At 61.4% G+C, this 179,160-nt stretch carries 153 protein-coding genes and 1 other RNA gene (1 of these 154 running past the window's edge); 32 read left to right on the top strand and 122 right to left on the bottom strand.

The window, feature by feature from the left end; translation table 11 throughout:
- Positions 1-1,060, bottom strand: partial view of an acetolactate synthase 3 large subunit gene (locus FVW59_RS15495; RefSeq protein WP_148065272.1) — the 5' portion only. The gene continues 686 nt to the left of window position 1, outside the view; 1,060 of the gene's 1,746 nt are visible here — the first part of the coding sequence; the start codon lies at positions 1,058-1,060; its stop codon lies beyond the left edge, outside the window.
- Between the two features lie 550 nt (positions 1,061-1,610).
- Between FVW59_RS15495 and FVW59_RS15500 the strand changes: the two genes are divergently transcribed.
- Positions 1,611-2,066, top strand: coding sequence for a DUF4124 domain-containing protein (locus tag FVW59_RS15500; RefSeq protein ID WP_187275924.1), 456 nt, complete (start codon positions 1,611-1,613; stop codon positions 2,064-2,066).
- 60 nt (positions 2,067-2,126) lie between these two features.
- Here the strand turns inward: FVW59_RS15500 and FVW59_RS15505 are convergent, their stop codons facing one another.
- From FVW59_RS15505 to rluD, 18 genes are all read right to left on the bottom strand, one after another.
- Positions 2,127-2,678, bottom strand: a complete 552-nt coding sequence (locus FVW59_RS15505) for a GspH/FimT family pseudopilin (protein WP_148065274.1) — start codon at positions 2,676-2,678, stop codon at positions 2,127-2,129.
- Positions 2,675-5,884, bottom strand: coding sequence for a pilus assembly protein (locus FVW59_RS15510; RefSeq protein WP_222711533.1), 3,210 nt, complete (start codon positions 5,882-5,884; stop codon positions 2,675-2,677). The genes FVW59_RS15505 and FVW59_RS15510 overlap by 4 nt, the downstream gene beginning before the upstream one ends.
- Entirely contained in the window at positions 5,869-6,312 is a 444-nt protein-coding gene (locus FVW59_RS15515) for a hypothetical protein (RefSeq protein ID WP_222711534.1), read from the bottom strand. The genes FVW59_RS15510 and FVW59_RS15515 overlap by 16 nt, the downstream gene beginning before the upstream one ends.
- Positions 6,313-6,374: 62 nt before the next feature.
- Positions 6,375-7,577: a PilW family protein gene (locus FVW59_RS15520; protein ID WP_148065275.1), complete on the bottom strand. Its 1,203-nt coding sequence runs from the start codon at positions 7,575-7,577 to the stop codon at positions 6,375-6,377.
- Positions 7,577-8,149, bottom strand: coding sequence for a type IV pilus modification protein PilV (locus FVW59_RS15525; protein ID WP_222711535.1), 573 nt, complete (start codon positions 8,147-8,149; stop codon positions 7,577-7,579). Before FVW59_RS15525 ends, FVW59_RS15520 begins: the two co-directional genes overlap by 1 nt.
- Before the next feature lie 5 nt (positions 8,150-8,154).
- Positions 8,155-8,553 carry a type IV pilin protein gene (locus FVW59_RS15530; RefSeq protein WP_148065277.1) on the bottom strand — a complete coding sequence of 133 codons (399 nt, stop codon included), beginning with the start codon at positions 8,551-8,553 and terminating at the stop codon, positions 8,155-8,157.
- Positions 8,554-8,820: 267 nt separating this feature from the next.
- Positions 8,821-11,406, bottom strand: coding sequence for an ATP-dependent chaperone ClpB (gene clpB, locus FVW59_RS15535; RefSeq protein ID WP_148065278.1), 2,586 nt, complete (start codon positions 11,404-11,406; stop codon positions 8,821-8,823).
- 279 nt (positions 11,407-11,685) lie between these two features.
- On the bottom strand, positions 11,686-12,174 hold the full coding sequence (locus FVW59_RS19845) for an IS3 family transposase (protein ID WP_425468408.1): 489 nt from the start codon (positions 12,172-12,174) through the stop codon (positions 11,686-11,688).
- Positions 12,165-12,503, bottom strand: coding sequence for an IS3 family transposase (locus tag FVW59_RS19850; protein ID WP_425468409.1), 339 nt, complete (start codon positions 12,501-12,503; stop codon positions 12,165-12,167). Before FVW59_RS19850 ends, FVW59_RS19845 begins: the two co-directional genes overlap by 10 nt.
- Before the next feature lie 235 nt (positions 12,504-12,738).
- On the bottom strand, positions 12,739-13,962 hold the full coding sequence (locus tag FVW59_RS15545; RefSeq protein ID WP_148065279.1) for a cyanophycinase: 1,224 nt from the start codon (positions 13,960-13,962) through the stop codon (positions 12,739-12,741).
- Between the two features lie 9 nt (positions 13,963-13,971).
- Positions 13,972-16,755 (bottom strand): TonB-dependent receptor, encoded by a 2,784-nt coding sequence (locus FVW59_RS15550; protein ID WP_148065280.1) that lies wholly within the window; start codon positions 16,753-16,755, stop codon positions 13,972-13,974.
- A gap of 24 nt (positions 16,756-16,779) precedes the next feature.
- Positions 16,780-17,943 carry an amidohydrolase family protein gene (locus tag FVW59_RS15555; RefSeq protein ID WP_148065281.1) on the bottom strand — a complete coding sequence of 388 codons (1,164 nt, stop codon included), beginning with the start codon at positions 17,941-17,943 and terminating at the stop codon, positions 16,780-16,782.
- An 8-nt stretch (positions 17,944-17,951) separates the two neighbouring features.
- Positions 17,952-19,403, bottom strand: coding sequence for a putative basic amino acid antiporter YfcC (gene yfcC, locus FVW59_RS15560; RefSeq protein ID WP_246139757.1), 1,452 nt, complete (start codon positions 19,401-19,403; stop codon positions 17,952-17,954).
- The gene (locus FVW59_RS15565) at positions 19,393-20,265 is read right to left on the bottom strand and encodes a MurR/RpiR family transcriptional regulator (RefSeq protein ID WP_187275925.1); all 873 of its coding nucleotides are present in this window, start codon (positions 20,263-20,265) and stop codon (positions 19,393-19,395) included. The genes yfcC and FVW59_RS15565 overlap by 11 nt, the downstream gene beginning before the upstream one ends.
- Before the next feature lie 402 nt (positions 20,266-20,667).
- Positions 20,668-21,237, bottom strand: a complete 570-nt coding sequence (locus FVW59_RS15570; RefSeq protein WP_148065284.1) for a hypothetical protein — start codon at positions 21,235-21,237, stop codon at positions 20,668-20,670.
- Between the two features lie 83 nt (positions 21,238-21,320).
- Positions 21,321-22,385 (bottom strand): PLP-dependent cysteine synthase family protein, encoded by a 1,065-nt coding sequence (locus tag FVW59_RS15575; RefSeq protein ID WP_148065285.1) that lies wholly within the window; start codon positions 22,383-22,385, stop codon positions 21,321-21,323.
- An 83-nt stretch (positions 22,386-22,468) separates the two neighbouring features.
- Positions 22,469-23,230: a peptidoglycan editing factor PgeF gene (gene pgeF, locus FVW59_RS15580; RefSeq protein WP_148065286.1), complete on the bottom strand. Its 762-nt coding sequence runs from the start codon at positions 23,228-23,230 to the stop codon at positions 22,469-22,471.
- 1 nt (position 23,231) lies between these two features.
- Positions 23,232-24,206, bottom strand: coding sequence for a 23S rRNA pseudouridine(1911/1915/1917) synthase RluD (gene rluD / locus FVW59_RS15585; RefSeq protein WP_148065287.1), 975 nt, complete (start codon positions 24,204-24,206; stop codon positions 23,232-23,234).
- A gap of 138 nt (positions 24,207-24,344) precedes the next feature.
- On the opposite strand from rluD, the gene FVW59_RS15590 reads away from it, so the two are divergent.
- Complete coding sequence (locus FVW59_RS15590; protein WP_222711538.1) at positions 24,345-25,226, top strand: outer membrane protein assembly factor BamD; 882 nt, start codon at positions 24,345-24,347, stop codon at positions 25,224-25,226.
- Here FVW59_RS15590 and FVW59_RS15595 read toward each other — a convergent pair.
- On the bottom strand, positions 25,223-26,854 hold the full coding sequence (locus tag FVW59_RS15595) for an NAD+ synthase (RefSeq protein WP_148065288.1): 1,632 nt from the start codon (positions 26,852-26,854) through the stop codon (positions 25,223-25,225). The genes FVW59_RS15590 and FVW59_RS15595 overlap by 4 nt on opposite strands.
- A gap of 159 nt (positions 26,855-27,013) precedes the next feature.
- Here FVW59_RS15595 and FVW59_RS15600 point away from each other — a divergent pair, with 159 nt between their 5' ends.
- Positions 27,014-28,639 carry a sensor histidine kinase gene (locus FVW59_RS15600; protein ID WP_246139758.1) on the top strand — a complete coding sequence of 542 codons (1,626 nt, stop codon included), beginning with the start codon at positions 27,014-27,016 and terminating at the stop codon, positions 28,637-28,639.
- A gap of 9 nt (positions 28,640-28,648) precedes the next feature.
- Complete coding sequence (locus FVW59_RS15605; RefSeq protein WP_148065289.1) at positions 28,649-30,022, top strand: sigma-54-dependent transcriptional regulator; 1,374 nt, start codon at positions 28,649-28,651, stop codon at positions 30,020-30,022.
- Here the strand turns inward: FVW59_RS15605 and FVW59_RS15610 are convergent, their stop codons facing one another.
- The 14 genes from FVW59_RS15610 to FVW59_RS15675 form a co-directional block, all read right to left on the bottom strand.
- The gene (locus FVW59_RS15610; RefSeq protein WP_148065290.1) at positions 30,023-30,481 is read right to left on the bottom strand and encodes a type IV pilin protein; all 459 of its coding nucleotides are present in this window, start codon (positions 30,479-30,481) and stop codon (positions 30,023-30,025) included. It abuts the gene before it with no gap.
- Positions 30,471-33,227, bottom strand: a complete 2,757-nt coding sequence (locus FVW59_RS15615; RefSeq protein ID WP_148065291.1) for a pilus assembly protein — start codon at positions 33,225-33,227, stop codon at positions 30,471-30,473. The genes FVW59_RS15610 and FVW59_RS15615 overlap by 11 nt, the downstream gene beginning before the upstream one ends.
- On the bottom strand, positions 33,224-33,757 hold the full coding sequence (locus tag FVW59_RS15620; RefSeq protein ID WP_148065292.1) for a hypothetical protein: 534 nt from the start codon (positions 33,755-33,757) through the stop codon (positions 33,224-33,226). The genes FVW59_RS15615 and FVW59_RS15620 overlap by 4 nt, the downstream gene beginning before the upstream one ends.
- Positions 33,754-34,773, bottom strand: a complete 1,020-nt coding sequence (locus FVW59_RS15625) for a PilW family protein (protein WP_148065293.1) — start codon at positions 34,771-34,773, stop codon at positions 33,754-33,756. Before FVW59_RS15625 ends, FVW59_RS15620 begins: the two co-directional genes overlap by 4 nt.
- A complete protein-coding gene (gene pilV / locus FVW59_RS15630) occupies positions 34,757-35,323 on the bottom strand; it encodes a type IV pilus modification protein PilV (protein ID WP_246139772.1) in 567 nt (188 codons plus the stop codon). The genes FVW59_RS15625 and pilV overlap by 17 nt, the downstream gene beginning before the upstream one ends.
- Positions 35,313-35,879, bottom strand: a complete 567-nt coding sequence (locus FVW59_RS15635) for a GspH/FimT family pseudopilin (RefSeq protein WP_246139773.1) — start codon at positions 35,877-35,879, stop codon at positions 35,313-35,315. The genes pilV and FVW59_RS15635 overlap by 11 nt, the downstream gene beginning before the upstream one ends.
- 149 nt (positions 35,880-36,028) lie before the next feature.
- Positions 36,029-36,979, bottom strand: a complete 951-nt coding sequence (gene ispH / locus FVW59_RS15640; protein ID WP_148065296.1) for a 4-hydroxy-3-methylbut-2-enyl diphosphate reductase — start codon at positions 36,977-36,979, stop codon at positions 36,029-36,031.
- A complete protein-coding gene (locus FVW59_RS15645) occupies positions 36,979-37,431 on the bottom strand; it encodes an FKBP-type peptidyl-prolyl cis-trans isomerase (RefSeq protein WP_222711543.1) in 453 nt (150 codons plus the stop codon). Before FVW59_RS15645 ends, ispH begins: the two co-directional genes overlap by 1 nt.
- Entirely contained in the window at positions 37,428-37,934 is a 507-nt protein-coding gene (lspA, locus tag FVW59_RS15650) for a signal peptidase II (RefSeq protein ID WP_246139759.1), read from the bottom strand. Before lspA ends, FVW59_RS15645 begins: the two co-directional genes overlap by 4 nt.
- Position 37,935: 1 nt before the next feature.
- Positions 37,936-40,740 carry an isoleucine--tRNA ligase gene (gene ileS / locus FVW59_RS15655; protein ID WP_148065299.1) on the bottom strand — a complete coding sequence of 935 codons (2,805 nt, stop codon included), beginning with the start codon at positions 40,738-40,740 and terminating at the stop codon, positions 37,936-37,938.
- A gap of 16 nt (positions 40,741-40,756) precedes the next feature.
- Entirely contained in the window at positions 40,757-41,689 is a 933-nt protein-coding gene (gene ribF, locus FVW59_RS15660) for a bifunctional riboflavin kinase/FAD synthetase (RefSeq protein ID WP_148065300.1), read from the bottom strand.
- 99 nt (positions 41,690-41,788) lie between these two features.
- Entirely contained in the window at positions 41,789-43,393 is a 1,605-nt protein-coding gene (gene murJ, locus FVW59_RS15665) for a murein biosynthesis integral membrane protein MurJ (protein WP_148065301.1), read from the bottom strand.
- A 9-nt stretch (positions 43,394-43,402) separates the two neighbouring features.
- A complete protein-coding gene (locus tag FVW59_RS15670; protein ID WP_148065302.1) occupies positions 43,403-44,020 on the bottom strand; it encodes an NUDIX domain-containing protein in 618 nt (205 codons plus the stop codon).
- Complete coding sequence (locus FVW59_RS15675; RefSeq protein ID WP_148065303.1) at positions 44,017-45,033, bottom strand: aspartate carbamoyltransferase; 1,017 nt, start codon at positions 45,031-45,033, stop codon at positions 44,017-44,019. The genes FVW59_RS15670 and FVW59_RS15675 overlap by 4 nt, the downstream gene beginning before the upstream one ends.
- Before the next feature lie 134 nt (positions 45,034-45,167).
- Here FVW59_RS15675 and FVW59_RS15680 point away from each other — a divergent pair, with 134 nt between their 5' ends.
- Together FVW59_RS15680 and FVW59_RS15685 are read left to right on the top strand one after the other, a co-directional pair.
- Positions 45,168-45,569 carry a hypothetical protein gene (locus tag FVW59_RS15680; RefSeq protein WP_148065304.1) on the top strand — a complete coding sequence of 134 codons (402 nt, stop codon included), beginning with the start codon at positions 45,168-45,170 and terminating at the stop codon, positions 45,567-45,569.
- On the top strand, positions 45,562-46,203 hold the full coding sequence (locus FVW59_RS15685; protein ID WP_148065305.1) for a class I SAM-dependent methyltransferase: 642 nt from the start codon (positions 45,562-45,564) through the stop codon (positions 46,201-46,203). The genes FVW59_RS15680 and FVW59_RS15685 overlap by 8 nt, the downstream gene beginning before the upstream one ends.
- Here the strand turns inward: FVW59_RS15685 and sbcB are convergent.
- The 8 genes from sbcB to FVW59_RS15725 form a co-directional block, all read right to left on the bottom strand.
- A complete protein-coding gene (gene sbcB, locus FVW59_RS15690) occupies positions 46,179-47,627 on the bottom strand; it encodes an exodeoxyribonuclease I (protein WP_148065306.1) in 1,449 nt (482 codons plus the stop codon). The two genes, FVW59_RS15685 and sbcB, sit on opposite strands and share 25 nt — an antisense overlap.
- Before the next feature lie 120 nt (positions 47,628-47,747).
- Positions 47,748-49,271 carry a fumarate hydratase gene (locus FVW59_RS15695; protein ID WP_148065307.1) on the bottom strand — a complete coding sequence of 508 codons (1,524 nt, stop codon included), beginning with the start codon at positions 49,269-49,271 and terminating at the stop codon, positions 47,748-47,750.
- Positions 49,272-49,396: 125 nt separating this feature from the next.
- Positions 49,397-50,209, bottom strand: coding sequence for a hypothetical protein (locus FVW59_RS15700; protein WP_246139760.1), 813 nt, complete (start codon positions 50,207-50,209; stop codon positions 49,397-49,399).
- 141 nt (positions 50,210-50,350) lie between these two features.
- Entirely contained in the window at positions 50,351-50,974 is a 624-nt protein-coding gene (locus tag FVW59_RS15705; RefSeq protein ID WP_148065308.1) for a urate hydroxylase PuuD, read from the bottom strand.
- A 151-nt stretch (positions 50,975-51,125) separates the two neighbouring features.
- The gene (groL, locus tag FVW59_RS15710; RefSeq protein WP_148065309.1) at positions 51,126-52,772 is read right to left on the bottom strand and encodes a chaperonin GroEL; all 1,647 of its coding nucleotides are present in this window, start codon (positions 52,770-52,772) and stop codon (positions 51,126-51,128) included.
- A 48-nt stretch (positions 52,773-52,820) separates the two neighbouring features.
- The gene (locus tag FVW59_RS15715; RefSeq protein ID WP_148065310.1) at positions 52,821-53,111 is read right to left on the bottom strand and encodes a co-chaperone GroES; all 291 of its coding nucleotides are present in this window, start codon (positions 53,109-53,111) and stop codon (positions 52,821-52,823) included.
- Positions 53,112-53,324: 213 nt separating this feature from the next.
- Positions 53,325-53,738 (bottom strand): FxsA family protein, encoded by a 414-nt coding sequence (locus FVW59_RS15720; protein ID WP_148065311.1) that lies wholly within the window; start codon positions 53,736-53,738, stop codon positions 53,325-53,327.
- 50 nt (positions 53,739-53,788) lie between these two features.
- On the bottom strand, positions 53,789-54,823 hold the full coding sequence (locus tag FVW59_RS15725; RefSeq protein WP_148065312.1) for a DUF481 domain-containing protein: 1,035 nt from the start codon (positions 54,821-54,823) through the stop codon (positions 53,789-53,791).
- Positions 54,824-54,923: 100 nt separating this feature from the next.
- On the opposite strand from FVW59_RS15725, the gene FVW59_RS15730 reads away from it, so the two are divergent.
- On the top strand, positions 54,924-55,241 hold the full coding sequence (locus FVW59_RS15730) for an MGMT family protein (protein WP_148065313.1): 318 nt from the start codon (positions 54,924-54,926) through the stop codon (positions 55,239-55,241).
- Positions 55,229-56,419, top strand: coding sequence for an acyltransferase family protein (locus FVW59_RS15735; RefSeq protein ID WP_187275926.1), 1,191 nt, complete (start codon positions 55,229-55,231; stop codon positions 56,417-56,419). The genes FVW59_RS15730 and FVW59_RS15735 overlap by 13 nt, the downstream gene beginning before the upstream one ends.
- A 51-nt stretch (positions 56,420-56,470) precedes the next feature.
- Here the strand turns inward: FVW59_RS15735 and FVW59_RS15740 are convergent, their stop codons facing one another.
- The 41 genes from FVW59_RS15740 to FVW59_RS15940 form a co-directional block, all read right to left on the bottom strand.
- Positions 56,471-57,061 carry a methyltransferase domain-containing protein gene (locus FVW59_RS15740; RefSeq protein ID WP_148065315.1) on the bottom strand — a complete coding sequence of 197 codons (591 nt, stop codon included), beginning with the start codon at positions 57,059-57,061 and terminating at the stop codon, positions 56,471-56,473.
- A 41-nt stretch (positions 57,062-57,102) separates the two neighbouring features.
- Entirely contained in the window at positions 57,103-58,161 is a 1,059-nt protein-coding gene (locus FVW59_RS15745) for a phytanoyl-CoA dioxygenase family protein (protein WP_148065316.1), read from the bottom strand.
- Between the two features lie 22 nt (positions 58,162-58,183).
- A complete protein-coding gene (locus tag FVW59_RS15750) occupies positions 58,184-59,089 on the bottom strand; it encodes a glycosyltransferase family A protein (protein WP_148065317.1) in 906 nt (301 codons plus the stop codon).
- A 24-nt stretch (positions 59,090-59,113) separates the two neighbouring features.
- A complete protein-coding gene (locus FVW59_RS15755) occupies positions 59,114-60,991 on the bottom strand; it encodes a sulfatase family protein (protein WP_148065318.1) in 1,878 nt (625 codons plus the stop codon).
- Between the two features lie 24 nt (positions 60,992-61,015).
- Entirely contained in the window at positions 61,016-61,801 is a 786-nt protein-coding gene (locus FVW59_RS15760; RefSeq protein ID WP_148065319.1) for a class I SAM-dependent methyltransferase, read from the bottom strand.
- An 80-nt stretch (positions 61,802-61,881) separates the two neighbouring features.
- On the bottom strand, positions 61,882-62,904 hold the full coding sequence (locus FVW59_RS15765) for a glycosyltransferase (protein WP_148065320.1): 1,023 nt from the start codon (positions 62,902-62,904) through the stop codon (positions 61,882-61,884).
- On the bottom strand, positions 62,898-63,656 hold the full coding sequence (locus tag FVW59_RS15770) for a sulfotransferase family protein (protein ID WP_148065321.1): 759 nt from the start codon (positions 63,654-63,656) through the stop codon (positions 62,898-62,900). Before FVW59_RS15770 ends, FVW59_RS15765 begins: the two co-directional genes overlap by 7 nt.
- 131 nt (positions 63,657-63,787) lie before the next feature.
- Positions 63,788-65,095 carry an AmpG family muropeptide MFS transporter gene (locus tag FVW59_RS15775; protein ID WP_148065322.1) on the bottom strand — a complete coding sequence of 436 codons (1,308 nt, stop codon included), beginning with the start codon at positions 65,093-65,095 and terminating at the stop codon, positions 63,788-63,790.
- Positions 65,096-65,131: 36 nt separating this feature from the next.
- The gene (locus FVW59_RS15780; RefSeq protein WP_148065323.1) at positions 65,132-66,256 is read right to left on the bottom strand and encodes a hypothetical protein; all 1,125 of its coding nucleotides are present in this window, start codon (positions 66,254-66,256) and stop codon (positions 65,132-65,134) included.
- A 44-nt stretch (positions 66,257-66,300) separates the two neighbouring features.
- On the bottom strand, positions 66,301-68,490 hold the full coding sequence (locus tag FVW59_RS15785; RefSeq protein WP_148065324.1) for a glycosyltransferase: 2,190 nt from the start codon (positions 68,488-68,490) through the stop codon (positions 66,301-66,303).
- Positions 68,477-69,679 (bottom strand): sulfotransferase family protein, encoded by a 1,203-nt coding sequence (locus tag FVW59_RS15790; RefSeq protein ID WP_148065325.1) that lies wholly within the window; start codon positions 69,677-69,679, stop codon positions 68,477-68,479. The genes FVW59_RS15785 and FVW59_RS15790 overlap by 14 nt, the downstream gene beginning before the upstream one ends.
- Before the next feature lie 11 nt (positions 69,680-69,690).
- On the bottom strand, positions 69,691-70,587 hold the full coding sequence (locus tag FVW59_RS15795; RefSeq protein ID WP_148065326.1) for a peptidylprolyl isomerase: 897 nt from the start codon (positions 70,585-70,587) through the stop codon (positions 69,691-69,693).
- A gap of 96 nt (positions 70,588-70,683) precedes the next feature.
- Positions 70,684-72,267, bottom strand: coding sequence for a hypothetical protein (locus tag FVW59_RS15800; protein WP_148065327.1), 1,584 nt, complete (start codon positions 72,265-72,267; stop codon positions 70,684-70,686).
- A 96-nt stretch (positions 72,268-72,363) separates the two neighbouring features.
- Positions 72,364-72,813, bottom strand: a complete 450-nt coding sequence (locus FVW59_RS15805) for a hypothetical protein (protein WP_148065328.1) — start codon at positions 72,811-72,813, stop codon at positions 72,364-72,366.
- Positions 72,814-72,883: 70 nt separating this feature from the next.
- Positions 72,884-73,561 carry a hypothetical protein gene (locus FVW59_RS15810; protein ID WP_187275927.1) on the bottom strand — a complete coding sequence of 226 codons (678 nt, stop codon included), beginning with the start codon at positions 73,559-73,561 and terminating at the stop codon, positions 72,884-72,886.
- A gap of 23 nt (positions 73,562-73,584) precedes the next feature.
- Positions 73,585-75,768 carry a type II secretion system secretin GspD gene (gene gspD / locus FVW59_RS15815; RefSeq protein WP_148065330.1) on the bottom strand — a complete coding sequence of 728 codons (2,184 nt, stop codon included), beginning with the start codon at positions 75,766-75,768 and terminating at the stop codon, positions 73,585-73,587.
- Between the two features lie 22 nt (positions 75,769-75,790).
- Positions 75,791-76,459, bottom strand: coding sequence for a hypothetical protein (locus tag FVW59_RS15820; protein ID WP_148065331.1), 669 nt, complete (start codon positions 76,457-76,459; stop codon positions 75,791-75,793).
- Positions 76,456-77,022, bottom strand: coding sequence for a type II secretion system protein GspM (gspM, locus tag FVW59_RS15825; protein WP_148065332.1), 567 nt, complete (start codon positions 77,020-77,022; stop codon positions 76,456-76,458). The genes FVW59_RS15820 and gspM overlap by 4 nt, the downstream gene beginning before the upstream one ends.
- Positions 77,019-78,044: a type IV pilus biogenesis protein PilM gene (locus FVW59_RS15830; RefSeq protein WP_148065333.1), complete on the bottom strand. Its 1,026-nt coding sequence runs from the start codon at positions 78,042-78,044 to the stop codon at positions 77,019-77,021. Before FVW59_RS15830 ends, gspM begins: the two co-directional genes overlap by 4 nt.
- A complete protein-coding gene (locus FVW59_RS15835) occupies positions 78,041-78,874 on the bottom strand; it encodes a hypothetical protein (RefSeq protein WP_148065334.1) in 834 nt (277 codons plus the stop codon). The genes FVW59_RS15830 and FVW59_RS15835 overlap by 4 nt, the downstream gene beginning before the upstream one ends.
- 20 nt (positions 78,875-78,894) lie before the next feature.
- Entirely contained in the window at positions 78,895-79,509 is a 615-nt protein-coding gene (locus FVW59_RS15840) for a prepilin-type N-terminal cleavage/methylation domain-containing protein (RefSeq protein WP_148065335.1), read from the bottom strand.
- Entirely contained in the window at positions 79,506-79,907 is a 402-nt protein-coding gene (locus FVW59_RS15845) for a type II secretion system protein (protein ID WP_148065336.1), read from the bottom strand. The genes FVW59_RS15840 and FVW59_RS15845 overlap by 4 nt, the downstream gene beginning before the upstream one ends.
- Entirely contained in the window at positions 79,894-80,373 is a 480-nt protein-coding gene (locus FVW59_RS15850; RefSeq protein ID WP_148065337.1) for a pilus assembly FimT family protein, read from the bottom strand. The genes FVW59_RS15845 and FVW59_RS15850 overlap by 14 nt, the downstream gene beginning before the upstream one ends.
- Complete coding sequence (gspG, locus tag FVW59_RS15855) at positions 80,354-80,788, bottom strand: type II secretion system major pseudopilin GspG (RefSeq protein WP_342779708.1); 435 nt, start codon at positions 80,786-80,788, stop codon at positions 80,354-80,356. The genes FVW59_RS15850 and gspG overlap by 20 nt, the downstream gene beginning before the upstream one ends.
- A 117-nt stretch (positions 80,789-80,905) precedes the next feature.
- Positions 80,906-82,111 carry a type II secretion system F family protein gene (locus FVW59_RS15860; RefSeq protein ID WP_148065423.1) on the bottom strand — a complete coding sequence of 402 codons (1,206 nt, stop codon included), beginning with the start codon at positions 82,109-82,111 and terminating at the stop codon, positions 80,906-80,908.
- A gap of 4 nt (positions 82,112-82,115) precedes the next feature.
- Positions 82,116-83,861: a GspE/PulE family protein gene (locus FVW59_RS15865; RefSeq protein WP_148065338.1), complete on the bottom strand. Its 1,746-nt coding sequence runs from the start codon at positions 83,859-83,861 to the stop codon at positions 82,116-82,118.
- Positions 83,862-83,981: 120 nt separating this feature from the next.
- Positions 83,982-85,184: an acetyl-CoA C-acyltransferase gene (locus tag FVW59_RS15870; RefSeq protein ID WP_148065339.1), complete on the bottom strand. Its 1,203-nt coding sequence runs from the start codon at positions 85,182-85,184 to the stop codon at positions 83,982-83,984.
- A 241-nt stretch (positions 85,185-85,425) separates the two neighbouring features.
- A complete protein-coding gene (locus FVW59_RS15875; protein ID WP_222711539.1) occupies positions 85,426-86,217 on the bottom strand; it encodes an SDR family oxidoreductase in 792 nt (263 codons plus the stop codon).
- Between the two features lie 14 nt (positions 86,218-86,231).
- Positions 86,232-87,419, bottom strand: a complete 1,188-nt coding sequence (locus tag FVW59_RS15880) for an acyl-CoA dehydrogenase family protein (protein WP_148065340.1) — start codon at positions 87,417-87,419, stop codon at positions 86,232-86,234.
- Positions 87,416-88,585 (bottom strand): acyl-CoA dehydrogenase family protein, encoded by a 1,170-nt coding sequence (locus tag FVW59_RS15885; protein ID WP_148065341.1) that lies wholly within the window; start codon positions 88,583-88,585, stop codon positions 87,416-87,418. The genes FVW59_RS15880 and FVW59_RS15885 overlap by 4 nt, the downstream gene beginning before the upstream one ends.
- Before the next feature lies 1 nt (position 88,586).
- A complete protein-coding gene (locus tag FVW59_RS15890) occupies positions 88,587-89,474 on the bottom strand; it encodes an SDR family oxidoreductase (RefSeq protein WP_148065342.1) in 888 nt (295 codons plus the stop codon).
- 486 nt (positions 89,475-89,960) lie between these two features.
- Positions 89,961-91,109: an acetyl-CoA C-acetyltransferase gene (locus tag FVW59_RS15895; RefSeq protein WP_148065343.1), complete on the bottom strand. Its 1,149-nt coding sequence runs from the start codon at positions 91,107-91,109 to the stop codon at positions 89,961-89,963.
- A gap of 86 nt (positions 91,110-91,195) precedes the next feature.
- A complete protein-coding gene (locus FVW59_RS15900; protein ID WP_148065344.1) occupies positions 91,196-92,239 on the bottom strand; it encodes an acyl-CoA dehydrogenase family protein in 1,044 nt (347 codons plus the stop codon).
- 151 nt (positions 92,240-92,390) lie between these two features.
- Entirely contained in the window at positions 92,391-93,554 is a 1,164-nt protein-coding gene (locus tag FVW59_RS15905) for an acyl-CoA dehydrogenase family protein (RefSeq protein WP_148065345.1), read from the bottom strand.
- A 9-nt stretch (positions 93,555-93,563) separates the two neighbouring features.
- The gene (locus FVW59_RS15910) at positions 93,564-94,316 is read right to left on the bottom strand and encodes an enoyl-CoA hydratase family protein (RefSeq protein WP_148065346.1); all 753 of its coding nucleotides are present in this window, start codon (positions 94,314-94,316) and stop codon (positions 93,564-93,566) included.
- Positions 94,317-94,330: 14 nt separating this feature from the next.
- The gene (locus FVW59_RS15915; protein ID WP_148065347.1) at positions 94,331-95,404 is read right to left on the bottom strand and encodes an NAD(P)H-dependent flavin oxidoreductase; all 1,074 of its coding nucleotides are present in this window, start codon (positions 95,402-95,404) and stop codon (positions 94,331-94,333) included.
- 12 nt (positions 95,405-95,416) lie between these two features.
- Complete coding sequence (locus FVW59_RS15920) at positions 95,417-96,217, bottom strand: CoA-transferase subunit beta (RefSeq protein ID WP_148065348.1); 801 nt, start codon at positions 96,215-96,217, stop codon at positions 95,417-95,419.
- Positions 96,218-96,238: 21 nt separating this feature from the next.
- Positions 96,239-97,111, bottom strand: a complete 873-nt coding sequence (locus FVW59_RS15925) for a CoA transferase subunit A (protein WP_148065349.1) — start codon at positions 97,109-97,111, stop codon at positions 96,239-96,241.
- 42 nt (positions 97,112-97,153) lie between these two features.
- On the bottom strand, positions 97,154-97,621 hold the full coding sequence (locus FVW59_RS15930) for an Lrp/AsnC family transcriptional regulator (protein ID WP_148065350.1): 468 nt from the start codon (positions 97,619-97,621) through the stop codon (positions 97,154-97,156).
- The gene (locus FVW59_RS15935; protein ID WP_246139761.1) at positions 97,618-98,097 is read right to left on the bottom strand and encodes an Lrp/AsnC family transcriptional regulator; all 480 of its coding nucleotides are present in this window, start codon (positions 98,095-98,097) and stop codon (positions 97,618-97,620) included. The genes FVW59_RS15930 and FVW59_RS15935 overlap by 4 nt, the downstream gene beginning before the upstream one ends.
- Entirely contained in the window at positions 98,094-99,677 is a 1,584-nt protein-coding gene (locus tag FVW59_RS15940) for a FadD3 family acyl-CoA ligase (RefSeq protein WP_148065351.1), read from the bottom strand. Before FVW59_RS15940 ends, FVW59_RS15935 begins: the two co-directional genes overlap by 4 nt.
- Before the next feature lie 225 nt (positions 99,678-99,902).
- Here FVW59_RS15940 and FVW59_RS15945 point away from each other — a divergent pair, with 225 nt between their 5' ends.
- A complete protein-coding gene (locus tag FVW59_RS15945; RefSeq protein ID WP_148065352.1) occupies positions 99,903-102,206 on the top strand; it encodes a TonB-dependent receptor in 2,304 nt (767 codons plus the stop codon).
- 38 nt (positions 102,207-102,244) lie between these two features.
- On the opposite strand, the gene FVW59_RS15950 is transcribed toward FVW59_RS15945, so the two are convergent.
- From FVW59_RS15950 to FVW59_RS15980, 7 genes are all read right to left on the bottom strand, one after another.
- Positions 102,245-103,873, bottom strand: coding sequence for a 3-(methylthio)propionyl-CoA ligase (locus FVW59_RS15950; protein WP_148065353.1), 1,629 nt, complete (start codon positions 103,871-103,873; stop codon positions 102,245-102,247).
- Between the two features lie 111 nt (positions 103,874-103,984).
- Complete coding sequence (locus FVW59_RS15955) at positions 103,985-104,824, bottom strand: MBL fold metallo-hydrolase (RefSeq protein ID WP_246139762.1); 840 nt, start codon at positions 104,822-104,824, stop codon at positions 103,985-103,987.
- A gap of 5 nt (positions 104,825-104,829) precedes the next feature.
- Positions 104,830-106,020: an enoyl-ACP reductase FabV gene (gene fabV, locus FVW59_RS15960; RefSeq protein ID WP_148065354.1), complete on the bottom strand. Its 1,191-nt coding sequence runs from the start codon at positions 106,018-106,020 to the stop codon at positions 104,830-104,832.
- A 112-nt stretch (positions 106,021-106,132) separates the two neighbouring features.
- Positions 106,133-107,896, bottom strand: coding sequence for a sugar phosphorylase (locus tag FVW59_RS15965; protein ID WP_148065355.1), 1,764 nt, complete (start codon positions 107,894-107,896; stop codon positions 106,133-106,135).
- A gap of 4 nt (positions 107,897-107,900) precedes the next feature.
- The gene (locus FVW59_RS15970) at positions 107,901-109,124 is read right to left on the bottom strand and encodes a glycosyltransferase family protein (RefSeq protein ID WP_148065356.1); all 1,224 of its coding nucleotides are present in this window, start codon (positions 109,122-109,124) and stop codon (positions 107,901-107,903) included.
- A 3-nt stretch (positions 109,125-109,127) separates the two neighbouring features.
- Positions 109,128-109,970 (bottom strand): HAD-IIB family hydrolase, encoded by an 843-nt coding sequence (locus tag FVW59_RS15975; RefSeq protein ID WP_148065357.1) that lies wholly within the window; start codon positions 109,968-109,970, stop codon positions 109,128-109,130.
- A complete protein-coding gene (locus tag FVW59_RS15980; RefSeq protein ID WP_246139763.1) occupies positions 109,967-110,887 on the bottom strand; it encodes a hypothetical protein in 921 nt (306 codons plus the stop codon). The genes FVW59_RS15975 and FVW59_RS15980 overlap by 4 nt, the downstream gene beginning before the upstream one ends.
- A gap of 148 nt (positions 110,888-111,035) precedes the next feature.
- On the opposite strand from FVW59_RS15980, the gene FVW59_RS15985 reads away from it, so the two are divergent.
- Positions 111,036-112,019, top strand: coding sequence for a diacylglycerol/lipid kinase family protein (locus FVW59_RS15985; RefSeq protein ID WP_148065359.1), 984 nt, complete (start codon positions 111,036-111,038; stop codon positions 112,017-112,019).
- Positions 112,016-112,828 (top strand): metallophosphoesterase family protein, encoded by an 813-nt coding sequence (locus tag FVW59_RS15990; protein WP_148065360.1) that lies wholly within the window; start codon positions 112,016-112,018, stop codon positions 112,826-112,828. Before FVW59_RS15985 ends, FVW59_RS15990 begins: the two co-directional genes overlap by 4 nt.
- Before the next feature lie 40 nt (positions 112,829-112,868).
- Here FVW59_RS15990 and aceF read toward each other — a convergent pair whose 3' ends face one another.
- The 5 genes from aceF to FVW59_RS16015 form a co-directional block, all read right to left on the bottom strand.
- Entirely contained in the window at positions 112,869-114,539 is a 1,671-nt protein-coding gene (gene aceF, locus FVW59_RS15995) for a dihydrolipoyllysine-residue acetyltransferase (RefSeq protein WP_148065361.1), read from the bottom strand.
- 32 nt (positions 114,540-114,571) lie between these two features.
- The gene (gene aceE / locus FVW59_RS16000) at positions 114,572-117,223 is read right to left on the bottom strand and encodes a pyruvate dehydrogenase (acetyl-transferring), homodimeric type (protein WP_148065362.1); all 2,652 of its coding nucleotides are present in this window, start codon (positions 117,221-117,223) and stop codon (positions 114,572-114,574) included.
- Between the two features lie 298 nt (positions 117,224-117,521).
- Positions 117,522-120,386: an insulinase family protein gene (locus FVW59_RS16005; protein ID WP_246139764.1), complete on the bottom strand. Its 2,865-nt coding sequence runs from the start codon at positions 120,384-120,386 to the stop codon at positions 117,522-117,524.
- 3 nt (positions 120,387-120,389) lie between these two features.
- The gene (locus tag FVW59_RS16010) at positions 120,390-121,472 is read right to left on the bottom strand and encodes an AI-2E family transporter (protein ID WP_148065363.1); all 1,083 of its coding nucleotides are present in this window, start codon (positions 121,470-121,472) and stop codon (positions 120,390-120,392) included.
- Between the two features lie 4 nt (positions 121,473-121,476).
- The gene (locus tag FVW59_RS16015; protein WP_148065364.1) at positions 121,477-121,710 is read right to left on the bottom strand and encodes a sulfurtransferase TusA family protein; all 234 of its coding nucleotides are present in this window, start codon (positions 121,708-121,710) and stop codon (positions 121,477-121,479) included.
- 263 nt (positions 121,711-121,973) lie between these two features.
- Between FVW59_RS16015 and FVW59_RS16020 the strand changes: the two genes are divergently transcribed.
- A complete protein-coding gene (locus FVW59_RS16020) occupies positions 121,974-123,374 on the top strand; it encodes a M48 family metalloprotease (RefSeq protein ID WP_246139774.1) in 1,401 nt (466 codons plus the stop codon).
- Between the two features lie 29 nt (positions 123,375-123,403).
- On the opposite strand, the gene nadA is transcribed toward FVW59_RS16020, so the two are convergent.
- Positions 123,404-124,477, bottom strand: a complete 1,074-nt coding sequence (gene nadA, locus FVW59_RS16025; protein ID WP_148065366.1) for a quinolinate synthase NadA — start codon at positions 124,475-124,477, stop codon at positions 123,404-123,406.
- A gap of 141 nt (positions 124,478-124,618) precedes the next feature.
- Between nadA and FVW59_RS16030 the strand changes: the two genes are divergently transcribed.
- The 8 genes from FVW59_RS16030 (at position 124,619) to FVW59_RS16065 (ending at position 140,151) form a co-directional block, all read left to right on the top strand.
- Positions 124,619-125,119, top strand: a complete 501-nt coding sequence (locus FVW59_RS16030) for a nitroreductase family deazaflavin-dependent oxidoreductase (protein ID WP_148065367.1) — start codon at positions 124,619-124,621, stop codon at positions 125,117-125,119.
- A 78-nt stretch (positions 125,120-125,197) separates the two neighbouring features.
- Entirely contained in the window at positions 125,198-125,587 is a 390-nt protein-coding gene (locus tag FVW59_RS16035) for a DUF6746 family protein (RefSeq protein ID WP_148065368.1), read from the top strand.
- A gap of 160 nt (positions 125,588-125,747) precedes the next feature.
- Positions 125,748-127,454 carry a putative bifunctional diguanylate cyclase/phosphodiesterase gene (locus FVW59_RS16040; RefSeq protein ID WP_187275928.1) on the top strand — a complete coding sequence of 569 codons (1,707 nt, stop codon included), beginning with the start codon at positions 125,748-125,750 and terminating at the stop codon, positions 127,452-127,454.
- Between the two features lie 81 nt (positions 127,455-127,535).
- A complete protein-coding gene (locus FVW59_RS16045) occupies positions 127,536-129,341 on the top strand; it encodes a two-component system response regulator (RefSeq protein ID WP_148065370.1) in 1,806 nt (601 codons plus the stop codon).
- 107 nt (positions 129,342-129,448) lie between these two features.
- Entirely contained in the window at positions 129,449-131,326 is a 1,878-nt protein-coding gene (locus FVW59_RS16050; protein WP_187275929.1) for a S8 family peptidase, read from the top strand.
- A 259-nt stretch (positions 131,327-131,585) separates the two neighbouring features.
- Positions 131,586-132,302 carry a hypothetical protein gene (locus tag FVW59_RS16055; RefSeq protein WP_148065372.1) on the top strand — a complete coding sequence of 239 codons (717 nt, stop codon included), beginning with the start codon at positions 131,586-131,588 and terminating at the stop codon, positions 132,300-132,302.
- Between the two features lie 161 nt (positions 132,303-132,463).
- Entirely contained in the window at positions 132,464-136,948 is a 4,485-nt protein-coding gene (locus FVW59_RS16060) for a two-component regulator propeller domain-containing protein (RefSeq protein WP_187275930.1), read from the top strand.
- A 53-nt stretch (positions 136,949-137,001) separates the two neighbouring features.
- A complete protein-coding gene (locus FVW59_RS16065; protein ID WP_187275931.1) occupies positions 137,002-140,151 on the top strand; it encodes a two-component regulator propeller domain-containing protein in 3,150 nt (1,049 codons plus the stop codon).
- 123 nt (positions 140,152-140,274) lie between these two features.
- Here the strand turns inward: FVW59_RS16065 and FVW59_RS16070 are convergent, their stop codons facing one another.
- A complete protein-coding gene (locus FVW59_RS16070; protein WP_246139765.1) occupies positions 140,275-141,060 on the bottom strand; it encodes an enoyl-CoA hydratase/isomerase family protein in 786 nt (261 codons plus the stop codon).
- An 89-nt stretch (positions 141,061-141,149) separates the two neighbouring features.
- Here FVW59_RS16070 and FVW59_RS16075 point away from each other — a divergent pair, with 89 nt between their 5' ends.
- The 3 genes from FVW59_RS16075 to FVW59_RS16085 all read left to right on the top strand — a co-directional run bounded on the left by FVW59_RS16075 (position 141,150) and on the right by FVW59_RS16085 (position 143,992).
- A complete protein-coding gene (locus tag FVW59_RS16075; protein WP_148065375.1) occupies positions 141,150-141,731 on the top strand; it encodes a DNA-3-methyladenine glycosylase I in 582 nt (193 codons plus the stop codon).
- A 95-nt stretch (positions 141,732-141,826) separates the two neighbouring features.
- Positions 141,827-143,101, top strand: coding sequence for a TetR/AcrR family transcriptional regulator (locus FVW59_RS16080; protein ID WP_246139766.1), 1,275 nt, complete (start codon positions 141,827-141,829; stop codon positions 143,099-143,101).
- A gap of 27 nt (positions 143,102-143,128) precedes the next feature.
- A complete protein-coding gene (locus FVW59_RS16085) occupies positions 143,129-143,992 on the top strand; it encodes an acyl-CoA thioesterase (RefSeq protein WP_148065377.1) in 864 nt (287 codons plus the stop codon).
- Here the strand turns inward: FVW59_RS16085 and FVW59_RS16090 are convergent.
- From FVW59_RS16090 to FVW59_RS16120, 7 genes are all read right to left on the bottom strand, one after another.
- On the bottom strand, positions 143,989-144,540 hold the full coding sequence (locus FVW59_RS16090) for a histidine phosphatase family protein (protein ID WP_148065378.1): 552 nt from the start codon (positions 144,538-144,540) through the stop codon (positions 143,989-143,991). The genes FVW59_RS16085 and FVW59_RS16090 overlap by 4 nt on opposite strands.
- Positions 144,537-145,244, bottom strand: coding sequence for a histidine phosphatase family protein (locus tag FVW59_RS16095; RefSeq protein ID WP_148065379.1), 708 nt, complete (start codon positions 145,242-145,244; stop codon positions 144,537-144,539). The genes FVW59_RS16090 and FVW59_RS16095 overlap by 4 nt, the downstream gene beginning before the upstream one ends.
- On the bottom strand, positions 145,244-147,022 hold the full coding sequence (aceK, locus tag FVW59_RS16100) for a bifunctional isocitrate dehydrogenase kinase/phosphatase (protein ID WP_148065380.1): 1,779 nt from the start codon (positions 147,020-147,022) through the stop codon (positions 145,244-145,246). Before aceK ends, FVW59_RS16095 begins: the two co-directional genes overlap by 1 nt.
- Before the next feature lie 12 nt (positions 147,023-147,034).
- The gene (locus FVW59_RS16105) at positions 147,035-147,826 is read right to left on the bottom strand and encodes an SDR family oxidoreductase (RefSeq protein WP_148065381.1); all 792 of its coding nucleotides are present in this window, start codon (positions 147,824-147,826) and stop codon (positions 147,035-147,037) included.
- Entirely contained in the window at positions 147,826-148,866 is a 1,041-nt protein-coding gene (locus tag FVW59_RS16110) for an LLM class F420-dependent oxidoreductase (protein ID WP_148065382.1), read from the bottom strand. Before FVW59_RS16110 ends, FVW59_RS16105 begins: the two co-directional genes overlap by 1 nt.
- A 97-nt stretch (positions 148,867-148,963) precedes the next feature.
- Positions 148,964-150,100 carry an acyl-CoA dehydrogenase family protein gene (locus FVW59_RS16115; protein ID WP_148065383.1) on the bottom strand — a complete coding sequence of 379 codons (1,137 nt, stop codon included), beginning with the start codon at positions 150,098-150,100 and terminating at the stop codon, positions 148,964-148,966.
- A 19-nt stretch (positions 150,101-150,119) separates the two neighbouring features.
- Positions 150,120-151,298 carry an acyl-CoA dehydrogenase family protein gene (locus FVW59_RS16120; protein ID WP_148065384.1) on the bottom strand — a complete coding sequence of 393 codons (1,179 nt, stop codon included), beginning with the start codon at positions 151,296-151,298 and terminating at the stop codon, positions 150,120-150,122.
- Positions 151,299-151,556: 258 nt separating this feature from the next.
- On the opposite strand from FVW59_RS16120, the gene FVW59_RS16125 reads away from it, so the two are divergent.
- Positions 151,557-152,594, top strand: coding sequence for a glycosyltransferase (locus FVW59_RS16125; protein ID WP_187275932.1), 1,038 nt, complete (start codon positions 151,557-151,559; stop codon positions 152,592-152,594).
- 38 nt (positions 152,595-152,632) lie between these two features.
- Positions 152,633-153,325 (top strand): sulfotransferase family 2 domain-containing protein, encoded by a 693-nt coding sequence (locus FVW59_RS16130; protein WP_148065386.1) that lies wholly within the window; start codon positions 152,633-152,635, stop codon positions 153,323-153,325.
- A 27-nt stretch (positions 153,326-153,352) separates the two neighbouring features.
- Here the strand turns inward: FVW59_RS16130 and FVW59_RS16135 are convergent, their stop codons facing one another.
- Together FVW59_RS16135 and FVW59_RS16140 are read right to left on the bottom strand one after the other, a co-directional pair.
- On the bottom strand, positions 153,353-154,357 hold the full coding sequence (locus tag FVW59_RS16135; protein ID WP_148065387.1) for a TIGR03617 family F420-dependent LLM class oxidoreductase: 1,005 nt from the start codon (positions 154,355-154,357) through the stop codon (positions 153,353-153,355).
- Between the two features lie 23 nt (positions 154,358-154,380).
- Complete coding sequence (locus FVW59_RS16140) at positions 154,381-155,382, bottom strand: hypothetical protein (RefSeq protein ID WP_148065388.1); 1,002 nt, start codon at positions 155,380-155,382, stop codon at positions 154,381-154,383.
- A 190-nt stretch (positions 155,383-155,572) separates the two neighbouring features.
- Here FVW59_RS16140 and FVW59_RS16145 point away from each other — a divergent pair, with 190 nt between their 5' ends.
- Positions 155,573-157,978 carry a PEP/pyruvate-binding domain-containing protein gene (locus FVW59_RS16145; RefSeq protein ID WP_148065389.1) on the top strand — a complete coding sequence of 802 codons (2,406 nt, stop codon included), beginning with the start codon at positions 155,573-155,575 and terminating at the stop codon, positions 157,976-157,978.
- A gap of 36 nt (positions 157,979-158,014) precedes the next feature.
- On the opposite strand, the gene FVW59_RS19800 is transcribed toward FVW59_RS16145, so the two are convergent.
- Positions 158,015-158,137: a hypothetical protein gene (locus tag FVW59_RS19800; RefSeq protein ID WP_281290183.1), complete on the bottom strand. Its 123-nt coding sequence runs from the start codon at positions 158,135-158,137 to the stop codon at positions 158,015-158,017.
- Positions 158,138-158,240: 103 nt separating this feature from the next.
- Here FVW59_RS19800 and FVW59_RS16150 point away from each other — a divergent pair, with 103 nt between their 5' ends.
- Together FVW59_RS16150 and FVW59_RS16155 are read left to right on the top strand one after the other, a co-directional pair.
- The gene (locus FVW59_RS16150; RefSeq protein ID WP_148065390.1) at positions 158,241-158,678 is read left to right on the top strand and encodes a MarR family winged helix-turn-helix transcriptional regulator; all 438 of its coding nucleotides are present in this window, start codon (positions 158,241-158,243) and stop codon (positions 158,676-158,678) included.
- A gap of 4 nt (positions 158,679-158,682) precedes the next feature.
- Positions 158,683-159,465 carry a siderophore-interacting protein gene (locus tag FVW59_RS16155; RefSeq protein ID WP_148065391.1) on the top strand — a complete coding sequence of 261 codons (783 nt, stop codon included), beginning with the start codon at positions 158,683-158,685 and terminating at the stop codon, positions 159,463-159,465.
- Positions 159,466-159,489: 24 nt separating this feature from the next.
- On the opposite strand, the gene trxA is transcribed toward FVW59_RS16155, so the two are convergent.
- The 6 genes from trxA to hrcA form a co-directional block, all read right to left on the bottom strand.
- Positions 159,490-160,353, bottom strand: coding sequence for a thioredoxin (gene trxA / locus FVW59_RS16160; RefSeq protein WP_148065392.1), 864 nt, complete (start codon positions 160,351-160,353; stop codon positions 159,490-159,492).
- A 44-nt stretch (positions 160,354-160,397) separates the two neighbouring features.
- Complete coding sequence (gene dapB, locus FVW59_RS16165; protein ID WP_148065393.1) at positions 160,398-161,216, bottom strand: 4-hydroxy-tetrahydrodipicolinate reductase; 819 nt, start codon at positions 161,214-161,216, stop codon at positions 160,398-160,400.
- A complete protein-coding gene (gene dnaJ, locus FVW59_RS16170; protein WP_148065394.1) occupies positions 161,213-162,343 on the bottom strand; it encodes a molecular chaperone DnaJ in 1,131 nt (376 codons plus the stop codon). The genes dapB and dnaJ overlap by 4 nt, the downstream gene beginning before the upstream one ends.
- 132 nt (positions 162,344-162,475) lie before the next feature.
- Entirely contained in the window at positions 162,476-164,401 is a 1,926-nt protein-coding gene (dnaK, locus tag FVW59_RS16175; protein WP_148065395.1) for a molecular chaperone DnaK, read from the bottom strand.
- Positions 164,402-164,574: 173 nt separating this feature from the next.
- Positions 164,575-165,153, bottom strand: coding sequence for a nucleotide exchange factor GrpE (grpE, locus tag FVW59_RS16180; RefSeq protein WP_148065396.1), 579 nt, complete (start codon positions 165,151-165,153; stop codon positions 164,575-164,577).
- Between the two features lie 130 nt (positions 165,154-165,283).
- Positions 165,284-166,321 carry a heat-inducible transcriptional repressor HrcA gene (gene hrcA / locus FVW59_RS16185; protein ID WP_148065397.1) on the bottom strand — a complete coding sequence of 346 codons (1,038 nt, stop codon included), beginning with the start codon at positions 166,319-166,321 and terminating at the stop codon, positions 165,284-165,286.
- Between the two features lie 181 nt (positions 166,322-166,502).
- Between hrcA and recN the strand changes: the two genes are divergently transcribed.
- A complete protein-coding gene (gene recN, locus FVW59_RS16190; protein WP_148065398.1) occupies positions 166,503-168,164 on the top strand; it encodes a DNA repair protein RecN in 1,662 nt (553 codons plus the stop codon).
- 60 nt (positions 168,165-168,224) lie between these two features.
- On the opposite strand, the gene FVW59_RS16195 is transcribed toward recN, so the two are convergent.
- From FVW59_RS16195 to fur, 3 genes are all read right to left on the bottom strand, one after another.
- A complete protein-coding gene (locus FVW59_RS16195; protein ID WP_148065399.1) occupies positions 168,225-169,109 on the bottom strand; it encodes an SDR family NAD(P)-dependent oxidoreductase in 885 nt (294 codons plus the stop codon).
- Between the two features lie 51 nt (positions 169,110-169,160).
- On the bottom strand, positions 169,161-170,411 hold the full coding sequence (locus tag FVW59_RS16200) for a cytochrome P450 (RefSeq protein ID WP_148065400.1): 1,251 nt from the start codon (positions 170,409-170,411) through the stop codon (positions 169,161-169,163).
- A 204-nt stretch (positions 170,412-170,615) separates the two neighbouring features.
- Complete coding sequence (gene fur, locus FVW59_RS16205; protein WP_148065401.1) at positions 170,616-171,035, bottom strand: ferric iron uptake transcriptional regulator; 420 nt, start codon at positions 171,033-171,035, stop codon at positions 170,616-170,618.
- A gap of 74 nt (positions 171,036-171,109) precedes the next feature.
- Here fur and FVW59_RS16210 point away from each other — a divergent pair, with 74 nt between their 5' ends.
- Positions 171,110-171,502, top strand: coding sequence for an outer membrane protein assembly factor BamE (locus tag FVW59_RS16210; RefSeq protein ID WP_148065402.1), 393 nt, complete (start codon positions 171,110-171,112; stop codon positions 171,500-171,502).
- A 5-nt stretch (positions 171,503-171,507) separates the two neighbouring features.
- On the opposite strand, the gene FVW59_RS16215 is transcribed toward FVW59_RS16210, so the two are convergent.
- The 3 genes from FVW59_RS16215 to FVW59_RS16225 are packed head-to-tail and all read right to left on the bottom strand — an operon-like array spanning position 171,508 to position 173,646.
- Positions 171,508-171,822 carry an RnfH family protein gene (locus FVW59_RS16215; RefSeq protein WP_148065403.1) on the bottom strand — a complete coding sequence of 105 codons (315 nt, stop codon included), beginning with the start codon at positions 171,820-171,822 and terminating at the stop codon, positions 171,508-171,510.
- The gene (locus FVW59_RS16220) at positions 171,819-172,265 is read right to left on the bottom strand and encodes a type II toxin-antitoxin system RatA family toxin (RefSeq protein ID WP_148065404.1); all 447 of its coding nucleotides are present in this window, start codon (positions 172,263-172,265) and stop codon (positions 171,819-171,821) included. The genes FVW59_RS16215 and FVW59_RS16220 overlap by 4 nt, the downstream gene beginning before the upstream one ends.
- Before the next feature lie 13 nt (positions 172,266-172,278).
- Positions 172,279-173,646, bottom strand: a complete 1,368-nt coding sequence (locus FVW59_RS16225) for a sodium-dependent transporter (RefSeq protein ID WP_246139767.1) — start codon at positions 173,644-173,646, stop codon at positions 172,279-172,281.
- Positions 173,647-173,752: 106 nt separating this feature from the next.
- Here FVW59_RS16225 and smpB point away from each other — a divergent pair, with 106 nt between their 5' ends.
- A complete protein-coding gene (gene smpB / locus FVW59_RS16230) occupies positions 173,753-174,235 on the top strand; it encodes an SsrA-binding protein SmpB (protein ID WP_148065405.1) in 483 nt (160 codons plus the stop codon).
- A 319-nt stretch (positions 174,236-174,554) separates the two neighbouring features.
- Here smpB and FVW59_RS16235 read toward each other — a convergent pair whose 3' ends face one another.
- The 3 genes from FVW59_RS16235 to FVW59_RS16245 form a co-directional block, all read right to left on the bottom strand.
- Positions 174,555-175,322, bottom strand: a complete 768-nt coding sequence (locus FVW59_RS16235; RefSeq protein WP_246139768.1) for a sulfite exporter TauE/SafE family protein — start codon at positions 175,320-175,322, stop codon at positions 174,555-174,557.
- A 39-nt stretch (positions 175,323-175,361) separates the two neighbouring features.
- Positions 175,362-177,152, bottom strand: a complete 1,791-nt coding sequence (locus FVW59_RS16240) for an N-acyl-D-amino-acid deacylase family protein (protein WP_148065406.1) — start codon at positions 177,150-177,152, stop codon at positions 175,362-175,364.
- 164 nt (positions 177,153-177,316) lie between these two features.
- Positions 177,317-178,390, bottom strand: coding sequence for an Ldh family oxidoreductase (locus FVW59_RS16245; protein WP_148065407.1), 1,074 nt, complete (start codon positions 178,388-178,390; stop codon positions 177,317-177,319).
- Positions 178,391-178,534: 144 nt separating this feature from the next.
- Here FVW59_RS16245 and ssrA point away from each other — a divergent pair.
- Positions 178,535-178,927: a transfer-messenger RNA gene (ssrA, locus tag FVW59_RS16250) on the top strand.
- Positions 178,928-179,160 lie beyond the last annotated feature (233 nt).

The following is a 179,160-nucleotide window of genomic DNA, read 5'->3' on the forward strand; positions in this document are numbered from 1 at the left end:
AGCGATCCAGTGCGTCCTGGTCGGGCAACTCCGCGTCTTTGTTGCGCATTTGCTCGACCTGCTCCGCCAGATCGGCGAGTACCGACTGCACCGGGCCGACAATGGGGATGTCCGCCTGCACAGTCTTGGAAATCGAGGTCGGATCGATATCGATATGAATGATCTTGGCACTCGGGCAGAACTTGCTGACCGTATTGGTGACCCGGTCGTCAAAGCGCGCCCCCACCGCCAGAATGACGTCCGCGTGGTGCATGGCCATATTGGCTTCATACAGGCCGTGCATGCCGAGCATGCCGAGGAACTGGCGGTCGGTGCCGGGGTAGGCGCCGAGGCCCATCAGGGTGTTGGTGACCGGGTAGTTAAGGTCCCTGGCGAACTGGGTCAGCAGGCCGCTGGCCTCGCCCTGTACCACACCGCCTCCGGAGTAGATCACCGGGCGCTTGGCCGACAGCAGCAGGCGCGCCGCCTTCTTGATCTGCCCGGTGTGGCCGCGCTGGGCCGGCGAATAGGAGCGGATTTTAACCGCTTCCGGATAGACGTATTCAAATTTGGCATCCGGGCGGGTGGCATCCTTGGGGATGTCGATGACGACAGGGCCGGGGCGACCGGTCGTGGCGATATGGAAGGCCTTCTTGATCATCCCGGGGATGTCTTCCGGCTTGCGCACCATGAAGCTGTGCTTCACGATCGGCCGGGAAATCCCCACCATGTCGCACTCCTGGAAGGCGTCCTCACCGATCAGGTGGCTGGCCACCTGGCCTGACAGCACCACCATGGGAATGGAATCCATGTAGGCAGTGGCAATGCCGGTCACCGCGTTGGTGGCGCCGGGGCCGGAGGTGACCAGCACCACGCCGGGCTTGCCGGTGGCGCGGGTATAGCCGTCGGCGGCGTGGGTCGCCGCCTGCTCGTGCCGCACCAGCACATGGGGAATCTTGCTCGCCTTGAACAAGGCGTCATAAATATGCAGCACCGCTCCGCCGGGGTAGCCGAAGATAAACTCGACTCCCTCGTCCTCGAGGGCGCGGGCGATCATTTCGCCGCCGGACAACATCTCCACGATCTTTCTCCCTGGGCTGTTCAGGCCCAATCAAAACGCCCCGACGCGTTACCCTCGCCGGTAGCCGTTTCATCGAACTGTATGGAGAAGCCTGGAAAGCACCTGAACCGGTGCCGGCTGGCCACGCCACTCCCTGAACGGGCGAGACACAGCAGCGGTTCGCAACCTGCCCGCCTCCGGCTAGCGCCGCAGGCGGCTATCCTCGAAGGCTCTTTTCACATGCAGCGGGTGAAAAGCGATCACGAACCCGTGTATCGGTCGCCCTGCGGGGTAGCGCAGTGTCTGGCCCCCGGCACAGCCCATGCGGCCATACCGGTTTACGGGACTCACCATCAGCTGCACGCAAATCATCGCATTGCGGCAGTAGGCCAGGGGCTGAGGGTACTCAGCGTGGGCCGTTACCAAGGGTGAGACAGGGGCGTATTCTTGGTTCGCCGGCGCCGCCTGTCAACCAAAACGTGATTATTCCCCGGGGCGGCTTCGTTGCGCCCCCGGGACGCTTGCGATACTTTACGGGCAAAACAGCCAGCGAAAAGGCAACAATATGGGCGTGAAATCCACCGTTTGCGGGGCGCTGGGGGTGGCAACGGTCGTCGTCTCCCTCATCGGGGTACAGGCAACCGCCGGCACCACCTACTACCGCTGGCAGGACGAGCGAGGCAACCTCGTACACAGCGACCGGCCACCGCCACAGGGCGTGGACTATGAAGTCATCTCCACCGGCAGCCAGTTCAAACGGGACGTTACGGCAGAAGAAGGCGCGGTGCCCCGGGATTTAAAGCCCAGCGTCGACAACCGTTTTGAAAAAAAGGCCGTCAGAACGGAAGAACAGATCAAGAAAAACCCTGAAATCTGCGAACGCGCCCGCGAAAACCTCACCACGCTGGAAACCTGGGACGACGTGAACGTGAAGGATGACCAGGGCGATATCCGCCCGCTCACCGACGCAGAAAAGAAGCAGCGCACCGAAGAAGCCAGGCGCCAGATAGCCCTGCACTGCGAGTAGCAGGGCCCTGTTCCCCTAGAGAAACGCCGGACAGCGCATCTCCACTATCCGCCTGGGCCATCACGGGCAAGTGGATGCGGTAACGCTCTCGACCGCTGACCGCCCCGTGGCGGTGACCCGCACAATACGGGCCTCGGCGCTCACTGCGGGAGCTTGCTGGCAAACCTTGATCGCGGCGGCGGTGCTGGCAATTCCGGAGGGCTGGAATACCAGATCTATAACCGCACTATTGGGATCGATTATCCGATAGTCGGCTGGAATCGCCTGCTGCTGGTGGACCACCCGGTCGTTGGGATCGAGCACGATCCACCCCTGCCCCCAATCGCCGCTGGCGGCGCAGCTGCTGCCATTCGCCGTGGCGCACAGGCGAACCTGTGCATTGCGTTTGATCGCTTCGCCCCGCGCCAGAATTGCGCTGGACCGTAGCTCGTTGGCATAGCGCTTGAGCGCGGATACCGACTTCGCTGACTGAAAAGCAGGAGCCGCCAGAACCAGTAATACCGCCAGAATGACAAGGACGATCATCAGCTCTACCAGGGTAAAACCTTTGACCTGCCCGCCGCCGGACACCGGACCGGACCACCCAGCCCCCCCGAAACGGAAGCTGATCACGGCTGAATTTTCCAGTAGACCCGCCCTTTTGGCTGAACCCAGTTGGCGCCAACGTTGATCTGCTTGCTGCCGATGGCCGACTCCTCACCCCCGCAGCCGATACAGAAAGGGACAATCGTGCCATCATCCAGGATAACCCGCCCCGCCACCGGGGACGGCACCAGTCCGCCGCCGACAATATTGATTTTTTCTCCCTCGCCGGTTTGCAGGTCGACGTTGTAAGTCGTCGCGATACCCAGGTCCGCTTCACAGGAACCGGCATCCGGTGGTTTCGGAATATGCGTGCTGAAAGCAACACTGCCGGCCAGGGTCAATGCCGAGGAAACCACCTGTTCTGTGGGGTCCAGTGCCATCCTCCAGCCGAAATTGCTGAGCGTTTCACCACTGGGCAAGCCACTCGCAACCGTAACACTGGTAAGCCGATCCAGGCAGATGAGGTTTGCAGAACAGGTGCCGTTGTCGGTGAGCCACCCCGCCTCAGTGGGGTTGTCAACCAGAGCAAAAGCGTAATTGCTCACCGCAGCGGCGGCACCGTAATTCAGCACCGGCTTCTCACGGTCACCCGAGCCGATCAGGATAAATAACTTGCCGTCGCCGCCTTCCAACTGCACAACATCCGGGCCGAAAAGAAACTTGCGGCGTGCGGGACAGGGGGAGGTACTATCACAGCCCAGGGCAGCAATCTTCGTTATCAGCCAGTCGGCCGGAGCGGCACTGCCAACCTCTGAAGGTGCGCCGTCAACCAGCGGACCCGATATACGGTAAACATTGCCGCCGGTATCTGCCGCATAGGCAAACTTGATCCTGTTGTCGCCCTCCGCAACCGGGACAACTGTTACAGCACCAGGCACAGCGTAATCTGTGGAAAACTCGCGCAGTACCGCGCCACTGGCGCCGTCCATCACATAGATGCTATTGCCCTTGTCAGCGTTCGTGCAGGAAGAGTTCTGTGGATTGGGATTGCCGTTGTTGTCGTAGTCATCACAGGTATCGTAGCCGCCTCCCATAAGAATGACGGGTACGAGGGAAGGATCGGCCTCTCCATCATCGTATCCGGAGATGTAGGTCAGCGACGGCGGCGACCAGGTCTGCCCGATATTCTCCCAGTCCGAATGGGTGCAGGCATTACTGGTTTCCAGGTTCTCTTCACAACCGACCCGCCACAGCAAACTGGGTGAACCGATACTGGTAACATCGAAGGCATACACAGAGCGGCCACCGCGGCGCAGGGTGGCATACAGGAACTTTTTGTTCTCGCCACCGAAGGTGCCGTCAAAGGCCACCACCGAGCCGTCCATGCCGTAGTCCTTGAGGGTTCCCTGGGGGCCCGCCGGGGTACTGGTGGCCGGAAATTTTATGACCGGGTCATTGCTGCGCAGCCGGCCAAACTCACCGTTTCCAAACTCCATCGGCTTGAAGGCCCAGTGTTCCGCCCCCGCCGGAATCGCGCCACTGGCGGTGCTGCGATTGCCGTTGATCGCACGCAGAATGCCGTCATTGGCGCCGTAGAACACAACCACATTGGGGCTGGCATCAGTGCCGTAGTTAAGGGCCACTGGCCGCGAGTGAATCACATCGCCGTGCAGCGATGCGCGCATTGTCGTTGCGCGCTGATCCTCGTTGTCGACATCCTGGCCAACGGACCAGTTTGTCAGGGCATCGCCATTGTCTGCGTCTGCAGTGCCGTGAACGGCGAGCGCGCCTGCCGCATTCGCACAGTTAACACCTTGTGCCGCATCGCAGGAGTAGATCGTCCGCACCGAACTGTCCAGGCGCATCATATAGGCCTGGCCGCCCTTCTCTACCACCGGCCCGTCCGGCGAGTTCGATTGCGGAACCCCGGTTTGGCACTCACCACGCGGTACCAGAGGCGAAGCCCAGTAGCCGTCGGCGGTGAGCGGGGTCCAGTAACTGCGCGCACACTCCGTAATAAACCCGGTCTGGCTGTTGATCGCCTCTTCACCGTCGCCGCGAGCATCAAGCAACTTAAGGGCTTCGTTGGCCCCGCTGCCAACCAGCCCCAGGCGATACTGTTTCAGGTTGCCGTACCAACGGGGCTTGGCACCGGCGTCCGGGCGGAACATGCCGATGAACACCTGGTTGAGAAACGTACTCTGGGTGGTGGTACTGGCCGGCAGTGCAACGGAAGCGAACACCGAGTTGGTCGCCTGGATTTCAGAAAAAATCTCGTTCAGGGCGATGACGATCTCTTCACCGTTATTCGCTGACGAGTCAACACGAAAATACTTGCCGGCACTCTGTCTCGCCATACTTTCCAGCAGGTCGCTATTGCCCATGCCGTTGTTGTGGCCGCCGGGGCGGGGAGTCGGGTCGACATCGACTGTATAGATGGTCACACCCAGGTTGGTGCGCAGAAAGCGGGCCCATTCATCGGCGTAGTTGTCCTGGTGGGCACTGTACTGGAGCTGTATCTGCGTCGTGTCCCCACCTGCCGCAGACAGTTCACTACCGGCAGCGGAATTGCGCGAGTTGTTGTCTTTGGTGACGTTCCCGCTGGAAACGTTGTTGCCAATATAAATGATGAAGGTGTCGGCACAACTACCATCGGCCAGGGGGCTATTGTACCTGGTGGCATTCGATCCGGAGAGGGCGTTGCCTGCCAGTGCATGCACCGCATCGTGGGCAGCGGTGCCGCTGGTATTGCCGGCGTAGTCGCGGTTTGAGTTGTTACTGCTTTTGACCTTCGATCCGTCAACACTCTCCATGCCCTTCAGGTAGCGATAGGCTTCAGAGATATTCCGGGCCAGCGTTCGCGCGTTGGCACGGTCACCAGACTGATCCAGGCTGCCAACCAACGCTGAGTAGAGTGGCCGGTTGGTGGCATTCATGGGCCGAATGGCCGCCCGGATCTGGCCAACCGCCGGATCGCCAAATGTCATCAGCCCGACATTGAACTTGTCGAGTGGCAGACCGTTGAAGGTCGTTACCAGCGCCGCCTTTTCATTGTTGAAGGCTGTGTTCCAGTTCGCCGTATTATCGAGCAGGATCAGCACATTGGGCAGATTGTCCGACTCTTCCGCAGGGTTTCCCAGGAACAGGTCTATATCCTCAGCCCACCCGTATGACGTCCAGGCCACCATCAGCGCCAGGCAGATTGCATACAACGTTTCGTTCATTTTCATCTTGCTTATCCTTGGCGAGCACTGCTCACCATGCGGAATGGACCTACCTACACATCCGGGCACCGTGCGTTTTTCTGCACACTGTCAAGCAATACACGCACACCCTGAACTACCCGCACGCTTGCACCCGATCGCGGTTCCGTCGCTGTAGCCTGTAACTCCCAAATGGTGTTCCAGGCGCTCGACGCCGTCATGCTGGGTAGTGTCACACTGAAAGACAGGCTGGAACTGGCCTGCTCAGCCCTGACACAAACAGGGGTAGCTAGGTCCACCAGATAGTCGCCGCTGACGCCATCGTTGTTGATATCCACCGGTTCACCGGCCAGCGGGGCGGGCGCGGCAGTAAAGTCCGCACCGAGCCTGCGTTCAATGACCAGATTGGCGGCGGCAATGGCTTCTTCGCGGCTCTGCACATTGGCTACCGAACGCAGGTTGATCGTGCTGATCGAAAAGGCGGTAGACACCATCAGGCCGATGAGAATCAGCATCACCAGGCATATCAATATGGTGATTGCACCGCGCTGCCCGCCGGGCGACTGGAAAGGTATACCGGTCACGGAGCTGCCAACGGCGTCTCGCGCCGCCCCGATACATTGTGCAAGCGATAGGTGGAGCTGAATACATGCCGTTTATAGGCATCGTCCAGCGCGGCGGCAGCGATCGTCAACCCGCCCAGGTTATAGTCCTTGCTGTCACTGTAGCCGGGGGACTCTGTGTTCGCCCGTGCCAACAGGTGCACACGCAGACTTACGGTGTTAATCAGCTGGCCAACCGTGCAGCCGGCGCCGCAGTGGACATAGGTATCCGGCACTCCATCACCTCGATTGGTTGGGGTGACACGCTCAACGGGATCTTCCCAATTGACACCACTATTGTAAGTATAGTCCGAACCATACTGGACAACGCCGGTGGAGACTGAACGCTGGATATCCAGGCCGAGTTCAACACGAAAGCGCTCAATTCCCTCTACCAGAACCTGCGGCGACTGCTGGGCAAGTACACCGCCGCCATCCAGGTCAAACTCAGAGCGCACCAATGAAGGGATGCCGTCACCCGGTGTCATCGCGTAATCACGTACATAGTAAACATGCTGAACGAAGCGGTATATCGGAGCAATCGTACCGCCGCCTGCGGCGTTGCAATCCCGTTCACGCAGAGTATAGGGCCCCGTAGAAAAGACATAGGGACTGCCCGCTTCCAGTTCGAGCAGGCAGTTGGAGATTTGCAGGTAGAGCCGGCCCGCCACCTGTGCCGCACAGTTCACCGCGCCCGCAGCGCAGGTTTCAGCGTGGCGCACCACCAGGACATCGGTATTGGCCACTTTATTGGCGACGACCGCACCACAGGACCCCGGTGTTCCGCTGTGCACCTGGATCGGTATGGCCAGCAGTCCGTTTCTGTAGTCGGCTGACCAGGGAGTCGTGTAAGCCAGGCAGGGATCAGGTACAGCGGACGGCACACCAACGGGCGCATTCGACTCGCTGAAGTCATCAAAGTCGGGGATGTACCCTCCCAGGTAGCCCGCATGAATGACATCCTCTCCCACGAACTGCATGGCGAAGCGCGCATTCTCGATCTGGCTGCTGGTTTTAACCAGTTCCCGATTCGTTCGTGACATGCCGGCATACAACTCGGTCAAAGCGAGAATGATAATCATGCTGATCAGGCTGGCAATCATCAGCTCAACAAGGCTCAAGCCCTTCTGCAACTGTGATTGGGAGACCCGCGGATTTGCATTGGCCAGGGAGGCGTTCATCAAATGCTCTCGAGGTCCGCCATCCGGACAATGGTAGTTACATAGCGACGACAGCGGTCGTCTACACAACCGGTGGATGCGTCGTTGTACTGGCCGGCGGCGCAGGCCACCCCGGCGGGGGGCGCGTTAAGCGGTGTCAGCCCCTGCCACGTTACCGTGATCATATACTCGCGCACACCCGGTCCGACCGTTTCCTGGACGCAACCCCGACCGCCGATCATCGCGCCCACATCGGTGCCGGAACGGCTTTCAGCAGCGCCCTGAAGTGCGCGGCACCAGGCGATGTGGTCTTCCTCCTGCACCGTTGTAGCCGGCAGATCCGCACAAATGATCCCCACCCCGAGAGGGGCGGCCGTGACATAGCTGGCGGCATCATTTCGATTGGCCCCCATGCGGCTGGCCAGATCGTTGAGCAGGATCAAAGCCTGGGTACGCTGATAGGACTCCACCTCCGACTCATGCAGACGGGACTGCACCTGCATCAAACCCAATACACCGACGACGACCAGAACCAGCGCCACCAGAAGCTCGATCATCATTGCGCCGCCCTGCCCGGGCCACGATCTGCTCACTGTCGCTACCATTTGTCAGCGGGAGTTTTGACTCCCGCGCTATTCAGCGTAAGGCTTCCATCCACCGCCTGGCCGCCCACTGGCGTAAAGGTGATTGTGAAACTCGGCGCCGCGCCGGCTCCAAGGGTGATGCTGTAGTTGTAATGCTGGTCGACATCCGCCGGGAGTGCGTAACCAGAAGCTTCCAGCGTAGCCTTGTCGGCATAGGCGCGGTCCGACAGCAAAAACTGCTGCTGAAGGTTCGCGATTTCCATCATCTGGCCCTGCGCATCGACGCGGTGACCACGAATGACCTGGTTACGAAAACTCGGGAGCGCGACAGCCAACAGGATCGCCACGATGACCACGACGATCATCACTTCAATCAGTGTAAAACCCCTGTGCCGAACGTCTCGTGTTCTCATGACACCTTTCCAGACTCCCCTGTTTCACCATGGCTCCATTGCGGAGAACGGTATATCAAGTCCACGCTGAACCACCAGCCCGGATCTTATTGTCTTTTTTCGCAATTCTTGCTGATTCGGTGTCGAAATCAAGTGTTATCCGGACAAAACGTCCGATAGTTGAGCTGCCTCGCACTATTCAGCACAAAGCCCCTGGAGAAGTTGTCACGGCCCTGTCTTTCCGGACTATCCGTCAGGATCAGGGCCGATGCAAAGGCCTGTAACTGTTCAGCCGGGATTCCGCGCCTCGAACCGGGCATGACCATCACGATAGTCCGCCTGTATGATCTGGCCGATACCGAACTCCCCCGCCAGAATCTGCTGGGCCAGTGGGTTCTCGAGCTCCTGCTGAATGGCCCGTTTCAGCGGACGCGCGCCATACACCGGATCGAACCCGGCCTCGCAGAGGTGCTCCAGAAAGGCCTCGGTGATGTCCAGCCCCAGCTCCCGTTCTTTCAGGCGCTTGCGCAGGCCCGCCAGCTGGATGTCGGCAATGCCGCGTATCTGGCTGCGCAGCAGCGGATGGAACACCACGGTCTCGTCCACACGGTTGATGAACTCGGGCCGGAAGTGCTGGCCGACCACGCCCATGACGGCGGCTTTCATCCTGTCGTAGTTCTCCTCGCCGGCCATTTCCTGGATCAGGTCGGAGCCGAGGTTGGAGGTCATCACGATCACCGTGTTGCGGAAGTCCACCGTGCGACCCTGGCCATCGGTCAGGCGGCCGTCTTCCAGCACCTGCAGCAGGATGTTGAACACGTCCGGGTGGGCCTTTTCCACCTCGTCCAGCAACAGCAGTGAATAGGGGCGACGGCGCACGGCCTCGGTCAGGTAGCCGCCCTCTTCATAGCCGACATAGCCGGGGGGCGCGCCGATCAGGCGGGCCACGGAGTGCTTTTCCATGAACTCCGACATGTCCACCCGCACCATGGCCTGCTCGGAATCGAACAGGAACTCGGCCAGGGCCTTGCACAACTCGGTTTTACCCACGCCGGTCGGCCCGAGGAACAGAAAGGAACCGTTGGGCCGGTTCGGGTCCGACAGGCCGGCGCGGGAACGGCGCACGGCGTTGGACACCGCCACCACCGCCTCGTCCTGCCCGACCACGCGGGCGTGCAGGGCATCTTCCATGCGCAGCAGCTTCTCGCGGTCGCCCTCCAGCATTTTCGACACGGGGATACCGGTCCAGCGCGATACGACCTCCGCCACTTCCTCGTCGGTGACTTTGTTGCGCAGCAGGGTGTGCTCGCTGGTTTCCGCCGCCTGGGCGGCCGCGAGCTGCTTTTCCAGCGCGGGAATACGGCCGTACTGCAACTCCGACATACGGGTCAGGTCACCGGCACGGCGCGCGGTTTCCATGTCCAGCTTGACCTGTTCCAGCTCGCTCTTGATATGGGCAGCGCCCTGCAGCGAGGCCTTCTCGGCCTTCCAGATCTCCTCCAGGTCGGAGAATTCCCGTTCCACCTTCTCGATCTCCGCGTTGAGCTGGTCCAGCTGTTTGCGGGAGGCCGGGTCCTTGTCCTTCTTCACCGCCTCGCGCTCGATCTTGAGCTGGATCAGGCGGCGCTCCAGACGGTCCATGGACTCGGGCTTGGAGTCGATTTCCATGCGAATGCGGCTGGCCGCCTCGTCCACCAGGTCGATGGCCTTGTCCGGCAGCTGACGGTCGGTAATGTAGCGCTGGGACAGCTTGGCGGCGGCGATGATAGCGCTGTCGGTAATGTCCACACCGTGGTGCACCTCGTAGCGCTCCTTCAGGCCGCGCAGAATGGCGATGGTGTCCTCCTCGTTGGGCTCGTCCACCAAGACCTTCTGGAAGCGGCGCTCCAGGGCGGCGTCTTTCTCCAGGTGCTGGCGGTATTCGTCCAGGGTCGTGGCGCCCACGCAGTGCAATTCGCCACGCGCCAGGGCGGGCTTGAGCATATTGCCGGCATCCATAGAGCCCTCGGCCTTGCCGGCGCCGACCATGGTGTGCAGTTCGTCGATGAACAGAATGATGCGGCCCTCCTGCTTGGAGAGCTCATTGAGGACCGCCTTCAGGCGCTCCTCGAAGTCGCCGCGGAACTTGGCGCCGGCCAGCAGCGCACCGAGATCCAGGGACAGAATACGCTTGTTTTTCAGGCCTTCAGGCACTTCGCCGTTCACCACGCGCTGGGCAAGCCCTTCGATGATGGCGGTTTTACCCACCCCGGGCTCGCCGATCAGTACCGGGTTGTTCTTGGTGCGGCGCTGCAGCACCTGGATGGTGCGGCGGATCTCGTCGTCGCGGCCGATCACCGGGTCCAGCTTGCCCTGTTCCGCGCGCTCGGTGAGGTCGATGGTGTACTTGTCCAGGGCCTGGCGGGACTCCTCTGCCTCGGGGCTGTTCACGGCTTCACCGCCGCGTACCTCATCGATGGCAGCCTTCAGTTTGGCCTCGGTCACACCGGATGCCTTCAGTGCCTCGGCGGCGCTTTTCCCGCTGTCCAGCAGGGCCAGCAGCACCAGCTCGCTGGAGATATAGGCGTCGCCATTCTTCTGAGCCTGCTTGTCGGCCAGGTTGAGCACCCGGCCGAGGTCGTTGGAGATATGCATGTCGCCGCCGCTGCCGCTCACAGTGGGCAGGGCTTCGAGGCCGGCGCTGACTTTATTGGCAAGCCCCGGCAGGTCGGCGCCGGCTTTTTGCAGCAGCGGACGGGCGGACCCGCCCTGTTGCTGCAGCAGGGCCGCCAGCAGGTGGATCGGTTCGATGAAATTGTGGTCTTTGCCCAGCGCCAGGGACTGGGCGTCGGCCAGGGCGCTCTGCAGCTGGTTGGTCAGTTTGTCCATTCTCATAACAGGATTCTCCTTGAACTCCCGCGTTCGGATGCAGGTAGTTGCAATATCACTGTCGGAGTTATGGGGGTAAATAACCCTGATTCAAGCGGGGTTATATTCCTATTTAGTATCTAATCCTGCCATTTTAGGCATCAACTGAATGTAGTTAATACCTAAATCATGCCCACTCTATACGCAGTGCTGCCAGGAACCGCTTCACAGGCCTACTCTGAAGCGCTTGACCAAAGCCTGAACCTCGAACAGAACGGTGTTGGCACCGCATGGAGCTCCCAGGATTTAGTGGAAACCGACGTTAGGTTGCTTGGCTGCAGCTTCAAATTCATCCGGGCTGACGCCTCCAAGATGCTGATGTCTACGAGTCCGATTGTAGAACGCGTCGATGTAATCTGATACATCCTCGATCGCCAGCTGGCGGCTCTTGTAGATTCGCTTTTTGATTCGTTCCTTCTTCAGGCTGCTGAAGAAGGACTCTGCAACAGCGTCCCAGCAGTTGCCGCAGCGGCTCATGCTAGGTTCAAGCTTGTTCGATCGACAGAATCTGCGCCAGTCGTCACTGCCATACTGCGAACCCTGGTCGGAGTTAATGATGGTCCGATTTGGCTTTCGGTGGCGAACCGCCATCATGATCGCATCCAAGACCAGGTCGCGATGAATCGTATTGTGCGCAGCCCAGCCGATGACCCTCCTAGAGAAAAGATCCAAGACAATGGCTACGTAGAGCCAGCCCTCCCAAGTGCGGATATAAGTGATGCCTGTCACCCATATCCTGTCGGGCTACGACACATAAAATTTTCGCTTGGCCAAATTCGGAATGAGTTCCGCGGATTTACCGGCACGTATCGACGCGTGCGAAAACCCGCCTGCGCTCGCATACCATTTTCCCGCATAAGTCTGGCAACACGATGCTTACTGCAGGTTTCTCCGGCTTCCCTGAGGTCCAGGAACACGCGTGGGGCACCGTACACGCCCTGGCTGGCTTTAAACGACGCTCGGACCAATCTCAGCAAGCGAGCATCCTCCTTGGCTCGGTCTGACTTGGGATTTTTGAGCCATGCGTAGTAGCCGCTCGGAGCCACCTCAAGTAGGCAGCACATCTTCCTGACTACGTGCTTACTTTGGCAGGCCTTGATGAATTCGTACTTACGGCGAACTTCGCTGGGTTCCTTCTTTCTGTACACAATGCACCTCGGGCTCGTTGGCCAATCGAGTTATAGTGTCCACAGAATCTTGGCAACTCCATTTCTCGGTTGTTTTGAGACATGAACAACCGCAGTGAATGCCAGTTGACACCCTCGCATTGGCTCCCGGAAGCCACCAACAGCGTTGGTGTCAATGCCGCTGCCTCACTATCGAGAAGTCAACGCCTTCAACTGCATAGGTCTGCAGGCCGCGATGCCAGTAGGCCTGGCTGCCGGCTGCCTGGCGGAAGCGATATACCAGATGCTGACCACTACCATCGGTGCTGTGACGCTGCAGTTCAAGGGTACTGCTGTTGTCCAGCAGGTCGTAGCCCAGGGCCTGTTCCAGGCGGGGATTGGCCAGCGCCATCCCTCCCCCGCCAGGCGGCAGGTAACCATAATAGGGATCCGCCGTGGTCGGGGCACCCAGGTCGCCTGCCAGGGCATGGCTCTCCAGGTTCAGCTCGACGCCCGTGTGGGCCACCCCCAGCACCAACCCGTCGGCCACTTCGTCACCGCTCTCAGTAAACCGCGCGGCACTGGCATCCAGCAGGGTCACCGCACCGCTACCGGCCACGGTGGCCCACTCGCGGTCTAGGTCAACGATCAGGGCCGTATCCTCGTCGATGCCGTAGGCGCGTTTGCTATCGCTGGCCTGCATCGCCCGCACCAGACGGCCGAGACGGGCTTTGCGATCAAAATGCTGGTCAATCAGGCCAAAAGGGAAAAACCCGAGCCCGCGGGCCATACTCAGGCGGCCGCTGTCCTGTTCCTCGATCGCCGTGTAGTGCTCCGCCAGGGGTTGGGTCAGGGCCCGGAAGCTGTCGCCACCGGTGATCATATCCGCGCTCATGATGGCGGCGCCGGCACTGCTGCCGCCAATCACTGCGCCAGCTGCCAGGCGCTGGCGCAGTAGCTTCAGCAGCGGCGACTCCAGGCTCTGCTCATCCCGCAACAGGCTCACAATCCGCATCTGGTCGCCGCCGGTGAACCAGATGCCCGCGGCATCGCGGACGCCGGCAACCAGCGCCTGCTGCCAGGCATTGCGCTGCCACTGGCTTTCGTCCACATCACCGGTACTGCTGTCGTCTAGCATCGCCAGCGGAAATACATGCAACCGCTCTGGCGCCACGCCATGGGTCTGTAGCGTTGCCAGCAGGGCCGCAGAGGCGCGGGCGGGCTGGCCACTGGCAGCGGGGATCACCAGTACCGGCCCGGTCGGTAACAGGCGCTCGACAAAGGCCGCGTACACTGCGCGATTGTCATCGCGCAGGGCGCCACCCACGATCACCAGGCTGCCGCCGGCGGCCTGTACCCCTGTCGCTGGCCAGGCCAGGCCGGCCGCCAGCACCAGCGCCGCTATCAAGCGAGACATAGACACTCCTTACAGGCGATAGGTATAGCGCAGGGTCAGGAAGCGCCCCATGCTGTCGTGGTTGATGTAGTCGACATTGGAGGAAGTCCCCAGCACCCGTGGCGGATCGCGGTCGAAGACATTGCGCGCGGAGAGCTGCAGGGAGCTGTGCTCGGAGATATCCCAGCCGAGATTGAGATCCCACACGGTCCAGGAATCGACATCGACTTTGGCATCGGCCGGCAGGCCAATGGCCTCGAGCGTGCGAATGGCCGGGTCGTCCTCGTAGCCCGAGGTGTAGCGGAAACCGAGGCTCGCGCGCCAGTCACCCCAACTGTAGCGGGCCTTGCCGTTGGCCAGCAGTTCCGGGTACAGGTACTCGCCCGCCTCGTCGATCACCGGCGAGGCATCGGAGGCCTGGCGCTCGTACTCCATCAGGTAGGTGACATCCGCCAGCAGCGCCAGGGTGCCCGGGCCGACATCCAGGTACTGGGTGTAGGCCAGATCGATACCGCTGACGTCCTCGTAACCGAGATTGGTGAGCTGGAAGTGGGCGTCGGTGACGAAGCCGCCGGCCGCCTCGACACCGGGAACGCCGGTGGGCAACTCGCCCTCGCCGACTACCGGAAACTCGCCGGCCAGAGCGCGGCGGATGAAGTCGTCCTCGTCGATACCAATGACGTTTTCGTAGCTGATACTCCAGTAATCGAGGGTGATATCGATATCCTGTGACGGAGAAAACACCAGGCCCAGCCCCCAGGTATCGGCCTCTTCCGGTTTCAGGTCATCGTTGGACACATCCTCGGACAGCAGGGATTCGCCGTCGGTGTCGCTGATACCGTCACAGGCCTCGGGCGTTGCCATGCAGTCCACGGTGTAGGAGCTGAGCAGGGTCCCGGCGCCCACCTGCGCCAGCGAGGGCGCGCGGAAGGAGGTGGAGTAGTTGGTGCGCAGGATCAGGCTGTCCAGCGGCTGGTAACGCAGCGACACCTTGGGATTGAAATCGCCGCCAAAACTGTCGTAATCGTCATAGCGCCCCGCCAGTTGCAGGTCGAGGTTGTCAGCCAGCGGCACATAGAACTCGGCGAACAGGGCCCACTGGTCGCGCTCGGCATTCGCGCTGGTGGAACTGAAGCCAAGAACCGGCTCGGGATTGAAGGTGGAAGCCACGGCAACGCCGGAGGGTGTGTCACGAACCTCTTCATGCCGCCACTCGCCGCCGAAGGCCACCTTGACGGTACGGCCATTGAACTCGAACAGATCGCCGGAAACCACCGCATCGAGGGCGTACAGTTCGGACTCACCCTCGCGGCGGGCGGTAGTCCGTATCGCCTCGTCGATGCCTTCCGCCTGGCTGGTCTGGCCACCGAAGGGGTTGTACCAGAGGGTGGACTTGCCGAGGTCTTCACAGGTTTCGCCCACGAAGTCCGCATCGGGCCGCGCCGGGTTTACGTCCCAGCGCTCCACCCGGGAACCGTCACTGCACAGGTTGCCGAGATTGGCATCGTAGAACGCGCGGGAGATTACCAGGCCGCTGATGCCCTTCTGCTCCGATTCATTGCGACCGTAGGTCAGGGCGGATTCCAGCTGCCAGCCTGAATTGAAGGTGTAGTCGATTCCCGAGACGATGCGCATGGTCTCGGACTGCACATTCACCGCGCGCGGCTCGGGCAGTTTGCCCCAGGCATAGATGGGATAACCGTAGAAGTCCTCGAACGAGTCCAGCCCGGCATCGGCCACGATATCTTCCTGCAGGGCCGCCGGCCAAAGGGGGCTTTCCGGGTCGATCGGCGTGCGCGAGAAGTTGGCCGGCGAGCTGGTGCCGTTGGAGTCCGTTTTCTGGTAAATCACTTCATTGAACCAGCGAAAGCGCTCACTGGGAGTGAACTGGTAACTGGCATAACCGCCGAGGCTGTCGTATTCATCCAGCACCGAGGTGAAGCGATTGGTGTTGACCTCGCAGAATTCACCGAGGTTACCGAAGCCAAAATCTTCCGCCGCACAACCGCCGTCCCCCGGCTCCTCTGTCTGGTCGAAGGACATGGCGAAGTTGTCATAGAAGGATGGATAGATCCCCTGCTGACTCGGTCGCAGCGAATCGCGGCTGACCTTGCGGTCGCGCTGGAAGGTGGCCGAGCGTTCGTAGTAATCCAGCACCCCCATCACGTGGTGAACCTCATTGCCGGCCCCCGCCAGCAGGTTGAGGTTGCTGCGACCGTCGTCGGTATCGGCCCAGGAATCACCATAGGAGCCCGATACCTCGAAGCCCTCGAAATCGCTGCGCAGCACGTAGTTGATCACCCCGGCCACCGCGTCGGCGCCGTAGGTAGCAGAGGCGCCGTTGGGCAGGATCTCGATACGCTCGATGGCGGCGGGCGGGATGGAGTTGATGTCGATGAAGGAAGCCTGGCCGTTGGCGAAGGAGCTCACCGTGGCCCGGCGCCCGTTGATCAGGGTCAAGGTGGACCCGGTGCCCAACCCCCGCAGCGACACCGCAGACGACCCTACGGGCGTATCGCTGGACAGCGCGCCAGCCGTCGAGGTGCTGAAGGTCCCCGCCCCGCCGCCCGTGACGGTCAGATCCTGCATCAGCTCGCCAATGCTCTCGGCCCCGGATTCGAGGATGTCGTCGCGGCTCAGCTGAACCGCCTGCACTGCGCCCTTGAGATCGAGGCCCTTGATGTGGGTTCCGGTCACCAGGACCTCCTCCACGACTTCCCGCTCCTGGGCCGCGGCAGTATTGCAAAGGGAGGCGATGGCCAGGCTGCAGGCCGTGGCGATAGCGGTCCTGTGGAGCGACTGTGGCTTCTTCATGGTGTTCTCCATTCGGTCTTGGTCTTAGAAAGTTGAAATCCGGGGGCAGTGACAGTGACCATCACGCAACAGCCAGCGCCCGCGGCAGCTCACGGCCTCGAGCTGCCCGGCGGCGGGGTCATACAGCAGCAAATCGGCATCGGCTCCGGGAGCGATACGGCCCTTGCCGGCGAGGCCCAGGGCAGCAGAAGGGTTGGCGGTCAGTGCGCCCAGCACCGCCTCAAAGTGTTCGCCCCGCGCTGCAGCTTCCGCCAGTAATTGCAACAGCACCCCGGGGCCCGCCTGTTGCAGGCCTCGCAGTTCACCGTCGACATAGAGCGGCAGAGAGCCGCCGGCGTCGGAAGAAACGGTGAGACGGTCCGGGGGGACGCCGCAGGCCACTGCCTCAAGCAGGGCGTCGAGTGCGGGCACTTCCCCCTCGGCAATAAACTCCGGCGTGGTGGACACCGTGAAATCGATCCAGGCGCCATCCAGGGCAAGGGCCTGGGCCTCTTCGAATAGCGCCCGCGAACGATTGGCATGGGTGGGAAGAAAGCTGTCGCGGGGCAGATCGGCGCTGGCCAGGGCCTCCCGCAGCAGGGCCAGGCGCTGCTCGCCACCGCCCACATGCACCAGCACCGTACCGCGCTTGCCCGCCAGGGTCGCACCGAGCTGCACATCGGCGGCCAGGCGTACCAGCTCCGCCGCGCTGGGATGGCTGCCGCGGTGATCGGCAATCGCCACCTCGCCCACTCCCAACACCGGTTCGACCAGCACCAGGTCGCGCGCCACATCGCCGGTCAGGGTGACCGGGGGCACACGGTAGGCGCCGCTGTACATGTAGGCCCCAAGCCCCCTGGCGCGCAGCGCCATGATAGCCCCGTAAAGCACCTCCGGGCTGCGGCAAAGCGAATCAGTACCCAGGGCACCCACGGCGGTGGTCACCCCCGCGCGCAGCAAGTCTTCGGCGGAGAGTTCCGCCGTGCGATTACCAAACCCCCCTTCACCGCCACCGCCACAGGGGTGGGTCAGCAGGTCGACAAAACCGGGGAGCAGCCACAGGCCGCGGGCATCGATTTCCTCGACGCCAGTGCCGGACAGGGACAGGTCCTGACCCACCGCGGCGATGCGCCCGTCCGCCACCAGTACATCCTGCACACCCAGAGCCCGGGGCGAGTGCACCTCGGCGTTGCGTATCAGCGTTAACATGATTTCTCCTACTGGTATCCGATCAGCACTGCGACCACGACAAACACACTGGCCAGCAGCCACAACCCCAGGAACAAGCCGGCACTGGCGCGCAACCAGAGCGCCCAGTCGAGCCGCGCGGCGCCGAGGCTTGCCATCAGGCCGGCGGAGGTGGGCACCACCAGATTGCTGAGGCCGTCTCCCAACTGAAAAGCGAGCACGCTGACCTGGCGGCTGACGCCGACCAGGTCGCCCAGCGGCGCCATCAGGGGCATGGTCAGCGCCGCCTGGCCGGAGCCGGAGCTGACAAAGAAATTGAACACACTCTGGCCAAGCAGCATCAGCCAGGCAGCGGCCGTCGCCGGCAGGCCGTCCAGCGCCTGGGTGGCGTGGAACAGCAGGGTGTTCAGCAGGCTTGGCTGCTGCGGGTCATCGCCGCCCATCAGGTAAACAATGCCGCGGGCAAAGCCCACCACGAGCGCGGCGGGCAGAAGGTCGCTGGCGCCCCGCCTGAAGGCGGCCATGGCGCTGTTACCACTCATGCCATTCAGACCAAAGACAACACCGAGCACGGCCGCAACCGCGCCCAGCACCACAAACTGGGTGGCGATTTCAGGCAGGTAGTAACCGGCCCGGGCCACACCCCAGATCAACCAGGCCAGGGTGGCCGCCAGCGCCAGCAATACCAGCCTGTCACCCCAGCCCAGCCCGGGTAGCGGCGCGCTGACGCCCGCCTCCGGCACGACCGCACGCCGCTCCCGGCGTGCCAGGCGCAACACCCAGACCAGGCTCAGCAGGGTAAACACAGCCCACATCACCAGCCGCAGTGACAGCCCCGACAGCAGGGGCAGGCCGGCAATGCCCTGGGCGATGGCGAGACTGAAGGGGTTCATCCAGGAAGTGGCAAAGCCGACCTGGGTGGCGAGATAGGTCACCATCACCACCGTGCTGGCGCTGTAACCCAGACGCTGCAGTACCGGCATCAGGACCAGTACAAAGGGGGCCACCTCCTCGCCCATACCGAATACCGCTCCGGACAGGGAAAACATCAGAAACAGGACCGCCAGCAGGATTCGACCGTCCCCGCGCGCCAGCCCCGTCATCGCACCAATGCCGCGATCCACCGCACCGGTGGCAGTGACAATACCGAAGGCGCCGCCCGTAAGCAGGATGAAGGCCATGATGCCGACGGCGCCGCCACTGCGGCTACCGGACACCAGGCCCTCGTAAAGCGCGTTGAACAGGCCCCGCTGTCCGTCAGCGGCGAACAGGGCCAGGGGCTGGCCGGCCACGGTTCGGAAACTGTCCGGGTCGACCCGGGGCGCCGCGTCAGCTGCTCCCTCAACCAGTAGAAACACACCCGGCTCCACCACAAAGCCGAGCCCGAACACCAGCAACGCAATGCCGGCCAGGATCAGGTAGGTGTCGGGCAGCCAGCGCTGTGCACCGCCGGCCGCCACAGCGGGGACCTCAGTCGACAAGGCTGCTATCCCCTTCAAGTATCTGGTTGATGCGGGAGATGGCCTCCAGCGCCTCCTCCCGGTGGTGGGCGCCAATGGCCATGACCAGGGCATTCAGCACAACATCGATTGCCGCCGTGGTACTGGTAAACGTCATGCCCTGGCAGGACACCGTCAACGCATGATCCACCAGCGAAACAGCCGGAGCGGTGGCGCGATCGGTCACCACCACCGTTGTGGCACCGCGCTCCCGTGCTTCGCGCAGCACTTCGAGGGTTTCCCGGGAATACGGCGGCAGCGAGAAGGCGAGCACCGCGTCACCCGGCCGCAGGGCTACCAGCTGCTCCCGCGGCGAGGTGTAGCGCGTGGTCAGGCTGTTGACACGCAACCCGTGCTCGGTGAACAGGTAGGCGGCCAGGTCGGCGAGGTGGGCCGAGATACCCAACCCGAAGGTGAACAGGTGGTCGGCGCCGGCGAGCTGCTGCGCCACCGCCTCAAACTCACTCCCGTCGACACTGGCCAGCGTCGCCTCGATATTGTGCTGGGCCAGTCGCGCTACCGCCGCCAGCGGCGCCTGGGTTGCGGCGGAGGCTGTCGTGCGGCGACCGCTGCCACGCTCTTCCCGCAGCGCCTCAACCAGAGCCATCTTCAGGCCCGCATAGCCCTTGTAGCCGATGCGCTGGGCAAAGCGAACCACCGTTGCCTCGGATGCCCCGGTGCGCTCGGACACTTCCAGAATCGACAGAAAGGGCGCCTCCTCGAGATGCGCCAGCAGATAGTCCGCAATCACCCGCTGCTGGGGTGACAGGGAGGCGCCGTGCTCGACGATGCGCCCTCGCAGGCCGGAAACGGCCGCCTCGACTGTAGTTGCCTGTTTTTTCATCATTGCTCCAACTTAATTGCAAGTTTAGTTTCAGTCAATATATTTAATGAAAGTTTTCATTCATTGGCGCGAAACTGAATTCATCGCTTACAGACAGGGTATTCCTGCACCCACCATTCACCGCCTGAGTAGGGTGACACCAGGCTGGATATCGGTCTGAAGAAACCGACGACACAGGGAGGGCAGGCAGAGTACGAAGCGACCAACTCCACGCGGGGGCGCGAAGGCAGTCAACTTGTCGGGAACCGTCACACGGGAATTTCAGATTCAGAGCGTTTGAACAGCGCGATTGACGCGGTCAATGGGCTGTGTCGAGATGAGGGGGAATGCAGTTGTCGGTGTCCTCAACCTGGCCGGAAACCGCGCCTTGATAGAAGGCCCCGCGCACCTCCGGCGCCGGCCTCACTGCGATTTACTGATATCGATCAAGTGCTTCCAGGGAAACTTTATCAACACATCCCTGCGCTCCTGCGGCGACCGGTCGCCGTCGATCAGGCGGTAGGACGCTATCAGGGTGGAGGCCTCTCCCGCACCGTCCGGCGGACCGTCGATACCGGTGATAACCAGGATGGATGTCGTGTCGCGGTCGTGGAAGATGTAGGTCAGCTCCCCGGGGTACTGCAGCTTTTCGCTGTAGCTCAAGCCGCCCTCGGCAAAGCCGGCGTTGAAATCCAGTTGCTCCGGAGGCAGCTGCGCCGGGTCGAACATCTCTTTCACCATGAATTTGAACAGAAAGCGCAGGGCCCGCCGGCCCCCGCCCAATGCGGTGTACTCGCACTGGCTGTAGAACACGGGAATATGCTCATTGGATGCTACCGGCTTCACCTCGCGCAGCAGGGTGTTGCTGGCCACGTCCTCGGTGAGGTAGCCGCAGGCATCGGGCACTGTCTCCAGGCGGGAGGGCAAACCCGCGAAGGCCGGGGCGGGTAGTTGCAGGCATACAAACAGTATTATCAGTCGCAGGTAAGCCACTCAGAATCTCCCTTCACCGTGTCACTTAACCATAGGTGCCCGCCAGCGAGAGGTCCAGCTGCAGTCACCGCAGCTACTGCTCCTCAGAGCGGCGCCAGCAACCCCGTTGTGTAGAAATCGTCCAGTTGCCGCTGGTAGGGCGCAATTTCAAACCCGTTGTCTGCGAGCCACTGCGGGTTGTAGTAAGTATTCAGGTAGCGCTCTCCGGAATCGCAGATCATGGATACCACGCTGGCCTTGCGACCCTCGGCATTCAGGCGGGAGATGAGCTGGAAGGCCGCGTAGAGATTGGTGCCGGTCGATCCGCCGCAGCGACGGTTGAGCAGCTTCTCCAGAAAGTGGATGGTGGCGTAGGAGGCGGCGTCCGGCACCTTGATCATCTCGTCGATAACCGAGGCGACGAAGGAGGGCTCCACCCGGGGCCGGCCGATCCCCTCGATGCGGGACCCCTGCTGCGACACCAGCGAACGGTCGCCGCTGTGGAAGTAGTCAAAGAACACCGAGTGCTCCGGGTCGGCCACGCACAGCCGGGTGGGGTGGCATTTGTAGCGGATAAAGCGACCGATCGTCGCCGAGGTGCCGCCGGTCCCCGCGCCGACCACGATCCACGCAGGGACCGGCAGGGGTTCCAGCGCCATCTGCGCATAGATGGACTCCGCAATATTGTTGTTCCCCCGCCAGTCAGTGGCCCGTTCAGCGTAGGTGAACTGGTCCATGTAATGGCCACCCAGTTCATCGGCCAGCCGTGCGGATTCCGCATAGATGTCCTTCGCCTCGACCAGGTGGCACTGGCCATTGTAGAAGGTGATCTTGTCGATCTTTTCCTGGGAGGTGCCGCGGGGAATCACGGCAATGAATGGCAGGCCGAGCAACTGGGCGAAGTAGGCTTCGGAGATGGCCGTACTGCCGGAGGAGGCCTCGATGATCGGCGTGTCCTCCTGAATCAGGCCGTTGCAGAGCCCGTACAGGAACAGGGAGCGGGCCAGCCGGTGCTTGAGACTGCCGGTGGGGTGGGTCGATTCGTCCTTCAGATAGAGCGATACGTGCTCGACGGCGGGCAGTTCCACCTTGAGCAAATGCGTATCGGAGGAGCGCTGGATATCCGCCTCGATAATGGCGATGGCGCGATTGATCCATGGTTTGCTCATGGGTGTGTCCCCGGTCTTCGCCCTTGTCGATGCGGGCATTGTCGCAGACACCGCGCCCTCAGGCAGGATTTTTCAACAGCCGCTCAGGTAGCGAAGCAAATTACCGACGCCATGCGCCCGGTCTGCCCGTCCCGGCGATAGGAAAAGAAACGCTCTTCGTCACTGAAGGTACACAGGCCGCCACCGTAGACCGCGCTCACCCCCGCGGAGGCAAGGCGCAGCCGTGCCAGCTGGAAGATATCCGCCAGGAAGCGGCCGGGCCGGGATGACGGGGTAAAGCAGCTGGCCACGTCCTCACCGCGAACTGATACCGCACTATGACGCGAAGCCGCGCTTTGACAAAACGCTTCGCGCACCTCCGGGCCGACTTCAAAGGCGGCGGGGCCGATAGCGGGACCGAGCCAGGCCAGCAGCTCGTCGGGGTCACAGGGCATGGCGGCCACGGTGGCTTCGAGCACGCCGGCCTGCAGGCCGCGCCAGCCGGCGTGGGCGGCGGCAACACAGGTGGCATCGCGATCACAGAACAGAACCGGCAGGCAGTCGGCGGTGAGTACGGTGCAGGCGATGCCGGGCTCGGTACTGACCGCGGCGTCTGCCTCGGGAATACCGTCCCCACGCGCGGCTACAACGGCGGTGCCGTGCACCTGGTTGAGCCACTGCAAATCGCAACCCTCTGGCAGGTGCTGCCGTAACTGCTGCCGGTTGGCGGCGACATGCATGGGATCGTCGCCGACGTGATGCCCCAGGTTCAGGCCCTGGCAGGGGGGCCGGGAATGGCCACCGGCCCGGGTGGTACTGAAAGCAATCACGCCGCCCGGGGCGGGCCAGTCGGCGGGGATGATCATCTCAGTAGTCCCGCTTCGCGATGGGCGGATCGTCTTCGGCCAGCACGGTGAGCAGGTCCTCGATGTCACGCGGCAGCGGGCACTCAAAGTGCATGGGCTCGCCTGTTGCGGGGTGCTCGAGCCCCAGGGCCTCGGCGTGCAGGGCCTGGCGGGGGAAGCCGCGCAGTGTTTCGATCAGCCGCTGGGAGGCCCCCTTGGGGATGCGCGGGCGGCCGCCGTAAGTGGGGTCGCCGATCAGCGGGTATTTGCGGTGGGCCATGTGCACACGAATCTGGTGGGTGCGGCCGGTCTCCAGGGTAACGGCGATACGGGTGTGGTGACCGAAGCGCTTGGCGATACGGTAGTGGGTGACCGCGGGTTTACCGCCCACCGACAACACCGCCATTTTCTTGCGCGAGCGCGGATGGCGGCCCATGGGCGCATCGATAGTGCCGCCGCCGGTCATGGCGCCGATGCACACTGCGCAGTACTGGCGTTTGACGGTGCGGGCCTGCAGCTGGTCCACCAGGTCGTGGTGGGCCTGCAGGGTTTTGGCGGCCACCATCAGGCCGGAGGTTTCCATGTCCAGGCGGTGCACGATTCCGCCGCGCGGCAACTGCGCCATGCCCGGGGCGTGATTCAACAGGGCGTTGACCAGGGTGCCATCAGCGTGGCCGGCAGCCGGGTGCACCACCAATCCGGCGGGCTTGTTCAGCACCAGCATACTGTCGTCTTCGTAGACGATATCGAGGTCGATGGCCTGGGGCTGCCAGCTCACTTCGTCCTCAAGCTCCGCGTCCAGCGTGAGTTGACCGCCTTCGCGCACCTTGTCCCGGGGGCGGCAACTGACGCCGTCCAACAGCAATTCGCCGCGTTTGATCCAGCTCTGCAGACGGGAGCGGGAGAAATCGGGGAAGAGTTGTGCGGCGGCGGCATCGAGTCGCTCGCCGTCAAGTTCGGCCGGAATGGTGGCCTGTTCGCGGATGGTGTCCGCCATCTGTATACCTGCTGTGCTGTTGGCCGCCCGGCGGCCGGATTGAATGCGATTGGCGCCCTGTTTAAGCCCTTGCGCCACTGTGGTTAAATACGCCACCACAGTCCCGTCAAGTCTAACACGCGAGCGGTTGCCAACTTGTTGAAATCACTGAAAATCATTGCCCCGATCCTGCTGGCGGGGGCTCTCGCTGCCTGCTCCGGCAACGACGGACCCGACATTGCCGCCGACGCCGGCGAGCAGCAGATGTACGAGGAGGCCCAGCGCTACCTCAACAATAGCAACTACGACCTGGCGGTGCGCAGCCTCCAGCTACTGGAGTCCCGCTACCCCTTCGGCAAATACGCCGAGCAGTCCCAGCTGGAAATCATTTACGCCCACTACGGCGCCTACGAGCACGAGGCGGCCGTGGAAGCGGCGGATCGTTTTATCCGCCTGCACCCCCAACACCCCAATGTCGACTACGCCTACTACATGAAGGGCCTGGCGGCCTACTCCGGCGGGCAGGATATCTTCGCGCGCTTCCTGCCCACCGATGACACCAAACGCGATACCAGCCAGGCCAAAGAGGCCTTTGCCGAGTTCGCCCAGCTGGTGTCCCGCTTCCCGGCAAGTCCCTACGCGGCCGACGCCCGGGCCCGTATGGTCCACCTGCGCAATCTGCTGGCGCGCAATGAAATCAATGTGGCCAACTACTATTTCCGTCGCGGCGCGTATCTGGCCGCGGCCAACCGCGGCCGCTATGTGGTGGAGCACTTCCAGCACACCCCCGCCGTGGCCGACGGCCTGGCGGTGATGGCCCAGGGCTATATTCTGCTGGGGATGAACGACCTGGCCCAGGACGCCATCGATGTGCTGGTGCTGAACTACCCGGATCACCCCTCACTCAACCGGGACGGCGAATTCGAGAGCAGCTACACCCTCGAGGGCGCGCAGCGCTCCCTGATCAACAAGGCCACCTTCGGCCTGTTCGATCCGCCCGAGCCGCCGCAGTTTGACAGCCGCGAGCAGTACGAGGGTTAATCCCCCAGCGTCCAGCCCGAGGTGATCGGGTAGCGGCGGTCGCGGCCGAAGCCGCGCTGGGTGATACGCACCCCGATCGGCGCCTGGCGTCGCTTGTACTCGTTCAGGTCCACCAGGCGCAGCACCCGGTGCACATCTTCCGGCACCATGCCCGCGGCGATGATAGCTGAGGCGCTGCAGTCCTGCTCCACATACATCTCCAGGATACGGTCCAGCACGTCGTACTCCGGCAGGCTGTCCTGGTCTTTCTGGTCCGGGCGCAGTTCCGCTGAGGGCGGGCGCTCGATCACCCGCTCGGGGATACACGGTCCCAAGGCATTGCGGTAACGGCAAAGTTCGTAGACCAGGGTCTTGGGCACATCCTTCAATACGTCAAAGCCGCCGGCCATGTCCCCGTACAGGGTGGAATAGCCCACCGCCAGCTCGCTCTTGTTGCCGGTGGTCAGCACCAGCAGGCCCTTCTTGTTGGAGATGGACATCAACACCACCCCGCGGCAGCGCGCCTGCAGGTTTTCCTCGGTGGTGTCGGGCGCCAGGCCGGCGAACTCCTCGGCCAGTGACGCCATAAAGGACTCGTACATCGGCTCGATGGAAATCACCTTGTGCTTCACGCCCAGGGTGCGGGATTGCTCGGCGGCGTCCTCCACACTCATCTGCGAGGTGTAGCGGAAAGGCATCATCACCGCTTCCACCCGCTCCGGGCCCAGGGCCTCCACCGCCACCGCCAGGGTGAGGGCGGAATCCACCCCGCCGGACAGGCCCAGCACCACACCGCGAAAACGGTTCTTGTTCACATAATCCCGCACCCCCAGCACCAGGGCGTGCCAGGTGGCAGCCAGCTCGTCCAGGGGCGGCGCCACGTCGAGACCGCTGAAGGTTACGCCGCCGGCCTCGCAGCCGGCCCTCAGCCAGTACTCGCCCTCATCGAAATTGGGCGCCGCGGCGCAGACCTCACCCTGGGCGGACACGGCGAAAGAGCCGCCGTCGAACACCAGTTCATCCTGCCCGCCCACCTGGTTCACGTAGACGATGGGCAAGCTGGCGCTGCGGGCGCGCTCACCGACCAAACGCCAGCGCTCGTCGCGCTTGCCGCGATGATAGGGAGATGAGTTGATATTGATCATCAGTTCAGCGCCGGCCTCGGCGGCCTGGCGGGTGGGGGCGGGCTCCCAGATATCCTCGCACACGGTAAGCGCCACCTTTACACCCTGGATGTCGACGACACAGGGTGCGTCACCGGGCTGGAAGTAGCGTTTTTCGTCAAACACCTGGTAGTTGGGCAGGCACTGCTTGCGGTACTCCGCGACCACCTGGCCCCGGTGCAGCACGCCGGCCACGTTGTACAGGGCGCCGGCGATGCGGCGGGGGTAGCCCAGTATGATCCAGCCGTCGCCGGTCATGGCGTTGCAGATTTGCTCCAGCGCCTTGGCCACCCGGATTTCAATACTCGGGCGCAGCAGCAGATCCTCCGGCGGGTAGCCGCTGAGGGTGAGCTCGGGAAATACCACCAGCGGGGCACTGCAGGTGGACTCGGCCCGTTTCAGGGTCTCGATCACCTTGTCGGTATTGACCTCAAAGCCACCCACCAGGGTATTCATCTGGGCCATCAGAATGTTCAGGGTTGTCATGCTGCCTCTGCCGGTACCGCGTCAGGGGCGTATTCTCCGGGAAAGCGCCAGCCATCGCCAGCCCCGGTGGTGGCCAGATCCTCGACACAGGTGCATTGGGTGCTGGTACACTGAGGCCGGCTGTCCCGAGCCACTCCACCACAACAACCACGGTGCCCTGTGAACCGGCCAGCGATTCTCACCAACCCTCTCAACCACAACAGCAGCCGCCAGAACACGACCCTGTTCCGCATCTACGTTGCCTACCGCTCACTGCTGTCGGTGGTCCTGCTGGTCATGCTGATCAGCCCCAATACACGGCAGCTGGTGGGCGGGGTGAATCCCTCGCTCTATCTTTTCGTATCCATCGCCTACGTGGCCACCAGCGTGGTCCTGATGGGTTCACTGTCAGCCAGCTGGCATCTCAACCGCCGCTTCCTGTTCCTGGTATTCCTGGTCGATATCGGCGCCATCATCCTGTTGTCCGACGCCAGTGGCGGCATGATCAGCGGGCTGCCTGTGCTGCTGGTCATTACCGTAGCCGCCAGCGCGGTGATGATCAGCCATCGCACCCTGGCCACCCTGGTGGCGGCGCTGGCAGTGCTGGCGGTGCTGCTGGACACGGTGCGACTGATCAGTATCGGCAAACTGGACATCAACGCCCTGTTCCCGTCGGGCCTGCTGGGCCTGCTGCTGTTTGGCGTGTCGGTGCTGGTGCAGGGCATTGCCGTCCGGCTGGGGCGGGCCGAGGAACTGGCGCGCACCCGCGCCAGCGACCTCTACAACCTGCAGCGTCTCAACGAACAGATCGTCCAGCACATGCAGACCGGCATCCTGCTGGTCGCGGGGGATGGCCGGGTGCGGGTGATGAACAAGGCCGCCAGCACCCTGCTGGCGCCGGAGCGCCCGATGGCCGTGGAGCAGGGCCGACAGCTGGCGGAGTACAGCGAGGACCTGGCCTATCAGTACGCCCACTGGCGCGACAATGGATTGCACCGCGCCCAGCCCTTCCAGGTACAGGAAGGCGCGCCGCCGGTGATCGCCAACTTCCGCGAATTGCAGCCCGGTAATGACGGCGAGGCGCTGGTGTTTGTCGAGGACTATACGCCGGTCACCCAGTACGCCCAGGCGCTGAAGCTGACCTCGCTCGGCCGCCTCACCGCCAGTATTGCCCACGAGATCCGCAACCCGCTGGGCGCCATCAGCCACGCCGCACAACTGCTGCGGGAATCGCCCTCGCTGGACCCCGGCGACAGGCGCCTGACAGACATCATTCAGGAGAACAGCCTGCGGGTAAACCAGATCGTGGAGAGCGTGATGCAAATCTCCCGCCGCGAACCGCCAAAGCCGGAATACCTGTTGCTGGCCGACTGGCTGGCGAAATTTACCGGCGACTACCTCGATACCCTCAACCGCCCGGCCAGCGTCACTGTCAACTGTCCCTATCGCGATCTGCTGGTGGAGTTCGACCCGGAAAACCTGCGCCGGGTGCTCGGCAACCTGCTGGACAACGCCCTGCGCCACAGCAAAATCGCTACCGGCTCTGAATGTGCCCACATCGAAGTGGCGCTGGATTTCCAGACCACCCAGTGTTTTATCGACGTGATTGACGAAGGCCGCGGCGTGCCGCCGGGCGATCGCGGCAAGCTGTTTGAACCCTTCTTTACCACGGTGGAGTCCGGCAGCGGCATGGGGCTCTACCTGTGCAAGGAGCTGTGCGAAATCAACAACGCCTCGCTCAGTTACCAGCCCACCGACAGCGGCGCAAGCCGTTTTCGCCTGGCACTGAACAAGCGCGCCTTATAGACTGAATCGATGAAGCAAACCGTACTGATCGTCGACGACGAACCCGCCATTCGCGAACTGCTGGACATCACCCTGAGCCGGATGGGCCTGGCGACCGTCAGCGCCGCCTCCCTCGGCGAAGCGGAAAGCCACCTGCGGAACAACCCGCCCAGCCTCTGCCTGACCGACATGCGCCTGCCCGATGGCAACGGCATCAGCCTGGTGCAAACCATCGCCGCCGACTTCCCCCAGGTGCCGGTGGCGATGATCACCGCCCACGGCAGTGTGGAAACCGCCATCACTGCACTAAAAGCCGGTGCATTCGACTTTATCAGCAAGCCCATCGAACTGGAGCGCCTGCGCAGCCTGGTCAGCACCGCCCTGCGCATGGCAGATGCCGGAGACGCCGTCGACCAGCAAGCCATCCCGGGCCGGGGCCAGGAACTGATCGGCACCAGCGCCGTCATTGCCACCCTGCGACAGCAGGCCCTGAAACTGGCGCGCAGCCAGGCGCCGGTGCACATCCAGGGTGAATCCGGCAGCGGCAAGGAAGTCGTCGCGCGAATGATCCACAACCACGGCCCCCGGGCGACAGCGCCCTTTGTCGCCGTCAACTGCGGCGCCATTCCCCACGAATTGATGGAGAGCGAACTGTTCGGCCACGTAAAGGGCAGCTTCACCGGCGCCACACGGGACAAGCCCGGCCTGTTCCAGGCCGCCGAAGGCGGCACCCTGTTCCTCGACGAAGTGGCCGACCTGCCGCTGGCCATGCAGGTCAAGCTGCTGCGCGCCATCCAGGAGAAGGCCGTGCGTCCGGTGGGCAGCGGCGAGGAAGTCGCCACCGATGTGCGGGTGCTCAGCGCCACCCATCGCAACCTGGCGCAGGAGGTGGAAGCCGGCCGTTTTCGCAATGACCTCTACTACCGCATCAACGTGATTGATGTCCATGTGCCGCCCCTGCGCGAACGCCTGGACGACTTGCCGGCCCTGGTGGAACGTATCATCCAGCGTATTGCCGGCGAGGGCGACGGGCGGCCGCGGCTGCAGGAAGATGCCATGGCCGCGTTGCACACCTACACCTTCCCGGGCAATGTGCGCGAGCTGGAAAATATTCTGGAGCGGGCCTGGGCGCTGAGCGATGGCGAACATATCAGCGCTGACGACCTGCAACTGAACGTCCGCACACCAGCGGTTCGCACGAAAGCGGCGCGGGACGACAGTGCCGGCATTGACTATGAAGCGGCCCTTGGCGACCTCGAAGGCTACCTGGAAGATGTCGAGCGCCAGATCATCAGCGCCGCCCTGGAGCAGTGCCGCTGGAACAAGACCGCCACCGCCAAACTGCTCGGCATCAGCTTCCGCAGCCTGCGCTACCGCCTGCAGAAACTGAAGCTGGACGAGTAGCTACCAGCAGTCCCCCGTCGCACCGGGTGACGCACTGCGCCTGCCCTGCTGGTCAATCACCAGCTCCACACACTGCCGGTCGCGACGCTGTCGCAATTGGGCGGTGGCCCGGAAAACGTAGGCCATTGACGTAACCTCCTCCAGTACGACGCAGTAACAGCGCTGTTGGGCATCTGCCGCGATCTGCTGGCCCTGGGCATCGATACAGTGAGCTCCCTCCCCGAGCCCAAGTTCGGCAAAGGTTTCGGCATAGCGGCGGTGGTGAACAAAGAACTGCTCCTGCCGCGCCCGCAGGTGTTCCAGTGCCGCGATGGCGGTGCTGCGCTTCACCCGCTGCAGTTGCCGCTCATAGCCGGGCAGCGCCACCCCCAGTAACAGGCCGACGACGCACAGGGCAATCAGCATCTCCAGCAGGGAAAATGCCCTTTCCTTCACTGTGCCTGCCAACCTAGAGGTCATCACGGCCCGGCTCCCGCCAGTAGAGACGGTAGAGAACGGCCCCCCGCTGCGGAATCAACTTGTGAGGCAGGGAGGAATCGGGGTCCAATCCCGGTGCGCCCACGCCCGGCAGCAACAATCCATCGCCGGTGGCAATAACGCCGTGCGACAGGCCCTCCCCTACCCTCACTGCTGCACCGGCGTCTGTGGCCGCCCCAGCGTCGGACAGTCGCAGGCGATACAGCACACTGTGGCCGGTGCTACCTGTACAGCGCTGCTCCTCCGTCGCCGGCACGAAACTGGTGAGGTAGGCGGTCCCGGCTTCGGTGAGCGGCGCCGACAGGCCCTTCTCGCCGACACCGGGAAACATCAGACGCCACCCCCTGGCCACCGCGACGTCATCGGCCCCCGGCTCGCAGCCCGTGCCACTCACGGCACAGTCGCTGCGATCTGGCAGGTTCGCCGCTGTCAGCACCTGCGGTACTTGCAGTGGCGCCCCCGGTGCCACCGCATAATCCCTGAGGTAAAACAGTCCGTCCCGGGTTTCTGTTGCATTGGGCGCGGCGCGATTGCCGCTGGCGATCAGCACGCCGTCGAAGGGACGCCCTTCGCCATCCCGGGCGCGCACGATATCCGGCGGGTGAAAGAAACGCCGATCGCCACTGTCATCCGCCTCACTGAATGCCGCCAGTTGCGTCACTGACCAGTGCTGCCGCCGATGCCCCTCCCCCTCTCCCGGCGGTACATCCACCCGCCACAGGTTGCCGCCACTGTCACCGACATAGAGCCGGTAGATCAGGCCGCGACTGTCGCGCAGGGCGGCGGGCCGCGAGGGGATACTGTGTTGCAGCCCAGGGTGCTCGAAGCGGGTGTCGCCGCGCGCGGTGCCCTCCCCCTGCACGGCCTTCCACAACAGCTCGCCGCTGAAGGCATCCACCATGTAGAGCGCGTTGCCACGCGGGTCCGCGGCGCGTCCCGCGTCCTTGCCGAGGGGATTGCCAGCGGCGTCCCGGCCACCGTGATAGCCGGCGCTGACAATCACCACATCGCGGGGGCTTTCCTCAAACTGTACCCGCCCCACCAGGGGCTCGGCAAAACTCAGCGCCAGTTCGGGGTAGTCGCCACCAGGCAGGATTTTCCAGCGCAGGGAGGGAGCCTCGGCCGGGTCGCTGACCTCCAGCGCGTAGTAAGCGGCGCCGCCGCGGCGCAGGCCGACATACAGCAGGGCGCGATCGCCCTCGGCCACCTGTATCTGGCCGTCTCCGTTGTGATCCCTGAGCAGCGCCACCGGTGATCCATCGACTCCATAGAGCAAGCCCTGATTTGCTGTTGTCAATCCGGCGCGGCGCAGTGCCTGGTCCGCCAGCATTTCCAGGGGCAGATAGGCGAAGGCCTCGCGCCCGGCGTCTTCTGTAATGCCATCGGTATTGTCTATGGCGTGGAGCATGCCACTGCCGGACCCTACGAAGACACGCACCCGCGGGCCGGAAACGCCATCGCCCATCTGCGGGCCATAGCGCAGCACCAGGGGGCGGGAATGGAACAGGCCGCCGAGCAGCCAGGGCCGCACCTCCCGGGTATCCCCATCACCATCCGTATCATCGCGATCCTGGCCCCGAAGCCAGTGAATCCAGTCCAGCGTCGCCGCAGGGTCAACGGCGCCGAGGCTCCCGCCCAGATAGGGCAGGGCGTCCAGTGTGGCCTGGTCGGGGCTCAGGGCGATCAACGGGTTGGCTTCGCCGGGGTTAATCGTCGGCGGCTCCAGGTACAGGTGCCGGCCGGCCGTTCCCGCTGCCTGCTGGCGCAGGCGATCACCAAAGCCCCCCAGCCTGACGTAGTCGCCGTCGGCGCCCTCCGCCCAGGACGGCAAGGCTGCCGGGTCGGTCCAGTCACTCAGCGCCTGCGGGCTGATACGCCCCGCACCTGCGCCCTCACTCTGCAGAACCGGCTCCCCGGCTGCGTCCACATAGCGCCCTTGCGGTGCCGCTGCCTCACCCTGGTCCGACCCCAGGTAATACTTTTTCAGGTTGCCGGGCCAGGTGTATCCCGGCGCCACCCCCAGCAGGGGCAGGAAGACCTGCACGGTCTCGCCGGCTGCGGCCGACAACAGCCCCGGCTCGGCGAGGCTGTGGGCGCGCGGCCGCAGCAGATCCAGCAGGTCTGCAAATGGTGCGCCGCTGGCGGCTGCGGCGGTGCCGCCTGTCTCAGAGGCGCTCCGCAAAACCAGCCGGATGCGATTGCGCTGGGGACACTGGCCGAAGCGGCGACCCAGCTCTCCCTCTCCCAGAGTGTCGCGCCAGGCCGCCAGCACCGCGTCTTCAGAGATTTCAGAAGCGGATTCAGGCGGCGTCAGGTCGCGAAGGGCCCGCAGGTCCTCCAGCAGTTCAGCGCGATGCTCAAACAGTGGGCTGTAGATACCTGGCAAACGCTCCTCCCCGGCCACAAACAGCATGAGCGCCAGCTCCAGTGACGCCAGTTGCGGTTGCGACAGATGACTGAGCAACTGCGCCAGCGCGATGTCGAGGTGCGTCACACCTCCCTCGTGGCCATCCCCCAACAGGCTGTGCAGGGCCGGCAGTGCAGCGTTATCCGGCAAACATGTATCGAGACTGTCGCAGGCCACTTCATAGGCCGAGGGACGCAGATCCAGCGCCAGCAGCAGGTAGCCGCCCGCCGACGCATCACGGTAGATGTCGACATCGTCAGCAGCCGCCCAGGGCGCAAGTATGGCCAGCAATACAAGCTGCCAGCACAGCGCCTTCCTCATTGCCAACCTCCTCCCGTCCCCAGCCGGCGCCCGATACCCACGGCCAAAACCGCCCGACCACCGCGCTGATTGCTGTTGTCCAGCTCCGTGAATACCTCGAAGCACTCAAAGGCAAAAGCCGTAGCGCTGAATGCCGCGGGCTCCGGTGTGCGCAGTGCCAGTGCTCCGCCAGCGGGAGCCTCGATACGCTCGATATGAACCCGGGATGCCGCCACCGCCGTCTCCTGCAGGAGGTCAGGTAGCGGCAATGCGGATACGGCGCAGTCGCCCACCGTGACACAGCGTTGCTGCCCCGCCGCCAGCCCCGGCGTGAACAGGTCGGGCTGCTCCGCCACCACCTGGGCCACGGCAATGGCCTGCTGGCGCAACACTTCCTGTTGCTCGCCATTCGCCGCAAGGCGCAGCTCCAGCGAACTGTTCTGGCTGGCGGTGGCGGCAATCAGTGTCAGCAGCAGTAAAAAGCACAGTGCCACAGGCAGCACCAGCCCGGTCTCGGGGCGATACAGCGCCGGAGAAAAAGACCCGGTCACAGCGTCTGCACCGGCTGTGGCAGGTTCAGGTTGTGCAGATTGACCGTGCCGCTGAACCAGCGGCGGAGATAGCCGTCCTGGTCCAGCCCACCGCCATCCCCCTCTTCCAGACTGCGCCGATGGCCCGGCACCGGCGCCAGGCTGCGCAGCAGCAGGGCGACCCGCGCAGTCCGCGCCCGCTGCAGTTCCACAGCGTCGGGGTTGTCGGTGAAGCGCTCTGCACTGCCATCGCCGTTGCTATCGATACCGATGCTGAGCTGGAGGTCCTCCACCCCGTCCACCAGGCACTCCACCGGCCCCACGCTGTTGGCGGAAAGGCGTTCGACACAGAGCGTAGGCACGCCGTCACCCGGCTGCGACCAGGGGCGGATGAAAAAGATACTGGCGTAGACTTCCCAGTAGCTCACCCCCGAAGCCGGAGCGCGATCCACAGCCGGGAAGTTCTCACCTTCGCCTACGTAGCGCCAGGCAGCACCGCCATGGCCAATGCGCAGATACCACTGGGAGGCTTCAGCGGCGGAAATTCCTGCGGCAAAGGCACCGTTCTCCAGCGTCGCCTGCGCCGCGCTGCGTTTGATGACAAGGACATCGGTAGCCTGGGCGATGGCGCCTGATCCGGTGGGCAGGCAGCCCAGGTCATGCCCGTGCACACTGCGCCGCGCTTCGCCTTGGATATCGGCGATCAGATCGAGTGCCGGCTCGGGCGCCAGCGCCCATCCCGCGAGCCCACCGCAGCCCGGCGCACCGGCATCGGCCGCAAGCAAACCGGGTTCCGGCCAGCCACCGAAGAATCCCGCCATCGTCAGCTCGTGTTGCAGGAGCGACAGGGCATAGCGCCCGCTCTGTTGCAGGCGCGCGCCCTCCGCCTCCAGCAGCGCCTGGCGCCGGCTCTCCAGGTAGACCAGGATCAGGCCCGACAGCAACAGCAAACCGAGGGTCATGGCGATCATCAACTCGATCAGCGACAGCCCCCGGAGGCGTGGTGGCAGAAAAATGGCATTACGGCGTGCGGACATAGCTCACCATCCTCAGCGCCCGGCGCAGGTCGTCATCCATACCGGCGCTGCCGGCGCCACACCGCGGCTCAGTGCCATCATCGACAACGGCCCTGGTGCTTCCCCGCCAGGCAACTTCCACCGCTACCCCGGCACCCTGCTGGCGGATACACAGCAGCCCCTGCACCAGGCCACCGTCGGCGCGGGGGCCGGCCTGCACCGGAGCCAGCCCGGCCAGCACCCGGCGCCAGTGGGCGGCATCCGCGGCAGCCCGCTCGTTCGGCAAACATGGGGACAGTGCGCAGGCCGCAGGCGGCCCGGCCTGCGCCTCCGCGGCGGCGACCGGTGTCAAGCTTGCGTAATAGGCCAGCGCCCCCGGGTTGTCTTGCATCCTGGCCAGCACATCCCGGGCCAGGCGGGTCGCCAGGCTGCGTTGGGCCGCGTCGTACAACTGCTGTTGGGCGAGCCCCTGCAGGCGAATCAGCCCCAGTAAACCGACACCGAGAACCAGCAGGGCAATCGCCACCTCCAGCAGGCTGGCCCCGGCCTGCCCCTTGCGCTCAGGTCGCATCACAACGCCCCCAGCCCTGCGCCACGCGGGCCCGCCCCACCCGGTTGATGACCAGGCTCCAGCCGGGCGACTGTGGTTGCGCAATGGAGCAGACTGACAGGGTGAGGTTGCGGCGGGTGGCGCCGTCCGGGTAATAGGAGAAGGCTACATCGGCCCCCCGGCCATCGCTGGTGGCGATTCGATACCCCGCTGCAACGGCGGGATAGCTGCGCAGCAGGCTGGCAGCTGCGACGGTACCGTCCGCCGGAGGCGGGCCATCAAACACCAGCCAGCCCCCGGCGTAGGTGCCGCCGCAGGAAGGTACTGCCCCTTCGGCGTCAACGGCCGGGCAGAGACTTACCGGGCGGTGGCGAGCCGCCGCCTCACTGCGGGCCAGCTGGACTGCATCGAGCAATCTCGCTGCCTCGCTGCGCATCCGCGCGCCCTGTAACAGGGATTGCATGGAAGGCGCGACCAATCCCAGCACAATGGCCAGGATCGCCAGCACCACCAGCAACTCCATCAGCGTTAAACCCCCACACCGGTGCAGTATGCACACCGGGTGGGGCCGGAACATCCTGTTCACAGCACACCTCCCTGTCAGGGAGTGAGTCTAGGTCGCAGTGGCAAGGTCGCCAGCAAAGGGATCGATATGACGAAAAGCGCCCGGCTCGGATGGCCGGACGCTGGATGCGAGGCCGCACCGCGGGCCCCAGGCGCGGAAATCTAGAGGTTTTTGGCGGCGATGCGCAGTTCTTTCGGCAGGGAGAAGGTGACGTTCTCGGGGCGACCCTGCACTTCCACCGGCGCGCTGGCGCCCAGCTGTCGCAGACGCTCAACCACTTCCTGCACCAGCACCTCGGGGGCGGAGGCACCGGCAGTGATGCCGATACTCCCGACCTGGTCCAGCCAGGCGGGGTCGATGTCCTCCGGACCGTCGATCAGGTGGGCTTCGGCGCCCATGCGCTTGGCCAGCTCCCGCAGGCGGTTGGAATTGGAGGAGTTGGGAGAGCCCACCACCAGCACCAGGTCGCAGCGCGCCGCCAGCTCCTTTACCGCGTCCTGGCGGTTCTGGGTGGCGTAACAGATATCGTTCTTGCGCGGCCCGGAAATAGCCGGAAAGCGCTCGCGCAGGGCGTCGATAACCCGCGCGGTATCGTCCATGGAGAGCGTGGTCTGGGTGACGTAGGACAGATGCTGGGGATTGCGCACCTCGAGCTTGCCCGCCTGTGCCTCGTCCTCCACCAGGTAGATATCACCGCCGGCGCTGTGGTCGTACTGGCCCATGGTGCCCTCCACCTCGGGGTGGCCGGCGTGGCCGATAAGGACGCACTCGCGACCCTCGGCGCTGTAGCGGGAAACTTCCATGTGCACTTTGGTCACCAGCGGACAGGTGGCGTCGAACACCTTCAGACCGCGTTCCGCCGCTTCACTGCGCACCGCCTGGGATACGCCGTGGGCGCTGAATATCACGATGCAGTCGTCCGGCACCTCGTGCAGTTCATCCACAAAGACAGCGCCGCGCTCGCGCAGGTTGCCCACCACAAACTTGTTGTGCACCACTTCATGGCGCACATAGATGGGGGCGCCGAACAGGTCGAGCGCCCGGTTGACGATATCGATGGCGCGGTCGACGCCGGCGCAGAAACCGCGGGGATTGGCGAGTTGAATGTCCATCAATGGAGCTCGGTAGGTTCCACCCGGTGAATTTGCACATCGAAAAGGATTGTACGCCCCGCCAGCGGGTGGTTGAAGTCCACCGTCACCTCCTCGTCATCGAAGGCCACGATCAGGCCGGGCAGCTCGCCGCCACCGGCATCGGCAAAGGAAAACACCAGGCCGATTTCCAGTTCCAGGTCGTCGTCGAAGTGGCTGCGGGGCAGCACCTGCACATTGTTGTTGTTGGGCTGGCCAAAGGCGTCCTCGGGCAGCACGGTGAAGACCTGGCGCTGGCCGGGGTGCATACCGAAGATACAGCGCTCGAAGCCCGGCAGCAGGCTGCCGTCGCCCACCGCGAAGTTGACCGGCTCTCCGCCGAAGTTGGAATCCACTTCCGAGCCGTCTTCCAGGCTGACGGAAAAATTGAGGTACACCGTGGTGCCCTCGCTGACGGGTACATCCACCCCTATTCCTCCTCTGAGCCGGCGGCAGGCCGACCCAGGAAACTGTCCAGTATCAAGCCAATGGCGCCCCCGGTGATGGCCGAGTCCGCCAGATTGAACGCCGGGAAGTAGTAGCCGGCATAGTGTACGGAAATAAAGTCGACCACGTAGCCCAGCACCAGCCGGTCCCACAGATTGCCGATGGCGCCGCCCAGCACCAGCGCCAGGCTCAGGGCCAGCAGCCACTGCCCGCGCTGCAGGCGGTACAGCCAGGCCACCAGCAGGGCGCTGACCGCCAGCGCAATAGCGGTGAAAAAGTAGCGCTGCCAGCCGCCCGCATCGCTGAGAAAGCTGAAGGCGGCGCCGGAGTTGTGGTGCAGGGTCAGGTTAAACCAGGAAAACACAGCCACCGGCCGGGCGTACTCGAGATTGGCGCTGGCCAGCCCCTTGGTGTACTGGTCCAGGGCTATCACCACCAGCGCGAGCAGGTACCAGGGCCAGGCGCCCGTGCCGTAACGCATCGCAGTCATCTCAGGCGTAGCGGCGCTGTTCGCCGGAGCCGTCGATGTTCTCCACACAGCGACCGCAGAGCGTGGGGTGCGCCTCGAGACTGCCCACCTCAGGGCGGCGGTGCCAGCAGCGTTCGCACTTCTCATCGCCGGAAGCCACCACCTGCAGGCACAGGCCGTCGATCTCCGTGACTGCCACATCCGCTGGCGCATCCGCCAGCGGCGCAAGAGCCGCGCCGGAGCTGATCAGCACAAAGCGCAACTCTTCGCCCAGTTCGCCCAGGGCGGACAGCAGGTCGTCACTGCAGTAGAGGGTCACGGCGGTGTCCAGTGAACCGCGCACCCTGCCGGCGCCGCGCTGTACTTCGATTTCCTTGTTCACCGCATCGCGCACAGCCATGACCTGCTGCCAGTATTCGCGGCCGAGACGGGCGCCGGGCTCCAGGCTGGCGAGTTGGTCGTACCACTCCACCAGGAACACCGACCCGGCGCGCTCGCCGGGCAGGTTTTCCCAGATTTCCTCGGCAGTAAAGCTGAGGATGGGCGCCATCCAGCGCACCATCGCCTCGGCGATGTGGAACATGGCGGTCTGGGCGGAGCGGCGGGCCACGGAATCCGCCTGGGTGGTGTACTGGCGGTCCTTGATCACGTCCAGGTAGAAGCCACCGAGATCGCCGGTGCAGAAGTTGTGCAGCTTGTGGTAGATCTGGTGGAAGTGATAGGCCTCGTAGTCTTTCAGTAACTCAGCCTGCAGGGCCGCGGCGCGGTCCACCGCCCAGCGATCCAGCGACAGCATGTCCTCGCAGGGCAGCGCATCAGTGGCCGGATCGAAACCGCTGAGGTTGGAAAGCAGGAAGCGGGCCGTGTTGCGGATACGGCGGTAGGCATCGCCGGTGCGCTTGAAAATTTCGTCGGACACCGCGATCTCGCCGCGGAAATCCGCCCCGGCCACCCACAGGCGCAGGATGTCGGCGCCCTGGTCATTCATGGCTTTTTTCGCCGGGATGATATTGCCGATGGACTTGGACATCTTGCGCCCTTCCCCATCGACGGTGAAGCCGTGGGTGAGCACTGCCTTGTAGGGCGCCGCGCCGTAGGCGCCAATGCCGGTCAGCAGGGAGGACTGGAACCAGCCGCGATGCTGGTCGGAGCCTTCCAGGTAGAGGTCCGCCGGCGATTGCAGGCCCTCGCGCTGGCGCAGCACGCAGGCGTGGGTAACACCGGAGTCGAACCACACATCCAGGGTATCGCTGACCTTGTCGTAGTCCGCCGCCTCGGCGCCGAGGATGTCGGCGGGCTGCAGATCGAACCAGGCGTCGATGCCCTGCTCCTCGATCTTCAGCGCCACTTCCTCCATCAATTCACGGGTGCGCGGGTGCAGTTCGCCGCTTTCCCTGTGCACGAACAGCGCGATGGGCACACCCCAGGTGCGCTGGCGGGAGATACACCAGTCCGGGCGGTTGGCCAGCATACTGTCGATGCGCGCCTTGCCCCACTCGGGCAGCCATTGCACCTGCTCCACCGCGTCTTTGGCCGCATTGAGCAGGCCGTTCTGTTCCATGCTCACGAACCACTGGGGTGTGGCGCGGAAGATGATCGGGGTCTTGTGACGCCAGCAGTGGGGGTAGCTGTGCTCGTACTGTTCAAAGTGCAGCAGGACACCGCGCTGGCGCAGCATCTCGACGATGTCCGGGTTGGCTTTCATCACATGCAGGCCGGCGAAGAACTCGGTCTCCGGCAGGTACACGCCATTGCCGCCCACCGGGTTGTAGACCTCGATGTCGTATTTTGAGCCGACCACAAAGTCATCCTGGCCGTGGGCCGGCGCGGTGTGCACAGCGCCGGTACCGGCCTCGGTGGTAACGTGCTCGCCCAGCACCACGATCACCTGGCGCTCCAGGAAGGGGTGTTGCAGCAGTTGCCGGTCCAGCGCCGCACCCTTGCAGCGGCCGAGGATCTTCAGCTCGGGCAGGCCGAAGCGGGTCGCGCAGCTTTCCGCCAGCTCTTGTGCCACCAGCAACGCGCGACCTTCGCCTTCGATCAGCACGTAATCCAGTTCCGGGTGCAGGCTCACCGCCATGCTGGCGGGCAGGGTCCAGGGCGTGGTGGTCCAGATGGGGATGGCGATCTCGCCGCTGTAGCTGGTACCACAGGCGGCGTTGATGGCCGCAGGATCAACCGCCGCGTAGGCCACGTCGATGGCCGGCGAATGCTTGTCCTTGTATTCGACCTCCGCCTCCGCCAGCGCGGAACCGCAATCGGTACACCAGTGCACCGGCTTGAAGCCCTTGTGCAGATGGCCGTTGTCGATGATCCGGCCAAGGGAGCGCACGATATCCGCCTCAAAGCGAAAATCCATGGTCAGGTAGGGCTTGTCCCAATCGCCCTGCACGCCCATGCGCACAAAGTCCTCGCGCTGGCCGTCGATCTGGCGCGCCGCGAACTCGCGGCATTTCTGACGGAATTCCGCCGGCGAGACCTTCACGCCCGGCTTGCCGACTTTTTTCTCGACGTTCAGCTCGATGGGCAGGCCGTGGCAGTCCCAGCCCGGCACGTAGGGCGCATCAAAGCCGGACAGGGTCTTCGACTTGACGATAATGTCCTTGAGAATCTTGTTCACCGCGTGGCCCACGTGCAGGTCGCCATTGGCGTAGGGCGGGCCGTCGTGCAGGATAAATTTCGGCTTGCCCGCGCTGGCGGCACGGATCTTGCCGTACAGGTCCATTTCCTGCCACTGCTTGAGCCGCTGCGGCTCGCGCTGGGCCAGGCTGGCCTTCATCGGGAACGCCGTCTGCGGCAGGTTCAGGGTGTTCTTGTACTCACTCATGTAAAACGTCTACCCGTCAATTGACCGCCAGCCACTGCCGGGCGCGGTCGATGTCGCGGCCGATCTGCTCTCGCAGCTGCTCGACCGAGTCAAATTTGGTCTCTTCCCGCAGCTTGTGGCGGAAGGTCACCTCGATGTGTTTGCCGTAGAGGTGGCACTCGCGATCCAGCAGGTGCACCTCGAGATTGGCCTTGATGCTGTCGTTCACCGTTGGCCGGGTGCCGACGTTGGCCACCGCCGGCGCATTGATCATCCCGGCCCCGCTCACCGACACCACGTACACACCGGACAGCGGCGCCCGCAGCCGGTGCAACTCCATGTTGGCCGTGGGAAAGCCCAGGGTCCGCCCCAGCTGGCGCCCGTAGACCACCTTGCCGGAGATGCTGTAGGGCCGGCTCAACAACTGCCCGGCCAGGTCAAAATCCGCCTGGGCCAGGGCCTTGCGGATGCGGGTGCTGCTGACCCGCTCACGCTGCCAGGTGAATGTCGGGGTGGGCTCGGCCTCGTAACCGTAGCGCTCACCCTCGGCCTTGATGAAGTCCACATCACCCTGGCGGTCAGCGCCGAAGCGGAAGTCGTCACCCAGCACCACGTAGCGCACCCCGAGGCCCGCCACCAGCACATCGTCCACAAAGGACTGGGCGCTTTTGTGGCGCAACTGCTCGGTAAAGCGGATGCGCAGCAGGCGATCCACCCCCAGCGCCTCCAGCGCGCGGAACTTCTCGCGGAAGCTCATCAACCGGGCCGGGGCCTTGAGCGGCGCCAGATACTCCCGGGGCAGTGGCTCAAACACCATGACCACCGACGGCAGGCCATAGGCCCGCGCCTTTTCCAGCAGGTGGCGAATCACCGCCTGATGCCCCAGATGCACCCCGTCGAAGGCCCCGATGGTGGCCACGCAGCCACGGTGTCTGGGCCGCAGGTTGTGCAGGCCTCGTATCAGCTCCATGCAGGGCACCGCCCCAGTCAAACCAAACCGGCGATTATACGGAAAGGGCGGCCGGTATCCTATGGCAGCGACTGGCAATTTGCCCGGCGCGGCGCCGCTTCAAGCACCGCTGCGCGGCGTTCTGAGCTGGTTCAAGCGGGCACCCAGGGCCACCTGGCACAGCAGGTAGGCCGCCCCGCCGCCACCGCAGACCAGCGCGATCGACAGCGCACGCCGCAGCGCCCCCATCGCCGCCAGTTCACTGACCGCGGGCACCAGCCACCAGGCCACCGCGGCCATCAGGGCGGTGGCCACCAGCAGCCGGAGGACAAAACGCCCCCAACCGGGCTGGAAGCGGAACACGCCGTCTTTGCGCAGGCGGTGCCATAACAGGCCGGCATTGAGCCAGGCCGCGACGCTGGTGGCCAGCGCCAGCCCCACATGGCCGAGGTTGTACCAGAACAGCAGGGGCAGCACGAAGATGACGTTGAAGATCATATTGGCCAGCATGGCGATAATGCCGATCCGCACCGGCGTGGTGGTGTCCTGGCGGGCGTAGAAACCCGGCGCCAGCACCTTGATCAGCATGAAGGCGATAAGGCCCAGACTGTAGGCCTGCAGGCTGTAACTGGCCATGCTCACATCGCGGCTGCCGAGTTCCCCGTACTGGAACAGGGTCACCAGAATCGGCTCCGCCAGCACCATCAGCGCCACCGCGGCCGGCACCGCCACCAGCAGGATCATGCGCACCGCCCAGTCCAGGGTGAGCGTGAAATCTTCCCCCCGGGCCGCCGCCCGATGCGAGGACAGGCTGGGCAGGATCACGGTGGCTATGGCCACCCCGAAGACCCCCAGGGGCAGCTCGGTGAGACGGTCGGAATAGTACAGCCAGGACACGCTGCCGGTGGGCAGGAAGGAGGCCAGCACCGTATCCAGCAACAGGTTGATCTGGCTCACCGAGACCCCGAACAGGGCCGGCACCATCAGCTTGACGATGCGCCGTACGCCCTCGTGGCGGGTATCCCAGACCGGCCGCGGCACCAGGTCGAGACGGTACAGGGAGGGCAACTGGAACAACAGCTGAATCACCCCCGCCAGCGCCACCCCCCAGGCCAGCGCGTAAACCGGCTCGGCAAACCAGGGCGCCGCCACCAGCGCCGCGCCAATCAATGACAGGTTGAGGAACACCGGCGTTAATGCCGGCACCGCAAAACGGCCGTAACTGTTGAGAATGCCGCCGCAGAAGCCGGTCATGGAGATCAGCAGCAGGTAGGGAAAGGTAATGCGGACCATGTGGCTGACCGCATCGAACTTGCGCGGATCGTCGAGGAAACCCGGGGCAAACAGGGCCGCCACCAGTGGCGCGCCGAGCATCGCCAGGCCGGTGACCAGCAGCAGGCTCCCTCCCAGCACGCCGGCCACCCGGTTGATCAGGGCCTGCACCGCGGCGTGACTACCCTGTTCCCGGTAATCCGCCAGCACCGGCACAAAGGCCTGGGCAAAGGCGCCCTCGGCGAACAGGCGGCGCAGGAAGTTGGGAATCTTGAAGGCGACAAAAAAGGCGTCCGCCAGGGCGTTGGCACCCACCGTGGCGGCAATCACAATATCGCGCACCAGGCCCAGCACCCGCGACAGCATGGTCATGCTGCCGACCAGGGCGCTGGAGCGCAGCAGGCCGGGCCGGGCGGCGGGCGTGTTGGCGCCGGTTTCCGGGGCGTCGTTCATAGCGGGAGGCTAGCGCCAGCGCTCGCGCAGGGACTCGCCCTGCAGGGCCAGCCACTGCAGGGCGATCAGCGTATGCCCGTTCGGTATGCGGTCCTCCCGCAGCAACTGCAGGGCTTCCAGGCGGGGTACCGAGTGCACCAGGATGTCTTCATCTTCGCTGTCGAGGCCGTGCACCCCGCCGACATCGGCACGGCTGACGCGGCCACAGAACAGGCGCACCTGTTCGGAGCAGGCACCAGCGCTGGGAAAGTAACGGGCGATCGGCAGCAGGTCGGTGAGTTCGCAGTCCGCCTCTTCCCGGGCTTCCCGGTAGACCACCTCGGTGTCGCTCTCACCGGGTTCAACCACGCCGGCCACCAGTTCCAGCATCCAGGGGCTGTCCTTGCCGCGCACCGCACCGGGGCGAAACTGCTCCACCAGGATCAGGCTGTCATCTACCGGGTCGTAGGGCAGCACGCCAACCGCGTCGCCGCGGTCGAACACCTCCCGGGTCACCGGCGCGCTCCAGCCGCCGTTGAAGCAACGGTGCTGCACGGTCAGGCGACGCACCGAGAAATAGCCATCGAAGACCTGGTCTTCGGCCAGCACCCGCACTGCATCCGCGCCAAAGCGCAGGGAAAAACTCATCCGAAACGCCCCGCGGTGTACCAGTTAACGTCGCGGGCGTGGGCATCCACCTCATCCGCCACATCCAGCACCAGGGCAAACAGGGCCATGCGCACCAGTACACCGTTGTCGGTCTGGCGGAAAATGGCGAGGTTGGGGTTGTCGTTCAGGTCGTCGTCAAGTTCCCGGGCAGTTTCGCGGGAATCCCGCGGCAGCGGGTGCATGATCACCGTGTTGGGCTCGCAGTGCTCGGTGTAGATAGTCTGGTTGAGACGGAAGCGGCCGCGGTAGAGATCGGCCTCCTGCTGGGAGCTGAAGCGCTCTTCCTGGATGCGGGTGGAGTAGACGATGTCAACGTGGGCAATGCTGGCTTCCAGCGCCTCCGACTCCAGCGCCTCGTGGCCGGCAGCGCGCAGATCTTCGACAATTTCCCCCGGCATACGCAGTTCCTGCGGCGACACCAGCACCACCTGCACGCGGTCGAACAGGCACAGCAACTTGCACAGGGAGTGCACGGTGCGACCGTAGCGCAGATCGCCGACCATGGCGATGCGCAGACCGTCGATACCGCGACCGCGACCGGCGAGTTCCTTCTTGATGGTGTAGAGGTCCAGCAACGCCTGACTCGGGTGTTCGTTGGCGCCGTCGCCACCGTTGATCACCGGTACCCTGCTGGCAGCGGCGAATTCAGCCACCGAACCGGCGGCCGGGTGACGCATGGCGATGACATCCGAATAGCCACTGAGCACCCGCGCCGTGTCGTAGAGGGACTCGCCCTTGGCGATGGCCGAGTTCTCGAAACCGGTGGTCTCACGCACTTCGCCACCGAGCAGGTTGAAGGCGCTGCCAAAACTCACCCGGGTGCGGGTACTGGGCTCGAAGAACATGGAGCCGAGAATGGCGCCATCGAGCACCTTGGTGACCCGCCGCCGGTGGGCGTAGGGCTCCATGCGGTCGGCCACGGAGAAAATCGTCTCCACATCGGCGCGTTCGAACTGGGTGACAGAGAGAATATGACTGCCGGCGAATTGCACAGTGGACTCCGGGGGCTGGCGAACTTGGTGGGCATTATAGGGCCTGCCGGGGGCGTATGCCCATGCACGGGGCGTGTCGTATGATGGCCGGGCGACAAAATAACAACTTACTTTCCTGAGCAGGGGAATTTGCCATGGATCAACGACTGTTCTTCGTACTCGGCGACCTCGGCGCCAGTATCGCCGGCGGCGCCCTCATCGGCTGGCTGATCTGGCTGCTGACCCCATTGGGCTGGAATATGCTGCTGGTGATGGTGGCCGCGATGCTGCTGGGCATGGTGTTCGCCATCCCCCTGTCGCTGCTGTTCGGCTCCCTGTTCGGGGCCATGGAAGTGATGGTGCCGCTGATGCTCACAGGCATGGTGGCCGGCATGGTGGTGGGCATGCACGCGACGATGACACCCATCGGCGGCGCACTGGCGCTGCTGGAGGGCGCAGTATGCGGACTGGCCTGTATCGTCGCCGTGTGGGTGATGAACAACCACATCCGCGGGCCGCAGGCTCTGCCCCTGCGCGGGAGTCTCAAACATGACTGATACTGCAACACAGGCCAAATGGGACAAATTGGCCCCCAACTTCGACCTGATGGCCGGCAGGGGCACCGAGGCGCGCTGGCTGCCGGTGAAGCAGCAACTGTACAGCCGCATGGGGGATGGGCGCATCCTGTTCATGGCCCTGGGCACCGGGCTGGATATCGCCGCCTTTCCGCCGGACAGGCAGATCACCGCCATCGACATCAGCCCCGCCATGCTGCAGGTGGCGGAGCCGCGCGTGGCGGACTACCCCGGCAACCTGGAGGCCCGGGTCATGGACGTGCACGAGCTGGAATTCCCCGACAACCACTTCGACCAGGTATTCACCGCCTGCTCCTTCTGCTCGGTGCCGCGCCCGGTGGACGGGCTGCGCTCGCTGTACCGGGTGCTGAAACCCGGCGGCGAGCTGTGCATGTTCGAGCACACCGGCAGTCGCTACTTTCCCTTCAGCGCCATGATGCACCTGATGACCCTGCTCACGGAAAAAGTCGGCCCGGCCATGAACCGCCGCACGGTGGGCAATGTGCAGGCGGCGGGTTTTGAACTGGAGTCGCTCGACCATGTCTTCCTGGACGTGGTGAAAACCATCGTGGCGCGGAAGCCGGCGGCACCTCAGGCCAGCAGCATATCGCCGTAATCCAGTAGCTGGTGCAGCACCTGTTCTTTGGCGGCAGACAGTTCGCCCGAGCCTAGCAGCGCTTCGATCTCCCGCTGGAACTGCTCCAGGGTCAGCCCGCTGTCCGCCTCCGCTTCAGTCAGGCGCTGGTAGCGGAATTCCTCCCACTGCCCGAACTCCTCCTCGCTGAGGGAATCCGGGTAGTTGCGCGCCCGGTAGCGAAACAGCATCTCCGGCAGGCGGGCGTCCTCGAAGGGAAAACTCTGGCTGGCCAGTTGCTCCGGGGATGCCTCGCGCACGCGCGTCATGGTGCGTTTATCGGCATCGGGGAAAAAGCCGCCGCTGTAGAGCATGCGATCCGGGTCGGTGATCGGCGCCCGCTCGCGCTCGGCGTAGATGGCCAGCAGCTTGTCGGCGAAGGCCTGGGGGTTGGCGTTACGCTGTTCTCGCAGCGCCGCCAGGTGGGCGCGACAGCGGGCGCCGTCCAGGCCGATACGGGCCGCCACTTCCGGACTGGCCATCTTCGCCGTCACCAGCAGCGGGCAACGATTAATGTGCACGCTCTTCAGGCCCGGCCGCACACGGCCCTCGGGCATCTCATCACTGCGGGTATAGAGCAGTTGCGCCAGCTCCTCCGCAGTCAAATCAGCGAGCGGCGCCGGGTCGACGCCGAGGTCATAGCAGATGATCTCGTTGCGGTTCTTCGGGTGCTCCGCCAGCGGCACGATCAACGCAGTGTTGTAGCGCTCTGCGCCGAACATGCCCGAGACATGCAGTAGCGGCTTCATATTGGCAATATCCAGCAGCCCCGCCACCTTGCGCTTGTCCCGGTGGGCCAGCACGTAATCGTAGAGCCTGGGCTGCTTTTCTCGTACCAACCGCGCCATGGCGATGGTGGCATGCACATCCGACAGGGCATCGTGGGCCGCCTCGTGGGCGATGCCGTTGGCGGCGGTCAGCTCTTCCAGGCGAAAGCTGGCGTGGCCATCCTCCCGCAGCGGCCACTCGATGCCCTCCGGTCGCAGGGCGTAGGCCGCTCGCAGCATATCGATGATGTCCCAGCGGGAGTTGCCGTTCTGCCACTCGCGGGCGTAGGGATCGTAGAAATTGCGGTAGAGGGTATAGCGGGTCACTTCGTCGTCAAAACGCAGCGAATTGTAGCCCGCGCCGCAGGTGCCGGGCTGGGCCAGTTCGGCGTGTATACGGGCGATGAACTCGCACTCGGGCACGCCCTTTTCCAGTGCTTCCTGGGGGGTGATGCCAGTGACCAGGCAGGCCTGCGGGTGGGGCAGGAAGTCGTTCGAGGGGCGGGCGTAGATGACCAGCGGCTCGCCGACGGGATTCAGGTCGGCGTCGGTGCGCAGGCCGGCGAACTGTACCGGCCGATCGCGGGACGGGTCCGCGCCGAAGGTTTCGTAGTCGTGCCAGTAGAAGGTATCGGGCAATGCAAGGCTCCCCGGTCCGTTGCCATGGTAACAAAGGGCCCCTGCCTGCGCAGGGGCGACAGGGGTAACAGCCCCACCATTGTCATCCCGACGAAGGCCGGGTTCCAGTGTCGTCAGCGATCAGATCAGCGCAATCGCTTCTTCTTCAATCTTCTGTTGCCAGATTTTCGGACCGATCTCGTGCACGGAGGTGCCGTTGGCGTCCACCGCCACGCTGACCGGCATATCCTTCACTTCGAACTCGTAGATGGCCTCCATCCCCAGTTCCGGAAAAGCCACGACCCGGGCCGAGGTGATGGCCTTGGACACCAGGTAGGCGGCGCCCCCCACGGCCATCAGGTAGACCGCCTTGTGCTTCTTGATCGCCTCGATGCCGGCAGGGCCGCGCTCGGCCTTGCCGATCATGCCCAGCAGGCCGGTGTGCTGCAGGACGAAGTCAGTGAACTTGTCCATGCGGGTGGAGGTGGTGGGGCCGGCCGGCCCGACCACTTCGTCACGCACCGGGTCGACGGGGCCGACGTAGTAGATAAAGCGTCCCTTGAGATCGACTTCGGCGGGCAGGCCCTCGCCGGACTCGATCAGCTCCTTCATTTTCTTGTGGGCGGCGTCGCGCCCGGTGAGCATCTTGCCGTTCAGCAACAACGTATCACCCGGCTGCCACTGGGCCGCTTCCTCCGGAGTGACTGTATCCAGGTTCACCCGGCGCACGGAATCGCCCGCCTCCCAGCTGATTTCCGGCCACTGGTCCAGGTCCGGCGGGGTTTGCAGGGCCGGGCCGGAGCCGTCCAGTACGAAGTGGGCGTGACGGGTGGCGGCACAGTTGGGGATCATCGCCACGGGCAGGGAGGCGGCGTGGGTCGGGTAGTCCTTGATCTTCACATCCAGCACCGTGGTGAGACCGCCCAGGCCCTGGGCGCCGATACCCAGCTTGTTCACCGCATCCATGATCTCCAGGCGCAGTTCCTCGGCCCGGTTGGCGGGGCCGCGCTTGCGCAATTCGTGGATGTCGATGGGGTCCATCAGGGATTCCTTGGCCATCACCGCGGCCTTTTCCGCAGTGCCGCCAATACCGATGCCCAGCATGCCCGGCGGGCACCAGCCGGCACCCATGGTGGGCACGGTCTTGACGACCCAGTCGACAATGGAGTCGGAGGGATTGAGCATGACCATCTTGGACTTGTTCTCGGAGCCGCCACCCTTGGCCGCCACCTGCACATCCACCGTATCGCCTTCCACCACTTCCATATGAATCACGGCCGGGGTGTTGTCTTTGGTGTTCTTACGCGCTCCCGCCGGATCGGCCAGGATGGAAGCGCGCAGCACGTTGTCGGGGTGCAGGTAGGCGCGGCGCACGCCCTCGTTCACCATGTCCGCCACTGACATGGTCGCGTCCCACTGCACCTTCATGCCGATCTTGAGGAATACCGTGACAATCCCGGTGTCCTGGCAGATCGGGCGGTGACCGGTGGCGCACATGCGGGAATTGATCAGTATCTGGGCCATGGCGTCCTTGGCCGCCGGGTTCTGTTCCAGTTCGTAGGCCTCGTGAACCGCCTTCACGAAATCCAGGGGGTGGTAGTAGGAGATGAATTGCAGGGCGTCGGCGACGCTGTCGATAAAGTCGTCCTGGCGAATGACCGTCATGGCGAATACCTTCTTCGGTTACAGACCCCTCTGGCGGGTGGTCCTGGGCAGCTGAAAAAATGGGGCGTCAGTATACACCCCGGAGGGACAGGCGAGCCCCTTTGCCCACCCGGTAATTCATCAGATCAGGGCGCGCCGGCGGGACTCTGCATATTGCGCAGCTGGGTTTGCAGGGCGGACAGATCCGAGTTGATCTGGCGGCGGAAGGCATTGATGGAGTTCACCCACTCCTCGTTGCTCTGCACCCGCTTGTCCATCTTCGCCAGCTCGAGGTTGATCTTGTTCAGGCTGTCGGCCACCCGCTCCACCTCGGCGCCATTGGCCTTGGCGCTGGCCATCAGGCGCTCCATGTCACCGGCCACGCCGCGCAGCTTGGCGAGATCCGCAGCCGCCGCCTTGATCTGGGCCTGGGTCTCCCCCAGCGACTTCTCGGCGGCCGCGATCTTGCTGGCGTTGCTCTTGCTGGTGCCCTGCAGAGTCTTGTTGGCGCCCTCCAGTTCATCCAGGCGCGCCTTGTTGCGTCGCCAGGCGGAGGCCCACAGCTTGTCGACCTCGGAGTAGAGTTCCTTGATCTTCACCGCCATGGTCTCGGTATTCTGGCTCAGCCCCTCGTCCGTGTCGGACAAACGGTCTTCCAGGTCGGTAATGCGCTCGGTCGCCCGGGCCAGCAGGTGGTTGGATTGTTCCAGCTGGCTCTGCAGCTGCCAGGCCCAGGTGCAGGCCACCCCGGCCACCACCAGTGCCAGCGCTAAAAAGATATGCCCCCACAGCCCGCCGCCACCACCGCCGCTCCGGGCCGGCGCCGGGGAGGTCTTGCCGCGGCCGCCATTGCCCTTGCCGGACTTCTGGCTGCTGCGGCCACGGGAAGTGGCGAAGTGCTGTTCGTTGTCCCGGGTGGGGACGATGGAGGGAATGTGGTCGAGATCGTCTTGAGACATGGCCGCGCTAATAGCAAAAACGAGCCGCCATTATACATAGGCACCCAGAGAGCAGAAACCGAGGGGGCAGCTGCAAAAATACCCAGCCCACAACGAAAAAGCCGGGGAATTCCCCGGCTTCAGTGACACTCGCAACCGCCCTCAGAGGAAGGCCAGCAACACCCAGAGCAGCGCCGCGAGGGCGATACTGCAGTGAATCACGCCTTTCACGCTGGCCATCGGGCCCATTTTGCCGAACAGGGCATTGGCTTCCAGCAGCAGGATGATGACCGCGCAGGCAACCAGGCCGGTCATACTGAGATCGGCGATGTAAAGGTGCTTGGAGCCCAGCATGCCCAGCAGCATCGGGCCGGACAGCAGGGTGTTGGTACGCGAGGCCAGCCCCGCCTTCGCCGCCGCCACCGGGCCTTCCCCTTCCTTCATCCCCAGCACAATCTGCTGGTTGGGCCAGATAATCAGCCATACGTTGAGGAACATCAGGGTACCGGCGAGGGCACCAAGCCAGATCAGCGAGGCGCCGACCACGTTGCTCATGGCGCCGACAAAGTGCAGCAGGGCGAGACCGGTAATAAAGGTAAACATCGCGCCCCAGCGGAACCACCACAGCGCCCGCGGCGCCAGTTTTTTCATGGCGTCGGCCTTGGCGTCGGCCTCTGCCTCTTTGAAATATTCCGTCTGGACGAAATTGAAGTAGTACAGCATCCCTATCCAGACGATACCGAACAGGACGTGGAACCAGCGCAATACAAATTCAACGACAGCCATGGTGTTCTCCTTATTAGTGTTGTGTTGCCCTGTTGATTGTACACCTTGCACAAGTTGGGGGTACAAGGGGATTTCAGCCCCTTCTCCAGTCACACAAAAAAGCCCCGCCTCTCACGAGGCGGGGCTTCCTTGAAAGGACAGCGGATTGGGCTTACATCATGCCGCCCATGCCACCCATGCCGCCCATATCGGGCATGCCGCCGCCGGCAGCCTTGTCTTCCGGTGCGTCGGCGATCATCACCTCTGTGGTGATCATCAGGCCGGCCACGGAGCCAGCGGCCTGCAGCGCGGTACGGGTGACCTTGGCGGGATCCAGGATACCCATTTCCAGCATGTCGCCGTACTCGCCGGTTGCAGCGTTGTAGCCGTAGTTGCCTTCGCCGTTGATGCGGATGTTGTTCAGCACCACGGACGCCTCGTCACCGGCATTGGTCACGATCTGGCGCAGCGGGCCTTCCATCGCACGCAGGGCAGCAGCGATACCGGCCTGCTGGTCTTCGTTATCGCCTTTCAGGTCGGCGATCGCGTTGACGGCGCGAACCAGGGCAACACCACCGCCGGCAACCACACCTTCTTCCACTGCGGCGCGAGTCGCGTGCAGGGCGTCTTCGACGCGGGCTTTCTTCTCTTTCATTTCGATCTCGGTGGCGGCGCCAACCTTGATCACGGCAACACCGCCGGCCAGCTTGGCCACGCGCTCTTGCAGCTTCTCACGATCGTAGTCAGAGGAAGTGTTTTCGATCTGGACGCGGATTTCTTTCACACGCGCTTCGATGGCAGCAGCTTCGCCGGCACCGTCGATGATGGTGGTGTTGTCCTTGTCCATGGTCACGCGCTTGGCGGTACCCAGGTGCTCCAGGGTGGCGGATTCCAGATCCAGGCCCACTTCCTCGGAGATCACGGTGCCACCGGTCAGAACAGCGATGTCCTGCAGCATGGCCTTGCGACGGTCACCGAAGCCGGGTGCTTTACAGGCGGCAACTTTCACAATGCCGCGCATGTTGTTCACCACCAGGGTGGCCAGCGCTTCACCTTCAACGTCTTCCGCCACGATCACCAGCGGCTTGGACGCCTTGGCAACCTGCTCCAGCAGGGGCAGCAGTTCGCGGATGTTGGAGATCTTCTTGTCCACCAGCAGGACGTAGGGCGACTCGTTGTCGGCCGTCATGTTCTCCTGGTTGTTGATGAAGTAGGGAGACAGGTAGCCGCGGTCGAACTGCATGCCTTCTACCACGTCCAGCTCGTTCTCGAGACCGGTGCCCTCTTCTACGGTGATCACACCTTCTTTACCGACTTTTTCCATGGCGTCGGCAATGATCTGGCCAACCTGGATATCGGAGTTGGCGGAGATGGAGCCAACCTGGGCGATCGCCTTGCCGTCTTCACAGGGGATGGCGGCTTCTTCGATCTTGGCCACGGCGGCGGCAACGGCTTTGTCGATACCGCGTTTGAGGTCCATCGGGTTCATGCCGGCTGCCACAGCCTTCAGGCCTTCATTGACGATGGCCTGGGCCAGTACGGTGGCGGTGGTGGTGCCGTCACCGGCCTGGTCGGAAGCCTGGGAAGCCACTTCCTTGACCATCTGCGCGCCCATGTTCTCGAACTTGTCTTTCAGTTCGATTTCCTTGGCCACGGACACACCGTCCTTGGTTACGGTGGGGGCACCGAAGGACTTGTCCAGAATTACGTTGCGGCCCTTGGGACCGAGGGTTGCCTTTACTGCGTCTGCCAGGATATTCACACCGTTCAGCATACGCTGACGGGCATCGTCACCGAAAAGTACGTCTTTAGCTGCCATTGTCTAAATCCTTAATTTCTATACAGTTTCTGAATTTGTTTGGGGGGCTTACTCTACGACTGCGTAGATTTCGCTCTCACCCATGATGATCAGCTCTTCGCCATCGACTTCGATGGTGTTGCTGCCGGCGTATTGGCCGAATACAACGCGGTCACCGACTTTGACGGCCAGGGCGCGTACGTCGCCGTTGTCCAGGACCTTGCCCTCGCCAACAGCTACGACCTCACCCTGATTGGGTTTCTCTTTGGCGGAACCGGGCAGAAGGATGCCGCCTGCGGTGGTCTCTTCCTCTTCTTTGCGACGAACGACCACACGGTCGTACAGCGGACGGATTTTCATTTCTGAAGTTCTCCTAGTAACGATGTTATACAGGCCCCCGGCGGGGGTGATTGCTGAATTGGGGGCGCCTGAGTGGAATTCAAGGGCCCGGTTAGCACTCTTTGCAAGAGAGTGCTAATTCTAGTAGTGAACAGCGCCGAGTCAAGGTCGAAAAACGACGGGTGTACTTACAATTAGTTATTACAATTCAATGACTTATGAAATTATCAGCACTTAGTCATCGAGGCGGCGGTAGCTGCCTTCGATGGTATTGTGCTCGCCGCCATCGCGCCGCGGGGCGTAGGGCTCCGGCTGGGGGCCGGCAAAGAACCGCGCTATGCGCCGGCGCAGCGGGCCGATCAGCACCACCAGTGCCGCGACATCGGTGATCAGACCCGGCACCATTAGCAGCAGGCCGGCGAACCCCACGGCCATATCGTCCAGCAACAGGCGACCAGTGATCACCCGGCCACTCTGGGCCTCCCGCAGGTGCTGGAACATGCCCACGCCCTGCCGCTGCAGAACCAGCAGGCCCAGCACCAGGGTGGCAAAAACATACAACAGAGCGGTGAGAACACTGGTTTCAGCACCGAGTTGAATCAGCGTGGCCAGCTCCAGCCAGGGCAGGAGCATGAAGAATATGCGCATCGCGACCTCCTAATAACGCAGTTGTGGGGTCGCTGCAGCGAATTGCAAGGCTACCAGCTGTAATTGAGGCCGATTGACCAGGTCTGGTCTTTCTTGTCCACCGCGTTCTGTGCCGGCAGGTTATCGAAATCGTACTCCAGCTGGATGGTGGAGCTGAAATGCCCGTTGATGGGGTACTTCAGGCCGGTAATGGTGTCGACTTCAAAGTCGTCGCCACTTTCAAAGGCCTGCAGAATGGCGTGGCGGTGGAAAAACTCCATGCCCTTGTCGTTGAAGCGCCAGGCGAAATCCAGGTTCCACAGGAAGGCGGGCGTATCGCGGCTGGTGCCGTCACTGAAACGCTCGTCCACGTAGTTGATAGTGCCCTTGCCAAGCAGGTCGATAAAGCGGGTCTCCAAAAACTGGTAGCCCATCCCCATACCCACCAGGCTGCGCTGATCAATCTCCTTGAATTCATCTTCCTCGTAGGAGGCATTGCCCGCCGCAAACCAGCGCTCGGTGAAAAACTGGTCGTACTGGTAGCCGCCACGCCACATATCGCGGGCGGTGGCATCGGCCACCGTCTCCTCCTGGTAGCGCAGGCTGAGGGTATGGCGCGACTCGATAAAGCGCATCTCGGAGCGGGCGTCGACATTGAGCTTGCTGATGTCATTGTTGCCGGAGGAGTCTTCGGCGGCGACGTTGATGTTGCCCTTCTGGGTCAGGATGGGCGGCGGGTCGTTGACCGCCTCGCCCACTGCCACCACCAGTTTCCAGTCGGAGAGCACTTCCACGCCCTCTTCGCAGTGCAGCAGCTGGTGGTCGTCCTGCACGAACATCCAGCAATTGTTGAGCTCGCGCCCGCTGAGCTTGAAATCGTAATGCTCTCCGGATTCGATACGCTCAATGTGATACTGGTCGATCACCAGATCACCGAGCACGCCGGAGGACCACAGCAGATTGCCGTTTTCGATGCCAACCAGCGTACCGGGAATGGATTCACCGTCCGTGGTGTAGAGACGATCGGCCATCGCGGGCAGGGCCACCGCAGACAGGAGGAAAATACAGAGAGGGAGAAACAGCTTGTTACAGTGCGGAACTTTCAAGATACTCGTCGTTTTAGATCAGTGGGTTTAGCCGTGTCGCTGAACAACACAACGCGGAATTACCGTAACGCAACGCTCTCTCGCAACCACCTGCTCTGCCGTGGCCGACACCAGCGTCGATCTTAACCAGCGCATCTGGCAGGTGGTGGCGTCCATCCCCCCGGGCGAGGTGTCCACCTACGGCGACGTCGCCCGCTTCGCCGGCCTGCCCGGCGCAGCGCGCCGTGTCGGCTATGCCCTGCGCCAGCTGCCTCCCGGCAGCAAAGTGCCGTGGCACCGGGTGATCAACTCCCAGGGCAGAATTTCGCTGCCGGCGGGCTCTGCAGGGGAGTATACCCAAAGGGAGCGGCTGGAGGCAGAGGGGGTGCGGGTTTGTGGGGGGAAAGTTGCTTTGGGGAGGTTTCGGTGGCAGCCGTAGGACTTGCTGGAATTTCCAATAGCGTTGACCTGACTGCCGGACTGCGCCGCCCCTCGAGCTACCGTTTTGAGTTGGAATGCCTGCGCGGGCTTGCCATCCTGCTGGTATTCCTGTTCCACGCTTACGGTATCACCTGGGGCGACCGTGCAACGCAACTCACCCCCCTGAATGCGTGGGTAGTTGCCGGCAACACCGGCGTTACACTGTTCTTTGTGTTGAGCGGTTTTCTGCTAAGCCTGCCATGGCTACAGCACCTGCTTGCCGGATCGCCAGCGCCTTCCGTTCGGGCTTACTATCACGCGCGCTGCCTGCGCATCCTGCCGCTGTACCTGGTCTGGGTTGCCGCGGCGGCCCTGCTTACCGGTCACTGGTCAAGCGCGTTGCGCGCAGCACTATTCCAGCCGGTGGGGTTTTCGATGTTTCCCTACAGTGTGGTGTGGTGGACACTGTGCACTGAAGTACAGTTTTACCTCGTACTCCCGCTGGCCTTCTGGTGCGTTCAGCGCGGCGCTATCGCCAGGGCGATCCTGGCAACCCTGTTCATCACCTGGTTAATAGCCTATTTCTACTGGGCATTTCTCTGGGCGCCTGAGCAACCGTCGGTGTCGTGGTGGAGCTCCAAATCGCTGTTTGGGCGCCTGCCGGCTTTTCTGGTTGGGATTGCCCTGGCCTGGTGGTACGCCAGCCACGGCACTCGGATATCGGGAACACCAGGCAGATTTCTCGCCACCGCGACCCTCTTCGCACTGCTGGCAACCATGAGCTACCTGCTCTGGCGTGGAGCCAGTATCGGCGACAGCACCGCGGAGCGCTTGTGGCATATCCGTCATACCCTGGAAGCCATCTGCTGGGCTCTGTTGATTATCCTGTTCCTCACGGCTCGCCCGCTGGGCAGTGCATTACTTCTGAACCGGCCAATGGCGGTGCTGGGAAAGCTGTCTTACTCGATCTACTTGAACCACGTACCGATTCTGTTTTTCCTGATTTACCCACTGAAGACCGGCGGAGGTCATACGCCGTACCCGGACACGTTTGCCGCACTCTATATTCCGGGGCTTGCTCTGCTGATCTCGGTCTTCGCAGCCTGGCTCACCTACACCGGTATTGAACTGCCCTTTCTCAAGTGGAAAGCCGGACCTGCGCGGGCGGAACAGCCGGCCGCGGCGCACACCAGATAGCGCATATGTCCTGAATTTGATTGTCCGGCAGCCGCGGGGACGGGAGGCTGTCTATCCCGTACTACCTTCGGCACTGAGTTTTCTCGCGATACCCGAGTACCATTTTGACCAGTGCTCAGCCGCCTTTAGAAACTCATCCATGTTCGGCGCCTGCTCTTTAAAACCGACTCCCACAACAACCTGTGGCGAGACCTCACTCTTGCCATAACTGAAGACAGCACTGACGGCGAACCCTGAAAGCAGTGAACGAAAACCCTCTGGTGTAAAGCGCCAGAAATCATTGGGGTAATCGTGAATGGGGAAATCGAACACTGAACTGATAACAACCATACCGCCCGGTTCAAGGACCCGGAATAGCTCGCTCATCGCTTTGCGGGGATACTCGACATGTTCCAGTGTATCCAGACAAAGTGCAGTGCCTACAATCCCGGAGTCCAACTCAAGATCATGCAGGTTCAGGATACAGTCCACCCCGGGGCCTTCACGCATATCGGCGCCGATGTACTCAGCTCCCGGAAAAAGCGGCCGCAGGTTTTCGACCTCGGAGCCGCTTACCTGATATGCCCCGAATTCGTAGACCGGCGTTCGAACAGGCAAGTGATCAACACACAGCTGAACAAAGTGCCTTATGGATGCTTGCATCTGAAGATAATCTCCCGCCTGGAGGTGCTGCTATTGAGGGTTCAGAACAGCACTGGCTGCTGTTTGTGCGGTGCCCGTGAGGCGGCAAAGAACCAGGACTCCACGGCATAGCGGTACTCGGTGTGGTGTGAGGCGAAGCCGGTTCGATGCAGGTTGAATTCGTCGAAAAACAACGCATCCCCGGGGCGAAAACGGGGATTTTCAGCCGGCGTGGATTTTTCAATCCCGGCAACCAGGCCGGGCCCGACCGTCCAATCGAAATCCGCCCCCGCTGTGCCCGTTTCGTGGATCACCCGACGCGACGCCGGGATGATATCCATACCCGGTGCGGCGGCGTCGCCGCCACAGTCGCTGAGCGCAATCCACATATTCACAGTGCGAATGTCCTCCCCCAGAAAACGGCCGTCCTGATGCCAGCCAGCCACCTGCCCCGGATTGGGCTTTACCTTGCGCAGCACCCATTTTTTGACGGAGAGCAGAGCGGCTTCACCGAAATAACCTTCCAGCAACGACGGCAACCCCAGCTCTCGATACAGGGCTATCAGGTGCAGCGCCATGCGCGGCGAATCCACTGCCCAGACCGAGCCCGAATCCGCCGGCGTCCGTTTTCCGAGGTTACCAAACTGCACCGGGCCACCGGCCACGGAATTGGAACGCCCATACCAGCTACGATCCACCTCGGTCGCCTCGCCTTTGACAGCGGCATGGCGAGCGGCCAACGCGCAGTCGATGCCTTCGCGTAACATCGCAACCTGACCGGGCTCAACCAGCTCCCTGACAATCAAACCGCCACTGCCGAACACACCGGACTTCAGTGTTTCAATATCCAGTTCACTGGCATCGATGTCTGCCAGTTTACCGGCCTGTCTGGGGGCCTCGAATTCACGGGGCCATTGCAGTGGGTTCTCTGGCCACTGCATACGCTGGAAGGCCTCAATTCGCAGATCGAGAATACGCTGGTCCAAAGCCGGGTTCTCGCCGCGCGAGGCGAACTTTTCCAGCCTCGCTATGGCACCGGGATAGTCATCGGCTGCCAGCGCCGCCGCGACATCACTCGCAGTCTCACTATCCATGATGGACGCCAATACACTCTGGCTCATGGCGATTATTTGCCTCCGTCCTTTACTTGCTGGCCTGGCTGCGATCACGCAGATGGATTTTTGACGCCTGGCTGGGTAAATGCCCCATGAAATTCAAAGGCCGATCAGAAACCAGCTGGTCGTGGCCCCGCAACTGGCGATATTGGGATCGAAACTGATCGAGTCGCCGGCGCCGCGGTTCATCGCTGCTGTTGGTCGTGGTGCCACCGTGCAACTGATGAAAACTACCCTCTCCAACCAGTTGCACCAGGGTACTGCCCTCACTCTCCACGGCCCGCTTGTACAGGTCGATGTTCACGAAACCGCCGCCGGGAAGATCGAAACGTTCGTCCACCCCCCCAAGGCTCTCATAAAGGTGCCTGTGCAGAAACAGGCAGTTGGATTCAAACATGCGATTGAACCAGGTCACCCGGTCAGACCCGAGACCCAGGGGCGTTCCCACTTCAAACAGACGATACCCTTCTCCCGGCCATCCGATACGCTCCAGTAAAGCATCCTCACGTGCTTTGTCGTAGCCCTGCTGGATAGTCTCCGGCTGCTCGCCGGGACCCAGATAGAAGTAGCGGGTGGCTACGACAGGCTGCTCAAAGGCACTAAAGGCGCGCAGAGCCCACTGAAAAGCACCGGGTGTCAGCATGTGGGCACCGTCTATCATGATGCACAGAATGTCCCCCCTTGCCCGGCTAGCAGCGAGATTGAGCGCAGCGCAAGGGGAGGCACTCGCTTTATCGATGCGCAGCAGGTCAAGTGACATTCCCGAATAGTCGCTGCTATCCAGTGAAAGTGGCTGGGGAGAACCGTTGTCCACGACAATGACTTCGTAATCCAGTGACCTGGCATCCAACTGGTAGTTGGGCGCCAGTGACTGCAGGCTTCGGGGCACTTCCCGCTGCATATCGTAGGCAATGAGGACAACGCTGAGTTTCATACTGAAAATCCAGATATGGCGTACTTATTGAGAGCGGGGGCACAGAGTGCCGTCGATGGATTGTACGCCGTTGCGCAAATCCGGGCTCGCCTTGTCCCTGCTGACAAGGCGCTCATTGAGTACAACCGGCATACCCAGTTCGCCACTAAACACCTGTTCCTGTTCCGCACTCTGACCCAGGTAGGTAGGGTTACTGTATGCAACGTCTGGCGCCAGCGCCAGCGGCTCCTTCGTCCGGCTTGAGGCGACAGGCTCTCCATCGTAGAACATATCCAGCAATCCCCGCCGGAAAGACGGGGCAATACTGGCGCGCGTCATAGAATGACTGATGACAATTTCGGTACAGATACCCGGCGCCGGCTCTGGTGCTTGCAGTGACATGCCCAGTAGCGACAAATGCAGCTTTCCCCCGCTGCGGCGTAAGGTCCAGAATTCCTTCTGTTCCGCCAGCACCTCCTCGGGCGCAGAGGCAGCTGCCGGTGTCAGTGCCAGTGCCATACTCCATCCCTCGCTACCAGGGCTGCGCTGGAAGTCATTTCCTCTCAACAGCAGGCCCTTACCTGCTTGCTCCGCCACGACATCCACCTTGCGCAACCCCGTGCGCCAGTTGCGGTAATCACTGCGCATTTGCCGTACCAGGGCCGGCTTTTCGCTGACCTCTACAGCGCGCTCCACTCCAGGTTCAGACAGATCAAACAAAAAGAGGCTGTTGTCAATGGACTTGGTAAGCCGCCAGTTTCCGCCGGCATCCAGCGCACTCCAGCTATTGAGAAAGTAGTTCGACGACTCCCAGAACAGCGGCCTGTCCACTACAGGCATGCCACGAGCCGTGTCCAGCAGGTCATTCCTTCCTTTCGCAGAAGAGTCACCGCCAGCCAACTGCACCAGGGTGCCGATGTAGTCCTTGTAGGAAACAATGCCGTCAACTTCCCTGCCGGCAGGCAAGTGACCGGGCCAGCGCATCATCATCGGCGTCCGCAAACCCCCTTCGAGAAACTGGGCCTTGGTACCGCTAAAGGGCAGGTTGCTGGGGTACTGTCGGGCAGTTCCACCGTTGTCACTGGCGATGATGACAAGGGTATTCTCAGCGAGGTTGCGAGCATCCAGCGCCTCGATCACCTTCCCGACCAATGCATCGGTCTGCTCCACCAGGGCAAGGTAGCGGCCGCGGGGTGTATCTGGATGCCGCAAAGCGAAGTCTCCCATCGGCTCAAGCGGCGTGTGCGGGCCGTAGGTCCAATAACTGAGAAACCAGGGCCGACCATCATTCTTGCGCGCCTTGATAAAATCCAGCACACGCTGGCTCAGTATCTCTGAAAGATGCCCTTTGTACTGTAAAGGGTGGTTGTTGCCCTCCTGCAACCAGGGATCGCGATAAGTGGGCCGCCCCTCACGGAGTTCGCCGTCGGGGTGTGGACCGCGCAGCAGAAACTGATCCAGAAAGCCGAAGAAGGTATCGTAGCCCTGAGCCAGAGGCCAGGCTGGCAACGCGGTGGATCCGGCGTGCCATTTACCGATGTGGTGGGTAGTGTAGCCAAGTTCCCGCAGGCGTTCGGGCAGGGTTTCCACCTCCGTTGGAATACCGGCGCCATTGGGGCGAAAACCGAGAGCAGCGGGATCGAGCCCGGTCAGTATGCCGACCCGTGTCGCAGTACAGGTACTGTCGGTGTAGTGTCGATTGAAGCGCACCCCGGCTGCGGCAATCCGGTCAATATTGGGTGTAAGGCCGGTACTGCCGCCAAAGGCACCGACATCGTTGAGACCGAGATCATCCAGCAGGATGAACAGCACATTGGGCGACTGCGCCACTTCCCCGCCGGTTGTCTCTGACGGGCCACAGGCAACCAGCAGAAGGGCCAACAGAACCACCACGATTTTCCTGACAAAGGCGAGGGTACTCATCTTACCGGGTGATTCCGGGTGCTCCTACTGCCCGCCGGCCTGCTTGCCCTGGCCACCCTTGTTTTTGCCCGAGGTGAGCTCCTTGAAGCGCTTGGCCTGGCGCCGCGCTTCCAGGAAATGCGAGGCGTGGACATAGGTTTGCCGCAGCTTCTGGATATTGTGCTCGTCACCGGAAAACAGCAGGTTGAGCAAAGGCAGATCCGGCCGCTCACCCCCGGGTTTGCGCAACACACCCAGGCCGAAGCCGTGGTTGAACTTGAAGGTCTCGGGGTGGGAGCCTTCCAACTCCTCAAAAAACTTCCAGGCGCCAAAATCCTTGATCCGTGCCATGACATCGTGAAACAGCACGATACCGCCCGGCTTGACCTTCGGGTACCAGGACTCGAAATCTTCCTTCACCGCCTCGTAAGTATGCAGGCCGTCGATATGCAGCAGATCGATACTGTCTTCCTCGAAATGCCGCAGCGCCTCGTGGAAGAACATTTTCATCAGGTAGGTAATACCGCGGTAGTGCTCGCGGGCATGCTGCTGCACATCCTTGAAGATGGAGTCGTCATAGGCGTCGGTGTGCTCGTCGCCTTCCCAGCAGTCGATGGCGTAGGCGACGCCATCGATATCGTTCTCCACCATGGCCTGGCAGAACGTGAAGAAAGACAGGCCATTGTACACCCCCAGTTCCACCACGGTTTTTGGCCGAATGGCTTCTACCAGGTCATAGGCAAATGGCAGATGGTCCACCCAGGTGCTGAATACCATGCGCTTGGGTTCAAAGCGCTGCAAAGAGGGAGGGAAATACAGTAAATCGCTCATATTGGCTTCAATTGCAGGGGTTGAAAATCAGGACGACGAGATCACCGCGGCCAACAAACCGGCCCGGCACTGTCGCCAGCCTATGCGTCAGCCACTCTCACCAGCGGTGGAGCGGGCACTTTTTCCGGAACCAGCGCTCGCAAACAATCCACACGGGCTATGGACTCCTGCAGGAAAGGCATGGCGTTGGCAGAGATTTCACCCAGAAACAGGGGTTGGGTTTGCGGACTGACAAATTCTGCACCCCGTATTTCACGGTACTGGGCCCTGGCTGCCTCGATATAGGCGTTACGCGCCTCCGTCGCCTGCCCGCCAGTGGTTACACCGCCGTGGAACTGGTGGAAGGTGCCCTCGCCAATGCAGATAACATGCTTGATACCCGGCAGCTCACAGGCACGCTTGTAGAAATCGAGATTGATCAGGCCGCCGCCGCTGAGGTCGAACTGTTCGTCAAAACCCTGCAGTTCCTGCCACAAATTACGGGGCAGGCTGATACAGTTGCTTTCGCTGTTGGGCAAAAAAAATCCTGGAGCACAGGAGCCGCTAAAGCAACTGATATCGAACAGGCGGTAGCCGTCCAGCGGCCAGTCGATAGAAGCCAGCAGGCGCGCCTCTTCGGCGCTGCAATAGCCGCTGTTGACTGCGAGTTGCTGAAGTTCAGCGCCCAGGTGGTAGCCGGGCACGGAAACCACCGCCCGCGGCGACAACTGGTGGCCGAGCAGCATGTTGCGAACGACACCCGGGGTCAGCATCCGCGCGCCGTCAATCATGACGCAGATATGCTGCCCACGCGCCTGCCGGGCGCCAAAGTTGATGGCCGCGGCCGGGCTGGCTTCGGCGTCGACGCGGTAGTGATACTGGAAATTGGCAGGCAAACTATTGATGAATGCCTTTGCCATGGGGCGCGGCGACTCATTCTCAACCACAATGACTTCGTAGTCCTCGGCATGTACGCCCTGCTGATAGTCGAGGAACAGCGAGCGCACCGTCTTTTCGGCCTGCTCCGCCATATCGTAGACAATCACGACGATACTGATCACCGGTGGAGCGGGGGCAAGGGCATCACCACCCAGATCAGCCCGTTGCAGCAGCTTCCTCAACATCCGCTCAACCCCCTTCTACTCACCCGCTGCAGTTGCCAATACAGCCACCGCACCCGCCAGGGCAGGCCTGCGGTATGTACCTCGGAAAACTGTTTCAGTGATTCCTCATAAAAGTCCGACGCTTTCGGCTGGTCCGGCAGACGCAGCCACTTCGCGAGTTCAGTCGCCTCCTGCTGGAAAATCTCAGGATCGCGATCAAAACAGAGAACCGGAAAGCGGTGCTGGCGATACTGGAACAACAGTGCGCGATTGTAGTGATACCACAATGCCAACGCTTTCTGCCGCGGCATTTCGCTGCGGTGGTGCAGCGAGCGCGCCACCGCCTCGGGGTGCCGAAAAATGCCGACCATTTCGATGTGGGGGAAAATCGTCTTCCAGCCCTCGAACAGCAACAGCGCCCGCGGATCCTTGAAGCCCAGAATCCCGGCGCCGGCGTGCTCCGCCAGCAATGACCGGGCTGACGCCTGATGTTCGGGCCCCCAGACCGGATGCGCTGGAGGACTGTCCCAGCTACCGCCATTGTCCTGCAGAATCGTGTCATGCAGGTCGACAAAAGCCTGGTTCTCGCGATTGCCCTTGCGATTGTAGGGGTTCCAGGTATGGCACTCGCCGAGGAACAGGCCCGCGCCCTGCAGCGAACCGGTCAGGCAGCTGGTGCCGCTGCGGTGCATGCCGAGTATGGCAACCAGTCGTGCAGGGCCTGCGTCTGCTGCCTGGCCGGCTTCGGGCATCGTCCGCACGGCCTGATTCATAAGGCGGATTGCTGGATTGGGGGAAAGTGGGCTGGCATCGTAATTATTCTGGGGTACCTATCGATTTATAGCGCACAACATTGCCAATAAAATGCTATGCCTCGGCAGTATATACCATGGCTGACTGCGGATTAAACGGCTGATTCAAGCGTGCCCGCCCGGCGCCAGGGCGCCACCCACAACAGCATCAGCATACCCGGCACAGCCAGCACAGCGCAAAGCAGGAAGAAGCTTACCCAGCCGGTCTCCTCGACGATGGCGCCGGTGCTGGCATTGGCGAAGGTGCGCGGTAACGCCGCGAGAGCGGTGAACAGGGCGAACTGGGTCGCGGCAAAGGCCCGGCTCGCCTCCCTTGCGATAAATGCAGTGAAGGCCGCCGTGCCCAGCCCCACGCCCAGGTATTCAAAGGCGATCACCAGCGCCAGCAGCCAGAGATGGGCCTCGCTGGCGGCCAGCACGGCAAAGCCCAGGATACTGACAAGTTGAACCACGCCGAACAGCCACAGGCTGCGATTGATGCCGACGCGGATCATCACCACCCCGCCCAGCAGGCCGCCAAAGATGGCCGGCCACAGGGCGGCGTGCTTGGCGACAAGGCCGATTTCGGTCTTGGTAAAGCCCATGTCCAGGTAAAAGGGGGTGGCCAGCGCTGTGGCCATGTTGTCCCCCAGTTTGTAGAGGAACATAAAGGCCAGCACCGCCAGCAGGGGCTGCCACCCCTTGCGCTGGAGGTACTCCACGAAGGGGGCCACCACCGTTGCGCGCAGCCCGCCGCCCAGCGGCACTTCCGAGTCCGGCTCACGCACCACCAGCGTCATGGCAATGCCCACCAGCATGAAGGCGCCGGTGATCCAGAACACACTGTCCCAGGGCATCAGGTCGGCGAGAATCAGCGACAGCGAACCCGGCACAAGGCTCGATATCCGGTAGGCCTGCACATGGATGGAGTTGCCCAGGCCCAGCTCGGCATCGGGCAGAATCTCGCGGCGGAAAGCGTCCAGCACCACATCCTGGCTGGCGCTGAAAAAGGCGACGGCAAAGGCCACCCAGGCAATCACCAGCGTTGCCGACTGCGGCTGGAACAGACCCAGCCCGCCGATCGAGAACAGCAGCGCAAGCTGGGTGAACAACATCCAGCCCCGACGCCGCCCCAGCCGCCCCAGCAGGGGTGGCCGGTAGCGATCCATAAAGGGCGCCCACAGGAATTTCCAGGTGTAGGGAATGCCGACCAGGGAAAACAGGCCGATTTCCGTCAGCGATACGCCCTCATCCCGCAGCCAGGCCGGCACCAGTTGGTAGAGAACATACAGCGGCATGCCAGAGGCGAGGCCGATGAATACACAGGCGAGCATGCGACGATTGAAGATGGCGGCACGCCAGTCAACGCGGTTGCTAACGCTCGCGTCGGGTATTTCCTTCCTCCCGAGCTCAGCTCTCATTCGGCACTAATGCTGCTGTCATCATGTCACCAATAACTATTGATTATTTCTGGAAAGAGCGGCCAACCGCTCTACAACCCTGCGATCCAGACTATCCCAGATGTTCTGATCGGCGATGAGGTAAAGCACACCGCGCGCAAAAATTGAAGCCAGCTCCTGAAAATCCGTCCGCTCAATCTGCTTCATCAGGGCTTCGATAAAGGCCAGGACACTGAGTTTGTTGACAGAAAAGGCCTGGGTATTCTGCGCCATGGCAAAGGGCTTACTGAATAGCGGTTTACCTTGCAGAAACTGCTTTGATATCTCCCGATTTGCAGCTTCCCAGTTCTGGCAATAGCGGTTGTAAAGGCGGCGGTTTATGTACAGCACATCCCGCGGCGGTTCTTCAGGGCACAGGCGCTGGATGCGCTGTACGACCTGGTCGTTCAGTTTTTTGTCGAATCTGGTTACATTGAGGCAGCGCTTGATATACAACTGGGTAACCCCCAGCGCATCGTTGCGGCTTTCGCCGGCATTGCCACTCAAGGACGGTATGCCCATGAGGTCGCAAAAGTCGGCCAGGATGTCCCCACCAATCAGTTGGCCCGATTCGAATGGTCTCAGGATGATATTGTCCGGCCCAAAGGCACTACCCCACTCCGACACCAGCTGGAAATAGTCCTTCAGGAATATCTGATGGGTTTCATAGAACTCATAGGCGCTGCCACTCCACTGCCTGGTGCCTTTGACATCCTGATTGTAGAAGGAACTGTAAAGCTGATCCTGTGGCCGCAGGTACATCAGCACCTTGACATCGTAGCCATCCAGGGCCGTGCGGATGTCATCCAGTATGCGCGGAAGGTGGTGGGTCTGGCCAAAAAACAGCTCAGAGCTAAGAATGACTTTCTCTACTGCGCCCTGGTGGCTGGCCAGTTCATCCTCCAGCGCCTGCCAGGCCGTTCCCCTGGGAAAGGTTCCATACCAGACATCCGGCATCGGGTGGGGCTGGTATTTTGCAATAAGGTCGCAAACCAGGACGTGGTGGGCATCACCTTCGCGGCACTTGGCCGGGTACAGCACGCCCTGCTTCAGCAGGCTGCCTGCAGAAGCGCTGAGCGCACTTTGCAGGCTCGATGTACCGGTCTTCGGTGCACCAATATGAAGGTAGACAGTGGGTTTCAATTCTCTGCTCTCTGATCAATAGCGTAGGCACCAGGCACTCAAGGCTAGCGAATGATTTCGTGCATGGGCCGCGATGACAGTCGACGCTTGATCGCTCGCTGCACACGGAAGGGCACGACGGAAACCATCTTCGCTACCAGGGGGGTTCGCGCCAGGCTCCAGATGCGGGCCAGCACCCGCTCTTTGCGGGAAAGTTGTGGCAGCCCCAGGTGTAACTTGCGAGCGAAGCGGGCCAGGGTATCGTCTGAAAGTCTGGCCGCGTTACCGGTGAGCCCCGAAAGATACGTTTGCGGATAGAACTGCAGATCGATGGCGCAACCCGGCGGCTCCGACGAAACCTGCGGTAAGCCCGGAAAGGCCCTGTCATCCCGGACAGCCAGCCAGAAAGTGCGCCAATCGGCAGTGGTGGTATCCCAGGGCAGGACGGCACTCAGCGGCCTGCCGGCCACCCTTTCAACAAAGGCGCCGAGTTGCGGAACCACCACCGGCAAGCCCATGTGCAGGGCGACACTCAAGGTATAACTGTAGGTCTCCGGCCACAGCGCCGGGAACCACACCACGTCGGGCTGAATGTCGCCGACCAGTTCGTACACCCGACCATTATCGTAGGGGCCATGGGTGACCACCTGTTCCGACAGGGCGCGGTAGGCGTACCCCAGGAGATGAAATTCGATGCCCTCTTTGGCGAGCGCATTGGCCACCGCCTCGATAACATCCGCGCCTTTTTCACGGCTGATGGCTCCGACGACGAGCACCTTCAGGGGCCGGCCGCCATCAAAGGACCACTGCGGCGCGGGATAGGGCTGTGACAGGAGATAATCCGGGTGCCAGGCCACCACAGGGGTTTCAATATCGTAGAAGTGACAAAACCGGCGGGCGCAATCGGCGGAAGGAAAAATCACCCGCCGGGCAGCGCCGATCAGCAACTGCTGGTTTTCCCGCCACAGTGATGCCGTTACCCCCTCCGGTAGCGGGTAATGCGTCGCGCAGCGCTGATCGAAATCACTGTCGACAGGGTCCACATAGCGGGCGTCGCGGTCCGTCAGCGTGGGGTTGCCATTGACCAGATAGTAGTCGTGAACCGTCAGGTCGTGGCGGCAGTCCAAGGCCTCGGCCAACAGCCATAGGCGCGGTGGCAAGCCCATCGTATGGTGGAAATGGACGTGCCCGACGCCCAGCTCGCGCAGCAGCTGGACCAGTTCGTCGTATTCGCTGTCGATATCAAATTGAAGGCCGTCTTTCAGGCGCTCACCGGCGCTGAAAATGCTCAGCGCGACTGATTTACCAGAGCGCTCGGGCGTTAGCTGCAGAAACAACGCGTCACCGGCGTAGTAGCGCGCCAGTTCATCGACATGCTGCTGGGCGCCGCCACCCAGTTTATGCGAGATAGCCACAATTTTGGGCCTGGCCAGGGACGCGACCAGGTCGAACAACACCTCTGTGCGCGCTATGCGCGCCGGATCCTCACCAATGAAGCGCTGAACGGTACTGTGATAGTGCGGATAGCGGTCATCGAGGATTTCCATGGCAGCGGCAATTCGCGGACTCTGCTCCGCGGCGAAACTCACGCCACCCTTGTGATACACAAAGCAATTACCGAGATGGTAGTTGGTCCAGCCCGCAGCGTGCGCGCGCTGGCACCAGTCGTTCTCCTCGCCGTAACCGCGGCCGAAGGTTTCCAGGTCGAACAGGCCCACGGCCTCGAGGCAGTCACGGCGCAGGTACATGCAGCAACCCACACCGGAGGGAATTGGCCACAGGTTGCCCTCCAGCGGGCGCCGGGCAAAGGCATGGTCCAATTCTGCCAGGGACAGGCCGAACAGGAGTTCGTTGTCCTCACAGAAATTGGGAAAGCTCATGATGGTGGCATTGTTGGCGAAGGGCGTAACGCTAGCGACCTTCGGCTGCGAATAAGCCGCGGTACACAAGCGGGCCAGCCAGTCGTTGGCCACTTCCACATCGCTGTTGAGGAGAAGCACGTCAGCGTCCGGCCCCGCCGCCATGCCGCGATTGGCGGTGGCGACAAAACCGAGGTTCTCCGCGTTTTCCAACAGCAATACACGGTCGTGCGCAGCATCGAGCTCGCGCAGGTACTGTGTAATCTCCGGCTCCGGCGAACAGTCATTGACCAGTACCAGCCGCTCCCCGGCCGTGGTGGCCAGAACAGACTCGATACAGCTTCGCGTTTCCTCAAGCCCCCGGTAGACGGGGATGACAATATCAACCTTTGGCATTGGCTCTTAGCCGGCGAATGATCAACCCGGCAATGGGAAGGTTATAGATACGCTCCAGGCGCTCGTTGAGTTCCTGGATACGCGCGTCACGCGCTTCTACAGTATCCAGTGCGTGACGGTGCATTTCGCCGATTTCGTGCAGGCGGCGATCAAACTCCACGATCTGTTCGTCGCGCTCGGTCACGGTGGCCATGGCTTCCGCGAGTTCCTGCCCGGTGCGGGCGAGACGGCGATCGAACTCGGCAATCTGTCCGTCACGCTCGGCGATGGTATCGATGGCGGCGCGGTATTCTGCGCCCAACTGATCAATCTCTTCGTCGCGCTGTGCAATCGTCGCCAGTGCCTGGCTGTGGGACTCGCCGAGGGCAGTAAGTTCGGCGCCGCGAGCTGCGACCACCGTTGCCAGCTCGCTGTACGTGGTGAGCTGCGGGTAACGGGATTCTATCTCATCATTCAAGGCGGCAATATCCACCCTGCCACCCGGCGCAATCGCCAGCAAACCCTCATCGGAGCCAGCCACATGATGGCGTAGCTCGGAACGCACTGCGCCACTGGCATCCGCAACGGAGACACCGGACTGGCCGAGTTCAGCCAGCAGGGGCTGGAGCGCTTCCTGTGCATTACCGGTCAGGGCGGGATAGGGGACAAAGTGCGCCACCTCTGGCAAATCACTCTGCAGACGATCCAGATAGTGGCTGTACAGGCGCAGGCCAAAGCCCAGCGGGAAGCCGTCACGACGCTGCAGCGAGCGGGCCACCTCCAGCGGTGCCCGGGTCGCTATGCAGACCGTCACCGGTAGCCCCGCCGTGTCGCAGGCCTGCAACCAGAACGGCAGCGTCAGGCAGAAACGCGGGTCCTTGACCACCTCGATGGGCCCCGTGCCAAAGCCGCGGGACAGGATGCCTGCTGCCTCGGCCAGCAGGCCGTCGTTGTGATCCGGACGGGCCGCATCGACGCCGGCAGCGAGGCTGTACCAGGTCGCGCCGCGTTCCGCCAACAGTCTGTCGTTCAATGCGACGACCTCGGCATCTTCCCAGAAGCCCTCGTCATTGACACCGGCCATGGCTGCAATCAGGTGGTCGCCAAAGGTCCCACCGGCAGCGGCCAGGGCGGCGCACAGCGCCGACGTACCAGAGCGGTGCATGCCGGTGACCAGCAGCAAGTGCCGCTGTGGTTGCGAATCCGTCATCTGTGCGCCGCTCAGTCGTCGGTTTTATAGGGCGCGAAGATTTCCTCCATGACGCTGCCGTCGATTCTGGCGTCCTCGGTGATCATCATGCTCTGCTCGAAGTCAGTCATAGCAAGCTTGGTGAATTCTGCGCCGAGAGCGCGCTCAATCCTCTCCTTCACTTCCTCAAAGGGCAGGTAGTGCTCAGGCTTGATGCCATCCAGGCGGATAATGTGCACGCCAAACTGGGTCTCTACCAGGTCAGAGTACTGCCCTTCTTCGGCAATATCGAAAGCGCCACCGGTATAGCGCGGCTCAACGCCTTTTTCCCCGAGGCGGAACCACTTGTCATACAGGCCGCCCTTCTTTTTGGAGCCGGGGTCGCCGGAATACTTCTCCACCATTTCCCCGAAATCTGCGCCGTCACGCAGTTGCTGCAGCACGTCCCGCGCCTGCTCGCGCACAGGCTCCCTGTCGCACTGGCCGGGGGGGCACACAAAGAGAATATGGGAGGTCAGGCGCTGCTCGGGCACCAGGGCATACTTGTCTTTCTCGGTGGTATAGCGCTCTTCCGCCAGTTCTGACATGTCGGGAATTTCCAGGGTATCCACGAAGCGCTTGACCATGAAGTTGCTATTCACGCGCTGCTGCTTGAAACGCAACTCCCAGTAGGCATCGGGATCGTCCTGTTCGGTAATCTTTTCCGCGGACTGGGCCAGGCGCTTGTTCATCACCGCCATGCCGATCAATTCCAGGCGGTCGCCTTCATCGTTGGCCGCCGACCTACGCATCTCTCCACTCCAGCCGGCGACAATCCGCTCGAATTCCGCGCGGGAAATGGTGACATCACCATCTCGGATAAGGGGTTCGGCCTGGAGTTGCGCGGTACAGGCCAGCAACAGGGACATAGCGAGTAAACGTGAAAGCATATAGAAAAACCTCTGCAAAAAAAAACCGGCACCCTGAGGTGCCGGTTTGGATTTTACCTCAGCGTAGCGCCGGGGCGCTACGCTTCGGAGACGGACTTAGCTGGAAGTCACGTAGGAGTGCTCGATGATACGACCGTAGGTGGCGGCCGGGTTGCTCGGGAAGTTACGTTCCCAGGCTACAAAGCCGATCTTCGGAATCTCATTCTTGACAACATCAGTGGTATCACAAACGTAGGCAGCAATCGCAGTTGCAATCGCAGCCGAGCCGTTAGCGATGTTCACGCCTGCACTGCCAGCAGTTGCTTCACAAACTGCCTGAGTTTTGGCTAAGGAACTTGCTACAGACAACTCGGCCCAACCAAAGTTTGCGCCTTCGGGAGTCTCAACCACAATATCGGAGTTCTCGCTGCCCAGTACGGGCGCATCGCCCCACTGAACCACGTTCACTTCGAAGGGCAGTTCAGTCTGAACTACGGCGCCCGGGATCTGCGGAGAAACTACCAGGCCGCCTTCCGGCTGGGAGATAGTCTGCTCTTCACGATCGTAGACATCGAAGGTGGCAATCGCAGGAATATCACGGTTGTCACAGCCAGTCACTGTCAGCGGGGTATCGGTGCCAGGACCACCAGTCGCACCGAAAGTCGCGCCAGGAGCACAAACCACCTTGTTCTCGCCTTCCAGACCAGCGGTCATCAGCTGGGCGAAGTAGGCCGGCAGATTGAGCATGGTGTACTGACCGGGGAAGGTGATAACCCAGTCGGTGTTCACGTTCAGGGCCGTGTTGGCGGACCAGTCGTTGATCACTGACTCGCCACCCAGGTTGGCACGCAGCATCTGGAAGCGGTCGTTTTCATTGCCGCCCGCAGCTTGGGGGATACCGCCGGCCAGGTCAGGGTAGTCGAAGCCCAGCAGGTCGCCGCTGAACAGACCAGACTGCTGGTTGGTGATCGCAGGCTGAGCCAGGAAGCCGGTGATGTGAGTAGCGCTGTTACCGAACTCGGTGCCGCGCTCGGCATTACGCAGGAAGTAGGACACTTTCAGCGCATCGCCAGTGTCGGCGTAGGTGTTCAGACCCAGAGTCGCTTTGGTGGAGTCCAGACGCTGAACAGAGGTCAGACCATCGATAACACCCTTCTTGGTGGTGGCAACGCCGCCACGGAAGAAGTTGTCACGAACCGCATCACAGTCAGCCGGCACGCCATCGGAATCGTGCAGGGCAGAGGTGTAAATCGGCTGGGAATCGTCGGCGGAACCCATGCCGATGATTTCGATGTAACCTTCATCCGCGTCTTCACGGTAGATACCGGGCATAACGAACTTGCCGTTGGTAGTAGCCGGAGCGGTACAGGAGTTATCGGTGGTATTGAACACGACGTCGTCGCCTTCAGCCGCGATAAAGCCGGTCCATACGTCTTTCGGAGACAGAACCAGGTTAAAGTCGAGGGCGTCCATGGAGTCAGTACCACGACGCATACGCACTTTAACAACCTGGGTCAGGTCAGAAGTGTTGGTGATGTGAACACCGGTTACGAAACCGTCGCGCACAGAGTAATAGGGGATCAGCGCCAGGTCACCCAGGTCGTTACCCGCTTTGTCTTGCGCGGAGGTAACGCCAGTGTAACCCAGAGAAGCTGCAGCAACGGCTGCGGCAATACCCAAGGGCTTAAACTTTGCATTCATAAGAGGAGACTCCTAATGTGTTTTACTTCACAACCAAATGTAGAGATTGCTAGCGCTATTATTGCTAACTGCAGCTAGCTGTCAACCTGACAACCCCTAAATGTTGGCACTGTACCACCACTGACCATCCACCAGCAGCCATTGCTCTCTGAAGGTAGAAGGAAGCGCGCCAAATTTAGCTGAAACCAGAGTTTGTTTGGTCGGTTTGGACATGACCCGAACCGCCACACTTGCCACAGCTGCGCCAGCATCATAGTGAACTATTTCAAGGCCTGTCAACTGCCACTCGACCGTATAGGAAAATTGTTTCACAAACAGCTGCTTGGGAAAGGAAGCTCGGTAAGCAGGTGAAGCGTAGTCATAGGTCGCTTCAAAGTCGCGGTCGATGATCGTCTGCCAGCGCCCGCGCACACGCTCTTCCAGCTGCGCCATTTGCTCGGGGGACAGGGTCCTGGGTTGGGGTGACAGTGCGCTACAAGCCCCGAGCAGCATGGCCACAAAGACCATGAGCAGCGCGGGCCGGTACGTGGCGGTATTGGATAACATATTGAATCCCTTAACAATTAGCCCCGGAAAAGGGCAGGCATTATACGGATACCCCACCCCTGCGCATAGGCTAAAACGCAGCACTTGCACATTGGCGCCGCTGCCGTAGCACAAGGGCGTGTTCGTAGAGCTCCACATCCTGGCGGTGGTAGGCACGCACACGGCGGCGAAGCCCCGCGGGGATGTCCTCGGCCCGGTAACGCACTGAGGCTGCATTCAGCACCATCGGTTCCGCCTGCCGACCCAGAAACCTTGTGGAAAATTCACGCAAATCTTCTGTGTAAAACTCACTAATCCCCACGAAATCCAGAAACCGGAGGGGAAACCCGCGCAAAAATTCGCTGTAGACATTGCGCAGCTCGGGCGCCAGGCAAAAGCGTTCCAGCGTCCAGCCCTCCTCAATCACCCTGCGATGCAGGGAACTGGTGCTATCGGCATCGGGCTCGTAGTGGCGCGACCAGTAATGATAGTGAGACACCAGGCGCGCCACCGGTTCCCGCAGCCAGGTGACAAAGCGGCATTCGATATCGTCGCCCAGCAGCAGGTACTTCAGCGGCAGAAAATGGCCGTGCACACAGCGAACCGAGGCAAACGCATCCGCCCGGGCACGCAGCGCGTAATCGATCGACACCGCCAGGCGCTGATCCGGACTGGCGGCCAGGGGGTAGTCGTCGTAATCAGCCAGGAAGCCGCCACCATAGGCATCCTCCAGAACGGCACGAAAGCTCAGCCCGGCAGTCTTGGGCATATGCACCGAGACGAGCACAGGTTTTACTCTTCTGGCTGGGCCGGGCCGCGAATCAATTCCAGCGCACGCACCCGGGAACGCAGTTCGCGGCTGACGTCGCGCAGCTCCGATTCACTGGAGATGACACGCGGGGTAATGATCACGATCAACTCGGTGCGGCGGCTGGAGCTGTTGGTGGTACCAAACAGTGCGCCGACCACCGGCAGTCGATGCAGGAAGGGTACCCCGGAATCGGTTTCCGATGAATTCTCACGAATCAGGCCGCCCAGCACCACGGCCTCGTCCGAGCGCACCGCCACACGGCTTTTGATATTGCGTTCGAGAAAGGTGGTCTGGCCGGTTGCATCATCTGGCGCACCCACGTCAGTGACCGACTGCTCCACGTCCATGGTCACCAGGCGCCCGGCGTTGACGGAGGGCTTCACCGTCAGCTTGACCCCGGTATCGCGGTACTGGAAGTTCTCCGTCACTGTGCCCCCTTCCTGGACAAAGGACCCCTGTCGAACCGGCACCTGGTCGCCCACGTGAATGTAGGCCTCGTGGTTATCCAGCACCATCACCGATGGCGTGGAGATCACATTCACCAGCTGGTCCTTGGCCAGGGCATTCAGAACCGCGCGGATATCCCCCAGGGAATCGCTGATGGCATAAGAGAAGCCGTTGGCGATTGCCGGCCCGACGCCGGCATTACCCGCCAACTGGCCGACGCCGGTGTAACCGTCGCCAACGCCGCCGTTGAAGGTCCACTCCAGGCCGTACTGCAGCTCGTCCGTCAGTTGTACCTCGAGAATGCTGGCCTCGATGATCACCTGGGTCGCCACCACGTCGAGACGCTGCAGTGCGTCAGCGATGATGTCGAACTGCTTGCCCGTGGAGTAGATCATCAGGGCATTGTTCTCGTCGTCAGCCACCACGCGAACGTCATCGATCTCGGGATTGCCCGAGTCGACCACCGCGGCAACTCCGCCAGTACTGCCGCCGCTGCTGCCCGGGCCGGTATTGCTGAAGGCGTCGGGCCCGCTCAGGCCTTCGCCGCCGATCGATTCCGTACTCATCCCGGGCGCGACCCCGCCCTGCCCGAAGGAGGAAGCGGAGCCACCTGAGCCGCCGCTGCCGCCACTGCTACTGGCGCCGGTATAGATGCTCTGCAGCAAATCCGCCAGGCGGGTCGCAGTGGTATTCTGCACCGGATAGACATAGAGGCGCTTGGCAAAGTTATCGTCCGGCGCGGCATCGAGGCGCTTGATCCACTGGTCGACGGTATCGAGATAGTGCGCGCGCGGCGTTACGACCATCAGGCTGTTGAGTCGCTTGATCGGGATAATCTTCACCAGTTGTGCGAAATCACCCTTCTCCCCGCCCGAATTGAGCATGCCGTTCAGCACTTCTGCGGTTTCCTCGACCCCGCTGTGTTCCAGCGGAAACAGGCCCACCGACATGCCTTTGAGCATATCGACATCAAAGGTGTTCACCATATCCAGCCAGCCGCTGAGCTGGGTCTGGGTACCGGCCAGCATCAGCAGGTTGCGCACGTTATCCACGCGCAGGAAGGCGGACTCTTCCGCTACCGGCGCCAGAATCTCGGCCATATTGGCGGCGCTGATATAGCGCAGGGGTACCACAATGGTGCTGAAGCCGGTTCCCCGGTTGCCGGCGCTGGAGAGCTCGGGCGACAGCCGTGTAGCCTGTTGCGAGCCGGTCACGATATAGCGCCCCTGACTGTCGCGCACCATCAGCACGTTGTTGGCTTTAAGCAGGGATTCCAGCACCTGCAGCAACTGGTCGCGGGGTATTGGCGTGCGACTGCGCAGGGTGACCTTGCCCTGCACGGGGTGATCGACGATGTAGTCCAGACCGAGAATATCGCCCATCACCGCGTGCAGTACCTCGCCCAGCGGCGCCTCCTCGAAATTGAGGCTGACGGCGTCGCCAATCAGCTTGGCCTGCTCGGCCTTCTTCGGCGGATTAAACTGGCGGTCGGTGCCCCGGTACATTACCGGGTCAACCCGGTCACGCTCCTGAGCCTGCATTTCAGCCAGTTCGCTGGCGGACCGGGCGACACCCTTGGGCGGGGACTCGCTGCCCGCCGGCACATCCGCATCCGGCAACTGCGGCGCAGAGCCCTTGTACTGGTTCTCGAACAACGCACAACTGCTCAGGCAAAGCGTGAGCAGCAGCGGCGTAACGACCCGCGGAAATATATGCATTCCTTTCGTTCCTTGGTCCCGATTATCTCCGGCCACCCAGCACCAGACCATCTTCCTCGGGGACAGTGGTCTGAACTGCATTGCCGGTATCCGGTTGGTTCCCGGCCGCCTCGGCGGCGGGCTCCGGTTGACTGACGGCGGTGATCCCGGTGTCGGTACGCTTGAGCACCACGGTCCAGGAATCACCGTTATTATTCAGTGTGGCGCGGCCACCCTCGATTTTCCCGAGCACCCAGCCTTCGATGTTATCGTCGAGGTAGAGTCGCTGTAGTTTGTTCTTGTGCAGCGCGATAACGCCCTGCATATCACCCGCGCCAAAGACCCCGACAATTTTCAGGTCGGGCCGCTTGGTACTCGCCTTCTTCTCCGGCTCGGGCTGCTGCGCCACTACGGGCTCCGCTTCCAGTGGCCGGCGACTGGGGAAGAACAGTGGCCGGGCGCGAATCGCGGCGCTCTGCTCGCCATTCACCCTGGCGCGCTCTTCAATGCTGCCAACCACCAGCGAATCGGCCGCAGGCGCCACCGGATCCGGATTCGGCGGCAACAGCAAGTCCGCCGCCGTCAGGGCCAACTGCAGCAGTAACACCGCCGCAACCACCAGTACAGCCAACTCCAGGCGGCGCTCGGTCAACAGCGGATCCGACAGACCCCGGTAGCGGGACTGGATTACACGCAGGTTAAGCCCACTCATCCGTTTTGCCTCAGCGCCAGGATTTGCAGCGTCGCCGTAATCTCCTGGGTGTCCGGTGCGCCGCGCGCCGCGCGCCCGCGGGAGGGGTAGACCTCCATCGACTCCACCATCAGCAGCGGGTGGTAATTGGACAACTCCGCCAGGGCTATATCGAGTGCATCGACCCCGCCAACCACGGTCACCTTCACCGGGATGTGTTCCAGTTCGTCATCTTCCCGCGAAGGCAGCATCTGGCTACTGCTGATCGTCATGCCCGCGTCGGCGAAGATATCGCGAACATTCTTCTGCAGGGAAGCGGCGACCGAGGCCCGGTCGTCGGTCACCGGGTACACCAGGCCGAGCACCCCCGAGTCCACCTGGGCGGCCGCTTCCGTAAGCACCGATTCCTGATTCTTCAAACCCATGAGGCGGGCCACCCGCGGCTCCAGGCGCTCAATCTCTCCCTGGTAGTCGCCGCGCATGCCCAGCAAACTGAAAATGAGCATCAACAGCAACACCAGCGGCAATGCCAGTGTCAGCAGCACAAATATGGCGTCGCGGGGGTTGTCGCGAAACCAGTTCATGCCCCCTGCTCCTCGCGCAATCGAATCGTCACGTAAAATTGCTCGAGCCCGGTGTTGCCGAGCTTGGTAATGCCGCCCTGCTCGGCCGACACTTCGGAAAAGGCCGGCACCGATGTCAGCTTTTCTATCACTGAGGCGGCGTCGGTAGAGCGGCCACGCAGGCGCATCTCTGTCCCGCGCACTGAAAGTTCGACAATGTGTGCGTCGTCACCGAGCAGGCCTGTCAGCCTGGCCAGCTCCACATGGGGATTGGGGTACTGGCGGGAGACTTTGTCCACGCTGGTGATGGTCTGGTTGGCCGCGGCCAGCAGTTCGCGATATTCGGCGGCTTCGCGCGTCTCTGCGGTGACGCGCTCGGACAGCTCGCGGTACTGCTGCATCTCCATGAATTTGCCGCCCACGGAGACCAGCAGAATTGCCAGCAGCAGCAGAACTGCCATCACTACAAATCCGCCCATGCGCAGCAGGCGACGCTTGTAGCGCGCCAGGCGATGCCCCTCGCCAAAGCCGCGCAACACGATCGGGCGCTCTCCCGACTGCGCCCAGACCTCGCGCTCATTTACATCGTGGATGTCGTAGCGGGAACCGAGGTAGGTCATGGCGGCGCTGAGGGAGGTGATGGCAAGCTGCACTTGCAGCGACGTATCGTTGCGCGCAAGCAGACTCCAGCCCGATGCCGTGTCCTGGGCGGGGAAGGGACTGTTGCTGCTGACCTCCAGCGCCATTACAGCGTCGAGTTCGGCTTCCGCGGCTCGCGGCAGGCGCAGGGTTCGAAACAGCACCAGCGATTCGGGCAACAGGATGGCCCGGCACTCGGCCTGCTGCGCCGCTACCGGAACACCGCTGTGGAAGCACTGCGCGCCGGATTCGCCCTGCAACTCCACCACTTCATCCAGGCGCGCGCGCACCGGCGAGTGATCGCCCCACAGGAACTCCGCCCAGGCGCGCTGCCAGTACTGGCCGAGATGCCTGACGTCGTAGCCAAACAGCTGCCATTGTTGACCGGTGGTTTCGACGTTCAATGCTCTGTGCCTTTACTACCTTTTGCCAGCGCCCTTGGCGCTTCAATTCTAACCGGGTGCCAGGGCAGGTCGCTTTCGTTGCCCGGGGTCAATCGTAACCAGCGGCGACGCAACCAGCGCTGGTCGCCGTAATGTACCACGGCGTCGACGCGAAATACGGTCTCTGAACGGGGGCTCCAGGGCACGCGCGCACCGCTGCCAATGCGGCCAAAACCACCGCCCTGCAGGGCCTGCAATACTGTCTCCGGCATGGCAGCCCAGTTCAGAGAATCACTGCCGCCGGACACCGCCCGGATATCATCATAAATGGCATCCAGCAACGCGCGATTGAAGCCCGGCACTTTCAACAAATCCTCGGGCGACGACAGCTCCGCGGCATTCGCCATACCCAGCGCCCGGCGCCTGCCCATCGGCGAGCGCAACTCTACCACATTGTCTGCCAGCTGTTTGGCATCGCCCGCCGCCAGCCCCCCCCGGGCCACAAACAGTGCCGCCAGCAGCTGAGGCGGGGAGTTGAACACATCCACCAGGCCGGAAATGGGCACCAGGTTCACGCTCACCTGCTTGTCTCCCAGTGCAAATCGACCTTGTAGCGGCGGTTCTCCCCGGGCATTTCGCGGATCCCCGACCACCGATGTGAAGCGCGCCATCATCAGTTGTATGGCTCCGTCTCCCGCCGCCACCGCCACGGCTCGAGCTACATGGGCCTGGGCCAGCTTCGCATCCACCTTTGCCTGATACACAATGCCCGCCGCCAGCAAGGACATGGCTGCAAGGAACCAGACAACAATCGCCAGAGCAACGCCGGCTTGACTCCCTTGTTGACGCATGACAGTTGGCCGGTATTCCATCAGCGCGGCACTTCCATGATCAAGTCGGGCCAGTAACGGCCACGCGTGCTGATCCGCATACGCACCAGCGCGGGTGTGGTGCCGGCGTCCAGTTCCGCCTGCCAGTCCTCACTGAATCCGGTGCGGTAGGCGAGCTCGAATGCCTGCACACCCGCAATCAGGCGACGCGATGATGCCCCCTCCCAATCCAGGTCATGGGTGCTCATGGATACCGGCAACCATTGCAGCGTCAGCTCATCGTCCAGCTGCACCACACGCAGCAGGTAATTGCCACCGAAGCTCTCGCCGAACTTTATGTTCGCCTTCCACTCCAGGGATTTGGCACTGCCGCGAAAGAATGACCCTTCATCGACTCCGCCGCCAAGGGTCAGGCCACTGGCATTCAGGCCAATAGATGCCGCCCCCAACTGGTCCCGCAGAAAACTGCTGACCGTGCGCACCTCATCGATGCGCTCGATGGTGCGGTCGAGGGTAGCCTGGGTGGTACCAAAGGTTCTCAGGGCAGTGATCGTAGACAGCAGTATGAGCGACAGGATCGCCAGCGCGACCATGACTTCGACCAGCGTGAATCCCCGCATCGGCCCCATCGTGCGTGGAGGCAGGTCAACACTCATGGCTGCTTGCGGCCCTCGACCACCGAGTCCAGCACGATCTCGCGCCGTCGACTGCCGTCCTGCCACGCCACCCGAACCTCCAGGCGTTGCAGCTGGCCGGCCTGCAGTACACTGCTGGAAAAATCCAGCGGCTGCGCCTGTACCTGCCACAGGAAACCGCCGTCGGTCCTGCCGCTGGTAGTGCGTCCGCCGATGGGAACCTGCGCCGAGTCCGCCACCAGCGAGCGCGCCAGCTCCACGCCAAAGGCGTAGTGCTCATCGGTGCGGACATTGCGTGTGGCGCCGCTGATGGCCTGGTAGAGCGCGCCCAGCGACAGGGCCAGGATGGCAATGGCCACCACCATTTCCAGTAGCGAAAAGCCACTTTGCCGCTGGTATATGGCGTCAGCGTGCGGCATAGGTTTCCTGCGTCACGCCGCCCATCAACCAGTCGATACGGAGGCTGATACCGCGACCGCGCGGCGATTCGATATCAACGCCGCCACCGGACGCCCCACCCTCCGGATAGAAGCGGATGATGCCGGTATCCTGGCGATTCAGTTCGCTGGCAGATTCGACCGCGAGCTTGAAACCCTCCGGCAGGCGCACATCCTGGCCGCCGAGGCGCACCAGCCGCTCGCGCGGCACCACCTCAACGTTTTGCGGCTGGCCGCTGGTAATGGCCCGGTAGCGGGCACTGACCAGCAGGCCAATCACATCGCGCACCGCCTCGCGGTAGCGCATGCTGTCGTAAAGACGCACCGAAGCGGGTACCGCCACGGCCACCACAATGCTGGCGATCGCCAGGGCAGCGACCAGCTCCAGCAGGGTAAATCCACTGCGGCGCGAGGTAGTGGATGCGGTGCTAACGCCAGTTACCCACATCAGCATCTTCCCCTTCACCGCCCGGCACACCGTTCTGGCCGTAGGTAAAGATATCCACTTCTGCTTTCTCGCCGGGATACTTGTAGTGGTATTCCCGGTTCCACGGATCCAGGGGAACTTCGTTCGATTTCAGATAGGGACCGTTCCAGCCAGCGGCATTGGCCGGCTTGCGCACCAGCGCCTCGAGCCCCTCACTGGTGGAGGGAAAGCGCCCCACATCGAGCTTGTACATCTCAAGCGTCTGCTCCAGATCCTTGATCTGGATGCCGGCAGTCTTGGACTTGGCGCCGCCAAGCTGGTTCAGGACGCGGGGACCGACCAGGCTCATCAGCAGGCCGAGAATGGCCAGTACGACCAGTAGTTCCATCAGGGTGAAGCCGCGCTGGCGGCGCTGTCTGTGTTGGTGTTGCATCATGTTCTGCTTTCCTCGCGGATATTACTGAGATTGGATTCCGGTACGTCGGACCGCCTGCGCGGGAACGACCAGGGGACATTTCCCGGGTTACTGCCTGCACGGCTACGCCCCTTCACATCAGGCCGCCAGATCATTGACCGACAGGATACCCATCAATATGGAGATGATAATCACCGCAATGATGGCGCCCATCGTCAGAATCAGCACCGGCTCCAGCAGGGTAAGGCCGCGCTTGACGCCTGACTGGACGTGGTCGTCGAAGACTTTTGCCAGCTCCAGCATCATTTTATCCAGGCTGCCGGATTCCTCTCCGACCCGGGTCATCTGAATCACCATCGGGGTAAACATGCCGGTTTCTTCCAGCGCCACAGACATCCGCTTGCCGGCCTTGACCGCTGGCGGCAGTACCTGCAGCGCGTCTTTCAGCAGCGTATTGTCTACCGTATCAATGGCGATGGAGATGGCTTTCAGCAGCGACACGCCATTGCCGACCAGTGTGCCCACCGTGCGGGCAAACTTGGACATTTCAAATTCGAATACGATCCTGCCTACCAGCGGGGCCTTCAGCATGTGCCGGTGGAGGCTTTTGCGACCGGCGGCGCTGCGCAACCAGTTGCGCAAATAGAAAAAGGCCGCCACGGCCGCCAGGGCCAGTAGCCAACCCCAGGTTTTGATGAAATCGGCACCGGCAATCACCATGCGCGTCAGCGCCGGCAGGGCATCGCCCATATCTTCGAACAGGCTCTCGAACTGGGGTACCACGAAGCCCAGCATGACAATCACCGAGAGCACCGAAACCACCAGGAGAATGCAGGGATAGATCAGGGCTGAAACGGCGCTATCGCGGTTCGCCTTGGCGTTCTCCAGATATTCCACCAGGCGATCCAGCACCGCGGAAAGGTGGCCGCTGGCTTCGCCCGAGCGCACCATGTTGATATAGAAGGAGCCGAAAATTTCCTCGTGGGCGGCCAGAGCCTGGCTCAGCGACTTGCCGCCCTTTACCGCACTTAACAGGTCGCTGAGCATCGCATTCATGGACGGCTCGGCGGCCATGTCAATCAGCACCTTCAGCGCCCGGTCGAGGGGCAGGCCGGCGCGCAGCAGCACCGCAAGCTCGGTGGTCATCGACAGCACTTCCTGCCGCCCTGGCCCCTTGCCTTTCCTGGCCGGGCCATTGGCCGCAGCCAGACCCGGCTCCAGCTTCAGCAGTGTCAGCCCCTGGTTGCGCAGCTGCCGCGATGCCAGTTCCAGCCCTTCCGCCTCAATGCCACCCTCGGTGGCCTTGCCGTCGCGGCCGATCGCCTTGTACACAAAATGCGGCATGGACTCAGGCGGCCGGTGCGTCGACTTCTGCCCGCTGGGCAGCGGAGGCGATGGCTTCATCCTCCGACTCGGTCTGGTCCTGGGTCACGCGCATCACCTCTTCCAGCGAGGTTTTACCCGCGACGACCTTGCGCAGGCCATCCTCGTACAGCGTGATCATGCCCTGCTTGCGCGCTGCGGCGTGCAGCAGCGTCGCATCGGCGCCCGACATGATGACCCGGTGCATGGCCTCATCCAGGATGAACAGCTCGTGAATGGCGGAGCGCCCGGCATAGCCGCTGTCGAGGCACTGCTCGCAGCCGCGCGCCTGGAAGATGGTGGTCTGGCCCTCTCTGAGGAAGGGCTGCAAGCCGTAGCGCCGTATTGTCTCCGGCTCCAGCGCCACCTCCTGCTTGCAGTGCTTGCACAGGGTGCGCACCAGGCGCTGGGCCAGTACCCCGTTCACCGACGACGTAATCAGGAAGCGCTCCACCCCCATGTCCTCCAGCCGGGTGATGGCGCTGGCCGCGGTGTTGGTATGCAGGGTGGACAGCACCAGGTGACCGGTGAGGGCAGACTGCACGCCGATCTGGGCGGTCTCGGTATCGCGCATCTCACCGATCATGATGATGTCGGGGTCCTGGCGCAGGATGGCGCGCAGCGCGCGTGCAAAACTGAGCTCGATCTGGGACTGCACCTGGATCTGGTTCACTCCCTGCAACTGGTATTCCACCGGGTCTTCCACGGTGATGATCTTGAGCTTCTCGGAGTCCAGGGAGGCCAGCGAGGCGTACAGTGTGGTGGTTTTACCGGAACCGGTCGGGCCGGTCATCAACAGGACGCCGTGGGGGCGGTTGATCAGGGTCTGGTAGCGCGCCAGAGTATCGTCGGAGAACCCCATGTCGGTCAGGCTGAGGCGGATACTGCCGCGATCAAGCACCCGCATGACAATGCTCTCGCCGTGCACGGTGGGAATGGTGGAAACCCGGAGGTCCAATTCATGCCCCTTGACCCGCGTCATGATGCGCCCGTCCTGGGGCAGTCGCCGCTCGGCGATATTCATATGCGACAGCAATTTGATGCGCGAGGCGATGGCCGGCGCCAGGCTGGGTGCCGGCGCTTCCGGCGAGTCCTGCAGCACGCCGTCCACCCGGTAGCGCAGGTGCAGGCCGTCTTCAAACGGCTCGATATGAATATCCGAGGCGCCCATATCCACGGCGCGATGAATAATCTGGTTGACCAGGCGGATGACCGGAGCCTCGCTGGCGAGATCGCGCAGGTGCTCGATAAACTCGTCGTCGCTCTGGCCGGAAAACTGGTCTGACAGCCCGTCTTCCTCGCCCTCTTCAGCGGCCTCCAGGTAGCGCTCCAGAGCCTTGTTGATATCCGACTCCAGGCCCAGTTCGACCGCGGCGGGCCTGTCCATGGCCATGGATAGCGCCTTGGCGATAAAGGGGTCCTGCGGCACCGTGGCGGCAAAGGTCACCACATCGTCCGTGGCCGCAACGGGCACCACCGCATTGCTGAACAGAAAGTCCTGGGATACGCCGTCCAGGCGAATGACCTCGGCCGGGTAATCCGCGGCTGAGCGCAGGGGGATATCGAGCTGGGTCGACAGCGCCTGGGCCACGTCCAGATCCGACACCAGGCCCAGCTTGACCAGCACCTGGCCAAAAAGACCGCCCATCTCGTTCTGGGCCAGCAGGGTGCGCTCCACATCGCGCTCGGATATTTTGCCCTGCTGTACCAGCAGTTCGCCGATCTTGCTCATTACACGCCGTCGTTACATTTATAGTGAAAGCCCGGCGGTCAGCCGCCGGGCCTGCAAACGGCGCCATTGTAGCATGCAAGCACGGGCCCCCGCGCCAGCGGGAACCCGGGGCATTCAGGCTCAGGCGACCTCGAACAGCCCCGCCGCGCCCATGCCGCCGCCAATGCACATGGTAATGACCACATAGCGCACGCCGCGCCGCTTGCCCTCGATCAGGGCGTGGCCCACCATCCGCGCGCCACTCATGCCGAAGGGGTGCCCGATGGCGATGGCGCCGCCGTTTACGTTCAGTCTGTCGTTGTCGATGCCGAGTTGGTCGCGGCAGTACAGTACCTGACAGGCAAAGGCCTCGTTCAGTTCCCACAGGCCGATATCATCCACAGTCAAATTGTGGCGCTGCAGCAGTTTGGGCACGGCGAACACCGGGCCGATGCCCATTTCTTCCGGGGCGCAGCCGGCCACCGCCAGGCCGCGGTAGATGCCCAGGGGCTCAAGGCCCTGGCGCTCGGCCAGTTTGCTGTCCATCACCACACAGGCGGAGGCGCCGTCGGAAAGCTGCGAGGCGTTACCGGCGGTGATGAACTGCCCCTGCTTGACGAACTGCCCGTCCTTGAACACCGGCTCCAGGCTCTGCAGGCCTTCCAGGGTGGTGGAGGGGCGGTTGCCCTCGTCCTTCTCCAGGGTCACGGTCTCGTAGCTGGTTTCCTTCGTTTCTTTATTGAACACCGCCTTGGTGGTGGTCATGGGGACGATTTCGTCGTCAAATGCGCCCGCTTCCTGAGCTCTGGCGGTGCGCAACTGGCTCTGCAGGGAGTATTCGTCCTGCGCATCGCGGGAGATGCCGTAGCGCTCGCTCACTACCTCGGCGGTCTCGATCATCTGGATGTAGGCCTTGGGCGAGATATCCAGCACGGTTTTGGAGACGTTACGGTAGCTGTTCTTGTGCTTGGTCTGCACCAGCGAGATGGATTCCAGGCCGCCTGCCACGGCGATGTCGTATTCGTTACAGATGATGCCCTTGGCGGCGGTGGCGATGGTCATCAGGCCGGATGAGCACTGGCGATCCATGGTCATGCCAGAGGTGGTATCGGGCAGGCCGCCGGCGATGCCGCACAGGCGGCCGAGGTTATAGGCCTGGGTGCCCTGCTGGGCGGCTGCGCCCATGATGACGTCGTCGACCATGGCGGGGTCGATGCCGGCACGCGCCACGGCCTCACGCACGACGTGGCCGCCCATGGCGGGGGCTTCGGTGTCGTTGAATGCGCCCCGGAAGGCTTTGCCGATCGGGGTGCGAGCGGTGCTGACGATGACTGCTTCTCTCATTGGAAACCTCTGTTTCTCAGGTGATTACGTTTCAGTTTGTGAAAAATTCCCAACCTCAATAACCAAAGGGAAGGTCGTGCCGGCAGCGAAGCGGGGAGGGCTTGCGCAAACTCGCCGTGAATCCGTCCATGGAGGCTCTTCGCTCGCATCCATGCGAGCGACGGTTTGCTCCAGCCCTCCCCACTCCACTGCCTACCCCCGCGCCCGCTTGAAGCGCTGGTCGATCGGGACAAAAACTCTGCTACGCCCGCTGACTCGAACAGGATACGATCTCGCCGGTCATGTAGCCCGAGTAGTCCGACGCCAGGAACATCATCACATTGGCCACTTCCCACACCTCCGCCGCGCGACCGAAGGCCTCTTTCGACGCCAGTTCCTCCAGCAACTCCATCGGCGTGGTTTTCTTCAGGAACTCGTGAAAGGCGATGGAGGGTGAGACGGCGTTGATACGCACGCCGTGATCGGCGGCTTCCAGTGCCGAGCAGCGGGTGAGGGCCATCACGCCGGCCTTGGCGGCGGCGTAGTGACACTGTTCTTTCTGGGCGCGCCAGCCGAGGACGGAGGCGTTGTTGACGATAACACCGGCGCCGCGGGGCTGCATTTTTTTCAGCATGGCGCGGGTCATGCGCATGGTGCCGGTGAGGGTGATGTCGAGCACGCGGCTCCACTCGTCGTCTTCCATGTCCACCAGCAGTTTGGTGCCACCGAGGCCGGCGTTGTTGATCAGCACGTCGACGCCGCCCATGGACGCTTCGGCTTCGTCGATCAGCGCCTGTACGTCGTCTTCCACAGTGACGTTGGCGACTTTGCCGTAGACGGCGTCCAGGCCGGTCTGTTCTTTCAGGGTGGCGACGGCTTTTTCCAGGCGACCCTCGTGGATATCGCTGATCATCACGGCCCGGGCGCCTTCTTCCGCGGCGCGGGTGGCGGCGGCAAAGCCGATACCGGCACCGGCGGCGGCGGTGATGAGGACGGACTTGCCTGCCAGCAGGTTGTGGCCCTTGACGTAGGGTGGTGGTTCTTTCAGTGCCATAGTGATGTCTCTCTTTATCCTCGCGGTTCTCTCGGCATGCCGAGGGCGCGCTCTGCAATGATATTGCGCTGGATCTGGTTGGTGCCGCCGTAGATGGTGTCGGAGCGGGTGAACAGGTACATGGACTGCAGCCGGTTCAGTTCGTAGGGCGCCTCGTCCAGGATCTCGCTCTCCTGGCCCAGGACGTCCATGGCGAGTTTGCCGAGGTTGCGGTGCCAGGTGGCCCAGTACAGTTTGTAGATCATCGCCTCTTTCTGCAGGCTGCCATCCTCGCCACCGGAGAGCATGCGCATGCTGTTGTAGCGCAGGATCTTCAGGCCGACATGGGCATCGGCGATACGCTGGCGCAGCGCGGGGTTTTTGGCGGCGCCGTTTTCCTTCGCCAGCTTGACGATGGCGTCGAACTCGTTCTGGAACAGCATCTGCTGGCCGAGGGTGGACACGCCGCGCTCGAAGCCGAGCAGGCCCATGGCGACCTTCCAGCCGTCACCGGGAGCGCCGACGATATCGGTGTCGTCGCAAACGGCGTCGTCGAAGAATACCTCATTGAACTCGGAGGTTCCGGTGAGCTGCTCGATCGGCCGCACGGTCACACCGGGCTGGTCCATGGTCACCAGGAAAAAGCCCAGCCCCTTGTGGGCCACTGATTGTGGATCAGTGCGCGCAATCACAAAGCAGTACTCGGATTCGTGGGCCAGCGAGGTCCACACTTTCTGGCCGTTGATGCGCCACTTGCCGCTGGCCTCGTCAAATTCCGCCCGGGTTTTGACGTTGGCCAGGTCGGAGCCGGCGCTGGGCTCGGAATAGCCCTGACACCAGAACACCTCGCCGCGCAGGATGCCGGGCAGGTATTTCTGCTTCTGCTCTTCACTGCCGAAGGCAATGATGGTCGGGCCGGCCAGGGTTTCACCGATGTGACCGATGCGGCCGGGACCGCCGGCGCGGGCGTACTCCTCGTTGAAGATCACCTGCTGCTCGATGCTGGCGCCGCGACCGCCGTACTCCTTGGGCCAGCCAATACAGGTCCAGCCGCCCTCGGCGAGCTTGCGCTCCCAGGCCTTGCGCTCGGCCACCATGTGATGCTCGTCGCCGGGGCCGCCCCGATGGCGCACTTCCTCGAATTCACCGCAGAGGTTGTCCGCCAGCCACTGCGCGACCTCCTCGCGGAACTGCTCGTCTTCCGGGCTGAAGCTCAGTTTCATGCCGCGGCCTCCCCGTCGAGTATCTGTTGTGCCAGCCGCTCCCGGTGGTAGGCGGCGTCACCGAGAAAGGTCTCGGTGGACTTGGCGCGCTTAAAGTACAGCTGGATGTCGTATTCCGCGGTGAAACCTACCCCGCCAAAAAGCTGGATACCGCAGCCGGCATTGAAAAAGTAGGCCTCAGAGCACCACGCCTTGGCCACGCTGGCCGCTTCCGCCAGTTCAGCGCCAAGCGCACCGCCACTGAGCGCTTCGTCAGCAACACAGGCGGCGTAGTACAGGGCCGAACGCCCCGCTTCCACCTTCACCATCATGTCGGCGGCCTTGTGCTTCACCGCCTGGTAGGACGCGATCACACGACCGAACTGCACGCGTTCCTGCAGATAGTCGACGGTGATGTCCAGCGACTGCTGGGCGCCGCCCACCTGGTCAGCGGCGATGGCGACACGTGCGAGGTCCAGCACTTGCTGCAACTGTGGCCAGGCCTTGCCGGCCTCGCCCATGAGGGCCTCGGCACCCACCACAACACCGTTCAGCACGACCTCCGCCTGCTTGCGGGTCTGGTCCATGGTCGGCAGCCACTTCCGGCTGACACCGACGGTATCCGCATCCAGCACAAACAAACTGACTCCGTCGTCACCTGCACTGCCCGACTTGCGCGCCGCCACGATCAGGATGTCCGCCGTATGGCCGTCACTGACATAGCGGTAGGTGCCGTCCAGGCGATACCCCGCCCCCTCTGCGGTGCAGGTGGCGGTAATGGCATCGCTGTCCCAGCCGCCATTGGCCGAGGCATAGGCCAGGGTCGCCGTCTTACCCGCCACAATCTCCGGCAGGTACTGCGCCTGCTGCGCCTCATTGCCGGCGATGCGCAGGGCGTTCACACCCAGGCACACCGTGGAAAAGAAGGGCGAGCAAAACAGGTAGCGGCCCATCTGTTCCAGCATGGCCACCAGTTCCACATAGCCCAGGCCCATGCCGCCGTGCTCCTCGGGAATGTGGATCGCCTGCCAGAACATCTCCTGGCACACGCGATCCCACAGCGCGGCGTCGTAGCCCGCTTCCGTGTTCATCGCCGCACGCACCGCTTCACTGGTGGACACCTCGGCCAGAAAATCCGCCGCTGTGTCGCGGATCATCTGTTGCTCTTCGGTGAAGGCAAATTCCATATCAGGTACCCCAGACCTTTTGTGCAGGTACTTCGGTTTCGATCAGCCTGGCCACTGCATCTTTCAGTTCAGACGGCTGCCACTGGCCCTTCTTGTCCAGGCCTTCGGTGGTGCGCCAGCCGTCGCAGATGCAGATGCGCCCGCCCTCGGATTCAAACACGCGACCGGTGACGGCGGCGGATTCCGCCGAGGCCAGGAAGGCCACCAGTACCGACACATTCTCCGGCGCGAAGTGGTCGAAGCTGCCATCTTCCGGCGGCGCCATGCGCTGGGCCATTTCCGGCACTGCGCTGGTCATGCCGGTACGGGCGGATGGGGCGATAGCGTTGGCGGTAATGCCGTAGCGCGCCAGTTCCGCCGCCTGGTTCAGGGTCAGCGCCGCGATGCCGGCTTTGGCGGCGGCATAGTTGGACTGGCCAATGGAACCCTGCAGGCCGGCACCGGAGGTGGTGTTGATGATGCGCGCGTCCACTGCCTGACCTTCTTTGGACTGCCCGCGCCAGTAGTGCACGGCGTGGGAGCTGATGCAGAAGTGGCCCTTGAGGTGGACGGCCATGATGGTGTCCCACTCCTGCTCGGTCATGCTGGCGAACATGCGGTCGCGGTTGACGCCGGCGTTGTTGACGACGGCGTGCAGGCCGCCGAAGGTGTCGATAGCCTGTTTGACGACGTTCAGGCTGTCGTCGTAGTTAGTGATGTCGGAGGTGTTCACCGCAGCTTCACCGCCGGCGGCTTTGATCTCTTCAACGACTTTGGCGGCCGCCTCCTGGTTGATATCGTTGACGATGACTTTGGCGCCCTCTTTGGCCAGCACTTTGGCGTGCGCCGCTCCGAGACCACCACCGGCACCGGTGATGATCACTACTCGTCCTTCGCAGATTCCGCTCATTGTCTTTTGTTCCTTTGTTTGGTTCGCATTCTTTCTGGTTGTGTCGTTAGATTTCCGCGCCGGCGGCGAGGCAGGGCTTTCCCGGACACGCTGTAAATACGTCCATGTACGCTCCTATTCGGCATCCATGCCTCATAGGGTCCGGGAAAGCCCTGCCCCACCACCTACGCTACCTGCAGAGTAATCTTCAAACTCGTGCGGCAAGAGATCCAACATCAGTCTTAATGTTCACCGTCTTCGCTACCTTCGGCACAAACATCTAGCTCACTCCACCAGAGGTGAAGCGCCGGGGAGGGGCCTGAAGGGACTCTCTGCGACATGGAGAGCCTGCCCCTCTTTTCGGGCATGTCGCAGTGAAGCCCCCATGGAGAGCCCACCCCCGCTTTATCGGGTGCGGGTTCACGGCGTGTCCCAGAAGGCCCCTCCCCGGTGATTCGCCGCGCGACGGAGTACCTACCCGATAAGCCAGACCGTCGAGCCTGAAAACTACAGCCGCTCAAGGATAGTGACATTCGCCTGACCACCACCCTCACACATCGTCTGCAAGCCATAACGCCCACCCGTACGCTCCAGTTCATGCAGCAGCGTCGTCATCAACTTCGTACCCGTCGCACCCAGCGGATGACCCAGCGCAATCGCGCCGCCGTTCACATTCATCTTCTCGTGCGGGAAACCCGTTTCCTTCATCCACGCCATCGGCACCGAGGCAAAGGCCTCGTTCACCTCCGCCAGATCGATATCCGAAAGCTTCATACGCGCCTTCTTCAGAGCGTACGCCGTCGCCGGGATCGGTGCGGTCAGCATCCAGATCGGGTCGGCGCCGCGCACGCTCATGTGGTGGATGCGGGCGCGAGGCGTCAGGTTGTAGCGCTTCAGCGCCGCCTCGGAGACGATCAGCATGGCAGAGGCAGCGTCGCAGGTCTGGCTGGAAACGGCGGCGGTGATAGTGCCGCCCGCGGCCAGGGGCTCGAGTTCGGCCATTTTCGCCATCGACGTCTGGCGCGGGGTCTCGTCCATGTCGAGGCCATTGAGGGGCGCGATTTCACGATTGAAGCGACCCTCCTCGATGGCGCGCAGGGCGCGGGTGTGGGATTCGAGGGCGAACGCCTCCATCTCTTCCCGGCTGCAATTCCACTTATCCGCGATCATCTGCGCGGAGTTGAACTGGGAGACAGGGGTATCGCCGTAGCGCGCGACCCAGCCCTGGCTGCCAGAGAAGGGATCCTTGAAACCCAGGGGCTCGGCGGCCAGCATGGCGGAGGAGATGGGAATACTGGTCATGGTCTGCACGCCACCGGCCACGACCACGTCGTTGATGCCGGCCATCACTGCCTGGGCGGCAAAGTGCACGGCCTGCTGGGAGGAGCCGCACTGGCGGTCGACGGTGGTGCCGGGCACTTCGTCAGACAGGCCCGCCGCCAGCCAGCAGGTGCGGGCGATGTCACCCGCCAGCGGGCCAATGGTGTCGACGCAGCCGAAGATGACGTCGTCATACTCGTTGTCGGGAATGCCGTTGCGTTCCGCCAGCACTTTCAGTACGTGTGCGCCGAGATCGGCGGCGTGCACGTCGGCCAGGCTGCCGCGGCGGCGGCCGGTGGGGGTGCGCACGGCATCGACTATGTAGGCTTCTGGCATGGTCTTGCTCTCCTCTATCGCTCTCACTGTCTCAGTACAGCGGGCGGAAAATGGGCCCCTGCCTGCGCAGGGGCAACTCCAATCATTCAGCCGAAGGTGGTACCGGCACCCAGGGCAACACTATCGGCAAAGATGAACTCCGCCACCCGCTGCTTGTGGAAACCGGTGTCGCCAAAGGTGCCGGCCATGGCCCAGGCCTTCTTCATGAAGATGTGCAGGTCCACTTCCCAGGTATAACCCATGGCACCGTGTACCTGGATGCTGTTCTTCGCAGCCAGGTTTGCCGCCTCGCAGGCCACCAGTTTGGCGTGGGATACAGCGACCTCTGCCGGCTCGGCGTGGGCCAGGGCATAGGCGGCCCGCGTCACCGGCGCTTTGGCGTATTCCAGGCGTACCGCAACGTTGGCCATATGGTGCTTCACCGCCTGGAAGCTGCCGATCACCTTGCCGAACTGCTGGCGTTCGCCGGTGTATTGCACGGAAATATCGATCATGCGCTGGGCCAGGCCCAGCGCCTGGGCGGCGGCACCGAGGGCGCCACGATCGAGAACTGCCCGGTACAGCGCGGCGGCCTGCTCGCCACTCGCTACCGGCGCCACGCCATCGGCGATGTCGACAGCGTAAAGACGGCGCGAGGGATCGACGGATTCGTTGAAACGCGCGCTGAATTGCTCCGGCGTAAGCAGATAAAGCGCCTCCGGCTCGGCCCACAACAGCAGGCCGGACTGGGCGGCGTCCTCCGCCAGGCCATTTTCGCGACAGCCCACCGCCACCCGGGTCTCTCCCGCAGCAATCTGCGGCAGCCACTGCGCTGCGACTTCGCCACCCAGCTGGCTGATAACCGGCACCGCCACCAGGGCGGTGTTGACCAGTGGCTCTGGCAGGGCCACGTAGCCGCATTCCTGAGCGAGCAGAACGAAGTCGAGCTCGTTCATGCCCAGCCCGCCGTGCTCTTCTGCTACGGTGATACCGGTCAGGCCCATCTCGGCCAGTTGCTGCCACAGGCCGTCGTCGCGGCCGCTGTCGCTTTCCCAGATGCCGCGGATACGCTCGGGCGTCACTTCGTTGACCAGGAAATCCCGCACGGAATCGCGGAACAGGAGCTGGTCTTCGCTAAAGGTAAAATCCATCTTCAAATTCTCTATCTACTACCAAATCCGAGTGCTGTGATATTCGCCGCAGATCGAGGAAGCACCCCGCGCAGGGAAAGCGCGTATACGAACATACGCAACCGACCGAGCAGGGAGCTGACGAAGAGCCGCGGTGAATAGCGCATTGGTACTACCTGGGCATACCGAGCATGCGCTCAGCGATGATATTGCGTTGAATTTCGTTGGTACCCGCATAAATCGGCCCCGACTGGGCGAACAGCCAGCCATCCAGCCAGGTGCCCACGTCACCGGCGTCGGGCGCGTGGGGGAGCAGTTCGGCGCGGGCACCGAGGATGCTCATGGCGGTGGCGTGCATGTTCTGGTCGAGTTCGGACCAGAAAATCTTGTTGGTGGATGACTCGGCGCCGATCTTGCCGCCCTGTACCAGTCGGCAGGCGGTTTCGTAGGTGGTCAGGCAGTAGCTCTCGGCGTCCATCCAGGCGCGCATCACCGCATCGCGCACGGCCGGGTCGCGGTCAGCTTTTTCCTGGTTGGCTTTGTACAGTTCCACCAGGCGGCGCGCGGTCTCCTGGAAACGGGCCGGGGAGCGCAGCATCAGGCCGCGCTCGAAACCGGCGGTGGCCATGGCCACGCTCCAGCCGGCGCCCTCGTCGCCGAGTCGATTGCTCACGTCCACTTCCACATTGTCGAAGAAGATTTCGGCGAAGCCGGGCAGGCCGTCGAGCTGCGGGATTGGACGCACGGTGATGCCGGGCGTGTTGAGCGGCACCAGGATAAAGGTCAGCCCGCGGTGACGCTCGGAGTCCGGGTCGGTGCGGAACATGCCGAACAGCCAGTCCGCCCACACCGCGCGGGTGGACCAGGTTTTCTGGCCGTTGATGATGTACTTGTCGCCCTCTTTGCGGGCGGTGGAGCGAATCGCCGCCATGTCGGAGCCAGCGTTAGGCTCGGACCAGCCCTGGGCCCACACTTCCTCGCCGTTGGCCATCTTCGGCAGGATGCGCGCCTTCTGCTCGTCGGTGCCGTATTCCATCAGCGTCGGGCCGAGCAGGAAGATGCCGTTCTGGTTCACCCGCAGGGGCGCGCGGGCGCGGTAGTATTCTTCCTCGAAGATCAACCACTCGATCAGGTCGCAGCCGCGGCCGCCGAGTGCTTCGGGCCAGGTGACCATGCCCCAGCGGCCCTTATTGAGAGTGGCCTCCCACTCGCGGTGCTGCTGGAAGCCCTCCTCGGTATCGAAGGTCTTGAGCGGCTCGGCCGGTACGTGTTCGGCCAGCCAGCTACGCACTTCCTCACGGAAGGCGTTTTGTTTGTCGGTGTAGTTCAGGTTCATCGTCTGGCCTTAAAACTTCGCGTCACGTTTTTCGACAAAGGCGTCCCGGGACTCCTGGGAGTCACCCACGGTGTAGGCCTCCAGGGTGAAGCCCTGCTCCCAGCGGTACTTGTCCTCCAGGTTGCCGTCCTCGATGCCGGTCAGTGCTTCCTTGGCCAGCTTGACCATGGCCGGTGATTTCCCGGCGATTTTCGCCGCGATTTCCCGGGCGGTGTCGCGCAGCTGCTCCTTCGGCACGACCTTTTCCACGGCGCCCAGGCGGTAGGCTTCGGCGGCGTCGATAAATTCACCGGTGAAGTACATGTAGCGCACTTTCTGCACCGGGAACATGCGCTGCAGGTGGGCGCCGCCGCCCATGGCTCCGCGGTCGATCTCCGGTACCCCGAAACGGGCGCAGTCAGAGGCCACCAGGATGTCCGCCGCGCCTGCCATGCCGATACCACCGCCCAGCACAAATCCGTGCAGGGCGATAATCACCGGCTTGGGGTTGCGGTGGATGGCGCGGAAGGTCTCGTAGTTGCCCTTGTTCACCGCCACGATGCGTTCCGGGTGGGCGGCAAGCTCCTTGATATCCACGCCGGCGCAGAAGCCCTTGCCTTCGGCGGCGATCAGGATCACGCGCACGGCATCGTTGGCGCCCAGGGCGTCGATCTCCGCGGCCACCGCCATCCAGCCTGCGCTGTCGAAGGCATTCACCGGCGGCTTGTCGAGAATCATCTCGGCGATGCCGTCTGCGATGCTGGTTTTGAAGACTGCTGTCATAGTGTTTTCCTCTGTCAGGCGGCGCCGGCCCGTTGTGCCAGCGCTGCCAGTCGTTGTTCGGCTTCCGCGGCGATGCCGCTGATCAGTTCCTCGCAGCTCAGCAGTTCATCGATCACACCCGCCACCTGGCCGCTGGGCAACACGCCCTCTTCCGGGCGGCCATCCACCATCGCCTTCTGGATAATCATCGGCGCATTGGCGGACATAATGGCCTGGGCCGCGGTGAGATCGCCGGCGCCGCGCATGGCCACTGCCGATTTCAGCAGGCTTACCAGGCTGGCGCCGGTGTGCTTGCGGAAGGCCAGACCGTTGCGGACGGCGATCAGCAGTTTTTTCAGGCCACCGGCCTTTTCCAGCTCCGCCAGCAACTCATTCATGATCATGCGCTGGGGCAGGCCATCCATCGCCTCGGAACGGATGATCTGGGCCGGGTCCTTGCAGGCCAGGTAGCGCTGCAGGGTGGCATCGGGTACCGGGCTTTCTTTGGTGAGCAGGAAACGGGTGCCCATGGCGATACCATCGGCCCCCCAGGCCAGCGCGGCTACCAGGCCGCGACCGTCCTTGAAGCCACCAGCGGCGACCACCGGCACCTTGTCACCCACCGCATCAATCACCTGGGGGATCAGCAGGGTGGTGGGCACGGCACCGGTGTGGCCGCCGCCTTCCCCGCCCTGCACCGTGACCACATCGGCACCCAGTTCCACTGCCTTGATGGCGTGTTTGGGCAGGCCCACGGTCGGCATGCAAACCACGCCGGCATCCTTCAGCTTGCGGATGAACTCCGGCCCAGGCGAGCGGGAATAGCTGACCGCCTTGACCCCGTGGCGAATCACCATATCGACGATGTCCGCCGCGTTGGGCTGGTACATGTGGAAGTTCACACCGAAGGGTTTGTCGGTGAGTTCCTTCACCCGCAGGATGTCGCGCTCCATTTCCGCCGGCGGAATGGTAGCGCCGGCCAGGAAACCGAAGCCGCCGGCGTTACAGCTGCCGGCCACCAGGCGCGGGTCTGCCACCCATCCCATCGCGGTTTGCACGATGGGGTAGCGGCAGCCGAGCAGTTCGGTCAGGCGTGTGTTGAGGTTCATGCTTCCAGCCCCTTAGCCGCGAACACCCGGGGGGTTGTCCTTGATCTGGTAGGCCCGCTGGTTGTGCGGATCCAGCGCAGCGATGATGGCCAGCTGCTCCTCGGTGGGGGCGGCGGTAGTAGGCACCTCATCCGGCACCACAATGGCAAAGCCGGTGTTTTCCAGCACTTCTTCCACGCCCACCCCGGGGTGCAGGGACAGCAGGCGCAGCTGGTGGTCCGGGCCACCAAAGTCCATGACGCAGAGATTGGTAATGACGCGGTGAATGTCCACATCGCTGAGCGCGCGGCCCTTGGGCAGGCGCGCCGGGTTGTAACCGATGGACGAGACAAAATCGCACTCGCCGTCGATGAAGACGCGGTCATTGTGGGCCGGCACAAAGAAGCTGTTGCGGTGGCAGATGGAGTTGCCCGGGAAGCCGCGGGCGCCCAGCATCATCACCTTCGGTTGCTGGTAGGTGCCGCCAAGGGCGGAGGTGTTGGTCTGGCCGAAGCGGTCGATCTGGGTCGGGCCGAGCATGGCGTGGCGCTTGCCGCTCCAGACATTGTCGAAGATGCGCGAGAAGCCCATCCAGCTCTCATTGGCCTGCGCGAAGTCAGCGCCGCGATCGCCCAGCGGATTCGGCTCGGACAGCATGAAAGCCTCAGAGTCGGTCATCATCAGGTCCGGGTTGAAGGTCTTCATGGCCAGGCTGGCGCCCAGGCGCGGGATCACGCCGATACCGGTGGCGAGTTTCTCGCCGTCGTCGCGGAAGGCCTCGGCGGCCGCCACAATGCACAATTCAGCCAGGCTGTACTCAGTTGCTGCAGTCATTGAACAAATCTCCTCGGCTGATCAGTAAACGGGCAGGGGCAGTGCGCGGATGGCATCCAGGCCGCCAACACGCTCCTGGTACTCGGTTTCGGTCGCGGCCAGGTACTGCTCGGCGTAGGCGCTGAAGCCCCCGTCCTTGGCACTGGCGTTGTAGGCCTTGAAGTGCGGCACATCGAAGCCGTACTTGGGGTTGCAGGAGGTGGGGTGGGCACCGCCGGGGATTTCCACCACAGCATCGGTGATGCTGCGCTCCCAGAACACCTGCCGCGCTCGGGCCGGGTCCTGGAAGTAGCTGGTTTCAACCACTTCCTCGCAGGAGACGATGGTGTTCTTCGCGGCGCGGGCCATCCAGTCATCCAGGTAGTGATCCGGGCCTTCAATCTGGCACACGCCGCGCGCATCGGCGCGGTCGGCGTGAATCAGGGCCACGTCCAGGTTCAGCGCCGGCATGGCCACCCACTCCTTGTCATCGTAGGGGCTGTCGATCACCTTGATATCGGGGTTGTGGGTCAGGATGTCGGTACCCAGGCCTACCTCGGTGGGAATAAAAGGCAGACCCCAGGCGGCGGCACGCAGGCCCAGCAGCATCATGCCCTCGTCCACTTCCATCACCTCAATGTCGCCGTTCTGGCGCGCCTGGCGGAAGTAGGGCTCCAGGGGGATGAAGTCCAGGGAGACAAAGGCGAAGATCACTTTCTTCACCTTGCCCGAGGCGCAGAGCATGCCCACATCGGCGCCACCGTAAGCCACGATGGTGAGGTCCTTGAGGTCTGAGCGCAGGATTTCCCGCACCAGGGCCATCGGCTTGCGCCGGGGCCCCCAGCCACCAATGCCCACGGTCATCCCGTCCGAGATTTGCGCTACCGCCGCGGCGGCCGAAATGCGTTTGTCCATAACAGTTCCTTTCTCTCTACAGTGCCGGCTACCAGTTGCCGGCTATCGCACGATTCGCGCCATGCGGTAATCGTGTTTTACGAAATTCACCCCCAGGGTGCTCTCGGTGCGACGCACACCGGGGATACAACTGATGTGGCCGTGTACAAACTCGGCCAGGTGCTCGTTATTGCGCACCATGGTAATGGCCAGCAGGTCGGAGCGGCCGAGCATTTCCCCGACAAAACCCAGCTCGGGGATTTCTGCCAGCTGGCTTGCAACCTCACTGACTTGGTGGCTGCGCTCCACCTCGATCCAGATATAGGCCAGGCTCGCATCGCGGAAGCGGTCAATATTCGTTACTGCGGTGATGCGAATGAGCTTTTCCTCTTCCATGCGCTTCACCCGGCTGCGCACGGTGCCCTCGGTCACCCCAAGTTCCGCCGCGATCTGCCGGTTGCTGACCCGGGCGTCCCGGGACAGGCGCTCGACGATGGCGCGATCCACCTCGTCCAGTCGCCGGCGGCTCACAGGGGCACCCAGTCGGGCTGGTTTTTCAGTACATTCACCGCCAGCGACGGCGTCAGGCGGCGCACACCCGGCAGGGCGGCGAGCCGGTCGCTTAACAACTGGTGCAGGGCGGCCTGGTTCTCGGCCACGACCAGGGCCTCGATGTCGTGAGTGCCCACCACCACATTCACCGAAAACACTTCCGGGATGGCGGCCAGTTCGCGGGCGACACTTTCCGGTGTGCGGTTCTCCACCTGCACACCCACCGCCAGCAGCAGGTTGTAGCCCGCCGCTTCGATATCGGTTACCGCCACCACGCGCATGGTGTTGGACTCTTCCAGGCGGCGCACCCGGCCGCGCACAGTGGTCTCGGTCAGGCCCAGCTCCTTGGCCAGCGCGCGAAAGGGCATGCGACCATCCTCGCGCAACAGGGCGATGATGCGGTGGTCCACCTCGTCCAGTTGCGGGTGGAGTTCACTGACGGCCGCAGTGTTCACGCGCGCTCCGCAGCGGCCAGGTCCCGCAGTTCGTTCTTCAGCACTTTGCCGCCGGCATTCATGGGGAAGCTATCCAGGAAGCGCACCGAGCGCGGCACCTTGTAGTTGGCCATGTTCTCGCGGCACCAGGCGATCACGGCGGCCTCGCTGAGTTCTGCCCCCGCGTCTTTCACGATATAAGCCCGGGCCACTTCGCCCATACGCTCGTCGGGCACGCCGATGACCGCGGCGCGGGCGATGCCCGGCATGCTGCACAGGGCGTTTTCGATTTCCGCCGGGTAGCAGTTGAAGCCGCCGACAATGAACATGTCCTTGATGCGGTCGGTGATGCGCACATAGCCGTCGGCGTCCATCACCCCGACATCGCCGGTCTTCAGCCAGCCGTCGGCGGTGATGGTGCTGGCGGTTTCTTCGGGATTGTCGAGATAGCCCTGCATCACATTGAAACCGCGAAACCAGATTTCGCCCTCTTCGCCCGAAGGCACGGTATTGCCCTCGGCATCCACACACTTCATCTCTACTCCGTCCATGGCGCAGCCGGAGGTGTGGGAGATGCGCTCTGCGCTGTCGTCGGCGCGACAGATGGACACCACCCCGCAGGATTCGGTGAGACCGTAGGCGGTTACCACCACTTCAAAACCGAGCACCTCGCGCATCTGCTCCACCAGCTTTACCGGCACCGGCGCAGCGCCGGTCACCGCCAGGCGCAAACTGGAGAGGTTGTAATCGTCCCGCTTCGGGTGGGCCAGCAGCGACTGGTAGATGGTGGGCGGCCCCGGGATCATCGACACCTGGTCGCGCTCGATCTGGGCCAACACGGCGTCGAGGTCGAAGTTGCGCACCGGCAGGATTTTCGACCCGCTGATAATCGCCGCCAGCCAGCCCGCCTTGTAGCCGAAGGAGTGAAAAAACGGGTTGATAATCAGGTAGTTATCGTCAGCACTCAGGCCGACAGTGGCGCTCCAGGTCTCGAAGGCACGAATATTCTGGCCGTGGCTGGTCACCACCCCCTTGGGCTTGCCAGTGGTGCCGGAGGTGAACAGGATGTCGAGGGTGTCAGCGGGGGTCAGGGCGGCAGCACGCTCCTGGACTACGACCTCGCTGACCTCGGCACCGCGTTCCAGGAAGGCCTGCCAGTCCAGCTGGCCCTCGCCACTGCCCTCCAGCAGCACCGTACCCTGCAAGTCGGGCAAATCTTCCCCCTGCAGCAGGGCCGGGTACTGGATACCGAGAAACTCCGGCACCGTAAACAGCCATTTGGCACTGCTGGCGCGCAGGATGTAAGCCGCTTCAGAGCCCTTCAGTCGGGTATTCAGCGGCACCAGCACGCCACCGATAGTCTGGGCACCGAGGGCGGCCACAATCCACTGCACCATATTCGGCGCCCAGATGGCGATGCAGTCGCCTTTCTGCAGACCCAGCGCCGCCAGTGCACGCGCGGCCTGCAGGCGGGCCGCATCGAGACCGGCAAAGCTGAGCTCGACGGCACCATCGCGAATGGCAATGCGCTCGCCGTGCTCGGCAGCGGCCTGTGCCACCACCTGGGGTACCGTTCTCTGATTCTCGCTCTGGCTTGGCATGCGCGGGCCTCCCGGGCCGGCTGGTGGGCTGAAGTGGGGCAAATATAGGAGTCGATACCGGGGGCAGCAAGCACAATGCGTAAATTTTTAATCCAATTCCTACGCATAGTGCAACTATTCGACTCCAGGCGCTTAACTCCGCCGATCCACCTCTGGCACTATTCCCGCCGGCTATAAACGCCAGCCGAACCACCGGCTGCATAACCACAAAAAGGAGCACGCTGTATGAAGTTGAACACCGCCCGCACCGCACTCGCCACCGCCGTCGGCCTCGCCGCTGGCCTGCTATCCACCGCCGCCCTGGCCCAGGGCCTGGAAGAAGTGATCGTCACCGCCCAGAAGCGCAGCGAATCACTGCAGGACACCCCCATCTCCATCAATGCCTTCAACAGTGAAGCCATCGAAAGCATGGGCCTGACCAACATGAAGGACGTGGGCCTCGCCGCCCCCAGCCTGCAGACGCCGGCCTACCCCACCACCAGCAACAACCTGGCCTTTTTTATCCGCGGTATCGGCAATGCCGACTCCATCATCCTGACCAAGGACAACACCGTGGGTGTGTACTACGACGGTGTGTACGCCGGGCGCACCACCGGGGTACTGGCGGACCTGGCCGACCTGGAGCGGGTGGAGATCCTGCGCGGCCCCCAGGGCACCCTGTACGGCCGCAACACCACTGCCGGTGCCATCAACTTCGTCACCAGCAAGCCCAGCGGCGAATTCGCCCTCGACCAGACCCTGAGCCTGGGCAACTACAACTACCAGCGCTCGGTCACCAGCATCGACCTGCCGGAGATTGTCGGCGTGAAATCCCACATCTCCGCCGTGTTCACTGACCGCGATGGCTGGGTGGACAATGACGGTGCCGGCAAAATCCCCGGACAGGACTACGAGGACTTCTACCTCGAAGACAAGAAGGGCTTCCGCCTGGCCCTGCGCTACGACCAGATCGACCGCCTGGTGGTGGACTACACCTTCGACTACTCCGACATGGAAACCACCTCGCCCTACTTCCAGTACTCCGGCCCCACCGGCCCGGGCATGAGCGCCGCCGGCGGCGACATTGTGGCGAGCTACACCGAGCGCCTGGAACACACCTTCGACGCCAAAACCGGGGAGCGTCGCGCCTATTCGCTGCCGCGCACGGTAACCAAGGCCCGCGGACAGTCCCTGAGCGTCAGCTACGACATCAACGACTTCCTGACCTTCAAGTCCATCACCGGCTACCGGGCCTTCGATGACGATTTGTCGCAGAACTTCGCCGACTCCTTCGGCGGCGCCTCCGGCCTGCAGGTCAACACCATCACCGAGCACGAGCAATTCACCCAGGAGTTCCAGATCACCGGGGCTACCGAGCGCTGGAAATACGTGGCCGGCCTGTACTATCTGAAGGAGGACGGCAGCGCCGAGGAGATGCAGTACCTGGATCGCGCCCTGGTGGAGAGCACCGGCATCGTCGCCTTCGACAGCAACGGACCCTGCGTGTCCGGCGCCTTCGGTGCCGCGCCGCCGGTGTGCAACGTGCTGGACCCGTTCTTCTATCCCGCCTACCTGGGCGAATTCACCGTCGACAGCGAGGTGGAATCCTACGCTGCCTTCGGCCAGGCCACCTGGACCCCGGACGTGCTGGACGACCGCCTGGACCTGACCGTGGGCGCCCGCTACACCCAGGACGACCGCAGCGCCACCCGTACCAACGACGGCCTGCTGTGGAACGCCTTCGGCCCGGGCAGCAACGACTCCGACATCAGCCACCCGGACTGGAGCGCCACCGCGGACTACCGCTGGACAGAAAACTTCTCCACCTACGTGAAGGCGGCCACCGCTTTCCGCTCCGGCGGCTCCAGCCCCAAGGCGCTGGACTTCTCCGAGACTTTCGACGAGGAAACCCTGATCAGCTACGAGCTGGGCTGGAAGTCAGAGCTGTGGGACAACCGTATCCGCTTCAACGGGGCGGTGTACCAGACCGAGATCGACGACATCATCCTCGACTACCTGCCCGACCCGGTCAACAACCCGAGTATCGTCAGCATCTTCAACTCTGGTGAGGCGAAAATTCGCGGTGTGGAATTCGACCTGCTGATGGCCCTGACCAATAACTTCACACTCGGCATCAACTACGCCTATATCGATTCGGAAATCTCCGACGCCATCTTCCCCGATGGCTCCGATCGCACCGACAGCACGGTACTGGTGTGGGCGCCGGAGAACGCCTACAGCGTGGTGGCGGACTACAACGTGCAGCTTGGCAACCTGGGTGAGTTGAAGGCCCACCTGGACTACGCCTGGCAGGACGAGCAGTACGCCCTGGCCAATACCGACGCCGGGGAAGTGATCGTACCGGACTTCGGCATCCTCAACGGCCGTATCAGCCTGGACTACGTGCAGATGCTGGGCGGGGAGTGGCAATTTGCGGTGTGGGCGAAAAACCTGACCGACGAGGACAGCGTCAACTACCGCATCGGCCAGACATCCACCACCTACCTGCAGCCGCGCACTTACGGGGTGGATTTCCGCCTGCGGTATTGAGGATTTGAAGCCCCGCTTCGGCGGGGCACTTCTCCGGCCTAACCCTCAGGGAACTGGTAATCCTCAAACTGTTTGCGCAGTTCCACCTTCTGGATTTTGCCGGTGGCACCGTGAGGCAGGCTGTCGACGAACTGCACCGCATCGGGGGTCCACCACTTGGCAATCTTGCCGTCGAACCAGGCGAGGATCTCCGCTTCGGTCAGGTCTTCGCCGCCCGGCGCCTTCACCACGATCAGCAGCGGCCGCTCGCTCCACTTGGGATGGTAATGACCGATGACAGCAGCTTCTGCCACTTTCGGGTGGTCGGTGGCGACATTCTCAACCTCGATGGAAGAGATCCACTCGCCGCCCGACTTGATCACGTCCTTGGTGCGGTCGGTGATCGCCATATAGCCGTCCGGGTCGATGGTGGCAACGTCGCCGGTTTCGAACCAGCCATCGCTGTGAGCGCTGCTGCCCTCCAGCTTGTAGTAGCTGGAGCAGATCCACGGCCCGCGCACCATCAGTGAACCGTAGGCCACACCGTCCCAAGGCAACTCTTCGCCCTGCTCGTCGACAATTTTCATCTCCACCCCGAACACCGGGCGGCCGGCCTTCAGGCGCAGTTTGGCGAAGGCCTTTTCACTGTACTGATCGCGGGAATCGGTACTGGCGTTGATGCTGCCCAGAGGGCTCATCTCGGTCATACCCCAGCCGACGCGGGATTCCACGCCGTACTTTTCGAAGTCCTCCATGATGGAGAGGGGGCAGGCCGCCCCGCCTACGACAATCTGCTGCAGGGAAGCGACCGTCTCGCCACTTTTCTTCAGGTAGGCCAGCAGCGCCAGCCACACGGTCGGAACGCCGGCGGACTGGGTCACACCCTCTTCGTTGATCAGCGCAGCCAGGGTGGCACCGTCGCCCACCTTGGCGCCGGGGAAAACCATTTTCGCTCCGGCCATGGGACAGGTATAGGGAATGCCCCAGGCGTTGACATGGAACATCGGCACGATGGGCAACACCACGTCCTTGCGCGACAGGCCGAGAGCATCGGGCATCATCGAGGCGTAAGCGTGCAGCAAGGTGGAACGATGGGAGTAGAGCACGCCCTTGGGATTGCCCGTGGTGCCGGAGGTGTAGCACAGGGCGCAGGCCTCATTCTCGTCCAGCTCCGGCCAGTCATAGGCACTGCCCTGCCCGGCCAGCACATCCTCGTAGCACAGCAGGTTGTCCACTTCGCCGGTGGGCATGTGCTCTGCGTTGGTCAGGGCCACCCAACCCTTCACGCCGGGGCACTGGTCGGCGATGGCCGCCACCAGGGGCATGAAATCCGGGTCGAAGAAAACGTACTGGTCCTCGGCGTGGTTGATGATGTAGACCAGCTGCTCGGGAAACAGACGCGGGTTGATGGTGTGGCAAACGTAGCCGGAGCAGCTGGCCGCGTAGTAGGTTTCGAAGTGGCGGTAGTCGTTCCAGGCCAGGGTGGCGATACGATCGCCGCGCTGCAGGTTCCAGCCGGCCATGGCGTTGGCCAGCTGGCGCACCCGGGCAAAGGCTTCGCGGTAAGTATAACGGTGGCGGGGGTTGTCCTTCGTTACCGAGACGATTTCACCGCCGCCATTGACGCGCTCGGCGTGCTGCATGATGGAAGTGACCGTGAGCGAAGTGTTCATCATCAGGCCGTTCATGGATTGCTCCTGTATTAGTGTAATTGTCTGTTGGCCCCGTTATTGTTGTTCGGGCCGGGAGATGGCTGTCACAGCGGCGGCGCCACGGCTCCGCCTCAAGGTTTTTTCAGGTTACGCAGTACTATCCTGCAGCTCCCAGCTTTCGTCCTGATGCTGGCGGGCGCGCTGTTCCTGTTGCAATTTGATCAGGTGAGCCGCCATCGACAGCTTGGCCCACTCGTGGCGGCTGCTGTCGACATCGTCATACACCACTTTCACCAGTGCGTCGGTATCGGCTCTCCCCAGTTGCTCCAGGCCTGCCACCACCTTGCGCTCACGCTTCAGGCGGTGCTCCACCAGGTGGGCCACTTCGGCCCGCGGGTCGTCAATCACTGCGCCGTGACCGGGGGCGATGCACTGCAGCGGATAGTCCAGCAGCAGTTCAAGGGATTCGATATAGGCCTTCATGTCGCCGCCCGGCGGAACGATCACCACAGTGGAGCCCTTCATGATGTGATCGCCGGCGAACAGCATGCCCTCCTCTTCCAGCAGGAAGCAGAAGTGATTACTGACATGACCCGGGGTGTGCAGGGCACGCAGGCTGAACTCCGGGGTTTGCAGCAGATACTCATGCTGCAACTCCAGGGTGGGGGCAAAGGTATCGTCCTGGAAGCGGTCATCCGCGGGCAGGGCGCCGAGAACCTCGGCGCCGGTGGCCGCGGCCAGCGCCTGCCAGGCGGGCGAGTGATCCGGGTGGGTATGGGTGCAGACAATCCAGCGAATGTTGCCGTCACCCGCTTTGAGAATGGCCTCGATGTGCTCGTCGATGGCCGGGCCCGGGTCCAGCACTGCCACCTGCTCGCGACCCAGCAGGTAGGTGTTGGTGCCGGGGCCGGTCATCATGCCCGGGTTGGGCGCCACCAGGCGGCGCACCCGGGGGCTGAGGTCGAAAGGTATACCGTGTTCCAGCATGATTATCAGGCCAGGTTGTTGATGGGCACTACCGGATCGACGTCGGCTTCGTAGTCGACACCGTCGATCTCGAAGCCGAACAGGCGCAGGAATTCACGCCGATAGCCATCGAAATCGGATTCGGTGGCGAGATTATCGGTGCTGATCCGGTCCCAGATTTCCGCCACCGCCTCCTGCACTGCCGGCGCCAGTTCCTTGCGGTCAGCGCGCAGGCGGCCCTCGTCGTCCAGTTGCGGCGCGGCGCTGTAGAGGGAGTCCCGGAACAGGCCGTCGACCTGTTCGATGCAGCCCTCGTGCACGCCCTGCTCCTTCATCACCCTGAACAGAATGGCCAGGTAGATGGGCATGGCGGGAATGGCGGCCGAGGCCTGGGTGACTACCGCCTTCAAGACAGAAACACGGGCATCGCCGCCTTTTTGCGCGAGGCGCTCGCGGATATCAACCACCCGCTTGTCGAGGTCCTTCTTGGCCGCGCCGATGGTGCCGTGCCAGTAGATGTCCCAGGTGATTTTCTCGCCGATGTAGGTGTAGGCGGTGGTTTTGGCGCCCTCGGCCAGTACCCCGGCCTCGTCCAGGGCCTCGATCCACATCTGCCAGTCCTCGCCGCCCATCACCGCCACGGTGTTGTCGATCTCGTCCTGGGTGGCGGCTTCCAGGTGGAAATCCTGGATCTCACCCTTGTCGGTATTGACGCCCTTCTGCACCGTGTCGCTGCCGATGGGCTTGAGAGTGGAGCTGTGCACCACACCGGTGACCGGGTGCTGGCGACGCGGCGCGGCCAGGGAGTAGACCACCAGGTCCACCTGGCCGAGGTCGGTCTTGATCGTCTCTATGGCTTTCTGCTTGATCTCGTCGGAGAAGGCGTCACCGTTGATGCTTTTGGCATACAAACCCTCGGCCTCGGCGTGCTTGTGAAAGGCGGCGGAGTTGTACCAGCCGGCGGTGCCGGGCTTTTTCTCGGTGCCCTCTTTCTCGAAAAAGATGCCGAGGGTAGCGGCCCCCGCGCCGAAGGCGGCGCTGATGCGCGAGGCCAGTCCGTAGCCGGTGGACGCGCCGATCACCAGCACCTTCTTCGGGCCGTTCTCGATCGGCCCCCGCCCCTTCACATAGTCGATCTGCTGGCGCACATTGGCATCGCAGCCAACGGGGTGGGTCGTGGTACAGAGAAAGCCGCGAACGCGGGGCTTGATGATCATGTGTCGCTTCCTGATTCCATGCCTTGAACAGGCACCGCCGGAGAGCCGGCGGGTGCCGCGGGACCCGGAAGTTTAGCACAGGCCGCAGCCGATTCAGCCGCCCCCGGCCGCCTCAGCGATGGTCCGGCAGGTTGCTGATCCAGAGGGTCTGGTAGGGGGCCAGTTCCAGCTGCTGGTCGTGGTGTTCATACACTTCACCACTGATCAGGTCGCGCCACTGGTGGGCATCGATCAGGTTGATGTCCATCAGGTTCAGGGGCTGGGGGGCGCGGCTGATGTTGGAAATGCAGAACACGCTCTGGCGGCGGTCCATGCTCTGGCGCCAGAAGCCGAGAATGGCGCTGCCCAGGTGCAGGGTGAACTGGGTGGCGTTGGGGTGAAAGGCCCCCTGTCGGCGGCGGATAGCGAGCAGGGTTTTGAGGCGGCGGAATATCTGGCTGTGGCTGCTGTCCTGGTCGTCCAGGGCTTCCTGCAGCGCATCCAGGTTCCACTGGTGGCGATTGATGGAGCGGGCGTGGCCGGTGTTCTCCACCCGCTGCTGATCGTTGTGGGTGCCGAGCAGGCTGTGCAGGTAGATACCGGGAATGCCCTCCAGCCCAAGCATGATGGCATGGGCGCAGACAAATCGCTCCAGCCCCCATTCGTCGGGACCCTCCACCGTGCCCTGCAGGGCATCGACCAGCGCTATGTTGATTTCGTAGGGCCGGCTTTCACCGCTTTCCAGCGCGCGGTAGGAAACGTGGCCGCCAAAGGACTGCATGGTGGTTATGAGACTGTTCAACTCCTCGTCCGACAGCAGCCCCTCCGCCGGGCGCAGACCGATACCGTCGTGGGAGGCGATAAAGTTGAAGTAGGCAGTACCGTTCTGGGCCGGCGGCATGCTCATCACCCACTGTTTGAGATAGCGGCAGTCCCCCGTCACCAGGGTATTGAGCAGCAGGGGCGGCAGGGAGAAGTTGTAGACGCAGTGGGCCTCGTTGGCATTGCCGAAGTAGGACAGATTCTCCCGGTTGGGAATATTGGTCTCGGTAATCAACACCGCGTCCGCCCGCGCGTGCTCTACCAGGGTACGCAGCAGGCGCACCACCTCGTGCGTCTCCTCCAGGTTGAGGCAGTTGCTGCCGGGAATCTTCCACAGGAAGGCCACCGCATCCAGGCGGAAAATGCGCACCCCCATATCAAGATAGTGGCGCACAATACTGACGAACTGTTGCAGTACCTCCGGGTTGCGAAAATCAAGGTCCACCTGGTCGTGGCTGAAGGTGCACCAGACGTACTGGGTGCCTTCACTGGTTTCCACTTCCTTCAGCAGGGGCGAAGTGCGCGGGCGCACCACGGCAGACAGGTCATCCTGCGGAGAAGCGGTAAAAAAGTAGCCCCTCCCCGGCTCCTGCCCCTTGATGAAGTTCTCGAACCACAGACTGCGGCTGGAACAGTGGTTGATCACCAGGTCGGCCATCAGGTCGTAGTCGCCGGCGATGGCGCCGATGTCATCCCAGTCACCCAGAGACTCGTTGACGCTGGAGTAATCCAGTACCGCAAAACCGTCGTCGGAGCTCCAGGGATAGAACGGCAGGATGTGCACTGCGCTTAGCAACCCCTCGCTGTTGTCGTCGAGGAAGCGCTTCAGGGTCACCAGCGGCTTTTCTTCCCGGGCCAGCAGACTGTCGCCATAGGTGATGAGGATGACGTCACACTGGTTCCAGTGATTCACGTGCTGGGCCGGCGGGTTCTGCCCTGCCTCCAGGCGCATTACCGCCAGCAGATTTTCCGCCAGTTCAGCCAGCGGCAGCGATAGCGGCACATCGCGATAGATGGTCTGCAGGTGCTGCTCCACCCTGTCCCGCAGTGTCGGCTGTCCCTCGCCTTGCAGCATCAGTTCACCCCGCGTATTCCATGTTGTCCTGCTCTACAGCATCCAGCAAACGTTCCAGAATATCCGGAATGGCGCTCTCTACCCGGCTCCAGCTGGGAATGAAGGGCCGCTCCATGGGGCGGTCGAGGAAGGCCTCACCGGCTTTCATGATGTTCTCTGCGAACAGCTCCACCGCCTTTTCTTCATTGTGGATATCGAGAGTGAGCCCGTTCATCACCGCGTCATTGTGGTAGGTCTCCACGAAGTCTAGGGCGATGCGGTAATAGGTCGCCTTGAGCGATCGGAAGGTCTCCGTATTGAAGGTCACGCCACGGGTTGCCAGCTTGCGGAACAGCGCCTTGGCGATATCCGTGGACATTTTCGACAGCCCTTTGCTGGCGTCCTCTGCAGACAGCTCCTGATGCTTGTGATCGTAGACATCGGCAATATCCGCCTGGCACAGGCGGTTGTTGGCGTAGTTGCGGTACATCTCCGACAGCACCCCGATCTCCAGCCCCCAGTCGCTGGGGATGCGAATATCGTTGAGCACATCCCGGCGGAAGGAAAACTCCCCGGCCAGCGGGTAGCGGAAGCTGTCCATGTACTCGATGAATTCCATGTCCCCGAGGGTTTTCTTCAGCGCCCGCAGCAGCGGCGTGACCAGCAGGCGACTGACGCGCCCGTTGATCTTGCCGTCCGCCACCCGGGCGTAGAAACCCTTGCAGAACTCGTAGTTGAACTGTGGATGGGCCACCGGGTAAATCAGCCGTGCCAGCAGGGAGCGGTCGTAGGTAAGAATGTCGCAGTCGTGCAGGGCGACCGACTCTGAACGCTGGGAGGCCAGCGTGTAACCCATGCAGTACCAGACGTTGCGCCCCTTGCCCATTTCCCGCGGTGCCAGGTCGAAGTGCTGCAGTTCCTCGTCCAGCGCGCGCAGCCGCGGGCCGTCGTTCCACAACACCCGGTGGTGTTGCGGCAGGCGCGAGAAAAAGGCCAGGGCGCTGCGATACTGGCTCTCGTCGGCACGGTCCAGCCCCACCACAATCTGGGAGAGGTAGGGGACACGTTCCAGGTGATCCACAATCCCCGGCAGCGCGTCCCCTTCCAGTTCCGAGTAGAGGGAGGGCAGAATCAGCCCCATGGGACGACGCCTGGCGAAGCGCACCAGCTCGGCTTCCAGTTCCTCCAGCGGCCGGTCTGCCATATTGTGCAGCGTGGTGATGATGCCGTTCTGGTAAAAGTCGGCCATATGCTATTGCTCCTGGTTTTCGCCGGCCACAGCCGAGTGGTCGAGCCAGCGCGACACTCCCTCGGCCCATCCGGCCGGGCCAAACGCCCGACTCTGTATCACACCATCCACCCGGCGCAGGGCTGGAAAGGCATGCGCGGGTGAGCGCACCAGCAGCGCGGTAGCCGCCGCTTCCAGCATAGCGCAGTCGTTGCCGCTGTCACCGGCGGCCAGGTCTTGTACCGGCCCCGAAAAGCAAGCGCGCAGCCAGCGCAGGGCGCGCCCCTTGTCGGTATTACCGCTCACCGCCAGGAAACGCCCCCCCTGCAACACGGTGGCGCCGGCGGCTTCGAGATCGGCCTGGAAACGCTGCCTGCGCGACTCGCGACCGATCCAGTGAACCGGTTCGCTGTACTCGCGCTGATTGGCCTGCCGCGCGCGGGCCTCGGGCAGGCCGGTCAACTCCATGATGCCGCGGGTACCGAGGCGGAAGAAGCTGGAGAACTCGCCGGAATAGACTTCATCCATGGACTCCAGCAGTTCCAGCCAGCGCGAACGCGGTGGCGCGAACTCACGCACCCAGTAACCGTCGTAGAGGCGGGTTTCCGCCGGTGCCTGCGGGAAATAGCCCTCGGGGATAAACACCGCGGCGCCGTTTTCCACCACAAAGGGATGGCGATTGCGCAATTCGGCGCGCAACTGTTCGATTTCGGCCCGGGTCTTGCTGGTCACCGGAATCACCGGGATACCCATACGCTCCAGCGCGCGCAGACGCGGCATGGCGTCGGCATAGCTGTAGTTGTAGTGATCGAGCAGGGTGCCATCGAGGTCGGTAAAGACCAGCCGGGTCACGCTGGGAGTACTCATCGCGCACCTCCCGCCTGGATCTGCCGCTGCCCGTCGAGCCTGAACACGGTGCTGGCCCGCTCGGGAAGCGTGGCCAGGGACCACTCCGTCAGGCGCTGGTAATGCTGAATGAAGCGGGTGACCTGCGCCGGACTCATACTGCGCCCCAAATCCTCACTGCCGAGGCGTTGGCGCAGCTTGTCTTCCTGCTCCTGGCGCCAGCGTTGCACGCAGGCAAAGGACGGCGCCTGCAGCATCAGCCATTCATCCACCAGGGCATAAACCGGCGGAAAATCCCGCGCCAGCACTGTATTCACTGCCCGTCGCCATACCCCGTCCGGGTCTTCGTCGCGCTCCAGGGCATTGACCGCTTGTACCAGGGCCTCCTCGGGCTGGGCCTCCACCCCCAGGCACCAGCCCTCGAACAGAACGATATCCACCGCCTCGCTGACCTCGGCCCACTGCGCCGCAGGGCAGCGGTCGTCGCTCGCCTTGTCAAAGCGCGGCAAGCGCAATGCATGCTGCACCGTGAACTCGCCACGGGCTTTGAGACGCTGCAGGCAACTGAGCATCAGCGGCATGTCGTGAGTGCCCGGTACACCGCGGGTCGCAAACAGCGGATGGACATCCCTGGCAAGCACCTCACGCTCTGCCCGCGTCAGGTAGAAATCATCCAGTGACAGACTGACACAGTGCAGGCCGCCGTATGCTTCAAGGGCACAGGCGAGGTAGTCGACGAGTGTGGTCTTGCCTGAACCCTGGCACCCATTAATGCCCACGACGAAGGGTTCGCCTGCACTCTTTCGGTGCAGACACAGGCGATCCACCAGGGGGTCGAACCACATGCGGGCAGTGACCAGGTAGTCCGCCCCCAACTGGTGCCGCTGCAGGAAGTCTTCCTGCCAGGCCAGTGGGGGCGGTGTGGGCGTTTCGGCCACCGGTGTCATCTCCTGACTCGCTGTCTTGCAATACACAGTATTCCAAGAGCAGTTTTCATGCCAACCGGCTGCCGGCGCATTTCGCCCGGTACCAGTTCCCACCCCGCTGACAGTGGCGGGAACATGCCGATTGAGTTAGTTTCACCTGATGAGCACACCGTGCCCCACTCCCCGGCAGCTGACTGCCCCGCATCTGGCGCTGGAACAGCGCCGCCTCTACATCATCAGCAACAGTGGCTCCGGCCATCAGGACAGCGACAGGAGCCGGGACATCATGGCGTCGGTTCTGACGGATGCGGGGCGCCAGTTCGAATTTATTACTATTGGCAACCCTGCCCGCCTGCCCGCTGCGGCCCGCGACACCGCCGCACAGGCCCGGCAAGATGGCGGCATCGTCGTGGTAGCTGGCGGCGATGGCACCCTCAACACCGTTTGCCAGGCCCTGGCCGGCACCGGCATTCCTCTCGGGGTGATTCCACAGGGGACCTTCAACTATTTCGCACGCACTCACCGGATTCCGGAAGACACCGAAGCCGCAACACGCTGCTTGCTCGACGCGAAACTCGAAGCGGTCCACGCGGGCTTCCTCAACGACCGGCTGTTCCTGGTCAACGCCAGCCTCGGGCTCTACCCCCGCCTGCTGGAGGATCGCGAAGCCTACAAGAACCAGCTCGGGCGCAGCCGTATCGTCGCGCTGATCTCCGCTCTCGCCACCCTGAGCCGGGCCCATCGTGTACTCAGTGTGGAAGCAGAGGTGGCCGGCCAGTCGCGCGTACTGCGCACGGTGTCACTGGTGGTTGGCAACAACGCCCTGCAGCTGGAACACATCGGGGTGGAACTGGGCGATGCCCTGCGCCGCGGACAACTTGCAGCGATGGTGATTCGCCCGATTGGCACCCTGGCGCTTTACGGCCTGCTGCTGCGCGGCATGGCGCGACGCCTGGGCAGTGCAGAACACCTCGAGAGCTTTCCGTTTACCGGTATGCGCATCACACGCGGGCGCCAGCGCAGTATCAAGGTCGCGCTGGATGGCGAGGTGTCACGCATGCGCCTGCCGCTCAGGTTTCGCGCGGCGCCGCAGGCCCTGCCACTGCTGGTACCGCGCGACAAAGCGTCGGCGGAGACGCGGTGAATACAATCCTGCATATTTCCGACACCCACTTCGGCACCGAATTGCCGCGGGTACAGCGCGCCCTGCTGGAATTCTCGGTGCAACAGTCACCCGAAGTCATACTGCTCAGCGGCGACATCACCCAGCGCGCCAGGCGCAGCCAGTTTGCCGCGGCCCGGCAGTTCATTGAATCCCTGCCCGCCCCGGTGATGGCGGTGCCCGGCAATCACGATATTCCGCTGTTCAACCTCGCTGCTCGTATGCTGAATCCCTATGGCAACTATCGTCGATACCTGGGGCACGACCTGGCACCGGCCTTTGAGAGCGACTCACTGCTGGTGCTGGGAGTTAACTCCAGCCGGGCGGCACGCCACACCGACGGAGAAGTCTCCAGTGAGCAGGTTGAACGGGTGGCGCGGCGACTGCGCCAGGCGGGTGCAGGCCAACTGCGCATTGTGATGCAACACCACCCGGTTCGCGCGGTGGAGTCCTCCGACCTGGAAAATCTGTTGATCGGGCGGGAGCGCGCGGTACCGGAGTGGGTGGATGCGGGCATGGATCTGCTGGTGGCTGGCCACATCCACCTGCCCTATGTACAGCCCCTGCAGGGTTCGGGGCAGCGCCAGGCCTGGACAGCCCAGGCCGGCACGGCGATTTCCGACCGTATTCGCGGCGAGGTACCCAATTCCGTCAACCTGATTCGCTACAGCGCCAGCGAAAATGCCGGCAGCGCGGTCCGCGCCTGCCGCGTGGAACGCTGGGACTACTGCGAGGATTCAGCAGGTTTCACACCGGTAGAGCAGCACTCAATGGCCTTCCCGGAAAACTAGGGTGATGGGGCCGGGGCGCCGCACGACGCCCCGGCAAGTCTCAGAACAACAGCCTGCGGATATCCCCGAGCAGGTCCATCAGCTGCGTGCAAAAGCGGCCGGCATCGCCGCCGTTGATGACCCGGTGATCGTAGGACAGCCCCACCGGCATCATGTTGCGCGGCACAAATTCGCTGCCATTCCACCTGGGCTTGATCTCTGCCCGGGACACGCCGAGGATACCCACTTCCGGCGCATTGACGATGGGGGTAAAGCCGGTGCCGCCAATGCCGCCGAGACTGGAGATGGTGAAGCAGCCGCCCTGCATATCGGCCGGCTTGAGCTTGCGGTCGCGGGCCTTGCCGGCCATCTCCAGCACTTCTTCCGCCAGTTCCCACAGGCTTTTCTTGTCCACATCGCGAATCACCGGCACCAGCAGGCCCGCCGGTGTATCCACGGCCATCCCGATGTGAATGTACTTCTTGTACACCAGGCTTTCGCCGTCTGCGGACAGGGAGGCGTTGAACTTCGGATTGTCACGCAGAGCCACCGCGCAGGCCTTGAGCAGGAAGGGCATCGGGGTCAGCCTGGTGCCGCGCTTCTCCGCCTCGCCCTTGAGCTCCTTGCGGAAGGCCTCGAGGTCAGTGATGTCCGCCTCGTCGAACTGGGTAACGTGAGGCACGTTCAACCAGTTGCGCTGCATATTGGCGGCCGTGACCTTGTCCATCTTGCTGCGGGCCACATGCTCTACTTCACCAAAAGCAGAGAAATCCACCTCCGGCACCGGGGGAATGCCAGCGCCGCTGGTGGCCCCGGTGCTGCCGCTGAGGGCCGATTTCACAAACTCCTGCACGTCTTCCTTGAGAATGCGATCGCGGGGGCCAGTACCACTGACTCGCGCCAGCTCCACCCCCAGTTCCCGCGCCAGTTTGCGTACCGCGGGGCCGGCATAGACCGGGCCGCCCTTGCTGTCGCCACCTTTGTCGGCTGCAGCTGTGGCGGGGGTAGGCGCGGGTTTCGCCGGCGTTTTGTCCGCCGGCGCAGTAGCGGCGGGTTCCGCCCCTTTCTCGGGCGCCGGCTTGTCAGCCGGCTCCGCTTTGGCGGCGTTACCGCTGGCCTTCAGTTTCACCAGGTCATCGCCCTGGCGCACGCTGTCGCCTTCCTTGACCAGGATTTCCAGCACCTCGCCAGCATCGGTGGACGGCACTTCCATTGAGGCCTTGTCCGACTCCAGCACCACCAGTGAATCGCCCTCGGCAACGGTGTCGCCCACGGCCACGCTGATCTCGATCAGATCGACGGCATCGTCGGTGCCGATATCCGGCACACTGACCACAATCTCGCGGGTCTCTGAGGTTGCCGCGGCGGGTTCTTCCCCGGCGGCCTCCGGCTCGGCTTCCTCAGTATCTTCTTCACTGTCGCCTGCGGGTTCTGGCTCGGCGCCGCTGTCGTCACCGGACGACTCCGCGGCCTCGCTGTCACCGTCGTCGTCACCCTCGCTGTCGAGCACCAGAATGGCGGAACCCTCGGCGAGTTCGTCACCCACCGACACCAGCAGTTCAACGACGGTACCGGCGTGACTGGAAGGAATTTCCATGGAGGCCTTGTCGGACTCCAGTACGATCAGGCTCTGCTCCACTTCCACGGTGTCACCCACCGCCACCAGCAGTTCGATAACCTCGGCGCCTTCGGCGCCGCCAATATCCGGTACATTGACTTGTTGTTTTGCCATGACTGTCTCCTTGTATTCGGGTCGCTATCGGATTAAACGGACAGCGGATCCACCTTGTCGGGAGACACGCCCAGGGCGCGCATGGCTTCCACCACCACCCCGGTCTCCAGTTGGCCCTCGTCGACCAGCGCTTTCAGCGCAGCCACCACAATGTATTCCCGGCTCACCTCGAAGAACTTGCGCAGCCTGGAGCGGGTGTCGGAACGGCCGAAGCCATCGGTACCCAGGGTCACATAACGCCCCGGCACAAACTCCCGCAGTTGGTCGGAGAAGGACTTCATGTAGTCGGTGGCGACTACCACCGGCCCTTCATGACCGTCGAGCTGGGCCGTGAGATATGGCACACGCGGTGTGTCTTCGGGGTGCAACATGTTCCAGCGCAGGGCCGCCTTGCCCTCGCGCTGCAGCTCGTTGACGCTGGTCAGGCTCCAGATATCGGACTGTATTTTGTAGTCCTGCTCGAGGATTTCCGCCGCAGCTTCCACCTCGCGCAGGATGGTGCCCGCGCCCATCAACTGCACCCGCAGGCCCTTCTTCTTCGGCCCGCGTTTGAGCAGATACATGCCTTTTACGATGCCCTCTTCCACGCCCTGGGGCATTTCCGGCTGCAGGTAGTTCTCGTTCATCGTGGTGATGTAGTAGAACTTGTTCTCGCCTTCCTGGTACATGCGGCGCAGACCGTCCTGGATGATCACCGCCAGTTCAAAGGCGTAAGCAGGGTCATAGCTCACGCAGTTGGGGATGGTGCTGGCCAGCAAGTGGCTGTGGCCATCCTGGTGCTGCAGGCCCTCACCATTGAGGGTGGTACGGCCGGCAGTGGCACCGATCAGGAAGCCCCGGGCCTGGCTGTCGCCAGCGGCCCAGGCCAGGTCGCCGATACGCTGGAAGCCGAACATGGAGTAGAAAATATAGAAGGGCACCATCGGGTAGTTGCTGGTGCTGTAGGACGTCGCCGCCGCAAGCCAGGCGGAGAAGGCACCCGCCTCGTTGATGCCTTCTTCCAGAATCTGGCCTTTCTTGTCCTCTTTGTAGAACATGATCTGGCCGGCATCCTGGGGTGTGTAGCGCTGCCCGACGGAAGAGTAGATGCCGAGCTGGCGGAACATGCCCTCCATACCGAAGGTGCGGGCCTCGTCGGGCACAATGGGCACCACGCGCTCGCCGATTTCCTTGTCCTTCACCAGGGCGGAAAGCAGCCTCACAAAGGCCATGGTGGTGGAAATTTCGCGTTTGCCGCTGCCCTTGAGCTGGCTGTCGAAGACCGAGAGCGCCGGCGTGTTGAGCAGCTCCGGCTTGGCGCGACGGGCCGGAATCAGCCCGCCCAGTTCTTCCCGGCGCTGCTTCATGTAGCGCATTTCCGGGCTGTCTGGCGCGGGCCGATAGTAGGGCACGTTCTTCAGCTCGGCATCGGAAATGGGAATACCGAAGCGGTCGCGGAAGGCCTTGAGGCTGTCCATGTCCAGCTTTTTCAGGGAGTGGGTCTCGTTGTTTGCTTCGCCCGCCTCACCGGTGCCATAACCCTTCACGGTCATGGCCAGAATGACAGTGGGACGCTCGTGCTGGGCCACCGCCTCGGCATAGGCCGCGTAGACTTTGTAGGGGTCGTGGCCGCCGCGATTGAGGTACATGATGTCGTCGTCGGACAGGTCTTCCACCAGCTTGAGCGTTTCCGGGTACTTGCCGAAAAAATGCTCGCGGGTATAGGCGCCGCCGTTGTACTTGTAGTTCTGCAACTCGCCGTCGCAGACCTCGTCCATGCGCTGTTGCAGCAGGCCGGATTCGTCGCGCTCCAGCAGCGGGTCCCACTTGCGACCCCAGATGACCTTTTTCACATCCCAACCGGCACCGCGGAACACACCCTCAAGCTCCTGGATGATCTTGCCGTTGCCGCGCACCGGGCCATCCAGGCGCTGCAGGTTGCAGTTGACCACGAAAATCAGATTGCCCAGTTTCTCGCGCCCGGCCATGGAAATGGCGCCCAGGGATTCCGGCTCGTCACATTCGCCGTCGCCCATGAAGCACCACACGTTGCGGTCGCTGTGCTCGACCAGCCCACGACTCTGCTGGTATTTCATAACGTGGGCCTGGTAGATGGCCTGGATCGGCCCCAGGCCCATCGACACGGTCGGGAACTGCCAGTAATCCGGCATCAACCAGGGGTGGGGGTAGGAGGACAGGCCGTTGCCGTCTACCTCGCGGCGGAAATTGTCCAACTGCTCCTCGGACAGGCGGCCCTCCAGGTAGGAGCGGGCATACATGCCAGGAGCACTGTGCCCCTGGTAGAACACCAGGTCGCCGGGATGGCCGTTATTGGTACCGCGGAAGAAATAGTTGAAACCGACGTCGTAGAGTGTGGCGCTGGAGGAAAAACTGGAGATGTGACCGCCGAGGCCTTCGTCGTTGTCGTTGGCCCGCATCACCATGGCCAGAGCGTTCCAGCGCACCAGGGAGCGAATGCGACGCTCCATGAACAGATCGCCGGGCATCAGCTTCTCGTCAGCCGGAGCAATGGTATTGCGGAAGGGCGTGGTAATGGCAGGGGGCAGGCGCACGCCGGTTTCGGTGGCGTGCTTGGCCAGTTCCCGCAGCAGCCAGCTGGCCCGGTCGGGTCCGCTGTACTTCAATACGGCATCCAGTGCTTCCAGCCATTCCCGGGTTTCAATGGGATCCCTATCTTCGGTCATAAGCGGTATCGCTCCTGTGTCGATGTGCCGGCCGCTGCGCGAAAAAACTCAATTCTAATTTGATACTTAACTGCCGCAACGCGTCTCGGAAGTATAGGCGACGAGGTGGATTCTGCCCAAAAAACGGCCCTCCTCGCGCACCAGAATGTAAAAATACTACCGCATCACGCACCGGAATGGAACATAGGTTCTATTTTGGAATTATAAATAATCCCTGAGCGCACAGAAAAAAGCCCCGCACCGGGGGACGATGCGGGGCTTTTTGGGCCAAACCCTGTAGTAAATTTACAGGATCAGGCTATTCGATCACGTAGGCATCATGCCCGTCTTTGATTGCCGCGGGACTGCGGAAAATCCGGCCGGCGTCCGCAGGAAACTCTCCCCAGCGACCCGGCGCAACCGCCTGCAGGGAGCGGGGCTGATCCCGAAACTCACGCCGGTAATACGCCTGCCAGCCGGCCAGATCCATATCCTGTACGGCATTGGCCAACTGACTGCGACCGTCAAAGGCATACTGCTTCTTGGCAATCGATTGCCAGAAAAACTCGGCGCGCTCCCACAGATTCTTGTCGGGTTTGGTGATCTCGTGAATCAGCGCCCCCTGATGGCGGGCGAATTGCTCCGGCGTCACTGAATCCGGTACCGCCGCCATGAATTCAGTAATGGCTGCCGCCACCTGGGGGGCAGACGCATTGGGCGACTGGATCAGCAGCACCAGCCCGGGAACATCCAGTTGCGCCCAGGGCAATGCCGCCACCACATAACCCAGTTGCTGCTCGGTGCGCAGTTGCTGGAAGAAGCCGGACTTGATGATCTGGCCAGTGAGGGCGGTCGCCGCACGGTCAGACCAGGTATTACCGGCGCCCTGCAGATACCAGGCGACCACGGAGTCATCGTGGGGCACGTCTGCCGCCAGCTGCAGCGCTTCACCCGGCGCCAGCTTGAGCACCTTCAAAGGCGGCAGGGTTGGTGCAGCTCCATCGGGCAGCAGACTCGCAAGCTGCTCCACCACAGTCTCCGCCTGCTGCGGCAGGTAGTTGCCGTACATCATGGACTCGACGCTGGCGCTACTCCAGAACGCTTCGGCGTAGTCCTGGACATCGGCGAGCTCCATTCCCTGCAGCGCGGTGATCAGGTCCTGCTCACCCCACTCGCCGTAAAGCAAAGCCTCGCGCAGGTCGTCGATTACCTGGCTCGACGGGCGCTTGGCCACGGAATTCTGCAATCCGCGGATCATGTCGGCACGGATATTGGCAAAACGCGCCGGATCAAACTGCGGCTTTTTGACCGTGTCGAGCAAACGTGCCAGTAGCAGGGACTGCTTGTCGGTGTAGCCACTGACACGCAGGCTGATGCCCTGGGCGTGCTTATAGAGGTCAAAATTCAGGCCAGCCAGCAGGGCGGGGTAGGTAAACTCGTTCACCGCGTCACGCAGCAAGGCGGTATACAGCACGGCGCCAGCGGTCTGGCGGGCCGTCTGCCCGACCTCAGGGGAACGGAAATTGACGTAGATGCCCCCCTTGGGCAGACGGAACTGGGCATCCTGCAGGAACCACAGGGTCTGCCGACCCTGTTCCAGCATACGCTGGGGTACTTCCGGTACCGGCTGCTGTAGCGCCACCAGTTCGACATCATCGGCGATGAACTCATTGGGCGCCGGCAGATGCAGTTCAGGCTCAGCCTCCGGACTACGCCAGGCAGCCAGCCCTGCGGCATTGACCTGCCGCTGCGCATAGGGCACCTGGTAATGACGAGAAACCCGGTCTGTCTCCACACTGTCATCGGTGAGGGTGACCACGGCATTGTCCGGGGTTACCGATGCCAGCAGCTCCCCCAACAGCGCAGGCTGGTAGTCGGTCATCAGGTAGGGGCCGCGCAGCACATCCTCGGGTTTGAAGTAGTGCATGCCACTGGACAGGCTGCTGACGTAATTGATCGGCTCCGGGTCCTCCTTGAAGCGAAAGCGCAGGGCCGCCAGTTGCGACTGCTCTTCATACAGCCACTGTTGCGGCCCCTGCTCCCTCAGCATATCGAGATAGGCGAACAGTATTTGCAGAACACGCTGGTGCTGCGCCGCCCCCCGCTCCGTCAGGTTCACATTGACGCTGAACAGGGCGCCGCCACGCCAACCGAGGCCGGAGCCCGCCGACAGGCTTTCGGCCAGCCCCTCGGCCTTGAGCTGGGATAACACACTGCCCTCACCTTCATGACCGACCAGGTTGCCGAGGTAGGACAGCGGCTGAACCTCGTAATCGCTGCGGTAATCTGCCACCGGGAAGGAAACATCCAGTTGGCGCAGGGTCGCCTGGGGCTTGATCTCCACCATCATCGGTAATTGTTCAGCCGCGAACAGCGGCGCCTCAATGGGGGCCGGCTGGTAGTCGCGATTGGGTACCGGCGAAAACATGGGTTTCACCAGGGCCTCGAGTTCATCCAGTGACTCCTTACCCATGACGACCAGGCGCATGGCGTTGGCCGAATAGTGCTGGTGGTAGAACGCCAGCAGTTCTTCACGGATGCTGGAACCCGGGCGATCGGCCAGGCTGTCCAGGCTGCCCACCGCAAACTGGCTGAAGGGGTGTTCGGGATTCATCACTTCCTGCAGCACATCCAGCCCGCGCCGCGGATCGCTTTTCAAGCCCATCTGGTACTCGGCCTCAACGGCATTCTTTTCCCGGTCGACGTACTCGGCGTCAAAGCGCGGCGCGATGAAGAACTGGGCAAAACGGTCCAGCGCCTCGGGCAGGTAAGCGGCGTTGATATCGAAGAAGTAGTTGGTGTGTTCGAAGCTGGTATAGGCATTGCGGGTGCCGCCGTGCTCGGTCACAAACTCCTCGTATTCCGCCGGGTCGGGGTATTTGTCAGTGCCCAGGAACAGCATGTGCTCCAGGAAGTGGGCCAGGCCACCGCGATCGGCGGGGTTGTCGCCACTGCCCACCTGCACATCCAGCGAAGCGGCCGCCTTCGGCGTATTGGGGTCCGACACCAGCAGTACCTGCAGGTCGTTCTCCAGCGTCAACAGCCGGTAAGAGTGCTTGTCGTTGGGGCTTTTGGCCGGCGTGATGTCTGCGCTGGGGGCGGGGCCGGTGGCACAGGCCGTCAGCAACAGGGAATACACAAGCAACAGGGGCATCAGGCCCCGCCAGAAGGGTTTCACCGGCATGTTTTACTCCGTGGTTTGTTGAGTGGGCAGCGGCTCGTCCGCGCGGGTCGGCCAGGCATGGATAATGGCCTTGATCAAGGTCGCCAGGGGTATGGCGAAAAACACTCCCCACAAGCCCCAGATACCGCCAAAAAACAGCACCGCGATGATGATCGCCACCGGGTGCAGATTGACCGCCTCGGAAAACAGCAGCGGCACCAGCACATTGCCATCCAGTGCCTGGATAATGAAATAGGCCAGTACCAGATAGTAAAAATCGTTACCGAAACCCCACTGGAAATAGGCCACCATCACCACCGGCAGCGTGACCAGCGCGGCGCCGATGTAGGGAATAATGACCGACAGCCCGACCAGCAAGCCCAGCAGAGCGGCGTAGCGCAGCCCCATCCAGGCAAAACATATATAGCTGGTGATGCCGACAATCAGGATTTCCAGCACCTTGCCGCGCGCATAGTTGGCCACCTGAGTGTTCATCTCGCTCCAGATACGGCGCAGCAGCGGCCTCTCCTGCGGCAGGAAGCTACCGCACCAGGCGAGGATTTGCTGCCGGTCCTTGAGGAAAAAGAACACCAGGATCGGAATAAGAATCAGATAGACAAGCAAGGTGAGAATGCCCGGGATACTGGCCAGCGAACGGGTGACGAGTGTCTGGCCGAACTCGGCGATCTCCGACTGCGCCACCCCCACCACCTGGTTGAGCTGGGCCTGGTTGAAAAACTCGGGATAGCGCGCCGGCAGCACTCCCAGCAGGTGCCGGCCCTGGTCCAGCATGCGCGGCATCTCCGCCGCCAGTGCCAGCAACTGACGCCAGGCCATCGGCAACAGGCCGAGGATAAAACCAAAGAACGCGCCGACGAACACCAGGAAGGCCACACTCACTCCCACCCACTGGGGCAGGCCGTGCCGTTGTAACTGGGCGGCCAGGCCCTGCATGAGGTAGGCGAGCACAATGGCCGCCAGCAACGGCGCCAGAATGTCGCCGATGGTCATCAGCAGCACCACCGACAGGGTCAGCAGTACCAGCAGGAGCACCGACTCCTCTTCAAACAGGTAGCGGCGATACCACTTGCCAAAAATATCCAGCATCGAATCAGGCCTTCTGCAGCAAGTGGATATAGAGGCCTTCGCGGTCCTCCGATTGCAGCAGGTGGTGGCCCGACTGCCGGGAGAACACCTCGAAATCGCGCAGCGAACCCTGGTCTGTGGACAGCACCCGCAGCTGCTCACCGCTGGTCAAGGCGTTCAGCGCCCGCTTGGCCATCAACAGCGGCATGGGGCACTGCAGGCCAGTGGCGTCCACTTCCTGCACTTTGCTTTGCGACATCCAGGGACTTCCGGTTACGAGGGCGCGAACAGTATAGCCATTCGCCACAGCACACCCAACAGCGCCTGAACTTTTTAGCGCTGCGCGACTCTCAAATGGCAGGTATCGCGGCCCTGCGCGGATATCCCCGCGCCCGGTGCTTGACGTACAATGCCGGACAACCTGAATCCATGGGACTGAATCCTCACGTGCTGTTTCGCGGTAACCCTGCCCGCCTCCTCACCCGAAGCCTCGGCACTGCACTGCTGGCGGGGTCGGTGTGCATGTCAGCTCTGGGCCAGGGCACTGAAAACCTGAAACTCCCCAACCTCGGCGAAGCCAGTACCAGCCTGTTCTCCGCGGAGTACGAACACCAGCTTGGCCGCACCTGGCTGCGCATCTTCCGCAGTCAGGTACCCACGGTGAACGATCCCCTGCTGTTCGACTACCTGGAGAACCTGATCTACGATCTGGTCACCCACAGTGAGCTGAAAGATCGCCGCATTGAACTGGTAGTGGTGGATGACCCCAACATCAATGCCTTCGCCGTACCCGGCGGGGTGATCGGGGTAAACAATGGCCTGTTACTCTACGCCCAGAGCGAGGATGAACTGGCCACTGTACTGGCACACGAGATCGCTCACCTCAGCCAGCGGCACTTCTCGCGCCGCGTGGAATTCGCCAAGAATCAGCAGCCCCTGAACCTGGCCGCCATGCTGGCGGGCTTTGTCCTGCTGGCGGCCGGCGGCGGCGATGCGGGCATGGCGGCCCTGTCGGCAGCACAGGCTGCCGCCCAGGATTCGGCCCTGCGCTACAGCCGCAGCAATGAGGCAGAAGCCGACCGGGTCGGCATGCAAACCCTGTCCGCGGCTGGCTTTGATCCCCACGCCGCGCCGGCCATGTTTGAACGCATGTTGCAGGCCACCCGCTACGCCGGTGGCAACCGGGTGCCGGAGTTCCTGCGCACCCACCCCCTCAGCGAAAACCGCATCGCCGATACCCGCAACCGCGCGCGCCAGTACCCGGAGCAGGAAACTGAGGTCAGCCTGGATTTCCAGCTGATGCGGGCGCGGGTGAGCAACCAGCTGGCAGATACTCCCGAAGAAGCTGTGCAAAAATTCCGCAGCGAGCTGGATGGCACCAGCCTCTCCCATGAAGCGGCCCAGTACGGCCTGGTGCTGGCGCTGACCGATGCCGGACGCAGTGACGAAGCGGCGCTGCAACTGGACGGCATCTGGGCCAGGAACCCATCCCGACTGGAATACATCATCGCCGATGCGGAAATCGACATCGTCCGCAATGAACCGGGCAAGGCTGCGGAAAAGCTGGCCCAGCGGCTGAAGCGCTCACCCGGAAACCACCCCCTGACCATGACCTATGCCAAGGCGCTGATGCGCAACCAGCAGGCCCATGTGGCGGAGGAGGTCCTTATCGACCAGAGCAAGCGCAAGCCCAAAGATCCGGGGCTGTGGTATCTGCTCGCCGAAGTCCAGGGGCTGTCCGGCAATATCGTGGGGCTGCACCAGTCTCGGGCCGAGTACTTCATTCTCAACGGCATCCTGGACGAGGCGGAAAAGCAGCTCAACTACGCCCTCAAGCTGGCGACCAAGGACTATCCCACCACCGCGAAAATCCAGCAGCGTCTGCGGGACGTGGCGGAACTGCGGGAGCAGATGGAAGGCTAGCGCGCCGGCCCTTTAACGCGGAACGACTGTCAGGCGTTGCCCTTGACCTGCAGCCTGAGGTCGGCGGCGAAGTCCAGCATGCGGCGCAAGGGCACCATGGCCTGCTCGCCCACTGATGGGTCGACAAAAACCTCGTTGTCGGTGCGGTCGAAGACGGCCGCCAGGCTCTCCAGTTCGTTCATCGCCATCCACGGACAGTTCGCACAACTGCGACAGGTAGCGCCATTACCGGCAGTGGGAGCGATGATGAACTCCTTGCCGGGCGCCTGTTGCTGCAGTTTGTAGAAGATGCCCTGATCCGTGGCGACAATGAAGCGCTCGTTGTCCATCTCCTGGGCTGCGCGGATGATCTGCGTGGTGGAACCCACCCGGTCGGCCAGTTCCAGCACCGCGGCAGGTGACTCCGGGTGCACCAGCACCGCGGCATCGGGGTAGACCTTTTTCAGGTCGGCAATGCCGCGGGCCTTGAACTCCTCATGCACGATGCAGGCGCCATCCCACATCAGAATGTCGGCGCCACTTTTACGCCGCACGTAGTCGCCGAGATGGCGGTCGGGCGCCCAGATGATTTTTTCACCGTTGGCCGCGAGGTGTTCCGCCACATCGAGGGCGATACTGGAGGTCACCACCCAGTCAGCCCGGGCCTTCACCGCGGCCGAAGTGTTGGCGTAGACCACCACAGTACGATCCGGGTGCTGGTCGCAGAAGGCAGAAAATTCATCGATGGGACAGCCGAGATCGAGGGAGCAGGTGGCCTCCAGCGTCGGCATCAACACCCGCTTTTGTGGCGTCAGGATCTTGGCCGTTTCGCCCATGAACTTGACCCCCGCCACCACCAGGGTATCGGCCGGATGGTCGTGGCCAAAGCGCGCCATCTCCAGCGAGTCGGACACGCAGCCACCGGTCTCTTCTGCCAGGGCCTGGATCGCCGGCGCGGTGTAGTAGTGCGCCACGATAACCGCATTCTCTTCCTTCAGGCGCTGCTTGATGCGCGCCTTGAGCTCCTCCTCCTGCTGCGGCGAGAGCTGACTGCGCTCGGCATTGTCGAGGTGGAACTGCACCTGCTGGCGAATGGTTTCCAGTTTTTCGGAGGCTAGACTCATGGGGGATACTACGGGGGAAATCGGGTTCAGATAGGCCCGAAGTCTACCACAGTTTGGCGCGCTGGAAATTGTGCCGTAGAGTAGGGTCAGCGCCCGCGGTGTGCGGGGTAAATTCCAACAAAAGTAATAAAAGGAAGGCCAGTGAAGCAGTTCGATTATGTCAAGACCCGTCGCGAGGATGTGCGCCCCATACCCGAAAAGCAGGTGCCGCTGGTACGCTTCTTCCTGAAATGGGCCACCCGGGTCCAGGTGGCGGGCTTTCGCGCCAGCAAAGGTCGCATCATGAACACCTTCCCTGGCGGTTATCCGGTCTGCGTGGTCACCACCCTGGGGGCCAAAAGCGGCAAACCGCGGCGCATTGCCCTGATCCACCTTCCCCTCGGCGAGGACAAACTGCTGGTGGCCTCCCAGGGCGGCATGCCCATCAACCCCGCCTGGTACTACAACGTCAAAGCCAACCCCGAGCTGCAGATCATGGTAGACGGCGAAGAGCACACCTACGTGGCGCGCCAGGTAAGCGCCGGGGAAAAAGCCGAACTGTGGCCCCACCTCTGCTCCCTTTACCCCGACTTTGACGAATACCAGGCGCGCACCGACCGGGACATTCCTGTGTTCCGCTGCAGCCGGACCGACGGCCACTGAACGGCGCAATTGCAAAGTGTGCAACCCTGACCTATCGTGCGCCGACCTTTACCTACGCCGAATACCTGTGAGGACAACATGCCCCGTATTCCCAGCCTCGCGGCACTGACTGCTTCCGCAATACTCTGCCTGGCAGCCGCCGGGAGCAATGCCGACGAGCGTTTCGATCACTTTCAGGGCGCCCCCGCCGCCTCCGTCGCCGAAGCGCTGAGCAACCTCGAGGTCTACAACGAATACCTTGAGTCCCTGCTGGACAAAGACACGCAACTCAGCGATGCCGACATGGGCAGGATTCACCAGCTCAGCTACACCCTCGAAAATGCCATCAATAAGCTGCAGGAAGAGCTCAACGGCATCGCCGCAAACCTGGAAGAGGTGCACCTGGGCTCCGAACAGTTGCAGCGGGAGCGAGTACTTGAAAACGGCCGCGACTACCTCAAGCGCAGCCGGACCGTGACCGGACGCTGATTGATGGGCCGGCACCAAATCGCAAATATTTCACAAACAAGCACTAGAATTAATTTCAGAACCTGCGTATAACCCCATGTAATATAACGATTTAGCACGGGTCGACCAACGACCCATGATAGGGGCCGGAACAGGCCCGGACGACCATTCAGGGGCACAGGTGGAGCAGCACACCGTTCTGATCATTTCCGAGAATCCGGCGGACAGCGCGGTGCTATCGGCTTGCCTGCGACGCGCCCTGCCCCGCCGCTTCGCCCTGGCCAGCAACGACAATCTCGAGCGCCCCCTGGAAGCCCTGCTCAATCCCGACCTCGACGCGGTCATCCTGGCCGAGGGGCCGGAGTCCGAGTACCTGTTGCGACTGGCGCAAAAGCACTTTGTTCCCGCCCCCATTATTCTGCTACTGGATGAAGTCAACGAGCACACGGCCACCCGCCTGCGCGAGTTTGGCGCCCAGGACTACCTGCTGCGTGGTCAGCTACAGGACGCCCTGGTGCACCGGGTACTGGACTACAGCATTCAGCTGAAGCAGGCGCGCCTGACGATCGAACAACTCTCCAATCGCGACAGCCTCACCGGCGCGCTCAATCGCGCCGGTTTCAGAGCCCATCTGGAACGCGCAGCCGAACGCTCCAATCGCTATAACTTCACCACCGCCCTCCTCTATATCAACATCGACCGCTTCGCCAACATCAACGACCACTACGGTGAAAGTAACGGCGATGCGCTGATCCAGGCCCTGGCCCGCCGTCTCGGCAATAAATTGCGAAATACTGACAGCCTGGCCAGGCTCGGAGGCGATGAATTTGCGGTGGTGCTGGAAGATGTCGGCTCCGCTGCGGATGTCGAACTGATCGTGGGCAAAATGCTGAACTCGCTGTCAGCCCCGGTTCTGATCAATGACCAGCAGGTCTCTATCGACTGCAGTATCGGCGCCGCCCTGTTCCCCGAAGACGGCGCCGACGTCTCCGACCTGATAGAGGCCGCCCGGAATGCCATGCAGCAGGCCAAATCGGTCCAGGGCAGCAAGTACATCCGCTTCAGCAGCCAGATACAGTTCGACGTAACTGGCAGCAACACCCTGGCGGCCGAACTGCGCACCGCGGTACGCAAGAACCAGTTCGAACTGCACTACCAGCCGCGAGTCGATCTGCACACCGGCCTGCTGGTAGGGCTTGAGGCGCTGCTGCGGTGGAATCATCCGCAGCGCGGCCTGATCTGCCCGGGCGAATTCATCAAGGAGTGCGAGGACATGGGGCTGATGCGAACCATCGGCTACCAGGTAATCCAGCATGCCTGCCACGCCCTGAACTGGCTGCAGGACCAGGGTATGGAGCACGTTGATGTGGCGGTAAACGTGTCCTTTAGCCAGATCCAGGACGAGCGCTTCGTCGGCGTCGTCAAAGACATCCTGCAGCGCACCGATACCGACCCCAACAACCTGGAGTTCGAGCTGACCGAGAGCACCATCCTCAAGAGCCCCGGAGCTATCAAGGCGCGCATGGATGAGTTGCGGCTGCTTGGCATTTCCTTCTCGCTGGATGACTTTGGCACCGGCTTTTCCCAGCTCTCTCACCTCACAGAGCTCCCCATTTCCGCCCTGAAAATCGACAGCGCCTTTGTACGGGAGCTTCCCCACAACCCGCAACAGGTAGCGGTTAGCAGCATGATCATCGAGATGGCGCAGCGCCTGGGCATGAAGGTGATCGCCGAGGGCGCCGAAACCTACGAACAGGTAAGCTTCCTGCGCGAACAGGCCTGCCACCAGGTACAGGGCTTCTACTACAGCCCGGCCATTCCGTTGCAGCAATTGCCGCGCTTCGTTCAGGAACAGCGTTTCAAGCGTCGTGAACGTATTCCGTCCTGAGCAGGGCGTCACTATCGCTGGGTTTAAACCCGCGGTAGTGGTAGCCTAGCGGCGAAGCGAAAAGGCCCGGCCTCAGCACTCATGTCTTCCAGCACTCCCTCCAGGCTCCGCGCAAAAGTCCTTGTCAGCGACGACGACATCAACGTGCGTCTGCTCACCCGACAGTGCCTCGAGGCCGAAGGCATGACTGTGGTCGAGGCGAGTAACGGCCCGGAAACCATTGACGTTTTTGTGCGCGAGCGCCCGGACCTCGTTTTCCTGGATGTTGAAATGCCCGGCATGAGCGGGCTCGAAGTCTGCAAGCGCATTCGCCAGATGCCCCAGGGCGAATCCATACCGATCATGATCGTGACCGGCTCCGACGACCGCCAGTCCATCGACCAGGGCTTCGAGGCCGGCGCCACCCAGTACAAGACCAAGCCGGTGAACTGGTCGCTGCTGGGCCGTGACGTGCAGTACATGCTGAGAGCCAGCAACGCCTTCAACGCCCTGAAGCGACAGGAAGACCGCCTGCGCTACCTCGCGTATTACGATCCCCTTACCAGCCTGCCCAACCGACGCAGTTTCAACGAGCAACTCAACCGTATTCTCAAACGCAGCCAGCGCCGCGGCTCCAATGCAGCGCTTATGTTTATCGACCTCGATCACTTCAAGCGTATCAACGACTCCATCGGTCACGGGCGTGGCGATCGCCTGCTGGTGGAGATTGCCAAACGCCTGAGCAGTGAATTGCGTGAAGACGACGCCATCAACTACCTGGCAGACGACCCAAACGGCGAGCCCGTGGATGCCAGCACCGAAATCGCACGACTGGGTGGTGACGAGTTCACCGTAGTGCTGTCGGATGTGCCGAACTCCATCCACGTGGAAAACGTGGCGAAGCGGATACTGCGCAGCCTGTCGGAACCGATTGCCCTGCAATCACACAACCCGGTGGTGACCCCGAGTATCGGCATAGCCCTCTACCCACAGGATGGCACCAATCCCGATAGCCTGGTGCGCAATGCAGACACCGCCATGTACGCCGCCAAGGCCGAAGGGCGCGCCTGCTACCGCTTTTACAATGAGGACATGAACGCCAAGGCGGTAGAGCAACTCAAGATGGAAGAAGAGTTGCGGCATGCCATGGGCAATCAGGAACTGGAGTTGCGCTACCAGCCGCAGATATCCTCCAACAGCGGCGCCGTGGTCGGACTCGAAGCACTGGTGCGCTGGAAGCACCCCGTGCGAGGCATGGTGCCGCCCAATGAATTCATTCCGGTGGCAGAGCGCACAGGATTGATCATTGAACTTGGAGAGTGGGTACTGGAAGAAGTAGCCCGGCATTGCGCCTACTGGGATACCCTGAGCCTTCCGGACTTCCGGGTCAGCGTAAATATCTCCTCTATCCAGTTTAACCAGCGCGACCTGGCTAGCCGGGTGTCCCATATTCTCGCCGAGTCCGGCCTGCGCGCCTCACGGCTGGAATTGGAGCTGACCGAAAGCGCGATCATGACCGACGCCCCCACCAACATCGCCAGGCTACGTGAACTGAAAGCACTGGGACTGGCACTGGCGGTGGACGACTTCGGCACAGGCTACTCATCACTGAGCTATCTCAAGCGCTTCCCTATCGATACGCTGAAAATTGACCAGAGTTTCATCACCGATCTCGACAGCGCGGACGGTGCAGCTATCGTCGATGCCATTCTCGCGCTTTCCAGCTCGCTCAAGCTGCAGGTCATTGCTGAAGGTATCGAAACAGAAGAGCAACTTGGCTATCTACTGAAACGCGAATGCCATTTGTTGCAGGGCTACTACTTTTCCCGCCCGATATACCCGGAAGATGTTCCTACCTTGCTAAAGCAGGACTTCGGCCCGGTCCTCAAGCGACTCGCCAGCGCCTAGCCACGACCCGGACGATGCCACGCCTGCTTCACAGCCTCGCCTTTTCGGCTCTGGCACTTTGTGCGCTTCCTGCTTGGGCACAAACGGAACCCGAACTGATACGCGTAATGCTGCAGGGAGACTCTGCCAGCCAGCTCGGCACCCTGGTCAAACAACGCGGCGGCATCGTTACCCACAACCTGCACATTATCAATGCCGTCGGTGCTATGGTCAGCCGCGAGCAACTGGATGGCATATTGCAATCCCCACTTGTATCGCGCCACATCGACGATTTGTCGCTTACACCCGACGAAGAACCGCCCGAGCAGTGCAACGTAGGCGGCGCGCTGGAACTGGAGATCAGCCCTGCCGCGCTGCGCTGGCAGCTGTATAACAAGGGCGTCGACAGTATCAGGCTGAGCCGGCTGTCACTGGCCTTGCCAGAGCAGATGGGCGAACTGCAGGATGTGTACTACAACGGCGAAGCGCTGACTTACAGCAGCCGTGCGTCCGCCGATGGCAGCATTGAGTTGACCCTGACAGCTGCGGCGCAGGAACTCCCCCCCGGCGCCAGCGCATTGCTGGCACTACGCTTTGTCAACGACGCCGGCGATGAAGTGGCCATTAAGCAGCGGGACATCGGCATCACCGCGCAGTTTGTCGAGGGTTGCAACACCGAGCTGATCCCAGGCTATGAAAGCTACGGCAGCGATACCTATTACCCCGCCGTTGCCGGCGCTGCAGCCCTGCACCAGCTGGGAATTACAGGGCGCGGCATCACGGTTGCGGTGCTCGACTCGGGACTGTGGGAGCACCCATCGCTGAGTCACGATACGCGCGGACGCTACCGGGTGAAAGGCCGCTACGACGCCATCGCCGATCGCGCCGGCCAGGAAGTATTTGACGAAAGCGGCCACGGCACCCACATGACCAGCGTGCTGGCGCACAGCAGCCCCGTTCTACAGGAAGGCCAGCAAAACGGTAGCTTCATGGGTATAGCACCGGATGCCGATATCGTCGCTGTCAAAGCTTTCAACCGCTCGGGCCAGGGCGACTTTCTGGATATCGTCCGTGGCATCCAGTGGATCGTCGACCATCGGGAAGCGCTCGACATCAGGGTCCTGAACCTCTCCTTTGCGGCACGTCCGCGCTGGCCCTACTGGCTTGACCCCATCAACCAGGCGGTGATGCGGGCCTGGCAAGCCGGCATTACCGTAGTTGCTGCCGCCGGTAACGAGGGGCCGGAGTCGATGACCATCGGCTCCCCGGGCAATCTGCCCTACATTATCACTGTGGGCGCCACCACCGACTCCTGGACACCCGACGACCGCAACGATGACTACATCCCTGACTTTTCATCCCGGGGCCCGACCCCAAGCGCACATATCAAGCCGGATGTACTGGCACCCGGCGGCCACATTGCAGGCATAACCCGCCCCGGCTCAACCCTGACGCAGGAGCACCCCGACTACCTGTTGAGCAACGGGGAATTTGTAATGACCGGCACATCCCAGGCCAGTGCCCTGGTCAGCGGCATCGCGGCCCTGCTATTGCAGCTGGAGCCAGACCTCAGCCCGGACGACATCAAGTGCAAACTGACTTCCAGCGCGGAACCCGCCATCAACCGGGATGGCCGCCTTGCCTACAGCCCCTTTCAGCAGGGCTATGGTTCGGTCAACGCCAGCCGGGCTGTGACCCTGGGCAAGCTGGGGTGTGGCAATAGCGGGCTGGATCTGGCTCTCGATATCGACAACCAACAACATTACGAGGGCCCGGCCATTGTCAGTGAAGGCGGCTCCGCCACGCTCCCGGGGCTGGACGAAATGTATAGCGGTGAAGCCAGCGAAAAGGGTATGAGTGACAACCGCCGCTGGGGTGTGAAAGCCCATATCGAGCGCACCAACGCAGCCCCCATCAAGGTCTCTCCAATCGACTGGCAAACCCTTTACCAGGAGGAAAGAGACGCCATCCAGCGGCTGGCCGAGCCCGCCTCGAACGGCAAATAGCTCACTTCAGCTTCAAAAAGTAACTACTTTGCAAAACACTGCCCGGCAATGCTTTATCCTTTTTTTTCAATAACTTAGCAATAAAACCCGCTCTATCTCCCCCCCGACACCAAATTCAGGCCGGCTGACTACCCCAAAATGGGCATATACCTCCCTTCATCGCCACAGCCCCTATCCGTATAACAAAGTCAAACACCACAGCAAAAGGCTGTGAACCGCATCTCAGGGACGGATGCGAAGTCGGGACACAGGTCACAAATTGGCCTGTCAGGATTGTTTAGAAAGACAACTCAATTTTTGGTGGGGCGGCAAGATGAAAACTTCCTTTCTGGTGAAATCTGGGCAAATGATTGTTGGCGCAGCGCTTTGTGCCACATCTCTTCAGGCGCTGTCTGCAGGCCCTTCCTCAGACAATGAAAGCAACTACGGAGCTGCCACTTCGCAGGTTCATCAAGTTACCCACAGCTTGGCAACCAACGCCACCTACACTTCTAACGCAGGTTACAAGTGGGGAAGAAGCACCGAAGCAAAGACCCCCGCAGCCCACTGGGCGAGACAAGCTGCTTCCCAGGGAGAAAGCTACAAGTGGGGCCAAAACAGCGAGGCGAAGCAGCTTGGGTTCTCCAATACTGAATCAACTGCCTATTCATGGGGCACTGAAAGCTTTGCCGACCAAAGTGGCTACAAATGGAGCATTCGCTCATCTGCCGACCAAGCTGGATACAAATGGAGCATCCGCTCATACGCCGACCAAGCCGGGTATAAGTGGAGTATCCGCTCATCCGCCGACCAAGCTGGCTACAAGTGGAGCATCCGCTCCTTCGCTGACCAAGCTGGATACAAATGGAGCATCCGCTCATATGCTGACCAAGCCGGGTACAAGTGGAGCATCCGCTCCTTCGCTGACCAAGCTGGCTACAAATGGAGCATCCGTACATCTGCCGACCAAGCTGGGTACAAGTGGAGTATTCGCTAACAGCGGCGCCTTATACCTAACTAAAAATCAACTAGAGCCCGTCAATATTGACGGGCTTTTTTGTTTCACATCCCCCTGCAAGCCACATAACATCAAGTAGTCTCGATAACCCCAATCTATTAGACTCCAGATCTCAGGTCTAATGTTTTGGAATGCAGAATATGCGATATCTGCTCAAACTATTGTGCTTATCACCATTGCTTTTGAGCACACCAGTCAGCGCCTCTATTTCCGAAGCAGATATTACCGTCAGCTTTCACCCAGCAGTCTTTGCTAACGACCTTACCCAAAAAACAGTTAGTCAGATCTTTCAAGACTCTACCGGTGCCATATGGTTTGCCTCCCTGGAGGGCCTAAATCGCTATAATGGCCACGAATTGGAGAACTTCAGATATTCCCCAGGCAATCCGGGAAGCCTGAGCTCCGACAATGTGACGGGAATAGAGGAAGACAACGAAGGTACAATCTGGATTTCCACCATCGGCGGCGGACTAAATAGATTCGATTCTACAAAGAACTCGTTCTCTGCACTCTACGCAGACAAAAGCCAGACAGACAGACTGCTATCCAATGACATAAACACGATCTTCAAGGATTCATCAGGCCGAATTTGGGTGGGCCACTCAAATGCATTTTCATCATTTGATCCAAAAACGGAAAGATTCGATCACTATATCTCTGACAAAATATCTACTCCTCCGCTGGGAGAAGTTATTAGTTTTTCACAATCTACCGACGGAACAATATGGATTGCAACTTCTGAAGCTGGAATTCTAAAAGTAGACACCATCTCCAGAAAAATTCTACCTTTAAAAGCTAACTCTTCAAACGACACTTCCCCACCCACCAACAACATCATTGACACGATGATTGACAGCCAGAATCGGCTTTGGGTTGCCAGCTCTACAAGCGGCGTAGGGTTTCTAAACCTAAGAACAAATGAAAGACAGAACTTCAATCATCAAGCGTCGAATCTAGAATCAATACCTTCCAACTCGGTCTTCGAAATATTTGAAGATAAAAATGGATTTATTTGGCTAGGAACACAAGAGGGACTATGTCTATTCAATGAAAAAAACAAGGGATTCATTCGGATAAATACGACTAATGCAAATCTACCAAGCGATCCGATCTATAGTATTTTTCAATCTAGCGAAGGACAATACTGGATTGGAACATATGATGGGCTTGCCACTGGCACAAGGTTAATATTTCCAACGTACAACGAAGGAAACACAAACCTCTCTAGCGATTCTATAAATGCTTTCTCTGAAACAGGAGACGGCAGTTTTTGGGTTGGAACAGATAATGGACTAAACCGTCTTCGGCCGAACCACCAGAATTTTGAATGGATAAATCAGTATACCTTCCCCAGCATCTCCAGCGGCAAAGTAATGAGTTTGCTGGGGGAAGAAAATACTATCTGGGTAGGAACTTTTGATGAGGGCTTAAACAGGATAGACCTAGAAAACAACCAAGTGGAAGTCTTTAGAAAAAATGAGGGGAACCCAAATTCTATCCCTGCCAACGGCATAACCTCGATAATACGGGGTACAGATAAAAATATCTACATTGGAACCTTTGGTGGCGGATTAAGCATCTATGACGAAAGAAATGGTACGTTTACAAACTATCAATACAAACCAGGGGATACAAATAGTTTAAGTAGCAACAAGGTTATCGCAATCTACGAGGATTCGCTAGGAACAATTTGGATAGGAACAGAAAGCGGGCTGAACGGATTTGACCCGGAAAGAAAAACTTTTATCAGAATGTTCTCCGAAAGAGGAAACGCCAAAAGCTTATCTAACGATATGGTGTGGGCATTCTACGAAGATAAAAATGGAGATCTTTGGTTAGGCACCAATGGCGGTGGCCTAAACCGCTGGAGCTTGGAGAAAAGAAGCGCCAGGGAGAATTATTTTGACAAGTATGCGAACAACTCAGATTTCCCCAGTTCTCATATCTATGGCATTCAGCCAAGTCAAGAAGGGGGAATTTGGCTATCACATAACAATGGAGCCAGCCTACTTAACCCAAGTACCGGTCGAGCACGCCACTTTGGAATCAGGGATGGCCTCCAAGATAGAGAATTTAATTTGGGCGCATCATACCAAAAGTCGGATGGAAGCATACTGTTTGGAGGGAATCGGGGCTACAACCTAATTGACGATGACAATTATACAAATGAGAGTGAACCACCAAAGGTAAGTATCTCTGAAATAAGAATCATGAACCAAAGAATGAAGTTCGACGAGCCCTATAACAGTATAGATCAACTGAATCTTGGGTACAGGGACATCATGGTCTCAATTGAGTTCTTTGCTGCCCATTATACTAATCCAGACCTTATTAAATACGCATACAAGCTAGACGGAATCAATACAGACTGGGTCGTGTCAGAATCATCAAGGGTTGCAACGTTCACTACGTTACCCGCGGGCGAGTACACCCTCAGACTTGCTGCAGCGACGCCAAGTGGCGTGTGGAACTGGGATGCAGTACAGCTGCCAATCGTCGTATCACCTCCGCCCTGGCTGAGTAAGCCGGCATATGCTATTTACACCTTCTTTGTTCTACTGCTGTTATCGATACCTTTCTATAGGAGCAAACGTCAGTCACAGCTTGCGAAAAAAAGGCAAGCGGAACTTGAAGCAAAGGTTGTAGAGCGGACGAAGGACCTCGAAGATGCCAGAAAAGTCGCTGAGCGTGCAAATAGGGCAAAATCTGAATTCCTAGCAACCATAAGTCATGAAATCAGAACCCCTCTACACGGAATGATTGGGATGACCGACCTTCTTCTACATACCACCTTGAACTCACAACAAAGAAAGTTTGCTGATGCTGCGCGCAGCAGTGGCGCGGCACTTTTGAGCCTCATCAATGATATTCTTGATTTCTCAAAGATCGAGGCCAAGAAAGCAGTCCTAGAACGAACAACTTTTAACCTTCCAGAGCTAGTTGAAGACGCATGCTTTTTGCAGGCAGTTATGGCTAGAAGAAAAGGCGTACAACTACAACCCATAATAGATACCCCTTATCAAGTAACCTGCGTAGGGGATCCAACAAAAATTCGTCAAATACTTACAAATTTAATAAGTAATGCAGTTAAGTTTACACACGCTGGCCATGTAAATGTTTCTCTATCACTAAGTGAATACAAGACGGATACGACCAAAAGTATTGTAGAATTCACGATAACAGACACAGGTATCGGAATGGACTCTAATACTTTGTCGAGAATTTTTGATCCATTTACCCAAGCAGACGCGAGTACGACAAGGGAGTATGGCGGCACAGGGTTAGGGCTAACAATATGTCAGCAATATATTGAGCTGATGGAAGGAAATATAGACATCCAATCAAGATTGGGTGAAGGAACGAGGATTTCAATCACCATTCCCCTAGAGGTAAGCTGCACAAAGAATTTTAGTGGGGAATTGAGATTCAAAAAATCGATAATATACTCTTCAGATTCTATCCGAAAAAGAGCAATTGAATCGCAACTTTCACGATTGCTAATTGAGCCAACCCCCAAGATATCCGAAAGAAACATTTTCAGTTTAGCTGATAGCGATACGCTTATTGTAGTTGATCTATCGTCGCATAATTTTGGAACTGACCAACTAGGTGATTTTGAACTTTTAGATAATGTAATTTTGATTACATCAGATGAGATAGATGAGCCATGGGGTAATAGTTCACTACCGGTTGTAGAGTCACCGATCAGTTCTGGAAATTTGCTTAAGGCAATAGAAGCCTTAGAAAACAGGAGAGAAAAAGAGTGGGAGTCACCACTTGAAGCCTTACAATCAACACAATGTGCAAAAATACTCGTTGCAGAGGACGTTGAGACAAACCAAAGAATTATAAAGGAAATGCTTGAACTTCTTGGCCACAATGTGATTATTGCTGAGAATGGACGCAGAGCTGTTGAAATATTCCGCACCGAGAAAATTGATCTTATATTTATGGACTGCCAAATGCCGATCCTGGACGGCTTTGGAGCTTCAAAGCTAATAAGAGATTACGAGAGCAGCAGAGGCCTCTCGCAAACCCCAATTATCGCCTTGTCGGCCGGAGCCAGCGTAACTGACATAGAATTGGCTTCAAATGCGGGAATGAATCACTATATTTCAAAGCCATATAATCTCGACGACCTATCAAGTTCTATATCAGATTATTGCGTTGGGTATAACGGGAAGGCAGAAAAAACGAACCCTAGATGTAGTGAAATACAGTCAAAAAAATTAGCCAAACCAAACCTAGAAGCAAATCCAGAGCTTATAATAGTTTCAGCTATTGACAACATTCGATCGCTCGAGGATCAAACTGGCAGAAAAATACTTCCCACGATTTTCGACGGATATAGAAATCAGTTTGAAGAAAAGATTCTTGAACTGAAGAAGGCAAATGAGCTCGGCGACATTTCAGAAATTTACAAAACGTCCCATGCGATAAAGTCCATGAGCGCGAACATTGGAGCTGCAAAAGTTAGAAAGCTGGCCAGTGAAATTGAAGATGGCTCAAGAAGCGGAGAGGCCTGCAACTACAGCAGCGCCATAGACCATCTTGAACTAGCTCATCTAGAGTTTAACCGATACTTCAGAGAAAACTTTCTGATACAAAAAAATAATTATCTATAAATCGACTTAGAAAAAGCTCGATGCAAATATATTTACCTAGAAAAAAGGAATACTTGAGAAAAATTTACTTCTCTATAACTCTTACGGTCTTGTTTTCCCATGGGAGCGTATTTGGAAAAGATTTAAAAAATGAACGATTCTTTATATCAGAGGCAAGGGTATCCGAGAAAATATCCAGAAGCACAGTTCTAGATGTATTTAAATCTCAGAACAACTTGGTATGGATCGCGAGTGTAGATGGCATCACTATCTATGACGGTCACTCAGTTTCGCAGTATAAGGAGTGGGTCGATGAAGATGGCATCAGTCATCAGTTAAACATATCAAAGATAACAGAAACAAAGTCTGGTGTTATCCTTCTAGCAACTTATGGAAGCGGTTTACTTGCCTTTGATTTCCGCAAAAAAATAATTGTTCCTGCGCAAGTGAAAATACCTCTAGACTCCAGTATCGCAGAAAAAGACATTTCCTACATATATGTCGATTCAAAGGGGCTTCTTTGGCTAGGGATGGACTCAGGCTTACTCACATCAATTGATGTAAGAACTGGTTTTTCAGAGAGGCGCGCCAAATTGGATGGCCGGATATCAGATATTATCGAATCGGATCTTGGCACAGTCTACGCCACGAGCGCGAACGGTAATTTATATACGTCAACCACCAAAAATGATTCGTCTACTTTTGATCTGCAATCCATCTGTGGCATCCGACCATCCACATTGGAGGTTGTCCATTCGACATCTTCATCTACGCTGCTACTAGGTACTCGCGGTGACGGATTGTTCTCATTTAATGAGCAGTTGAATCGCTGCCAGAATGATGCGATTAGCAATCTTCATAGCGAAACTCTAGCTCACTCCATCGTGCACGAAATAGCCTATGATAAGTCAAGCGAGGTTCTATGGATTGGAACGGACCGTGGCTTACTCAGACATTCCCTTACCGATTCGGTGTGGTTCAATCATGACAACTCCGGATTGACAAATAATGAGGTTGTTAGCCTTCACCAATCTGGAAGCGGCATTCTTTGGATTGGCACTTATGGCGGATTAAATATTGGAACGCATTCTTTTTTTGAACGGTATACCACAACTCACTATCCGGAACTTAGTTCCGTTGTTTCTATAGACGGTGATAATGCCACTGGAACGTGGATAGCAACTTACAACAACCTATTTAGAGAAGATTTGGCGAGCAATGAATATTCTTCGATAAAACGTCTATTTCCTGATCTAGACACATCTTCGCTAGGAATTATGAGCATACATGTTAAAGATAACTGCATATATGTTGGAACGAGAAGTAAAGGTCTATTAAAACTTGATTTGCTTAGCAGGAAAATTTCAGTCTACAGTACCGACTCTCAACCTAGGCTTCCAAGCAATTCAGTTAGCGCCATTCTTTCCAAAAATTCAGATACGATTTTAGTAGGCACTTACGGGTCCGGGTTAGCTGTAATTCGTCGAAGCGATGACCATACCAAGAGCATTGAAGTGGTCGATAGTAGCAATGGCCTAGTTCACAATAATGTCACTGCCATCTTTGAGAAAAGTGATGGTGGCTTCCTAATAGGAAGTGAGGGCGGACTTCAATTCTTTTATCTTGAATCTAGAAATTTTCAAAATATTGATTTTTCTAGAAGAGGTAAGGGCTTCGTTAAAGTAGCCGTCTTATCAGTTACCGAGGACACTGATGGACGAATTTGGATCGGCACATTACGAAACGGATTATTTGTAATCGACAGAAGTGTCAGCTCAGAATCATTAGTAGCGGTTCCTGTAGTTTCTATTTCACCTATCGGCAATACCGTGTACGCACTTCAACCTGATGAAGAAGGAGCTGTTTGGGCTTCAACTAGCACTGGAATTAGTCGCGTAACGTCCGACCACTCGGTGAGAAATTTCCGATATAAGCATGGCCTTCAAAGCCCTGACTTCGAATTCGGCGCCTCACACAAATCACCCTCCGGCATCATCTACTTCGGCGGAAGCAATGGCTATAACCGCTTCGACCCATCCACCATTGATCTGAATAGCGAACCTCCACCTGTACTGCTCACCGGAGTAAATATCGCAGGGGAAGAGCTGGCGCTGAATTCCGCAGTCCATAAAGCATCCCTGATTGAACTGGACTACACCGACTACTACGTCACTTTCGAGTTCAGTGCACTGGACTTTATTGATCCAGGAAACAATCTGTATAGGTACAAGCTGGACGGTTTCGATCCTGACTGGGTAAGCATTGGCAATCGGAATACCGCCACTTATACCAACTTGCCTCCTGGCGACTATCATTTCCTTGTCCAGGCAGCCAATTCATCCGGCGTCTGGAATTTTGACGGCATCCGTCTTTCACTCGGGGTTAATCCTCCACCATGGTTCAGCTGGTGGGCCTGGTGCCTTTACGGTGTTCTTGTTGCCCTGATGATCAAACACGCAAAAAGCACCTACGACAGACAACTGATACACAAAGCCGCATTGCAATGGGCAGCGGATATGGAGCTGACGGCTGATCGCGCGTTGGACGATGTTCAGGAACAACTGGAAGAGCAGGCGCTGCTGGTTGAAACCATTCACCGCTTCAACGTCGACAGGCTGCAGCTTGTGCGCGAGTGCCTGACAAGACACGCTGCTTTCCTACCAGCTCCGCTAGATGAAGAGTGCCTGTACAGTTCGCAGAAACGCATGGATGCAATGATCTGTCTGGAACACTCGCTGCTGTATTGCCATGAGGAACTGCTGGCGAATATGCATGTGTACGTCAATGAACTCGGCAACAGGCTCTCTACCCGCAATGATGCAAATCAAAATGTGGTACTTGTGAACAATGTTCCCGAGCGACTTATCCCCGCCCGGTTCGCTCTACCCGTTTCGATTATTCTTCACGAGCTGCTGGACAACGCCTTTACTCACGCTTTTGAACCTGCCCCGCAGGGCGGCATAGTCATCGTTAAAGCCGAGTACGGTGATTCGTTGTCCATTGTGCAAACGTCTATCGAAGTATCAGATAATGGCGTTGGGTTGCCTTCTGCCATACGACTGGACGCACCCGAATCAGAAGGGCTGACAACCGTGCTGGAATTATCGGAAAAGTTGGGCGGCACGCTGTCGGTGACCCGGGATGCAGGAACAAAATTTACACTGATCGTCCCCGGGCCGGGCCAGGAGTGCCTGGAGGAGGTTTCTCCTGAACCCGGTGATTAGGCATATCGCGTACGCACTACATATACACCTCTCTGACAGTCAGCGAATGGGCATCTCAGGTTGCAGCTGGCTGGTAGTGCACACTTGTATTGCCTCCAGCCACTGGCGAGAGACAGGGCCGCTTTAACGCCCCACAAAGCAAGGTTGGCGTTTTTCTTTCTGCGCGGCGAAGCCCTCCTGAAGATCGGCGGAATCACGACAAAGGGCGACCAGGGCATCCGCCCTCGCGCTCTCCAGCGAACCAGAAGCGACTGCAGTGATAACCTCTTTCATCGATTTGACTGCCAGTGGTGCCAGTTGCGCCAGTTTTTCGGCAAAGGCGCCAACTTCATCTGCCAGGCTTTCGCGCGCCACCAGATAATCCAGGAAGCCCATTTCCAACATGGCGCGGCTGTCGAGTTGGTCCGCTGCCAGCAACAGGCGCTTGGCAGCGGCCACTCCCAGACGCTCCACGAATCGCTTGATGCCACCAACGGGATAGCACAGCCCGATTGCTGCGGCAGGTACACGCAAACGACTGCCTTCCACGCCAAAACGGAAGTCGCAACTGAGGGCCAACTCGACACCTCCACCGAAAACGTTGCCGTTAATCGCAGCAATTGTCGGGATGGGCAAAGCGGCCAGTTGGTCAGTCGTTTCCTGAAACAATTCACCCGATATCTTGCCACTATTCAGCTCTACCAGCGACGCACCGGCACAGAAGGTTTTTTCGCCCGCACCGGTAATCACCAGCACCCGCACTGTGCTGTCGCCCTGTATTTGGGAGAGAATGTCGCGGATGGCGTGCAGCTCAGCGCCGCCCAGGGCATTGTGCCGCTGTGGCACATTGAGAAGCAGCCGGCCTACATGCCCGGCCTGCTGGTATTGGATGGTGTCCGTCATGGTTCGCCTCATCAAATGACGCTGCATTTTCCCACAGCACCGCCGTGTCTACCATGCGCAGTGGACAGCGTTGTCATGTCCGCACCATACTTGCGGCAGACTGGGAGGTAGTGAAAATGAAGCAGCGTTGTGGCTGGTGTGGTGAAGATCCCCTTTACGTGGAATACCATGACACGGAATGGGGCGTACCCGTATACGACGATCCGACACTATTCGAATTCCTGCTGCTCGAGGGGGCACAAGCCGGACTGTCCTGGATTACCGTGCTGCGCAAACGCGAAGGTTACCGGCGCCTGTTTGCAAAGTTCGACCCGGTCAAGATTGCGAAAATGACCGACGCCCAGCTGGAGAAGCGTCTCGAGGACGCCGCCATCATCCGCAACCGCCTGAAAGTGTTTGGCGCTCGCACTAATGCGCGCGCATTTCTCGAAGTCCAGGCCGAATTTGGTAGCTTTAGTAATTACATCTGGGGCTTTGTCGATGGGCGGCCCATTCAGAACAAATGGAAGAGCCTGCAACAGGTTCCCGCAACAACGCCGCTGTCGGATCAAATCAGCAAGGATTTGAAGCGCCGCGGCTTTACCTTTGTCGGTTCCACCATCATCTACGCCCACATGCAGGCGACAGGCATGGTCAACGATCACACGCTGGACTGCTTCCGCCACAGCGAATGTGCCGGACTCGGTACAAGCCCCTGAGCTATTGGACTGGACAGCGACAAAAATAATACCTAAAGTTTGAATTTTAGACGAGGAAGTATGGGTGAGCCCGGATGCGGACCACCCGAATCGGCATGAGCCAGGATAAAACGAGTCCCTCACCTTTCAATCGCTCCGCCCAACACGATGCCAAGCGAACGGCCATCCTGTCCCAGGCGGCCAAGCTGTTCAATTACAAGGGATCACGGGCTACCACGCTGCAGGACATCGCAGCGACGCTGGGCCTGACCAAGACGAGCCTCTACTACTACGTCAAAACCAAGGAAGAACTGATTTACCAGTGCTACATGGCAGCGCTGCAGCATCACCTCCGCCAAATGGACGCCATTGAGGAACAGTACAGCCAACCTCTGGAGCGCATTCGCGCTTTCTTCCTCTGCCATTTTGAAAACTGGCTCGCCGCACAAGAGGGCCGGGGGCCACATATTGCGGCACTGCTGGAAATCGCTTCGCTGAAAGACCCCCACCGCAAAGAGGTAGAAACCGCCTACATCACCATGTTCAAACGCCTGCGCCAGTATCTGCGCGACGGTGCCAGTGATGGCAGCCTGCGCGCGCTGGAAAGCACCTCGGCCACTCGCGCCATCCTGGGTTCTGTTGACTGGGTTTTCTCCTGGCTGCACACGGTGGAGCGTGACGGTGTGATGACCATCGCTGCACAGGCCTTTGACGTACTTTGCCACGGGCTCTATCCGGGCCCGGGTGAGTACCATGCCAGCGCAAGTAGCGCTGGAGCGGCCCCGACGGCCTACGTGAGGGGGTTCGATCGCGAAGAGCAGAACCGCCTGAAGCAACAGGCTTTTTTCCGTGCCGGAACCTGGTTTTTCAACAAGCAGGGGTTCAATGGCACATCGCTGGACGAAATCGCCGAACACCTGAACGTTTCCAAAGGTGCCTTCTACTACCATATCAAGAACAAAGAGGACCTGCTCTACCACTGCTATCGCTACTCGCAGGATGCGATCGACCGCATATACAGTGATGCGCGGCAGTTACCCGGCAAGGGCCTGGAAAAACTCGCCCAGAGTTGCCAGCAGGTCTTCCGGGTGCAGAATTCCGACGACGGGCCGCTGATTCGCTACAACACGATTACCGCCCTGCCGATGAACCGGCGCAAGGAAATTCTCGAACGCACCGATGCCTCCAGCGCCTGCTTCGGCGACTTTATTCGCCAAGGCGTACAGGACGGCACGGTACGTGAAGTCGATGTCGCCATCGCCCAGCAACTGATCTCAGGCGCCATCAACGCTTCGATGGAAATTGGCCGCTGGCGGCGCGTTGACGACATCGAGAGTGCCGCCAATGACTATTTCGACATTTTTTATAATGGCCTGGTGACACGCGCCTGAGCCTTCAGCCAACCGACGGAGCCACACTTGACCGAGCTGCTGGACAAACTGATCAGCCAACTGGAAATCGAGCGCATCGATCGCTTTCTGTTTCTGGGCAGGAGCCCGAAGTTTCCACCCCGGGTTTTTGGGGGCCAGGTACTGGCACAGGCGCTCTATGCCGCGAGTCAGACCGTGGACAGCGAACGCCTGGTGCACTCCATGCACGGTTACTTCTTGCGCCCCGGCGATCCATCCCGACAGCTGGTTTACGAAGTTGACCCCATCCGCGATGGCGGTAGTTTCACCACCCGCCGGGTCGTCGCCAAACAGAATGGCGTGGCCATCTTCAACACCGCCCTGTCTTTCCAGGCAGAGGAGGACGGCTTGGAACACCAGTCGACAGCGCCAGAGGTCATCGCCCCGGAAGAGCTTGAGACAGACGCCGAGTACTGGACCCGGATGGCCGAGGAGCGACCCGGACTGGTGCACGACGGCATGATGATGCAACCCATCGAGCGCCGGCCGGTGCTGCGCCGGGATTTCGACAATCCGGAACCTACCGAGCCGATACAGCACTACTGGTTCCGTGTGCCTGCCGACATTGGCGACAATCCGGTACGACACCGTATGTTGCTGGCCTATATGTCGGATTTCGCCCTGCTCGGTACCGCCATGTTGCCCCACCCCTACAGCGGTCGAACTCCGGGTATGCAGGTAGCCAGCCTCGATCACGCCATCTGGTTCCACCGCCAGGCTCGGGTCGACGATTTCCTGCTCTATACCATGGACAGTCCGGCTGCCGGCGGTGGTCGGGGATTCAGCCGCGGCAGTTTCTATACGCGGGACGGTGTGTTGATCGCCTCAACGGCACAGGAATCCCTGCAGCGAGTACCACGTAGCAAAGACTAGTTCACCAGGGTCTGCAAACTGCGCCCGAGAGATGTCAGCTTCAGCCTGCCGCCATCCAGGCGTAACTCGGTAACCGAGGCGTTATCAGGCCAGAAACTCAGCACCTCATCACGTCCTTCAGCCTCTGCAACTGCCGCGTTGATTACCAGGAAGTGAGTGAAGACAACCGTCGGGTGCTGCAGACCTTGCAGGCCCGCCACAATAGCCCGACGCCACTGCCACAGGGACTCCGGCTGAGCCGACCACTGTTGCCGCATAAACTCCCTGAGCCAATGCCTGCGCTGATGCATGGCGACCGGTGCGGGGACCTCGCTGTAAGCCTGATCAATACTTAATGGCAGGCCACAGATTTCCAGCAGTGGCGCTGCGGTCTCGACCGCTCTTGCCCTGGGGCTGCTGGCAATTCGCCAGCTGGCGTCTATCCGTGTACCCAGTTCCTCCGCAGTTGTACCCGCCTGCTGTCGGCCAAGTTCACTCAAACCGGGGTCTTCGTGCTGCCCCCACTCGGCTGCCGCCTCGCCGTGGCGCACCAGCAGAATAGCCGTCACCGGTAGGTCACCAGGTTCTCGCCCTCGGCGAGTCCCATCATCTGCAGAAAAGAGCGGTCATTGAAATAGGACAGGGAAACCTTGTCGCCACTGTAGAAGAGCTGGGTTACCGAGCAGTTGAAGATCGGCTCGTAGAAACGGTAGGTATGTTCTCCACCGAGTCCAAGCACCTGTGCGACGGCTGTGGCAATGGTGCCGCCGGAAGTAAACACGGCCACGGTTTTGCCGGCGCCCTGCTCCCTCATCAACTCGGCAATAGCGTCACGCACGCCACTGGAATAGTCTGCCCAGCTCTGGATGCCCGGGTGCTGGCAGTCGGGGGAAACCCAGTGATTGAAGACGGCCTCGATCACCTTCTGGTAATCCTTGCTCTCGCTCAACCCCCTGTCCATCAACGCCTTGAGACGGACGTTGCTTTTCACCAGTTCCGGCACCAGATGCTCAACCTGCTCATCGTTGCGCACTTCGTTGAAACGCGGATCAATGTGATACGGCACCTCGCCCGGCTGGCTGGCCAGTGCCAGTTGGGCTGTTTCCCGCTGGCGCAGCAAGTCGCCACTGTAGGCCGCGTCCAGGTGAATCCCGTGGTCGGCAAGGTAACGCCCCATGGCAGTTGCCTGACGGCAGCCCAGATCCGACAGTTTGTCGTAATCGTCGGCGCCAAAGGATGCCTGGCCGTGGCGAATCAGGTACAGCGTGGCCATTACACAGCCTCGGGCAAGTTCAGCGCTTCCCGCGGGAAACGCAGTTTGCGACGATAGGGGAAGAAATCCTCGATATGCCCCTGGCGGATACGTTCCTGCAATCCCTGCCAGAAGGCGACTTCGTAAATATCACTGTGCATGGCGTCGAACACTTTCCTCGCGCGTTGGTTACCGGAGAAGAACAGGCGAAATTCCTCCGGAAAAATGTCGTTGGGCCCCACGGTGTACCAGGGCTTGCTGGCCAGTTCCTCAGCCTCGCTGCGGGGAGCCGGAATCTTGCGAAAGTTGCAGTCCATCAATGGCTGGATTTCATCGTAGTCATAGAACACAACCCGGCCGTGACGGGTGACGCCAAAATTCTTCAACAGCATGTCGCCGGGAAAGATATTGGCAGCGGCCAGTTGCTTGATGGCATTGCCATACTCATCCATGACAGCCGCGATCTGCTCATCGCTAGCATCCTGCAGATAGAGGTTGAGGGGCGTCATGCGCCGCTCCACATAGACGTGCTTGATAATCAAGGCTTTGCCGTGCTCTTCGATAAGCGACGGAGCAACCTTACGCAACTCGTCCATCAACTCTTCCGAGAAACGCTCACGGGCAAAGGCGAGATTGGTGAACTCCTGGGTATCTGCCATGCGCCCCGCCCTGTCCCAGCGCTTTACCAGCCGGTACTTGGCTTTCACTTGCTCGTGGGTCATTTCCTTGGGCGGGGTGAAGCGGTCCTTGATGATTTTGAAAACAAAATCGTAGGACGGCATAGTAAATACACTCATCACCATGCCCTTGATTCCCGGGGCGATAATGAACTGGTCTGTGGTGCGGGTCATATGCCGGTAGGCACAGCGGTGATAGTAGGTTTTGCCGTGTTTGTTGTAGCCCATCGCGCTGTAGATTTCCGAAATGGGCTTGGCGGGCATCAATTGCTGCAGGAACAGAACATACTGGGACGGAATACTCGCATCCACCATGAAATAGGAGCGGGTAAAACTGAACAGCACGCTGCACTTGTCGGCCCCGAACAGCACCGTGTCGACAAAAACCTCCGCTTCCTCGCTGGCGTTCTGCATCAGCGGGAACACAATCGGCATGGAGTCCGATCCGGCGGCGATACGCCCTACGATGTAGGCACCTTTGTTGCGGAAAAAGTGATGCTCCAGCATCTGGAACTCCAGCCCGTCGCGGCTGAGGTCAAAGCGTGGCGCCAGAAAATTTTCAATGGCGTCGACGATAAAGCCGATGTCCCGCTCCAGATTCTCGTAGGGCAGGCTGAAGGCGTAGTCGGCAAAGAGATTCTGCAAAAGCGCTGGCAGTGAGCCTTCCAGGGGATAGCGCCGCACCACCTTGCGGAAATCGGACGGCGGCATATCGCCCTGGGGCGAGAACACAAAAGCATGCTCATCGCGGATCTTGCGATGTTTAAATACCGCGCAGTAGACCGAGTTAAAAAACGTTTCGGCCATCTCGAAGTTGTTGTGCCCTTCAATCAGCCCGGCGTAAACAGCCTTGGTGTCCGTCCAGAACTGGTAGTCGCGCAACTGGTCGCCGGCGATCAGTTCAACCACATCCAGCACCGCCGTGGTCTTGGCCTTGTACAGATCAATCCGCTCGATCGATGAGGCGTGCATACCGTGCCAATCGGCATTTTCAAAGCGGGTGCGAGCGGCCAGGGTCACATTCTGGAATTCGGCGAAGTAGGACTCAAAGCCGTTGAGAATACTGCGGGCAAAACGCTCCTTCTTCTCCGCCTGGCTGACATCCAGTAGTTCAACCGACATCAAGACATTCACTCACAGTTTGGGGTTGCCGAATTTCCGTCTCAGTTTGCGCATGCCGCCCAGCCAGCGATCGTAATTGGCTGCCTTGTGGGCGCGGTAATCGGCCACTTCCTTGTGTGGCAGGATCAGGAAATTCTCCTCCGCCAGCCCTTCGATGACAGCCTGGGCCACCTGCTCTGGCGTGATCACGCCATCCACGCCCGCCGTACCACCGTCTTTATTCTCACCAATCATCCGTGTAGCCACCGCCTGCGGGCACAGTGCCGATACCTTGATACCCTGATCACCGTGGGTAATAGCCAGGGCCTCGGCAAAACCGATGGCAGCGTGCTTGGTAGTCGAGTACGCAGCGTCACCTACCTGGTTCAGCAGTCCCGCCGCAGAAGCCGTATTCAGGAAATAGCCCTCACCCCGCTCTATCATGCCCGGCAGGCAGGCCCTGGCAGCGTAGACGTGGGACATGACATGAATATCCCACATGGCCTGCCAGGTCTCGTTGGGGGCCGAGGTCGCCCACCAGGGCTCGCCATCACCGGCGATAATCCCGGCGTTGCTGCAGAACAAATCAATGCGGCCGTGCTTTTGCTCGACGGCGTTTACCATGGCAGCGATCTGCGCTTCGTCGCGCACATCCACACCAAAGGCCTCACCGCCGATGGCATTGGCGACGACAGCGGCGTTGTCTTTCTCCATATCCGCCACCACCACGCAGGCGGCACCTTCGCTGGCAAAGCGCTCACACAGCGCCTTGCCAATGCCGTTGGCACCACCGGTCACGACGATGACTTTGCCCTGTACCTGCATCAGAGCAGCTCCTTGGCAAATAGTTCAAGCACAGCAGTGTCATGAACGCCGAGCAGCATGGTACCCACCTCACCGCGTTTACCGGCTTCGCGCCAGGGCGCGAGGCGCTCGATGATGCGCTCCTTCGGACCTACCAGAGCAACTTCATCGAGCAGTTCGTTGGGCACTAACGCCTCGGCTTCTGCCTTCTTGCCTGACAGGTAGAGCTCCTGAATCCGCTGGGCGGCATCGCCGTAGCCCAGGCGCGTGGCGTAATCGTTGTAGAAGTTCTTGTCCTTGGCACCCATACCGCCGATGTACAGGGCCAGCCAGGGGCGCAGGGAGTCGTAGGCGGCGTCGAGATCGTCGTTCATTGCCACCGACACGAAGGGCGCCACGTCGAAGTTTTCCAGGCTCTTGCCATTGTCGGCCTTGTCGAAACCCTTCTGGATATGCTCACCCAGGACATCGAATTTATTCGGATCCATCCACACCGGGAAGACGCCGTCGGCCACCTCGCCAGCGCAGCGCAGCCCCGCTGGCGTGATGGATGCCGTGTAGATAGGGATGTCCGGGCTGCCCGCCAGAATCGACTTGAGCGGCTTGCCAAGGCCTGTGGTTCCGGGCCCTTTTTTGGGCAGCTGGTACATCTCGCCATCAAACTCCACCGGGCCGTCACGCTCCATGATCTTGCGCATGATCTGGATGTATTCACGGGTGCGCGTCACCGGCTTGCCGTAGGGCACGCCATGCCAGCCTTCCACTACCTGCGGGCCGGATGCCCCGAGGCCGACGATAAAGCGGCCACCGGACAGCTGGTCCAGTGACATGGCAGTCATTGCGCACATGGCGGGACTGCGGGCCGGCATCTGCATAATCGCCGTGCCCACGCGAATTTTGCTGGTATTGGCGAGGACCCAGGTGGCGGTGGTCACGGCATCGTTACCGTAGGCCTCGGCTGTCCACACGGAGTCATAGCCCATGGTTTCCGCCTGCTGGATGAGATCCAGGGGCAGGTGAATCTGTTTGCCGGAATAACCGAGCAGGAAGCCTAGTTTCATTGTTGTGCTCCGGTAGGTGGGCCCTGCGGCCCGTTTCCAGTGGGGTATCTACGTTACGCCCGCTCGCGCCCCGGGGCAAACCCGGGGCGCCGCTCAATCAGGCGCAACGCAGCTCGTCAAAGCGACCCTGGTGATAGTCACCGTTGCCGAAGGTGGCGTTGATCATCATCAGGCGCTTGGCGTAGTGACCAATGTCCAACTCGTCGGTCAGGCCCATGCCACCATGCAGCTGGATGGCCTCGCCGTAGATCAGCTTGCCGGCCCGCTCCACCATAACCTTGAGTGCGTGGATAGTGGCAGGGGCAGAATCAGCGCCCTCCTCCAGTTCGCACACCGCCCGGTACAGCAGGGATTTGGTCTGCTCGTAGGCCATGAAGGTGTCTACCATGCGATGCTGCAGGGCCTGAAAACTGCCAATAGCGACGCCAAACTGCTTGCGGGTCTTGGTGTACTCGAGGGTCTTGGCATTGAGTTGGGCCATGATACCGAGAGCCTCGGCGCCAAGGGCGACAATGGCGGACTGCACCACCGGCTCAACCAGCGCCATGCCCGCGCCCGCTTCACCGACCAGCGCACCGGCCGGCACCTCGACGTTGTCCAGCGTGATATTCGCAACGGTCTGGCCATCCATCTGCTTGTAGGTTTTCACCTCCAGGCCTGTGGCATTGGCCGGCACCAGGAACAAACTGATGCCATCAGCGTCGTACTGCTCACCTGACGTACGCGCGCTGACAATCAGCGCATCGGCATTGGCGCCGTTGAAAACGACGACCTTTTCACCGGACAGGCGATAGCTTTCGCCGTCCCGGGTGGCGCTGGTTTTGACATCGTTCAGTGCGAAGCGGCTCTGCCGTTCCAGGTAGGCAAAGGCACCCTGACAGCTGCCCTCAATCACCTTGGGCAGGTATTCAGCCGCGAGTGCGTCGCTGCCGCTGCGCTGCAACAGGCCGCCAAACAGCAGTACCGTGGCCAGGTACGGCTCCAGCACCAGCCCCTTGCCGAACTCTTCCATCAGCAGCATGGTGTCCACAGGACCGCCACCAAAACCACCGTGCTCTTCGGCAAAGGGCACCGACAGCCAGCCCAGCTCGGCAAAGGTCTGCCACTGTGCAGCACTCATGCCGGATTCCGAATCGGCGATGGTCCTGCGGGTTTCAATGTCGTAGCTGTCCTGCACGTAGCGGGCGACGCTGTCGCGCAGCATGCTTTGTTCTTCAGTGAAATCGAAATTCATGACGTAGTTTCCCCCGTGCTCACAGGCCCAGCACGGCCTTGGCGATAATGTTTTTCTGCACTTCGTTGGAGCCCCCGTAGACGGTCGCGGCGCGACCATACATATAGGACTGTCGCGCTGCGCTACCAAATTCATGGCCGAGTTGCTCTGCACTCAGGTCGTTGGGCAGCACACCCTGATAGTAGGCGGCAAGGTCCATTCGCAGCTCCTGGATTGCCTGCTGGATCTCGGTGCCCTTGATCTTGAGCAGGGAGGATTCAGCGCCCGGCGCGCCACCCGAAGCCACCGTGGCCAGCACGCGCAACTCGGTAAACTCCAGCGCCATCAGCTCGATCTCGATATCGGAAAGGCGCTTGCGGAACAGCGGATCATCCAGCAGGCGTACCCCGCCGTTGATTTCCTGTGAAGCCTCCTGGCGTACCGTTTCCAGGCCGCGCTTGCTATCCGCAACACCGGCAATGGTGGTGCGTTCGTGGGCGAGCAGCGCCTTGGCGTAGGTCCAGCCCTTGTCCTGCTCACCGATCCGGTTCGCCACTGGCACCCGCACATCGTTGAACTCTACCTCGTTCAGACTGTGGTGATTGTCGATGGACACGATGGGGTTCACCTTGATGCCCGGGCTCTTCATGTCAATCAGCAGGAAGGTAATGCCCTCCTGCTTCTTCCCTTCACTGTTGGTTCGCACCAGGCAGAATATCCAGTCGGCGTACTGGGCGTAGGTGGTCCAGATCTTGGCGCCGTTAACCACATATTCGTCACCATCCAGCACTGCCCTGGTTTTCAGGGAAGCGAGGTCGGAGCCGGAACCCGGCTCGGAGTAACCCTGGCACCACCAGTCGTCGCTGCGCAGGATGCGGGGCAGGAAGCGCTCTTTCTGCTCGTCATTGCCAAAGGTGTAGATCACCGGCGCTACCATCTGCAGCCCAAAGGGCACCACATCGCGAATGCCGTGGGCAGCGCGCTCCGACTCATAGATGTACTTCTGGGTGGGGCTCCAGCCGGTGCCGCCATACTCCCTGGGCCAGTTCGGCGCAATCCAGCCCTGCTCGAAGAGGCGTTTCTGCCAGTCCACTACTGCGTCCTTAAAGCTGGACTTGTCGGCCAGACGGGCCTGCAGCTCCTCGTCGTAGGCACGCTTGAAAAAGGCCCGAACCTCATCGCGAAAGGCGATATCCTCGGGGGAGAAGCGGGTATCCATATGAACCTCCTGGGACCTGAATTTGACCTTTGGGTATGTTTATTGTTTGGCGGGCATGTAAGATAGCGACATTCTCAAGTGTAGACAAGCTTACATGCTGCTGCGGACCGACATCTCCATTAACCGCGGGCAACCGGTCCGGCAGCAGTTTGCTGATTTTCCAGACGATCCTGTATCGGCGGCTATACTTCAATTCGTCCGCTATCCGGCGGTTGTCTGGCCCTGTACAAAGCCGACTGCATGCCGGGGCAGCTGCCGATGCCGGACGTCGCCTGCCCGACCATAAAGAACGTAAGTTGCGCCAAGATGATGAACCGCACGCTACCCGAGATCAGTGTCTGTACGACGACTTTTAATTCATCTGCCTATATAAGAGAGGCCATTGAAGGCGTACTGGCCCAGGACGTGGGCGTGGAGATCGAGTATGTCATCAGCGATGACTGCTCCAGTGATGAGACCCCGGAGATTCTTGATGAGTACGCCGGCAAGTACCCGGACATAATCCGCATCCTCCATCAGCCCGGGAATATCGGCCTGAATAGTAATTTCATGACGGCGGTTCGAGCCTGCAGGGGAAAGTACATTGCGCTGCTGGACGGCGATGACTACTGGATTGACCCCCATAAACTACAACTGCAGTACGATTTTCTGGAAAACCACCCGGACATCGTGCTGTGCAGTACCGCCTCTCTCAAGCTGTATCAACAATCCGGCGTCTACGAGCGCAGCCATTGCTATCTGCCAGCCAACACAGGAGAGGTCAAAGTCTTCGACACCGCTGAGATGTACAAACTGGAACCGTTCTGGCTGCCCACCCACAGCTTGTTGATCAGGGCGAAAAGCGTGGTGTTTCCGGACTGGTTCAAGGATGTTGTCTATGTAGACCGGGCCCTCAGGCTTATCCTGTCCCTGGATGGGGGCCTCGCATTTATCAACAGGATAACGTGCGTATACAGGCTGCACGACTCAAACACATCGTCGGACAGGCATACCTCACCTGAGGTGTGTCGGGGGTATATGCATACTTACAGGAACTTCTATCATTACTCCGGTGGACGTTTTCAAAGTGACGCGAGCAAGGCAATCAACCACTCACTGTGCGAAGAGCGACGCCGTATTCTGGCATCCTGTTCAGGCACTGACCGGGTAAAGCATCTGGCCGGGAATTTTCTTTCAGCGCTACGCCATTTTCAGATACTGAAACCGCGGGATTTCGCTGAGTTTGTCTATCACTTCCTGTTTATTAAGAGCCTGCTTTTGTATTCGAGAAGCGAAGGGCATCCAGATGCCGGATAACACGCCGAGCCAGGCAGACTGCTTGCAACCTGTAAGCCGTGAATGATTTTCTGAGGGCCAGATTCGGGTACTACGCCAGAAGAAACCTGCGGCGTGATGCTGGCGTAATTTACGGTCTCTTCACAAAACCAAACGTCTATTTCAGAATGCCCAAAGTTGCCAGTGGAACAATAGCCGGTGCCGTATCGAACGATACAACCATCTTGCCCCACGCCTACCACCCAACACGAATTCAGGGCCTTCTGAAGCTGAAAGCGCGATCCTTCAGGTTTACCTTCGTACGCCACCCGTTTACGCGTTTTGCTAGTGCGTACAAGTGGCTGACGGAGCGAAAAGAAGGTGGGGAACTGAACAGCTTTGACCTGCGCCAGTTGGAGGTCATACAGCGGTTTTCCGATATCAATGCCTTTTGTCGTGCACTGCCGGAGTTACTGGTAGAGGACGAGGTGCAGATGATCCATTTTTACCCCCAGTCGCTGTTTGTCTACTCCGGCGAGGAGCCACTGGTGGACTTTGTAGGAAAATATGAATCCCTTGAAGAAGATTGCAGGCGCCTCAATGACCAGCACAGCTATTCGCTGCAGATAGCTTTTGGCCCGAACAACAAGAACAGCCGAAAATCCGGACTGCAGGAACCGGTGGAATCGCTGTCGAGGCTTGGCCTGACAGATTCAGGTGTAGATTCGCTTGAGAGTTTCTACAACAACGATTTCAGGCTATTCAATTACTGAAATGTCGGCGCCAACCTATGCTGGTCACTATTTCAGATCCCGGATAATCGCCTTCCACATCGCATCCGGTGCGGCATAGGGCGCATAGATCGCCAGCCGGTCTGCACAGGCGCCGTATTTTGCTTTCAACATGCCGGCGATTTCCCCGGGCTTGCCGCGGGTGCAAAAGGCATCGAGAAAGTCGTCGTCCACATAGCTACCCAGTTCGTCCCACTTGCCCTCCTTGGACAGGGCATTCATTCTGGGGTGCAGGTCGCCCAGCCCAACGGCTTCCATTGGCGGTACATAGGCCGGCGTTGAAGCATAGAAGCCAAGCAACCCTTTCACGCTCTTTTCCGCCGCCAGGTACTCTTCTTCCGTTTCGCCGGTGATGACAATAGCGTTCACTTGCAGGGTGAACTCATCGCCCCCCCTACCTGCCTTCTCCAGCCCACGCTTCACCGCCGGCAGGGCTTTCTCGTTCAAAAACGGCAGACTGTTGAAGGGATGCACAATCAGGCCATCGGCCACCTCCCCCGCCACCTCTGTCATTCTGGGACCCAGCGCCCCGAGCATTATCGGGGGCACGCCATAAGCGTTGGGGCCGGGATTGAACATCGGTGTCATCAGGGTATGGCGATAGTACTTTCCCTGAAAATCCAGCCGGGTGCCGTTCTGCCAACAGTCAAAAAACGCTTTCACCGCGAGGATGTACTCCCGCATCCTCGCCGCTGCCGGATTGAACTCCAGGCCAAAGCGCTTTTCGATATGGGTCCTGATTTGCGAACCGATGCCGAGGCTGAACTTACCCCTGGAAAAGGTCTGCAAATCCCAGGCCTGGTAGGCGATGTGGGAGGGGTTGCGCGGGAAGGCAACGGCGATGCCGGTGGCGATATCCAGCTCCGGCGCGTGTTCAGAGGCAATGGCCAGCGGCAGGAAGGGATCCCAGCTGCCTTCCAGGCTGTAAACGCCGTCATAACCTATTGCGGCCAGGCGTTTTGCTTCTTCCGCGGCGCCGGTCAGGGGGGCATAGAATGGGCCGTCGATTTTCATGGCTCTGCGTCTCTTGAAATGTGTCAGTGATTCGCCTCTGGCTTGCGGTTACATTCCAGCCAACCAATTTGCGGGGCCTCACCCTCGATGTGGCAACGTACCAGCGAGCGGCGATACTCGGTTCTGCGCGGAGGAGAAAAGGTGTGCGTGATATCTATCTCCATACCGGATATTGTCTCGAGACGGCCGCTGACCGCTCTCCCGCTGTCACAGACCAAGCTGAAGTGACCGCTGACCCCGTTAACGGGATTGTCTGCATCAAAAACCAGCTGGAAATCGACCTTGTCCAGATGTTCCATCGCTTCCCCGGCCGCCTGAAAATAGCCCATCTGTATTTCCGGCCACTCGGGAATATTCACCACCGTCGACTGCAACTTGAACGAGTCGCTGTTGATAACGAAAAATTGCCATTCCATATCCCAGGGCCGCGGGCCCCAGGAATGATCACGCTCGCCGCGCACTTGCAGCACCTGATTTTCATCGTTGATACAGAGCTTCAACTCGGCCTTGATCGGCTGCTCAAAACGGTTGGTGCTATAGCCTTTGGCGCTGTGACTTTCTACGCTGCCGCCGCCGAGTGAATGAGCCGGCCCCTGCGCCTGGGCGACGAGATTCAGCTGCACCGGCACCATCACTCCCTGGCGGGGACCGGACAGCACCCGGGCAAAGCCCGAAACCACAAGCTCCCCGCTGTTCAGCGGCGCGGTCGCGGTGTAGCTGAAAGCAAGACCCCAGCCATCATAGGCAAACACCTGGTCGGCGCTACCGAGCTTCAGGGCCGAAAAAGGCAGCCGATATTCCTCAATCACCAGCCACTCGGCACCGTTAAACAGGTAGAGCCAGAACAGCACCCGCTGCTGCACCGGATGCCAGCCAATGCGGCAATGCCCCGCGTTGTTGCCTTCCTCATCGTACCAGTCGAAGAAATAGGACTCGTTCCAGTCCGGGTGATCCTCACTGAAAGGGTGGGGGAACTCATCCGCCAGCTCTATGCCAAACTGGGTCAGCGTTTTTTCATCGATCATAGCGGCCTCTGTTTGTGTTATGTGTGGTGCCAATCAACCCGGTAAGGGGGCCGCATCAGCTTGTCGCACTAACAACTAGTAGTTTATAGTCTCATAGATAATCACGGTTCACGAGAGGCTGCAAGGCCAGGCAGTTAGATCAGGGGATAGCACATACTCCCGGGGAAATGTCTCGGCAGAGCATCAACTTATGCCAAACCAAGCCACAAGCACCACGGCCGGAACTCAGCCGCAACTTCTCCAACTGCCGGACATCGTCGATGAATCTGTTGGCGGCAAGGCGTTCGGGTTGTCCAGGCTGGCGGCAATGGGGCTCCGGGTGCCGCCCGCCTTCGTCATTCGCGCCGCGCAGCAAGGCCACTACCCGGAGGGCCTGCGCGCTGCCTGGGCCGACCTCGGTGACCACCCCGTGGCGGTGCGCTCCTCGGCACAGGGTGAGGATGGCGCCGAGGAATCCTTTGCCGGCCAGTACGACACTGTATTGAATGTCAGCGGCTTCGAGGCATTGCTGGCGGCAATCGACACCTGCGTGTCATCCCTCGACAGCGACCGGGCCCGGGAGTATGCGGGGCGTGGTAACGGCGACGCTCCCGGCATGAACATCGTCGTGCAGCGCATGGTGAACGCGCGGGCCGCCGGCGTGGTGTTTACTGCAGACCCGGTCAGTGCACGGCGCGATGTCCTGGTGATAGACGCAGTGGCGGGCCTCGGTGAAGCCCTGGTCAGCGGGGAAGCGACACCGGATCACTTTGCCCTCGATCGCCACAACAGGATCATTCAACAATCTCTGACAGGAGACACACCGCTGCTTGCAGACGGTGAGCTGGAACTCATCGCAGACCAGGCGCGCCAGGCGGCCACTCATGAGGGTCACCCACTGGACCTGGAGTGGGCCATTGATGCTTCCGGCGAACTGTTCTGGCTGCAGGCCCGCCCCATCACCACCCTCCCCGCGGACCTCAATGAATTCGATACCCGCCTGCCGCGCCCGGACGATGTCCTCACCATCAGCAATATCAGCGAAATGATGCCCGGCGCTGTGTCGCCACTGACCGGCTCTTTCACTGGCTGGAGCATCGACTACGGGCTCCAGCACATGCAGGTGGCGGTAGGCGTGCGGGAGAAGATTGAAAAAGACTGGCAGATCACCGCCTGGGGTTATGGTCATCTCTTCCTGAACCTGACCGGCAATGTGGTGATGAGCGCCGGTACACTGGGTTCGGAACCGGAACAGTCTGCCCAGACCTTATGCGGCCGGCCGGTGCCGGAGCTCAAGCCGCTGCCACCGGCGCCGCTGTGGCGGCGTGTGGTAAACACGGGGAAATTGATTCGCTATGTCCTTCGCGCACCGAAAGTGGTGGAGCGTTTCGACCGGGAAGTGGCGGACTTCCACATCGCCAGACACCAGGACAGCGCCGCCATGATGGCGGAGTTGACGAAAAATGCCGGCTTTTACGAGCACGCCATGGCGGTGCATATCCAGTCTTCAGTCTTGTCCGGGTTTCTGTCGGCCATTGTGGAGAATATGGTTTCCGCTCGCGCCAACAACGCTACTGCAGAGGAACAGTCCGAAGCCATGCGCCTGCTGGCAGGTGCCAGCGGCGTGGAGAGCGCGGAAATGGTCACGCAACTGGACGCGCTGGTTGATCACATCGCCACCCTGCCGGGGGCAAAAGCGGCGTTTTGCCAGCAGACTCCCGACGCAGCCCTGCAATGGCTGCGCAGCGAAGCCGCGGTCAGCCTCCATTTTGCGGAATTCCTGTCCCGCCACGGCCACCGCGGCTACCGTGAACTGTGCATGCGCGACCCGGCCTGGGGGGAAGATCCTGAGTCGCTGGTGCAAAGCATGCAGGCCGGCGCCCGGGCCAGGCTCGCCGGTGCGGCCACCCACTCGGCCCGTAATACGGGCGTTGACACGGCCGGGCTCAGCCGGGGACTGCGCTGGATTCTGCCCCGTGCGCACAGCGCGGTGCGGCGCCGGGAGCACACCAAGTCCCACCTGGTAACGGTGGCACATCGATTCAAGTTGGCCTTTGCCCACCTCGGCGAATTACTGACCCGCGAAGGTCTGTTGCCGGATGCTGACCTGCTGTACTTCTTTGCCTTTGACGAGTTGCCCGCGCTTGTCGCCTCGCGGGACGGTGCCATGGTGCGCCAGGCGCGCTTGCGGCGCGACGCTTTCGCCTACCAGCAACGCCTGAGCTTCCCGGAGATCAGTGTGGGGCCGGCCATCCCGCTGCAAGCTGAGCCACTGGAAGCGGGTGACGGCAAGATCACTGGACGCCCCGCCTCCCGGGGCGTCGTGGAGGGGCGTGCGCGAGTAGCGCACACCCTGGCAGAAGCGGCCCACTTGCAAGCGGGGGAAGTCCTCGTGACGCCCATCACCGATATCGGCTGGACGCCCTATTTCAGCCTGATAGCCGGCCTGGTCACCGACCTCGGCAGTTCGGTGTCCCACGGCGCGGTCATCGCCCGGGAGTACGGCCTGCCCTGCGTGGTGAACAGCCGGGTCGGCACCCGGCTGATCAGTACCGGCGATCGCCTGCGCCTGGATGGCGATACCGGCGTGGTGGAGATCCTCTCTGCCGCCCCGTAGCGTTTCGCCCTTGCAGCCTGCCGGCGACCCTGGCGATCAGGAACCCACCAGGTCTTTCGCCAGCGCAATGGCCTTGTCAAGGTCGGTTTCGCTGCCGGTGCCGGTGTTGGCGGTGACATGAAAAACCTGGACACCATCGACGACGCTGAGCTGCCGCATTGAACCCTTCGTGGCCGGCACACTTGACGGGACCGACCCGACCATAGTTGACACTATCAATCAAAAGGCACATGATTGACTTTATCAACCATGTGAGCCAGCCATGTCCACCCCAGCCCTCAGCGACACCCTGCACCGACTGACCCATGCCTACAAACAGCGTTTGCGGATCGGTATCCGCAATGCCGGCATCGATCTGCCGATTACCCATGTGCGCGCGCTCAAGGGTATTGCCCGCAATCCTGAAGCGACCGCCGGCTCCATCGCCGCGCGCATGCAGCGCGACAAAGCGCAGATCACCCGTGTGCTGAAGGAACTGGAAGAAGGCGGACTGATCACCCGACAGGCACATCCAGCGGACAGGCGCAGCCAGTTGCTCAGGCCCAGCCGCAAAGGCGACATCCTGATTGCGAAACTGCAGGCGGTAGAGCAGGAGGCCATCGACACCATGACACGACAACTGAAACCCGGAGAGCTGCAGCGCTTTATCGCACTGGCCAACCTGATGGCCGACAGCGTCACGCCTTCCGAAGGAGATTGAACTGATGAATCGACCCCAACCTCGGGAACTGGAAGTGATCCGCTGCGCGTACATCACTCCCCACATGCTGCGCGTCACCCTCGGAGGCGGCGAACTCGAGAGCTTTCCTGCCGGGCAGGAAAGTGCCTACGTCAAACTGCTGTTTCCCCGCAATGACCTGCAAAAACCGCTGATGCGCACCTACACCGTAAGCCGGCAGCGGAAGGATGAAATCGATATCGACTTCGCCCTGCACGACAACCCCGGCCCGGCCTCATGCTGGGCAGCGCAGGCGCGCCCTGGAGACAGCATACTGGTGGGTGGCCCCGGCCCGAAAAAGCTGGTGAACCGGGATGCAGACTGGTTCCTGCTGGCCGGCGATATGACCGCCCTGCCCGCCCTCAGCGTCAATCTGGATCTGCTGCCTGAGAATGCCCGCGGCTACCTGGTGGTGGAGGTGCCGGATGAAGGCGACATCCAGAACTTGCCCCATCCACGCGGTATAGAGGTGCACTGGGTGGTCAACAAGGGAGACGCCGAAGTGCTGGCGCTGGCCAATAAGGTGAAGGCGCTGCCCTGGCTGCCGGGGCAGGCGGCGGTGTGGGCCGCCTGCGAATTCAGCGGCATGCGCAGCCTGCGCCAGTACTTCCGCCAGCAGCGCACAGTGCCCTCCAGTCACCTGTATATCTCAAGTTACTGGAAACAGGGACGCTCGGAGGACGAACACAAAACATTAAAACGCCAGGATGCGGAATCCGACAGGGTAGCAACAGGCGGCGGGGAAGCACTCGCCGCCCAAGCTGGCTAAGGTCGCGCTGGCAGGCTCCCGCGATCAGTACAGCAGGCTGTACAGCTTGCGCTGGTATTCGGCGGCAAGCGGGTCGCCCTTGCCAAGGCTGGCAATGGCATCGAGGAAGGACTTCTTGGTAGCGCCGTCGGCGTGGTTGATGTCCGCCTTGAGGATCAGGAACAGGTTTTCCAGGGCCTCCCTGGCGTAGCCATTGCCCGAGTAGGCCACGGCCAGTTGGGCGCGCAGTTCACGGTTGTCCGGGTCCTGCTCCAGCTGCTGTTCCAGTGCCTCGATCTCGGGCGATTTTGCCGCCTCGCGCTTCAGGGTGACCTGCGCCTTGAGCTGCTCCCAGGTCGGATCCTGATCCGCCAGGCGCACGGTGTCGAGCACCTGCTCGGCCTCATCCAGGCGCGTCGCCTCGATCAGGCAGTGGGCGTAGGCCAGGGTAATCTCGTGCTCCTGGCCGGAGTCCTCCCAGGCCTGGCGCAGGGTGCCCAGGGCAGCGCCGAAGTCGCCGTTGGCCATGGCTTCCTGGGCCATCTGCAACAGACCGTCCCAGGGCTTGGGCAGGTACTTGGCCAGCATCTCCCGCACCTGGGCCTCGGACTGGGCGCCGGCGAAACCATCCACCGGTTGGCCGTCCTGAATCACCATCACCGTGGGCAGACTTCGCACCCCGAACTGCTGGGTGATCATCTGCTGCTGGTCGGCGTTGACCTTGGCCAGCAGGAAGGCGCCGTTGTACTCATTGGCGATCTTCTCCAGCACTGGCATCAGCACCTTGCAGGGTTCGCACCAGTCGGCCCAGAAGTCGACCACCACCGGGCGCTGGTGGGACTCCTCGATCAACAGCCGGGCGGCGTTGGTTTCGTCGATATCGACGATAATGTCGGCGGCGGCATTCATTGCGCAGGCTTCCTCTTGGTATCGCTGGTCGGTGAAATCCGGAATTACTGGCGGTCGGCTTTCAGGCCGAGCACGTCCTGCATGTCGTACAGGCCCGGCTCCCTGGTCGCCAGCCAGCGGGCGGCGCGCACCGCGCCGCGACCGAAGGACATACGGCTGGAGGCCTTGTGGGTAATCTCGATGCGCTCGCCATCGGCGGCGAACAGTACGGTGTGGTCTCCAACCACATCGCCTGCACGCACAGTGGCGAAACCGATCGTCTCGCGCTCGCGGGCCCCGGTCTGGCCCTCGCGGCCGTAGATCGCCACCTCAGCCAGGTCGCGGCCAAGGGCATTGGCTACCACACCGCCCATACTGAGGGCGGTGCCGGAGGGCGCGTCGATTTTGTGGCGGTGATGGGCTTCGATGATCTCGATGTCCACATCGTCGCCCAATACCCGCGCAGCCATGTCCAGCAGTTTGAAGCAAAGGTTGACCCCGGTACTGAAGTTGGAGGCCTTGCACACTGCAATCCTGCCGGCTGCATCGTCAATTTGTTGCTGCTGCCTGGCGGTGAAGCCGGTGGTGCCGATAACCATAGCAACACCGTGTTCGGCACACAGGGCGACATTGGCGAGGGTGGCGTCGGGGATAGTGAAATCAATCAGCACGTCCATGCTGTCGATCACCTCGGACAACGCCCCGCTGACCGCCACGCCGTTCTTGCCCAGGCCCGCCAGCTCACCGGCATCAGCGCCGATCAGGCTGCTGTCCGGACGTTCCAGCGCCGCGGCCAATGTCACGCCATCGGCGGCGGCAACAGCTTCCACCAGGGTCCGGCCCATGCGTCCGGCCACGCCGGTAATCCCAATGCGTACACTCATGGTTTCATGTCTTCAAAAAAGTTCTTCACGCCCTCAAACCAGCTGCTCTGGCGCGGCGATTGCGAGCCGCCCCCCTGGCCGAGGCTGTCCTGAAATTCCTTCAGCAGCTCTTTCTGCTTTTTGCTCAGGTTCACCGGGGTCTCCACCACCGCCCGACACAGCAGGTCGCCCACGCTGCCGCCGCGGACCGGCTTGACGCCCTTGCCGCGCAGACGGAACAGTTTGCCGGTCTGGGTCTCGGCGGGAATTTTCAGCTTCACCCGACCGTCGAGGGTCGGTACTTCCAGCTCGCCACCGAGGGCCGCATCGACAAAGGTGATGGGCACTTCGCAGTAGAGGTTCTTGCCGTCGCGCTCGAATATCGGGTGCTGACGCACCGACATCTGCACGAACAAATCCCCGGCCGGGCCGCCGTCGGGGCCGGCCTCGCCCTCGCCAGACAGGCGAATCCGGTCGCCGGTGTCGACACCGGGGGGGACTTTCACCGACAGGGTCTTGGTCTTTTCCACCCGGCCCTGGCCGTGACAGCTGCGACAGGGATCGGAAATCGTCTTGCCGCGACCACGGCAGGCGGGGCAGGTCTGCTGCACCGCGAACAGGCCCTGCTGCATGCGCACCTGGCCCATGCCGCCACAGGTATTACAAGTCACCGGGGACGAGCCCTTGCGCGCGCCGGAACCGTCACACTCGTCACAGCCCGCCAGGGTGGGCACACGGATTTCCACCGTGGTGCCGCGCACCGCGTCTTCCAGGGAGATGTCCAGGGTATAGCGCAGATCAGAACCGCGCTGGGGACCGCCGCGGCCGCGACCGCCGCCACCGAAAATATCGCCGAACACGTCGCCGAAGATGTCGCTGAAGTTGCCGCCGCCGAAACCGCCGGCACCGCCGCCCATGCTCGGGTCGACCCCCGCATGACCGAACTGGTCGTAGGCGGCCCGCTTCTCCCTGTTCATCAGGACATCGTAGGCCTCGGTGGCCTCCTTGAACTTGGCGTCGGCATCGGGATCATCGGGATTACGATCCGGGTGGTATTTCATCGCCACCCGGCGGTAGGCTTTTTTGATTTCTTTGTCGTCAGTGCCGCGGTCAACTCCGAGCACTTCGTAATAATCGCGTTTTGACATGCTGGCCGTGGCCCTGTTGGTCTCTGCTTACAAATGACTACGCGGGCACTGTGTCCCGCGTAGGTGAATCCTGTCCGGCTGAGCCACCCCCGCGAAGGCGGGGGTCACTCAAACCCGGGGTAACGCCTGGCGTTACTTCTTGTCGTCGTTCACTTCCTCGAACTCGGCGTCGACCACGTCGTCGCCATTGTTCTTGGCGGAATCACCGGCGGCGTCGGCGGCACCTTCACCGGCAGCGGCCTGGGCCTGGTACATCTTCTGGGCCACGGGGCCAGTCGCCTCGGTCAGCTTGGTGGCTGCGGCGTCAATGGCGTCCTTGTCGTCGCCCTTGAGTGCTTCCTCCGCCTCGGAGATAGCCGCCTCAATGGCGGACTTCTCGTCCTCGGTGGCGTGCTCACCGCCCTCTTCCAGGGTTTTCTTCGCCGCGTGCACCAGACCTTCACAGGTGTTGCGCGCGGTGATCAGTTCCTCGAACTTCTTGTCCGCTTCGGCGTTCGCCTCGGCGTCGGCCACCATCTTCTCGATCTCGTCCTCGGACAGACCACCGGATGCGGTGATGCGGATGGACTGTTCTTTGTTGGTGGCCTTGTCCTTGGCAGACACGTTCAGGATACCGTTGGCGTCCAGGTCGAAGGTCACCTCGATCTGCGGCATGCCGCGGGGCGAAGGCGGGATGTCCGCCAGGTCAAAGCGGCCCAGCGACTTGTTCTGGCTCGCCTGCTTGCGCTCACCCTGCACCACGTGAATGGTCACGGCCGTTTGGTTGTCTTCCGCGGTGGAGAAGGTCTGCGATTTCTTGGTCGGAATCGTAGTGTTCTTCTCGATCAGCGGGGTGGCCACGCCGCCCATGGTTTCAATACCCAGGGTCAGCGGAGTCACGTCCAGCAGCAGCACGTCTTTCACGTCACCGGACAGCACGGCGCCCTGGATGGCGGCGCCCATGGCCACGGCTTCGTCGGGGTTGACGTCCTTGCGCGGCTCCTTGCCGAAGAAGTCGGCAACTACCTTCTGCACCATCGGCATGCGGGTCTGGCCGCCCACCAGAATCACCTCGTCGATCTCGCTGGGAGACAGGTCGGCGTCTTTCAGGGCCACTTTCACCGGCTCCATGGAGCGCTTGACCAGCTCTTCCACCAGCGATTCCAGTTTGGAGCGGCTCAGCTTGACCACCAGGTGTTTCGGGCCGCTGGCATCGGCGGTGATGTAGGGCAGGTTCACCTCGGTCTGCTGCGAACTGGACAGCTCGATCTTGGCCTTCTCGGCAGCCTCTTTCAGGCGCTGCAGGGCCAGCGGATCGTTGTGCAGGTCGATACCGGACTCTTTCTTGAACTCGGCCGCCAGATATTCGATCAGGCGCATGTCGAAGTCTTCACCACCGAGGAAGGTATCACCGTTGGTGGACAGCACCTCGAACTGGTGCTCGCCATCGACTTCGGCGATCTCGATGATGGAGATATCGAAGGTACCGCCGCCCAGGTCGTAGACCGCCACGGTGCGGTCGCCTTTAGCCTTGTCCATGCCATAGGCCAGCGCCGCCGCAGTGGGCTCGTTGATAATGCGCTTCACTTCCAGACCGGCGATCTTGCCCGCGTCCTTGGTGGCCTGGCGCTGGGAATCGTTGAAGTAGGCCGGCACGGTGATCACCGCGGCATCGACCTTCTCGCCCAGGTACTCCTCGGCGGTTCTCTTCATTTTGCGCAGGACTTCAGCGGACACCTGGGGCGGTGCCATCTTGTTGTCCTTTACCTGGACCCAGGCGTCGCCGTTGTCGGCTTCCATGATCTTGTAGGGGACCATCTTGATGTCTTTCTGGACGACATCGTCCTTGAACTTGCGGCCGATCAGGCGCTTCACCGCGAACAGGGTGTTCTGCGGATTGGTCACTGCCTGGCGCTTGGCGCTCTGGCCGACCAGGATCTCACCGTCTTCGGTGTAGGCGACGATGGAGGGCGTGGTGCGATCGCCCTCGGAGTTTTCAATGACCTTGGCCGTGGTGCCATCCAGTACGGATACGCACGAGTTGGTGGTGCCGAGGTCGATACCGATAATCTTGCCCATTGTTGTTCCTCCTTCAATGACCGGCTGTGCCGGCCATGTTCAATGCGATGTTCTCTATATTGGCGCTAGTTGATGCTTTTCAAGGGGAGCTTAAAAAGGGGTCAGAGCCCTTTTTGGCGCCCACCCGGCGCGCTCCGCTAGTACATTTCGGCCAAAAAGGGTTCTGACCCCATTTATTTGCTCACCATCACCATGGCCGGGCGCACCAGCCGCTCGTTCAGGGTATAGCCCTTCTGCATCACGGCGATCACCGTGTTGGGCTCTACCTCGGGGTTTTCCACCAGGCTCATGGCCTGATGCAACTGCGGGTCGAAGGGCTCGCCCTGGGGATCGACGGCCACAATGTTGAAGCGCTTGAGCACGTCGTGAAGGCTCTTCAGGGTCAACTCCACGCCCTCTGCGATGGCCTTGACCTGCGCTTCTTCGCCCGCTGCGGACTCCAGTGCGCGCTCCAGGTTGTCCACCACCGGCAGCAGTTCTTTGGCGAAACCTTCCAGGGCAAACTTGCGGGCTTTTTCCACCTCAAGTTCGGCGCGGCGCTTGGCATTCTGGGCCTCGGCCTGGGCGCGCAGCGCTGCATCCTTGAACTGGGCGACTTCCTCCTGCAACTGGGCGAGCGGATCGTCCTCGACGGCCTCAACCACCTCGGACTCTTCAGCGGCGGCAGCTGCCTCTTCGACAGTTTCAGGGGTGCTTTCCGGGGCCTCGGCCGCCGGTTCGATATCTGGCTGTTTCGGGTCTTTATCGGCCACGATTTCACTCCAATACAGGCGTTTTCATTACAAATAGATGCCACAAGCGGCGCCCTGGCCACCCGTGCACGGGATTCACGCAGAGGATGTGGGGGCCGGCCGCGGGGAATTCAAGGGCCGAATTGCGCGCTCAGTGAGACAGGGCCGAGGACAGCAGGCGGGCGGTGACATCGACGATGGGAATCACCCGCTCGTAGGCCATGCGGGTAGGACCGATGACCCCCAGTACACCGAGGGTGCGGGAGCCGTCGCCGTAAGGGGCGGTAATGACGCTGTAGTCGCCAAAAACCTCGTAGCCGGCCTCCTCACCGATGAAAATCTGGACGCCCTCTGCCCGGGAGCAGCGCTCCAGCAGGTGCAGCAGGTCCTTTTTCTGCTCGAAGGCGTCGAACAGTTCACGCAGGCGGGACAGTTCCCCGGCGGTGGCATTGCCCAGCAGGCGGGATTCACCGGCTACCAGGTAGTCGTCTTCATCATCCTCGTCCTGGTCCAGCGCCTGGCTGGCCAGATCCAGGGCCGCCTGCAGGTAGGTATCGATACGGCTGCGCGCCTCTTCCATTTCCCGCAGGATGCGCTCCTGTACCAGCGACAGGGCCTGGCCGGCGAAGCGCTGGTTCACCAGCCGCGCCGCTTCCTTCAGCTCCTTTTCACTGAATGGTCGCTGTGTGTGGATGATACGGTTCTGTACCTCGCGCTCGTTCACCACCAGAATCGCCAGTACCCGGTTGCCAGACAGGGGCAGGAACTCCACCTGGCGCAGCTGGCTGGCCTCGGGGCGGGGCACGGTAATCAGCCCGGCGTGGGCGGTGATGGCGGACACCAGGTTCGAGGCCGACTGCACCAGCTCGCCGGCGGGACGATCCGGGTTCAGCTCCTCGCGCAGGATGCGAATGGCCTCACTCTCCAGCGGCTGCACCTGCAGCAACTGGTCGACAAACAGTCGGTACCCGGCGACAGTGGGCACCCGCCCGGCAGAGGTGTGGGGGGAGTGCAGAAAACCGCGCTCCTCCAGGTCGGACATGACATTGCGCACGGTAGCGGCGCTGACCGGCAGGCCCGCCTCCTCCAGCAGGGTGCGAGAGCCCACCGGTTGGCCGTCCCGGATATGTCGCTGTACCAGAGCCCGCAACAGGGTGAGCGCGCGTTCGGAAAGTTCAGGTGCCGCCATACCATCTCACTGTCGGTTTCTGGCGTTTGTATCATGAAAATGGGGTCAGAGCCCTTTTTTGTTCGCAAAAAAGGGCTCTGACCCCGCCGAAAAATCGACACGTGCCGGCACCCGGATGTTCCAGCGGGGCCGGCAACGCGTTATAAAAGACGGCAACACTGGCAGGAGCTCCGCAGGTTTTATGCTCACCCATATCAGCATCCAGAACTACACCATCGTCGAAGCGCTGGAGATGGAATTCAGCGGCGGCATGACCGTGATTACCGGCGAGACCGGCGCGGGCAAATCCATCATGCTGGACGCCCTCGGCCTGTGCCTGGGTGACCGGGCAGACCCCAAGGCGGTGCGCCACGGCACAGACAGGGCCGACATCAGCGCCTGTTTTGACCTGGCCGACAATCCCGCGGCCCGCGACTGGCTGGGCCGCCGCGACCTGCTGCAGGGCGAGGAATGCCTGTTGCGCCGGGTGGTGACCGCCGAGGGCCGCAGCCGCGCCTACATCAACGGTAGCGCCAGCACCGTGCAGGACTGCGCCGAACTCGGCGGCCTGCTGATCGATATCCACAGCCAGCACGCCCACCAGTCCCTGCTGCGCAAGGGTGTGCAGCGGCAGCTGCTGGACGCCTTCGCCGGCCAGCGCGAACTGGCCCGCGGCGTCGAGAAAACCGCCTCCGACTGGCTGCGCCAGCAGCGCGAGCTCGAACTGCTCACCGGCGCCCGCGACGAGCAGACCGCCCGCGCCCAGCTGCTGGCCTACCAGGTGGAGGAACTGGATGCCCTGGCGCTGCAGGAGGGCGAGCTGCCCGAGCTGGAGGCGGAGCTGAAACAGCTGGCCAACGCCGAAGACATACTGCGCAGCGCCCACCAGGCCCTGGAGTTGTGCGAGGAACTGGCCAGCGACAGCCGCCGCGCCCTGCACCTGATGGAAGACGACGCCCATGCCGGCAGTGCCGCCGGCAACGCCCGGGAACTGCTCGATTCCGCCGCTATCCAGTTGCAGGAGGCGCGCTCGGAGATTCAGCATCATATCGACGCCGTCGAGGTGAACCCGGAGCGTCTGCAGGAGGTGGAGAAGCGACTCGAGGCGATCTACGACATCGCCCGCAAACACCGCGTAAAGCCGGAGAATCTTGCCGAACTGCACACCCAGCTGGCGGAGGAGGCCGGCGCACTGGCCGGCGGTGGCGCGCGCATCGAGGAACTGCAAGCAACACTGGCAGAACTGCTGGCGCGCTACGAAGCGGATGCGGGTAAATTGTCCAAGCTGCGCGTCGGCGCTGCCCGCAAACTGGAAAAGGAAGCCGGCAAGGTGCTCGCCACCCTGGCCATGGAGCACTGTCGCTTCGAGATCGCCCTGCCCCGCCGCGAAGGCGGTGCCCCCCACCCCCAGGGGCGGGAGGAAGTGGAACTGCTGATCAGCACCAACCCCGGCAGCCCGGCCCAGCCGCTGGCAAAAATTGCCTCCGGCGGTGAACTGTCGCGCATCAGCCTGGCCGTGCAAGTGGTCACCGCCAGCTCGAGCGCCCTGCCCTGCATGGTCTTTGACGAAGTCGACGTGGGTATCGGCGGCGCGGTCGCCGAGGTGGTTGGCCGACTGCTGCGCAAGCTGGCCGCGGACACCCAGGTGCTTTGCGTCACCCACCTGCCCCAGGTGGCATCACAGGGTCACCAGCATTTGCAGGTCACCAAGATCAGCAGCAAACAGTCCGCCCACACCGAAATGGTCCGCCTGGACGGCGAGCAGCGCACCGAGGAAGTGGCGCGCATGCTGGGCGGGGTGAAGATGACCGAGCAGACCCTCGCCCATGCGCGGGAGATGCTGGCTCAGGCGGAGGAAAGCTGAGAGACCATGGCGAAAAGATAGCGGCTCCGCGCCCCCCAGCGCGGAGCCGCCCCTTCCCCTTCAACCATGCAGGCCCGCCTCAATCGGGCACTCGCCCCGGGCCAGCTTGCGGGCGCGCTCCACCAGGGTTTCCTCCATGGCTTCGCGGCCGATCATGATTACGAAGTCGCCCTTGTGCAGGCCGTCCAGGGCGAACTCGGCGAGTTCATCCAGGTCCTGCACCGGCAGGTCTACGCCGATGGCCTTCATGCCTTCCATGAACTCATCAAAGGTCATTTCACCGCCGGCGGGCACCGGCTTTTCCCGCGCCAGTTCCGCCGGGCGGTTGCGGCGCGTGGTCCAGATGCCGGTGGGCAGAATACCGCCCGAAGGATAGAAAATGCAGGCGCGCAGCTTGCTTTGCTGGCCCACCAGTTGCGCGTTGAGGCACTCGGTGATGATGGACACCCCGGCCTTGCTCGATGCGTAAACCGACTGATCCGCCAGCGGTGAAATACCGCCGTCGCCGGAGCTGGTGTTCATGATGATGCCCTCCTCCCCGGACTCCAGCATGCGCGGCACAAAGGCCTGGATACCGTGGACCACACCGCGCACGTTCACACCGTGTACCCACAGCCAGTCGTTGGGGGTGGTTTCCCAGACATTGCAGTTGGTCACCGACACGCCGGCGTTATTACACAGCACGTGGCAGGCGCCGAACTCCCCGAACACCGCATCCGCCAGCTCGTTGACCGATTCTGGCTTGGACACATCGGTGACGATGGAACGAATCACCGCGCCCTCTACCTCCCCGGCCAGTTCCGCCGCAGTGGCCTCCAGGGCCGGCGCTTCCACGTCCGACAGCACTACTTTCGCGCCCTGTTTGAGAAAGGCGCGGGCGAGGGATTTGCCGACACCGCTGGCGCCGCCGGTGACCACGGCCACCTTGTTATTGAAGTCCTTCATGAATCACTCCTGGCAGTTGTTGTTTATTGTTAAATGAATTGGCACCGCGTACTACGCGTTGGTTTTTACCCACAATTCCCTGAACACCACGGCGTTGTGGTCACTGCCGTCACGCTCTGGCTCGCCGTCCAGTTCGAGTTTGGGAAAACGCCGGAACAGCTCGCACATCGTCAGGTAGAGCTGACGCTTGGCCAGCGCGGCGCCGATGCAGTAGCGCGGGCCGTAGCCAAACAGCACGTCGGGATTGAACTCCCGCTGTACATCGAAGCGCTCGGGTTCGCTGTAATAGGCAGGGTCGCGGTCTTTCAGGTGGGGCATCAGCAGCACCATCTGCCCTTTGCGAATCTGCTGGCCCAGCAGCTCCATATCCTCCGGCGCATAGCGGGCGAAGCCCATCTTGGACTGGGTGGACCAGCGCATGATTTCACTGAAGGCGTTGGAGAAGGCGTCCGGCGAGGCCAGTGCAGTGGCTACCTGCCCGGGGTGCTTGAGCAGGGAGTAGACCGACCACTGCTGGGCGACCAGCGTGGTGTCGGCACCGGCGCCAATCAGCGCGAGGATCAGGGTGACGATGTCCCATTCACTGAATTTGTCGTTCTCGGCCTCGATTTTCAGCAGCACGCTGAGAAAATCATCGTCCTCGCCCGGGTTGGCGCGGCGCTCGGCGATCACCCGCTGCAGGATTTCGATGGCTCGGTTGCTGTCCTGCCGGGCCGCCTCGCGACGCTCATCGGAGATGGTCGGGTTCCAGGTCTCGGTGAAGGTGAGCACCACCCGTTCGATCTCGGGCCAGTAGCGCTCGGGCACACCGACCATGCGACTGATGGAAATAAAGGGGATACGGCTGGCGATCTTCTCGATGTAATCAAAGCGTTCGACATCGCCCAGCTCGTCGAAGAGCTTTTCCACGTCCGGCTTGATGCGGCGCTGGATCTCATCCACCACGTTGCGGGAGAAGGCCGGTGACACCACCTTGCGAATCAGGCGGTGATGGTCGTGGTCGGCCAGCAGGCTGTGGCCAATCATGGCGCGCTCAAAATTGCTCCACTGGTCTTCGGGGGGGCGCGGCGGGGCGAATTCCCAGTCGTAGAAATCCGAGGACAGGTACTCCCGCCGCCAGCAGTCCATGATGTCCGGCATGCGGGTCATGATCCAGGCCTGCCAGGGGGCGTACCACACCAGCGGCCCGCGACTGGCCAGCGCCAGGCACTGGGGAATGGGGTCGCGGAGGTAGGCCTCTGAGGACGGGTCAAACAGGGTTTCGATCGGGGTGTTGTTATTGGCTTCTGTGGCGGCGTTCATGGCCTCGCTCCTGTGGCGATCACTCGACGAGCACAAATATACATATGTGCATTTTTGCTCACAAGTTTACTTTTATTAATCTGGCGACAGGCGCGGCCCGCAGCGTAAAACAACGCCGCCACAGAAACACAAACCCCGGCCTGGGCCGGGGTTGGGAAGGAAAGTCGAAAATCGTCCGGAGAGAACCCGGGAGACGGTGGCGCTCTACTTGTCGTCGGACTTGCGTACGTAGAGCACCAGGGAATGATCCACCAGTTCGAAGCCGTGCTGCGCGGCAATTTCGCGCTGGCGCCGCTCAATGATCTCGTCGTGGAACTCCACCACGTCGCCACTGCTCACACAGACCATGTGGTCGTGGTGATCGCCCCGGGCCAGTTCGAACACCGAATGCCCGGTTTCAAAATTGTGGCGCGTCACCAGCCCCGCCGTCTCGAACTGGGTGAGCACCCGGTAAACAGTGGCCAGGCCAACATCCTCGCCCGCATCCAGCAGGGCGCGGTAGACATCCTCGGCGCTGAGGTGCTCGGCACTGTCACCAGTGGATTCCAGTATTTGCAGGATCTTTACGCGAGGCAGGGTGACTTTTAGGCCTGCTTTGCGCAGTTCCTGATTCTCTACGGCCATGGGCGAGGGGTTCTCGTTGCGTTGCGGTGGGGGTATGATGCCACCCCTGTTACTGAAGTGGAAGTTTAGACCCTATGCGCAGCCTTTTCCTCCTGCTGATTGCGATTTCCCTGAGCGGCTGCGGCGCCCTGGGCTTTCCCGGCGTATACAAGATCGACGTGGAACAGGGCAACCTGGTGAATCAGGACATGGTGGATCAGTTGCAACCCGGCATGAGTCGCCGCCAGGTGCGCTTCATACTCGGCACACCGCTGGTGGAAGACCCCTTCAACCAGAGCCGCTGGGACTACCCCTACGTGCTGCGCAACGGCAACGATATTATCCGCAAGGCGCAAATGACGGTGCACTTCGATGGCGACAGCCTGGTGGATGTCACCGGCGATTACCAGCCTGACTGGGCCAGCGGGAGCACCTCAGATGACAGCGGCGACAGCGCCGAATCCGATTCCGACGACAGCCGGGCCTGAGCCCGTCATTCCCCGGCGTCGTCCTTGCGCCGCTCCTTGACCCGCGCAGCCCGCGCCTTGCGTACCTCCTTGGGATCGGCAATCAGCGGGCGGTAAACCTCCACCCGGTCGCCCTCGCGCAATTCCTGCTGCGGGCCCACCACCTTGCCAAAAATCCCCAGCTTGGCACTATCCACGTCCAGGCCCTCAAACAGGCGCTCCAGTCCGGCCCGGCGCACGGCGTCAATGGCTGTGGTGCCCCGCGCAACCTGCAGCGGCACAATGGCCTGCTTGTCCGGCAGCGCGTAGGCTACCTCCACGTGGATACTTTCAGCGCTCACCGCACTCCCTCCTGTCCATAAACCTGCCTGGCGCGCTGCCCCAGCGCATCCACCAGATTGTTGCTCACTTTGTCGAAGAGTCTGGCTGCCGCCAGGCCAAGCACCGCATTGGACGCAGTGAATTCAAGCTGCAGGGTCACCTTGCAGGCGCTCTCGCCCAGGGGCTTGAAACCCCAGTAGCCGTGAAAGCGGTCGAAGGGACCGTCCAGCAACTCCAGGCGAATGGCACGGTTTTCCTCGAGAAAATTGCGGGTGCTGAAGCTGTGGCTGATTCCGCCCTTGGACAGATCCAGGCGCGCCTCCACCAGGTTGCCTTCGCAGCGCAGGATTTCGGCGCCCACACAACCGTCCATAAAGGCCGGGTAGGCCTCGATGTCATTGACCAGATCGTATATCTGCTCTGCCCGATAGGGCAGCAGCGCGCTGCGGTTGATGTTCGTCATGCGTCCTGTGAGGTCAACTCGCCGGCCACCACCGCGACCAGGCGGCCGTCAGCAGGACCAGCGCAATAGCCGGCGGGGCAATATAACGTAACAGCCCGTACCAAAGCGAAAAAAATCCGTCCTGCTCGCGGTACAGGCAGGCCCGCAGCAGCTCTCGCCGCATGCGCCAGCCGGCGAACAGGCACAGCAGCAGGGCATTGAGCGGCAGCAGCCATTCACCCAGCAGTCGATCCAGTTGTACGAACAGGCCATCCGGCCGCGCCGGGTTATCCGCCAGCGAAACCGACAGCAGCACCACCAGGGATGCGCACAGGCCACCGGCCGCCAGCACCGCCGCGCCGCGGCGCAGGGGCAGGCAACTGCGCAGGGCCTGCACCACCACTTCCAGCAGGGCAATGGCGGCACCCAGTGCGGCAACCACCACCATCAGGAAGAACAGCGCTCCGAACAACTCGCCACCAGTGGCGTTGCCAAAGGCATAGGGCACCGCCACAAACAGCAGGCCGGGGCCCGCGGTGGGGGCCAGATTGTGGGCGAACAGCACCGGAAAGATAGCGAGTCCGGCGGCGATGCTGATCAAGCTGTCGAACAGGGCAATGGCAATCACGCTGCGCCCTACCGGAATACGCTCGGGCGCACTGGCACCGTAGACGATACCCACCGCCAGGCCGATGCCGAGGGTGTAGAAGGCCTGTCCCAGTGCCGCCCGCAAAGAGTGCAGATTGAAATCGAGCAGCTGGGCGGAAAACAGAAACTCGCGGGCAGCGGACAGGTCTCCCTCCGCCATGGCGTAGCGCACCAAAACCCCCAGCAGCGCGATCAAACCCGGCAGCAGCAACCACGGCGCCAGGCCAAGCCCACGGCGCAGGCCGCAGCCCACCACCAGCATCACCGTCAGCAAAAACACGGCCTGCCAATACAGTTGCGCGGGCAGGTCCAGCAGCAGCTGCTCGAAATACTCCCCGACATTGACCAGACTGGCGGAGGAGAAGGCCCCATCGTGAATACTGCTGGCAAAGGCCAGTGCCCAACCGGCCACAACCACGTAATAGGCCAGTAGCAACAGGGCGGACACGCTGGCCAGCACGCCGACCCAGACCCAGTGGCGAGAGCGCAGGGAGCGGTCGGCACTGTCGCGCAGCGCCTGCAACGGCCCGGCGCGGCTGTAATTGCCCAGCGCCACTTCGGCAATCAGCACCGGCACCGCCAGTACAAACAGGCACAGCAGGTACAGCAGCACGAAGGCGCCGCCACCGTGCTCACCGGTGAGATAGGAAAAGCGCCAGAGATTGCCGAGACCGACGGCAAAAGCCGCCAGGGCCAGCACGAAGGTCATCCGGGAGCGCCACTGGGCCGGGGCCGAAAGGTTACGCAGCAGCAAGTGAAAAATACCCTTTTATCATGGAGTTAGATTGCATCAGGGCCGCCGCGATGAAAAGGGAAAGATTCACCTTCCCCGCGCCGCAGCGCTCCGTATAATGCGCGCCATGGCCAAGAAGAAACCCAAAGTCTCTGACAACGTGATCGTGCGCAACAAGCGCGCGAGTTTCGATTACCAATTGCTGGAAACCTTTGAAGCCGGGGTTTCCCTGACCGGCTGGGAGGTCAAGAGCCTGCGCATGGGCAAGGCCCAGCTGACCGACTCCTATGTGCTGATGAAAAACGGCGAGGCCTGGCTGCTGGGTGCCCAGATTACGCCGCTGGATACGGTGTCGACCCATTTCGTCACCGACCCCACCCGCACCCGTAAACTGCTGCTACACAAGAAAGAGCTGGCAAAGATCCTGGCGGCTACTGCCCAGAAAGGCCAGACCTGCGTCTGCACACAGCTGTACTGGAAGGGGCACCTGGTGAAAGCGCGCATCGCCCTCGCCCAGGGCAAGCAGAGCCACGACAAGCGCGACACCGAGAAGGACCGCGACTGGGGCCGGCAAAAGCAGCGCATTATCCGCGACAACGTCAAGCAATAAGCCGTCCCGCCTGCTTATGCAGGAACAGTCTAAGCCGCGACTTGCGAAAGCGGGCCCGGCCAACCATAGTTAAAACGCAGCCGGCGCCCGCGCCCTCCACCTGGCAATTGGCAAAGGCAACAACACCGGCTGCGGCAATACGGTTATGACACCGCAATACTCTCCCATGGAGGAGAGCGCCAGGCGAGGGGCCCTGGCGCGATGCAATCCCCTCGCCACAGGCTGACAAACCGTCCCGGCCGCATTCGGGTGGCACTCTGCCAGTCGACTGCGGCTTTCTATTGTCCGGACTCCAATCCCTTCCTGCGCCTGTGTGGATTCACATGAGCGCCTGCAGTGTTGTCGTTACCCCCACGGCCATCAATACAGCCACCGCCACCTGCCGGTACAGGCGGCTGCCATAGCGGTGGAACAGGTAATAGCCCAGCCGGTCGCCAAGCAACATGGCCGGGAAGGCCAGCAGGAACAGCAGCGGCGATTGCACCGTAACCAGGCCGGCCAGGCTGTAGGAAGCCAGAGCCATCACCGCCGAGAACAGGAAGAAGGTCATCAGCAGGGCGCGCGCTCGTCCCGGGTCACTCTCCGCCGCCACCGCATATACCACCACCGGCGGGCCGGGAATGGCAAAGGCGCCATTCAGAACGCCGGATGCGGCACCGGCCGCCGCCCGCCATCGCGCTCCCGGGCGCGGCCCCTCTTGCGCAGGGCGATACAGGGTCAACGCCAGCGAGGCGGACACGACCGCCAGCCCAATCCACAACTGGAACTGTGCTGGCGACAGGCCCGCCAGCAGGGAAGCCCCGACCAGGGTACCCAGCAGGGACAGTGACAGCATCGGCAACATGGGGCGCAGAGGATACTGCCCCCAGTAGGTTTTCAGGGTCAGCAAGCTGACCGCCAGCGTCAGTGATGCGCTGAGCACCACCGCCTGCGTGGGTGGCATGATCATGGAGAACACCGGCACCGCCGCCAGCGCAAAGCCGAACCCGGTGAAGGCGCGCATCACCGCGGCGAAGACGACCACAGCCCAGACCAGCGCCAACTGCGCAAGGTCGAGCTGAACCAGCCAGTCACCCGCCAGGCTCACAGTGCCTCCCCCGGATGCCGGTAGCTATCGGGACTCTGTTCAGGCTGCTGCGCGCTCCGCCAGTTGGTTCACCCGCACCAGCCGCCCCGGATACGCTCCGGTCAGCTGATCGTTCTCCAGCACCACCTCGCCGGCGACAATCACGGCGCGATAGCCGCTCGCCTCCTGCAGCAGGCGCTGCCCGCCAGCGGGAAGATCCTGCACCATGTGCGGCGCGTGCAGTCGCAGGCGCTCGATGTCGATCACATTGAGGTTGGCCTTGAGCCCCACGCGGATGCGGCCGCGATCACCCATGCCACAGTAGTCGGCGATATCGCTGGTCAGTCGGCGCACCGCGTCTTTCAGCTCCAGCTTGCTGCCACGCTGGCGATCGCGAGTCCAGTAGCTGAGCAGGTAGGTGGGGAAGCTGGAGTCACACACCGTGCCCACGTGGGCGCCGCCGTCCGACAGCCCCATGATGGACAGCGGGTGCTGCATCATGGTGTACACATTGTCGTAGTTCATCTCGGTGTAGTTGTAGATCGGGAAATAGAGCAGTTCCCGGCCGTCGTTCTCCAGCATGAGATCGTAGATCATCTCCAGCGTGGGTACGCGGCGGTCCTTCGCCATCTGCAGCACCGAGGTTTCCTCGGTCTGCTCGTAGTCCGGGTTTTCACCCAGGCGGAAGGTTTTGCTGGCGACAAAGTCCACCGCTGCCAACAGGGCGTCGGCGATGGGCGGCACCGGCGTGCCATCGCCGGCCATCGGCTCGGACTTTTCGCTCAGCAGCTGCGCCTTGAAGGCCGGATCGCGCATCTGTTCGACCCGCTCCGCCAGCGGCAGGTGACAGATACGCTTGTAGCTCGGAAAACCGATAAATGGGTGGAATGTACACTGCAGGCCCACGGTCACACCAATGCCCCGTGGGGCCGTCTGCAGGCGCATGTTCAAGCCCTGTTCGGCGGCCTGCTCCGCCCGCTTGATAATGCGCAGCCACTGGTCCGGCGCGAAGTCCCGCTGCATCAGCGACAGGGAAAAAGGGCGGCCGTTGGCGGCGCGGGCGAAGGTTTCCAGCAGGTCAAACTCTTCGTCAAAGCGGTCGCCGTCGTCGGCCACTCGCTCCAGGTTGAAATCGTTGACCGCCTGCAATACGCCGTGGGAAAGGCCGTCAAAGGCGCTGGCGATGCCCGCCAGTTCACCGCTGGAGGCTTCCGAGGATGGCGTCCAGTCGCCGTCCGCACTGCGATGTACATCGGAGCGCCCCGTGGAGAAGCCAATGGCGCCCGCGTCCAGGGCCTCGCGCGTCAGGCGGCGCATCTCGGCGATGTCACTCTCGGTGGCTTCCTCGTCGAACACGGCCCGCTCGCCCATCACATAGACCCGCAGCGGGTCGTGGGTCACCTGTACGGCAAAGTCGATGCTGTGGGGTTTGGCGTCAAGGGCATCCATGTACTCCGGCAGGGTTTCCCAGTCCCAGGTGATGCCCTCTGCCAGCGCGGTGCCGGGGATATCCTCGACCCCTTCCATCAACCGGATCAGCCTGTCGCGGTCAGTGGCGCGCACCGGCGCAAAGCCCACGCCACAGCTGCCCATCACCACGGTGCTCACGCCGTGATTGATGCTGGGCTGCAGGTCCGCATCCCAGGACACCTGCCCGTCGTAGTGCGTGTGCAGGTCGATAAAGCCGGGGGTTACGATCTTGCCGGCGGCGTCGATCACCTGCGCGGCTTCGCCAGCGCATTCGCCCACCGCCACAATGAGCCCGTCCTTTACCGCGACATTGCACTGCACCGGGTCGTTACCTTCACCGTCGAAAACGGCGCCATTGATGATCTTGAGGTCGAATTGCATGGTCTCTCCCCGGCTGCGGCCGGTCCTGTCTTCTGCTGGAACGGTCCGGGCCCATGGCCCGGTCACACTATGGGCAGAAGTCTAGACAAGCCCGCTGTGGGCAGTAAGGGTTAAATCAGGCCAAGTCGGGTGATTACAGGCCGGGGCGGAATGTCAGGCACCGATTACAGCCCACCCTCTGCCTGCAGTGCTAGGGGCAGAGGGATAGCAAACTGCTCCGCCCACGGGGCGAGGTCAGCCATGATGCCCGGGTAAAGGTCCACCCCCTGGGCCAGCTGCTGCTGGCGCAGCTCCCAGGCGCGCCGCCCGGGGAAACGCGCCGGGGGCTGCCCCGCCGGCACTGCGCTCTGCTCGCAAAGCGACTGCAGCGCGCCGAGCTGGCGGCGAAAGTTCTCCGGCGTGGTAAAGGCGCCGGGATCGATAACCTGCAGAAACACCGAATTGGCTTCGCCGTCATTACGCGCGGCCGCATCGGCCCGCCCGTAACCGCCCAGGGCCATACTCAATACTTCGGTAAACACCGACAACGCGGCACCCTTGTAACCGTGGGCGGCGCCGCCGATGGGCATGATGCTACCGCCCTCCCCCAGCGCCGCGGGGTCATCGGTGATCTCCCCCGCGCGGTTCTTCAGGCAGGGTTCGGGCAGCCGCTTGCCCTCCCGCTGCGCGCGCGCCACATAGCCGCCGGCGGTAATCGACATACTGATATCGAACAACAGCGGGCAATCTTCCCCCGGCGCCGCGAAGGCGATAGGGTTGGCTGAAAACAGCGGATCGATACCGCCAAAAGCGCTGACCGTATTTTCCGCCGGGGTGGAGCAGGTCATCAGTACCGCGTAACCCGCCTCCACGATGCGTGGCAGGTAGGCGGCAAGGCAGGCGATGTGCTGGCTGCGGCGCAGGGTGGCCGTCACCACACCGTGCTCCGCCACCCGAGCCAGCGCCTGATCCAGCGCCAGGCGCACCACCCAGGGCCCCGGCAGAAAACCGGCGTCCCAGTTAAACAGGGCGCCGCGATCAGCCAGTACCTGCGGTTCCCCGTCAACGCGGCTCTCGCCACCCTGCAGCCAGCGCAGATTGTGCGGCACCCGGTTCAGGCCGTGAGTGGAAAAGCCCATCAGATCCGCCTCCAGAAACACCTCGGCAAGTACCGCGGCACGCTCCGGTGCCAGGCCTGCCCCTGTAAACAGGCTGGCGGTAAATTGCTGCAGGTCTTCGGCCTTGTAGCGCGCGGTCATTGCATATCCCTGTCCAGTAAATTCACTTCACCCTAGTGCAGAGCGCCCCCCGTCATCAAGCCGGCTGCCGCACGGTATGGGAACTTTCGCAAAATTCACGGTCAAAGTCTGTGCGGAGTGCGTTATACTCCGCGGTTCACTTATGGGGGCGATCTGGATTCGACGACGGTTACAAACCCTGAGGTGCATGCCGTGATGGTAGCGAATCACGTTAATCCAAAGCTGCAAACTATTAGTTGCCAACGACGACAACTACGGTGCTCAACTGGCTGCGTAAGCAGTCCGCTGATAACACCTTCTAGTGGCTTCGGCCCTAGCGGTCTTTAGCAAGGTGCCAGTATCGCGCTATTGACTGTCATACAGAACTGGATCGCTGTGAAGCCTGCCTGGGGTGGATCGGCTAAAACTTATACAGGCTCGCCAATCACGTCCTGACCGTTGGGCTGTGAACGGCTAAATCAATTAACGGAAACTAAGCATGTAGAGCCGAAGGCAGAGTGCTGGCGGACGCGGGTTCAATTCCCGCCGCCTCCACCAAACACGCCAAACTGAAGGGCCTGGATATTGACTTGTCCAGGCCCTTTTCTTTTCCAGGATCAGCGTAAGTATGCTGGCTCTGCCCTATAAACGGCACCGGAAAGGTGGGCTCTACCCCATAAACGGGGGATGGGCATCCATCCGTACCCGATTGATAATGCCATCCCACCCACAGTGGGTCAGTACCCTCAACCGGTAATTCTCAAAGTTTCTGAAGCCGTAGGCCCGTCTCG

The organism is Parahaliea aestuarii (assembly GCF_008064635.1).
GTDB lineage: Bacteria > Pseudomonadota > Gammaproteobacteria > Pseudomonadales > Halieaceae > Parahaliea > Parahaliea aestuarii.

What these genes read in the sequence shown, in the direction of transcription:
- FVW59_RS15860 (WP_148065423.1), bottom strand. Translation starts at nt 82,111, where the DNA reads ATGCCGCATTTTGTGTACAAGGCGATCGGCCGCGACGGCAAGGCCACC.
- FVW59_RS15820 (WP_148065331.1), bottom strand. Translation starts at nt 76,459, where the DNA reads ATGAGTGGGCTTAACCTGCGTGTAATCCAGTCCCGCTACCGGGGTCTG.
- FVW59_RS15845 (WP_148065336.1), bottom strand. Translation starts at nt 79,907, where the DNA reads ATGCCGCACGCTGACGCCATATACCAGCGGCAAAGTGGCTTTTCGCTA.
- FVW59_RS15800 (WP_148065327.1), bottom strand. Translation starts at nt 72,267, where the DNA reads ATGAATGCAAAGTTTAAGCCCTTGGGTATTGCCGCAGCCGTTGCTGCA.
- FVW59_RS16045 (WP_148065370.1), top strand. Translation starts at nt 127,536, where the DNA reads ATGTCTTCCAGCACTCCCTCCAGGCTCCGCGCAAAAGTCCTTGTCAGC.
- rluD (WP_148065287.1), bottom strand. Translation starts at nt 24,206, where the DNA reads ATGGCGGACACCATCCGCGAACAGGCCACCATTCCGGCCGAACTTGAC.
- ribF (WP_148065300.1), bottom strand. Translation starts at nt 41,689, where the DNA reads ATGGAGCTGATACGAGGCCTGCACAACCTGCGGCCCAGACACCGTGGC.
- FVW59_RS16050 (WP_187275929.1), top strand. Translation starts at nt 129,449, where the DNA reads ATGCTGCAGGGAGACTCTGCCAGCCAGCTCGGCACCCTGGTCAAACAA.
- FVW59_RS15905 (WP_148065345.1), bottom strand. Translation starts at nt 93,554, where the DNA reads ATGAACCTGAACTACACCGACAAACAAAACGCCTTCCGTGAGGAAGTG.
- FVW59_RS15520 (WP_148065275.1), bottom strand. Translation starts at nt 7,577, where the DNA reads ATGAACGCCTCCCTGGCCAATGCAAATCCGCGGGTCTCCCAATCACAG.
- FVW59_RS15605 (WP_148065289.1), top strand. Translation starts at nt 28,649, where the DNA reads ATGAAGCAAACCGTACTGATCGTCGACGACGAACCCGCCATTCGCGAA.
- FVW59_RS15750 (WP_148065317.1), bottom strand. Translation starts at nt 59,089, where the DNA reads ATGAAACTCAGCGTTGTCCTCATTGCCTACGATATGCAGCGGGAAGTG.
- FVW59_RS15945 (WP_148065352.1), top strand. Translation starts at nt 99,903, where the DNA reads ATGAAGTTGAACACCGCCCGCACCGCACTCGCCACCGCCGTCGGCCTC.
- FVW59_RS19800 (WP_281290183.1), bottom strand. Translation starts at nt 158,137, where the DNA reads ATGCGGCAGCTCAGCGTCGTCGATGGTGTCCAGGTTTTTCATGTCACC.
- FVW59_RS15885 (WP_148065341.1), bottom strand. Translation starts at nt 88,585, where the DNA reads ATGGAATTTGCCTTCACCGAAGAGCAACAGATGATCCGCGACACAGCG.
- FVW59_RS16070 (WP_246139765.1), bottom strand. Translation starts at nt 141,060, where the DNA reads ATGCAGCGTCATTTGATGAGGCGAACCATGACGGACACCATCCAATAC.
- FVW59_RS16195 (WP_148065399.1), bottom strand. Translation starts at nt 169,109, where the DNA reads ATGAAGGACTTCAATAACAAGGTGGCCGTGGTCACCGGCGGCGCCAGC.
- FVW59_RS15850 (WP_148065337.1), bottom strand. Translation starts at nt 80,373, where the DNA reads ATGTGGGTAACTGGCGTTAGCACCGCATCCACTACCTCGCGCCGCAGT.
- FVW59_RS16140 (WP_148065388.1), bottom strand. Translation starts at nt 155,382, where the DNA reads ATGATCGATGAAAAAACGCTGACCCAGTTTGGCATAGAGCTGGCGGAT.
- FVW59_RS16095 (WP_148065379.1), bottom strand. Translation starts at nt 145,244, where the DNA reads ATGGCCACGCTGTACCTGATTCGCCACGGCCAGGCATCCTTTGGCGCC.
- trxA (WP_148065392.1), bottom strand. Translation starts at nt 160,353, where the DNA reads ATGAATGCCGCCGCCGACATTATCGTCGATATCGACGAAACCAACGCC.
- FVW59_RS15785 (WP_148065324.1), bottom strand. Translation starts at nt 68,490, where the DNA reads ATGCCAAAGGTTGATATTGTCATCCCCGTCTACCGGGGGCTTGAGGAA.
- FVW59_RS15545 (WP_148065279.1), bottom strand. Translation starts at nt 13,962, where the DNA reads ATGTCTCGCTTGATAGCGGCGCTGGTGCTGGCGGCCGGCCTGGCCTGG.
- FVW59_RS16005 (WP_246139764.1), bottom strand. Translation starts at nt 120,386, where the DNA reads ATGCCGGTGAAACCCTTCTGGCGGGGCCTGATGCCCCTGTTGCTTGTG.
- FVW59_RS15575 (WP_148065285.1), bottom strand. Translation starts at nt 22,385, where the DNA reads ATGAGCAAACCATGGATCAATCGCGCCATCGCCATTATCGAGGCGGAT.
- recN (WP_148065398.1), top strand. Translation starts at nt 166,503, where the DNA reads ATGCTCACCCATATCAGCATCCAGAACTACACCATCGTCGAAGCGCTG.
- FVW59_RS15700 (WP_246139760.1), bottom strand. Translation starts at nt 50,209, where the DNA reads ATGTCTCAAGACGATCTCGACCACATTCCCTCCATCGTCCCCACCCGG.
- murJ (WP_148065301.1), bottom strand. Translation starts at nt 43,393, where the DNA reads ATGAACGACGCCCCGGAAACCGGCGCCAACACGCCCGCCGCCCGGCCC.
- ileS (WP_148065299.1), bottom strand. Translation starts at nt 40,740, where the DNA reads ATGAGTGAGTACAAGAACACCCTGAACCTGCCGCAGACGGCGTTCCCG.
- FVW59_RS16245 (WP_148065407.1), bottom strand. Translation starts at nt 178,390, where the DNA reads ATGACCGCGCGCTACAAGGCCGAAGACCTGCAGCAATTTACCGCCAGC.
- FVW59_RS15805 (WP_148065328.1), bottom strand. Translation starts at nt 72,813, where the DNA reads ATGTTATCCAATACCGCCACGTACCGGCCCGCGCTGCTCATGGTCTTT.
- FVW59_RS16020 (WP_246139774.1), top strand. Translation starts at nt 121,974, where the DNA reads ATGTCAGCTCTGGGCCAGGGCACTGAAAACCTGAAACTCCCCAACCTC.
- dnaK (WP_148065395.1), bottom strand. Translation starts at nt 164,401, where the DNA reads ATGGGCAAGATTATCGGTATCGACCTCGGCACCACCAACTCGTGCGTA.
- FVW59_RS15880 (WP_148065340.1), bottom strand. Translation starts at nt 87,419, where the DNA reads ATGAAACTGAGCTTCAGCCCGGAAGACGAGCAGTTCCGCGAGGAGGTC.
- FVW59_RS15840 (WP_148065335.1), bottom strand. Translation starts at nt 79,509, where the DNA reads ATGAGTGTTGACCTGCCTCCACGCACGATGGGGCCGATGCGGGGATTC.
- FVW59_RS15810 (WP_187275927.1), bottom strand. Translation starts at nt 73,561, where the DNA reads ATGCCCAAGACTGCCGGGCTGAGCTTTCGTGCCGTTCTGGAGGATGCC.
- fur (WP_148065401.1), bottom strand. Translation starts at nt 171,035, where the DNA reads ATGGCCGTAGAGAATCAGGAACTGCGCAAAGCAGGCCTAAAAGTCACC.
- FVW59_RS16145 (WP_148065389.1), top strand. Translation starts at nt 155,573, where the DNA reads ATGCCAAACCAAGCCACAAGCACCACGGCCGGAACTCAGCCGCAACTT.
- FVW59_RS15835 (WP_148065334.1), bottom strand. Translation starts at nt 78,874, where the DNA reads ATGCGTCAACAAGGGAGTCAAGCCGGCGTTGCTCTGGCGATTGTTGTC.
- FVW59_RS15760 (WP_148065319.1), bottom strand. Translation starts at nt 61,801, where the DNA reads ATGAGCGATTTACTGTATTTCCCTCCCTCTTTGCAGCGCTTTGAACCC.
- pilV (WP_246139772.1), bottom strand. Translation starts at nt 35,323, where the DNA reads ATGCGACCTGAGCGCAAGGGGCAGGCCGGGGCCAGCCTGCTGGAGGTG.
- FVW59_RS15950 (WP_148065353.1), bottom strand. Translation starts at nt 103,873, where the DNA reads ATGAACGGCCTGATGATGAACACTTCGCTCACGGTCACTTCCATCATG.
- FVW59_RS15550 (WP_148065280.1), bottom strand. Translation starts at nt 16,755, where the DNA reads ATGAAGAAGCCACAGTCGCTCCACAGGACCGCTATCGCCACGGCCTGC.
- FVW59_RS16135 (WP_148065387.1), bottom strand. Translation starts at nt 154,357, where the DNA reads ATGAAAATCGACGGCCCATTCTATGCCCCCCTGACCGGCGCCGCGGAA.
- gspG (WP_342779708.1), bottom strand. Translation starts at nt 80,788, where the DNA reads ATGATGCAACACCAACACAGACAGCGCCGCCAGCGCGGCTTCACCCTG.
- FVW59_RS15940 (WP_148065351.1), bottom strand. Translation starts at nt 99,677, where the DNA reads ATGCCAAGCCAGAGCGAGAATCAGAGAACGGTACCCCAGGTGGTGGCA.
- FVW59_RS15740 (WP_148065315.1), bottom strand. Translation starts at nt 57,061, where the DNA reads ATGCAAGCATCCATAAGGCACTTTGTTCAGCTGTGTGTTGATCACTTG.
- aceF (WP_148065361.1), bottom strand. Translation starts at nt 114,539, where the DNA reads ATGGCAAAACAACAAGTCAATGTACCGGATATTGGCGGCGCCGAAGGC.
- FVW59_RS15745 (WP_148065316.1), bottom strand. Translation starts at nt 58,161, where the DNA reads ATGAGCCAGAGTGTATTGGCGTCCATCATGGATAGTGAGACTGCGAGT.
- FVW59_RS15775 (WP_148065322.1), bottom strand. Translation starts at nt 65,095, where the DNA reads ATGAGAGCTGAGCTCGGGAGGAAGGAAATACCCGACGCGAGCGTTAGC.
- FVW59_RS15970 (WP_148065356.1), bottom strand. Translation starts at nt 109,124, where the DNA reads ATGGCCGACTTTTACCAGAACGGCATCATCACCACGCTGCACAATATG.
- FVW59_RS15920 (WP_148065348.1), bottom strand. Translation starts at nt 96,217, where the DNA reads ATGACTGCAGCAACTGAGTACAGCCTGGCTGAATTGTGCATTGTGGCG.
- FVW59_RS15555 (WP_148065281.1), bottom strand. Translation starts at nt 17,943, where the DNA reads ATGTTAACGCTGATACGCAACGCCGAGGTGCACTCGCCCCGGGCTCTG.
- FVW59_RS15670 (WP_148065302.1), bottom strand. Translation starts at nt 44,020, where the DNA reads ATGAGTTTTTCCCTGCGCTTTGGCGCGGATGCAGTGCGGGTGCTGGCC.
- smpB (WP_148065405.1), top strand. Translation starts at nt 173,753, where the DNA reads ATGGCCAAGAAGAAACCCAAAGTCTCTGACAACGTGATCGTGCGCAAC.
- FVW59_RS15635 (WP_246139773.1), bottom strand. Translation starts at nt 35,879, where the DNA reads ATGTTCCGGCCCCACCCGGTGTGCATACTGCACCGGTGTGGGGGTTTA.
- FVW59_RS15680 (WP_148065304.1), top strand. Translation starts at nt 45,168, where the DNA reads ATGGATCAACGACTGTTCTTCGTACTCGGCGACCTCGGCGCCAGTATC.
- FVW59_RS15705 (WP_148065308.1), bottom strand. Translation starts at nt 50,974, where the DNA reads ATGGCTGTCGTTGAATTTGTATTGCGCTGGTTCCACGTCCTGTTCGGT.
- FVW59_RS15685 (WP_148065305.1), top strand. Translation starts at nt 45,562, where the DNA reads ATGACTGATACTGCAACACAGGCCAAATGGGACAAATTGGCCCCCAAC.
- FVW59_RS15865 (WP_148065338.1), bottom strand. Translation starts at nt 83,861, where the DNA reads ATGAGCAAGATCGGCGAACTGCTGGTACAGCAGGGCAAAATATCCGAG.
- FVW59_RS15795 (WP_148065326.1), bottom strand. Translation starts at nt 70,587, where the DNA reads ATGCTTTCACGTTTACTCGCTATGTCCCTGTTGCTGGCCTGTACCGCG.
- FVW59_RS15790 (WP_148065325.1), bottom strand. Translation starts at nt 69,679, where the DNA reads ATGACGGATTCGCAACCACAGCGGCACTTGCTGCTGGTCACCGGCATG.
- FVW59_RS15875 (WP_222711539.1), bottom strand. Translation starts at nt 86,217, where the DNA reads ATGGCACTGAAAGAACCACCACCCTACGTCAAGGGCCACAACCTGCTG.
- ispH (WP_148065296.1), bottom strand. Translation starts at nt 36,979, where the DNA reads ATGGACATTCAACTCGCCAATCCCCGCGGTTTCTGCGCCGGCGTCGAC.
- FVW59_RS15770 (WP_148065321.1), bottom strand. Translation starts at nt 63,656, where the DNA reads ATGAATCAGGCCGTGCGGACGATGCCCGAAGCCGGCCAGGCAGCAGAC.
- FVW59_RS16075 (WP_148065375.1), top strand. Translation starts at nt 141,150, where the DNA reads ATGAAGCAGCGTTGTGGCTGGTGTGGTGAAGATCCCCTTTACGTGGAA.
- FVW59_RS15955 (WP_246139762.1), bottom strand. Translation starts at nt 104,824, where the DNA reads ATGCTGGAACACGGTATACCTTTCGACCTCAGCCCCCGGGTGCGCCGC.
- FVW59_RS15915 (WP_148065347.1), bottom strand. Translation starts at nt 95,404, where the DNA reads ATGAACCTCAACACACGCCTGACCGAACTGCTCGGCTGCCGCTACCCC.
- FVW59_RS16220 (WP_148065404.1), bottom strand. Translation starts at nt 172,265, where the DNA reads ATGACGAACATCAACCGCAGCGCGCTGCTGCCCTATCGGGCAGAGCAG.
- FVW59_RS16240 (WP_148065406.1), bottom strand. Translation starts at nt 177,152, where the DNA reads ATGCAATTCGACCTCAAGATCATCAATGGCGCCGTTTTCGACGGTGAA.
- FVW59_RS16155 (WP_148065391.1), top strand. Translation starts at nt 158,683, where the DNA reads ATGAATCGACCCCAACCTCGGGAACTGGAAGTGATCCGCTGCGCGTAC.
- FVW59_RS15695 (WP_148065307.1), bottom strand. Translation starts at nt 49,271, where the DNA reads ATGACGGTCATTCGCCAGGACGACTTTATCGACAGCGTCGCCGACGCC.
- dnaJ (WP_148065394.1), bottom strand. Translation starts at nt 162,343, where the DNA reads ATGTCAAAACGCGATTATTACGAAGTGCTCGGAGTTGACCGCGGCACT.
- FVW59_RS15565 (WP_187275925.1), bottom strand. Translation starts at nt 20,265, where the DNA reads ATGAAAAAACAGGCAACTACAGTCGAGGCGGCCGTTTCCGGCCTGCGA.
- FVW59_RS15595 (WP_148065288.1), bottom strand. Translation starts at nt 26,854, where the DNA reads ATGACAACCCTGAACATTCTGATGGCCCAGATGAATACCCTGGTGGGT.
- FVW59_RS16060 (WP_187275930.1), top strand. Translation starts at nt 132,464, where the DNA reads ATGCGATATCTGCTCAAACTATTGTGCTTATCACCATTGCTTTTGAGC.
- FVW59_RS15625 (WP_148065293.1), bottom strand. Translation starts at nt 34,773, where the DNA reads ATGTCCGCACGCCGTAATGCCATTTTTCTGCCACCACGCCTCCGGGGG.
- FVW59_RS15900 (WP_148065344.1), bottom strand. Translation starts at nt 92,239, where the DNA reads ATGGATTTTACCTTTAGCGAAGACCAGCTCCTGTTCCGCGATTCCGTG.
- FVW59_RS15870 (WP_148065339.1), bottom strand. Translation starts at nt 85,184, where the DNA reads ATGAGAGAAGCAGTCATCGTCAGCACCGCTCGCACCCCGATCGGCAAA.
- lspA (WP_246139759.1), bottom strand. Translation starts at nt 37,934, where the DNA reads ATGACTGCGATGCGTTACGGCACGGGCGCCTGGCCCTGGTACCTGCTC.
- FVW59_RS15530 (WP_148065277.1), bottom strand. Translation starts at nt 8,553, where the DNA reads ATGAGAACACGAGACGTTCGGCACAGGGGTTTTACACTGATTGAAGTG.
- FVW59_RS15910 (WP_148065346.1), bottom strand. Translation starts at nt 94,316, where the DNA reads ATGACAGCAGTCTTCAAAACCAGCATCGCAGACGGCATCGCCGAGATG.
- FVW59_RS16105 (WP_148065381.1), bottom strand. Translation starts at nt 147,826, where the DNA reads ATGCAGGTACAGGGCAAAGTCATCGTCGTGACCGGTGGTGCCAACGGC.
- FVW59_RS15610 (WP_148065290.1), bottom strand. Translation starts at nt 30,481, where the DNA reads ATGACCTCTAGGTTGGCAGGCACAGTGAAGGAAAGGGCATTTTCCCTG.
- FVW59_RS15615 (WP_148065291.1), bottom strand. Translation starts at nt 33,227, where the DNA reads ATGAGGAAGGCGCTGTGCTGGCAGCTTGTATTGCTGGCCATACTTGCG.
- FVW59_RS15720 (WP_148065311.1), bottom strand. Translation starts at nt 53,738, where the DNA reads ATGCGCATATTCTTCATGCTCCTGCCCTGGCTGGAGCTGGCCACGCTG.
- nadA (WP_148065366.1), bottom strand. Translation starts at nt 124,477, where the DNA reads ATGAGTCTAGCCTCCGAAAAACTGGAAACCATTCGCCAGCAGGTGCAG.
- FVW59_RS19850 (WP_425468409.1), bottom strand. Translation starts at nt 12,503, where the DNA reads ATGTGCTGCCTACTTGAGGTGGCTCCGAGCGGCTACTACGCATGGCTC.
- FVW59_RS15925 (WP_148065349.1), bottom strand. Translation starts at nt 97,111, where the DNA reads ATGGACAAACGCATTTCGGCCGCCGCGGCGGTAGCGCAAATCTCGGAC.
- FVW59_RS15895 (WP_148065343.1), bottom strand. Translation starts at nt 91,109, where the DNA reads ATGCCAGAAGCCTACATAGTCGATGCCGTGCGCACCCCCACCGGCCGC.
- FVW59_RS16110 (WP_148065382.1), bottom strand. Translation starts at nt 148,866, where the DNA reads ATGAAACTAGGCTTCCTGCTCGGTTATTCCGGCAAACAGATTCACCTG.
- FVW59_RS15755 (WP_148065318.1), bottom strand. Translation starts at nt 60,991, where the DNA reads ATGAGTACCCTCGCCTTTGTCAGGAAAATCGTGGTGGTTCTGTTGGCC.
- FVW59_RS16120 (WP_148065384.1), bottom strand. Translation starts at nt 151,298, where the DNA reads ATGGATACCCGCTTCTCCCCCGAGGATATCGCCTTTCGCGATGAGGTT.
- hrcA (WP_148065397.1), bottom strand. Translation starts at nt 166,321, where the DNA reads ATGGCGGCACCTGAACTTTCCGAACGCGCGCTCACCCTGTTGCGGGCT.
- FVW59_RS16015 (WP_148065364.1), bottom strand. Translation starts at nt 121,710, where the DNA reads ATGTCGCAAAGCAAAGTGCAGGAAGTGGACGCCACTGGCCTGCAGTGC.
- FVW59_RS15765 (WP_148065320.1), bottom strand. Translation starts at nt 62,904, where the DNA reads ATGTTGAGGAAGCTGCTGCAACGGGCTGATCTGGGTGGTGATGCCCTT.
- FVW59_RS16125 (WP_187275932.1), top strand. Translation starts at nt 151,557, where the DNA reads ATGCCGGACGTCGCCTGCCCGACCATAAAGAACGTAAGTTGCGCCAAG.
- FVW59_RS16035 (WP_148065368.1), top strand. Translation starts at nt 125,198, where the DNA reads ATGCCCCGTATTCCCAGCCTCGCGGCACTGACTGCTTCCGCAATACTC.
- clpB (WP_148065278.1), bottom strand. Translation starts at nt 11,406, where the DNA reads ATGAGAATGGACAAACTGACCAACCAGCTGCAGAGCGCCCTGGCCGAC.
- aceK (WP_148065380.1), bottom strand. Translation starts at nt 147,022, where the DNA reads ATGTCGGTTGAACTACTGGATGTCAGCCAGGCGGAGAAGAAGGAGCGT.
- FVW59_RS16150 (WP_148065390.1), top strand. Translation starts at nt 158,241, where the DNA reads ATGTCCACCCCAGCCCTCAGCGACACCCTGCACCGACTGACCCATGCC.
- FVW59_RS15965 (WP_148065355.1), bottom strand. Translation starts at nt 107,896, where the DNA reads ATGCTGCAAGGCGAGGGACAGCCGACACTGCGGGACAGGGTGGAGCAG.
- pgeF (WP_148065286.1), bottom strand. Translation starts at nt 23,230, where the DNA reads ATGATCATCCCCGCCGACTGGCCCGCCCCGGGCGGCGTGATTGCTTTC.
- gspD (WP_148065330.1), bottom strand. Translation starts at nt 75,768, where the DNA reads ATGCATATATTTCCGCGGGTCGTTACGCCGCTGCTGCTCACGCTTTGC.
- gspM (WP_148065332.1), bottom strand. Translation starts at nt 77,022, where the DNA reads ATGAACTGGTTTCGCGACAACCCCCGCGACGCCATATTTGTGCTGCTG.
- fabV (WP_148065354.1), bottom strand. Translation starts at nt 106,020, where the DNA reads ATGATCATCAAGCCCCGCGTTCGCGGCTTTCTCTGTACCACGACCCAC.
- FVW59_RS16115 (WP_148065383.1), bottom strand. Translation starts at nt 150,100, where the DNA reads ATGAATTTCGATTTCACTGAAGAACAAAGCATGCTGCGCGACAGCGTC.
- FVW59_RS15890 (WP_148065342.1), bottom strand. Translation starts at nt 89,474, where the DNA reads ATGAGCGGAATCTGCGAAGGACGAGTAGTGATCATCACCGGTGCCGGT.
- FVW59_RS16010 (WP_148065363.1), bottom strand. Translation starts at nt 121,472, where the DNA reads ATGCTGGATATTTTTGGCAAGTGGTATCGCCGCTACCTGTTTGAAGAG.
- FVW59_RS16200 (WP_148065400.1), bottom strand. Translation starts at nt 170,411, where the DNA reads ATGAACGCCGCCACAGAAGCCAATAACAACACCCCGATCGAAACCCTG.
- FVW59_RS16080 (WP_246139766.1), top strand. Translation starts at nt 141,827, where the DNA reads ATGAGCCAGGATAAAACGAGTCCCTCACCTTTCAATCGCTCCGCCCAA.
- aceE (WP_148065362.1), bottom strand. Translation starts at nt 117,223, where the DNA reads ATGACCGAAGATAGGGATCCCATTGAAACCCGGGAATGGCTGGAAGCA.
- FVW59_RS15975 (WP_148065357.1), bottom strand. Translation starts at nt 109,970, where the DNA reads ATGAGTACTCCCAGCGTGACCCGGCTGGTCTTTACCGACCTCGATGGC.
- FVW59_RS15985 (WP_148065359.1), top strand. Translation starts at nt 111,036, where the DNA reads ATGAGCACACCGTGCCCCACTCCCCGGCAGCTGACTGCCCCGCATCTG.
- groL (WP_148065309.1), bottom strand. Translation starts at nt 52,772, where the DNA reads ATGGCAGCTAAAGACGTACTTTTCGGTGACGATGCCCGTCAGCGTATG.
- dapB (WP_148065393.1), bottom strand. Translation starts at nt 161,216, where the DNA reads ATGAGTGTACGCATTGGGATTACCGGCGTGGCCGGACGCATGGGCCGG.
- FVW59_RS16210 (WP_148065402.1), top strand. Translation starts at nt 171,110, where the DNA reads ATGCGCAGCCTTTTCCTCCTGCTGATTGCGATTTCCCTGAGCGGCTGC.
- FVW59_RS15715 (WP_148065310.1), bottom strand. Translation starts at nt 53,111, where the DNA reads ATGAAAATCCGTCCGCTGTACGACCGTGTGGTCGTTCGTCGCAAAGAA.